Genomic DNA, 229,916 nt, shown 5'->3' with positions numbered 1-229,916 from the left:
CCACATCCTTTTCCACTTAATAGTTATTTGGGGACCTTAGCTGGTGGTCTGGGCTGTTTCCCTTTCGACTATGGATCTTATCACTCACAGTCTGACTCCCAGAGATGAATGGATGGCATTCGGAGTTTATCTGAATTCGGTAACCCGAGATGGGCCCCTAGTCCAAACAGTGCTCTACCTCCATCATTCTTACTCTGAGGCTAGCCCTAAAGCTATTTCGGAGAGAACCAGCTATCTCCAAGTTCGTTTGGAATTTCTCCGCTACCCACACCTCATCCCCGCACTTTTCAACGTACGTGGGTTCGGTCCTCCAGTGCGTTTTACCGCACCTTCAACCTGGACATGGGTAGATCACATGGTTTCGGGTCTACGACCACTTACTCATTCGCCCTATTCAGACTCGCTTTCGCTGCGGCTCCGTCTTTTCAACTTAACCTCGCAAGTAATCGTAACTCGCCGGTTCATTCTACAAAAGGCACGCTATCACCCATTAACGGGCTCTAACTTGTTGTAGGCACACGGTTTCAGGATCTATTTCACTCCCCTTCCGGGGTGCTTTTCACCTTTCCCTCACGGTACTGGTTCACTATCGGTCACTAGGGAGTATTTAGCCTTGGGAGATGGTCCTCCCGGATTCCGACGGAATTCCTCGTGTTCCGCCGTACTCAGGATCCTCCTAGGTGCCAGTCAAATTTTGTCTACGGGGCTTTTACCCTTTCTAGCAGACCTTTCCAGGTCCTTCGACTATCTCACTGGACTACCATATCGGAGTCCTACAACCCCAAGAGGCAAGCCTCTTGGTTTGGGCTTTTCCCGTTTCGCTCGCCGCTACTCAGGGAATCGATTTTTCTTTCTCTTCCTGCAGGTACTTAGATGTTTCAGTTCTCTGCGTCTACCTCTAATCAGCTATGTATTCACTGAAAAGTAACATCCTATAAAAGATGCTGGGTTCCCCCATTCGGAAATCTCCGGATCAAAGCTTACTTACAGCTCCCCGAAGCATATCGGTGTTAGTCCCGTCCTTCATCGGCTCCTAGTGCCAAGGCATCCACCGTGCGCCCTTATTCACTTAACCTTATCCTAACTTGCGTTAGGGGGTTGATTGTTCCATCTAGCGATAGATTTCCCAATCAGAAAAAAATAAGCAATTGAACTTATTTAAAAAACTCATTCAACGCGGTGTTCTCGGTTTGTTTAAATTATTGTTTCTGTATCCAGTTTTCAATGAACGATTGATGACCAACGTCATCAATGGAGCCTAGCGGGATCGAACCGCTGACCTCCTGCGTGCAAAGCAGGCGCTCTCCCAGCTGAGCTAAGGCCCCAAATATTTATTTGAGAGTAGACCTCTCAAAACTGAACGAATAAAGCAACCTGTGTAGTTTCCGTAATATTCCTTAGAAAGGAGGTGATCCAGCCGCACCTTCCGATACGGCTACCTTGTTACGACTTCACCCCAATCATCTATCCCACCTTAGGCGGCTGGCTCCAAAAGGTTACCTCACCGACTTCGGGTGTTACAAACTCTCGTGGTGTGACGGGCGGTGTGTACAAGGCCCGGGAACGTATTCACCGCGGCGTGCTGATCCGCGATTACTAGCGATTCCGGCTTCATGTAGGCGAGTTGCAGCCTACAATCCGAACTGAGAGAAGCTTTAAGAGATTAGCTTAGCCTCGCGACTTCGCGACTCGTTGTACTTCCCATTGTAGCACGTGTGTAGCCCAGGTCATAAGGGGCATGATGATTTGACGTCATCCCCACCTTCCTCCGGTTTGTCACCGGCAGTCTCGCTAGAGTGCCCAACTAAATGATGGCAACTAACAATAAGGGTTGCGCTCGTTGCGGGACTTAACCCAACATCTCACGACACGAGCTGACGACAACCATGCACCACCTGTCACTTTGCCCCCGAAGGGGAAGCTCTATCTCTAGAGTGGTCAAAGGATGTCAAGACCTGGTAAGGTTCTTCGCGTTGCTTCGAATTAAACCACATGCTCCACCGCTTGTGCGGGCCCCCGTCAATTCCTTTGAGTTTCAACCTTGCGGTCGTACTCCCCAGGCGGAGTGCTTAATGCGTTAGCTGCAGCACTGAAGGGCGGAAACCCTCCAACACTTAGCACTCATCGTTTACGGCGTGGACTACCAGGGTATCTAATCCTGTTTGCTCCCCACGCTTTCGAGCCTCAGCGTCAGTTACAGACCAGAGAGCCGCCTTCGCCACTGGTGTTCCTCCATATATCTACGCATTTCACCGCTACACATGGAATTCCACTCTCCTCTTCTGCACTCAAGTTTCCCAGTTTCCAATGACCCTCCCCGGTTGAGCCGGGGGCTTTCACATCAGACTTAAGAAACCGCCTGCGCTCGCTTTACGCCCAATAAATCCGGACAACGCTTGCCACCTACGTATTACCGCGGCTGCTGGCACGTAGTTAGCCGTGGCTTTCTGGTTAGATACCGTCAAGGGATGAACATTCTACTCTCATCCTTGTTCTTCTCTAACAACAGAGTTTTACGATCCGAAAACCTTCTTCACTCACGCGGCGTTGCTCGGTCAGACTTTCGTCCATTGCCGAAGATTCCCTACTGCTGCCTCCCGTAGGAGTTTGGGCCGTGTCTCAGTCCCAATGTGGCCGATCACCCTCTCAGGTCGGCTATGCATCGTTGCCTTGGTGAGCCGTTACCTCACCAACTAGCTAATGCACCGCGGGTCCATCCATCAGTGACGCAAAAGCGCCTTTCAAATAGAAACCATGCGGTTTCTATTGTTATACGGTATTAGCACCTGTTTCCAAGTGTTATCCCCTTCTGATGGGCAGGTTACCCACGTGTTACTCACCCGTTCGCCACTCCTTTTCTTTCGGTGGAGCAAGCTCCGGTGAAAGAAAAAGCGTTCGACTTGCATGTATTAGGCACGCCGCCAGCGTTCGTCCTGAGCCAGGATCAAACTCTCATAAAAAGTGTTTGAAACAGTCTTACGACTGATCAGCTCAATTGTAAAAATTGACTTGCTAGCATATTGCTTGCTATGTTGTTTGTTTCTATTAAAAGAAACGCCCTACACATTTGGTTTGTTTTATTCGTTCAGTTTTCAAAGGTCTACATTGTTTGTCGCTTTGTTTCAGCAACTTTTATATCTTAACAGGTTACCGAGTGAATGTCAACAACTTTTTTGAAGTTTTTTTATTTCAATGAGTCATTGTTCGTCTTTCACTGTATCAGCAACGTTTATTAATTTACCACTTAATCAACCATCGGTCAACTATTTTTTCAAAAAAAAAGAAACTTATTTTCATAAGCTCTTTTTTTATAACTATTCAAATAATGGTACACCTTCTATTTCAATCGTTCCAAGGATTTTCCTTACGCTTTCTGGGCTTTCCCAAGCAAATCCATCAGGCAACTCTGTAGCCACTTCACTAGCCATTTCAAAGACATACAGTGGTAAATTGTCTCCATGTGATTGTGTATTTGTTAACTCTACCAAACGAATATCGTTAACATTAATATGTAATGTTGCTTTTAAAAAATTCAAAAAACTAGCTAAAACGGTATTTTCGGCTTTAGTATCAGTGCGGGCAAATTCTTTATCTTTTCCTATTTCGTGAACTAAAAAACGTTTCGATCCATCTTCTAAGTGCAACATGATTGTTCCAGATACTTGTTTTGTCACAATTTTCACCTCTGCAAAAGCTAATCGTAAATCGTTCTTATTGTATCACGTTTTCTGAAAAAAAGATATTTTTTGCGTAAAACTACGGCTAATTTTCAGTGCGTTCTTTCAAAAGAAAATCTATTGCTTCATTAGTCCATTTTGGCATACTCTTTTCTAATGAACGAAAGCCGATGTTTTTATTTCGATTCGTAAAGTAACGTTTCCGATGATAGGGTGATTCTGCAGGATGTTCTGCCAATGTTCTCAAAGATAAACTAATTTTTTTGGTATATTCATCTATATCAATAATTTGAACTTTTACTACTTGACCAATTTCTAAAAAGTTATGGATATTTTTAGTATATCCAGACTGCACCTCTGATATATGGACTAATCCTTGTGTATGATCATCTAATGAAATAAATGCCCCGTAAGGTTGAATTCCAGTTACTTGACCTTCAATAATGTCCCCAATTTTATATTCCATTCATTTCCCTCTTTTCGCATGTTTCATTATACTGTATTTATAAATAAAATTGAAGTTAGGATGTAGGAGGAAGAAGTATGACAAATTTCGATCAACCAATTGACCGTCTTGGTTCCAACAGCGTGAAATGGGACACTATTCTTAACATGTATGAAGAAAAAGAGCTGTTGCCATTGTGGATCGCAGATATGGATTTCAAAGCGCCCGCTGAAGTATTACACGCTTATCAAAATTTACTTAAACATGGAATACTGGGTTATGCAGATATTCCAGAGAAACTTTACACAGCTATTATTGATTGGGAAACGAAACACCATCATCTCATTTTAAACAAGAAAGATATTCTTTTCTTTCCAGGGGTATTAGCCGGGATAGCGACAGCGGTCCAAGCCTTTACTAAACCAAATGATGTGGTCTTGATCCATGATCCCGTTTACCCTCCTTTCGCAAATATCATCAAAACCAATCAACGAAAATTAGTCCGCAGTCAATTAATTGAAAAAGACGGACATTTTATTATGGATTTTAGAGATATTGAAGAAAAATTCAAACATTATAAAGTAAAAGCCATGGTCTTATGTAACCCACATAATCCTGGCGGTCGTGTTTGGCGAAAAGAAGAATTGAAACAGCTTGGAGATCTTTGTAGGAAATATGGTGTCCTAGTGTTTAGCGATGAGATTCATCAAGATTTGGTTTTTTCTCCAAATGAAATGATCTCCTTTTTTAACGCTGACGATTCCTTTAGTGATTTTAGTATACAATTTACCTCTATGACTAAAACATTTAATCTAGCAGGAATTAAAAACTCGCTGGCCTTTGTAAAAAACGAGCAATTACGGGCACAATTAATTCGCAAGCAGGAGCAAAACTTTCAACAAGAAATTAACACATTCGGACTCGTTGGAATGCAGGCAGCCTACCAAACTGGAGAAGAATGGTTAACTGAGTTACTATCTTATATTCAATCAAACATAGACTTCACAATGACTTTTTTTCAAAACCATTTACCCAAAACTAGAATTATGAAACCTGAGGGAACTTATTTATTATGGCTAGACTTTTCAGCATATGGATTTTCTGATGAAATACTTGAGGAACGATTGGTTCATAAAGGAAAGGTTGTCCTTAATACGGGGGTTAGTTATGGCCCTCAGGGTAAACAACATATGCGTTTAAATGTTGCTTGTCCAAAAGTTATACTTGAAGAGGGCTTGAAAAGAATTGCTTCTGCTCTTAAATAGAAAAAACGGCCGATGGCCGTTTTTTTAATCTGAAATTTCAATTGATTCAATGACAATATCATGGACAGGTTTGTCTTGAGCGCCACGTTTGGCCGAAGCGATGTTGTCCACAACATCCATTCCTTCCGTTACATGTCCAAAAACAGTATGACGGAAGTCTAACCAAGGAGTTCCACCCTGTTTGTAAGTTTCGATAATTTCGCCAGGAAAACCTGCTTCTTCCAATTGTGCCATCATGTTCGCAGGAACATTCTGATTATTTACGATGAAGAATTGACTTCCGTTAGAATTTGGGCCAGCATTCGCCATTGATAATGCTCCACGAAGATTAAAGAGATTACGCGAAAATTCATCTTCAAATTTTTCACCGTAGATACTCTCACCACCCATACCAGTACCGGTGGGATCTCCTCCTTGAATCATAAAATCAGGAATAACACGATGAAAAATTACACCATCGTAATAGCCCTTTTTTGCTAATTCAACAAAATTTTTAACTGTTTTGGGCGCTTCTTCAGGAAATAATTGTACTTTAATATCTCCCATATTTGTTTTGATTGTTGCTTTAGGTCCTTTTTCTTCGGTTAAATTTAACTGTGGAAATTGAGTCACTTCAAAATCCTCCTTTATTTTTCTGAGTCCATCATAACAAACTTTTCTTATTTTGCCACCTCTTCAAACTAAGGATTTCTTTCTCTCTCATTTATTTGATACAATCGATGAGAAGAAAGGGTGTTCTTATGGAAATTTTTGATATAACTATCGTTGGAGCGGGGCCTGTAGGCATGTTCGCGGCATTTTACGCAGGCATTCGTCAAGCGAAGACAAAGTTGATTGATAGTTTACCACAACTAGGTGGACAATTGACGACTCTTTATCCTGAAAAAAATATTTATGATATTCCTGGATTTCCAATTGTAAAAGCCGCAGATCTGATTGGCAACTTGGAAAAGCAATTACGGACTTTTTCACACACCTATTGCTTAGATGAAGAAGTTTTAGAAGTAAAACAACACGAAGATTTCCTTGAACTTGTAACAACTAAGGATAGTCACTACACAAAAGCGGTTGTACTTGCTATCGGAAATGGCTCATTCCAACCTAGGCGATTAATGATTGACAATGCTGACTTGTTGGAAAATCACGGAATTGACTATTACATAAATGATCTGATGAAATACGCAGGTAAAAAAGTCGCTATTGCTGGTGGTGGAGACTCTGCAATTGATTGGGCATTGATGTTGGAACCAATTGCCTCTGAAGTATCCATTATTCATCGACGTGATAACTTTCGTGGGCATGAACACAGCGTGCAAAAATTAAAAGATTCATCAGTAAACATTTATACTCCTTATATATTAAAAGAGCTGCATGGGGAACAAAATTTAGAAGATGTGACTTTACAAAAGACAAAAAGTGATGAGACAATTACATTAAATGTGGACTATTTAATTGTCAATTACGGTTTTTCTTCTTCATTAGATCACTTGCGCTCTTGGGGATTAGAGAGTACACGACAGGCTATCCTCGTTGAATCAGATATGCGTACTTCAATTCCCGGAATTTATGCTTGCGGAGACATCGCAACATACGACGGCAAGGTAAAATTGATTGCCACTGGTATGGGGGAAGCACCCACAGCAGTCAATAATGCTCTACATTATATAAATCCTAAAAATCGTACTCAACCAGGACACAGCACTAGCCTATTTCCACAAATTTAATATTAACGGAGGTAAGATATGGTATTTGAAACAACGGCTCTTGAACAAAAAGCCCGTGAACTTTTAGAAGAACGCGGTGTTACCATCAAAGATATTGCCGAATTAGTTTTCTTTTTACAAAAAGATTATATTGACCAGCTGGATATCGAATTATGCATCCACAGTGTAAACCGTGTGTTGACTAAGCGTGAAGTTCATAACGCAATTATCACTGGGATTGAGCTAGATAAATTGGCTGAACAGAAAAAATTGGACTATCCATTGCAAAATATTTTGGAGGAAGACGAAGGGCTCTATGGAATCGATGAAATTATGGCACTTTCTATCGTGAATGTTTATGGTTCGATCGGCTTCACAAATTATGGCTATATCGACAAAGTAAAACCTGGAATATTAAAAAAACTGAACGAACATGATGGTGTTCATGTCCACACATTTCTAGACGATTTGGTAGGAGCGATCGCAGCATCTGCTGCCAGTCGTTTGGCTCACGAGCATCCTCGTAAGCTTGATTCTATCGTCAAATAAGAGCATTAAAAAAAGAGCTTAACGCTCTTTTTTTAATGCTCTTTTTCCAAAATAGATTGGTAAGAAATAAAAAATTTCTAGTAAAACAAAGAATAAAATAAAACAATGTAAAAAAAATGTTTCCGGTAAAACATTGATGATTGGATCAGTCGCTGGATTAAAAATCCATGCATCATTATTGAAAAAAATACCGTGGAACAGCACAAAAAAACGATCAAAATTTACTGCCATTAAAAATACGAGAACGATTGGAATCCCGATAACTATACGAAAAGGTTGAATCATCGTCCACAATCGACGTTGCTTAACTAAATGACGTAAATAAAAAAAGCTTGGTACAATCGTTATTACTAGCAAGACATAGTTCAAAAGAAATAATTTTTTCACTTCATAAAAATGGAATGCTCCACTTGCTGAAACTGGAAAATTTGTCATTTCCAGCGTTTCTATCCAAGGAAAATTCAAATATCCCATTAACTGATCAAAATTATGCATTAATTCTTTATTTGAAAGACTTGTATAATCCAGTAGATTTAAGTAGTCTACATCAAATCGATAGAGCCAACGCGCATTGATGGTCAATGTAATTGCTAGTGTAAGTAGGGCGACAACGAAACAGATAAAACCTCCACGTTCTAACCATTTACTTTTCATCGAAATTCCATTCATCTAATGAGTCTACAAGAAAAGTAGGCGGTACAGGGAGCGATGATACATCTGCCTTTTGAGTATATCCCGATAAGACTAAAAGCGTATCAATATTGTTATTGATCCCCGCCAATATATCTGTTGTATAATTGTCCCCAACCATTAGGACTTCTTTTTTGTCCATAGCTAAAATTTCTACCGCTTTATCCATAATTATTGACTCAGGTTTTCCAATATAAATTGCTTTCTGTTGCGTTGAAGCCTCTATCATTGCAATCACTGATCCCGCACCAGGTAGCAACCCCCGCTCAGTAGGGATATTTTTATCTGGATTCGTTCCAATAAAGCTTGCTCCGTTTTGAATTGCCAGCGTAGCTGTAACAAATTTCTCATAAGTAACCTCTGTATCCAAGCCGACAACTACATAATCTGGTGTTTCTTCATCCCAAATATAACCAGCAGTCAAAATTGGATCAATTAGTCCTGGCTCACCAATAACATAGACTTTTTTGCCTTTGGCTGCATCATTCATGTAATCAATTGTAGCCAAAGTTGCGGTATAAACAGTCTCTGGTGCGACATGAATTGAAAACTCCTTTGCTAAACGATTCGCTACTGTTTCTGGAGTTTTTGTAGTATTGTTGGTCAAAAATAAAAACGGAACCTTGCGCTTCTGCAATTGCTCAACAAAACGGCGCCCTGCTGGAATTGGTTCGCTTCCCCGATAAATCGTTCCATCTAAATCAATTAAGTATCCTTTGTACATCTTATTACTCTTCTCTTTGACGAATCACAAAGCGTTCGTCCTTTTCTTTTGTTTTTGTAGGTGTTTCCTTTTTAGGCTGACGGTTTTTGATAATTGGTTTTTTCTTAGATTTATCCGTCAAAGGAACTTTTTTTTCTTCAATAAATGCCTGTGACTTGTCCTTACGTTTACGTTTGCGTTTTTTACGATTTTGTTGACGTTTCCCACCTGTTCGTTCCAACACAAAATAAGCACAGCCAAAGTTACAGTACTCATATAAATAATCTTCTAATGTATCTATTCGCTGTTCGGGTAAACTCTTTCGATCATCTTCGCGGAAAAAACCTTTCAGCCGCAATTGATCATACCCCCAATCACCAACGATATAATCATAACGTGTCAAGACCTCACTAAAGCGTTCGCCTAAACGTTCGGCATCAAAGCCCTCACGATAATTTCTAACTAAGCGGTATTGGCGTTCACCAATCAAAAGATTACTCTCATCGACAAAGACGACGGTTTCACCTTTTTTCTTTTCTTCAGCGGGGGTCTCAACGATTTCATCTAATACCTCAGTTAATTCTTCAGTAACAGTTTTTTCTGGTGTAGTTCCCTTTTTTTGTTTGTCTCTTTTTTCTTTTGCCATCGTTTCACCACCTGATTGTTATTATACCTTGTTTTTAATTGATTGGATAGTGAGTGTGCAGATAGTCACCTAAAACACTTCGGATAAACTTAGGGAATAAAAACTCATACCGTCCAGCAATCTCAATCGTAGGAAAGAATGGTACAAACATAAAATGATCCACCGTAGCAATTGTGTATTCTGTTTCTGGATCAACTGGTTCACCAAGCCATCGAACTTGATGATTGACTCGGTCGTACTCAATCCCATCATAAACTAAGTGCCCGAAAATTTTGCCACGAAACCCCATCCCCATCACAGGAAAATTGATTAAAAAATGTCGATTCTTTTCCATTTCCAAAATCAAACGAATCAGGTTGGCACCATCTAATGTTACTTTTATCAAGTGCATGGGATGCGGCAAAGCGGTATGAAGCTGATCTTGATTAATAATTCCTGCCGGTATATCGGTTAAAAACAGTCCAGAGTTTAGAACAGCTGCTTCAGTGTTAGCTGCTTCCTTAACCGCTTTAAGTGTGTAGTTAATCATAGGATTTTCAGCCTGAAGATCAACACTCAGCGTAAAAGGCAGATTCGCTACTTTTTTATCCGCTAGCAGTTGATGCCCTGTTTGTAAATAGTCCCTTATTTCCTCTTGATCTTCTGGTAACTCCAGCATTTTTTCAGTTGGAAAAGTGTGTGCTGTTGTATCTGTAATACGATGGTTCCTATCCACAAACACTTGAACTTCACCAACATAATAGCCGTATTTTCCTGCAGCCGCTAGCTGTACTTTGCCTATTTTTTCGCCGGTTTCAAATAAATGGTGCGTGTGAGAACCTAAAATCACATCAATCATTGGCAACTCTCGTGCGATTTGACGATCAACACTAATTCCAAGATGACTCATTAGTACTAAGACATCAACTTTTGGGCGTAGTTCTTCCACAAGATCTGGTAGAATATCCATCACTTGACGAATATCCCACCCGTTTGGGCTATAGGTTAATGGAAAAGGCGCTGTAAACGCGAGCAATCCTACTTTAGTTCCTTGATCTGTTGTGATTATTTTCGATTGTTGCGACCATTCTGGAGGTTGCAATGTTTGCTTATCAAAAAGATTGTCTAATACAATGTCAAAATTTGCTCGATCATATAAATGATTCAGCTCGTCCTTAGAATTCCCGACTCCTTCATTGTTTCCAATCGTGGCTGCATCGTAATGAATTTGATTCATCAACTGAACATTCGCCTGCCCATTAGTTGCCTCTGTCAGTGGATGCCAGCGATCAACGAAATCACCAAGATCAATCGTAATAACCTTTTTCTCAGGACTTTCTTCTTGCTTTCGGTTCAACAAAAAACGGCGAACCTTTGGCCAATTTTCCAAATGGGAATGAAGATCATTCGTATGCAAAAGAATAATTTTTTCCATTATTCTACCTCTTTTCAACTCTTCTTGTTCCATCTATAGTAACATATAGCTTATTAAGGTCGAACGAACTCGTTCGCTAAAAAGCAGGTGAAAATATGAAATTTGAATCAAGCCTTGGTACGTTGTGGCTAAACGCGAATCAAACTGCTTTAACTCACGTTTCCTATACAGCAATTGATGAAACCCCCTTGGCTAATCAAGAAATTTTACAATCTACAAAAAAACAACTCTTGGAATTTCTATCTGGAAAACGAAAATCATTTGATGTTCCCTATACTTTTGAATTAGGAACCGACTTTCAAAAGGAAGTTTGGTCTACTTTAATGACTATCCCTTACGGCGAGACTTGTAGTTATCTGGACATCGCTGAATCAATCCGACGACCAAAAGCTGTACGTGCTATCGGCCAAGCGAATCGAAATAATCCCTTACCCATTATCATCCCTTGTCATCGAGTGATTGGAAAAAATGGAAAACTCGTAGGTTACTCTGGATCCACTGAAAAGGGATTGACAATTAAAGAACAATTACTCGCAATAGAAAATCCAGTTTTACAAGAAATTACACTGTTTTAATTGCAAAAACACCGTTATCGCGTTTTTTCGATAACGGTGTTTTTTAGTTTGTTGACGAGGACGATGATGCTTCATCTTCCTTCACACAATCAATCGCGATCACAAGTGAGATAACCAACTCTTCAAAGTCTTCATTAAAAATCGTAATCTCATACGTATCTCCCCAAGAAATCCAACGCTTATTGATTTCAGCCACTTTTTTCCCTTTTTGCGAGACTTCAAAATCCATGTCCCACCAGTTTCCTTCGACACTTAAATCTTCAGCAGAAATCGAATATTTCGCCTTCAAAAAACTTAAGTGTTTTGAAATTTCAATAGCCTCTTTCCCATTCATCTCAACATAGAACTTAGGTAACAAACTAATGACTTTTTTCGTGATTCGGCTAACTTCATTCCCGTGTTCATCTTCAATATGAAATGTTTTTGGGATTTTCATAAAACTACCTTTAACAAAATAACGTGGTTGTTGATCTTCATCCATCACTGTAAATTTTTCACCAATACTAAAAACCTTTTGTTTAATATAAAGTTTCTTCATCGCAGAGCCTCCTATTTTTCAGACAAATCTCCTGTATTTATAACCGGTTGTGTTCCTTTGTCAGTGATGATTGAAACAAGCAAGTTGTTAATAAGTTGAACCTTTCGATCATCAGTAAAATGAATTTCTTGACCATTCTCAATCTGTTCAAGAGCCATTTGCGTCATTGTCACTGCGCCTTCTACAATCGTTTGACGTGCAGACAATATGGCTTTTGCTTGTTGACGCTGCAGCATCGCATTAGCTATTTCTGTCGCATATGCTAAGTGATTCAACCGCGTTTCGATTACCTCGACTCCAGCCATCGCTAAACGCTCCTGTAATTCTTTAGCCAGTTCTTCAGAAACTTCAGTTGTATTTCCTCGTAAAGTTAAATCGTCTTCATTAAAGGTATCATAAGGATATTGAGTAGCAATGTGTCGGATCGCGGTCTCACTTTGAATCTCTACAAAATCCAAATAATAATCAACATCAAATAATGCCTTAGCGGTATCTACTACTCGAAACACGACGACTGCTGAAATTTCTACAGGATTTCCATCTGAATCATTTACTTTCAAAAGCGAACTATTGAAATTCCTAACCTTCAGTGAAACAGGAATTTTTCTTGTCAACGGCGTCGTAATAAATAAGCCGTTTTCTTTGATCGTTCCAAGATATTTTCCAAAAAACAAAACAGCTTTTGCTTTATTTGGCCCCACAATAGTTAAAGAACTTAAAAATAGAGCAGCGACAATCCATAAAATAATTCCTAGAAAAATGAATCCTAAACTATTCGAATCATTGCCGGCAAGAATTGCCCAAAAACCTATTCCTAAAATTATAACTAAACCAACTAAACCTAAATATCCATTAATGTGAAACGCTTGTTTCTCTTTCATCCTTGCACCTCCAAAATTCATAACCTCAGTGTACGCTTCTTTTGAAAGAGCTTCAATTATTTCAGACGATTCGATCATCAATAGAAACCAATAACAAAAGTCTTATTCAACTCTAAAATTACACAAAAAAAAGCAAGCTCATCGCTTGCTGTAAAAAATCATATTATCAGACACATGCCGGATCCTACTTAGTGCTGCTTCCTTCCAGACCTGACACAATTCACAGGCCCGGCATTGTCCTGCCTTTCGGCAAAAAATAGTATAACAAACTCTAGTCATTTTGGCTAGTCTTTTTTTTCTTCTCCCGAATCTCTCGAAAAAATTTCGTTAATAACATCCCGCATTCTTCTCTCAAGATACCACCTTCAACATACGCTCGATGATTAAAGCGCTCATCCGTTAATAAATTCATCAACGTTCCTGCCGTTCCACCTTTAGGATCATAAGCACCAAAATAAACTTCCTCTACTCGAGACAAAATCATGCCTCCACTACACATTGGACAAGGTTCTAATGTAACAAATAATTGACATTCCTCCAATCGCCAACTGTCTAAATGACTACACGCCTCACGAATAGCAAACATTTCTGCATGACTTGTGGCATCTTGACTATGTTCTCGTAGATTATGTCCCCGTCCAATAATTTCACCATGGTAAACTACAACGGCACCAATAGGAACCTCTGCGATCGCTTCTGCCTTTTTCGCTTCAGCAATTGCTTCCTGCATAAAAAAAACTTTTTCTTCTTCTGTCAACTGGCTCTGTCTTTCCATTTCATCCCTCACTCTTTTACCTCTATCAATTAATCAATTTACTTTAGCACAACTCCTTAAACAAAAAAAGATGCGCCATTACTGGCACATCCATTACATTACTTTGTCCACAAAATCCATCAATCGGTCTTTTAAATCCTCGGTCGTATCTTTGATGGAATCACCATAGACCGATACTCGCTTTTTTCCGCTTTTGATCTTGTCTAAAATACTCATGATGTTATCTAAATCTTCATCCGATAGTTTATCAACGATTGCCAATAATGTTTCACTACCGTCAAACTTATCACTAACAAAACGTTTTACTTTGCATCGATTTGACATGTGACGAGCTTTTTCAATTAGTTTTCCAGAAGCAATAACAGCTGTCGCAGTACTAGCCGCAACAATAACACCTACTCCGATTTTGATCTTAGTTGATTTTTTCATGGTATCAGCTCCTATTCTTATTAATGTCGTTATTCTTTCCCATAGAAAAAGTGAATACGCTATGTCTGTCACTCTCAAGATTACTAAATGCATTTTGTTTATTTAGCACTACGACAAAGCACATTAGTCATCCTTTATTCCATCATACCACACACTTAAAATTATCAATAATAAGAAACTCAAATAAATGAAAGCGCAATCTTACAATGGGGAAATTAACTTAAAAAAGAGTTCAATGCCGTATCCAAATTTTGTACAAAAAAAGAACCGACATTACGTCAGTTCTTAATCACGACTTCGATTACCGAATAATAAAATCAATCGTAGCAATTGCAAAAATGTCGCTAACGCTGCAGCTACATAAGTCAACGCTGCGGCAAACAGAACTTTTCGAGCTGCTGCTAATTCATCTTCAGCTAACATGTTTCCATCACGCAAGATGCTCAATGCACGTCTCGAAGCATCAAACTCTACCGGTAAAGTAACTAGTTGAAAAATCAAGGCCAATGAAAAGGCCAAAATACCAATATTGATCAGTGTTTGGTTCCAACTCATGAAGACCCCTAGCATAATCAATGGAAATGAAAGTGTCGATCCAATATTCGCTATTGGTATGATCGCTGCTCGCATTTTTAATGGAATATAATTTTTAGCATCTTGTACCGCATGTCCACATTCATGAGCTGCTACACCAATAGCTGCCACTGAGGTTGATTGTGCGGTTGATTCCGATAAGCTCAGCATTTTATTCCCGCTATTGTAGTTATCTGTTAAATCTCCAGCAATTTGTTGAACACCTACATCATCGATCCCTTGACTACGCAAAATATATTCAGCCGCTTGAGTCCCAGTAACACCTTTGCTGCTACGGAATTCATCATATTTTCGAAAAGTCGAATTAACATAAGCAGAAGCAAGTCCCGATATGACCAGTCCAGCAATCACTAATAAAAACGTGGGATCTAGAAAATTATAAAATGTTCCATACCCATACATATACATTCTCCTCTAATCAAAGATAATTTTACTGCAAAAAAGCAGTTTCCTATTCTTAGTTTAGCATGAAAAGCGTGAATTTTTTATGAAAACAACTCTAAGAATCTCTCTAGCTTATAACTTCTTAACAAATTCTGATTTTAATTTCATCGGTCCGAAACCATCAACCTTGCAATCAATATTGTGATCTCCTTCAACTAGGCGAATGTTTTTTACTTTTGTCCCTTGTTTGATGGCACCAGAAGCACCCTTAACTTTTAAATCTTTAATTACTGTAACACTGTCACCCTCTTGAAGCTGGTTGCCATTGCTATCTTTGACGACCAATCCCTCTTCAACTTCTTCGTTACCGGACCACTCGTGACCACATTCAGGACAAACAAATAAGCCACGATCCTCATAAGTATATTCTGATTGACACATTGGACAATTTGGCATAATTTTCCTCCAATAATAATAGTTTTCTAAACACTTAGTTTAGCCGAAACGGAATGACTTGAAAAGACTTTCTATACAAAAAAATCGTATTCGGTTTCATAAATCCATTATAAAAGAAAAGACTGTAGACAGCATCCATAAAATGGACTTTGTCTACAGTCTGACACTTATACAATAAGTGCGAATTTTTTTATAAACTTGTCAATTCACCAATCACTTCGTTTACCTGAACCTCTTTTGTACCTGCTAAGTCAGAGCTCTTCACTTTATCCATATTGGTCAGAGCAACGATGATATCTGTCTTCTTGCCTGCTTTTTTTACTGCTTCCAAATCAACTTTTGCAATCATCTGTCCTCGTCCAACATGCTGACCAGCTTGAACATAAAGTTCGAAAGGTTTTCCGCCAAGATCAACAGTATCTAATCCCATGTGTAAAAGAACTTCCACACCTGAAGCCGTTGTAATTCCAACCGCATGTTTTGTAGGAAAAACATTCGAGATAGTCCCAGCTACTGGAGAGAAAATCTCACCAGAAGTAGGTAATACTGCATAACCATCACCCATCATTTTTTCTGAAAAAACATCATCTGAAACTTCGGTAATTGGAACCAATCGACCATTCGCTACTGCAAACATTTCTTGAGTTTTTGGCGCTTCTTCTTTAACGATGGCTTGTTCAGTAGCCGCATGGGCTGTTCCCCCACCACTGTGAAGTCGATTCATTTCGTCAGCTACGAACTGCACTTCAGTACCAACAATCACTTGAATGTTTTTATCATCAATCACTTTCAAGCCTGGGACACCAGTAGCTTTGATTTGGCTTTGATTTACTACGCCAGTATCTTTAAGCTGAAGGCGCAATCTAGTCGTACAATTGTCGATTGATAGAACATTAGCTGCTCCTCCTAGCCCTTCATAAATTTTCTGAGCCATAACTACGTGTTTGTTATCACCAATCATGTCAATATCAGGCATTTCTTCGCCATCATCTTCTTCTCGTCCAGGCGTCATTAGATTGAATTTAACAATGACAAACCGGAATGTCACATAATAGACAACCGCCATCACTAATCCCAACAGAATCAACATGAATGGTTGATTTGCGATGGGGACACGCAAACTTAAGAAGAAATCAATAAAACCAGCACTAAAGTTAAACCCAGCTGTCCATTTGAACGTTGCTGCTATAAACATAGAAATCCCTGTTAAGCAAGCATGAACAACATAAAGCGGCCACGCCACAAACATAAAGGAGAATTCAAGTGGTTCAGTTACCCCTGTGAAAAATGAAGCAAATGCTGCTGCAACCATTAATGAAGCAGTGACTTTTTTCTTTTCAGGTTTTGCACATTGATAAATTGCCAAGGCTCCTGCCGGCAAACCAAACATCATTACTGGGAAGAATCCAGCTTGATAACGTCCTGTTATCCCTCGAACGCCTTCGCTCGCCCAGAACTTTCCAATATCATCAATTCCTGCTAAGTTGAACCAGAATACATTATTTAACGCGTGATGTAATCCTGTTGGAATAAGCAAGCGGTTAAATAAACCATACAAACCAGCCCCTATAGGTCCCATTCCTGAAATCAGTTCTCCAAAGCTTACTAATCCGTTATAAACTGGCGGCCAAACAAAAATTAAAGCGGCCGAAATTGCTGCCATTAATCCAGCTGTAACGATAGGTACTAAACGTTTCCCACTGAAAAAAGAAAGCGCCATAGGAAGTTTGACACCACTGAAGCGGTTGTACATAGCTGCTGCAACTAATCCAGCTAAAATCCCAACGAAAACATTTTTGAAATTTATTGCTGCAAAGGCAATGTTCACATCTTCTACAGCAACTTTAGTAAACATAGCTACTGCATCACTATTAACTAAGGTCATAGGTGTCAAAAATGCAACCAAACCAGACAAAGCTGCTGCTCCATCCTTATCTTTCGACATTCCTAATGCCAACCCAACAGCAAAAAGTACACCTAAATTGTCTAATATCGTTCCTCCAGCTTTAATCAAGAAGGCTGCTAACAAGTTGTTGCCACCCCAGCCGCTAGGATCAATCCAATATCCGATTCCCATAAATAGAGCTGCCACCGGCAATGTTGCTACTGGTAACATCAACGAACGACCCATGCGTTGCATATATGCTTTCATATTTTTACTCTTCTCCTTTGTATTCTTTTATTTTCCGCAATCGTTCAACATGAATGGCTACATAACCTAATTCTTCTGTGGTGATTGCTAATTGGTAATGCTTCATCAAAAAGACTCGAATCTTTTTAGCAATTTGATAGCTATCAGGATACTTGTTTCTTACCATTTCGATAATGTCCTGATCTAAAACGGCATAACGCTGGTTCTGATACCGCTGCAATAATAAGCGTAGATGATTCGCCAAACGCGAGTAGTCTAATGCCATTTCTTGAGAACGGATATTTATCTCTAATTCTTGTTCAATTAAATGAATCACATCCGAAATAATGGTTACTTCTCTTATGCTGTCATGATTATTATTTTTCCCCGTTCGAGCGCTGTGAATATGGATTGCGATATAGCCAGCTTCGTCATACCCATAAGGTATTTCTAATGTTCGATTCAAATAGTCGACTGCCCATTGCGCAATCCCAAATTCTTCCCCATACAGAATCTCGATCTCACTTAAAAGCTTGTTTCGAATTACGATTCCATTAGCGATGTTTTGAGCTGCAAAGGCAATGTGATCTGTCAATGAAATAAAAATATGTTCATTCAGTTTCTCCATAAGAACCGTTTCAGCATGATCAATGATTGCTTCAGCAGCAAAAAAGTAAGATTCGTTTATTTGATTTAATAAGGTCTGTAGCTTTTGCTGTCCTTCTGGTTCCATCACAAACAAACGCTCAATATCACGAGAAAAAAGCAAATCATTTCTTTGCTTATTGAACCCGACACCCTTGCCGATAGCAATCTTCTCTTCTCCTCGATCATCTACCAATACTGCATTTTGATTCAATATTTTTTTGATTTTCATTTGTTTTCCTCATTCTGCAGAATAAATTCACTGTTTTAACTAGACATTGGCCAAATAAAAAGGCATGGAAAGAAACACAAGGAGTCCCCTTGCGATTCTTTCCATGCCTAGTATGATCTAGTCACATGAAACAGTATTGTTAACAATTTAAATAGTATAGACCAATGAAGGTTTTGTCAATACTTTTTTTCGAATTTTTTTTCAAATTATTTATTTTTCTAGATAGTTTTCGCACAAAATTTGGATTTCATGGTATATTTCTTGACACATTGCTTGGTCTTTAGCATTTGCTCCACTAGCTAATGGGTGACCGCCACCATGATATCTTTTGGCCAAATTATTGATGACCGGTCCCTTGGAGCGCAATCGAACGCGATAATATCCTTCCGGCTGCTCTACAAAAACTGCCCAAGCTAATACAACGTCTATTGTTCCTGGTAATGGAACTAGAGATGCAGTGTCAGAGTCCTTGATCCCATATTTTTTTAAGATTCCTTGATCCAAAAATACATATCCAGCACCATTGTTATCAATCTGCAAGTTCTGGTACAGGTATCCTGAGAGCTTCGCAACATCCAACGAAATTTGATCAATCTCTCTATTTAATTTGGTTGCATCAAAACCATAATCCAATAGTTTAGCTGCTACCTGCAACGTATGTGAAGTAGTTGCGGGATATAAGAAACGTCCCGTGTCTCCAACAATTCCTGCATATAATAAACGAGCGGCATTTTCTGTTATCGCTAATTTTTCAGCAAATGCAAAATCAGCAATAATCTCACTGCAGCTACTTGCCTGTGTATTAACCCAAAGCAAATCACCATAAGGATCGTCATTGGGATGGTGATCGATTTTTATTAATTTATCTCCTAATGCATAACGTTCATCACTGATTCGAGGTGCATTCGCTGTATCCGTCACAATTACCAACGAACCTTCATATAGTTGGTCAGGAATCTCGTCCATTTCTGCTAAGAACGCTAGACCTTCTACAGGCCCGCCGACTTGATAAACTTCCTTATCTGGAAAGTTTGTCCTCAGGATTTCAGCAAGCCCGCATTGTGAGCCCAATGCATCAGGATCAGGGCGCATATGACGATGGACAATGATCCGATCGTACTGCTTAATCATCTGTAAAATTTCTTTTGTAATTGTCATGCTACTTCCTCTTTCTAAGAACGCTCCATCACTTGGCAAACCACGATCGCTTTAGCAACGATCACATTATCAATATATACTTCTAAATCCACTTTCGCAGATCGACGTCCCAATTCTAATGTTTTTGAATGGATCTCAATTTCACTTTCTAATTGAATCAAACGTAAATAATGTAAATTCATTTGTTCAATTAGTGTATTCCGACGTTGATCCATTAAAATGCTCCGCTGCGCTACATTCGCTACAATCTCGCTTAGTACGCCAAATGAAATTGTTCCAACACTATTAACCATCTGTGGGGTAACTTCAAATTTAAAATATGGATTTTCTAACAAATTATCATCACGATCTGTATCAACAGTTATGATGTCTCCTACAATTTGATCGGAAATTGTGTTAGACATTTGGGGTTGGCGTTGAACAAGCTGCATTGCTTTCATAACATCTTGGCGACTAACCATTCCTACAAGTGAAAGATCATCCTTCACCACAGGCATCATCTCAAGTCCATCCCAAATCATCTGATGACTTACTGAAGCCACACTCATACTTTGCTTTACAACATTAGGATCGCGAGTCATTACACGATCAATCACTTGATTTTCAGCCTTCCCTAAAACGTCCTTCGCAGTTACAACTCCCAATACACGCATGCTTTTATTTACAACAGGAAAACGGGAATGCCCAGTTTTTTCAGACAGACGGTGATACGTTAGGATGGTATCGCCAGCTTGTAAATACACTGTTTTTTCCAGAGGCATGTAAATATCACTGACCTGCATGATATCTTTTTTAATCAATTGGTCGCTTAATGCGCGATTTATCATAGTTGCTACCGTAAACGAATCATAGGTTGTACTTAAAACGGGTAGCGCTAGATCATCTGCTAATCTTGCGATTTCAGGGGTGGTGTCAAATCCACCAGTAATCAAGACAGCTGCCCCATCTTGTAAAGCAAGTTTCTGTGCACCTTCGCGGTTTCCAATGATTAATAACGATCCCGGTGTGATATATCGGCGCATAGCTTCTTCAGTCATAGCACCAATAACAAATTTATTTAAGTCTTTATCCAATCCATTCGAACCGCCTAGAACATCTCCCTCGATAATACGAACGACTTCACCGAAGGTTAGTCGTTCAATATTTTTCTTTAATTTGCGTTCAATTCTAATCGTTCCAACACGTTGAATCGTTGAAACTAAACCAATATTTTCTGCATCCTTAATCGCACGGTAGGCAGTCCCTTCACTGACACGCAGATTTTTTGCAATACTGCGAACAGAGATACGCTCACCCACGGGCAAGTTTTCTATGTGTTCTAAAATCAAATCATGTTTTGTCGCCATAATTTCCTCCCGTTATAGCATTTATCTATCATATTAGTACAGCTTAGCAAAACTAGTATAACAGAGTACTTATAAAAAAAGAAGTCAACCGTTACCATTCAAGTAACAATCAACTTCTTTTGTGTTAATAGATAAATTAAGTTACCGTTTTTTCCTAAAACGTACAAGAGATATCATCAAGGCAACAGCACAAATTACTAACGAGGCTATAAAAGTCACTCTCATCCCATAGATAAAAATATCCGGGCGGCCATTAACATATGTCGTTACCCGTTGACCATAGGCTGTACTCATCCCACCATATAGAATCGTCGTTGATAAAGCGATCCCAATAACCATTCCTAGATTTCGAGCAAAGGAGTTCATACTTCCGGCCACACCTAAATTTTCTTTTTCAACACTACTCATGACAATCGTGTTATTGGGCGACTGGAATAGAGCATTTCCCATTCCCATAATGGCTGTCGCTAATACGTAATACCAAATAGGGCTCGACTGACCCATAAAGACATAAAGCAACTGAGTGATTGATAGCAGCGTCAAGCCGATCAATACCAATTTTTGCGGACCAATTTTATCTGTCAAATAGCCGCTTAAAGGCGATCCGATGACCATCAAAAAAGGAAATACCATCATCAACAATCCAGCATAGCTGGCTGTTAATCCTCTAGCATTCTGTAAATAGAATGGCATGACTACATTGACAAAAAAGTTCGCTGAAAAAATCAAAAGAGCTGTAATCAAACTCATCGTAAACATTTTATTTTTTAGAATGCTAAAAACCAACAGTGGGTTTTCTTTGCGTTTTTCTACTCGGATAAACAGGATGAAAAAGATGATTGCAGCAATAAGTAAAAGAACTGGCAACGTATGAATATAACCAACTTCTTGCCCAATAAAAACAGCACCAAAAAAGCTCATAATAGTGAGTGCAAAGGTTGCAAAACCAAGCCAATCAATTTTCTTTTTAGACATCGTGAGATCCTTAGGTAAAAATTTCTCTCCAATCAAAATTGTCAAAATCCCTACTGGTACATTGATCCAAAAAATGTATGACCAAGAAAAATGCGCAAGAATCAAACCGCCAATGCCAGGACCTGCGATTGACCCTAAGGACACAAAAGCACCAATTGCCCCAAGCGCTCGTCCTCGTTCCTCCATCGGAAAAACTTCTGTTGTAATCCCTGTATTAGTAGCCATTGTCATACTAGCACCAATACCTTGAATGACTCGCCCAAAAAGAAGCATTGTTAACGAATGATTAAACCCACACAAAAGGGAACCTAAAGTAAATACGATCGTACCGATTCGATACACTTTAATCTTACCGAAGCTATCTCCTACTTTTCCAAAAAGCAGCAAGCATGCACAAACGATCATTAAATAAATTGATACGACCCACTCAGCCTTATTCATAGGAACTACTAAGTCTTTTGAAATAGTGGGTAATGCAATATTTACAATACTTGAATCTAAAGTAGACATAAAGGTAAACATCGCAACAGAAACTAAAATCCACCACCGATTCTTTTGAACCACAGGATCATCTTGATACGTTTTCATTCATAAACTTCCTTTCGCTACAAAAATGAACCATAGCTATTCTAAAGGATACTCCTAAAAAAAAGCAAACCAAAACAAAAAACGAGAGATTACTCTCCCGTCTTTTTATCATATTTTCCGTCTTCACGATCTTCAAAGGTCATGAAATATCCATTTGTAATCCTTGTTTCATATACATGATGACAATTCGGACATTCAACCGGCATTGCTTCTTTTGGATGTTGATGAACATTTAATACCTCATCAACAAAAAAATGTGTGCCGCAATTTGGACACTTTAATGGTTTTTCCAACATATGACCAGCCCTCTCTACATTTACTTCTTTTATAATGATACTCCTTTTTTCAAAAAAAACAGAGCAGAAAGGTCAAAAAAACTTCTCCGATAGAAAATGACTACAGGAGAAGTTTCTTTTTTACTTATTACGACGTCCACGTCGTTGATTTGCTTCCATAATAACTGGCAAAATAACAGGACGGCGTTTTGTTTGCTCAAATAAATAGCGGCTTAGCTGATCACGAATGTCTTGCTTTAATTTGCTCCATTCGAAATCATCAGAATGCAAATGCTTCTCTACGATCTCACTCGTTGTCTCAGCACTCTCTTTGATCAAATCACGACTCGCTTTGATATAAACAAATCCGCGAGAAGTAATCTGTGGAGCAGAAACAATTTTTTTCTGCTTACGATCAATCGTTACAACAACCACAAAAATACCATCATCCGACAAAACTTTGCGGTCTCGCAAAACAATATTGCCGATATCGCCGACACCAATACCATCGATCATGATATTGTCCGCAGGTACACTGCCGGCCGCACTCATATGTTTATTTTTATATTCCAACACATCTCCGCGTCCAGTTATAAAAATATCTTTGAATGGCATGCCTAACTCATTGGCTAAACTGGCATGTGCCGCCAATTGACGATATTCCCCTTGTACTGGGATAAAATATTTTGGAGACATGAAATTCATCATCATCTGCAAGTCACGAGGATTAGCATGTCCTGAAACACGTAAATTCTCAGAAATACTCTTTACAATCCCGCCAGCACGATAAATCATGTCTTCAGTTTTAGCAACCGTTGTTTCCATCGCGATGGTTGGTGTAGTAGTAATATAGACTAAATCCCCATCTTCAATTTTCAGATTTCGATGAGAACGATTGGCCATCTTTTGTAATGACTTAATCGGTTCGCCCATACGACCTGTTTCTAGAATAATTAATTCTTCAGCTGGATATTTCTTCATTTCCTTAATCGTTACTAGAATGTCTTCAGGCACTTCCAACTTTTTCAAGCGCATCGCCGTTTTAATGATACGATCTAGGTCTTGTCCAGTTAGCACCACTTTTCGTCCGGCTTTTTCTGCCGCATTCAGGATTTGCTGAACACGCTGCAAATTGCTGGCTACACAAGCCACAATGATTCGGCCATTCCATTCATTAATCACATCATAGACTTCACTGGCGATCTCGCGTTCAGAAGCTACTTGAATCGCATTTTCTGCATTTGAAGAAGAACTTAATAATGCTAGTACACCCTCTGAACCAATTTCAGCCAAACGACGATAATTTGTCGCATACATCGGAATTGCAGTAGGGTCAAATTTAAAATCACCTGTATAAACAACATTGCCTTCATCGGTTTTTAAACTAATCCCCACAGAATCTGGAATTGTATGTGTCGTCCGGAAGAAACTAATAACTGCCGTACCAAAATCAATCTCTGTGTGTTCATCAATTACATGAAAGTCTTTGAAGCCTTTACTCTCTTCATTTTGACTCACATTTAATTTTGCCAGTTCAATTGTTAATTCTGTTCCAAAGACAGGCACTGCCACTTCAGAAACTAAATAAGGCAATGCACCGATGGCATCCGCGTGACCATGTGTCAAAAAGACCCCCGATACACGATCTGCATTTTCAATTAAATAGGTAAAATCAGGAATCACAACATCAATCCCTAACAATTCATTTTCTGGATATTTTAGTCCACAATCTAGGACAAAAATATCATTATCCACTTCAACTGCGTACATGTTTTTACCATTTTCACGTACTCCACTGAAGGGAATTATTTTGACTGTACTCAAAAAATCCACCTCTCTAGTTTATTTATCTATCGTTTCAGCTTACTCAGACCCCGTAATCAGTACGGTCTGTGCCTATACTCATTAGCTATTATACATGATTTTTTCTGAAAAACCATTGATGGAAAATGAATCGTCCCTTCCTTTAATAGAAACTTACTTAACGTCCAGAGACTCCTCTCACTATCTGACTTATCTTTTGCATTTCTTTTTCTCAAAATATATTACAATTCATCAGAAAAAAAGAAGCGTGAAAGATTCACGCTTCTCGATTCTATTCAAAAAGGTTCATTTCATACATTGTTTCAGCGATTTGAAGGGAGTTCCATGCCGCACCCTTTAATAAGTTGTCTGAAACAACCCAAAGGTGGATTCCTTTTTCCTCGTCTGGATCTTTACGAATTCGACCCACAAAAGTTTCTTTTTTGCCCACACTGTTTAATGCTTGTGGATAAATTTGCTGGCTCGGATCATCCTCCAACACTGCTCCAGGTGCATTAGCAATCAACTCTTGAATTTCTGCTACTGTCGCCGTTTTTTCTGTCTCGATATAAACAGACTCAGAATGTCCACTCATAACTGGAATACGAACACAAGTTGCAGATACTTTAATCGTGTCATCTTCCATAATTTTTTTTGTTTCGTTAATCATTTTCCACTCTTCATTTGTATAGCCGGCATCGGTAAATACATCAATCTGAGGTAGTGCGTTGAATGCTAGCGGATAATGCTTTTTATCCCCTCCGCAGGGTAAGATGTCTGCTTTCCATTCTTCAACAGGCTTCTCGTCTAAGAAGTCCTGTGTTTGCTGCTTTAATTCTTCCATTGCTTGATTTCCAGCACCAGATACGGCTTGGTAAGTTGAAACAATGATACGTTTTAATCCATAAGCTTGGCGGATGGGCTCTAAAGCCACCATCATTTGGATGGTTGAACAATTAGGATTGGCAATAATCCCCTTATGATCACGCAACGCAGAAGGATTCACTTCTGGAACAACTAAGGGAACCTCTGGATCCATTCTATAATGACTTGTGTTGTCTACTACAACCGCCCCGCGCTTAACCGCTTCTGGTGCAAATTTTGCAGATATACTGCCTCCAGCTGAAAATAGAGCAAGATCTATATTTTCGAATGAATCTGGTACCAATTCTTCGATAGTTTGAGTTTCGCCTTTAAATGAAAGTTGCTTTCCAGCAGAACGCTTTGAAGCTAAAAACTTTATTGTACCAAGGGGTAAAGAACTATTTTCTAATAATTTGATCATTTGTGTTCCTACTGCGCCAGTAGCACCGACTATTGCAACATTCATTTCCCTCATCATAATCACTCTTTCGTATCATAGTATTTTAATAGTTTATCATATTTATCTTGAAACGCAAGCGCGTTACTCTTGTTCTTCTCTATTCAAATTATTAGAATTTCCAATATAAGACTCAATTTATATTTCAATGCTCTATTTTGCCTAAATAACTGATATAACAAAGATAAAATAAATTTTCTAATCAAATTGTTGTAAAATAATTTAAAAAAACGAAGATTATTGAATATTTTTATTGTGATTCTCTAATAAAAGCTTTAGAATTAATATGTAAGTGTTATTCACAGGAGGGCATTCATGAAAGTTAACGGGTTTATCATTAAGCAAATGCGTGAACATGCGAGCTTGGCTCGTGACAACTTTACCGCTATTTGTTCAACAGCTGACTTGGAACTGATTGAAGAGAAAAACTGGGGCATATTGGAAGTTGTTTTGGATCTTTGCAAGACATTGGAAATTCCTTATCAAAAGGCTTTTCCAGAATCAACGCTTTTAAATGAAGTCTCTTTGTTAAACATCGTTCGCTGCTTACATTTACGTCAAGAGTTTTCTAGTGTTTTATTTTTGTTAGATAATTATGGAAAAAAAATTACTTATGTTAATGCGAGAATCGTCGGTCACCTGATGTATTTCCGAGCATATGCAAACTTATTTGGCAATCATGATACTCGAAAAGCCGTACATTATTTTCAACGAGCCTATACTTTTTTACACGATGAAAAACGCTACGAACTTTTAGTACTTAAAGGATTAGCCACATGCTATCAAGTTAATGAAGAAAAAAAGCGCGCACAAATCTTTTTTGATCGTGCTGAACAATTGGAGGAAAAAATGAATACTCAACTACAATTAGGTCCATCTTATTATCAAGCTGCTTGTTTCTATGCCAATCGTGGAAATCAAAAAAAAGCTAATGCTCTTTGCGATGAAGGGATACAGACATTATTAGAAGTAAATATGACTACGGGTCTTGAAGAATTATTTTTTGAAAAAGCTACGATCCAAGAAAATATTGAAGATCAGATTGAGCTTCTGAAGCAGGCTGATTATTATGCGAACATCAATGAAAACTTTAATTTAAAAGAGCTAATCAACCAAAAACTAACAAGTATCTAAACGAAAAGCATAAGCGTTGCTAAGAAAAGTTAGCCTCGCTTATGCTTTTTTAATTGCTTCTAGATGTTAGAATTAATTGATTTATTTGGCCGATAGAAAATCATGTACAAAATAGCAACCACTATTGGAATCACCGCACAAAAGATATAGATATGTTGATAAGTTCCCAAAATTCCTTTGATTGCCCCTAACAAATAAGGGCCAACGCCTAGTCCTAAATCTAGACCAATGAAATATGTTGATAAGGCAACGCCGATGCGAGCTGTTTCAACTAGTTTGAGTGTCACTGCCTGACCATTCGCCATAAAGGTCCCATAACCAAGGCCCACAAAAGCTCCAGCAACCAATAATACAACGGCATTCTCGGTAAAAGCTAACAAAATTAACCCGATAGTTAAGCAAATAAAGCTTGGATACATGACAGAATTTTCACCATGTTTATCAAAAATTTTTCCTGACATCGGCCGAGTAATCGTAACAATTAATGCATAAACAACAAAGAAAAAAGCTCCTGCAGTCACTAAATGTAACTGATCAGCATAAATCGAAAGAAAACCTAACACACTTGAGTAGGCGATCCCAATTAGAAAAGCAATTCCTGCAATAAACAGAACTTTAAACTCAATAAAACTTTCTAGACTAAAGGTATTAATTTTAGCTCGATGCTCCTCTGTTAAGACAATGTTATTGACCTTAAATTTGAAGCAGGCGACTGATGTGATAAATGCCAACACAACCGCTAGAATAATAATTGCTTTAAACCCAACCAAGGGTAATAGAAGCAAGCCGATAAACGGACCGATCGCAGCGGCTAAACTGGTACTTAATCCGTAATAATTGATTCCCTCTCCATACTTTGACTCTGGAATATAGGCTGTAACAATCGCATTTGCCGCTGTGGAAACCGCCCCATAGCCAAAACCATTTAAAAAACGAACGCCATCCAAAATTAGGATGTTGCTGCTGATCAGATAAGCAGCTGTTGTAATTAAATAAAATAGTGCGCCATAACGCAACACCGCTCGTCGACCGAATAATTCCAATTTTTTGCCAATATATAAACGGGCAAGCAAGGTGCCAATAATATAAATCCCAACAGCAAACCCCGCCTGTGCAGTTGACGCACCTAGACTTTGTGTAGCGTATTTCGCCGTGATTACGACAAAACAATAATATACTAAAAATACAACAAAATTGATAATCGTTATTGTGACAAAACCTTTATTGAATAACTTTTCCTCTTCCTTAATTTTCATTACCTACTCTCATTATTATGCGATACTCTCATTTAGTTTCTTTAAATCAGAAATTTTTTCCGCAACCTTATTGTAGTTAGACGGATAACGATCTACAGCTTGACTAATAAATAGATCTCGCGTACGATCAAATGCTGCCAAAAAGTCTGATAGCGCTTTATCATTTTCCTGCGTGTAGTCTTTCCTCAACATTAAAGCATTTTGATACGCATCGTTAAGAAAAACCAATACCGCTTCCTTTTCAAACCGTACCTTGTAAGCTGATTCCAAACGTTCGATCATTGCACATGTCCATTCTTTCATATCTAATCACTCCTTTTTTTATTAAAGAACTTAGTTTTTCAATTAGAAAAAATAAATTCTATTTGCAAGATATATATCAGCCAACTAAATTTCTCCTAGATAATACATCTGACTACCCTCTCTTTTCCTATTCGTTATGAAATGTTGAGATGACATTATCTTGCTTCCAAATTTTCTAATCAATAGAGCATTTGGCTTGTGTGACTTACCTGATTGATTATACGCAAATAAAAAAAGAGCGAAATCAGTTTTTTTAATAAAAAATGACTTCAAACTTTAATGACAATAAATTTCATTAACATTTGTTAGTATCTTTTTTGAACATACTTTTAATCAAATTAGAAGAGCACTTATGATAAAATAGCAATGAAAATTTCAGCAAAGCATGGAAGGAATAAAGTAAAATTGGATAATACAGCCTTAACAGACTACTTAAAAAAAAATAATTTCCCTATCGTAACCAAAGAGTATAAAAAATACTTACTTTACGAAGGAATTCAAGATCATCATGTATACATTTTAAAAAGCGGCGTTATCAAGACGAGCGTTATCTCCAGAGATGGCCGTGAATTTAACCTAGAATACATCAATGATCTTGAAGTAGTATCCTTGTTGAAGGATGAGTACTCACAATTTATTGATGCCCCTTTTAATATTCGTGTCGAATCTGAAAAGGCCGAACTTTATCAAATCGATCGTGTCGAATTTTGGAAGGATATTAATCAGAACTTTGAATTACAAATCTATGTTAAAAACTATTATCGAGAACGATTGCTAAAATCAATGAAGCGAACACAACAGATGCTGATGAACGGTAAATTTGGAGCTGTCTGCACACAAATTTATGACTTGTATGATAAGTTTGGTGTCGAACTTGATGACGGTGTCTTAATTGATTTTATTGTGACTAATGAGGAGATTGCTCATTTCTGCGGGATTAACGCTGCAAGCAGTGTTAGCCGTATCATGCATGAATTGAAAAGCTGCGGGGCGATCCAAATGATTAATCGCAAGATTTTGATTAAAAATATTGAATTAATTAAAGACAATATCATTTTCTAAATTAAAAGATTCAGCCAAAAAAATGGCTGAACCTTTTAAATTTCTGTTCCGTATTCTACTGGCTTATCAAACTCACCTGGAGCATCGTCGTAAATATGTCCGTAGATGAACACTGGCATACCAATATAACTATACTCATAGATTTCCGCCACTTTGGCTTTCGGAGTATTTACACAGCCGTAGCTGCCTAAATCCGTCCTATAGGCACCCGGCTGACCAAAATATTGTAATTTATGATCCGTATCGTGCAAGCCGATTTCTGTAATCGTTTGTCCGTAGCTTAACAACGGCATCCAATAATCTACCGGCACATTGTAAGTTCCATCACCTGTTGTCAAAACACCACTTAAATCGACATTACGTCGTTTATCCATAATGGTGTGAAACCCAGGAACAGTCGCTGTTCCTTTATTATATCGTCCAGTAATCACGTCTGTTTCAACAACCAACTTTCCTTTATTGAAGCAGTACATTTTTTGATTGTCTAAATCAACTTCTATGTAATTTTTAGTTATGTGGAGAGGCTGTTTTTTCGTATCTCCCTTTAAAACAAGTTGAATCGTTTTAGTATCAGAGTTCTTTAAGGCTTTGGTTATTTTCTTGGTAGACTCTTTGATATCAATAAACCAGCCATAATTTCCTACATTTTTGTATTGTAGATGTTGTCCATGAATATTGGTGAAATCAACTGATTTATAGATCGTGGAATGCTCTCGCTCTAAATCTGCTACCCATTCTGTAATCAAAGCCTGATCAAAATTCCCTTGGTCATCTATGGAATCTGCTAACATTTGTCCAGTTAGAGGAATCGTTTTTTTGTTGAGCTTCAGCATAATTCCCCGATCCTTTATCTTCTCCAACTTTTGCGGAATTTTTTTTCGGTTTAAATCCTTTGCGGTAATTTCCGGTTCACGATAGAAATCCCCCAAATCGTACTCAGTTCGCAAATTCCCCTCATCGAATGCTTTCGAGAGATCTTTACGAATACGAACAGAATCAACCACTGTTCCACTTTCTTCTGGAACAATTTGAAATTTTTTATCTTTATAGATAATCTTTGCATCTTTTGCTTCCTTCCCGCCAAGAAAAGAAGCAGCGTTAACAGCTTGAATTAACTCTTCCTTCGCTTCTTTTTTAAAAGGTAGACTAAATTCTCCTTTGCGAATATTCTTTTTCAAATATTCCTTTTGAATCCTGTAAGGAGAAGTGATTTGAAGTTTCACTGTTTGGTTTTCACCAATCAATCTAATCTCAACCTGTTTTGTTTCTTGTCTGATTTTTTTATCAGCTTTATTGATTGACAAACCACCAACAGCGACATTCGCAACTGTCGACCCAAAATAAAAGTGCGAACCAAAATAAATAAAAATTAACATTAATGCCATCATTGCCCCCGCAACAACACCAACAATCCGCAGCACTACTCGATGTTCATGCTCTCCCAACCCTTATCACCTTCTTATCATGCCAATAATTACTCACATTATAAATCAAACAACCATTTTTTTACTCTTAAATCATAATTATTAATATTTTTTAACATTTTTGGTAAAAAAAGATTCTGAAGCCCAATATTGAGCTTCAGAATCTTCTAAAAATTCTTTTTTACTAAAAATAGAATTATTTTTACATTTTTGTATGATCCGTACGTGAAATAACATCTCGACGTTGTTCTGGTGTCAAGTCACGGAACTTCACAGCATATCCGGATACACGAATGGTAAAGTTTGCATATTTAGGATTATCAATATCTTTATCCATTTCTTCTAGTAACTCACGGCCAAAGACGTTGACATTCAAGTGATAGCCACCTTTATCAAAGTAGCCATCTAATACTTGGCGTAAATTATCGACTTGCATTGACTCGTCATCTGTCCGACCTAAGGCACCTGGGTTGATTGTTTGAGTATCAGAAATTCCATCTTGCGCACAAGAGTAATTCAATTTAGCTGTTGAGTTTAATGAAGCCAATAAGCCATTTTTCTCACCTAAGAATTTGCCATCTTGATAGCTTGGGTTAGCACCTGGCGCTAAAGGTTTACCTGCACGACGACCATCCGGTGTATTTCCAGTATTTTTTCCGTAAACAACATTTGAAGTGATCGTTAGTAATGACAATGTTGGCGTTGAATCACGATAAGTGTGTTGGCGTTTGATTTGCGTCATGAAATATTCAAGAATCCAGTTTGCCATTTCATCTGCTTCGTCATTATCATTTCCGTAAGTTGGAAATTCATTTTGCGGAATATAGTCAATCGCTAGGCCATCTTCATCACGAATTACTTTTACATTTCCGTGTTTGATTGCCATCAATGAATCTGTCGCATGAGAGATACCCGCGATTCCTGTCGCAAAAGTACGTTTCAAATCAGTATCCATTAATGCTAATTGTGGTGCTTCATAGGCATATTTGTCATGCATGTAGTGAATAACATTTAAGGTATTTACATACAATTCAGCTAACCAATCTAAGACGTCTTTATAGCTTTCCATAAATTTATCAAAATCAATGCTATCACCTTCTAATGGACGGAAACGTGGACCAACTTGCATCTTGGTCATTTCATCAACACCGCCATTGATTGCATAAAGGACTGCCTTCGCCAAGTTCGCACGAGCACCAAAGAATTGCATATCTTTACCGATTACAGTAGCGGACACACAGCAGGCAATTGCTGCATCGTCTGAACCCCAGTATTGACGTAATAAGTCATCATTTTCTAATTGAATAGAAGAACTTTGCTTCGCAACTTTTGCTGCATAGGTACGGAATCCTTCTGGTAAATGAGAAGAGTATAGTACTGTCAAGTTTGGTTCTGGTGAAGGTCCCATATTCGTTAATGTGTGTAGGATACGGAAATCATTTTTCGTTACTAATGAAGTCCCATCCATATTCATTCCTGCTAATGATAAGGTTGCCCAAATTGGATAACCAGAGAATAATTGATTGTATTCTGGTGTCCGAGCAAATTTTACCATGCGTAATTTCATAATCAAATGATCGATCATTTCTTGTGCTTCGAACTCAGTGATTACACCACGATCTAAATCGCGTTGAATATAAATATCCAAGAACGCAGAAATACGACCAATTGACATTGCCGCACCATTCTGTGATTTGATTGCCGCAAGATAACCAAAGTATAACCATTGGATCGCTTCTTGTGCATTGCTCGCTGGTTTTGAAATGTCATAACCATAGCTTGCTGCCATTTCCTTCATATCTGCTAATGCACGGAATTGTTCAGAAACTTCTTCACGTAATTGGATAACATCGTTAGTCATCACTTTGCTACCAACGTTTTTCCAGTCTTTTTTCTTTTCTTTCATTAAGAAATCAATTCCGTATAAAGCAACACGACGATAGTCGCCGATGATACGTCCACGACCATATGCATCTGGCAAACCTGTAATAATTTTATTTTTACGCGCTAAACGCATTTCATCTGTGTATGCATCAAAAACACCTTGGTTATGTGTTTTACGCCATTTGTTAAAGATGAATGACATTTCATCATCAACCTCATAGCCATTGGATTCTAAAGCCTTGTTAGCCATATTGATTCCGCCAAAAGGCATGAATGCTTGTTTTAGAGGGACATCTGTCTGTAAACCAACAATTTTTTCCTCTTCTTTAATCAAGTAGCCAGGTTCGTGAGAAGTAATCGTTGCAGGAACATTATTGTCCATGTCGTAAACACCATTTTGCTTGTGCTGTACTTCAAAAAGCTCCTGTAATTTTTCCCATAATTTTTCAGTACTTGGTGCGGCACCTTCTAAAAAGCTGTCATCACCTTTGTACTCTGTATAATTACGTTTGATAAAGTCTAACGTATTAACCTCATGCTGCCAACGTCCTTCGTTAAAACCTTCCCAAGGATTTTCAGTTTGTTCAACAGTTTTTTTGATTGTTGTAGTTTCCATAAGCGCACTCCTTTGTTAAATAGTTTCAAAATAATTTAAAATGATTATAACAAAGGAATCTGTTTTAAGAAAGGGCTTTTTTACACTCGCTTATTCAAAAATCCTTTTAAAATAATGATAATTATCTTATCCCTATTCACTATCTGTTACAGTTTTCACTATAACAGAAATGATAATTGATAATGACAGTTTCTACTTGATAGTGAATTTTGCTCACCATTCCACAATACTATCCATTTATGAAATTGAAAAACAGAGGACTGATACAGGAGCCTTTGTGAATTTTTTTTCATTTCTAAACTCTCATAAAAGGAAAAGTTTTTCCTAAAATAAAATTTATCTCATTATTCTGGCATAATTTTCTCATCTTATTGAAAAGCTCTTCTGCTGTTATTCTATACAGAGAAAAGTTTTTTTTAGTCACTCGAAATCCTAATTGAAAGTTATTCATCACCTAGAATAATTATCAATTGAAAATAACTAAAACTTATTTAAAAATACTCATAAGATAATCGTTAGATGTTATCATAGCTCATTTTGATAGTATATCTAAAAAAACAGCAAATTATTCCAACTAGAAATATCCAAATAAATTAAATTGGTATACAATACCAAACGTATGTGTTTTTCAAAAAAGGGAGGTACTTTATGTTAGAAAGGTACATTGAAAAAAATATTTTTCGTCAAGTTTATCTTTGCCAACAATTGTATCAAAAGAAGGAAGTCTTTTTAAAAAGTATGGCAGAATGTTTGGATGTATGTTCTATTACAATCAACAATGATTTAGATGCACTAAAAGAATCTTTTGAACAGGAGATCCTTACATTCGAGCGAACAAGGAACTCTTGCAAGATATCCTTTGACCCGGCGTTTTCATTATTAGAATTATCGCAGCGAATTTATCGTCGATCAGATTTTCTGCGTGTACTCAATGATTTCTTAGTAGGAAATACTCATTGGACAGAAATCGCAGAAAAAGAATTTCTCTCTACTAGTAAGATCTATCAAATTCGTACGAATATTTTTTCTTTTGCTAAAGAATTAGGCTATTTAGATTCAAATAATGCGATTCAAGTACCTGAAAAGGATCTTCGCTACCTACTTCTGGCTATCTCCAGAGCCACTGGCGACCGCTCTGCTATTCCATTCAACAAAATGATTGCTGCTGGAGCAGAGGAACTGATTGACTATGTTGAATCGCATTTTTTTGCGCGTGATTATCCTAAAAGTGAACGAGAAATCATTGTTTTAGGCACCCAATTAAGTAGTCAAAGGGCACGACAATTTCCTATCATTTTTTCGGAGGATGAGAAGAAGACGGCTCGACAAACACCTTTATTCGGATTGATTCAAGCTGGTATAAAAAATTTACAGTCATCAATTTGTGTAAATGAAGACGAGTTGTTTTTTATTTATTCTCTTTTCAATGCCAGAAATTATCTTTGCAACAACTTGGAACTACTACAAAAAGATTTTGAAGTCGTCTATCAAAATCATATTCAACGGTATCCGGAGATAGAGGAGTTGCTTCAGCAATTTCATTTTTCTTTAAATATTCCCCTCGAAAATGAACTACTTTTGAAAAAAGCCTTTTTACCTTTTATTCGATCTGCTTGGGCCAACATGCAGCTTTTCCAGCCTGATCTAATTTATTTATTAGACGAAGAACAAAAAGAACTTTATCAAACCGTGCAAACTATTTTAATTGATTGGTCAACACGTTATCGACCAAACATTCATTGGAATGACAATTTTATCCGGAAAATGACCCTTACACTCGATCTATTACGAAAAAATACTTTTGATGAAAAAATTGAGCTATACATTGTAGCTCCCACTGATTTCAACTTTTTGTATTATCGAAAGCAGCTAGAAAATTTACTTGATGATCATTTTACTATTAGCAATATGATCTACAACACTCTAAGCGAAGTTGTAGACGATGTCTTTTTCTGTTCAAAAAGGATCATTGTTTGTGATACGGCGCTTTATCAAGCGGATCTGGGCAGCGAAAATACATTGATCTATCCTGTATCCTTGCAAACGATCAACAATACTTGCTATGAGATTAACGAACTTGTGCGACCAATTGAAAAAGCCTGAAAGGAACATTTCCTTCCAGGCTTCTGTTTTTAATGAGTAAATCCGTAAGTCTTAATTTCTGGTTTTTCATGATAGACCAAATGCGCTTTATCCAACGCTTCAATGGCTTCTTGCATATCTTGCACGTAATCACAAGCCATATTCATACCAAAATCAGCTCGAATGACTAAACGTTGAATAATTTCTTGATCTAAATTTTTAGGAAGTGGATAGGCTGGCACTTGCCACCCCTTCATTAAAAGGCGATCGGCTAAGTCATAAAGAGTCCACTCGCGAGTACTATCTTCTTTTAATTTGTAACAAACAATCGGTAATTGGGAACCATCGTTGACGATGTCAAATAAGCCTGTTTCTTCTATAGCATTTGCCAAATACAACGCTACCTTATGTGTACGTTCATGAATGGCCTTATAACCATCAAAGCCATAACGTACGAAGTTGTAATATTGACCAATCAATTGTGCAGCGCTATGTGAGAAGTTAATCGCCATTGTTGGTAATTCACCACCCAAATAGCTGACTTTAAAGATCAATTCTTTTGGTAAATAGTGTTGATCCCGCCATAAAACCCAACCAACACCAGGATAAACTAGTCCGTATTTATGACCTGAAGAATTAATTGAGATGACATTCTTCAAACGGAAATCCCAGACTAAATCTGGTTCAGTAAACGGTGCATAAAAACCTCCAGAAGCAGCATCAACATGAATATAGACTTTGTAATCCGTTTGTTTATTGTATTCCTCAACTAGATTATTCAATCCTTCAATATCATCATAACGTCCGGTATAGGTAATCCCCATAATCCCAACAATACCGATGGTATATTCATCGACATAATCCATGACTTTATCTAAATTGATGGACATATGGTCTTGGTCTAGAGGTACTTCACGCATTTCAATATCCCAATAAACACAGAATTTTTCCCAACATACTTGATAACCAGATGAAATGACTAAATTAGGTTTTTTAGCATTGAGATCGAGGCCCAATTTTTCAGCGCGTTTTCGCCATGCAAATTTCATTGCCATACCGCCCAGCATACATGCCTCTGAAGAACCAATTGTTGAAGTCCCCATAAATTTTTCATTTTCACTAGCATGCCAAAGATCGGCGATCATATTCACACAACGATTTTCGATTTCAGTCGTACGAGGATATTCAGATTTATCAATCGCATTTTTTTCTAAAGTTTGGCTCATGAGTTTCACTGCTTCTGGTTCCATATACGTTTGACAAAAAGTAGCTAAATTCAACCGAGCATTTCCTTCATCTAACATCTCATCTTGAACCAATTGATAGGCAATACGCGGTTCAATCGATTCTTGATTCAACTTATATTTTGGTAAATCTACTTGTTCACTTTCTGAACCAAAGATTGGTTCTAAATATTCTGCTTCGTCACGATTTTCTTTTCCATATAACATATGCAATTCCTCCAATAAGTTCGTTTTCTAATGTTTTAATGTATGTTCTTCTTTTTTAACAATCTGGTGTTCACCACGAGCTGCCGGATAGACGGCCGTATTCACATCTCCTGCTTCCATATGAATCGGCTCTTCTATTTTCTTATGTCCTTGCTTATCATGCAGTTCATAAATTACAAATGGCAGAATCACAGTAACTACAAAGCTGATTAACAAAATCACCTGATACGTTCGATCTTCATTCTTCGCTATTGATGCAGGGGGAACAAAAGAAATTAGCAATGCAAAAATGGATAATAAAAATCCGATTCCAGCAATGACTGTTTTCCCAATCGTTTTCCCAAGAACATTATACGTTCGTTTCAAGCCTTTCTTTTTGTACACTAAAACGAAATAACCGATAAAGAATAAAAGATATCCTACTAAATAGATAACGACCGTTAGTGAAATAGCTACTAAGAAAGATAAGTTGTTTCCACCACCGCCAAAAGTCAGTACTGCGCCCCAAATAGTAACAATAACACCTTGGATCATAATCAATGGAACAGGAACGCCATGAGTATTCGTCTTTCTTAAAAAATTAGGCAATAATCCTCGTTGAGCTGCAGCAAACATTCCGCGAGAAGGACCGACTACCCATGAGCTTACCTCTCCCATCACACCAAAAGCGATCATTAAGGCAACGACTTTAACCAGCCAACCTAAATGACTATTAAAATGTAAAATCAATGATTGGAATGTTTGGATCACTCCAGCGCTTAAAGATAGTTCTTTTTGGGGAATCACAGCAGCTACTGAAAAGCCGCCGATCGCATCTAGCGCAATTGCTAAAATCACCAATAGAATCATTGCTAATGGATAATTTTTGCTTGGATTTTCCAATTCATTGATATGTGAAGCGGATGCTTCAACGCCCATATAAGCCAAAATAAAGGAGACAAATACGACCAATGTTGATAGCTGTGAAAAATCTGGAATAAACGCTTTTCTGCTAATAGCAATTTCTATGGGATTTCCGCCAATAAAGTATGCTGCTGCTAGGCCAAATAAAAGCACAGAAGGGATAAGAATCCCGATCACAAATCCTGCTTTCGCTATTTTTGCGGTGCGTTGTGTTCCTCCTAATTGCGAGAAGGTTAATCCCCAGAATATGACAAGCAATCCTATATACTTCATTAACGGATCAGTGTTCAATGCTTGAAAATTCAACACGTAGGATAGTGCGCCCAGAATGAAATAAATCATTGTTACGAATCCCACCGTAATCTGGAACCATTGAAAGAAGATAGCCGCAAAACCAAATCGCTCACCTAATGTTTGGCTGACCCAACTAAATATCCCGCCATTTTGCCATCCCTCTACTGTAGACATTTCGGCAGCGCATAAAGCAACTGGTAAAAACCATAAAATTCCACCTAACAATAAAAAGAACACTAGGTGTAACTTCGAAGTCGCAAATGTTGGATACTCGTAAACGGTCAAAACCATCGAAGCCGTTAAAGCAAAAAAGCCGAATAAAGATAATTTTTTCTGATTCATATAAACGCTTCTTTCCCTTTTCTTAAATTCGTTAGCATAATAATGCTTCAGGGAACAAACGACGTAGAATATAGATAAAACATTTTCCAGCACCTCTTTCCTTACAAGGAGAAGTATAATCAGTGTGGGGGGAGCTTTTTTCTTAATTTTTTTCTTTCGAATAAGACAAACTTAAAAAAATATAGAAAATTTTATCGAAAAAAAGCGCTAGAGCTCTCCTCACTTAGGAGAGCTCTAGCGCTTTTCTATTTCTTACAACTACATACTGTATTCCTTAATATGCTCATTCATTAATCCGTTTGGTACATCATGGAGACGGTACCCATTGCCCCAATAAGTAATAATTCGAACATTGTCAATATGAGCATGGGCAATTTTCTTACGGATATTCCCTACTGCTGTCGACATCTGAACCAAACGCGACTTGCTAACTTCATTATTCCAAACCTTATTACATAACTCGTCTCTAGAAATAATCTTGCCGCTGCCTTCAGCTAATGCACCGATAATTTTCTTTTCAATATTATTAAGCGAACTGTAGAAAAGGACTAGATCCTGTTTCTTCATTTCTGATTGTCTTACTAGACCTTTTGAAATGGATTCCTTCTGACCCTCACGTTTATCGCTCAACAATAAGAACTCCCTTAACTCTGTCAGTGTACAATCAATAGATAAGCAATGATTTTCATCTATATTAGGTACTGGTTCATCCGTTCTTCGTAAATAATGCATATCTTTTTCTACAACAATCGGCAAAATCTCATTAAATTCTTGATTTGTCAAGGTTTCACTAAAAATGACAATATCAAAAAGAGACAAAATATCCTCAAAATAATTAGGCTTGTTCACATCAAAAAATTCTTTCAAGACAAACACTTCATAATCCAAACGCTGCAACTCGTTTTGAAATTCCTGTTCAATGATAATATTTCTAGTTAAAATGATTACTTTTTTCATTTCACTTCACTCCAGTCTTTACTGACTTCTACTTTTGCACCCTTTAACTCCTACCAACGTTTCTTCAATTGCTACTATTTACTGACTTAATAGATTGCACATGATTTTCTGCTTGTTGAATAATCGTGCGACTTAATCTCGTTGCCTCTAACAACGTATCTGCAGCATCCGCTCTTGCAAATAACTCTAAGTCAAAGTTTCCTTCTTTTTGAAATAGATAATCAAACAACGCTTCACTTTTATCATGTTCATACATATATTGTTCTAACAACCGATCATATTTTTCTTGTAATTCCTTTACATTCTGATCGCCTTTGTACCCTTTAGAACGTTTCTCTATTCCCTTTTGGAAAAGCCTTCCTCGTAAAATAAAGCGACGCCTATCTAAATTGTCCTTGTTATGGTAGACCACTTCATCTTGAGTTGGAGGCAACTGTGTTTCTTCTAACTGTTTTGTTATTTCCTTCAAGCGATAACGATATGCTGAAACTTTCTCTTCTAAAGCTCCTCGGATTCCCTCCAGCTTTTTCACTTGATTCAACAATTCATCATTTCTATCTTCTAACAATTGAACTTTACTTAAAATTTTCCCATTATTACTTTCTTTTAATTTAGAATCATCCAAAATTTCCAACCTAGCCTCATCTCTCTTCTTTGTGATTAAGATTAAAAATATTTTCTTCTTTATGTATGAATTTTGACTTATTATGTAAAACTTCATCTCTCTTCCGAATAAGCAACATTCATTAATGAAATCATTTGAAGCTTATCTTCTATTTACTAACCTTTGATTTTTGGACTACTTTTTCTTCTCCTCCCTCTCAATCAGGTATCTTTAGAAAAAAAGATGCAGCTCCATTTTTTGCCTTTTTTTCAATCAATGAAATATTTGTTTTCTATTTGAATTGACTGATGACTATGGAAGCTAAGTAAAGAAGCAGACTCCCGACCGTAATAACTATTAGACTCTTAGACAACAAAACTGTCTTCTCTACTCCGATTCAAATCGAATAAAAATTATTTTTATTTTAAATAAATAATTTTTATGTTTTATTATACATCTATTTTTAAAAAATTATAAAATATTTTTTATAATAAATCAACAGCATATTAACTTTTAGAGAAACCTTTTTTTTAAAATGAATTTTGCTTAGCGAAATTTTTAATCGTTTACACATTTTAAATTTGTTTACTAAAATCTATTCGCAACTTAACATAAATAGCTATATAATAATAATTATCTGTAAACAATCCCTCTGTAACAAGAAAAATATTTAGTCTTTAAGTCTACTCCTGAAGAAGAAAATAGGTAAAAAACGTACTTTTTGTGATGGTAAACCACTCAATAAATTTTAATATAATTATTTGAAAAATAATTTTTTGCGACATTATTCAAGAAACGCTACTTGGTTTTTTATACACTTATAATAGATATTTATTAATTCGGCTTTTTTAATCGTCACTTATCTTTACACAAATATGACTTGTCTTCTTTTTATATTCATTCTAATCTTCGCGAACGGTTCTAATATAATAAAATTATAATCAACATTTTTTAGCTAAAGAAACCGCTTTATCATCGTATTCGCTGAAAGTAAAAATTGTAGATTTCTTGCTAGAAACGATTCTTTTATTACTTAATAAAGGATTTATCGCAATATTTTAGCCCTGTATCATTAATAGAATCATCACTATATATCATTTCTGTCAGATTAATTATATTATTTTGACAATTATCAGTGCATTAATATAAACTTTTTCTTTTTCAATATTCTGAGAGAGATATGATTGGATAAATGACAAAAAAGCGATTTTTGTCTCGTTGTTTCGAAACAAAAATCGCTTATTGAGCTTTATCAAATGATTCATAGCAAATTGTCTATTTGCAGTTTTTCCATGTGTTAGTGCACTGAAGTTTCTTGTAAGACAACATAGTCATTCTCTAAGTATTCAAAAAACTTTTTATTTAAACGGTAGCCCTGTCCCCAAACGGTCTGAATCGCTTCATCGCCAAAGCGGTTTTCTAGCTTTTCATTCACTTTTGATACAACCTTTGAAAGACTTGCTAAAACTGATTTCGTTGGTTCTTTTTCCCATATCTCACGACTTATTTCTTCCCTAGGTACTGTTCGGTCACCCGATTGAATCAAGTAATAAACAATTTCTTTTTGCTTCAGCTTCAAATTCAATTCTGATAACCTTTGTTTAACACTCACCTGCTGAACATGAGCAGCATCTTTGGAGGCCAAACTTGATAGTTCTGCAATTAACAAGTTTTCACGTAATCGTTCTAAATCAGAGTTCACTGGAAGCCACGCATCAAATGGTGCAGGATCTTTCTCATCATGATTCCCGTTTATTGCTCGACGAAATAGTTTTATCCCCTCTTCTTGAGGTAAATACTTGATCACTTCGTATGCCTCTACATCATAAAGTGTTTCACTAAAAATAATGCCTTCAAACTGATTGAAGAAACTTTTATCAAAAGAATTTCTCTTTAGTTTTGTTATCAAATTAGCGGAACAATAAACCTCATTTCCTAACTGTTTCAATTGTTTTTCAAAATTTTCTTCATACAATGGAACCTTCGTTAAAAGCAATAATTGCATAGTTTGTTTCCTCCTTAAAAATACCCTTCCAGTCTTGCGAATACCAATAATGGAATCACTCATTAATAAATTTCGAAAATTAATCTGAATTTTCATTAATTGTCGCATAAAAGAAAAATAATTACACGAGTCAATTATATTATACTGTTAATTTTAGGTCAATTTTTAATTTCATATAACAAAAACATAAGTGATGAAATCATCCGGTAAAAAATACACCTATCCACTTCAATTAAATGGCAATTTAAACAAAACGAGATTTAAACAGAGATATTAATAGCATTTAAAGCACAACGTTTAAATCAAAAGATAAAAAAATGATCATTAAATGAATTTACGACACAATAAAACCGCTCATTCTTCGACAAAGCAAAAATTGAGCGGTTCCTCCAACTTCCATTATTTCACGTTTAGTATCCACATAAATCCAATAAAGACGAAGAAAAGCCCGTACATAATTGGAGAGACTTCCTTCCCACGCTTAGCAGCGATCATCGTGATTGGGTAGAAAATGAAGCCTAGTGCAATTCCATCAGAAATACTGTAGGTTAACGGCATGCCAATCAAAATTAAAAATGAAGGGATGGCGATTTCTAACTGATCCCATTTGATTTGTCGTAGCGATTGTGCCATCAATACACCGACAATAATCAAAGCTGGTGCTGTAACCTGTGATGTAACTACCGATAATAATGGTGAAAAAAACAATCCAAAGATAAAGAAAATTCCTGTCGTAATAGCTGTGAGTCCTGAACGGCCACCAACAGCGATACCTGCAGATGATTCAACATAGGCACCAACTGGCGACGTTCCTAATAATGATCCAGCTAACATGGCTGTTGAGTCAGAAGCTAAAGCTTTTCCAACCCTCGGCATTTTATTGTCTTTCATAAAGCCCGCTTGATTCGCTAAGCCGACTAGTGTCCCAGCTGTATCAAAGAATGTCACTAATAAAAAGGTGAGTACAACGACCCATAACTGAAGCGTATTGATATCTTTCACGTGTTTCAAAGCCACTAAAAAGGTTGGCTTCAGACTAGGGGCAGCTGAAATAATTTGAGTCGGTGCCTGGATCAAACCTGTAACCAATCCTAATAAAGTTGTTGCGACCATTCCTATAAAAATCCCGCCAGGAACCCGTCGCACTATTAAAATAGCTGTTACAATCAAACCGAAGATTGTTAGCCATGTTGTGCCCACACTCATTGAACCCAACCCAACCAATGTCGATTTGTTTGCAACGATAATACCACCTTCGCTTAATCCTAAAAAAGCAATGAACAAACCAATTCCTCCAGAGATGGCGTACTTTAAGTCTGCTGGAATAGCATCAATAATCATTTCCCGCAATTTGAAGATCGTAATCAAAATGAAAATCAGCGATGCGACAAAAACCCCTGCCAATGCCGTTTCCCAACGAATGCCCATACCAATACAAACGGAATACGCAAAAAAGGCATTGATTCCTAGTGCTGGTGCCGTAGCAATTGGATAACGGGCAAGTACACCCATCAAAATACACCCTAATGCACTCGCTAAGGCAGTTGCAGTAAATACTGCACCTTCATCCATCCCAGAGGCACCTAACACATTTGGATTGACAAAAAGAATATAGGCCATCGAAATAAAAGTAGTAAATCCTGCTAAAACCTCTCTTTTTACTGTTGTATTCAATTTCTCAAGTTCAAAATAGGAACTTATTTTCCCTCTCATGATGCTCCCCCTAAAATCTAATAATGTTCGTGAAATAATTGCTTGTTTTTTTAAACAACGAGGTCAATCATATAATAAACGCCATAATATGTAAACAATAATGTGTAAATAAGCCTAAACACGAACATTCGATAGTAAAACAACCGATTTCATCGAAACCCATTCTGGCTCCTTAAACAAACTATTGGACAAAATTCCTAAACCTCGCTATTTTTGAAAAGGACTTCTCTATTTGATGGTCTTTTAACTTCGCTATAGGAAGTCACATGTTTGCCATCTTACTATTAATGAAAAGCTTCTCTGTTCATTCACACCATCATCATAAGTACAGCAAAAGGAGAATTATTTTGAAACAACTTACCTTTAAACAATTTTGGGAATTATCCGAAATTTACACTGCGCCATTAAATCTATTTATTATTTTACTAGGATATGCTATTGCCAAGTATCAATTCGATAGTCTGCCAAGTCCTGAATTCTTTTTATTTGTTTTGATTATTGTGATGTTTCATATCACCGTGAATGTTTTTAACCATTATATGGACTATCGAAATGCCTCTGATGAAAACTATAAACAACAAACCAACATCATCGGACGGGATCACTTGGATCTACGCTTTGTACGCAATTTTTATTTATTTAATCTATTGGTTTCTTTCTTATTAGGATTACTATTGGTTTGGCGAACGAATTGGGTAATAGGGATTTTAGGGGTGATTGGTTTTTATATTGGTTTATTTTATTCGTATGGTCGGCGTCCGTTAAACAGCTTGCCTATCGCTGAAGCCTTGACTGGTACCGCCAGCGGTTTTTTTATTCCTGTAATCAGCTATTATCTCGCAGTATACCAATCTCATGCAATCACTTTGGCAATGATCGGTAAAGTATTCCTGATTAGCCTGCCCTTAGTATTGATGATGTTCAATAATTTATTAGCCAATAATACCTGTGATTTAGAAGAGGATATTGAAAACCATCGCAAAACGCTGGTCTATTATTTAGGCAAACCGTTAGCAGTAAAAGTATTATCGGTTGTCTACATATTTAGCTTTATTTGGTTAATTGTTTTGGTCATCGCAGGATTGGATCCATGGACGGTCCTATTGCTAGTCTTCCTTTTTCCAAAAAACTGGCAAGGTTTAAAGAAATATCGAATGTTGCAGGATAAGAAAACAACGTTTCCGATCGTTTTGAAAGCCATGTCTGTAATCATGGTACTCTATCCAGTACTTTATTTTATCGGTTCATTTTTTGCATAAGCAAAGCCTGTGTAATTCCATTGAGAATTACACAGGCTTATTTTATACAATCAAAAAATTAATATTTAACGCATCAATGTCTGCTTGTTGTTCACGAGTTATTCGTGAGTCGGTAATCAAATAATCACATTCCTCAGGTTTAGCAAACTGTTTAAAGCTGCGTTGATTGATTTTATTTGACTCACATAAGACAATTTTTATTCGTCCAATGTTTAGTAGGCTTTTTTTCATTTCTGCTGTTTCATAATTAGGCGTCGAATACCCATAGCTCTTATCAAAAGAAGTGGTTCCAAGAATGATTTTATCTACAGAAAATCCTGCTAACCCAAGAGCTACAGAACTTCCAGAAACATATGGATACCCATTGCGGATCGCTCCGCCAATAACTTGTACCTGATAATTTGTTTTTTCGCTTAACAATAAGGCAATCTCCAAATCGTATGTCAAAATCGTTAAACGCTTTAACGAACTATTGATCAATTTCTCTGCAAAGGCTCTACAAGAGGTTCCTGTATCGATCGCCAAAATATCATTTTCTTCAATCAACTTGACCGCTCGCTCAGCAATCCGATATTTTTCATTTGTGCGTTCACGACTCTTAGGAATAATTTCAACACTCCGTTGAAAATCGCGCTTGATCACACCTCCGTGTGTTCGAGTCACTAATCCCTCATTTTCAAGCTCACGCAAGTCATTTCGAATCGTTGATCCTGTGACGTTAAAAATATCGGCTAACTCCGCAACTTGCATACGATTCTTTTCGTTGACTAGATTCACGATGGACTGCTTCCGTTCCTCTGCGTATAATTGATCATCCATTTTTAATCACCTTTTTGTGTTTTGTTTCATTATAAAAGAAACTGAAAATGTAAGCAATTAAACTAAAATTATTCTTTGAAGACAATCACGTTTTTTAACCCAATTGCTTTTTTAGCATTGTCTAAGGCCTTATCAAATTGATCGAATGAATAGCGTTTTGTGATCAGTTCCTTCAGGGGAATTCTCCCACTGGCAACCAACTGAGCAGAGGTTCGATACCCCATCAAACTTGCACGAGTACAGCCAAAGACTCTTAATTGTTTATAATGCAGGATATTCGTATTTAGTTTAACTTCTTCTTTTTCCTTTGGCAGTCCGCCAAAGAATAGGCAGCGGCCATTCATTGCCATATAGTTGAAGCTGGCTTCTTGAGCCTGTGGTGCCGGTGCCGCAATAATGCAGAGGTCAACGCCCTGATGATTAGTTTCAGCAAAAATTTTCTCCTGTAAATTCTTTGAAGTCAGTGGAATCAAATCGGGAATCATTTTTTTCGCATCCGCCAGCCGACTTTCCGATAGGTCATTCATCATCACTTTTCCGGCACCTCTAGCTCGCGCCAACATCGCGTGCATGATCCCGATTGGTCCTGATCCAATGATCAACACATGATCTCCAGGCTTGTTTCCAGTAATCTCCTGTCCATTAAATACACAACTAAAAGGTTCAATTAATGCCGCTTCTTCATAAGACAAAGCATCTGGAATCAACGAGATATTTCCTTGGCGTACTGCTTTTTCAGGAATGACTAAGTACTCTGCAAATCCTCCTGGCAAATTGATCCCGAAGGCTTCGTAACTGTCACATAAATGTGTATTTCCACTGACACATTGATCACATATCCCACAGCCCATATTCGGAGCGATTGCAACCCTCATCCCTTTTTTATAAAAATTAACAGAAGCTCCAACTTCAACAATATCCCCTGAGATCTCATGACCTAAAGTTAAGGGTGTTTCTTCACTTGCGGTAGGATATCCATTCTTGTACATGCGAACATCCGTCCCGCAGATGGATGCTGCTCTCACCTTTATCAGAACTTCTTTTTCAGATATCGCTGGTTTGGCCAGTTCGCTCAATTGAATCTTTTCTTTTCCTAATAATTGGATTGCTTTCATTTATCCTTCCACCTCGACAATTCTATTTTCCAGCAGTGAAGTTAAGCCGGCATTGACCAATCGAACGGACATTAAGCCATCGTGACCTGTACACTTAGGTGTCGTGTCATTCAAAATGCAATCAATAAAGGCCTGATCTTCAGCTACATAAGCTTCTCTAAACAAGTACATCCAGCTGTGCATTGTTGGTTGGGTCAGTTTCTGATCACTTGTCGCGACTACAATATTATGCTTTCCCTGATCACCAACCAAAATACTTCCTTTGGTACCAAGAATCTCCGTACGCGCATCATATCCATATTGAACATACTGTGCTCCATCAATCAGACCCAGCTTGCCATCTTCAAAACGCAGGTTCATCGCTACCGTATCATAATAATCAGGAAACTGATCGCTTACCTCTGGTGAACGATAATTGCCGCCATTCGCATAAATACTTTTCACTTCACTGCCAGTCAGCCAGCGCAAGGTATCTAAATCATGACTATTCACCTCGCCAATTGGCCCATTGCTTTTATGGATATCGAACATCCAAGGCTTTGGTTCACTCGGTCCGTGGGTTAAGGATTTCACCAAGACAACCTCACCGATCGCACCAGAATCCACGACTTTTTTTGCTTCCTGAAAGCTTGCATCGAAACGTCGCATAAATCCAACCTGCAGCTTCACTTGATTTTCCTCTGCCGCTTGGATCATTTCCAAACATTCTGCTTCATCCATTGCTAAAGGTTTCTCACATAAAATGTGCTTTTTCGCCGCTGCAGCTGCCAATGCGATCTCCTTGTGGTGAATCGTTGGTGTAACAATCACAACAGCATCAATCTCTGGGTTTTCCATCACTTCCCGATAATCCTCGTAAAGATATTGGCAATCTACTTCTTTTTGAGCCAGCTCCAAGCTTTCTTTTGAAGGATCACACAAAGCGACCAGTTTTGCATTTTCAATTCGACGAGCAAAGTTTTTTCCATGGATCATTCCTGCTCTGCCAGTACCTATCAAACAAATGTTAACCAATTTTGACATGCCAATCATTACTCCTTAGCTGTTTGTTTCTTCTGCGAGAATACTTTTACTGCTGTTACTAAAAATCCGCTAACCGCTGTTCCGATAGCTAATGCTAAAACATACAATAAGACATTTTCGACTGCTCCAGGAATCAGGAATACGAAGAAGCCACCATGGGGAACTGCGATTCCGCACTTGAAGATCATCGACAAAGCACCGGTAATCGCTGAACCGACTGTTACTGACGCCAGCACACGAATCGGATCAGCCGCAGCGAAAGGTATCGCCCCTTCAGAGATGAAGGATAATCCTAATACCCAAGCTGATTTTCCTGCTTCACGTTCTTCTTTGCTGTATAAGTTTTTTCCTAAAACTGTTGACGATAAGGCCATTGCTAAAGGCGGAACCATCCCAGAAATCATTACTGCTGCCATTACCATACTTGTTTCCCCAGCACCTAGGTTTGTTAGGGACGCCACACCGAAAAAGTAAGCTGCTTTTCCGATCGGACCGGCCAAATCAATCGCCATCATCCCGCCTAAAAGCAGTCCCAGCAACACTGAATTCATTCCAGACAAACTGTTCAACCAATTGGTAATCCCTTCATTTAACGCTGTAATCGGAATCCCTACAATAAATTTCATGACAAGTCCCACCAGTAATACCGATACGACTGGAAGAATCAAAACAGGCAATAAACCCGAAAATGCAGGGGGCAATTTCAATACTTTCTTCAACCCATAAACCGTGTACCCTGCTAAGAAACCGCCAAGCAAAGCCCCTAAGAATCCCGCATTCATTGATGAAGCGATCATTCCCGCGACCATCCCTGGAACAAGTCCCGGACGATCAGCGATCGAGAAGGCGACATAACCACCTAGGATTGGCCACATTAAGCCCATTGCAATCCCACCTAATTCATTGATTGCTGAGGCAAGCTCTCCTTCTGCATTAATCCCGCCGAATGCAAAGGCTAACGCAATACATATCCCCCCTGCCACAACAAAAGGAATCATATAAGAAACACCTGTCATCAAATGACTATAGATCCCGCTTTTTTCTGATTTTGCTTCCGACTTAACCTCCGTGTTAGTCGAATAAATCGCCGCATTCGGTGCTCGGTCAAACAACTCATCAGGATGATCAATCGCTTCAGTAACATCAACTTCTAGTAGGCGTTTTCCATTGAATCGATCTTTATTCACCGATGTACTGGCCGCAATAATAACCGCATCGGCATCTTCTATCTCTTGTGGTGTTAAAACGTTCTCTGCACCAATGGAGCCTTGCGTCTCTACTTTGATTTCAATATTTCGCTTTTTAGCAGCGATTTCTAAATTTTCCGCTGCCATATAAGTATGTGCGATACCAGTCGAACATGATGTAATCCCCACAATTTTCATTTTTTTCACCTTTCCTTATTCAAAAATCTGATAGATTTCTTCAGCGTCTGTGACAGTCATCAGTTTTTGACGGACATCCTCATGCATTAGCTTTCGAGAAAGCTTACTAAGAATTCTCAAATGTTCATCATTTGATGTTTCTGGAACAGCAATCAAAAACATCAAGTGAACGGGTTTACCATCCATTGAATCGTATTGAATTCCCGCTTGACTACGACCAAATGCCAATGAAGGTTCCGCAACCGCCGCACTTTTTCCATGAGGAATCGCTACCCCAAACCCAATCCCCGTAGTGCTTTCTTCTTCTCTCTTCATTACAGCTTCTAAGTAAACGCTATCATTCGTTACAACACCCTTTGTTAAAAAGGTGTTCGCAAGCTCACTGATCGCTGCTTGCTTATCTGTCGTTTTTAGATCAAATTTGATAAATGCTGGTTTCAATACATCACGAATTTCTGTCATTTCTCTACTCCTTTAAATTCTTGTATTCTTCTAAGATCTTGATCCCTGAGCTTGTTCCTAATCGTTCCGCCCCTGCTTCAATCATCTTCAAAGCAGTATCCAAATCACGAATGCCGCCAGCTGCTTTTACTTTCACTTCATTCCCTACGATTTTTTTCATTAAGGCAACATCTTCTAATGTCGCTCCTCCTGTTCCAAATCCTGTTGACGTTTTGACAAAATCAGGTTTTACCTCTTTGGCAATTTCACAAACCGCGATTTTTTCTTCATCGGTTAAATAGCAATTCTCTAAAATAACCTTGCTGATAATTCCGCCTTCATGAGAAGCACTCACAATTGCTTTCATTTCTTCTCGAATATACTTTGTATCACCCTCTTTTAATTTGCCAATATTGATTACATAATCAATTTCATCCGCACCGTTTTTAATGGCGTCCTTTACTTCAAAAACTTTTGTTTCAATTGTTGTCTGCCCCAAAGGAAATCCGATAGCCGCTCCTACATGAACCTTACTGTCTTTCAAAAACTCTCGACACATCTCTACAGGATAAGAATTAATCGCTACCATTTTAAAACCATACTCATCCGCTTCCTTACATAGCTGTTCAAGTCCTTCTTTGGTTGCGTCGGCCTTCAACAATGTGTGATCAACCATATTTGCTAATTTTCCCAACTCAATCATCCACTTACTCCTTTTCATTTTTATTTACACCTTTATACTATCATTTGTTTTCATTTTGTCAACATATAAAAATAAAAAAGCAGAAATAAAACAAAAAAGCACTCCTTTACATATTTAAAGGAGTGTTTCCGATATTACTATTTGAAAGCAAATGAAAGTTATCTAACCAATTCTCCTGGCCAAGCAGCGGTGCCGCCTAATACATTGATTACATTGTAGCTTTGTCCAGCTAAAAAAGCACAAGCATTTTCAGACCGAGCACCGGATTGGCAAATTAAATAATAGTCTTTACTGTCATCAAGTTCTGTAATACTACCGCTTAAACTGCTCAATGGCAGATTTTTTGCATGAGGAACATGCCCCATTTGGTATTCATAGCTTTCTCGAACATCAATGATCTCCAATTCCTTATGATTCGCTAACTGGTAAAAATCTTTCATAGTAATTGAACTAGTCATAAATCAATTCCTCCGGTCTCACAGTTTTATATAAAGCAAATGCGCCGTCCAAATTTTTCACTTTGAAGCCCTTTTGTTTTAGAATACGTTCAGCGACATAGCTACGTAGACCACTATGGCAGCTAACAATATATTCTTTTGCTGGGTCCAGCTCACTGATTCTTTCACGTAATTGATTCAGAGGAATATTGATTGCACTAGAAAAACGGCCATTTGCTAATTCTTCAGGATTTCGTACATCCAGTAACTGACTGCCATTTTGCTGCTCTTCCTTTAATTGATGCCATTGGATCGAGTCACTCATACCTTCAGAGAGATTGATCGCTGCATAGCCCAACATATTGACGGGGTCCTTTGCAGAACCAAAAGGTGGTGCATAGGTGAATTCTAATTCAGGTAAATCAAAAATTGTTAATCCACCCTTGATAGCTGTCGCCAGAATATCGATACGTTTATCTATCCCATTGACGCCCACACCTTGAGCCCCATAAATTTTTCCAGTTTTCGGATCAAACACTAATTTCAATACTAGATCACTTGCATTCGGATAATACCCTGCATGATCCTTCCCAGAAACATGGACCACTTGATAATCCAAACCTAATTGTTTCACCGCGCGTTCACTTAGACCTGTCGCAGCGGCAGCTAGATCAAACACACGGACAATCGCAGTCCCGATACTTCCACGATTTGTTCGTTGCAAACCAGCAATAGTATCTGCCACTTGTCGCCCTTGACGATTTGCCGGTGAAGCAAGTGAAATCAACGCATCTTCACCGCTGACTTGTTGTTTGACCACGATCGCATCGCCAACCGCAAAAATGTCCGGTATACTAGTCTGATAAGATTCATCCACTAGGATACCGCCGCCTAAACCTGTTTGTATCCCCGCTTGTTTCGCCAATGTATTCTCTGGTCGAACACCCACTGATAGAATCGTAAGATCTGAATATACTTCTTCTCCATTGGTCAACAGGATCTTCTGTCCCTTTTCACTGAAACTTTGCGCAGATTCTCCAGTAATGACATGAACCCCTTTATTCATCAACTCATTTTTGACATATGCGGCCATCTCTTCATCTAGCGGTGGCAAAACATGAGGTGCCTTCTCGATAACTGTGACTTCTAATCCCCGTGACTTTAAATTCTCTGCCATTTCAAGTCCGATAAATCCTGCACCGATCACTGTTGCCTTAGTTGGGGATTTTTCTAAAGCCTGCATGATTCGATCCAAATCTGGTACATTGCGTAAGCTGTAAACATTCTCACTCTCAGCCAATCCAGCCATTTCTGGAATCAATGGCTTTGCACCAGGAGATAAAATCAATTTGTCATAGCTTTCTTCAAAGCTTCCTTGATCATTTTCGACGGTCACCGTTTTCTTTTCTGGAGAAATAGCTGTAACTTCGTGGAAAGGTCGAACATCCAAATTAAAACGCGCCTTTAACGATTCCGGTGTTTGAACCAAAAGAGCGTCACGATCCGCGATCTCTCCAGAAACATAATAAGGCAACCCGCAATTAGCAAATGACACAAAAGGTCCTTTTTCTAACACAACAATCTCTGCATCTTCCATTAACCGACGCAAACGCGTAGCCGCTGACATTCCGCCTGCAACGCCGCCTACAATAACAATCTTCATTTTACTTTCCTCCTCTGATCGGTCCCTGCCAACGATTCATACCACCTTGCACATTTGTTACCGTATACCCTTTTTGTTTCAAAACCTTCGCCGCTTGTTTGCTACGCATTCCAGATTGACAAATAACGTAGAGCTCGTTTTCTTTTCCTTTATAACGATCGATTTTGTTCAATGGGTAGTTCACCGCCTTAGCAATATGCCCTCTACGGTATTCTTCTGGTGTTCGAACATCGATTAATGTAATTGATTGTTCAAGCTTATCCACTAGTTCATTTGTTGAAATACTTGGTATCTTTTGAAATAGTTTAAACATCTTCTTCACTCCTTTTCTATCACTTATAAATACCTCACAGGGTATTTTTATCATAAAAAATCTAATCCTGTCAATCATCTTGATTGATTCATTTTCTTGATAAAAGCTATCCACTTGACGAGACATACCCTCTCTAGGTATATTCTTTGTAAGATCATTCTTAAAGGAAGTGCATATAGATGGAAATCGAAGAAAAAAAAATCCTTAATCGGTTGAAACGAACAGAAGGACAAATTCGCGGCGTACAAAAAATGATTGAGGAGAAAAAGGAATGTATCGACGTCATTACCCAATTAAGTGCCGTACGCTCTAGCATTGATCGTGTGATGGGAATGATCGTCGCTGAAAATTTGAAAAACTGCTTTGAAAATCCTGATAAAAATCCAGAGGAACAAGCACAAAAACTAGAACAAGCAATAAATATGATAATTAAGAAATAAGGTGTAATAATGAACGTTGTTTTTCATATTGATGAAATAGAAAAATGGACAGAAACTGCTAATAATGTTAAAAACCTGTTGAAAGAACCTAAAAAAATAGCTATTATTGTTTTAATTAACGGAAAGGCGATTGAAGGGTACCTTGATCCTAAAAATCAATCGTTCATCGCTACAGAAGGGATAACCTTTCATGCCTGCAATAATGCGATGAGAGCTTACAAGATCACAAAAGAACAGTTACCAAAGAATGTTGTCGTCGTGCCTTCAGGTGTTTTGGATCTGATCGAACTACAGTCAGAAGGTTACGCCTACATTAAGCCGTAAAAGCATTCATTAGGGAACTGTTTTTGAGAAGGTGAAACTGCTCATGGGAAGGGAGTAGGATGTTGAACACAATCGAAAATATCAACAAAAAAATGCATGTCACTGGTAGTCTGATCAATCTGAAAACCATCCAAGAGAATTTTGAGAAAATTAACTCTAGGGATATTCACTCTGAAGAAGAACGAAAAGAGATCATGGATTTTTTAAACACCATTGAATCAGAGATCAGTTCTATAGAAGAAAAAATAGCTTTTATTCGGCAGATGTAACTCGAAATTTTTTTACTACTCAAAAAAATCCCCTTCCATGATTTAAGGAGAATCATGGAAGGGGATTTCTTATGCACTTATTTTTCGATAAACATCAATGATCTCTTTTGCTAAATCGGTAAAAGCGATAGAGGTCATCAGATGATCTTGGCTGTGAACAGTCAATAAATTCAAATCAAGCTGCTCTCCTTGTGCTTCTTTTGTTAGCAGCCCTGTCTGTGAATGATGTGCCTCGACCAGTGATTCTTCCGCTTGCTTGATTTTCTCATCAGCTAAATCAAAGGCTCCGCCCTTTGCTTCTTGGATTGCTTCCATTGCATTGCTTTTAGCGTTGCCGCCATGGACGATCAGCCCCATCACCGCTTCTAGATTTTCTTCTTGCATGTCATCTTCCTCCATTTAAGTAGATTAGGCATTGATCATTGCAACAGCTTGACTTAGTACATTTTCACCGTTCATCATACCGTAATCCGTCATATTGATAACGTCGACAGGAATTCCCAAAGGTGCCAATTTTTCCTCAAATTGTTTTTGCATAAAGCGGACTTGTGGTCCTAATAAAACTGTGTCAATCTCGCGCTCCTGTAATTTATTTGTCGCATCCGCTGCTGCGATCGCGAAAATATCAACGTCTAAGCCTTGTGATTCTGCCGCTTTTTGCATTTTTGTTACTAGCATACTAGTGCTCATTCCAGCGTTACAAATTAACATAATTGTTTTTTCACTCATCATTGCCTTCCTCCTACAATGTTTCGCCATTGCTGGCGATCACTTCTTGGAACCAATGGAAAGAATCTTTTTTACTGCGATCCAATGTTCCTTCGCCCTCGTTATTCTTATCTACATAGATGAAGCCATAGCGTTTTTTCATTTCACCTGTTCCGGCAGATACTAAATCAATAAAGCCCCATGGCGTATACCCCATTAGGTCGATACCATCATAAATCACCGCTTCTTGCATGGCTTCGATATGTTCACGTAAGTAATCAATTCGATACTCGTCATGAATTTCCCCATCTTCTGCAATTTCATCAACTGCTCCGAAACCATTTTCTACAATAAATAAAGGGAGTTCATAGCGATCATTGAACCAGTTCATAGCATAACGTAAGCCAGTTGGGTCAATCTGCCAGCCCCATTCAGAGGCTTTTACATACGGATTTTCCACCAAGTCATTCGCTTCATCATAATCATAGGCTGGTCCCTTATCGTGATCTTTGATGGCAAACGACATATAGTAACTAAAACCGATGTAGTCAACAGTCCCTTTTGTTAATTGCTCTTCGTCCTCTAGAGTGATATCCAACTCAAACTGCTTCCGTTTGAAGTAAGCCTTCATATAGCTTGGATAGCGTCCTTTGCAATGAACATCCGTGAACCAATAGCGACGCTGCATTGCTACCGTTGCCGACATCATATCTGATGGACTGCAGGAATACGGATAAATAGGAACCATAGCAATCATACAGCCAATGTCAAATTTAGGATTGATTTTATGACCAATTTCGATAGCTTTAGCACTTGCAACCAGTTCATAGTGTGCAGCTTGGTACATGATTTTCTCGCGATCATCCCCTGACTCAAACTTCAACCCAGAGTTGGTAAAAGGTGCAAAATCCTCCTTATAATTTGCTTGATTGTTGATTTCATTAAAAGTCATCCAATACTTGACTTTATCTTTATAGCGTGTGAAGCATACTTCCGCAAAACGTGCGAAGAACTCAATCATTTTTCGATTTCTCCAACCGCCATACTCAGTCACTAGGTGATAAGGCATTTCAAAGTGTGACAAAGTAATGACCGGCTCAATATTATACTTTAAGCATTCATCAAAAAGATCATCATAAAACTGTAAGCCCGCTTCATTCGGCTCCGCATCATCTCCATTCGGAAAAATACGAGTCCAGGCAATTGATGTACGAAAACATTTTAAGCCAAGTTCTGCAAACAGCTTCACGTCCTCTTTATAACGTCCGTAGAAATCGATGGCTTCATGATTTGGATAATTCTCACCTTCTAAAACACCCTCAGTGATTCGACGGGGAACGCCATGTGCACCGACTGTCATAACATCCGCTACGCTGATCCCCTTTCCGCCATCTTGCCAACCACCTTCTAATTGATGGGCGGCAACTGCGCCGCCCCATAAAAAATTCTCTTTAAAAATACTCATGTGTCTCCCTCTTCATTTCCTTATTGGTTAAACTGTTGCCTGACCTTCTGCCTTTTCGTTCCCTTTTGCTAAATCTTTTTCGATCTGCTCCACACTTTCACCTTGTTCTTGCAGATAGTTTAATGAATCCACTTTACGAACGAATGGTAGGTAGATGAAGAATCCTACAACTAAAACAACTGCCTGTAGCAAAGCCGTTCTCCAGCCGCCAACTAAGAAGCCTGAAATGATTGGTGGAGTCGTCCACGGCACTTGTACCGCCGTAAACAATGGAACAAGTCCTGTGTAAAGTGAGAAATATGTGATTACACCTGAAACCATAGGTGTCAAAATGAATGGTAAAGCCATAATCGGATTCATCACAACAGGAGTAGCAAATAGAATTGGTTCATTAATATTGAAGAATGCCGGTAACAAAGCTAATCTTCCTAATTGCTTAAACTGAGCGGAACGAGCAAATACCACCATGAACATCACAATCCCAATTGTCATCCCTGCACCGGTTACCGTCATAAATTGATCTAAAAATTGTTGTGTAACGATGTGACCGCCGTTAGCGATGGTTAACTCTTTACCAGAATTCAAAATTGCCGTGTTTTCTAAAGAATTTGCTGTCAAAATCGGTCCCATGATCCCTCCGACTAAAGTAGACCCATGAACACCGAAGAACCATAAGAATGGTACTAGGAAACCAAGCATCATGGCCCCACCAAATGTATCTGTAACCCCTTGCATTGGTGTTTGGATTAACTCATAGATTGCTTCTACAACCGTCGTATTGAATACTTTATCAAAGATGACATAGACAACTAATGCCACTGTCGTGATTACCGCCGCTGGAATCAACGCAGTAAATGAATTCGCTACGTTTGCTGGTACTTGTTCTGGTAATTTGATACGTATATCCCGTTTTAAGAACCAAGAGTAGGACCAACCAACGAATAACCCAACTATGATGGCACTGATCATCCCTTGGCCACCAGTCCAAGTTTTGTCGATAACATTGGTTACAACTGCATTCGTTTCTGCATTTGTCGCGCTTGAATGCTGTGTTAGTAAAAAGATAACCAATGCGATCATTCCTGCTGGCAATCCTTCAAAGCCTTCTTCTTTTACATACGAGTTCGCAATACCCATTACGGCAAAAATTGACATAATTCCAAATGACGCGCCGAAAGCTTCGTTAAAATAAACATCTAAGCCACTACTAGCCACCCATTCAGAAACGGCAGGAATCGGGAAGTTCGCTAAAAGTAAGAATACAGAACCTACAATGGTAAATGGCATAGTATATAGCATCCCGTTACGAAGAGCAGTAATAGCTTTTGTATTTACAAATTTTAAAATCGGGGGCAATAATTTCTCATTAATAAAGTTATTCATAAATGATTCTCCTCAAATAATATTTTTAACACAGCGATGGCCATTCGCATTTTGTATCCGTTTACAGTTTTATCATAAGGGATGGCTCCCACGATTGGAATACTTCTGGAACACCTAGAAACATGTTCCAATAAAAAAAACAACTTCGATAATTGATAAAAAAATGTCCAGCAAAAAAACTAATGCAAAAGGCTGTGTTTACTAGTCTTTCGCATTAGTTTCTCGCTGATACGCTTGATGAGCCAAAATTTCCAAAAGCGCGATAACCGGAACCTGTGTGGTCAAATTAATAAATTCTTCTGTCGGATCAGGCCCGGTTACTTCAGGCATGTAGTAGGAAATATTGAAATCAGCCAGTTGCGCAATCGTCGAATGTTGATCATTCGTAATACTCAATATCTTTGCTCCATAGCGCTTGAAATTTTCAATCTGTTTAATGATTTCGACGGTTTCTCCCGAAACGGATAAGGCTATTACTAAGGTCGTGTCTACCCCTCTCGTTGGAACAGGGATAAACGGATCCGTGATGGCATACGCGTTAAACAGTAGATTAGAAAAATAGCGCGCTCCATAGGTCCCTAATGTTCCGCTTGTTCCAATTCCTGAAAAAACTAAATGCTTACTAGCAAGAATTAAATCAATCGCCGGATCAATGACTGTATGATAACTTTCATTGTTCACCTTTTTCAAAAAAGCATCCACATGGACATTTGCATCATAAAAGGCTTCGAAAGATTGTCCATTCTTTGATAAATTTTCTTTCAAAGAATATTTGAATTCTGTATAGCCTGAATAGCCCAGCTTATTTAAACAGCGCAAAATAGTAGAAGTAGAAACATGACAGTTATCGGAAAGATCTCGAATCGTCATTTCTCCTACGCGCTCTATATTTTCAACAATAAAAGTATAAACAATCAGTTCTAACTCGTTTAGATCCTTTACCTTTTGTGAATCAAACATCTGATCCCAGCTCCTAATAGTAACGTTTTCTTTACAACTATTATCCCATAAAATCCTTTAATTACACAGCTTATTAAACACTTTCTTGCAAGTAAAAAAATAAAAGAATCCGATTACTCGTCGAATTCTTTTATCTCTTTTGCTTTCGCTGAATCGCTTTTCGGATACCTATTCGATAAACTTTGGGGATTGCTAAGAAAAAATTCTGGGTGAATTGATACCGCTGATATTTCTCAATGACAAAGTTGATCAATTCCACCTCTCCATATTTTTTTTGATGAAAAAGCTTAAAGCTGCGAATTTTTCGTGAGGCTTTATTAGGTTCTTTCAACGCGACCAAAAAGGACAAGAGATCATCAAAGTAGCGTGCTTTGGCTTCTTTATAGGTCTCTGTTCCATATCGCTCCAAATGAATGAAGTCTGTTAATTTCTTACCCCAATACTTTTTTTCAAGGTATATCGGTGTTTGGATATCCTGCTGAAAATCTTCCAAATACGCTTCAAAAATAGCTTTGTCCGCGATAAAATTCTGTTCCAGTCCCTCGAAGGCTTCTCGATCGACTTGATTGATTTCTGTCACGACACTTAGATAATCTCCGATGAACAACGGCATTTGGGCTTCACGAAAATGGACGACCCGTTCGGCTAATTTCTGATTAAGAGATAACGGATGACGCAGCGTGGCATTCCGATAGTAAGCAAAAACATATCGCTGCCATAGGTCTTCTGGAAATGTAATTTCCCGATCTACCAGCCAAAGCAATTCATCCAAAGCTAAATCGACATGGGCGACGCCTTTTTTTATTTCCTCTGCTACTTGCTGAGAAATGCCTAAGTGATCCTTAAAATGCTGAATTCCCAAACGAATCTCTTGTTGTTTGCTCTTTGATTCAATGACAAATTGATATTTCAATGGGCGGCCACAGGCACATTTTAACTGGCTGTGAACACCTCGTTCATATTCATCATCAATATTCAAGGCAACAAATTCCCAATCCGAGGTTTGCAAATAATGCTTTTGTAAAAACAATGAACGAACCTCGTATTTTCTTTGCTGATGAACTAGGGCTTGCTGCGCTGGTGTCAGCTTTTCGAATAATGCTTTCCGTTTGGCTCCTGAGTAGGTCACGTGACACTCTGTTGGATAGTCGCTCAACCCGTAATTTTGCGGATACCAATGGTCATAAATCTTTAAATACTTATCCATGGAATGAACTCTTTCACCACTTATTTCTTAGGATCAAATTTTTCTTCGATCTCTTTAACGATTTTTTTTACTTCTTCTTTTAAAGAAGTATGAGGTTCTTCTTCCTCTACCGCATTAGAGCCAGAGCGGGCGATTTCTTTAGGTTCGCCAGAATTACTGCCAGCTAGTGCTTCTTGCTTATCTTCTGTTTCGCTAGAATTGGTTCCAGCTAACGCAACATCCTCTTCCGTTTTTGGTGCCATAGAACCACGTAAGCGACGGTCTTTTTCATTGTTATAGTTTGTCATGATCATTTGCTCCTTACTCAATTGAAATGTAATAAGAAAAACCAATAGTGCCAGTTCTTTTTTGTATTTTACCCGATTGTCCATAAGAATACCAAAGTTATCCTGTTTTCATGAAGAAGCGATACCCACACCAGGCGGCTGTCGCAAACCAACTGAGCCCGCAAAGTGCAAGTATGATCGTTACATACTCTGGCGGATCATAACGCAGATAGACTACATTTCCCCCAGCCTTTTGCTTGATCGTTGGCACGCCAATATTAGAAAGTGCACTAGGCGTAATTTCTTGACCCTCTTCAACTAATTTTGAATTTTGATAAAGAATTACGGGCAATTGGACGTCTCCTGCCCTCTCCGCCTCCCAAGAAATCTCTAACTGATTATGGGCCGCTGTCTTAGAAAATTTCGCTTGATTCGCTAGAATTTGTTTCTCATAACTAGCATATTTATTTTTTGTATCCTCGTGATAAATTGGTAAATAATCGGGACTAGATTTTTCAACTAGCTTCAAGGCCTTTTGCATGTCCTTATCATAAAAACTTTGTCTCGCCTCCTTTTCAGAGCCTCGAACAAAGGTATGTTTGCTAGTTAAGGTCTGCTGTCCCCATTGATTTAACTCATGAGTGAGAATTTGCAAATTCTCTCCGATGCTAATCAAACTAAACACTAACAAGATCATCGGCAAAAAATGCTTGTCTGCCACATCGTTGATTAATGAAGCAAAAAAGAACAGAAACAATATTGTAAAGGGCGCAAAAAAGCGAAATGGGAACTGGATCAATGATATAAACGGTACATTATGCGCAACGAGCCAGTCCCAAGGAATCAAACTTGTTGAAAGCAGTAAAAAGAGACCACTAAAAATCAACAACTGCTTGGTAAAACGCGACACCCTGTACCAATAGATTAGGCAAAGAATAAAGCCCACAATCAAGATCAATCGTAAAATTCTAGGATACTCTAGCCAATAAGCACCGCCTAAATCAATAGCCTTCTCACTCATTTCCGAGTTGGTGAAGGGCATCTTTAATTGATCTCCAGTATTAATCAAGAGTAAGCTGATCCAAACATTGATCGACAAACAGCCATATAGCCCCATAGCCTTCATTAATTGAATAATAGCCGTTCCCCAGCGTTTTCGTGCATAGGAAATAAAAAATGGAAAATAGATTAATCCTAACATTACAGCTGTCAACATATGGATTTGGGTCATTAAAGCCATACTTACAGCGATCTTAACCACAGGAAAATGACGATTTTTTAAATCTACTAATGGGATTAAACACAACGGTAATAGACTGGTCCCCCAACTGGTGAATCCTTGATTGAGCACCCAGTAATTAATGCTATACGTTGTCATAAAAATAATTGCGGAAAACAACGCTGTATTTTCTCTAATTTTTCCATAGGTCAACAGCTTAAACAATGAGCAGCCTGCTAGTAAAGATACCAAGAAATTCGATAATACCTGATAACGAAACCAGCTGCCTGCCAGTAAAACAAGTCCTCCTTGGAAATAAGCAAATAATGGTCCATATACAGCATTAACAATTCGTCCAGATTGCTGAAAACCAAAAATCGAAATAAAATAGCTGAAATTCTCTGTTTTTAGTTGCTCTGCGGTCTCATAAAAACGATTATAATGAAACAGCGCATCTGCTCCTAAGATCATTTTGTGTGTCCAAAGTTGTGGGACCACAAATAATCCTGCAATCACAAAAATAATCAGATAGTAGTGATAACGTTTCATAATCGACCTCCTCGTTCATAGAAAGGAACTTTTTTGTTCGCTATCCATTCGCTTGACTTCAAGAATAGCTCCGTGTTCAAACAGCCTAACGAATGAAATTATCGATTATTACAAACTTTACTCTATCCTATTTAAAAAAATAAACGAAATAAAACGCCTATTTTCAAAATGAAAATAGACGTTTTTTAAAATTTATTTTTCTACTGCCAGCCAAACAATCAAAGTCCCGGCAATCGAAATCATCGTTCCAATCAAAAGCATGGCGGAAACAGATAAAAAGCTGAGCATCTGACCACCAACAAATGCACCTATAATGCCGCCCATCGTATTTGCAGTCGCCATCAAGGTCTGGCCTTTGACCAAATCCTTTTGCGGAATAATTTGGTTGGTATAATAGACCGATGCCATCGTATGCATCGCAAAGCCGACCATTTGCAGGCTCTGAGCCACGTTAATTAGAAAAATACTGCCAGCAAATAAGATTAATAGCGCTTTGACTGAGAAAAAGAAGGCCGCGACGCGCATTAATGAATGAATCTTGAACCGACGTAACAACCAAGAAAAGAAGAACATCGTCGGAAGCTCACTTAGCGCCGCAACCGATAAGGAAGAACCAACATTAGCTTCGGTTCCACCTAATGGATGCAAGATTTGAAACATATAGCTGTTGGTAATAGTATGAAAGACAAACAGTAACGAAACACCGGCCAATAGAACGATAAAGCGTTTGTATTTTTTTATAAATTCCAGCAAGCCAATCGGTTCTTCTAAATGATCCTCCTCATGATGCTCCGGGATCAATGACTCCGAATACGTTCCACCATGCCTGCGCGTATCGATTAGTAAAGTCATCAGTGCAAAAAAGAGAAAAAAGCCAATCAATAAATACAAAATAACTGTTGAAGAAAATCGTTCAATCAAGACCCCTGTCACAGCAGATGCAGCCGCAAACGCTAACGATCCAAGTCCCCGTGCGACACCAAAATTAAGATTGTAGCCGCGACTAATAAAAAAAGTTCCGATAGCAATCGTCAGTGGTTGTAACAGTACCAGACACGCATACAGTAAAATGTAAATCAGTGCTACTATTAAAAAAACTTTCGGCACTACCAGCAAAATTCCAGAAAACAGTACAAGTAATAGTGCCATTCCCGCTGCCAACTGCGATAAACGAATCCGAATCATCCGATCAGCAAAAGAGGCCAAGAACGGTTGGACGATCGCGGCGAATAGATTCGCTAGTGACAAGACCAGTCCAATCTGACTATTAGTAAAATCACGAGACAGTAGAAAAACAGAAGTGAATGTACTGAGGACTGAATACCCCATCCAGTAGGGAACCTGCATGCTAATATACTGCAGATTCAGTTTGACTTGATGTGTCTTTTCCATACGACCTCCTCAAAAAATATCGTTCACTCATTATACCTGATATAAATGTTGAAATCAGACGAATTTTAGAAAATTGCTTCAAGAAATAAGAAGGAATTTCCGAAAATTACTTTTGGGACACCGTTTATTCGGAAATAGGAGGTGTGACAATCCTTTTGTCACACCTCCTTCATCTCAATTTTTCGCTTTCTTATAGCAGAAACTGCCGATCCATTGAACAATCTGGACAAAAATAACCAGCAATACAACCGTGCTATACATAATGGTGTTATCAAAGTTTTGATACCCATAGGTAATAGCTACCGCACCTAACCCGCCGGCGCCGACTGTTCCAGCCATTGCCGTGTAACCCAAGACCGAGATAATCGCCAGGGTCAAACTTGATATCATGCTGGGAAAAGCTTCAACCAGCATGACCTTGAAGATAATCTGCATGTGTGTGGCGCCGATCGACTTCGCCGCGTCTAAAGTATAGGGATTAATCTCCAACAAATTATTTTCAAACAACCGCGCCACATAAGGAGTCATCGCAAAGGTTAAGGGGACGATTGCTGCTGATGTTCCAATCGTCGTTCCCACCAATGAACGAGTGAACGGCATCAGTGCAACCATCAAAATAATAAATGGAAAGGACCGAATGATATTCACAACAAAATCCAGCAAGCGATATACCTTTAAATTAGGTGACAGTCCTTTCTTATTCGTGATCACTAAAACAACTGCCAAGGCAAAGCCGACGATTGTCGCAATCAACGACGAGACCATCACCATAATTAAGGTGCTGACTAAATTAGGCAGCAGCACTTGGGTAATTAACACGGAATTACTCACTGAACCTCACCTCCTGATAAAGAAAGTGATCTTGATCCGCAAGTTTCAGTAGCTTCTCACTATCTGCATCTGGTACTGATACGAATAACGTAGTCAAAGTCCCTTCCTTAAATTGTTCTGTTGTTGCCTTTAACAAATGGGGTGCTTCTATCCCTGCTTGACGCCACAAAGCCAGAATATCCTTTTCTAACTTTGTCACAATTTTTACTATGCGATGTCCGATTTTTCGCTCACTAAAGTTGATTGGTGATTCTCCTGTGATTGTTTGCAGAACGTTAGAATTATTAAGAAAAACCTGCTGAACAGTATCTTCTTCAACAATTTTTCCTTTTTTCAAAATGGCGACACGGTCACAAATCTTCTTTACCACTTCCATTTGATGGGTTACCACCACAATCGTTAGCCCCATCTTTTGGTTCAATTTTAAAAGTAAATCCAAAATACCATTTGTAATGTTGGGATCCAACGCCGAGGTCGCCTCATCACAGAGGAGAATCTCAGGATTCATCGTCAAAGCTCTAGCAATCGCTGCACGCTGTTTTTGCCCACCAGATAACTGCCGAGGCTTCATATGCGCCTTATCAGCAATCCCCACTTCTGTCAGGAGTTCTTCCACGCGTGCTTTGATTGTTTCTTTAGAGTAACCACTGCATTCCAATGGCAAAGCAACATTCTTATAAATCGTTTTTTGTTCGATCAAAGAATTCCCTTGAAAGATCATCCCGATTTTTTTCTTCATTTCACGTAATTGCTTTTCCGATAGCTTCTCTAGTGCTTGTGTACCGATCCTGATGCTGCCGGATTCACTTTGCTCCAATCCGTTGATACAACGCAACAATGTTGATTTTCCCGCACCGCTGGCGCCTAAGGTTCCCATAATAGTCCCAGACGGTATCGTCAATGAAATATCTTCTAAGATCGTTTGCTCGCCGTACCTTTTATTTATCTGATCGATGACTATCTCCATCTGCTTCACACCTATCGTTTCACGCCCTGATAAGCGCCTCTAAAATAATTGTCTCGTTTCCGCACATCGTAAAAATCCGGGACCTCATCCTCTGCGATTTTTTTGATGATTTTACGTTTTTTCTCCAATAACTCCATGGGGTTCAATGTTTCCTCTAAACCCTCGATCATCGTTTCGAACACCTCATAAGGAAGACCGACACAAAGTTCTTCATCTTTCCAGCGTGCGACATACCGCGTTCCAGAGCACATCATTGAAAGATTGATCAGACCTGTCTCGTAAGGATAGGATGTCCCTTCCTGACAGATCGCCTGCATTCCGGTCATCTTGATGTTTTTCGCTTGTCCATTAAAATACGCATTCCCCTGCAAGATCCGCATCGCATTAAACGGTGTCGTAATAACCAAAATAACGTCAGGAGCGCTTTTCCATGCCTCAATAGGCTCTACCGCAACTCCATAAGACGGTTCGCTGCAATAAACCATGTCATCCGCAATTTCCTTGCTCACCTCAATATCCTTATAGACTCCCATCTTGGCATGCTTTCGTCCACTAGCACTGTATTCATCATTTTCAATCAATCCTAAAGCTACCGCAGAAGCTGGACAACCGAAATTATCAATCGACAGTTTCACACTGATCCCTTCTGTTGCCTGCTGAACCGCTCGACAATAGGGAACCAATTTCTTTGTTACAGGTGCTTCATAGGCTTCGAAAGCTTCTTTTGTTCGCAAAAAGCTGATCCCGACAACGTTGCGTTCCAGATCCAACAAATAATTTAATCGACGGTCGAGTTCATGGTATTTACTCATAGAAAGTAAACACTCCCTTGAAATGATCATTAATCCCTTTTTTACTTTCTTTTGTCGTGAAAGAGTTATTGATTGCTTTCGCCCAATCCGTATCCTTATTCTTCTCTTTTACAATCAAGCTGATTGGAAAATCCTTCGCATGTTGGTCACGGATCAGATAATCCTTATAATCTTCACCTGAATTAAACATAAAAGTAAAGAAACAAGTCGCTGCGTCTAAGTCCTCTAAGCTACGAACCGTCTGAGCCTGTTCAATCTCCACGAACTTGAAGTTTTTTGGATTATCAACAATGTCCAATGCTGTATACCCCGATTTCTTCTCTTTGCTTAATTTGATTAAACCAGCATCTTGCATCATTAATAAAGAATTGTCTCTATTCATAGCATCATTCATGATTGCGATCTGCGCCCCATCAGGCAACTCATCGATTTTATCGTATTTAGATGAGTACAAGCCAATCCCCGTATAGTAAACGTGAGGCGTCATCATTGCTAACTCGCCGCCTTTTTGTTCATTGAAAGATTTCATAAAGGGCTCATGCTGAGCGAATGATGCGTCTACATTGCCATCCTGAACAGCTTGTAAAGCCTCAATATTATTCGAAAAGACAACAAATTCCGGTGTATAGCCTTCTGCCTCCATAGATTCCTTCGCTGCTTTCAATGAATTCTCTGATACTTGATTGCAGGCAATCTTAATATCCTTCTTCTCCTCTTTTTCCGTCGCGGCTTCCTTTTTTGATCCGCAAGCACCCAATACAAAAATTGCTGCTAACATAGCTAAAATTACTTTTGCCTTTTTCATTATGATTCTCCTCATCGTTTTTTTGTGTTAAAGCCCCATTCATGTGTTTGAGCGCACAAAAAAGAAACATACAATTCTGTATGCTCCCCCGATCCATAGAAAAGAAACATGTTTCTCACACGCTAAAGAAAGGAGGGGTTTTCTGTTTACTCATTGACTTAGAAACTCTAAGTCCACCGTTCACTCAAACTCACAGCTGATACATAAACAAAACTTCCACCTCCTAAAAATTAAAAGCGTTATCATTAAGAGTATAATCGAAAGAGAAATACTTCACAATAACTCTTCAAAAAAATAAAAAATGCTAAAAAAGCCGAATCCATTATTAGATTCGGCTAATTTTTATTATCGTTTCTTGAAGTACATCCATCCACTAGCCGCTAGAGCAACCATTCCTAAAACAACAAAAATTGGTTGTTCGCCTTCACCAGTATTTGGATAGACCTTTTTCCATGCACTATCTAACCAATTCTGACTAGTATTTCCTCCGCCAGTAACGTTCGATGTAATTTCACGCTTCAAAACGGTCATTGAAAAACTCACTTGACCACCCTTTGATCCGTAGACCGTCACTGTAAATTTTTGATCCTTTTTCAAATTTAATTCTTTAACGTCAATAATGATATTGCCCTTTTCATCAGACTCCCCTTGAACAAATTTTCCACTTTCATCAATGGATACATTTACTGCGGCATTTACGATCGTCTTACCCGTCAATCGCGCGTCACCTTCATAAAAATCATTTAGTGTCGTTTCTTTTTTTATCTTTGCTGACTCTGCATCAGCTGCTGGATCGACGCCCACTTCCGCCAAAACAGTCTTATGGAAGTTTGCTTGTCCACCATTTGGTCCAGTGATTGAGATAATGACGTTTTGCCCCTCTTTTAAATTCAAGTTTTGGATATTAATCTCAAACTTCCCTTCTGCGTTGGATACTTGAGGTGTTTCCGCCTGTACAGCAACTTTACCTTCTGCTTTTGCAACAGCATTATCCTCAGCTACAAAAATCTCAATGGTCGCATTGGGAATGGTTTTACCAGTCAAATATTGATCTTTTTCATGGATGTCATTTATTTCTGTTTTTTCTTTAATTTGCTTAGTTTCAACAATCGCTGGGTCGTTTGATGAGCTCGTCGTTTGAGTTGTTTCCATCGCTAAAACAGTAATCGGAAATTCTGCTCTACCGCCGTTTTCGCCCTCAATTGATACAGTAATTTCTTGACCTTCTGTCAAACCTAATTGATCAACAGCAAGATTGATGTTTCCATCCTTATCTGCTCTCACCTGAGCCAACGCTCGAGTCTTAACAGAAGTGACAGTTACCAGCCCATTAGGAATTGTTTTACCCGTTAGAGATTTATCCCCTTCACGGTATTTATCAAATACTGTTTCTGCTTTGATTTTTTCAGTCTCTTCTGTCACAGGATCTACAATCGTTTTACGTCCCTCAATCGCTGCCGATACCTTTTTGCCACTTGCTTCTAGGTCCTTGATATAACCGATAAAGGTTTCTGTATCGGGATCTAAGGCACCTGTCAATTTAGCTTGAGTAAATTCAGAGAACCCATCGCCCCCACCATATAAGAAATCATTGATGACTAGCTTATATGTTCTATCTGCCTCGATTTCTGTTCCATCGGATTTCAACAATTTCTCAACAATGTATTGATGTTCCGTATCATTTTTATCAGGATTTTCTCTAACTGTATAACGCAAGCCTGCAACCTGAAGAAAATAGCCGCTTCCTCTCGAGTCATTTGGGTCATACTTGAAAGTTTGCTGATTCAATACATTTTTAATTTGTTGCCCCGTCATCTCAACAATCTGCATGATATTTCCGAATGGTTGAACCGCTTGCGCAGCGCCCCAAGTGATGGATGAATCTTCTTTGACCTTCAAATCATCTCTAATCCCGCCGTTATTGGTCATAGCAAAATCAACGTCTTCACCATTCTTCTTTGCCATATACACTTGCGCATCCGTTATGAGATTTCCAACAGGAGATTCCCCCAATTCGTTAACAGTTCGAGTGATACTTTCAGCTTTATCCGCTGTTCCAATTTTTTCTTCTGTTACTTCTTTTACACGATTATCCGCGTCTGAGACAATAGCCTCAATTGTAGAATCAGGTGTCACGCTACCATTTGGATCAACAGGATTGACTGTCGCCTTTGGTGTCTCTGCGAAATCTTTAGTATCAGTGTCAAAATCACCTTGCAAATCGATATACCCTTTCCCTTGAGAAGTGGCTTGGACGATCCGTGTGCTTTCCACCACACCATTTGTGTAGACATGATTATGTCCTGCAAAAAAGGCATCTACACTATTATCAGGATTTACCTGATTGACCTTTTTCATGATATCGGCTGCTTCACCACTAACAGACTCTCCTTCACCTTGAACAGAGGGTGTATGGCCAAGAACAACAATTGCATTCACTCCTTTTCCAACAAGCTCTTGGGAATATTTTGCAATTTCATCCGCTGGATCAGTAAATGTATATTCTTGATGATGCTGCGCCAGTACTAAATTTGGAACTTCTGTAGTAATAACTCCGATAAATCCAATATTAATAGGATCAGCAGTCGTTCCAACATTCTTTATTGTATAGGGTTCCCACCCATAAGGAATAGCCCCAGTATTTTTTTCACGAACATTCGCAATGACTAAGTCAAAGCCGCCTTTCAGTTGATCTTGAGTATAGTCATTATTATAATTCTTGACAATGTCATAAAATTCAGAATCCGGATCTGGCTTTGTCCCGGTTAGAATACGATTGAATTCACCTAATCCTTCATCAAACTCATGGTTTCCTAACGTTCCAACATCAAAATTCATTTGATTTAAAATGCGCATTGTCGGCTGATCCTGCAATAAACCTGAATTTGCAGGACTTGCCCCTACCATATCTCCAGCTTGTACACGTAGTGTCTTTCCCTTATTATTTGTTTGCTTAAAATTGGACTCCGCTTGTGAGAAATAAGCAGCTAGCAGGGATGCCGTCCCTGCACCAGAAACTTTAGAGCCATTCGCGCCATAATAACTTCCGGTTGTACTTAATGCTCCATGAAAATCATTGATCCCCAGCATCTGGATGGGAACTGTCGTTGAACTTTTTGTGTTCTTTTCAGATGCTGAACTGTTTTCTACCACCGATTCAGCTGGTGAAGCTGTTTCCGATGATAGACTACCAGTTTCACTGTTTGCTTCACTGCTGGAAGTACTTCCTAACGTTTCACTCGATTGACTGCTTACCGTACGATTCAACTCATGAGAGACTGTTTCTGCTGTTGCTAATCCTGACGGTAAAGTAAATCCAAAAACAGTCATTATTGTGATTACACTTCTTACTAGACTCGGTTTCTTCAAAAAATCATCTCCCTCTATTTTAAAACGCTTACAAAAGAGATGTTATCAATTCTTCACTTAATATTCAAATTTTTTTCATATTTTCTTTTTATTTTTTAACTTTCAAATATAAAATATAAAAAATCTTTGCAGTGAAGTCCCTATCGATAGTTAAGCAAATAACCATACATTTTTTCTAAAAAAATACCTCGCAGAAGTTCTTGTAAATGAACTTTTGCGAGGTACCTATCTTTTAATGATTTTTTGTATCGTTACTTATTTCCTACCCATTAGAAACAAGCGCATGCAGGGTTTCGTTTTTTTGAATGCGGTCCAACAATTCCGGATTGATCCGATACCCTTTCCCCCATAACGTTTGAATGGCTTTATTTGTTAATTTGGTACTCTCAAATTTCGTTTTAATTCGAGTAACCGTACTAGAAAGCGAAGCCAAATGAGATTTATTGACATCTTCATTCCATATTTGATGACAAATTGTTTCTCGCGTGACTACCTTATTTCCGGCTTGAACCAAAATAAAAAGAATTTTGGTTTCGGTTTGAGAGAGTTGATGCAGCACTTCCAAAAACTGATAATTTTCTTCTGGAGAATTGGGATTTGTCTGCAATAAATTGGGTTTGATCAAGGAAACCTTATCCGATAATTGAACGTACTTCTTGTTCTCATAGCCTGGTACATTGGCTCCCTGCTCCTTTTTCAAGGCGTACAAGCATTCGCGAAGCTCATCGACCGAATCTTCATTTGAGATGATCGCATGCAGAAGCTCCTCCTCAAGATATTGGTGATCCATTTCTGTTACTTTCGTTTCTACCTTTCGAATAATGCGAATCGAATGATCTTTTATCAGTTGAATGATTTCTATTACTTCTGACTCACAAATGGTTTCACTTAAAATAATGAATTGGAAGTACTTAAAAAAGTCCAATGTTTCTGTTTGTTGGTGACTGTCTTCAAGTACTTTGGCTGAACAATAGACCTCGTAGTTTAATGATTGCAGCTTTTGCTGGATCTCTTGTTCGGCTAAAATATTCTTTGTCAGAATCAAAACTTGATTCATGATAATCTCCCCTTTTTAGTTAAACCCTAATAATAATGTTTCACTCGATTTATGAAGCATTATGTATTTGAAGGAGAACAATATTCTTACAATCGACTACTCCATTGCTCTCCTGATTTTCTGATTTATTATTGAAACTCTTTGCGAGACATCACAGAAACTTTTGGATACTCATAACGGCCTTTAATTTCCTCTAGATCTGGAACGTTGCTCTGGGCTAATTGATCCACTCGACTTTTCAACTCTTCATAGATACTCAAGATCGTTTGACGAGACTCATCCACTTCGCAGGAGATTTCCTTCGCTCGATCATGAATTGTTTGCAGCTCTGCTTCAGAATCCTTCACAATTCGCTGCGCATCGAGCTTCGCTTTTTCTACCATTCGGTTTGCTTGGCGACGCGCTGAGATTAAGACTTCGCCAATTTCATGTTGAGAATGAATGGCTTCTTGTTTTAGTTGCTCATTCTCATTTTTAAGACTCGTAATCTGATTCTGCAGCTGCGCAATGCGTTCACTTTCAACGACGGAGTCCTGATGCTTTTGATCAATGATCAATTGCTGAACGATGTCCTCTTTTTCCAAAATCATTTGATCCTTTTCTACGATCATTTGATCCAATTGAGCAATCAATTCTTCTTTTTCCTGTAAATCATTGAGTAAACCATCTACTCGTTGTTCAAATTTTTGCACTACTTCGTGTTGGTGCAGTTCTTGATCCTTTTGGTTCATCGTTAACTCACGCATTTGCTGTTTGGCTTCCTGCAGGTCTGCCTCTAGTGATTGATAGTTTTCCAATGACGCTTTCAATGAGCTTACTTCTTCTTCCGCTTGATCCAATTGCTCTTTTAAATAGCCAGTTTCTTTGTTTTCTTGCAAACGTTGAATTTCTTGCCGATTTCTTCGGACTTCTGACTCTAACTCTTGAATATGACGGCGATTTTCTGCTTTTTCCTCTCCAGTTCGTAGGAGTGCTTGCTTATATTTTTCAGTTTCTTTAGTTAATCGCTGCTTCTCCAAATCGGTTTCTTTTTTTACTTGCTCAACCAATTCGTCCTTTTCAGAAATCAAACGTTTTAATTCTTCCATCTCTTCCTTCTGTTTTTTTGCAGGATTTTCCGTAATACTGTTTGCTCTTTCTTCGATCATAATCTCTTCCTCAGGAACAGAATTGATTTCATCAATGATGTTCTTATTGAAAAACCAACCATTTTTCTTCTGCTGTGCGTTCATAGTGACTTCCTCTCCTCTTTCTTTACTCTTCTTCTTGAATCAATGAGAACTCTTCCTCTGCTTTTTCACGAGTAAATGTACAACTATAGGTCTTTTTCTTCTCTTTATCATTCATCAGATTCATTTGAAAGGTGATCTGAGTTAATTTCGAGATGTCTTCTGCTTCTTTGGCGAATGCTTTTACGTTGTCTTTAATTTGTTGGCGGTTTTCTTCACTGCCAGAATCTCCTGCTAGTGCAATATTCAGGGTCTGTGTTGGAATATCTAAGACGATGAGTGTAGTAGATAGGCCAAAGTAAGGACTCACCTTTGTTGATATGTCACTTTCAATTTCGTATTGCTTCTCACGATTATCATCAGTGAATAATTCATCCCACGGATATTCCTTCAGACCAATTCCTTTTTTGGGATAAGCTTTAATTGGCAGTTTATTGATAATTTGCTTTTGCTCTTTTTTTAGCGTATACAACTCGTCTTTTAATTGATTAGTTCTTTCGGTAACTGTGTGCAGTTGGTCCTCCACTTTAAACAGACCATACGTTGTTAAGAGGAGCCCGATAGCCAAGAATATTGTCAGAAACAGCAGAGACGACACATGTTTTTCCTGTTCCGCTTGCTTGACGTATTCCAACTTTCGCCGGAAGGATATCGGCGTATTCGGCGGTACATTCAACCTTTGTATTTGCACCTTAATAATTATTCGGCGAAACCAAACAATGAATATCAAAATGACCAGTGCAACGCTTATCCAATTTATGATCAAAATGTTTGTGTCCTCTTTTCTTTGTTAGGTTTAGCGTTGTTCTTAATCAAAATAGTCAGCCAACTTCTGATCCTGCTTCTTTTTCTTTATCTCTTTTAACAGTGTCCCGTTCGAAAGTGCTTCTACCTTAAACTCCAAGTCATCATAGATAGAAAGAACATTTTTTCGTGACTCTGACACTTCGATCAGAATCTTTTTCGCGCGGTTACTGATGTTTTCTAATTCCAACTCCGCTGAACTAATCAGATGCTTCGCTTCAACTTGTGCTTCTTCGATGGTACGATTTGCTTGCTTTTTAGCGGAAATCAATACTTCACCAATTTCTTGTTGAGATTGAACTACCTCTTTTTTTAAGCGTTCATTTTTTTCGATCAGCTCATCGACCTGTTTTTTTGCTTGGATTAATTCCAAACTATCTTCTGCATCCTTTTGTTCCTTCAGCTTACTTAACTCAATCTGTGCGTCGGCTAAGCGACTGGCTAGACGTTCCTTTTCCGCCTCTAATTGTTCTAGCGTCACTGTCTTTTCTTCCAGCTTTGCGATTTCTTCATGGGCATCAAACAAGGCACTGTTGAGGGCTTCTTTTTCTGCTGCTAATTGCTCCAACGTCTCTATTCTTTCTTCTTGTACTGATTCTTCTGACAGTTGTCCTTGTTCATCAATCGCCATCTGTGATTCCTCCAATGCATTTTCAAGCTTTTGAGCCACTTGCTCTTTTAGCTGTTGGACTGTTTGTTTGTATTTCTTGTTTTCTTCCTTTAGTTTCTTCAATTCAGCTGCTAGTTCTTGATCTTTCTCCTCAAGCAGTTCATCGAGCACATCATTTTCCGCTTGAAGTTCCATCACTTTTGCTTCATTTTTCTGATTACTTATATGTAACTGTTGGTAATCTTGTTCCAGCTCTCGATATTCTCTTTTCAATTGATCAAAGTGAGTAAGTTCTTCTTCATAATGAGCTGTCTCAGCTTTGATCTGAGCAAGCTTTTTTTCCTTTTCACAATTCTCTTCTTGAGCTTTTTCATACTTCTTTTTATATTCCTTAAGCTCCTGTGTGAGTTCCTTTAAATTTATTGAGACAGTTTCCTTCTCCGTATCTTGCTTTTTCAGCTGCTCACTCGTTTCGCTTAGTTCATTTCGCTGATCTTCTAGTTTTTGCTGAAGCTGATTAATCGTTGCTTCTTTCTCTTGTTTCGCTTCATCTATTTCAACCAATTTCGTTTGCCAATAATTCTCTTGCTCCTGTAATTCTTCCTCTAAGCGAGTTCGTTCAAAAGACAATTTGTCTTTTAACGTGTCCTTTTCTACTTCTAATTCACGAACAAGTGCCTCCGCGTTTTCTTTTAATTCAGCTAATTCTTCTTTCAGCCGCTGATTCTCAACTTGTTGTTTAGAGACGGGAACTTCTTTTTCTTCTTGTTGCTCTAAAACTTGTTCACTGTTCGCCTGCGTGTCATGAATCGTCTCCTCTGGAACCTCTTCGTCATCCACCGAATCCGGTGTATCTTTTGTCTCGTTATAAAACGCTTCTGCTTCAAGTTCTTCTTCTGTAATCTCATTGATGAACTCCTTCAACGCATTCGTTGATAGCCATTTTCTTTTTTTCTTATTATCTGCCATTAGCCCTTCTCACCATCATTCTTTAGTTTCTGTTCAGAAACATTCTTCTTATTAAAAGTATCCTCCGCTTTTTCGCGAGTGTAATTCACGTTATATAATTCTTTTTGATCTTGACCGACAGAAAAAATAATTCGGACGTGGATAGCGGTCAACTCGGAAATTCCTTCCGCCTCCATCGCAAAGTTATCTAAATTTTTTTTGATTCGTTCTTTGCTCTCATCGTCATTTAGTTGTCCCTTTAATTGGATCGAGAGCGTTTTTGGAATAGACAATGAAACGAGGGGATGAAACGAACCAAAATATGGCACGATCGTCTGCGAAACAACAGACTCAAGTTCTTTTTGTACATCCGAATCTTTTTCTTCCGCCGCCCATTTACTCCAGTCATAATCTTTGAGCCCAATCCCCTCTTCTGGATAATTCTTTAAAGGAATACTGGCAGCCAACTGTTCTTGCTGCTGCGCTAAATCTTCGACTCTACTTTCTAAATGAGCATTCTTCCTTTGAGTGCGCTGATAATCCTTCGCTAGAAGCAGAAAAGAAACAAGTAAGAGCATTATCGCGATCCCAACAGTTAAACTGCTGATAAGTAAATAGCGAATGTGCCGATCCTGTTCAATCCTTCTTAAATAACTAATTTTCCTTCGAAATAACGGGGATTGATCAGGCTCCTTTTGTATCGATGTGAATCGCAAATCAAACAATAAGCGTATAAAAATGAAAATAATTGCTAAAATGACTAATGCTGTGCTGACTATTCCTAGTATGACCATGTTGAACTCCCCTCTAGCAGGGTATTTTTTCTCATTCGTTATCCGCCTGCTTTCCGATTACCGATGGGAGATGCAATTGAACGGTTCCCTCTACTTCTTTTTTGTAAACAAATCCAAATGTTCGACTGTCTTTCGATACATCAATGTGATCACCTGTTGTAAAATACAGTCCTTTTGGAATTTTTGTCAGGTCTTGAAATTCTTCAGCGACTGCCGGAGAGAGCTGAAACGTATAGGTGGTTTCAAAATCTCCGTGTTCCCCAATATTTAAAACCATCCGATCATTTCGAATAAACATCGTATCGCCGGGTACTCCAATCACTCGCTTGACGAATTTCCCCTCCTCTCCTTTCACGGAAAAAGCAATCACATCATACCGATGGATTGAGGTTTGCTTTTTCACTAAGACCATGTCTTTTTCCGTTAACGTCGGATTCATGGAGGTTCCAGAGATTGGATGAAAACTATATTCTCTTCGCACCAGTTGTCCAGAAATAAACAGAACTACTAGTAGAAGAAGCGTTAGTATGGTAAGGATCAAACTTTTCGCAATAGAGCGTTGTGGAGGACTTCCTTCTTTTTTTGTTTGACGCGATCGAACGGTTGCCATAGGTCGTGGTGCTCCTTTTTTCTTACTTTGCTTTTATATAGGTTACTTGGTCCGAAGTTGCTAAAGCCGTATCAATCACTCGATACGAAATGACCGTACCACCATAAACATTGCCTTCTGAAATCAAGATTCCTTCTGGTCGGACAACTTCCACAAACGCTACATGTCCGTAACGGGGATCAGAACCAGCCACTCCTGGTTTAAAGGAGATCAGCCAGCCTGCTTTGGGCTTTCGACTGACTTCATAGCCTAAGACTTTTCCTTTTGCTGCCCATTGCCCCCCGTTGCCCATATAATCGTCGACAGTTTTTCCTAACTGCTTCACACGATTGAAGGCATACCAGGTACATTGACCGACTGGGTAAGAGCCTGAGGTATTGTAGTTCACACCATTGAAATCTGGATACTTCATACGGCTGCGGTATTCTTCGGGTATCTCCTCTTTTCCTTTGATAAAGATACCTGAGGCGGTTGCTTCTACTTTTGGCTGATCGTATTGCGTTAAGTGGTACAAAGCAATAATCGAATTCAGCTTTCGACCATAGCTTGTATCCGTTGCGTAAGTTCCTGTCAACGCATTCGTTGTACGCAGATAGTTCTTAGCGGTGGATCGCCATGCTTGTTTATAGTAGCTGTCATTTCCTGAAATTCCGCCACGCAGTAATTCCACATAATCCCCCAGAGACGCCGCATAATTTGGATACTTTCGAAAAGAGGATTGAATCGAATAGAGTTCTCCATTCCCTCGATCTTCTTGAGTGGCCATCGAAACAGCTTGTCCTTGGTACGTTCCTTTAATACCAAACAAGTTATAATTTGGCGCTAACGATAATGTGCTCGTTCCTGACCCGCTCTCCAATAAGGCTTGAGCGATCATCACAGAGGCAAACACATCATATTCTTGCCCCAATGTTCGAGCGTCCTCTCCGATAGTCTCAATAAAGCTCTTAGCGCTTTCGTTTTCCGTGATGTTCATAGAAGCCGGATACTCTGCTACTACTTGTTCTCCGTAATCAGTCAGTACTGCTTCAGGGAAATCCTGAGCCAAAAGATCCTCTTCTACGTCGAGAGTTTCCACAACAACTTGACGTTGGGTTTCTTTTTTATCAGATGTCGAATCCGTTTCGTTTTCAATTTCCACGTCATCAACCGATAAATAATAATCGTCGCCGATATAAATTCCAAATAACCTATTTTCGTCTTCGTTCTTCTGATAAATCAGACTACCTACCGTAATCTCTTCCGGCAGCTTTTCTGGATTATTGCTTATTTCTAAGTGAAATAGGCTCTGATAAATGTCTGACGCGAATTGCTCCGCACTGTAACCTTCCTCTTGCTCTGTCCCGAGCTGCTTAATTCCTTCGTAGATCAATGCTGCCTGCGCCTTGTTTTCAAAACTGCTTAACAGCGGCAACTCAAAGCCCTTCAAGTCAGATTGAGCCACTTTCGTGGTTTTCAACTCGCTTGGCAGATTCAAGGTACTCGTTTCAGAAAAGGCGGCAGGCGCTGTTGGCGCCACAAACGAGTTTGCCTGTACACTTGCCGTATTGGGCGCAGTTGGAATCCCAGCTGCTGTCGTTGGTCCCTCTGGCGTAACCACAGGAGAGGCAGATTGTTTCGGCACCTCTTGACTCCGGTTCGTAGATGCTTGGCTTCCTGCTGTGCTGCTAGGAATCGCTGCACTTGAGTTTGTCGTGCTTGAAGTTGTTTCTACAGGCTTCGTATTGTTCGTCGCTGAAGTGCTCGGCTTTGTCGTGCTTGAAGTTGATTCGTTGCTAGACGAAGCACTCGAGCTCGATTGACTGTTCCCTGTACTAGAACTCGAGGATGTTGGTGTCGAACTCGTACTGACAGATGAGTCTACCGTGCTGTTTTCAGGCGGAACGGATGCTGATGAAATCGGATTTTCTATATCTGAACTAACTGGCGGCACTAACGATTCTGATGGTTCTGTATTCGGAACCTCTGGTGTGATCACCGGTTCCTGAACATCCCCTTCAGGTTCAACCCCTTCATTTACGGGACCGTCACCGCTGTCTGGTACAGGTATAGAGCTTTCACTAGGACTTGTTTCTACTATTAAAGAAGATTCTTTGGTCAGCTCGTCTGCTTTTAATGCGCCGCTTCGTAAACCAGCCAATCCGCCAATAAAAACAAGCAGTCCGCAAATACCTATTACTATCTTTTTCATGCATTTGTTCCTTTCTAGATCAAACTAAAGAATAATATCGGTAATAAAAAGAGTAAGAACAAGGGAATGACTGTCTGCATCGGGTCAGAGATAATCTTGGCAGCCAAGGTCATACTCACACGCTCAGATTCCGATACTGGATCGTCCGCCAAGATTGTCCCGTTGATTTTTCCATCCTCTCGTTTGAGCTTCATTTGCTTGAACAGCTCATTCTGGGCATCCTGTAGAGGCTGAACACTCTTGAGATTTCCTTGAACAAGACGCCGATAAATCGTTCCGATATCTCCCTCACAGCGTAAGAGAGTGATTTTGGCTATACCATTTTTCGGCTCCTTTTCCACATAAGAGACCTCTGTCTCTTCAATAATCTTGTTCGAAGAAACCTCGTAGATATAGACATTTTTGAAGTCTGTCGCATAGATCAGCTGACCTTTTTTCAGGTCTTGAATGCGATGTAACAGCACATCCTTATCAAAAATGTTGTGTGCCAACACCACATAATTCCCTCGACCTAATTGTTGATCGGAGCGGTAGGTCGCCGCCCCAGTCAACAAGTTTTCATTCGCCATCCCTGCCAGTATTGGAAGGTCAATAGACACATCAGGGATCACAATCTTTCCAATGCCCCAATTATTCGTTGTTGTTTGTACTACCGACTTGGCCTTGGCATAATCAGAGATTTTAACGCTCGCTATTTGTTTTTCTTCATAATTCGCTTCCTCAATTTTATCGAGGTTATAAGAACTTAATTCTCCTTTTTTACCAATGTTTACGGCTGCAGAGGCAGGCTCCTGTTCCATGTGGAGATAGCCATAGATGGCCGTGACCAGTACCGCTGTCATCGTCACAAACAGAATAATAAAGAGCGTCTTCGTGACTAGGAATAATCGCTTCAAGTTCTTTCGAGCTTTCGCTGCAACCATGGGATCGTCGGAGCGGAAACGCTTGATGAAACGACGATACAAGCCCATCAATAAGGCAAAGATTGCGACATTCAACCCAAGTGTTGCTAAAACAATGTTTTGATAACTCCATGTATTCCGTTTTTTCACTTTCTTCTGCACGGCCGCTTTGTAGCTAATACGGTGCCCCGTGACTAATAAGCGAAAGGTATTAATCCCAGGCGGTGTGCATGTTAACAAGGTCACCTTGTCTTTTCCTTTATAAATCTTGACCTTATCCACATCACTTGGCAGAATTTCCTCAAAGGAATCAATCTCATAGGCCAAGCGCTTACCTAATATATTGATAAAAAACAAATCGCCTTCTTTTAGATTTCGAATATCTGTAAACAGCACTTGATTCTTGACCCCACTATGTCCCGTAATCACGGAATGCGTATTCTTTCCGCCAATTGGAATCGAGGTCGGTTCAAAATGCCCCAACCCTTTTTCTAGGGTTTTGAATGATGTGCCGTGAAAAAAAGGCATTTGTTTGATATCAATCGCGGGAATATCCACGGTTCCCATGACATCCCCTTGTTTCATGATCTTGTTGTAAACCACTGGATCGCCTTTAGGTAATCCTCCTTGCTTATTGTAAATGTACGTGTTATAGGCTTTGGCTAGAGTCCATTGCGCATCTTTTTCTTTTTGTGACATCTTTTTCATCGTGTCATCGTATTCAGAAACAGCCTGACTTCGTTCACGATTTGCTAAGTAATTCCCTACAATTGGATATAGAAGGGTTAAGATACCGCCAATAATCATAACAAGTGCAAAAATTCTTAAAAAAGAATGCTTGCGTTTTGGCTTGTTTCGTTTCTTCATGACTGATCCTTCTTTCCAATAGAGATTCACAAGTTGAAAGAAAGAATCGCAGATACGAAAACGTACGCATCTAAGATTCTTTCTTCAGTAATGATGCATAAACTAAATTCTTAAAAAACATCCTTTTTCCGATGGATACTGAACATACCGACCCCTCCCATGGCAATGATCATCGCCAATATCCACATCAACACTTGAGCTGTTCCAATGTTTCCACTGGTTTGCGGCAATCGTTTGATTTCCCCTTTTTCATCCACTTCGATCGGGGTCCCATCCGGTCCTTTGGTTACAGGCAACTTAGGGGTATCACCTACCACACTGGACTTCGGATAGATATACACTTCATTTAACGGTTCCCCCGTCTGTTGAGGAAAAGGCAATTCCACAACCACTGGCTCCATGACATCCTTTAGTTTTGCATGTTCCTTCTCGACGATCTGGTACATTCCTTGCGCCAAATTCCCTGCATGAGCAAGTCCCTTTTCATCTGTTGTTACGGTGGTGTGAAAAGCCCCATCCCCTTGGACAGGTTCAAAACCAGAGGCTCCTTGGATGGGTGTTACCCGAGTAATCTCATACGACATCCCAGGTAATGGGTCGAGTGCTTTCCCCTCGGCATCCTTCACTTGGTCCACCTTTGTCCCATCCAGAGGCATCGTATCTGCGATTTTAGCAAAATCTTCAATCTTGTATTTTTGGATGTAAATGTTATACCCTGTATTTTCAGTGACCTCTGCTTCGGCATTAGCAGTGACCATCCCATCAAAGCTCAGGAAGAAAACAAACAAGCAGAACAACAAACGACGTACTCTTTTCATTTTAGTTTCCTCCCTTTCCTTTGATTGGTCGAAAATGCAAGAAGACACCGGACATACCGATTACTAATAGACAGGCAGCTGCAATCAAGATGATTCGCATCGCCTTGGTGCTGCCAGTGAATGGCAATTTGGTTTGGCCTTTGTCAGGAACGTGAACGATCGCGATATAGTTATAGGTCGGGACTTCCACTTCAATCGGATTTTTCAGTAATTCAAATCCAGCTGGTGCTTTGGTTTCAACGATTGTGTAAAACCCTGGTGGTAGACTAGCGAACTCTAACCAACCATCGCTTCCTGTTGCAACAGGACTACCGATTTTATTTTCATCCTTGATCGTATCAGGATCGTCTTTCTTTCCTTTGTACAATTGGAACTCGGCACCTTCTAGAGCATTGGTTGATTTCGCTTCGATTTCTTCGGGTTCCAATGTTCCGTTTTTGTTTGCGTCAATGACTGTTCCTTCTTCATACTTGAAGAGACGAATCTTTGATAGACGTGTGAGTCCGGCGTTGACATCGGTAATATGATGAACTTTATCTGTACCAGTTAAAAGTGTCGGCAAGTCATCTAATTCAGGATGATTGAAATAAAGTGACCCCGTATTCGGATCCTTGAAATCAGAAGGAGTCTTAAACGCTGTAGTTGAATTCGAATCAGGATCTACTTTTGAATTCAACGACGTATCCGTTCCTTGCCACTCCTTAGTAACGATCGCAATCTTCTGTGTCACAACGAAATCACCTACCATAAATTCCGCAATGTAATTTCCTTCAGGAAGATTTTCAAATTTATATTTCCCATCAGTCCCAGTTTTAATTAATGAATCTCCGGCACCATCAATAAATTGTTGACCCGTTAAACTTTCTTTAACAAGTTTCTCTTTATACGAGGAATTTTCTAGACTGGTTCGATATAATTTCACGCCAATATTACTTACAGGAGTTTCGCTTGAATCTATCAACCCGTTATAATCATCGTCATACCAAACGTATCCTGTTAGATCACGACTAAAAACTTTTGTCTCTACTGTATTGCTCTTAACTGGTAGATCAATTGAACTATTGAAACTAGCTCTATTGCGATAAAGATCGCCTGCTTTTTGCCCCGTTGGAGAAATGGTAATTTCAAATTCAAGTTCTTCCTCCACAGCCATTTCATCTAAAGATACCAAGAATGCCTGTGCATTCTTGATCGTTGAAACATTTGATGTTCCCGGAACATATGCACCCCAACCGGTTATAGAATTTGGATCTCGATTTTCTGCATCAGGCGGACGAGAATTTGTATAGGTTACTCTTCCATTTCCTTGTATAAATCGCATTCCGGTCACCGAATAAGTGCCAGTGAAATCAGTACCAAGTGAATCACCGTTATAAGGCAATACATCTAATACTCTTACGTTCACTAGCTTATCCGAACTATTATTCGTTAGTTTTATTTTGTATTTAATATCCGTAGATGCTGAACTATTAGCGTCATCGTTGTCGCCAACCTCAATATTATCCGGACTAACTGATTTCTCTAAAGATATTTTCTGCATTTGATAAAGTTGCACTTTTCCAGAGGATTCTCTAGCAAAATCAGGAGAATCATCCTTCTCACTTGGGCTTCCTGTCACGAATATTTCCCCAATAGTATAAGCAGTAACTTCCGAAATTGATGAATCAGTGAATGTTAATTTGGTGACATCTGCTTTTGTTTCAAATGTTACCTCTGGCACATGCTTACTTGCATTCACTTGTTCGATCACCCAAGTAATAGTGGTACTTCCATCACCATTCGTCACAACATTTTCTGATTTTAATGTTCCATCAGTGATTTCTTCTGAGCCGCTGACATATGAGAGTCCCTTGGGAATCGTTGTTTTTAACGTAACCGTGTGGTCGACGTTTCCACCACTTACATTACCAGTCACTTTCCATCTAACTTTTTCATCAGTTTTATAGATATCCTTTTCTGGTTTAGTAGTAGTAGTTATCCCTACTCCCTTTATCCAGAATGAGTCACCATAGCTCCCAATATTAGAAGTATTATTTGTATGTGTCACCCCGTTTAACTTACCACGATGAGTAGTTATTACATTTCCCTTATCATCAAAGACGGTCGGTTCATAAACATCTCCACTTCCAGGGGTTGAACTAGTTTCTACAGTTCCATCTGTTTTAACAAAACGGTTAAATGTGTTATATAAGGCAATGTTACGGTTTCCTGTACTATCTGAAGCACTATTGATCGGACCTGTTGCGACAACGGGTAGAGAAATAGAATACTCAAACATAGCAGATGGATTTGTTCGGTCAGATGTAATCTTAAGTGCTGATATTTCGCCAGTTTTCAAAGCAGTGTCAAGATCTGCATGCCAAGTGTATTGATCATCTATTTCTGCTTCTGTAAGCGAATTACGATCTGGAGCGGGATTAGCAGTTTTCTTTACTCCATACTGATATTCAACATAGCCTGTAGTTTTAGTAAGAAAAGGATTTCTACTAGGGTCATACTTCGCAGAGTTAGCATTCCATCTAGCGTACGCAACCATTTTCTTCGATTTATATCCTTTAAAGAGACCGTCCCTATATCGGATAGCTAGATCAAATCGATATCCTTTAGCTATTTTTCCACTTCCAGAAGTAATCCATCTTTCATTATTAGTTTCAATATCCTTTCCTTGTGTTTCTCCATCATTAGGATTAACCCAAAGTATGAACTGTGATAGTCCTACCTCACTGTTAGAGACACTAAATGTGGAATTACCTTCTCCAGCGTGACTTTCAGTTTCATAACTTAAATTTGAAACAGCTAAATCGCTATAATAATATCTAACACTTTGACTCATATTTGAAAAATATAGATTGCTCCACTCCACAAGCAATGATACCGAAGCAAAATATTTATCATTTTTATTAACGGCGGTTTCATCCATATTGTAGGTATATGGATTCCATATCGGCTCGTAATCCTCTATCTCTACTTTTGTATCTGTTACTACATCAACATTACCTGTGTCGTAAACACCAATACCCGATTTATCAAGGGTACTTGGTGTTTCGTGATAAATAGATCCCGTTTTTCCATTCGGTATAGCCTTTGTTAAAACTGATTTATCAATGTTAAGAGTTCTAGAGGTACCCGTGTGTTTGAGCCAATCCCAATTAGAAGGCGTAGTATCTAGAGAACCAGACCTTCCGGCAATAATTTTTATTGGATAAGCTTTCGTAGTATCTGTCTCACTTGTACCTGTTGGAACCGAATACTCTGTTGCCTCAGTATCAGGAGATAACTTGTAATAATTCTTTGATGTATTAATCGTAAAACTTATTTTTCCAACTGGAAAAGTTGTTCCACGAAAGTCATCAGTTGCCCTTCCTGATAATGGTTTCAACTTAATCCCTACACCTATGCCAGCTACTTGCCAATTATTTCTACTTGATGAAGACCATGTTCCGCCAGAAATTGTATCCCCAAAGTTTTTCTGCATTCCTTTTTGTAGTGAAGTTGTCAAAGAAGCTTTCGCAGAAACTTTCTTTTCTGGAACTGCTAAAGCTGACAGATTCTTTTCATCATAAACTTTATTAAATGATTCTTCAGCACCTGTTTTATCATTGGTGGCACTGATGATTGTAATTTTCAGTTTAGGATTGATTTTTGTATCGTGTTGAGCTCCAAGAACATTTACAAAAATAGGTAACAGGATTTGTCCATTTGAATTAATTGTAGACTCAACATAGCCATTCTCCGTTTTAGTTCCATCACTTTCTGTTTTCAGTCCATTAGCTTCATCGGTTACTATTGTAAAATTATTTCGATTCTTGCCTGAGGTATCGAATCCATACGCATTTGGCAAATCCATATCAACTCGATATTTAATATTCGAATATGTGATACCTGGATCACTACCTTCAAGTGAAAAAGTTAGCAAGTATATGTTAGAATCAAATGTTCGCACCCAGTCATTTGTGTCGTTCGCATCATAACCAGGATCGGTATTTCCATCTTTAGGAGCATCAAACCCTGCTGTCCCAGATCGAACAGTCAACTTTGCACCAGTGACATTGATAGGAGAAGCATCTCTAGCAGCTTTAGTTTTTTTAGTTTTCTTACTTTCATCTAAGGGAAGTTCAATTGGTTTAAAAGATTCATTTTCTGAGTACTCTCTTTTTTCAAGTTCTTCAATTGATTCATTACCAGTTAATGGCTTGGTTTCAGCCTCTTCTTTATTCTGTACAGGCTCTTTATTCCCTTCTGTTTCTTTCTGTACGTCTGGTTCAGTTTCAATTTTCGGAGAAATAAAATGAAATAATTTTTGTTTACTATTATCTTCCATATTTTCAAATTCAACCAAAATTTCATCACTTGTATTTTCTCTAGCAAATGATAATTTTTGTGAATCATCTTTTAATAGCTTCAAATAAGTTGTTACTTCCCCTGTTATAGAATCAGTCACCCGAATAAACTCACTGGTTAACTCTCTCTTACCTTTCTCAGAAGCATTCGAACTATTCAAAATAGCAAGTTCTTCTTTCGTATCAAAATCAGAAGAAGAAACTTCTCTAATCAAAAGCTCTTGGGAGTTTGAATCTGTTGAAAAAATACTAAGTTTTTCATTTTTTGGTAAACGATAAAGTTGATTGACCTTTGCTGTCACTTTTAAATTTACTAGGGTATCTGAAATGTTAATATTTTTTCCTGTGATATCTTCTTCAGCTTTTATAATTGTTAACTTTGCGGAAGAATCATCTGCCTGCAATGAAATCATATTAGATATTGAATAAACAATACCTAATATGACCACGATAGGAAGAAGAACGGCGACTAATTGCTTTATTTTGATTTGCTTTTGCATTGTCTGCCCTTCCTTTCTGTCCTCTTTTTAAACTGCTCGGCGTTTTTTATCAATAGCGATTGCTGCTGTACCAATAGTGATTGCTCCGATTGCGATGATGATGATTAGCATTGTGCCAGTACCACCGGTGAATGGTAGTTTGGTTTTCGGTTCATTTACTACAGTAAGTTCAACAACATCCTCTGTATGTGAAGTAGGAGTTACAACAACTTCTCTAGGAGTCTTCAATAATTCGTATCCTTCTGGTGACGTGGTTTCTACTACCCAATAAGATTTTTTAATGTCTGCTTCATCCCACGTTGCTTCAGTCGGATCATTTGGATCTTGTTTTCCATCAGAGGGATTTGTTCCTCCAGGATTATCAGTAAACCAATCTAATTTCAACCCATCAAAATGAGCATTACCATCTTTATCTGATTCAGAAGTTAAGTATTTCACTCCTGTTGGTAATACTGGATTCGAAGAGCCATCATCATTTAAGGTATAAGATTTTCCATCTGATGCTAAATACTTCTTCGCTTTTGCATCATCTTCTGTTAATGCAATATGGAATACTGCTCCTGATAAATCTGCTCCTGCTTTATCAGTCTTTTTAATATCAAATCCACCATTGTAATATTCAGGCTCATCACTAGTATCAGAGAATGGCTCTTGACCAGGAATCAAATAATCAATATCATATTTATTCGTGATTTTTCCATTGAAATCTTCTTCTACGGTTGTTTTATAAATTACACGAATATGGGTATCTTCATCTTCGGTGACTTTTTTCATACCAGCTTCTGTCAAACTAACTTGTACTTCTTTTGCGTCTCCATCAGTCATATTCGTTACTGGGTGAGCAGTAACTGCTGAACCATTTAATTCAACGTCAAAGTGAGTCCCAATGGTTAAATCTGTCCAAGTTGTACCGTCATCATCCGTTACTTGTACAACAATGTCTTTTAGCAAGATACTGGTGTTCAAATCATCGGTGATGCGGAAGTAATCTGCATACAATTCATATGGAAACGGTCCAGTAATTTCTAAGTTAGCTGCTGGCAATCCAGTTACTGGATCATGCATTCCAGTAATAGTCATTGGTTCATCGATAATACTTAACAACCCAGATGGTAACGCTGTCGTAGCTTCCCATTGAAAATCTTGGCCTGCTCTGATAGAGTAACCTTTCCCACCTTCAATTGTTTTATCCAATTCAGTGTCTGTCACGATGTTCTTCGGATGAACATGCACGTCATAAATTAATTTAGATGTATCATCACGTTTTGTTTGTGGTAAATGAACAAAGAACGGGTCCATTGGTTTGTTGATTTTAATCCCTGTGTCTCCAGAATCTGGATCAGTGTAGGTGTACTCGCCATTGCTATCCGTAATTTCTCGTACTAAATAAATCCCATCGGCCGACTTCCCTGTTCCAACATCAAAGGTTAAACTTCCATCGGCCGCTGTTTTGCCAGTTTGTCGAGTGAATGAAGTATCCACTTCCCAATGCGTGCCCTCTACTTGTTGCAAAGGATCCGTTAAGTCCGCATTGCCAAGTGCCTTTACTTTGATAATTTCAAAATTGACATCTTGCATCACTTTTTTTCCGGCTAAATCAGGAGCGACTGCTGGATCCAATGATTCGCCATCACCGCGTTCTCCTAATTCTGATGCACTATTAATTTCATATTTCCAAATTGTAATCGATCGCTTAGAGGTATCATCGGATACCGCATTTCCACTAACATTCTGTGTCGGAGGTGCCGCATATACTGCACTCCCTGCACTTAACGCTACCCCACCAAACATTGTCAGTAGACCTAAACTAACTGCAGCCCAACTTATCCATTTTCTTTTCGTTTTCATAATTAAACTCCTTTGCTCTTTTTTTGTTTTTCACTCCTAAATTAGTTAAAATAAGTACTAAGAACAGGTTGCCGCCGTATTCTTAATTACTTATTTTTTCCAATACACAAATGGTGATTTTTTACGTCCAGTTCTGTATTGGAAACTAATGAAAACTAGTATGTCTGTCCTTCGATAAACATACCTCCTTTCAAAAGCTAGAATCACTTCATCATTTTTGTTAAAATCTCTAGTTTTCAATTAAATTATTGCCTATTTTCTTCTTAGTCTTATAAAAAACTAGAAAAGTGCGACAACCCTTGATAGATCAAGAATTGTCGCACTTTTTGACGAGAAATGACGGCTTATTTATAATTGCTAAATGGCCCACATGCATTTCTTTAAAAACATTTATTATTTTTGAAAAATAATTATTCAATAAATGAGTATCTTATTTTAGAAAGCGCTTACTTATAAAGGTAAAAAAGAATACCCCAAAATAAAAAAGAATTTTTTTGAAAATGTTTTCATTCGCGTTTAACTGATCAAACGATCCAATTGTTTGATGACCTGACAACGTTGTTCCAACATCGCATCTACATAGGTGTCTAGTGTCATTTGAGTAGACGCATGGCCCAACAATGCACTAACCGACGGGATATCTCTGTTGACCTCTAAACAGCGTGTCGCAAATGTATGGCGCAGCTGATGGAAATGGACAGCTGGAAGCTCTGCTTTTTGGCGAATACGATGGAAATGGTATGTCAACAGCCGCGGCTCACAAGGTTGTCCGTTGGTTGAAAAAACAAAAGTTCCTTTTGACTGTTTCCGATGGCTCAGTTATAACTTTTTTAAGGTTCTACTCATTGGAATCATTCGAACCGAGGCTTCCGTTTTTGAATCTGTTAAAACCAATTGTGTCCTTCTATTAAGAGCAATCGTCGGGATTCTTTGGTAGGTATCGTTGACTACTATCAAATTGGATTCAAAATCAATATCTGTCCATTTTAGAGCAGCAATCTCTCCAATTCGCATCCCAGAATACAGAGCCAATAGTGTTGGGATGCCATACCCTTTCTTTTCTTTGACCGCAACCTCCATAACTTTTTTCTGTTCTGAACGGGTCAATGCTTGAACTTTTCGTTGTTTTGCTTTTGGAACCTTTAGTTCAGAGATAGGATTCATAGTGATTTTCTTCTTTTTTTTCGCATGATTGAGGCATTTATTGAGTATTCGAAAAATGACCTGGACCGTGGAACGACACAATGTTTCCTGCAACTTTTTAAGGAGCATTCGACCAGACTCTATCGATAATTCATTCAAAGGAACAGTCCTCATTATTGGAAAAACATACTTCGTTAATTTGTAGTGATAGCTTGAGAGCGTTGATGGTTTAACCTCATCCTGTACCTCATTGAACCATTCCTCCGCCCACTCCTCAAAGGTTTCGGCAGAAGTGCCCTGGATTTTCTGTAAGGATTGATAATGAATTCGAAGGGGATATATTTTTTGTTTCACCTCGGTATAGCTCTTTCCATAGACATAGCCATATTTGATGTGGCCATTGGCTTTTCTGCCTTTGGGAAAACGTCCTTCCCAGCGACCATCTTTTCGAAAATAGATATTTTCACCTTTACGCATGAAAAAGTTCCTCCTATATTGACGGCTTAATTGACGGTGTATTAATTTCAATTTTTTTACTATTCTTATTTAAAAAACAATAAAACGAGCTTATCTATCAACTTTTTATCATGTTTAAGTATAAATATAATTATTTTTATGATTCATATTGCCTATTAATAATTAATAATATATAATTGATTTATGAATTGTTTTTGATGTATTGAATAAATAAGTTATTTTATTTTAATGCATCTTGTATATTTCTAGTTTTTTATAAGACTAAGTAAAATTTTCGAACGAAAAACAAATGTAACAGCATCTAATAAATAAGGTATCTCGCGATAAAATATCTTTTACCCAAACAGAAGATGCGTTTGTATTATATGTTTATAATGTTTTTTTGTCATTAAATTGTGAATGTAATTACAAGAGCCTTCTCTTTCTTTATTTTAATTACATGTCACATTTTGGTTCCCTTACTTATCCTAATACTTTTAGTAAACGGTTATGTTTGAAATCAATTCAAAGGACTATACCCTTAATACATAGAAAAAGCTGATCACTTTGCAAATTAAGTGATCAGCTTTTTCTATGAGTTCTTTTACACCTACATTCGAAAAATAGAAAATCTTTCATTATAAACCATCTATGTTTTTTTCTCTAACCGAAAAATTTTTATTTCCCCCTCAAAATAGCTTGTTTACATTCTGAAAAGCCTAATTTTTCGTTTCAAACGTGCAATTTTGAGGGGAAAAGTGTTATTTTTGAGGTTCGCTTTTATTTTTGAAATGCTTTATCTTATAGTCATCGGCCGAATGTTTTAAGAAGAATTATCTATCATCTTTCAAACCAAAAATAAGGAGGAGATCCCATGAATGAACAAGTTCTTTCGTACCGCCAATTGTTCAACTTAAAATCAACAACCTTAGAAAAACGCATCAAAGACTATTATTACAGTACGCAAAATAGCAGCTTAACCATCAAATACATTCTCACTTTGAAAGTACGGCATCAGCTAGGTGCGGAGGAGTTTGCCTTCATTCTGAAGGATCTTGTCCGTGAGATTTTTATGAACACCAAAGCCACTCGCACCATGAAGCGCTTCTTTTATTATTTTCAGGATTACTTCATGGCACCTGAATGGCAAGCATTAAAACTGAGAACCTTCCCTGTCCGTAACTTTGGTGAAAAAGCCGTATCCTTTGTCCGTTCCTTGATTGCAAAAGTCCGTCCTGATGAAACGAATGAACCTTGATGAAAAAGACTCTACACAAAATATTTAAGAAAGGAAAAGAATGATATGCAACAAGATTTAGTCGCGACCTTTACTAACGGTCTAGGAAAAACACACGACTGGAAATATAGCAATTTAAAGAATGATCTGCCAATCCCCGTCATCAAAGAAGCTTGCGAACTCTTAACCACGTTGGATATTTTTGAAGAAAATGGCGTAAAACTATTTGATTCTGTCGTTACAGCCAAGATCGTAACCACCTATGAGACAGAAATTTTTGATTTAGAAAAAGACCCAGATTTTGGAATAAAGCAGGTAGAACAAGAAAAAACCGTAGAAAAAAATGAACGATTCGCTTTTAACACCCCTGAAGCCTACGAGTATTTAGTTGATGAATCAAAAAAATCGATTGAGGGAAGAATCGAGGAATTAACAGAAGCGAAAAAGAACTCTCTCTTATCACCAGAACCATCACTTGCGATCAAAAACCGATCCATTACTACTGAAAATTCTACTGAAGCAGCTTCTCATCAAAAAAGTACAGTGAAAAACATTTTTGCTTGGATGCATAAAAGAATAACAAGAAACAAAGACGATCCTGACATTCACACCCGTGATCCAGAATCGCCCTAAGTAACTCTTGCTCTTTCAAAATTGAATATGTTTATGATGCCGTAAGAGACAACTAATTTAGACAGGACTGCCTAACAGAATCACCTGCGATTAAAAAAATCGCAGGTGATTCTGAAAAAAAATGAAAGGTATTGAATGACTTATTTCTATTACTCCAAAAGTTGTTACTAATTTCTTCAACTTCTGTAGCTTTCCTACTAGTAAAAGTAATGATAATTTCTACTTTCTATTTTTTATCACTTATTTTATTGCTCAGAACAACATTACTTGTGCTATAGTTTTAATTAATGGAGGCGAAATCTATGGAATTCTCAATGATGATTAAAATTATTTTGTTTATCCTTTTTATTACCACCTGTATCTTTGGATTAGCTTCTCTGTTACTGAGAAAATGGAAATAATCCTAATAAACGTAAGAAGTTGGCCTTGAATAGTTTACTATTTTACGTGGTAAGTTCTATTATTCGACTGATTTGTACACCTGTTTTTCTTAAAAAATCAAACTTATCATTCTAATTAACCAACAATCGGATCAACCGATCTTCATTATAATCTGCGATCATCTCGGTTAAATCTCTTAGAAGATCACTTTCACGAATTCTTTTTCCGTCAAAGGAACCTTTGTATTGCCGAACAATTGCTTTAAGGGTGTCGAACATATCCGCCAAAAAGTAGCCTTCAGTAAGCGTGTCATTTTTCTGACTTTGCTTAATCTGGAGCAAATCTTCGGTCAAAGCTTCTTTCTTCTTTTCGTACCATGCTTTTGAAGCGTTACCGCCGATAGATAATTCTGCTTGAATTAACTGGTCAAAGCTCTGGAGTAAATGATCAAATGTTTCATGAGGAATATGATAGAAATCTTTTTCCTTCATGTACTCTGCTAAATAGTGAAAGGTGCTGGCTAATTCAGCATTGCTATTCGGATATTGAGTGAGTTTATATTTTGGGATAAAAATTTTCTTTTCGATTTCTTCCTTCGTCAATGTTTTGTATACCTTAATCAGCTTTGTTCCGAAAAGTCTTTTTTTTCTAACTGTAAATTCGTTTGTAAGAAATTTGGGAAGCAGATCATTTACAAAAAAAGCATACGTATCTGCTACATTGTAGGGTTGCTCAGGCTTATCCATCTCTTCCTGATAATCGATATACTCCCAAATTACATCCACAACCAATCTTTCAGAATCAGAAGGCGCCTGTCGATAACTCCCATAAACATTAAACAATTCTCGGCCACGTTCATCCTCTACTCCGATTCGATTGTCATCCTCGAACGGTGTAAAAATGTAGCCCTCACTATAGGCCCCATTGCTCGTTTGGTACTTTTTCACATGTGCTCGAATATCCTCCCACAAATCTACCTCAAGCTGCATTAGCTTAAACTTTCTATAGCTGCCGCGATAAGGCTCAAAGGCAAATGACTCTAGTTTTTTCAAAAAACCAGTAATCTTTTCCACGTATTTGTTGATGAATATATCAATCACGACGCAGAGCTCGTCTACCTCATCCGGATACAAATAAGCGATACTATTTCCAAAATCTGCAAAATATTGATCTATTTCATCCAAATACAATTTAATGAACTTACGCATCCCTAATCTTGCCTCTGTTTCTTTGCCAAAATAGAATAGCTCCAATATCTCCTTATGGGTAAAAAAGAGTTCATCCTCATTTTTTTCTTGGTGACGAGCGAAACGAAGGACACATCCTTCTTCTACTTTTTCATCCGACCGTTCAGGGTAAGAGGCATTCAGATGAACATTTCTATAGCTGATATCTAGAGTGTTTTCATCCTCCTCCACAATGAGCTCATCTGAAAAATAGTCCTCTTTAGAAAAATTCTCCATATCCATACTTGTCCTCTCTATCACTCCTGTAAACAGAAAATGATCGAATCGATTCATACGTTTCAACATAGCTGCAGGAATTTCTTTTCCTCCTTGTAACTGGTTTCTTTTAGGAACAAGAAGGACAATGGTGTCTTGTTTTTTTGATAACTCCTTAATTCTTTCAAACAGCTGTACAAAAGGATCTACCCAATAAATCAATCCCTTCTCAGAATCAGCGTAAACTAAAAAAGTAATGCTTCTCTTTTTAAACCACCGCCGCACGGATGCCGTCTTAAGCTCCAGAGATATAGACTCTTCATCTTCGGAAACCTTCTTTGTGTCTTTATATTGAACAAAAAACTCTCGCCCCTCAGCTGCTTTGTCTGAAAAGCACGAGCAGAAGAAATCAATACCATAATTATCCTGTAATTCATTCACGGTACAGAACTCTGATAATCGAGCACTTATTAGCGTACTTGGATTTTCCATCGTTGGTACAGCTTTCATTTCTACTAGCAATGGTTTCCCACCCTTCCCTTATTCTCGTTCCGATCATAACGAAACGGTACACATTTTCAATAAATATCCTTAGTATTGAAAATAACACTTTTTCGTTAGTTAGTAAATACTATATAGTTCATAAATAGCTTTAAACCATAGTTTATTAATTTAAACAAAATTATAAAGATAACGACTAACTTCCAATAAGAGACTCTTCGTAAAAACAATAACACCTATTATTTCTATCTTTATTCTATTAACTGAACTTTATAATCCTTTTTTATTTGCTTTTTTGATCGTTCATTTATAAGGTAAGATAGAATGTTTTAGCGGCTAGTCTCGCAACAACACACAAAATCTTTTGGAATTACTATTAAGCAAAAATTCAGGATAAATTCGGTGTGGCATGGGAACTAAATGTACAACAATAAAGAAGACCTTAAGGCAGCTAAAACTGACCTAAGGTCTTCTCTTTGCTTTCTACTTTAGTGATTTCAAACACACACAGTAATAAAAAGAATTTCTCAATCAAGAGTCTTCTAATCCGTCACCCAAAGCTTATTATCATCCTTATACGGCCATTTCTTCGCACCGTTCTCAACGATGAATAGACGGGATTCATCAATTCCTTCATCGATCAATAGTGAGATCGTACGTTTTGCACCGCCTCCGCCACCAGGGCAGACTACATAAATCGGGTGATCGCCATCTTTGAATTGATCAGCGTTATCAACGACTAATTTTTCCAACTCTTCCGTATCTACTGGATACGCAGGTACACTGATTGAGTTCGGCAGGTGTCCTTTTTTATAGTCGTCTTCTGGTTGAATATCAATAATCTGATAATCGGTTGAATCATCAGTTTCAAGTACTTTTTTCATGTCTTCAGGAGAAATCATTTGCCATTCGATATCTGCTTCTGCACGATCTTTCTTTTCTTCCTTTTTGTCGTTATTTGAACATCCTGCTACTACCAATGCAACCATCGCCAAAGCGATCAATAATCCACTTACTCGTTTTTTCATTTTTCAAAATCCTTCTTTCGTTCTAATTTTTGTTTGGATCACTTGCTTAATGAGCCTTCGCATTCCATCCGCCAAAAATTTCCCACGCAAATAAACATACTGTTTTGGTATGCATTTTGAAGGTATCTACTTGTGTGATTAATCACATATATCTTTTGAGGAAAAGAATGCTAAATAAACTCGCTTAGAGACTCTAAGTTGAATTTTGCCTCATAGTCATAGTCGTTTTGGCATTTCTTTCACCTCCTGTGCCCCATGTAAGGGCTATCTCAATCAAAGTATATAGAAAGGAAAACGCTTTTTCAATAACAATTCGTAATTAAGAGCAATGTTGCAAAATCTTTTATATCCAATAAAAAAATTGAATAAAATCACATTTTTCCAATTAAAAAAAGACACAGAAACGATTGTCTGTGCCTTTGCTGTCATAGCTCGATTCTTCCTTTTAACCCATCACTGATTGCCATTTGCTGATCTGTGGTAATGACGATGCCCTCGATTGCTTCGAGCTTATTTAGTTCCGCTATTACTTCATACGCTTTTTTTCCAAATAAACGCGTTGTCCAGATTTCACCATCTAAAGATTTTTTTGAAACGATCGTTAAACTGGCAAGATCCGTTTCTATCGGATATCCTGTTTGACTGTCAAAAATGTGATGATAGGTTTTCCCCTCCCAGACAAACTTTCGTTCATATATGCCCGATGTTACGACAGACTCATCCTTCACTTTGACCACCGCTACATAATTTCCTCGTGGCAGGAAGGGATTTTGAATCCCAATTCGCCAACGTCCTTCTTCTCGTTGCGGCGCGGGACCATAGGTCAGCACATTCCCGCCAAGATCAATGAAGCCGGCCTTTGCTTGTGCGGCTTTAAAATCAGCAATGATTTTATCGGCAAAATAGCCTTTTGCTAACGCCCCCAAGTCTATCGCCATCCCTGGATGCTTCAGGTAAACAGTCTTTTTGACGTCCTCTAATTCAATCGCAGAGGGATCAATCAACGGAAGCAGATTCTGAATTTTTTCCGCCGACGGATACTTCGCGTCTTGGAAGCCTACTCGCCACTCTTGAATCAAAGGGCCAATAGCGATATTCAGTGCACTGTCTGTGACCAAACTCTGTTCTTTTCCTATTTTGATCAATTCATACAGTTCATCATCCACTTTGACTGGCTTAAGACCTGCGTGATGATTGATATTCATGAGTTCAGAGTCCTCTGCATTCGCGCTAAAGCGCTGTTCAAAGTCACGCAGCCGAGTCTCAGCATTTACTAACAAGCTTTCCGCTTCAGGATGTTGGACCCAAAGCTTGATCACGGTTCCCATCAAATGCAGTGTTTTTTCATTCATGTTTGCGTTCCTTTCTTTTTCTCCTATCAATCAGCTTAATAGATTTCTAATCAGAACAAAAGAGAAAGTTCTGGAATTACTTTGAAACCGTTAATGTAATCGCTTATACTTCTAGGTGTGAAAGAAAATTTCTAAAGGGGGATTTTATGTTACTTTTATCTCGAGAAAATATCAAACAAGTTTTTACCATGAAGGACGCTATCGAAGCAGATAAAATTGCCTTCCAATTATTTAGTGAAGACAAAACAGATGTACCTTTACGTACGCAGATCGTTTCAGAAAAACAGAATGGGACGTTTTTATTCATGCCTTCTTATGCACCTGATTTGGATGCGGCGGCGCTGAAAATTATCAATATTTTCCCAGACAATATTGATAAGGGCTTGTCATCCGCCCCTGCTCAAGTGCTATTAGTAGATGGCAAGACTGGCTACGTGAATGCTCTACTAGATGGTGTCACTGTTACTCAACTTCGGACTGGTGCCGCTTCTGGTGTCGCCTTTGATGTTTTGGGTCGAAAGGATGCAAAAAAAGGGGCATTGATCGGAACAGGCGGACAAGCGGCGACTCAGCTGGAAGCCATGATTTGCGCTCGTGATTTAGAAACGGTCCATGTTTTTGATCAGAATCCTGAGCGGACAAAAGCCTTCGTCGATCAAATGAATGTGGAGCTTAGTGACTATGGAACAGAAATCTTACCTGCTGAGACTTCTGATGAAGCCATTCATGAGGCTGATTTGATCGTTACGGTCACTCCTGCTTCCTCTCCTGTTTTTGACGGCAGCAAAGTTAAGGCTGGCGCGACGGTCAGCTGTGTTGGCTCTTATCAGCCCCATATGCAGGAAATGGATCCGGTAATTTTAGAACGGGCAAGCAAGATCTATTTCGATTCAGAAGAAGCCGTCCTTTCTGAAGCTGGAGATATTCTGATCCCATTAGAGGACGGAACAATCACCAAAGACGACTTTACTGGCGATATCGGTGAAGTCTTGATGGGAACAGTCGGTGGGCGTGAAAATGATGAAGAAATCATTGTTTTTAAAACGGTTGGTATCGGGGCCCAGGATTTGGTCACTGCACAAAAAATATATGAACGAGCTCTTAAAGCAAACGTTGGTACAGAATGGAATTAACTAGAAGCTTAAAAAGATTAGGAGGAAAAAATCATGCCACATTTATCAGTCAGATTGTATCCTGGACGTTCGAAAGAGGTAAAACAAGAGTTTGCTAACAAGTTACAGGATTTAGTTGTAAAAGAATTGGGCTGCAAGCCAAATGTTGTATCTGTCTCATTCAAAGAAATTGAAAAAGAAAAATGGCACGATGTGATCGAGGATGAAATCGCCGGCGAAGATGTTTATATCGAATCGGATTTCTAAGGGGGATCGCCAATGAAAGAACATGCGAGTATTTTTAATGATGTTTTAGGACCAGTCATGATTGGGCCCTCCAGTTCTCATACGGCGGCTTCTGTCAGAATTGGGCGTGCGCTGCGTCAGATGGTCGCTGGAAAAATTACTTATTTTCAAGCGGATTTTGATCCAGAAGGCTCGCTGGCAGCAAGCTATATCACCCAATGTTCCGATATCGGCTTAGTGGGCGGCCTGTTGGGGATGGACCCAACAGATGGCCGACTGACACGTGCGATTGAAATTGCTAAAGAAGACGGCATGGAGATTCTTTTTCGTGTCGTTCCCTACGAGAATAATCATCCGAACACCTACAAGATGACGATTAAAACAGATCTTGATGAGGTCTTGGATGTTGTTGCTCTTTCTGTTGGCGGTGGCATGATCGAAATCACAGAGATCAATCACTTCGCGGTTGAGGTGACCGGCGGCTTCTATGAAACACTGCTTTTTGGCAGCCAGTTCACACTTGAAGAAGCCGAATTGTCCAAAAAAATTAGTAAATTCTGTTTTGCGGAAATCAAAGAGCAGGCGGGTGAGACCTTACTGCACATCAAAACTCAGCAAGCTCTTCCTGATGACGAAGTGACTTGGTTGAAGCAGCAAATGACGGTCAATCGAATCATTGCCTTCGATCCCGTTCTGCCAATCATGTCCCAAAAGGAACCAAAAATGCTTTTTTCAACCGCTGAAGAAATGATTGCGCTGGCGAAAAAAGACAAGCTGGACTTAGCAGATATGGCCTTGCGCTATGAAAGTCATCGGGGCAGTATTTCCGAAGAGGAAGTGTACCAAAAAGCTGAAGCGATTCTTGAAATCATGATCAACGGCATCAAAATCGGTTTGGCAGGTACTTCTTATGAAGACCGCATGTTGGGGTCGCAGGCACCGAAAATTCAGGCGAATCGACAGAAGCTGATTGGTGATGATTTGCCCGCAAAAATCATCGAAAATATTTCAGCGTTAATGGAAGTAAAGAGTTCAATGAATGTCTTTGTTGCGGCACCTACTGCTGGTTCGTGCGGAGCCTTGCCGGGAACATTGATCGCTGTCAGCGAGTATCAGAAAAAATCTCACGATGACTTGGTTCGGGCGTTGCTTGCGGCAGGAATGATCGGTGTCTTTATCGCAGAATATGTCACTTTCGCCGCGGAAGTCGCAGGCTGTCAGGCGGAATGCGGCTCAGGATCAGGGATGACAGCGGGCGCACTGGTTCAATTAATGGGCGGTACCATAGAAGAGGCAGTGAATGCCGCTTCTATGGCCTTGCAAAATGTATTCGGCATGACCTGTGATCCCATTGGTGTGCGGGTGGAAGTCCCTTGTCTTGGGAAAAACATGATGTGCGGAATGAATGCTCTTGGTGCAGCAAATATGTCCTTAGCCGGATATGATGTCGTTGTGCCATTGGACGAAACAATCGAGAGCTTTAATAAAGTCGGTCGGATGCTTCCATCAGAATTGCGTTGCACCGGTCACGGAGGATTGGCACAAACACCTTCTGGACTAGCGATCGCTGAACGCTTAGGCTGTCCGTTGGATTGCTGTTGATTCCTATACAACTATAAAAAAGACGAGTCCCCTCGTCTCAGACTGTAGACAAAAGACGACCCAAACTCGTAGTTCGAGTTTGGGTCGTCTTTTTATATGTTTTTATAGTTCAATAACCTTCGGCTGTCTGTTCACATGTGGTAAAAACTTCTTCAGCACATCTTCTGTTTTCAACTTTAAATATCCGGTGGTTGTTCCATCGCTGCATCCGTAGTATTCCTGATCACAGACATCTTTATCTAGAACAAGCTGAACTGGCTTTGCTTCTGGCAAGAGTGTACTGAAAATCGTGGCTGCTCCAATTTTTGTCCCCAACAGCTTCTCCATCCGCTCAGCCGATGCAAACGATACTCGAGCAATAGCTAACGCCTGACTAAATTCCTTCGATTTAAAGGGCTTATCCCCACAGGTGACAAACAGGTAAAAATTCGTTTTTTGACGATTACATAAGAACAATGTTTTTACCATATCCATCTCTAACCGTTCATTGATTTGGCGGCAGTCCTCCATCGTAATCACTTCTTCTGTTTCCACTCGTTGAAAATCCATTTTTAGTTCTTCTAAGACCTGATAAACCTTTTCCTGCAAAGGAGTACTGCAGGTGGCTGGCACGCTTGTATAAGCTTCACTGACTAAAACCATTTTCCTCATTCCTATTCCTAATTTTATTTCTAACCAACAAAAAAGACTTCTTCCTTGAGTTGAATAGTTAATAGCAGTAATTTATCATAGAACTATCGATAACAAAAACGAATTTTTATCATCTTTAACATGAGGAAAACAGATGGAAGACTACGTATTTTCCGATTTTACCTTAATACAGTAGTAAACAAGGGGGGAAAACAAAGATGGACATGAATATTCAGAAATACATTGCTTTTGTGAAAACTGTCGAGTTAGGCAGCTTTACCAAGGCGGCGAAAATTTTGAACTATTCTCAATCTGGAATCAGCCGAATGATCAATGATCTCGAACAGGAATGGGGAATTACCCTATTAGAACGGAATCGTGCGGGACTGCGACTGACTTCAGATGGAATGAATGTTCTGCCTTATGCTAAAGAACTGGCGGAAAAATATCAGATTTTACAAAATCAACTGGCGGAGTTGGGACACTTAGACACCGGCTTGATTCGGATCGGCACTTTTTCCAGTGTCGCGACACATTGGTTGCCCGAGATGATTCAAAAATTTCAATTCGATTATCCCAAGATCGATTTTGAATTATTATTGGGTGACTACGAAGAAATTGAACAATGGATTCTCGATGGACGTGTTGACTTTGGTTTTTCTCGATTGCCAGCGGGTCATAATTTAGAACAACGATTTCTTCACAACGACGAACAGTTGGTGGTCTTACCACAGGAGCATCCATTTTTGTCAAAAGAGACTGTCCGTGTAACTGATCTAGAAAAACAACCTTTCATCCTTTTGGAGCGTGAAGGAACTTCCGACATTACCGAATTACTAGCCGCGAATCACGTTTGTCCTCAGATAAAATTTCGAACATGGGATGATTACTCGATCTTAGCAATGGTAGAAAAAAATCTTGGAATCAGTATTTTACCGAAATTGATTTTACAGCGAATTGTCTATCAGGTTGAAACGAGACCCTTAACCGAACCTATTTTTAGAAATGTTGGGGTCCTCTATCGAAAGGAATCTTTGCTGTCTTTAGCGAGTCGAGAATTTCTGAATAAGCTGCTTATTTTTTGAGATAAAACGACTTATCATTTGTTCGAATAGTTCAACGAATCACAAAAAATTCGATTTTTATGGTTTTTCTTTTTTGTTTATTGTTATAATTATAAGAAAAAGACCTACGGGAGGATTTATGGCACAGATTATTTTTTATGTTTTGATTGGTCTAATGATCTTTCAAGCGATCATGCTTGTACATGATGTTGTGACGCATCGTGATGATTTAGGACCAGGAAATTGGTTAATTAATGGGATTATTGGATTTATTGCGGATTTTGCGGATACGATCGGAATTGGTAGTTTTGCCTTAACAACCATGATGCTGAACGTAACTAAGCAAAATGATGACGATCGAAAATTACCGGGAATATTAAATGTGGGACACGCGATTCCTGTGTTAACTGAAGCTGTGATTTTCGTCACAGTTATAAAAGTTGATTCCTTAACCTTAGTTTCACTGATCCTAGCAGCTATTGTCGGCTCTTGGTTCGGCTCAAAGTATGTTACTAAACTATCAGAAACAGCTGTTCAGAAATGGATCGGCTGGGCACTATTGATTACTGCTATTTTAATGCTATTGCGTCAAACTGAAGTCATTGCCTTATTGGGTAAAGGAAACACTGCGATGGGATTAACGGGCATCAAGTTAATCGTGGGAATTATTGGAAACTTTTTCTTCGGTGCTTTAATGACGGTCGGTGTCGGGCTATACGCTCCTTGTATGGCGATGGTTTATATGCTAGGCATGACACCATTAGCTGCTTTTCCTATCATGATGTGCTCATGTGCAGGCCTTCAGCCAGTTGCTAGTATCAATTTTATTCGTGAGAAAGCCTACTCTAGAAAGATTGCCTTAGCGATCACGATCGGTGGGATTCCCGGCGTAATTATTGCTTCTCAATTCTTAATGAACCTAGATATTTCGATGGTTACCTATTTAGTTATTGTCATTATTTTCTATACAGGAATTCAATACATCTTAAAATCACGCAAAACTGCGGCAGCTTAAAAAAACGGTTCTGTGCCTAATGGGGACAGAGCCGTTTATTTTTCTAATCTATTTTCACCCTTATGAAAGGCCTTGACCTTTTCTAAAATAAATAAAACACCGACAAGAATCAAAATCGAGATAGATAGCAACAATGAGTTCATTCCATTTCCATGTGCCAGCAATAGCTCCCGCAAAATCGCTGTGATACTGATCAGAATCAAGTAACGAACGGGAATATGATGCCCTTCTTTGATATAGCGAAGAAGCATTAGAATAACCTCTAGTAAAATAAAGAGCGTTGCGATCTCGTCAATCAAAAGTGTTAGTTCGGACACATTGTTTAGCGGAATCACATGCATAATAATATTGATGATCCCTTCTGCCATGACAATTACTACAACGAGAATCAAGATAGCTAATAAAATATCCACGATCGTACTAATCGCTCGTTCGAATTTTGCAAAGGTATTGTTCTTCACCCCGTGTCCCCCTTTCTGGTTTCATTTAAATTATAGCAATTTTTTGATTAACTCAGAAAAGATACGCACTTGTTGAGAGAGAAGCATTTGCTATAAGTTGTCCATTCCACCAAAAAAGCCGCCAAGATTGACGGCTTTTTTCTTACTTTCTTCTTAAGAATGCAATTTTGCTTCTCGTGCCAAGGCTAGGCAACCGATCGTTCCGGCGTTGTTGCCTAATTTTGGTGTCACGATATAGTCTTCTAATTCTGGTGTTTTTACATATTCGTTCATTAATTCTTTGAAGCGAGCTCGAACCTTTTTGACTAAATGCTCCTGCTGCATCACTCCGCCACCGAAGATGATCACATCTGGTGAAAACATCAAGGTGGTGTTATAGGCGCACTGTGCAATGTAATCTGCTTCGATCTCCCAGTAAGGATCCTCTTCACTCAAATCTTGCCCTTTGCGACCTAAACGTTTTTCAATGGCTGGTCCTGCCGCCATACCTTCTAGGCAATGCCCGTGGAAAGGACAGCTGCCTTCAAAATCATCTTTAGGGTTTCTACTCACCAATACATGCCCCATTTCGGGATGACTGAAGCCTTCGATAAAGGTGCCTTTTTGCAGCGCCCCGCCGCCAATACCTGTACCGATCGTATAATAAACGACACTGTTGACGCCATCGCCACGCCCCTTCACGTATTCGCCGTAACAAGCCGCATTCACATCTGTCGTCCAAGCAATCGGCAGATCAAATTCCTTCTTCAACGCGCCGACAAAGTTATAGTTTTGCCACGCCAATTTTGGCGTTGAGGTAATATAGCCATAAGTTTTCGAATCACGATGAATATCAATGGGACCGAATGAACCGACTCCAATACTCATCAGCTGGTCCTCATATTTTTTGAAGAAGTCGATGACTAACGCCATTGTTTCTTCTGGTGTAGTTGTTGGGTAGCTGGCCCGTTCGATAATTTCCAGATCATTATTTCCTACAGAGCAAACAAATTTTGTGCCGCCGGCTTCGATGCCGCCAAATAATTTTTCCACTAAGCTTCACTCACAATCCTTTAGATTTATTCCACATACAAGGTCACGAATTTTGCGTGCCCGATGCTTTCAAGCTCTATTGTATCATTATTTATTGATAGCGGTTCCTTTGTTTTTTCTTTCAAGTCAACTTTTTCAGCCACTTTGATCGTTTGATTGAATTTGATTGTTGCGTGTCCGTTTTTTTCCAAGAATCCATTATAAAGACGTAAGATATAACCTGGACGGTTCTCAGCTTTTTTCAAGACGCTCAAAGTCAAATTCCCCTCAATTTCGAAGAGACTAAAGATTGCCGGCAACGTCTTCTCTACATCGCCTAAAGTGAAAATCAAACGAGAATTTAAAAACTCCGCATATTGATAGACTTCAATCGGCGTCACGGCTTGTTTTACCAGTTGCGCGACATTTGCTTGGTCAAAGCTTTCCGCAAAATAAGCAGCCGAAAATTCAAAGCTCAGTGTTTTGTGGAGTTGCGCATCGGGGGTAGCGATCACGGTTTCGCCAGAAGCACGACCGGGACGATACATTAGATTTTCTTTACCCATAAAACCATAGGTTCGGAAAATCGTTAAACGAATTGTATCGAATTGTTCGCCGATAATTTCATATTCCCGCACGCCTTTTGGTAGGACAGCAACCCCGCGACTGTCATCGAATAATCCCACGAAGGACTGACAAGTTTCAATAGCAATCGGTTGTTCATTCCATTGTTCTTTGTTGGCTTCCCATAAGGCCATTTCTTTTTCAAAAATGACCGGACGCTCCAAGGTACCAAATTGCTGATCAGCGATCGAGAATTTTGACGCGATGCCGGTATCAAACAAGACACAAACACGGTGACTATCTACATTTTGATTTTCAACAGTCAGTTTAAAGTCTAACAATGGTGATTGTTTCTTCATTGACAGCTCAAGTGTGATTGGTAATTCTGCAGAAACTTTTTTCTCAGCCCGTTCAGTTAAATCTTTTGGAACCTTCAGTAAGTATTCTAAACGGATCGTCTGATAAATATCCGATTGTTGAATCGTGACTTTAGGTTCAAAATCTGTTGACGAGATAATAAGATCCTTCGCTGGAGGTGAATAGTTGAAGGAATCGCCATCGTCTCCATTCTCTTCGATTATTCCTTGATTTCTGTATAAAACATTGCTGGCTTTGTCTAAAATATCTAAAGAACCGTTTTTATTCACAGTAATTTGATAATGATCATTTTCAATCGTGTGATTCGTATTTTCTCGTAGTGGTGCATGACTATTTCCTGAGAGATCAACCGTTAACTGTGTATACCCCATGCTTGGTACGTCTGTTGTTTCAATCACGATTTTTGCTTTATAAACTTTTTCAGGTAAATAGATTTCCTTAGTTGTATTCAAAACATTCCCTTGGTTCAAGACATACTCCGTTTGGTCAACCAACTCTAAAATGGTATAAGGCAACGAATTGCCTGCTTGATCAAGAATAGCAAAATCTTTTTGCGGCAAGTAAACTTCCGCTTCGATCACACCATCACGTGCTTTGTCGCAGGTATTGAACAGGGTGAAGGTAATTTCCTGCGCCTGTGGATTATTGATCGCCGTTGAAATTTGACGCAACGTCAGTTCTACAAGATTCATAGAGATATCTCGTGCCTGCTTGTAACGCATATAGACATCCTCATTGGTTGTATCAGAAACACAGGAACCAATCGAATCATGTGCGGCATTTTCAAACATTAATTTCCAGATTTCCTTGACTGTTTCAACTGGATACTCAAATCCCAATTGCATCGCCATCGTTAGAACAGGCTCCATTACATTCACCAAATAGTGTTGAATCTTCGTGTTCATCGCTTTCAAATCAGAGCGCGAGGAGAAGATCGTCTTGTGAATCCGCATCAGTTTTCCATTAATCAATTCTCCTGCGATTTCTTCTAATTCTGGATGCCGTTCTTTAACCGCTGCGATATAGTTTTCAATCGTTGAAAATTGCAGTTCATATTCACCTTGATACAATTCGTTCATTTGCTCAACCAATTTCGGCAAATTCTCTCTTACAGGTGCTTGATCAAATCCATTTGGAAAATAGACTTGATCGGTCGAACTGCGACCCCAAGTCGTCTTAAAGGGTTCTTGATGTAAAAATTCTGCTAAATCCGCTTCACGTTCAGGAATCGCGCCACCAATATAATAACCACTAGGGATTTGATAAACATTGACTACCGATCCATCCTCTCCACGCCATTTATATTCTGTATGAGTCACTTCATCATCGCTTACTCCGCGCCAAAACATCGTATCACTGATACCAAATTCATGATAAATTTGAGGCATACTAGCTGCTTGACCAAAAGAATCAGGAACGTAGCCAACATTCATGTAACCACCAAATGCTTCACAAATCTTCATCCCATACAACATATTTCGGACAATACTTTCTCCTGAAATCACAAGCTGATCTGTTTGAGTATACCACGGACCGATAATCAGCTTTCCTTGCTTGACAAGCGCTTCGATCCTTTTTCGATCCTGTGGACGCCATTTCAAATAATCATCTAACAAAGAAGCCTGCCCATCTAAAATGAAGCTCTCGTATGGATTATCTTTTTCTAGCTGGTCCAGGACCTTCTTCAAATCATGCATTAAATAGATTTTCGATCGGCTAGTAGTAAAATACCATTCCCGATCCCAGTGACTATGCGGTACCACGTGTACTGTTTTTTTCATGCAAACGTTCCTCTCATTTAGTAAAACAGGCACTCAACGATTTTCATCGCCAGTGCCTATTAATTTTTACACTCTTATTAATTCTCAAAGCTCACATCAATGTCATCCAATTCAATTTCTTCTGTTTTGTCTTCTTGTTTGTTGAAATTGACAAACAATGGTGCCACAAAGCCGATAAAGGCAGCTCCGATAAATAAACCTAGTAAGTAAGCCCAACCATTCCCAACAGTGAAGAAGCCATAAATCCCTCCAACAGGCGGCATTTTAGCGTACATTCCAAAAGCGATACCTAGGCCTGATGCGATTGCACCACCCAACATGTTAATTGGGACTAGTTTTAAGGGGTTTACCAATGTGAAGGGAATCGCCCCTTCTGTGATTCCAATAAAGCCCATTACAAAGTTGTTGCGTCCAGCATCCAATAACTCCTTGTTGAAACGTTTCTTATGAAACACAGTCGCCAATGCATAACCAAATGGCACCGCACAGATTGCTACATTCACAATAATTGCAGGTAGGTAGACTCCTTCAGCCAATAGGACATTTCCTGCCATCCAAGCGGCTTTATTCACTGGTCCGCCTAAGTCAGAGCCGATCATCGCTCCCATAATCATAGCAAGCAAAATCTTATTGACATCATTTTCAATCATGTTGCGGATCCAATCAACAAGACTCGTATTGATCCACGCTAACGGTTCGGAAAGTAAGGCGCCCATTACGATCGCCACCGATAATGTTGCGATTAACGGTAAAATAACTAGTGGCATAACACCAGAAAATGACTCCGGCAATTTGATTTTTTCTTTCGACCATTTCACTAAATACCCTGCCAAGAATCCGGCGATCACGGCACCCAAAAATCCGGCATTTGTATTTGAAGCAACGGCTCCACCGATAAACCCTGCTCCTAAAGCAGCCTTGTCACCAATTGAATAAGCAATAAATCCAGCAAGTACCGTATTAATCAAGCCGATACCGGTCCAACCGACCTGCTCAATCAGATAAAGTGCATGTTTGAATCCCTCCGCTTCCGCATAGGGATCTAAACTGGTTATTCCCATACCGAGCGCGATCATTTTCGGGATCGCGACGACAAGAGAGGCACCAATAATCAACGGCAGTACAAAACTGATCCCACTCATTAAGTGGCCTTTTAAATCTGCTAGAACTTTCTTCATCATTCCTGCTCCTTTTCTTTCATTTAATTTGCCTGTCTTTGCTGAACAGCAGCGATACACTTCTTCAAAACAGCTTCTGGTGCTTTGATACAAGTATTGATATTCACTCGAAGCTGTGGCTTTCCTTCAAAGCGTTCCAAACCAACCACTTTTTGATCCGTTGCCAACAGCAGAAAATCGGCTTCTTTGGCTTCTGCTGCGGTTATTTCATTAACTTGGCCTAATGATCCTTGTTGTTCGATTTTGACATCATAGCCCAGTTTAGCTCCAGCCTTTTCTAATGCTTTTGCCGCCATTGGCGTATGCGCTAACCCTGCTGGACATGCGGAAATTCCTACTATTTTCATCTGATTCTCTCTCCAATCATTTCTTTTTTTATCAATTCAACTAATTGTGTTTTATCTTCTGATTGTTGAACTTGTTGAATAAATTCTGCTTCTAACAAAGCCGTTGCTAAGCGACTCAGCATTTCTAAATGAACAGTACCTTCGTCTTCTTTGGGAACCATCAAAGCAAAAACATTTTTTACTGCAGAATCATCGAAGGTTTCCCATTCAATCTCATGCTTTAAACGAATGAACAAGACAGTCGGTGTCAAAACAGTATCGGCTTTCGCATGAGGAATAGCAAAGCCCTCCTGCAGTCCGGTGGAATATTCTTCTTCCCTTTCATTGAAGGCTCTGCGCGTTTCATCCGCATTTGTCACATACCCTGATTCATAGGCATAGCTCGCAATGACTTCAAATAGCTCCTCTTTCGAAGCAACCGTTACATCTAAAAGGATATTTGTTTCTTTAAAGTTCATATCGGCAGCTCCTTTCTAATAGTTTTTTTGCCTTTATATGTTGATTCGTAAAACGGCTTCTCACATTTCTAGAAACGGTTTGCTCATTCATAATGAAATAAACTTATAGGAAAGTCCAATCGATCTTCGTTTCCCTTATCATTTCGAAACTGTTGAAGCAGTAGCAACACTGGTATCGCTTTACATCTTTAATTTACGAGGTTTAACCTTTTGTGTAAACACTTCCAATTTCCAATTAATTTGGCAATCATTAGTAAAGCGTTTTCCAAATAGATTGCCATTGGTTTTGGAAAAAAGCAGGACTGCTGAACAATTTCATTCTTTTCTTCAATATTGTATGATGAGGACAAGTACCGGAGGTGAACCAAGTGTCTAAGCTTGCTTATCAACGATTAGATGACCTATTAGAACTATTAGCTAAACAGACGACGCCAATACCAATGAAGGAGTTGGCCAATAGCTTTGCTATTTCCGAACGGACAATACGGACAGACATTGCCAATCTAAACGATTTATTAAGCAATGTAGGAGCCTCAATTACCTTGGTTCGGGGACAAGGGTATTTGCTGTCGATTCATTCTAAAGAGCAATTCGATGAATGGTGGTCAGAAAGCATGTCCTCTTCAGTTACTCACCTAACAACGAGCGAAGAACGACAAGCCTACTTGCTTTTCCTTCTATTTAAGAATGAAAACCCTTTATCGTTAGATGATTTTTTGGATCAACTATTTGTTAGTAAAAATACGTTTTATTCTTATCTAAAAACAGCTCGTGATCATTTAATGTCTTATCAATTAAAAATCATCAACCGTCCAAACATTGGCTTTGAAGTTTTAGGTAATGAGTTCGCAAAACGACAGGCCATTAGTGATCTATTAATCGAAAAAGATTTGCAGGAGTATTTGGTTGGCTTTACTGAGATGGAATTGTCCCTCTTTGATAACATTGATCTTGGGCTTTTACAAAAATTGGAGCTTAAACATCTCGCACCTTTGGAATTACTCGATTCAGATTATTATCATAAGAATATTCTCTCCCATTTTGCTTTAGCAATCAGCCGCTTTCTAGCTGGTCATGAAATGAGTGAATTTCCTTTACGAGTGCCAGTCTTAAAACAACAGGCTCAAAATGTATTGACGCATTTTTTAGCTGAGATCGATCAGGCATTTGATATACAATTGACCAATGGTGAAAAAGACTATTTTACTTACTATTTGGCTTTAAATGCTCCACGTTTAGTCGAGACAGCAGCAACGAATAACTCTTCTATCAAGACGGCTCAATCAATCGTTGACGAGCTATTACGTGCGATTAAGCGAACCTCAAATTTTGACTGGATTGAAGATAAAACATTGATTGAGGACCTGACCTCGCATATAGAAGGCTTCATTAATATGAACTTAATGAACGCTCGTCGCAGCAATCCATTGCTGACGACCATAAAAAAATCCTTTCCCCAGGCATATGATCTGTGTCTAACACATTTAGAAATAGTTGGAAAAAAGCATGGATTGTATTTCTCTCAAGATGAGGTCGGATACATCGCTTTGCATATCGCGGGAGCAATGGAAAGAAATTCTATCAGTGATCATCGAAAATATCGCGTGATCTTGGTCTGTGGAACCGGTCGTGCCATGAGTCGTATCATCGAAGCGAAGATCAATAAATACTATCAGGAAACTATCGAAGTGGTTGACCGGCTTTCTTATGTAGAACTGCAGCAGCAGGATCTCACCACTATTGATTTTGTGATTACAACGGTGCCGTTAGAACAATTAAGTATTCCACATGTTTATATCAATATGGCAAAATTAGACAAAGAAATTGTAAAAATCGAGCACTTCCTATCGCGTTTCACCGAAGCAAATGACGAAATTTATTCCTTATTTCATGAGGATTTTTATCTCCATGAAGACGTGGAAAATAAAGAACAGTTGCTTGAACGAATGACCTTGCAACTGTTCCAAAAGGATTTTGTCCCTGAAAACTTTCTTGACAGCATTATGAAACGAGAAGCAATCAATCAAACCAATATCAATGAGTGGTTGGCGATTCCTCACCCTATGTCGCTATTGGCAAATCAATCTGCCGTATCCGTAGCCATCCTTCCTAATGGTGTGGATTGGGGCAACGGTGATTTAGTCAAGTTTGTCTTTCTATTTGCTATTACCAAAGAAGATTACGAAGACACAGAGGAAATCTACAGTCTATTATTGGAATTGATGGAACGTGAGGATATTCAACAAGCCCTTCTGCAGCAAAGCGATTACCATCATTTTTTGTCCTACATCAAGCAACTATAAAAGGAGCTGGGACATACTCCCAACTCCTTTTTGCTAATTTAACGCCGCTTTAATCCTCTTCGCAGCTTCCACCGGATCAACTGCCTTCAAAATCCCGCTTCCTACAATGACGATATCCGGCTCTAAAGCAACATAGTCAGCGATAGTTTCGCTATTGATCCCACCAGCAACAGCTAGCTTCACTTTTTTCGCATAGTGCTTTAATTCTTTCAAATCCTCTAAAGGCGTTCGCCCAACGTGCTGCTGATCTGCACCTGTATGAACTGCTATAATATCAACACCTAGAGCTTCAATAGCTGGAATTCGTTCGGCATAATTCTGTACACAGATTAAATCCACCATGACTTGTCGTTGCTGCTTCTTTGCCTGCTCTACACACCCTTTGATCGTCAGCGCATCAGTAATTCCCAAAACTGTCACATACTCGGCGCCAGCATCATAGGCCAGCTGTGCTTCGTATGCACCCGCATCCATAATTTTTGCATCACACAATACCTCAAGTTCAGGATAGGATTTCTTGATTTGCCGAACCGCTTCACGTCCCGCATCGATCAAAAAAGGTGTCCCTACTTCTACGATATTGATATAAGGATGAAGTGCCTTTAAAATATCTAGCGCTTCAGCGAGATTCAGTTCATCAATGGCCAGTTGTAGTTTCATCTAGTTGCCTCCTATTCTAAGTTCGCATGTTTTTCAAATGCTCGATCCATAGGTACCTTTTGCTCAAGCGCCAGCTCAAGGATCAACGAATCAGCCAGCAGCAGGACTGCTTCTTCAAACATACTGCCGCCTGGTAAAATGCCTTTTTTGTTTTCTTCGCTCTCAGGAAGCTTATCTGTATATGCTGGAATTCGAATGACGCTAGCGGATAATTTCGCCAAGTTAGACTCTGAAAAGACAGTCAGACTGATGATTGTTCCACCGATTTTCTTCGCTTTCTTTGCGGTATTAATTAATGACGCTGTCTCTCCTGAAGCACTAGCCAATATCAATAAATCCTCCGCCAAAAAAGCCGGGGTCGTCACTTCGCCAACGACGTATACTTCATAACCCAGATGCATTAAACGCATCGCTAATCCCTTCAACATCAACAATGAACGACCGGCTCCGGAAACAAAAATTCGTCGTGCCTGTTTGATTCCATAAATCAGGTGATCAATTTGTTCTTGATCGATCCTCTTCAGTGTGTCTGCCAGCTCCAGCGCGGCTGTGTAGGCTACTTCTTTGGTTTTCATCCTATACCTCCTTATTTTTATAGCTCGCTAAAAACATATCGAAGGTTCCTGAAAGCCCTAACCGCTCTATTCCGTCTGGCACCAAGATTGTTTCCCCCTTCGACACCGCAACTTCATTTACCCTGCCTTCGCCTTCTACTATCGTGAGAAAAGCGAAGCGCTCCTGATGATAAATTCCTTGCTGTTCAACCTTGATACGGCTTAAACTATACAATCCGGGTTCATCCCAATAATCAGTGATCTCACAGCCATCCTTCTGATAGGGTGCCACCCAAACAAATCCTTCCGACAAATCAGGAATCAACACATTTTCCAATACTTTCTCGATATGCAATGCCCTTTCTTTCCCTGTATTGGGATCAACTCTCCCATAGTCATATAAGCGGTAAGTAAGATCCGCATTGCGAGAGATATTATAGGTCAGCACATCACGATTGATCGCATGCAGTGTTCCTGCGGGAATATCAATGAAATGATCTTTTTTAGCCGGTAAATATTTCAATAATTTTCCCCAATCACCAGCCTTTGCCCATTCCTCAAACTCTTTCTTGGTTTTTGCATGATGCCCAAACTCGATTTTTCCATCAGCGGGGGTGTCTAAGATTACCCACGCTTCTGGTTTTCCTCTGGAATTATCATGCTTCAGCGCATACGTATCATCTGGATGAAGCTGGACCGATAGATCGGCCAAAGGGTCCAATAAATTTACTCGAATCGGCAGCTCCTTCGTGTCACAAGCAAACCAGTCTGGACACGCTTCGTAAAGCTGAGAGAGCGTCCGATCCGTACCTGCGACAAGACAATCCGCTGCCCCTGGTAAAGCAACGACATTGTATACTTCACCGACTGGATAAACATCAGTCTGGTAATCAAAGGTTTCCAACATTCGCTTGCCGCCCCATATCCGTGCTTCAAAAAAAGGCAAAATCTTTACTATTTGTTGTTTCATCTCATTCCACCCCTTCTCATTTGTACTCTTCTAACTCAAATTATAAAGGGCTTTCATACAAATGAACACAAAAAAAGTGAGTCATTTATCTACTCACTTACCTTCAATTCTATCCAAGATTGCTTCTGTTGTAGCTACTTGACCTAATTTGACAAATAATTTATCAAAAAAGAGCTGATGTAACTCGCTATCGCGATCGGAACAAGCATCTTCAACTACGAGAACTTTGTAACCGTGCTGATAAGCTTCTAATGCAGTCGCATAAACCCCGTTCGCTGTGGCTACTCCTGTTAGGATGATCGTGTCGATACCGCGTCGGCGCAATTGTACATCTAGAGCTGTCCCAAAGAATGCCCCTGGATTATGCTTTGTAATCTTAAGGATATTTTTTGCATCCTTGTCTTCTGCGATTGGCATCACATATTCAGTAAATCCAGCGGGAATACTCCCATAAGCTTTGCCGCTCCCTTCCTTGTTCAAAAATTGCATGGTCGTTGGATCCACGTTAACTAGAGTAATCCAGCCAGCAGTATTTTTAAGCGCTTCGGCTAATTGATTATTTTTTTCCAATACCTCTGACGCTGAGTAAGGCTGCAGCTCGCCCGTTCCCATAATCCCTTTTTGTAAATCAATGACAACCAAGGCTGTTTTTTCTAGGTCTAAATTTTTCAATTGAAACACTCGCTTTCTATCGTTAAAAAAAGTTCCTTTCGTAATCTACGCCACTTTGAAGGAAAAATCCAGCAGAATTCTCTACTTTTAAGAAGAAAACGATTCATTTAATAATTGTGAGTAAAAGCCTGACTCGGTACAATGAAGAAAATAGATTGATTCAGCCAAAGAACCGATAGGAGGAACTTCTTATGAAGAAAGCATTGCTTGTTGTTCATCGTTATCAATCAAACAAAGATCCAGACTGGGGATCGGTCGCAACTGATTATGCGACTGCGGATATGATCGAAAATATCGCTAAAATGTACCCCAACTATGATTGGCGCCCCGCTACTCTAGCGGAGGCCAGACGATTATTGCGAGAGTTTGACATTGATACCTTGATTTTGGTTCCAATGTTAAAAGATCACATCGAAGAGTTGGATGCTTATCCAGATGTCCACGTTGCTTCTCTTACACCAAGTCAATACGGCAAAGTAAGTAAACCGCCATTCACTTTTCTAAAAAGGGATTATTTCAAGTAATCATTCTCGTCGAAAATTTTACTTAGAAAAAGTACTATTATCAGGCATATTCTGTTATAAATTGATAAACAGCTCCGATTAAATTCGCCTGACTCAAGAATTTACATTGCAGTATAGATGCCTTCAATTCCTTTGCTCCTTTCATCTGCAATAACTGCTGCACACGTTCTTCAATAGTCAATAATAACTCTTCCCGTGTCGAGATACCTCCGCCAATCAATACTCGATCTGGGTCCAGCGATACCAATATATTGTAGATACCGATGCTTAACGCATGATAAAATTTATCGATCGCCTCTTGTGCCAGTTCATCCCCTGCTTCTGCCAAGTCAAAAATCTCTTTGCTGGTATAACTTTTACCGTCTGCTTTTTGTTTAGAAAAACGATTCGACATCGCTACGGGACTCCCTAAATCGCTTAATGTTTCTAGCGTCTCCAGATCCATAATTTGATATCCAAACTCACCGCCAAATAAGTTTGTTCCTGCACGTAATTTTCCATTGATTGCAATGCCACCGCCGATTCCAGTACCAATAATTATAAGCGCTGCCGATTCCAATCCTTTCGCATTTCCTTGCCAAATCTCTGCGAGTGCCGCACAATTCGCGTCGTTTTGAAAAGATACCGGCACATTCAAAAACTCTGCTAATTCTTGTTTGATTGGAAAGCGATGAAGATAAGGAACCGCACTGACTCCATAGATCACTCCCTCTTCAGTATGAACTGCTCCTGGCGCACTGATCGCCACGCCATCCGTAATTTGATGCTCTTCCACTAATCCTTTTAAATACGCTTTCATTCCATCCCAAGTTTTTGGTGTTGGAATGCTAACTAGCTCTGTTAAAACTTCTTTTTCCCATAACCCGCTTTTGATCGTTGTTCCACCAATATCGATTGCCAAGATTTTTTGACTCATCTGTTGTTCCTCCTAAATTTCTTTTTCAATAAAAATTTTAAAGAAGTTTCCTTATGGTTACAACACCATATAGCTCAGAAAAAACAAATTTCACTAAAAAAAACCAATCTTTTCAGATTGGTTTCTTAGATCATATCAGTCGATCCACATCATATTCAAACCCATTCTGGTCACTGAGCTGTCTATAGAATTCACCGCTTTTTTTGATTGTTCGTTTTTGTGTCTTTAAATCAAGCGAGACTAGCCCATAGCGATTCTTATAGGCATTGATCCACGACCAGCAATCAATGAACGTCCACAAATGGTACCCTTTGATGTTACAGCCCTCACCGATGGCTTTCCATAAATAAGCTAAATGGTCTTGAATGTAATCGATACGGTAGTCATCGATTACTTTTCCTTCCTCATCCATGAAACGTTCCTCATTCGCTACCCCCATACCATTCTCGGAGATAAATGCTTCAATGTTTCCATAATTTTTTTTAATATCCATGCATAAATCATAGATACCTTTTTCATAAATTTCCCAACCGCGATACTCATTCATACGTCGTCCAGGCATCACGTGGTTTTCAAAGAACCAATCTGGTAAAAAAGGCCCTTCCTGATTGATAGCAGTTAAGCGCGCTTTCACACGTCGTGGCTCATAATAGTTCAAACCTAAAATTTGGGTGGTGTTTTCTTTGATGCAAACCAAATCCTCTTTCGTATAATCCGTAGGCAATTGGTCATATTCTCGTAAAAGTGATACTAGTTTTTCTGGATAATCGCCTTTAACCATTGGATCTAAGAAGCTGCGTACATAAAACAGGTCAGCAATTTCTGCCGCCTTTCTATCCGCTGAATTTTGGCTTCGTGGGAATGTTGGACTCAAATTTAAGATGACGCCGATTTTACTATTCAACTGTCGCTTCTTATGAGCAGCAATCGCTTTTGCGTGTGCCAGAACGGTGAAATGAGCCGCCTGAGCACCGCGTTTAAAGTCAATGATATTCGGATAATGAAAATCTTCTAAATAAGAACCTAAAATGGGGCCTAATGGTTCATTAAAAGTGAACCAATGATACACTAGATCACCAAATTCTTTAAAACATGTGTCCGCAAAGTTCACATAAGCCTCAACTACTTCACGCGACTCCCAACCACCTTGATCCTGTAAAGCAGCAGGCATATCAAAATGATACAAATTGGCAAACACCTTAATCCCATTGTTGTTCATTTCTGTAAATAGATCACGATAAAACGCAATCGCTTTTGAATTAACTTTCCCGATACCATCTGATGGAAACATCCGTGCCCAAGAGATCGATACTCGAAAAGAATTATGACCTGTCTGCTTCATCAACTGGACATCTTCTTTGTAGCGATGAATGTGATCTGTTGTCGTCTCTGAGCTGATTCGTTGATAAAACCGATAGGGCTGCTCCTTATACCATCGTTCCCATACAGTTTCTGCTTTTCCTGTTTCCCCACGTCCTTCTGATTGTTCGGCTGACCATGCAGATCCCCACCAAAAGTCCTTTGGAAATGTCAATTGCTGTTTGTTCATTGTGTCCTCCTTTTTATTAAGGAAATCCATGTAATATTTTTCCTTTGAAAACGATCAAGTTCCAATTAAGAAAATCTTCCATTCTTGAATGCCATTTCATCATAACATCCCAACACCAGAAATGAAATAGTTTTTATTTAAAAAATATATACTTTTAAAAATAAATTATTTCTTTATCTGTAAAACCATTGATAATACTCTGTAAAGGTATATAATTATTTATATCTTTAGTCAGCTGTTAAAGGAGGTCAAAATGAGAAAGAATGCAAAATACATGGAAGTTTATTTAGATGTAAAAAGAAAGATCGAAGACGGCACTTACGCTATCGGTGAAAAACTGCCGACTGGCCCAGAACTGGCCAAAAAGTATAACACTAGTAAGCTAACCGTTAAAAAGGGCTTGGATATGTTGGTTTCTGAAGGCGTTCTACATAGCAGAAGCGGTTTTGGAACAGAGGTTTTGCGTAAACCCATTGATAATTCAAAGGTTTTTGGCCCTAGCGAAGGGCTGATGAGTGTGGTTGGAGAAGATCATGTTGATTCTGAGATCCATACCTTTTCAATTGAGTTGCCCTCGAAAAAGGTTGCAGAAATGCTGCAACTAAACGAAAGAGACTACGTATATAATATCATCCGCAGTCGTTTTGTTGATCAGCAGCCTTACTCTTTAGAACAAACCTTTATGCCCCTCTCTATTATTCCTGGCTTAGAGCCAAAGCATCTGAAAAAATCAGTGTATTCCTATATCCGTGATGAGCTGCACTTAGAAATCAATGCCTCTCACGTTTGGATGAAAGGGGTATTGGCAACAGAATTTGATGCGAAAATTTTAGGAATCGAGATTGGAGATTTCATGATTGAGGTGGAAAAAAGTGTTTCATTGGCGAATGGGACACCTTTTGAATATTCTATCACGCGGCATTTGTATCAAGATTTTATCTTTGAAGCTGTTTTTGTAGAAAACTAAGTTTAAGAGCCGAATTTCTCGGCTTTTTTTTATTGCTAAAAACAAAAATATATATTTTTTCAAAAAAGTATTTACTTTATCCGTGATTCGTTTTATTATGTGAATAAGAAAGTGCTTTCACTTGATAAATACATTCAATGCAAAAAGGAGACTTTAACGTGGAGAAAACTAATAAGAAGGAACAGCTCTTTGAACGCTTCGGAATCATCGCAACGAAGCTCGGAAACCAGATTCATATGAGAACATTGCGTGACGCATTTGCAACCTTCATGCCCTTTATGATGTTGGCCGGGTTCGTCACTCTAATCAACTACGTTATCTTAGAACCAACCGGATTCATGGGAAATATCATTCGTCCCGCAACCTTGATGAAGGTCCAAGAAATCGGTATGTCAATCGCTAACGGGACGTTGAGTATCACTACATTATTAGTAGTTGCTGCAGTTTCATATCATATGTGTGTCAGCAGAAATTATACCAATCATATTGCAGCCGTTTTAGTTTCCATCTCAACATTCATAGTATTAACCCCGATGAAAACAATGTTTACTCCGGAAAACGTGACGAAAGCCATCGAAGTCACAGGGGTTATCCCTGGATCTCATACTGGGGCTTCAGGGATGTTTGTCGGTATTTTCGTTGGCCTTTTAGCTACTGAGTTGTTCATCAAATTATCTACGAATGAAAAATTGCAGATCAAACTATCGGGAAATATTCCTCCCGCCGTATTGAAATCATTTAACGTATTGATTCCGATTATGATTACTGTTACCGTATTTGCCTTTCTTTCATTTGGAGTGAACCAACTCTTTAATATGGATGTGAATGGTCTGATTACTAAAGCAATCACTGGACCCTTAAGCCATATAACTACGGGACTTCCTGGCTTTGTTTTGATCACATCTATCGCAAACTTGTTCTTCGGCTTCGGAATCCATCAAGCCGTTATCTCTGGTTCGTTACTTGATCCCTTCTTATTACAGAATATGCAGGAAAATATGGCGGCTTATGCGAACCATGAACAAATTCCTCATATTATTAATATGGCTTTTAAAGATACCTTCGCCGTTATGGGCGGCTCTGGAAATACCATTGCTTTATTGATCGCGATTTTTATTTTCAGTCGCCGAAAAGATTATAAGGACTTCGCTAAATTATCAGTAACACCAGCCTTATTCAATATCAGTGAGCCGATTATATTTGGACTGCCGATCGTCTTTAACCTGAGTCTGATCATTCCTTTCGTTTTAGCACCTATCTTCTCATTGGTCACTGCCTATTTTGCAACAGCTGCGGGGTTGATCAACCATGTTGTTGTTCAGATACCTTGGACTACACCTCCTGTCATTTCAGGATTTTTAGCCACTGGAGGCGATTGGCGCGCTGCGGTACTTCAAATCATCATCATCGCAGTAAGTGTGTTCATCTACCTGCCATTTCTACGAATTGATGAACATGTAACAGCAAAAATGGCCCAGACAGAAGCAGATACAAAAGCAGTAAACTAACATAAAGCAGGCAAGCAGTTCTTTACCAGAATTGCTTGCCTGTTTTTAACTTCGTTATGATAAGTGACTAATTCTTTTAATACGCTCCTGATACAGACCCACTTGAATGATCATAATTCGTGTTTGTGAATGATGGACGCCCACTCTTTGTTACATCTTTTCCATCTCTCAGAACCTTCAGATTACGTATTTTGACTGGCGTGTTGGTCGTATCATGTAAAATATAGGCTCCCCCTTCCGCTGTCAGGTTCGTCTTGTATTGTCCTACCAGTGTATTATTAACAAACGTCTGCATATAACCGGATGCAAAGTATTTCACCCGAAGATGTACTGTTTGTCCATTAGCGATCCGCGGGGCATTTGTATTCACAGAATAGTATTGTTGACCATAAACCCCTGCATTGGCTGGGAAGTTGATATTCGTTGTATTAATTCTCCCTTGGGCAAAATTGGCATCTGAGCCTGCTTGGTAATGCAACCCTACCCCAACTTGACCACAGGCCTTTCCATTTCCGGCAATGACAAACTGCATTTCGTAGTCGCTCTTATTTCCTGTCATCGTCACATTTGCTGAAAAATCAATCCGAGCATTTCCGCTTAAATTGGCTTGATCAAAAGGCTTGTTTGAATACAATAGGCGATAGGAACCTGACACGCCTTTCTCCACACCGCCAAGACCGGTGATATTCACATCTACTTTTTTAGGCGTGACACCTGAACTCGTACTGCCGCCGGATGAAGCCTTTGTAGAATAAAAACCAATGCCCTCATAACGCCAACCGACTTTTACTAAATGGTCTTTCTCATAGGCATGTAGCGTGTAATGATGCGTCCCCGTTTTTGCATTAGGATTGTATAACCGATAGACAGGAACTGAACCGCCTGATTGCCAAGAAATTCCTTCGTAACGCCAGCCAACCTTCACCAGATGGTTTTTTTCATTCAAATTGACTGTGTAATGATGGTCGCCCCCATTGTTTGGATTGTATAAGCGATAGACTGCCGCTCCTTTAGCCGGCGTCTCCCAAGCCGTCCCTTCATTCCGCCAACCAACCTTCACCAAATGATTGCGTTCATTCGTATTTGCTGTATAGTGATGCTCACCTGAATTTGGGTTATAAACTCTCAATAACGTTGCCGCGTCCGCATCCTCCGCTTGAACAAATAGTACGCCACCAACCAACAAGGCAACTGAAACAAAAACACCTGACAAAAACTTTTTCATCGTCCCTTTCCTCCTACTAATTTTATATATCCCAATAATGTTAACGATTTCTATTTAATTTATAAATGATAAACATTTCGTTCATTTACAACATTATTCCATCAGATTATTATCTATTAATTAAATAATTAACATTTTAGATGATATCTTCGTTCATCAAAATTATACACATTATTTGATGATAACACTAGCATAAATGTTTAATTCTAACCGATACTTCCCCTCTTCTTTAAAGCTACTTATATCAAAAATAGGACATAAGTCTGATAGCAATCAATCCTTCGACTGCTATACTTAAGAAAAGGGCATAAAACGTCCACTCTGTTTAGCAGGAGGAAGGAGGAAAATAAATGAACGAGTCGAATAAAAAGGGAAGTTGGGGCAGGAAGCTTTTATGGATTTTATTCTTTTTAGCATTTGGGATAACAGCGGTTACAAACTTAGCGATTGATCATCAGTTTACCTGGTTTCGTATCGTAGGAAGCAGTTTGATCTTTGCTGGGATGCTATTGGATGCTTTGTTTTTTAGTAAGAATGCGCGGGTGATTCATTTCGTTTCAATCTTCACTGTGCTAGTCGTTCCTTATTTCATGGTGCTGGAACGAACCGTAAATACTTATTTTTTGGATGCGCCGATTTACTGGCTACGGCCGATAGGCTTACCTATCGCGTTGACTTGGATCGCATATTTCTGGATTAACATTGGCATTCGAAAACTGTTGCATTGGAATATGGGCTCTTGCTTAGGAATTGCGTCTTTATTAGCGATTCCAGCAGTCGTCGTAACCAACTTGGTTGCTAACCAAACCAATGTATATTCTATTATTGAGATGAGCTTTGTAACAATCGTCACGCTTCTAGGTTGTGGCGCATTGGGATTGATCGCTGGTCTCTTCATGAGAAAACGAACTCGTTAAAAAGACATCCGGCTTTTGTTGAAAGCTGGATGTCTTTATTTGTCTATTTTAAAGGTAATGCTCCTTGATTGCTTCGGCTGTGGCCTCTGCCCCGTTTACTTTTTGCATTAATTGTTTCATCTCTTGGGCTTTTGCCTGCATCTCAGGGGTACGAATGTGTCTAATCGCTTGCTCCAATGCTTGAGCTGAAAGGTTATTTGGACTGACTGCGGCGGCATTGCCGAATCTTTCGCAATAAGCGACATTGACCTCCTGTTCGTATTGCAGCCCGATTCCTATAAACGGTTTGCCTGAAGAGCAAGCGGTTTGGACCGTGCCTTCACCACCATGGATCACTGAAAAATCCACTAATTCAGAAACACCAAGCGCCGGCAGCCAGTCAAATACATGGACATTGCTTGGCACAGCCTGCTCCTGTATATAGCTTTTTATGGGGGCGATCACCTCAAAATCGGTTTGTTCGAAATACCTTAAAAGCTTTTCAGCCAGTGATCGATTGCCTGAACTGCCCATAGCGAAATACACCACTGATCGGTTGCTTTCACGTGCCCGCTCTATTACTTGAAGAACCTCCGTTGGCATCACATAGGGTAATCGGGCAAAAATCGGTCCCACCGATTGGTAATTATCGGGGAACGTTACTTCCGTCGTAAAAGCTGGATGGGTGGTGATCAAGTTCAAGTCCCCATCCAGCAGATCCAACGTATACTTAGGCAGCGGAAGATTGTAGCTTCGTGCTGCTTTTTTGAATGCTCTTGGTTTCCAAGTTAGGTGTTTCGCCACTTTGAGAAAGACGTGCCACAATGCAGTTGCTGGGAGATACGCCTTATTAAGTTGGCTTGGAATGATACATCCCTTTTCATGATCAAAGTGCGGGCGAGACATCGCGATTGGTTTGACATACACCAACGGTATCTTGCTGATACGTGCAGATAAGAACATCGTCACATTGCTGCCAGTCATAATGACACGAGGAGCGAGCTGCTTCAACAACCCTAGTTCGTTTTCTACTCGTTCCGAAACGATTTCGCTGGTAAATGGATTTTTCAAACTTTTTCCTTGATCAAATTGTATGATCGCCTTCTCCTGCTGAATTGTCAGTGTCGGCTGCATTAACGTAACATCAAAATTCTCTTCTTTAATCAATTCTAAATAGGTCTTAGAGAATCCGCAGAAAACGCAATGGTACTCCTGACGTAAAACCTTCGCAATCTCAATCATGCGCGTCGTTTCTGCCAAATTAAATGTTGCCGGCGCAAAAAGAATGGTTTTCATCATGGGCCTCAGCTATTCTACCAAGGCTTGTTCAACAGCCTTTTGCGAATGAATTTCCGTCGTATCAAAAACAGGGATCGTGACATCTTTTTGCTGAATCAACAGACCAATTTCGGTACAGCCTAAAATGACCCCCTCTACACCTGCGGCAATAGCCTCCTGAATGACTGCGATGAATCTTTCTTTAGACGCTTCTAAAATTTTTCCATGACACAATTCATCAAAAATAATCTGATTCACTATCTCGATGTCTTGTTCGTTGGGAATCCAGACATCGATCCCGCTATCAATGATCCTTTGCTTATAAAATTCTTGTGTCATCGTATATTTGGTCCCTAGAAGCGCAACTTTTTTAATTCTATTGGCCTGTAATTCCGCGATCGTCGCATCAGCAATATGCAGAATCGGAATGGCTATATGACCTGCGATCTGCGGTGCGACTTTGTGCATGGTATTGGTGCAAATCAATAGAAAATCAGCCCCCGCCTGCTCTAGCTGCTGCGCCTCTTTCCCAAGAAGCTCCCCGCTTTTTTCCCATTCATTTTTCGCCTGACACTGCTCGATCTCTTCAAAGTCTACACTTGCCAACTTGATCTTGGCTGAATGCAGCCCGCCTAATGTTTGATTCATCAATTCATTGATCCGCGTATAGTAGGTCACTGTACTTTCCCAGCTCATGCCGCCTAATAGTCCGATTGTTTTCATCTGTCCACCTCTTCTTGCTTCGTTATTTCTCCATTATAGCAAGGAAAAACGTGGAAATCCTATTTTTCCACTACAAAACAAAGGGTTTCAGAATCAGAAGAAGGCTGTGCGCCGCGAATATCTCCATAGACCTCCATCGTGGTAAAACCAGCTGCTTCCAATTCCGCTGACAGCTCTGCTTCAGTGAAGACCGTTTCCCAAATAAAAAATTCTTTGAAGGAATCCGGATACAACAAATAATGCTGATCCAAATAGGTCGCTGTCCCTGGATACTTCTTTTGAGCAGATAAATGCAGGCACGGCTCACTTGTCCAAAAATTTTCTTCTTCTAGCTGCCACGTATGCTTGTCCTCAAAAGTCTCATACTTACTTGGCGTAAAAACATCAAAAACAAATCGTCCGCCTTTTTTCAAAGCCTTATAAACCTTTTGGAAGACACACCTCCGGTCTTTTGGCGAAAATACCCCCAGATCACAATAAATCAAGACGATCAGATCATAGCGATCCTGTCCTAAGTCTTCCTTTAGATAGTCGCTGCATTGATAATTAATGGCGAAATTCTTTGCCTCCGCAGATTTCTTTGCATGGGCGATACTCAATTCTGAAAAATCAATGCCGCTTACCTGATAGCCTGCTTCATAAAATCTTTCCCCATAAATTCCTGGACCGCAGCCAAGATCCAACAGCTTCGGAAATTCCTGCACCGGACATTTTTCGGTCAGCCAGCACATGGATTGGTTGATATATTCTTCCCTTCTCGTAGCCCCATCAGACGCTGTATCCAAATGGGCTGCCAGCATTTGCGGTGCCAGGTGCTCGTCTAACCAGATGGAATCCTTGCTAGTACTGAATATTGGGATATTTCGTTTCAACTTATTGATCATTTTCTACTCCTCTTTCTACCTGACGACAATCCAACAGACAACAAAAAAACGTGGAAATTTTCTGCACACCAAATAAACTGTCTTTTCTTTCGAAAATTTTCAGTTTATTCAATGTCAGAATCCTTTTCCACGTTTCACTAAATTAATTCAGTTGCGTAATGAGTAGTGCGCCGGACCAAAACCGCCTCTTCTCTTTCTCATGTGATTGTCGTCACCATAAGTTTACCATGCAGAAGACCGTAAAAAAAGAACCAATCATGTAAAATGATTGATCCTTTTATGCTAGGCTGCCATCTGACTTGCCTGATCCAAAGCTTCTTCTAATTGTTTGTACTGCTCTTCTGTCAAATAAGGTTCATAGGTCTCCTTGATCTGCTCAATTTCTGCTTGAGACAATTGACTTCCATTACTTCTGATCGCATCCAGCAAATCATTGAAGTCTTCTTCTGAGACCAGAGAATTATTTTCTTGCGCAGTCTCAACGATTTCCTGAAATTCTTCCATTGAGATTGTTTCAGCTTTCTTAGGCAATTTGATCTTTTTATCTGAATTTTTCGCTTGATTATTTAGCGTCAAGCCTATTTGAGCAGTAGTATCCTCGTCCTTCATTGTGAGACTCATTGTTGTTTTTTGTGTATGTTTTTTCGTATTCAAGGTTGTCGTTTGTTTGTACTCAGTTAAATCATCCATATTTTTTTCTAGTTCTTTGACAAGCTCCTTGGCCTCTTTATCTCCGTTTTCTTTTGCATACTTGATAAAGTTCTGAATGTCTTTTTTGGTGAAGGTACGCTTCAGCGTATCTCCCTCTTTCTCAAAAGAATCCGGATCTAAAGTCGCTATATAATCACTAACTAATGTTGGACTAACAGCTTCACTCTTGGAATCAGTATCTTTCTTGTCTCCGCTTTTTTCTAGATCTTCCTCATTCGCATAGATGTATTTACCCTTTAACTGTTCAAATTCTTTCGCGTCAAATGGAACATCTGGGTTGAACTCTTTTGCGATGTCTACTAATTCCGTCATAAAATCTGTACTCATATAGACGGACTGTTTCTTTACATCCATAAATAGCGTTAAAGGCAGCTTCTGTCCTAATCCATCAATGGACATAGTCGTTGCCACTAATTCCTTCTCACTATCTTGTTGGTAATCACCTGTGATTTTTGTTCCGCTAATCATTTTTGCTGCCATATCAATCATTGTACGCGTCGGTGCATCGGCATCCTTTGTTTCTATTGATACTTTATCAATCACAGCAGAGTATTCCCCTGCATTCATTTCCCCCTGCTTCACTAGTTCTTCAGAAAATTCATCCTGTGCCTGCTTTTTACATCCTGCAAAAAGAACCAATGCAAAGGCAACAACCATAACCAATTTCAACTTTTTCATCTTTCTCTCCTTTAGAATAACTATTAAAAGACTTTCTTCTATCATATCGGTCTTGAGTTCCTAATACAAATCATTTCGTCATAAATACTTTATTTTTCAGATAAAAAAATATTTTTAATTATTTTTTTGTTTTATCTGGCGCCAACACATGAAAATGATCGGCAAATAATTAAAAACAAAACTCACCCGTTGCCAAAATCCTAATTGCTTGAAAATAGTGAATGGATTCAATTGAGGCAAGCGTGCCAACCCATAAATTGCGGCTATTGCAATACTAAGTAAGAAGAAAAAGAGGTATCGGCGACTCGTTTGGTCATCCTTTTTCTTCTTATAGATCAAATACAAAATCAACGGAAAAAGTAAAAAGCCAGCATAGCCGATCCCCGAGCCGATATTGTGTACCCAAGTTGAAACGTTCCACTGGGCATCTGCGGTATCTACACTAAATAGGCCCGTAAAAATACAATCTCCGATTCCATAGAAGCCAATCGCTGCAGCAGCTAAGCCAGCTAATGGTTTAGAAATAGCCTGAAATGCTGCGTAAATCGCCGACAAAGAGAGAACATAAAAACACCCGGCAACCACTGACCAAACTAAAAAGGCCGTACGAACTGGGCTTCCAACATCACCAAACAAACTCATTACGTCCGTCATTTGATCGAGTTCTGGATAAAAAAGTCCTAAAATATATGGAGTTAAAAAATCACTGATCACTCCTACTAGTAAAAAATAGAAGCCATATTTTTTCAAATTCTTCACTTTCCCATCTCCTTGAATCCCGCTAAGAATAATTCTAGCATTGACCAGCTCAACAGGGAAAAGAAAGCCTCTGACTAATTTAGCAAGTAATACAGCATGCGGTTGGGATCATCATAGAAGAGCTTCGTTTCCTTAAAAGCAATCGTTTCTTCTAGCGGCAAACTCTCTAAACCTGCTTCAGAAAACTGATAGATCGTCGCTTCTGGATAGCCCATCAATATCGGCGAATGGGTGGCTATAATTAATTGACTGCCAGCCTTGACCAACCGATGAATTTCCTGCAATAGGGTGTATTGTCTACTTGTCGCCAAACCCGCTTCCGGCTCATCCAAAAGATAAAAGCCCTCCCTGCCAAAACGATTTTCTATGATGGACAACAAGCCTTCTCCGTGAGAGCGGGTATGCAAAGATTTTCCACCATAAGAAGCAAAGGCTAACCCTCCTTCGATCGGATCTCTTGATAGCTCCTCTAATTCCGAGGCCACATTGTAATACGTTTCTGAACGTAAGAAAAACTTGGTCTTTGGAATTTTTCCTTTTCTAATTAAACAAACTGATTCATGCAAATTCGAATGACTTTCTACCGTGTTAAAGTTAAAATTCTGACTGCCTCCTTCTGGATTAATCCCATAAGCAACGGCAATCGCTTCCAAAATTGTGGATTTCCCTGTTCCGTTATCCCCTGATAAAAAGGTCACTGGTTTTTCAAACGACAGGCCGCCCCTGCGCAGGATCTCCTGAATAGCAAAAACACCGAAAGGATACTCCAAGCGATTGCCTATTTCCGATAGCTTTAATTCATGAACAAACATCAAATCCCCCTTTCAAAGACTTGCTAGTTCTTATTAAAGCTATTTTATCATTGTTCATATATAAAAATACTGTCTTCTGCATGTTACGAAAGGGAAGTAGCTATTCTGTTCAGATTGATAACAACTACTCTTTGGAATTTTTCTAAGGCGAAATTTTGAAACTACCGCTCCTATTTGAATAAAATTTATATCGACTTCCTTTTGATATCATAGTTTTTTGGCGAAAGAAGACAAAAAAACAGAGAATTTCTCCTCTGTGTTTGTGTTCATCCTAAATGAATAAAATTAGCAACTTTAATACCCTATATTAAAACGTTCGTTTGGCAATAGCCATGTATTTTTTCAACAAGTCGCCACATAAGAAAGATAAAGCAATGAAAATCATCCCTACAATAACTCCAGTGAACACTTGCGGCATTCCTGTCAAGGTGATGAATAAGACATTAAAAGGAATATGAAGAATGCCAAATAGATTCATCACAGCAACCACTGGCAGACCAATCCCGATCATTCCAAAAGCTCCTGTCAATACAGTCAAGATCGGTAAAATAAAGATCCCAGAAAAAATTACTGCAAGGCCACTGCCAAGTCGTTCCATTACGCCTCTTTCCTTTTGCTCCTCACCAGTTGTACGATACCCATTTCTTTTACTCATTTTTTGTTCCATTTTAAACACTCCTTCTTATTTTTGATTTTATTTTAGACGTTTCATATTTGATAAAAACGAATACTACGATTTAATACCGAACGACGGTATGTATAACTTTAAAATAAAACTGCCTTTGTAGGCAGAGATTATTTTTTTTGTTCGTACAATTTGCGAAATTTTTCCAAACGTTTAATTGCGTCTTCGTTGAAAACTTCAATCCCCAGTTTAGCCATCATTTCTTGGAATAGAGCGAAGCGATTAACGACACTGCTTGGATCATCGTCATGAATCAATGGAATCAACCAGATATTTATCAATAGTAGAATCACTTCTGCTAGCTCTTTCGGATACTCTGTTTGAATCGATCCATCTGCGATCCCCTCTTCAATGATCGGCTGTACATAATGAGGGGCGGAGTCTTTGAAAATGCCTTCTAGCTGCATTACCAGCATTTGAGGATTTTTCAAAAAGTCTGGCGCCATTTGAAACATATCATCCTGCCGTGGATTCTCTAAAGCCGATGTGAATAACGACTGCAGCTTTTCTAATCCGTTCATACTTTTATTTTTTTCAAGCTGTTTGATATGCTCGAGTTCATTCTCATTGTTTTGATACAGCTTATCCATTACTCCATCTAAGATATCTTCCTTCGATTTGAAGTGATGATAGATCGCGCCTTTTGATAAGCCGCCAAGATTATTGACGATATCTTGAATCGACGTATGCTCATAGCCTTTTTCTAAAAACAGCTGCATAGATACCTCTATAATCTTATTGACTGTTTCTTCTGGGTATTTATTTCGAGCCATACATTCTATCTCCTATCCATACATTCGGTTGGTATGTATTCACTATAATCGCTTCTAACAACAATGTCAACCGTAAAAAAAGATTTTTACTGAGTTTCTCTAACCCTTTTTCCTGCGACTCCATCCTTCGCGTATTTTCCCCTTTAAGTGTTGATAGGTTAAAAATTGTTGACGCTCGCGTTTAATGGCCTTATAGCGCTTCGGCTGCTTCTTGTAAAATTCTTGATGATAATTCTCCGCGGGCCAAAAGGTTTCTGCGGATCTGATTTCTGTCACGATTGGTTTACTGTACCGATTAGAATCAATGACTGCTTGCTTCTTATTCTCGGCAATTTTCCGTTGTTCTTCGTTTGTCGTGAAAATTATCGGACGGTATTGAGCACCGCGATCCTGAAATTGTCCAAAGGCATCCGTTGGATCGATGATCTGCCAATAGAGATCCATTAACTCCTGATAGCTGACAAACCGGTTATCGTAAATAATCTCCACGGCTTCGACATGTCCGGTCGCACCGCTGCTGACTTGATCATAGCTTGGGTTATCGACAGTCCCGCCAGTGTACCCAGATAAAACTGAGACAATCCCCGGCCATGTCTCAAAAGGCTCCACCATACACCAAAAGCAGCCGCCAGCAAAAATCGCTCGTTCATGATAGGCTGGTTCTGAAATAAAATGCTGCTCTTTTACAGACTGCTCCATGCCTGCTTCCTTTTTTGTAATCGCCTGATAAAAAATCAGCCACGTCCGGCGTCAGATTATTTCGCAGCGCCAATGGTCGCAATTCCGCTTCCAGCTTAGCCAATTGTTCATTGAACTTTGCAGGCTCATCCAATCCATTTTTAGCCGTTGTCAGCAAGTAACGCTCCCATTCGCGCGTATTCGGATTCAATATTAGGTTATAAAGCTTTTGCAGTACTACTTCTTGGGTCAATTGCATGGCTTTCACCCCTCCTATCATTTTGGGGCATAAATTTACCACACTTTTGCTAAATAATCGAATGGTTGGATTGGAAAAAAGACTTACCTTCTTCGATAAGCCTCGGCATCCATATTTGAATAAGGAGTCCAACCATTTAAACGATTGATCTCTGATTTTTCTCTAAAAGAATATCTTTATTGAATTTCCTTTACAGATGTTATTAGATACTTCAGTCCATCTCCCCATACCATTCTTCCTCAGTAAAATCATATTCAAAACGAACTTCTTCAGAGTATTTGCGAAGTAACAAGCCTGTAACAACGACTTTACTATTCAATAAAACAGTTGGTGTCAAGGTAACTAACATTAATAAAGTAAGTCCTATGATTACCGCCAAAATGGAAATGATATTGCCAAAAAGAGTCCCATTTAACCCAGACAAAGCATCTGAATTGATTCCTCTTAACCACCATTTATTCAAACGATAAAACTGCATCCCTGCCACTAACAAGACAATAAAAATCGTTATGAATATTGAAATTTTTTTAACAATTTTGATAGGAATCTTGTGCGTATTCTTTTTGTTTGAAACATAGAATACTTGTAAAGTTTCTAATAATTTGGTTTTTGCTACAAAAAATACCAATAGAAAACTAATCAGAATGTATATAGTTGATATTCCTCTATTCAGTGATCTGTTCTCTGTAACCTCTAAAGAAGCAATATAAAAAATGACAACCGTCTGACAATTAATGAACATAGCAAGATTATAAGCCGCATTTTTAAAAAAGTTCTTACTCTTTAAATATAAAAATAGATTAACAGCTAGAATAAGTGTAGAACATATCGGAAAAACAACCCAATTTGCAGCTGAGATTAAGCTTATGAGCCATCCAATAAATGACATTAAATAAACTTTTACTTTTCTCGAGAGAATTCCTTTGTTAGAATCTTCCAAAATTTCTAAAACTTCTTGATAGGAATTCCTTAATAGGATATTCGATAAAGGGATTTCTTTCACCAAATTCCAAATGCCTTTCATTCTCTCACCTTTTTCTTTTTATTTCGGTGTGTAGTTGGTACTCGGATTGAAACTAGGACTCCCGCTCTCAGGTTGTACTCCAGTACGATAATTTTTATCAGTTGGGCTACTATTATGTTTCCCATATTGTTTATACTGCTTTTCTATCCACTCTCGTTTGGCCTTTTCAGAACCTAATCCCGGAGTCTTTATTTCTTTTCCAGGTAAATCAAATCCTAAGATTTTGTCAGGCCAAACTGTAATCTTTCCTTGTACTACAGAGTTCGCAAATCCTGCTAGAGCCCCCACAGGTCCACCATAGTCTAATCCTTCCAATACCCCCGCATTTAACATAAATAAGTTAATTCCCCCATAAAATGCTTTACTCAAATCACCATAAGCTGGACTTTCTGGATTGCAATATTCTTCATATGCATAAGCAGTTACTGTCGCAAGATCTCCTCCATAACTTAACCCTTCACGAACAGCAGGATGGGCTTTTATAAAATCAGCAACCCTTTTTAGTTTTTTGAATGCTGTCAGCCCAACTTTCGTTCCTTCGATTATTTTCGCCCCTTTTGACGTTTTAGACAGAATCCCTACAGCATAACTCATTGGTGCAAATACATCCCAACCCTTGTCACTTAATTTAGCAAGATTTCTATAGATAAGTGCTTGCTGGTTCGTTGACAATTTGTTCATATAGAAAGCAAACTTGGGACTATTTAACAAACTTGTCACTGCCTTCTTGGGTAGTAAACTCCAATTTTCATGCATAATAAAAATTTCTAGAACCATGTCCTGAAATGAATCAGGAAATTTGTCTAACGCTGCGATAACGTATCCAAACAGTTTATCATTATTTCTAACTTTATCCAAAGCAGCGATTGGATTCTTTTTAATCAGATCGTTCAGTTCTTTTATTGCTGCTTTTTTTTGTTTTTCTTCTTCCTTCTTGGCATTACGCTTTTTATCTTCATAACTTTTAATTTCATCTACCCACGACATATTTTTGGGTATTGTAAACATGCCAGTAGCACCATTCCAACAGGTGGCAGCCTGTGCTGCTCCCCTGTTAATCGCCGATTCTAATGCTACAATCTCAGAAAAAATCGATGGTGAAGACGCATCAAAGGCTTTCAGTTTTTCTAGCTTCTCCTCTAGTTTCTTCTTCGCTTTTTCCTGTCCGTCTTTGACATTATTGACTGAATCTAATACGGTTTTCTTCGTCGGATCAGGTAACGGGCTACTCGAAACCGTCTGAAGGATCGCATTTGCCATGTCAATACCCTGTTGGTATTGCTTGATCTGTTCTTCTAATTCAGAGGATTTTAAATCCGCACTATCTACTTGTGACTGATAATCATCTGGAAACTTCTGGCACGCTTTTGCAACTGCCTCAGATAAAAGCATACCACCTTTAGCTAAGGGAAGTAAAACCGCTGAAAAATATTGCTTTGCGGAGTCATAGGTTTTCCCTTGGAGTTCGGCACTGCTCATGACGAACTGGTTGATGGCTTGTTGTAGTTGCTGGTAGCCTTGGATTTGTTTTTGGCACATCGTGTTGACGCTGGTCGCCTGTTCTTGCGAACTACTGACATACATATCAATGCTCATCGAGTTTCTCCCTGCTGTCTAGTTTTTTCTCTTCCTTGACTAGGGCTTGTTTCTGCTCTTCTAGTAAGTGTTGTTGGCGCTTTAATGTTCGTTTCTCATCGCCTAATGCCATCATTGTTTGTCCTGAATCTTGTGTAAACAGGGCGTAGACCTCGTCAAAGACCCGACTGTCATCATTCTTGCGAAAGAGTTCCCGTGTTTTTTGCATTAGTCGCTGATTCTTACGAAAATAGGAACCGATACCGTCTGTCAATCGCTCACATGTTCGCTGACGCTGATAAAGGTCTTCTTGTTTTTTGGTGAGACTTTTTTTCTCACTTTTGATTGCATCTAATCGTTTTTCACTCATCATAATATCTTCCTTGTGAATAATTCTTTTCCTGCCTGATCGATTGCTTCAAAGTTTTTCGCCACACTGTTGATATTGCTGGAGGCGCTATTGACGGCCTCAGTAACTTTTTTCACAGCGTTAAACGTCGATGTTATCGCCTCTTGCGCCGTTTTGTTTCCCGAAACGGTTGTTTGAGAATCACTTGTAGGCGTACCGCCTGCCGTTAAGCTGCCTGCCGCACTCTTCAACGCACTGGCTCGCTGTTGAGCAACACCCAGATTACTTTTTACTGCCATACCCTTCACTCCTTTTTGAAAAAAGCACCAGCACATAAAGTACTGGCGCTCCACACTCCACTTAGTTCAAGCCGAATGATCCAGCATCTTGACGGTCGCGTTCTGCCACTGTGTCCGTATATTTGTTCAATTGTCCGTGGATGCTCTCCAACAACTCTTCCATTTGTTTCACGTTGCCTTCTAATTGGTTGTACTGTTCTAAGTAAGCACGGAAGGCTTCCCCCTGCCATTGTTGGGAAATCGTTTGATTCATGGAATTGACCTTGCGAATCGCATCCTCGATTTGTGCTGAGGCTTGTTGGTAAACCTTCGCCTGTGATTTCAGCTGTTCGGGTGTGACTGTAATTGCTCCTGACATAATGTATGTCCTCCTATATGTTTTTTCCTATTTGATGCATTTGCATTCAATAGGTTGATTCAAGCTTACACCAGATTTGGAGGAGTGGATCAAAGTTCGTCGTATACGGGAAAAAATTGCGTATACGACAAATAAAGACCAATCGAAGAAGTCGTTGGTCTAGTTATATAGATACATGAAATTAAGTTTAGCCAATTAACAACGCTCCTACGATCAGAATACGAACAGTAAAATAAGCTTTAGTTCTTCACTAAATATAGGACGAGAGGCAATCATTCTTCCTAAAATTAAAAAAGCCGCCAGATATATCAAAATATCTGATGGCTTATCCTTTTATTCGTCATATGAACAAACCAGAATACGTTTTTCCTACAACAATTCTTTCCTTAAAGTCGCGTCATCGACAGGTGATAAATATTTCGGTGCGATATCTAATACGGTAAAAGCACCGAATTGTTTTTCCTCTGCCAATCGCGCACAGGCTCTTGCATAGGCAACCAGGACACTCGCTGTGAACTCCGGGTTGCTTTCTAGCTGCAGGTTGTACTCGATTACCTGTTTAGTGTCTTCATGCGTGGTTCCTGTCCGCAGCACTGTACCACCGTGAGGCATCGCCTGATGATCTTGCTTCAATTCCTCCGCAGTAATAAAATGAACGATCGTATCATATTCATCAAAGTAATTGGGCATCGTCACGATTTCTTCTTTAATCGCTTTTTCGTCAGCCGTTTCTTCAAGAACGACAAAGCATTCGCGTAGATGTTTATCGCGTGTCGTCAGCTCCAGCTGTTCCCCCGCTTTTAACTTCTCAATGACTTCACTTTTTGGAATCGTATATTGGATCGCATCCGTGACACCTTCAATTCGGCGTAAAGCATCTGAGTGCCCTTGGCTAACACCCTTGCCCCAAAAAGTATACGTATCTCCCTGCGGCAGAATACTTTCCGCGTATAAGCGATTCAAGCTAAACAGCCCTGGATCCCAGCCTGTCGAAATAATTGAGACTGTTTGATTTTCCTTCGCTGCCTGATCGACATTTGCATAATGCTCAGGAATTTTCGCGTGCGTATCAAAGCTGTCGATGGTATTGAAATTTTTAGTGATTTCTGGTGTTTGGACCGGCAAATCAGTCGCCGAACCGCCACACAAAATGCAGACATCAATCTTTCCCTTTTGCGCGATTAGTTCCTCCATCGCGAAAGCAGGTGCGCCATCTGTTTGAACGGTTGCTGGATTTCTTCTTGAGAAGACTCCTACTAATTCCATATCTGCGCTTTGTTTTAATGCTCGCTCCACCCCGCGCCCTAAGTTTCCATATCCAACAATTGCTATCTTGATCATCCGTTGCCCTCCTTATTTTTATGATTAAAATTATACTACAAAAGAGGCTTTCATATTAAAAAAATCTCATTCTCCAAGAAGCTTCCTTTAGGAGAATGAGATTATTATAGTGATCATTTTTTACATTGTATTTAACAGAGGGAATACTCCTACCTTATTAGAAAGAAAGTGAACCTTCTTTTTATAATAAATGATTGTCCTTCAATACATCACCAATATAAGTATGTTCAACTTTCTTAACAAAGTGACCCAGCACTTTTTTCTCTACATAAGGCAGATCCATCTCGGAAAGCTTCTTCCGATCACTCAAATAGTAAACGGAATTTGCCAGTGTACGAATATCATACGCTGACGCGAAAACTTCTGGTACGCCGCGTTCAATATCTAAGAAGGAGTAGACAGCTTCCATTGCTGTTCGAACAGAATATTCTGTAGTAAAGACCGTATCCCGTTCCGTTTCGGCAAAGTTTCCGATAAAGGCTAGATTTTCTGACCCGTTAGGAATGACTAATGGACGATCGTCAGGTTCCCGCAGCATGAAATAAGACGTGATAAACGGCATATAGACCGGTGTTACGACACAGGATTTCTCTGAGAATTTCTGGATATCTTCTTCCGGTACACCTAAGTGATACATCAATTCTTGTACGATTTCCTGCCCGCTGCATTGTTCAATCGGCTTCTTGATATAATTTCCCGGGGTATTAGACAATAACCCATAGACCCAAGTAACCGTTTGTTGGTCATTTTGTTCTTTAAAATGAGGCTGACGATGCGTCGCAAAGCTCATCAACCAATTCGAGTCTTTGATCGTAATGATTCCGCCAGTCACGATTCTTCCCGTCCGTAATTTACGCTTCGTCAATCGTGAAATATACGGTTCAATATCAAAGTTTTCCCAAGTAACTGTTGCAGAAACAAACCAGCTTTCATCAGGTAAATTGTCGCAAAAAACTTCTGGATGCCCAAACTCATCAGACTGTTTCGCTAAATTCTTCCACAAATTCCAGCTGCCGCCTAATTCGTGAGTAATTGGCGCCGGCGTATGATGATCACCTTCTGTGGAGCTTTCTGTGATCGAACCGTTTGTCACAAAAACGAGATCCTTTTCAGTTAAGTCGATTTCTTCTGCTTTACCTGCACGGGTTAACTGAATCTTCTTCGCTACTTTTTTGTCAGGAGTCGCATCAACTTGAATGTTCGTGATCTTCGTTTCATATTGGAAATCGACCCCATGATCATTCAAGAAGGACAATAACGGTTTGACTAAAGAATCATATTGATTGTACCGAGTGAATTTCAAGGCTGTAAAATCAGGCAACCCTTTGATATGGTGGATAAAACGCATCACATAGCGGCGCATTTCGATTGCAGAATGCCATTTTTCAAAGGCAAACATTGAACACCAATACAACCAAAAATTCGACGCAAAGAATTCATCACCAAAGACATCTTCGATTTTCTTACCGATCAATTGATCTTCTGACGTCATAAATAGATCGACCAGTTCTTTTTGCGCTTTCTTCGACAAGGTAAAGTCGCCGTTGTCTTCCGCACGTTCACCGCGATTATGGATGATACGACAATTGGATGAGTTAGGATCATCATGATCCAACCAATAAAATTCATCTAAAACAGAAGCGTCTTCTACTTCCAGCGATGGCACTGAGCGAAAAAGATCCCATAAACATTCGAAATGATTCTCCATTTCGCGACCACCACGTGTCACAAAGCCGTCATGGGGAATAAATTTTCCATCTAACGAACCGCCGGATAAGGAAAGCTCTTCAAAAATGTGGATTCGCTCCCCTTTCATTTGGCCATCTCTGATCAGAAAAACAGCCGCCGCTAAGCCAGCCAATCCGGCTCCAACGATATATGCACTCTTCTCGTCAACACCTGCTGGTTTTCTCGGTCTAGCAAAAGCTTCATAATTTCCATTCGTGTATCTCATGATGTTCCCTCCTCTGATAATCTAATTTCAGCATACCAGCAGGAAAAATTTATTGAAAACAAGACGCACTCGCCCCTTCGAAAAATTAGACTATTTTGACGATTTGTCTAAAAATGAGGCGTAGAAAGACGCTGCTGAAGGTACGAATCCCTTTCCTAAATATCAAATCAACTCTATTCACTCATTCACTATTTCCGCTTTTTCTTTTTCTTCTTATTCCCCATCAGTTTATCGATCTCTCTTTTCAGCCGTCGGTCTTCTCGCCCCTTTTTTATTTGTGATCGTACTTTACCAAAGAGATTAGGAGCATTATCTGATGTTGGCGATGACAAATCTGGTTTGTTTGACTTTTCCCTTGATGTTTCTTCAGCTGCTTGATCCGTATTAGACGAAAGCGCGCTTTTCTCGCTTGTGATGGTAGCGGTATCATTTTTATCAGAACTTTCTTTTACTGAGGGTTCCATCTTCGCAGCCTTATTCGTTTTATGGCCGTTTATTAATGACGGAATTTTTGCGTTTCTGTCCGCTGATTTTTGAACAGCTTTCTTTTCTGCACTGTCTTGTTTTGTTCTTTTTGAAACAGTCCCAGCCTCATCTTTCTCCTCTTTTACAGCTTGAGCAGCTTTCTCTGCTTTTCTGCTATTGAAGGCTGTAGCAATGGTCATGCCTGGCGTTTTGTAGCTGATGAATTCAACAAATTTTCGGACACCGCCAGTTTCAAAAACTGTCAAAGTGGACAATGTTCGTAGAATATTTGCAGTCAACGCTTCATCTTTGGTGGGATCCGTATCCGGAATCGTTAGCTTATGCTTTTTCCCTTCAGCGTCTTCAAAGATCGTTTCTACGTGATAAATCAGGCCCTCTCTGCGATTATTAAGTGTCCCCGACTCTTCTAAATAGCTGCTATATAAACGGGCCTCTTCCGTATAGGCAAAATAAGCGGATTCATTTTTGAACAGCTTTTTAATCAGCTGCTTCCATTCGCTTCCGTTAAAGAAGGCTTTGAAAAAAGGGCTATACTGGCGCATGGTGTCATTGGGCTCCAATGTCAGATACACTTCACGAATCAGATTCTTTAACGGCTCAGTAAAGGTCCCCTTGCTAAGAGAATCCCGTACGAGAATAGCGACCATGTACTGAATGAAATGTTCCATATTTTTATTCTTAGCATAAAAAAGCTGAACTCTTTTGGTTAAGTTCTCCTTCTTCATTAAAAATATTTGTCGCTGCCCTAATTTCACTGCCTCCATGTTTACCCCTCCACTTAACATACTTTCTTTTCAATATGATATAACTAAAATAACAACTTTGTAAATAGTTTAAAAGAAATAATTTATCCTACCCGAAAAATAAACCTTTTAATTAAACAAAAATACCCATTTGTTAAATTTTTTCGAAAGCAATTGAATATATAAAAATAACAGGAAGCCAAACCGTTGTTTGGTTTCCTGTTTATTCAATCTTACGCGTCTTGTTCCGTCATAATGACTGGCCCTTCTTTGGTAATTGCTATGGAATGCTCATATTGCGCACAGTAGCTGCCGTCTAACGTTCGAGCCGTCCAACCATTGCCGTCAATGCCTGCTTCCCATGTCCCTGTTGTGATCATTGGTTCAATCGTGATCGTCATGCCTTCTTTTAAGCGTGGGCCTTTCCCAGATGTTCCGAAGTGTGGAAAAAAGGGTTCTTCATGGATCGTTGGGCCAATGCCGTGTGCTAAAAAGTCCTGTACCACACCATAGCCTTTTCCTTCTGCATAGGTTTGAATAGCATGGCCGATATCACCCACACGATTTCCCACCTGCGCTTGTTCAATTCCAAGTCTTAGGGCTTCCTTGGTCACATCCATCAACGCTTGATGCTCTGGTGTGATCTCGCCGACTGCATATGTCCAACAGCTGTCAGAAATCGCACCGTGATAATCGACACAAAAATCAACCTTCAAGACATCCCCAGATTTCAATCGATAATTCGAAGGAAATCCATGGCAAATCTCGTCATTCACACTCGTACAGGTCGCAAATTCATAGCCCTCAAAGCCAATTTGAGCTGCGGTGGCACCTGCCGCTTCGACTCTTTCTTGGACAAACTGATTGATTTCCTTCGTTGTGATTCCAGGAACGATAATCTCTCGTAACTGCTTATGAATACCCGCTAGGATAGCGCCAGATTCTTTCATTTGTTCAATTTCTCTACTCGATTTCAATGTGACCATGCGATCGCTCCTTATGATGTCTCTTCTGTTTTTACGACAGAATACTGAAATGTTATATCACGAAATACCTTAAAGGGAAAGTGCAGACACTTTTTATCGCGAATTATTTCCTTCACTTGTCCAACACTCTCATAGTAATAATTGACAAGGTGGAATTTTCTTCGCTTGTTCAATCATCGCCGCAATCTCATTTGGTTCCTCAAGGCCGCCCTTTCTGATCCATAACATAATAATAGATACCACGCTAGAAAGTAAAATTTCGGTGGCATAGTCTTCAGGTAAATGAGGCTTTGAGAATTTAGAGGTGCCTGACATTTTCATTTTTGCATCGACCATCTCTCCCAACACATCTTTCACCAATTCAGAAAACCTTGGATCACCATTTTTTCCAGATAGCGCAGAAATAAAAGCGAAATCAGCGCGTACATATTCAAGCGCTTTTAGTATTAAGTCATAAGGAATCAACTCAGTATGACGATTGTCTGAAGAACTAGGCGTATCATTCAACAATATTTGTTCTAAATCATAAATCGTTTCTTTCTCCAATTTATCCATTAAATCGTATTTATCAAGATAATGTAAATAAAATGTCCCTCGATTGATGGATGCTTCTCTTGCAATATCACTTACGGTCATTCCCTCAAACCCTTTTGTTTGTAATAGCTGAATGAAAGATTTTTTTATTTCTTGTTTCGTTGGTGTATTCCGCTTTTTCATTAGTCTCCTCCTTAAATGGACACGCTTCAACCAAGTGTTTATTGCATGCTTCTCAAGATGATTATATACTGAGCGAGTGATTAAAATCAACACGTTGTCTAAATAAGGAGTGTGTATTCATGAGTTACATCGAGGTAAAAGATAGTTCAAAAAACTATAAAATGGGAGATACGGTAATAAAAGCTAATTATAATGTCAATTTCGAAGTAGAAAAGGGAGAACTTGCCATCATTCTTGGTGCATCAGGTGCTGGAAAATCTACAATTCTTAATATACTGGGAGGAATGGATAGCAACGATACAGGAGAAGTTATCGTCGATGGAAAAAACATCGCTGATTATAACGCTACCCAACTGACAAAATATCGTCGAGAAGATGTTGGTTTTGTCTTTCAATTTTATAATCTAGTGCCAAATTTAACTGCAAAAGAGAATGTTGAACTGGCCTCTGAAATCGTAGCGAATGCTGCTGAACCAGTAAAAACGTTAAGTATGGTCGGATTAGCCAAACGTGTAAATAACTTCCCGTCTCAACTTTCTGGCGGTGAGCAGCAGCGCGTAGCTATCGCAAGAGCAGTAGCAAAAAATCCCAAAATACTACTTTGTGATGAACCAACTGGAGCACTTGATTCTGAAACTGGAAAGCACATCATACAAATATTGCAAGATATGTGTCGTAATCAAGGAACAACCGTTATTATTGTCACACATAATAGCGCCCTTGCTCCTATCGCTGACCGTGTTATTCGTATGAGAAATGCTCAAGTCAGCAGTATAGATATAAACCCAACTCCTAAAAAAATCGAAAATATTGAATGGTAGGTGGTCGATGATGAAGAAGATACTCTGGAAAGAAGTGCTTCGTTCGATTTCAAAATCAAAGGGTCGCTTTCTATCAATAATGGGGTTAATGCTACTTAGCTCGTTTGCTCTCGTTGGATTGAAAGTAACGGGACCCGATATGCGTGATACAGGCAGAACATATGTGGACGACTTAAATAGTGCTGACATTACTGTTATCAGCTCTCTGGGTTTAGATCAAACAGACGAACAGGTTTTGGATACGACAAAGAATCTAAAAGAGTTAGAATACGGCTATATGAAGGACGTTACTATTAACGATAGCCATAAAAGTATTCGTCTTTATTCTAAAGGGAAAAATTTGTCTGATTACTCGCTAGTTGACGGTAGGTTGCCAAAAAAAGAAAATGAGATTGCTATTGATGAAATGCAGAGTGATAAATATAAAATAGGCGAGACTATCGTATTTGATGAAGAAGCAAAATCTGATGCAGCAACCGTTTTAAAAAGACATGAGTATAAAATCGTTGGCTTTGTCCATTCGAGTGAAATATTATCGAGTATCAATATGGGGCAATCAACTTCGGGCAGCGGCGAATTAAAAGGTTATGGCGTTGTTTCTAAAGAGAATTTTGATTCTCCCTACTATATGCTAGCAAGAATGTCTTTCAAGAACACTCAAGGTGTTGACCCGTATTCTGAAGAATATACTAGCAAGATCAAAGATCACAAGAACGATCTTGAAAAATTATTAGAAGAACAGCCGACTATTCGCCTAGCTGAGCTGAAAAAAGAATATCAAGATCAAATTAATGATGGACAGAGAAAAATTGATGAGGCGAAAAAGCAGCTTTCGGATTCAAAAAATCAATTAGCAGCATTGAATTTGGTTCCATCTGAAGAATCACAGCGTTTAACTGAAGAATTTGCTAAAAGGAAATCAGAAGTCACAGAAGAAATTAGCGTTGGCGAGGAAAAAATAGCAGAAGCCCAAGAAATAGTAAATAATCTAAAAGCGCCTGTTTACAGCCTGAATACTCGCCGTGAAATTCCAGGATCTGAAGGTTATAGAACCTATAGTACCGTTTCGAAAATAGTAGATGCTTTAGCAAATATTTTTCCCATTTTCCTATATTTCGTAGCAGCCTTAGTGACGTCAACTACCATGGCACGTTTTGTTGATGAAGAGCGGATCAATTCCGGCACGCTAAAAGCACTAGGCTATTCGAATAGAGATATATTGAAAAAATTCACTTTCTATGGTCTTTCGTCGAGTCTAATCGGTACGTTTATTGGTGTTCTTTTGGGGCATATCTTATTACCTATGATTGTCTATAACGCTTACCATAATGGGTTTGTTTTCCAAAATATTGAATTACACTTCAACTTAAAAATCACTATCGTGGCAGTCTGCTTATCTATTTTTAGTTCGGTAATTCCAGCATGGTTAGTAGCATCAAAAGAATTAAAAGATCAACCTGCAAATTTATTATTACCCAAACCACCAGCTGCGGGATCGAAGATTTTTCTGGAGCGCATCACTTTTATCTGGAGCCGGATGACCTTCACCTATAAGGTAACCGCTCGAAATATTTTTAGATATAAAAAAAGAATGTTCATGACAATTTTTGGAGTTGCGGGGGCTGTTACACTATTATTTGCTGGTTTTAGCGTCCAGCATTCGATAGACGGTATCAGCAATAGACAATTCGGTGATATCATTCACTACGATATGATTATTGTTGAGAATAATACAAGTCTGGCTAAACAAAAGAAAGAAGTAGCAGAACAACTTAACACAAAGGCTATTAAGGAATCCGCCGCCATACATTTTGAAAACATGACAAAAGTTGCTGGAAAAAATAATGACACTCAAAACATCAAGCTTTTGGTTCCTGTTGAAAAGGAAGAGTTGAGTAGCTATATTGACTTGGAAAATCGTGAATCAGGTAGAGAACTCGAGTTACCAGACGATGGTGTGATCATTACCGAACGTTTAGCGAAATTGTTAAAGGTGAACGTTGGAGATACAATCACCTTAAATGACGAAGACGGTCATAGTCGTAAAATGAATGTCCATGATATTACTGAAATGTACATGGGGCATTTCGCCTTTACGAGTAAAGAGGGGTATGAAAAAATTTTTCATCACAGCTACGAACCGAATGCTTTTGTCATCAATTTATCGAATAGTTCATTAAGCAATACTGAAAAACAAGCAGAAAACTTTATGAATCTCGATGGTGTGAAAGCAGTTGTTCAAAATACAAGTTTAATCAATCAAGTGCATACTATTGTAAATTCGTTGAATAAAATTATGAGAGTCTTGATTATTGTAGCTGCTCTATTAGGAATTGTGATTCTCTATAATTTGACAAACATAAATGTCTCAGAACGTATGAGAGAACTCTCTACAATAAAAGTCCTAGGCTTTTATGATAAAGAAGTAACCATGTATATTTACAGAGAAACGATCCTATTGACTACCCTCGGAGTAATTGTTGGCTTTGGCATTGGCGAGTTTCTTCATCAATATATTATTGCTGTCGTCCCTCCAGATGAAGTGATGTTTAATCCTGCATTAGGTCTGGCTAGCTTTTTAGTTCCAGCTGTCATAATCGCGCTAGTCACTCTTTTACTAGGCTTCATGGTTAACTATCGATTAAGAAACGTTGATATGCTGGAAGCATTAAAATCCGTAGAGTAATTATATCTATCAGATGTATTACGAAAATTTTTCAGCGTCAGACTCTCCTTTTCATTCAGTTGTAAAAAGAGCGAGGATCATTATTACTGATCCCGCTCTTTCGTTGTTTCATAAGTATCTAATAAAAAAGTAAGAATTTCTGTCAGGAAAATCATAGTGAATTGGCAGATCATTTTGTTCTATTTGCTGATACCCCTTTTTAACATAAAAATTATGAGCCCGTGTACACTTAGAAGGCGTGTCTAAAATAATGCAAGTTATCCCGTTTGCTTTAGCATGATCAACTAGACAATTATATAGCTTTGAAGAAACGCCCTTCTCTTTTCCACGATAATCCGGATTCACAAAAAATTTTTTTAGGATACCATACTGCCCACTTTTTTTCATTAATCCTAAAGTTCCAACAACGTCATCAGAAGAATTTATGGCTAACCAAAATCCTCCTCCACTTTTTACATAATACTTATTGATATCACACAGATCATTTTGCTCATTAAGAGACAGATCTACTTTATTGTCAAAATTTTGTAGATATAGAATTAACGCGATAACCTGATTTTTGTATTTTTCTTCATACGGGATGATATTCATTTTTATTCCTCCAATAATAGTGCTGTTGACTTCGATCTTCTTGACCCTTATAATAGCTCAAACTATTAATTCGAAAAATCAGAAATATAAGAATCGTGAATTCAAAATAATCGAATCAGAGGCTCTGTTTTGGATCTAAAATACCTAACAACATTTAAGACAATTTTAGAACAAGGTAGTTTTAAGAAAGCCGCATACAAATTAAATTATTCTCCATCAACGGTCACTTCTCAAATACAACAATTAGAAGAAGAATTATCCGTCCAACTATTTGAAAAAATTGGCCGAAGAATGGTATTATCGCAAGCTGGAAAAGAGTTATTACCCTCGATAGAAACAATTCTCGACTCCGCTGCATTCATGAAAAATTATCAAAATAAGGACCAGCGTTTAAATGGTCATTTGAAAATCGCCGCACCTGAAACGATCCTAACCTATCGTATTCAACCAATTCTTGAAAAGTTTCGTATTATCGCTCCTGATGTCAACCTTTCGATACAATCATTGAACTGCTATGAAATACGAGACAGCGTAGAAAATGGGGATATTGAGTTAGGAATTCACTACAATGTAGGAAAGTATGAAAAAAGCATTACTTCAAAACCATTGGGAGAATTTCCTCTGGTTTTGATTGGAAATCCTAAACTTAATTTATCTGATTATGACTTTAAAACGTCTAAGCAGAAAATAAATCTATGTCTATTAACAGATGATAAGCATAGCATCTATCAAAAAAAAATCGAAACCTATTTAAATCAAAAGGAAATATCTTTGAATGGATTAATGGAATTAGGCAGTATCGAAGCGATAAAGCGGAGCGTCTTGAGTAATCTTGGAATTACCTTTCTGCCACGCTTTACTGTAACAGAAGAATTATCAAATGGTTTGTTGAAAGAAATTCCCATGGATTTAAGCGGAATGGCCCTAACTGCTGTTCATATTCATCATAAAAACAAATGGGTATCTCCAGAGATGAAAACCTTTCTTTCATTACTTGAAGCTGGAATTTAAAAATAGTAATAAGCAGCCCTTGACATTCAATCAGCTGCTCATTACTATCTCAATTTCCATATTTTATTTGTCCGCCTCTGTGGGTTGGTTTCTGTAAGAAAAAAACAAGTCTCTATAGTGTCCCACTTTCCTTTTCCAGCCAAGAAATACCTTAAAGGGAAAGTTCAGACACTTTTTTCCGCTAAATGTCCAATTCCCTTAATTCGAGCTTAAAATCCTTCAAAGGGCCACTTTGCCAAACCTCGTCATTTTTCAAGTAAACTTGACCATACTCAATGATCCAGCCGTGAAGATTTTGCGCTTTGACAGTGTCCATCGTCTCAGGCCAGATGATTTTTTCTTTTAACTGTTTATAGCCAGCAGATACAAAGCCAAATTTTTCAAACATCCGCTGCGCGTATTTGTCCGCAATAAAGGTTGATTGGTCAAAGACATAGACCAACAGTGCATCCGCGGTCTCTTCGCCGATCCCTTTAATCGCCAGCAGCTCCTTCCGTAGCGACGAAAAATCTTTAGTAGCTGCTTTTTGCAGGTCGAATTGATAATTTTTCAACCACGTTAGCAAGGCGATGATCGTATTCGATTTTCCTTTGTAAAAACCACTTGGCCGGATCAGCTCCTGCAGCTGTTCCTTTTCCAAAGTCAAAATGCTTGCCGGTGAAAATTGCGTTTCCTTCTTTAGATTATCCAACGCATAATCCACATTGCGCCAATTCGTATTTTGGACGAGTACCGCTCCCAGTAGAATCTCCCATTTATCATCTGTATCCCACCAGCGTTTATGCGACATGACTCGACTAAATGCCGTATACAATTCTTCAATGTTCGTGATCACTTTTTATCCCTCGCTACTTATTCGCTTTTCTTTCTCATTCATTATATTAAAAAGCGTCTAAATATGCTTGCAAAGCATTCGCCAGCTTGCCAATGTGCAGCCCATCAACAAAGGAATGATGCGCCTGTATCGAAAAAGGCAATAGGATTCGATCTTCTCGTTGAAAATATTTTCCCCAATCAATCAACGGTGTCGCGTTATCTTTTTTCCCAGCATTTGTATGGGAGACATGGGTAAAGGAAAACCACGGCATTGGCGAAAATTGAAAGACATCGGTTCCTAAAGGTCCTGTGAAATATTCCTTCTGCTCCTCAGCTTTTTTCGCAGCGGAAGCAATGTACGCCTCAAGCGTTTCTTCCATCGGAACATTTAACACCTTGAACAGCTCTGTTTCTTTATCAAGATAGGTAAAAGCCGTATCGATCTGATCATAGAGGACGACATTTCCATCAACAAAGCGATAGCGAAACTCTTCAATTTGATTGGCGCAAACCGTCACACTGTAAATCATCGCAAAGGTAAAGGAGTAGTGTTTCTCACGAACCTTTTGCAAAAAATTCGTAATATCTAACTCAAAAGAGACACAAAAGGCCGGCTCCACACAATCTCTAAATACCTTGCAATGCATGGCTCGCTTCCAATTCTGTTCGTCAATCAGGACATACGTATTTCCCATTTTTACACCTTCCTTACTTTCTTTTACCTATACCATACAGGGAAACGCTGGGCAAAACAAATCCGGCTAGCCGATATACTAGCCGGATTGATTCACCTTATTTTTTTCGTTTAAGGTAGACGATTCCTCCTAAAGCAAGCAATACGATGAGCCCAACAATCACTAAGATCGTTGATTTTTGTTCGCCCGTTTTAGGTAGATAGGTATGGTTTCGTGAGCTGTAGCTTGCGGAAGTCGTAGTCCGTGAGTGGTTTCCTGTTTTCCCCTTCACTGATGCCTTCACATTTTCCTTCCTCACAGTCACCAGTTGTTTTTTCGCGTTTGTTAATTGGAAGGTCACTGGTTTTGTGTTCAATACATAGCCCTTAGGCGCCTCGGTTTCGACTAATTGATACTTTCCTGGTTTCATTTCCGATACGACCAGCGATCCTGTTTCATCAGTCTTCAGCTTGTCTTTTAAGACTTTGCCCTGTTGATCTTGTAAAGCGAAGGTCGCGTCTGCCAATCCTTCCCCGGTTTTGCTGTCAATTTTCTTCAGCACGACGGTACAAGTAAGGCCTTTATTGGTTTTCTTCACGCGAACAGGACTTGTTTGATCTGCTTTGATCGTGAAGGCCACTGGTTTCGCATCTAGCTGGTACCCAGCAGGCGCTTTGGTTTCGACCAATTGATAATCCCCTGGCTCCAAGTTCTTCACTGCTAGACGCCCGTTGTCATCCGTGCGCATCTTTTCCGTCTCAATTACTTTTCCTGCTTGGGTTTGCAGCTCGAATTCCGCTCCAGCCAATGGTTGATTGGTTGCTTCATCGACTTTCTCTAAAAGAACACCGCCGCTAATCGTCTTATTGGTCTTTGTTAGCGCCATTGATTCTGCTTGATCCTTCACCGTAAACTTCACTGGCGTCGTATCCTTCACATAGCCTGTTGGTGCTTCCGTTTCGACCAATTGATAGCTGCCGGGTGTCGGTGTCTCAAGTACAATTTTTCCTGATTTATCCGTCACGAGATCCGACTGCAGCACTTTTCCTTGGTTATCTTTCAATTCAAAAGCTGCTCCAGATAAGACTTCTCCAGTTTTTTCATCGGTCTTCGTTAGAAGGATTGTTCCTGGTTTCACTGGTGTCTTGGCATTCGTCTTCTCCACTTCAGCTGCTTTCGCTTGTGCTTTGGTAATCGTGAATTCGATTGGCGTCGCATCCATTTCATACCCTGTTGGTGCCTTTGTTTCAACAAATTGATAATCTCCTGGCGCTAGATCAGCGACTTCCACCTTACCATAGCCATCGGTGGACAAGTCTTCCTTCAACGTCTTTCCGTTACTGTCTTGTAATTGGAAGGTTGCTCCTTTTAACGCTGCTTTTGATTGTTCATCCACTTTCGTTAAGATGACTGACCCTGTTGAGAGAGTATTGGTTTTCTTAACATTGACCACTTGTCCTTGACGCTCAGTGATCGAAAATTTCACTGGTGTTTCATCCAGCTGATAGCCTGTCGGTGCTTCTGTTTCGACAAACTGATACTCACCAATTGGCAGATCCTTCACTGTGAAACGTCCGTCCATTCCAGTCTCATGGTTTTCGCTGACGACGCTTCCGTCAGTTTTTTCTAGTCGGAATTTGGCGCCGGCCAAGGCTTCTTTTGTTTGTGCGTCGGTCTTGGTCAGCTCCACACTATTTGGCACGGTCTCTTTATTCACTACCTTGATAACCGCCATATTCTCGTTGAGCGTGATGGCTTTACCATCTTGATATTCTGGATTTATTTCATACCCATTTGGTGCTTTGCTCTCCTTCAGCAGATAGTCGCCTAATGGCAATCCTGTAAAGGTCAGCTTCCCATCTGCATCCGTATCTGCTTTTAGCCCAGTTTCGGTGCCGTCTGCTTTAAGAATTTCAAAGGTTGCACCTGCCAAGCCTTTGCCTTTTTCATCCACTTTTAGTACGGGTAGATCAGCGGTCTTCACTACTCCCGTCCCGCTTCCGTTAGTAAAGCTCAAATTGATCACGGTATTTGCTTGGCGATAATACGCCGGCAGTGCACCATAGCTGGCGGCATTTACCTGAGAAACATTTTTTACACCGCCGGGGAACTCGCTAATAGTGTTGTATTGTACGCGAAGATTGCTTTCTGCTTTGTAGTCAGAAAAAGCGATCTTAAACGTATCTCCCGTGATCGTCAGTCGATAATGATCCGAACTGACTTTTTCGCCAGTGGCCGTATTGGTAACAACAAAAGAAGTCGGATCATATGCCGCATTGGTTGTTCCTGGTGTTAAGGTATCCGTGATTTCAGGATCTTGAACAGGCATATTCGCTGTGATGTTTCTGGTTGTTACCGTCCAGTTGGCTACATTCTCTTTCTCTGGATCTTTAGCCACCGATTTTAGCAAGGCATATTCATAATTGTAGGCGTAGAGACTCGCTTTATAATCTGTTGGCGCCTTGTCACCGTAAGTTACTTTTGCAACATTATCTAACCGATTATATACATACCAGTCTCGTTTGACTCGGGTTCGATATTTTACATACACTCGTTTGGCGCCTAAATTGCCAAACTCCAAATTGATGCTATTATTTGCAGTATCAATTTTTGTTGGATAAGCGTCGTTGCCCTCTGGAACTAAATTGTAATCGGTGGTTAAGTAGCGCTGAATGTTATCGATCATGGCTTGATTCGTCACTTCTTCAAAACGTAAGGAGCCTGGAACTAGTTCCGTACCTGCAGGTAAGCTGTCTTCCATTTTGGTCATATCAAATTTCGCTCCGGTAGAATTTATAAAGACGAGCCAGTTTTGATACAGATAATCGCCAGAAGTGCTAGCTGTTTGCGCTATTTTGGTTCCGCCAGTGTAATAAGGATCAATGAATGTTCCTTTAGCCTCATACTCGATAACACCGGGAGTATCACCATAATTCAGAGTCGCCTTATTTTTGATTTCTGTTTTCTCAGTAGAGGTTTCGATTTTCGTTTTAATTGTAATGACGAGTGTGTCCTTTAATTCATTATAATCCCCAAGAAAATCAATTCTCACGCCTCCATTGAAGCTGTCTGGTGCTCCATTAACATTGGGCTGTGCGCCGACAGGTGAGCCGTTTTCATCGAATTTAGTCACCTTGTAATCAACATTTTCAACTAATGGAATGGATTCAGTATCAGAGATTTTTTTATTAATCGTTAAGCCAGTATAATCTTTGACCGCACCAATAAAGTAATCATGAACGACAGGTCTTTTCATGGTGTATTTTTCCGCATTGACTGTAATGTTCCATTCCATCGTCCGATTGAAAATATCGATGGTCCCTGCTTCTTTAGATAAAAGATTTGGAATCAGACTCACTTGCGCTTCTTTAGTGACCGTTCCATTGGTTACCTTGTTCTTGATTACGCGCTCGGTCGGATCAGTGATCTTCGTTGAATATCGAACCACGTAAGCCTGTGTCGTGTTTCCTTTCGGTGTGAAAGTTACTGAACCGTCGCTATCAGATGAACTCACAAAGTCACTCGTTCCGTCTCCTTGTGAAACCACCTCATAGCTATTGCCGTTACTATAGTTAAATCCAACTTTTTCAATACTGATGGAGCCAGCTACCAGTTCAACCCCTTGATCTGCTAGATTAGTGATTAATTGAGACGCGGTAGTCAACGGCTGCTCATTAAAATTGTATTTGATCTCCCAATCAATGGCCCCCGTCTCTTGATTGATTTTTCCTTTTGCCTCTAAGGGCTGCAGCGTCACAAAATTTTTACTTATATTGCTGTAATTTAATTGTGTACTATTTTCATTGGTGTAAGAATACGCGTAAAAATAATTGTATTCATTTCCTGAAATGGATTCGTCAACGTAATTTTTTCCATTAATACCAGATATGACAGATTCCGCGATTACTGCCTTTTTGCCAATTGATTTTATTAGGCTGATCTCCGCAGTCGGTCGTGTAGTATCGGCATCTTTATAAGTGATCTCATAGTCCACGCCCTTAGTCAGCAACGTTTTACTACCCACTAGCGCTCCATTAAAATCGACATCGCTAGAATATACTTTGATCGAATCGTAACTCATTTTACTGTCACTGTTATAGGCATCGACTCGATAGGTACGATTCGCGTTGTCTGTTCGATCAAGATTAAAAACTGACGTTATTTCAGCCTTTTTAGGGTTCAATGTATCCATTGTTAATGCAGTGCTATTCTTTCCTGGATCGACACTAGAAGTCATTTCGATAGCAAAGACCGTTGGTGTCGGCGCCGTATCAAAGATTACCTTTTGATTTTCTTCCTCCACTCCAGAGACCTTCTCTAAAGAAGTAACCAAAGTTAAGTCATAAACCTCTGAAGAAACGTTGTCTTCTAAAAAGGTGATCGTTAATTCCTTCGTTGCCGCATTAATTGTCCATTTGGCGGAGGTCATTGGACTGAAATCACCCGATAAATCTTTTGCGATCGCTATCTGGGCAGGCAATTGCGTAGTAAAGGTATCCCCCGTCTGATAATTTTTATTTGAAAAAGAAAATTTCAAGGCTAGCTTGATCCCTGTCATATTCGGCAAAGTATCGTTCGGCTGCACTTCATCTCCATTAATTTTATACATTTTTACGGAGCTGAAAATATTGTCCGTAATCGCTGTCCGTGTCTGTTTTTTCTCGACTTCTTTTGTTTCTGTCTCCGTTGTTGCTTTCGTCGCTTCAGTAGAGGAAGACGAACTGCTTGTTTGAACGGTTTCTTTCTTGCTCTCAGAAGAAGGAACTGTTGATGACGTCGTTGGAGCAGCAGGCTTTGGTACAGAGGACACGTTTTCCTTGCTCTCCGTTGAATTTATCGTTGATGCAGTTGTTCCTTGCCCATAGGCAAAAGCTGGACTAAGCGTTTGCAAAACAAGTAAAACTACTAAACCAATCACTACTAATCTGTTCTTCATAACCACTAACACCTTTCTTAACTAATTAATCAACGAAAACGATAACGTCCGATATATAATTATCTTTTCGTTATAACAGCTACTTTTTAAATTATTTACTTATATAATTAATTTAAAAATAACTATTATCAATTAATAAATTATAGAACAATGTTAATTGTTAAACGTATCAAAAAGTATGTTTATCTCCTTCAACTTTTGAGCAGTTTTAGTTACGCTTTTCTTCCAGAGATCACTAAAAAAAACGTCGACAATCTGCCGACGTTTCAGACTTTTTATTTAATTATATTGTTCGTAAGCAACAATTCTCTTCAACACCCTCGCCCAATCGGAAACCAACGACAGTCTCTGCCTATATCGAATTTACGATCAAGCCAATCGCGGCTAAAATCGCTCCGCCAACGATTTGAATGACCAGCACTTTTGTCGGTGTATATTTTTTGTGTTTCAACAAGTAATACGTTAGTAAAGTAACCCCTAGCGGCAAGATCCCTTTGACCAAAGCGTCCAATACATCCGTCTGAATCGACAGATTTTCTTTTCCACTCAAGTGAATACTTAACGGTGTTGCGATCTTGACAAAGTTCGCCGCCAACGAGCCAATAACGATCGCACCTAACGTCTGGGAGAAGGTCATAATGTAGGACAAACGACCGCCTGCCATCATTTTCTGGATGCCTTCTTTTCCTTGCTCATACCCTTGAATCCATAAGAAGTAGGCAATCACCGTCATGATGATCCAATGTAGAGCAAAGAAGAGGACAGGTCCCATAAAAATATTCCCTTTCGCACCAAACGGCAAGGTGAAGGACAGCAAAATTGGAATAAGCGTTCCCTGCCATAACGTATCACCGATCCCCGCCAACGGCCCCATCAATCCGGTTTTTAAGCCATTAATGGTCTGATCGTTAATATCCGCGCCTAACGCCCGTTCCTCCTCCATCGCGATGGTCATCGCCAAAATCGGACCACCAAAGGATGGCTCGGTATTGAAAAATTGCATGTGTCGTTCTAAAGCGGACTTCATCTCGTCTTCGTCTTTTCCATACAGCTTTTTTAAAATCGGACTAAAGGCATGAACAACTCCCGTCGCTTGCAACCGTTCATAGTTATAGTTTGCATGAGAAAAGAACGTCCAGCGCCAAAAGGCTTTTACAACATCCTTTTTCGACAATAGCTTCTCTTGCTTTGGTTCAACTGCTTGCTCCATTAGACTAGACCCCCATTCTTATCCTTCAAATACAATTCCGTGAAGACATAACCGATGATTCCCGCGAATACAGCAATTGGAACAGAAGGCAAACCCGAATAAGTCGCTAACATAAAACCAAAAGTAAAGAACAGCAGGGTTCCCTTCCCATTCATCGCCCGCAGGTTCATAGCAATCCCCAACGCTGGCAAGATCCCGCCAATTGCCGAAAGAACATCTAACGGGCGACCACTTAATGCGTCTACAATTCCTTCTACTGCGTCAGCGCCAAGGTAAGCAGCTAGCGCAACTGGAACAACCGTGATCAACAATAAAAATAATTGCGGTGGTACGATATGAAGCCAGTTGATGCGATCGATTTTTCCTTCTTCGGCTGCTTTATCCGCCATATGGACAAAGGTGATATCAACGGTCATGTGAGCTACCCAGATCAAAGTCCCTAACAACCCAATAGGCACAGCCAAGGTCACTGCGACAGCTGGTTCAACCTTCGCCGCCATCGCTAAAGCGGTTCCAAGGGTTCCCGCAAGTGCAGGGTCCATAGCGACCGTTCCACCAGCTGAGATAAATGCCAGATACGGCAGGTTAATCGCAGCTCCAATAATACACCCTTGAACGGGATCACCTAAAATCAACCCTACAACCGTCCCGTTGACTAATGGACGCATCCAGCCATGGGTGCCGACTAACGAAAGCCAAGGTGTTCCATTGATTCCAAGATAATAAACGACGCCGATTAAAATAGCTTGGATTAGACTAATTTTCATTTTTCCACTTCCTTCATTATTTTTTTATAGCAATCCCTCGATTGCCTGTGACCCTTGATCTGGAATAACATGAATCTTCATTTTGACATTTTGACCGACGATTTTTCTAAAGGTTTCTTTTTCTTCTTCTGATGCTGAGATATTTTTATAGAAGGTTTGTCGATCCTTTCGTGCGCCCATCCCGCCGATAATCACCTCATCAAACGTCACACCCTTTTCAATCAATCGCCAATACGTTTGCGGCTCTTTTGCCAGCACAATGATCTTGTGTCCATCAGGAACCGCCGCTAATAGTTTTGCACCATCCTCAACAGTCAAGATGGATAGCTTGATACCATTAGGCACCGCCATGGACATGATAGATTTAGTAAATTCATCCCCTGCTGTCGCATCATCCACAATGACAATATGGTTTCCTCCTGTAAATTGCAGCCAAGCAGTCATTACCTGCCCGTGAATCAAACGATCATCAATTCTTGCTAAAACGATTTCTCCCATGTTTATACACTCCTTATTTCGTCTAGTTGAAATTCACTAACAACAAAGCCATCCGATTCAAAAACGCCTCAATCGACTTTTTGCTCCAGCTTAGCCATCTCTTCCAAAAATTCTTTGATTCCCTCTTGTCCAGCAGTCATTGCCGCTTGGTACATGGTTTCTAAATCCGCACCGATCATTCGTTGATTAAAGGCTTCAATGAGCATCGGTAAGTTGACGCCTGAAACCAGTCGATAGCGATGATCCTTCAATTTGTTAAAGCACATGGCCGCTTGGTTATAAGGACTTGCTGAAAACAAATCGACTAAAACCAAAACGCCCTCTCCCTTATCCAACTGACGAACGCCATCCTGAATTTTTTCGCTGAATTCAACAATGTCATCTCCATGCTTCAAGCCTAGCGTTTGATAGGCTTCTTGTTCCCCCATAATCAGACGCAGGCTGTCCATCATTCCTGTCGCCATCTCCCCATGGGTGACGATCAATATTCCTGTCATTTCCACACTCCCTTTGTTTGAATACAAAATTTTTACCAATTAAAATGCATGACTGTTTTGTTCCAGCCAGGGTTCTCTACAAACCTCTCCATCACCTGACTAAAATCAGCTCCAGTTGAAATCTCAACAATCTGCTCCGGTAAAATCTTACTTAAGGCCGCGCGATATTCCGGTTTCTTCATTCCATTCACCACTGCTTCAAAATCAACCGTCGATGAACGGCTGCTCCCGTGAGCCGTGATCCCTTTTTCCAGAATATCTCGAGTATCGATCGGGACTAGCTCTTCTGTGACTCCCATAAAAATAATATCCGCCAATGAATCCGCTATTTCGATCGCTTGGTTCAAGGCACTCTCACTAAAGCGTCCCCCCGTACATTCAATCAACACATCGAACCGTTCTTTGGAATGTTCAAAGTCGTAGGTTAGTACATTCTCCGTTCGGGCAAAGTCAAAATGAGTGAGCTTATCATCCGCCGCTCCAAAAACAACAAATCGTTCTGCGTCAACTCCATACAAATATTTCAGCATTACAGCGGTGAAATACCCCACAGGTCCATCGCCAAAAAGAGCAACCCGTGTATCCTGTTTTTTCAGCTTGTCTTCCACATGACTAAGTGCATGGTGAGAAACAGAAGAAAGCTCAGCCAGCACCGCAATCTCGTTAGGAATTTCATCAGGAATCCGTACCAAGCATTCTTCAGGATGAACCAAACGACTTTGCGCCATTCCATCATACCCACTACCCAAAAACGCATTTCCCTTGGAATAATTCTCAGGGACATCCGGTTTCTGATCAATTTCGGGATGTAAAATTTGTCCCGGTATATTCGGAACCACCACCACGCGGTCACCTACTGAAAATTTTTCTGATCGTGTTTCTTTTACAACACCAATCCCTTCGTGTAATAGCGCCATCGGCAATTTTTTTGCCAAAGCCTCCGGACGACGATGGCCTGCGAAGTATCTTAGATCGGCATGGCAGATGCTCGCATAGCTGGGTTCTACTGCTACCCATTTTTCAGGGATCTCTCTCGTTTTGTTCACTTCCTCAATTACCCCTGGTTCAACAAGACTAAAAACTCTCGAATCAATCGATTGCCCCATTCCATTTCCTCCTCATTATCGAGCGCTCATTAATACTCTTTATTGCTCGTTAACGAGTATAACATCGTGCTATCTTTTTGTAAACGCTTTATTTTTAAAATATCATTCAGCCTAACGTGTTTTAGCTTATTGAATAAAGTTTGTGAAGAGATAAAAAAACAATTTCTTTTAATTACTCCTTTGTTCCATGACTCATATTTTTATAAATCAAATAGATTCACTATTTTATTTGAAAAACAGCTCGAAAAAACTCGTTTACGCTCGTTAGTTGACTCTATGTATTGACACTTTCGGTTATTTTCCATAGACTGAGAAGTAAGAATGTCTTTTTTTTGAGGAGAAAGCATAGATTCGCGTAGACAGCGAAAGGGTGAAGCGAGATGTTAACAGGAGAACGAAGAATAAAGTTAGTTGAAACGATTGAGAGCAAACAATTTATTTCTGTATCCCAATTATCAGAAATCTTTCAGGTACACGAAACAACCATTCGAAGGGATCTAGATGAATTAGAGGCGCAGGGGCTCGTTGTAAGAATTCACGGAGGCGTGGTGCCAGCCAGTATCAAACAGGATGAACCTGTCTTTGAGGATCGGGCTACAGAGAATATAACCGAAAAAGTACGCATTGGAAGATACGCGACAAACTATATAAAAAGCGGTGAAGCGATCATTCTAGATTCTGGAACAACGACTTTAGAAATTGCGAAGACGCTTAATGAAATGCCCCAGCTACAGGACATCACGATCATTACGAATGACGTGAACATCGCTTCTGTTTTACGATCCAATCGAAACATTACCACCATCGTTACCGGCGGAACACTCTTCCACGACAGCTTTATGCTGAATGGACAAATCGCCAACGAATCCTTGCAGCAGCTCAGTGTGGATAAAGCCTTTATCGCAACACCTGCTCTGAATGTGGAAAAAGGACTGACTCATTTTAACGAGCTATTGATTACGACGAAAAAAAATATGATCGATGCCGCTGCAAAAAAAATTGTCGTCACCGATCACACAAAAATCGGTCGTCGGGCATTGTACACTTTTCTGCCAATTGATCAGATTGATTTGCTGATCACGGATAATCAAACAGATAAAAAGCTCATTGACGAGATGTACAAAAATGGGATTAAACAAATTGAGAAGGTGTAATTTTCCCAATAGCACAAAACACTTATTATTTTAATTACTTAAATAATAAGTGTTTTGTATTTTGTCATATACTATCATCATTTTCTATTTTATCTATTCCATCACTCGATCCTGTATGATTCCAGCTGCTTTAAGAAACATACAGGTAACAACTGGACCAACAAAGGAAAATCCTCTTTTTTTCATATCCTTAGCAATAGTCGTTGCTTCCGGTAATGTGTTAGGCACTTCCTCGGCCAATTCATACTCGCGCACGATTGGCACGCCTCCTACAAAATCCCAAAGATAGTCAGCAAACGACTCATAATCTTCAAGTAAAGTCACGATTGCTCGTGCGTTTTGAACGACCGCTTGAATTTTTCGTGAATTACGAATCATTTCCGGATCTTTTGCGATCTTTTCAACATCTTCTGGAAAAAATGCCGCTACCTTGCGGAAATCCATCCCGCAAAAGTTTCGCTCAAATACTTCCCGCTTTCCCGCTGCTGCCTGCCAGCTCAGGCCCGCTTGAAAAACGCCCACCGTCAATAACAAGAATAGCATGCGATCATCTCGAGTCGGTTCCCCCCAGCGATCACTGTACCATTGATAGTTCTTCAATTTGTGACACCACCTTTGATTCTCTATTATAACGAAAAAAAAACTGGCTTTTCAGCCAGCATTGCATTAATTTTTCTTGTGGCATACCGCTTCAATATTGTATCCATCCGGATCATAGACAAATGCGCCGTAATAATTCTCATGATACTGAGGTCGTAAGCCTGGTGCCCCGTTATCAATCCCCCCAGCAGCCATCGCCGCTTGATAGAATTGATCGACTATTTCTCGTTCTTGCGTACCAAAAGCAAGGTGAATATTACTCGGTTCGCTTTTTACAATCCAAAGATCGCCTCCATCTCCTCCAAAACAAACACCATGATCCATCGCAATCTTCACTTGATAACCAAGGGGTTTTAAAGCTTCCTCATAAAAGGCCCTGCTCTTCGTTAAATCGCTAACACCAATACTCAAATGATCAATCATTCACTGCACCATCCTTTCCTTCAATTAATTTCAGTATAGCTCAAAAAACGCTTTCATCCAACTCGCTCTATACTATTTCCTGATAGTCCCTTCTCCTCTCATTTCCCAAAAAAACATCCAGAATTTGAAGCAATCTTAATTTTTTTGGTAAATATGAGAAATTCACGAACATTCGTAAGTCAATATTGATTTTATTCAGTGATTTACCTTTCTATAAAAGCAGATTTTCACAAAGCATCGAATAATTTTCATTAATTGACGAATTATCAAAGTCAATTACTTTTTTTAACAAAAAATTGGGGAAATTTGTCATGTTAAAATCATCTTATAAATAACTGTCATTTAATAGTCGTCGCGTTAAAAGGATAGAAAGGTGTGGGACTTATGTTTAGAGAACTGTTCTTGACCCCTCAGCAACAGAAAAAAATTCAATTCTTTAAGCTGATGGAGGGGTATCCCGAAGGCACATACTCAGTAAATACCCTAAGTCAAAAGTTTAAATGCAATTATCAGTCCTTTTTACAAATGCTGCGAGAGCTCAATGAATCCTTGGTTGAGCTCAAAGAAAAACCACTCTTTGTGGAGGCCTCGAAAATTTACTGGAAAAGTGAGCCCAGTCGTTCCAATCGTTTCTTAATTTCAGAAGTCAAACAATCCATTCCCTATCGTTTTATTTTGACTTCCTTATTCCAGCCTCAAAAAAGCTTAACTGCATTTAGCAAGGAAACTTCTGTCAGCGAATCTACGATCTTACGCCGAATGCGCCCTCTAATCGATTATCTTGCCGAATGCAATATTCACCTCAATTTCTCGAAGATGGCGTTAACCGGTCATGAAGCGGTCATCCGACTATTTTATATCAAAGCGCTTTGGTCGGCTTCTTTAGGTGAAGATATTGCGAAATGTCCCTTTGATTTTACTGCCGAGGATAATTTACTTAGAGACCTGCTTACTCTCTTCCCTTTGCAGATCCATCCGAAATTGCTTCGTTTGATGCTTTGTGTATGTCGTCTGCGTAACGAGCAAAAGAATTATTTAAATGAAGCCCCATTTGACGATCTTCTATTTTCTCAAACAACGCCGTTATTGGAGCTGTATCTCTCAAATATTCTGGATTCTCCCGAGCAAATCAAAAGAAACATTGAGTTCTTCAACTATTTATTCTACTACTATCCTTATTGCGTCAAAAAAGAACCCCACAAGGTGAATCCTTTGATGCTCTACTATACAAAAAATGTGGAAGAACGCGATCCATTATGTTTAGCCATCGACAGCTTTTACCGTTATTGTTCTGGTGAGCTGTTGAAAAATGTACTAGGGGAACAAGAGAAAAAAATCCTCCTCAACAACATCGCACGAACCTTTTTAGGCTACTCTATCCAAAAGAAGAAGATTCCGCTGCTTTTTGAAACAGGCAACAAAGAGCAATTTCTGCAATCAGAGCTGTATCGTGAGCTGTATCCCGAGATAAAAAAAGCCATTAGAAAATTGAGTCGTCGCAGAAAACTTGAATGGTTAGCCACCGTTACCGATTCACTTTCTAAAACGCTATGCTTAAGTCTTCTACCGCTTTTCATTGTGAATGACGAAAAAATTCGTGTCGGTCTTGTATCGATTCCCAACTATCTCTACCTGCAGCATATCGTGAAATTTCTGAACAACCTGAAATTTATCGAAGTGGTTTTCCAGCCTCATCCAGATGAGCCAATTGATCTTTTTATTACCACCTTCAAGGAGCTGCTGCCCACTCAAAATAGCGATTGCTATCTGATCAATATTTTGAATGCAGATTACACATCGGATCTTCTCCCCCGTTTGCTAGCCATTCAAAACAAAAAGAAATTTGCCTAAAAAAATCGTCTGGCTCAATCTTGCTTGAGTCCAGACGATTTTTTTAGATATTCGCTTGTAAATCCTCATAGAATGCCGCTTTCGTAGCAGAAATATAAGGTGCTACCCATAAATAGGCGATTCCGAAGGTCAACCCAGTGACGATGTACCAGCCAAGAAAAGTAACATCCAGCCAGAACAACCGTCCCTTGTGTCCATCCATCAATCGGCGACTTGCCGTGATCGTATCCAAGACTTTAGGCTTCTCCCCTGTTTGTTGAATTTGATCATAATAGATAAAGTAGCTTTGAGAATAGGCATACGCTTTTACGATCCCAGGAATGATGAATAAGAACGTCCATAACGTTGTAAAGATATTGGTAAGCAACGCTAAAAGAATTACACCACCGATAAATACTCCTTGAAAGCCGCGAAAAGCATCCTTCAGAGGATCAATATGCGTCCGTTCGCCCCGCAGCAAATCTAAATAAGTCCATGAGATCCCGCTCATAAACAATGCGCTGATGATGGAAGAAACCAAACTAGTTCCACCGCCACTCGCATTATTTTGCTGATACTCGGAAACAGAAGAAATCATTCCATCTCCAGATCCATGGATAAAGAACCAAATGACACCAGATAATACCACAAAAAACATCACGGCTACTGTAAGCAGCGTTGGAATCAAGTTTAAAATAACCGCTTGTCCCCATTTCCCTCTCAGTGCGTTTTTCGCTTCTGCCTTTAATTCAGCAGTCGTTTTCATAACCCAATAACCCCTTTCTAGTAAATAGTTTAATATATAGTAACTTTTTTAGGAAGAATTTTAAATAAACTTGCCTTTCACTTTACGATAAGGAAGTCATCATTTGCCAAAAATCAGATAACATTCGTGATTGATAGCGACTCTTTCGAACAAGAACTGTAATATCATTTTTCAATTGCCAATCGTCAATGAGGACCTCTTTCAGCTTTCCCTTCATAAGCTCTTCTTTGACCAAACGATAAGGAAGCACAGATAGGCCGAAGCCAGCTTTAACTGCTGAAATCAATGCCTGTGAATCCACACTTTCCCAAATCGGAAAAACTTTGAAGCCTTGAAAAACAGCAGCCGATTCAAAGGTTTCTCGTACAGCACTCCCTCGTTCTCGCAATAATAGCGGCTGTTGTAAAAGTGCCTCAAAGCTAAGCCGTTCATCAGCAGCTCCTTCAGCTGCCACGACACATAAACGGTAGTCAGCAATTTTTTTCGATTCAAAAGCTGGCTGCAGAACATGCCCTTCAATAAAGGCAATATCCACCTCACCTTTTTCTAAAAGCGCAATGGATTCAGAGGCAGGAAAAACCTGAACATTGAAACTACTCGCTGGATGCTTGTCACTAAATTTATGCAGCAGCTGCGGTAACTCCGTCTGTGCATAAGTGATACAGGAAGCGATTTTTAGTGGCGGCTGTTTTTCTAAGTTTGGCAGATGTGCTTCTACCGCTTCAAACTCCTCAATAATCGGTTGAATTTCCTTTAAAAATAATTCCCCCGCCGGAGTTAATTTCACGCTGCGATGCAACCGTTCAAAGAACTGTGTCCCTGCTTCATCTTCTAAATCTTTGATCGCGTGAGAGACAGCCGATTGTGTCAAATACAGATTGTTTGCCGCTTTGGTGAAGTTGTTGGTTTTTGCGATTTCACGAAAAATCAGACATTGTTTGAAATTCATTACTACTCCTTTCCCATGAATTCTATTCATGTTTACTTCTCGATATTATCATTTCACACATGTCAAACCAACCCTTATACTAGAGATAATGCAAAAAAGAAAGGTTGGTCCCATGGCAAAATTAAAATTTTACTCCTGGTTAGCGGGAATAAATTTATTCATCAGTACGTTCACCTTCGGCGGCGGCTATGTGGTTGTCCCGATGATTCGCAAATATTATGTAGAAAAGAAGGCGCTATTTACAAAGGATGAATTGATGGAAATGGCTGCAGTCGCCCAATCCTCCCCAGGAGCCATCGCTATCAATTTAAGTGTGCTGGTCGGCAAGAAGGTCGCAGGAATGCTCGGGGTATTCATTAGCGCCATTTGTTCCATTATTCCACCATTAGTGATTTTAGGTCTTATTTCCAATTGGTACGCCGCTTTTGCTGCTAACGAAACCGTTATGGCTGTGCTAAAAGGAATGCAGGCTTGTGTAACGGCTTTGATTATTGACATCGTGATCGATATGTACCAGCTGATTCGCCAAGAGCATTCAAAACTACTAAGTGCTCTGGTCCCTTTTTCGTTTATCGCCAATGTATTCTTTGATTTAAACGTCATATACATTTTGCTATTTAGTATTGGGATCTGCCTCATCCACACCTATTATCTACAGAAAAAGGAGGTTTAGCCTATGCAACTATTTTGGACCTTCCTAAAAATTGGATTATTCAGTATCGGCGGCGGCTACGCCATCATTCCCTTGATTCAAGAACAGGTCGTTCATCAACAGGGATGGCTGAGTGACAAAGTTTTCACCGATATTATCACGATATCGCAAATGACTCCCGGTCCTCTGGCCGTCAACACATCGACCTTTGTTGGTATGCAAATAAATGGTGTCCTCGGTGCTGTCCTTGCAACGACTGGTTGTATTTTAGGAGGATGCGTCATTTCAATCAGTTTGTATCAATTTTTTCAAAAACATCAGGAATCATTGTATGTTTCTGTGGCGCTAAAGAGTCTGAAGGCTTCGTCCGTAGGCTTAATCATGTCCGCCGGCTTTACCATTTTGCTGCTGACTTTTTTTGAAAGCTCCGAACTCTCTAGGAACATGCTCGCACATATCGACTGGTCAGCGGCACTTCTATTTACGGCGTCATTGATCATTCTACGAAAATTCAAACCGAACCCAATTTTACTGATGTGTTTGGCTGGCTTCATCGGGTTTCTTATCTATTAGACTGAAAAAGGTCATCCTCAAACGAGAATGACCTTTTTAAACTCTTCCCTTACGAAAGCAACATTTCTTGTTTTTGCTCTTGATCACAATATTCCAAGGCGATCGACGTCAGAAGATAGCCTTTATAATCAGATACGTCCCGTAATTAAAGAGGCAGCCACTCCCCATTTGTTCGATAATTCTCAGCGTATGCTTCCGCCTGTGATACAAGTTCCTGATCATATTGACAATAAGCCAATAATTTGATCGCATTACTACCTGTTGTTACACCTTCCCGCAAAGTATAATCAAAGAATATCTCGTCATTAGTAACAACCTCGCGAAAGTGATAATTCTCATAGCGTTCTCCTAAAATTCGACTTAACTCCACATCATGTGTGGCTAAACAAAGAAAGCAATCCAAATCAGCAAATTTTTTCAAAATGATCGAAGCGGCAGCGATTCGTTCTATTACATTGGTTCCTTTGAACATTTCGTCCATAAAAATCATCACGTAGGAAGAGGATTCCGCAATGTGCAATAAACGTTTCAACGATTTTATCTCCGCCATATAAAAACTGTCACCAGTAATAATATCATCCTTAAGATTCATCGAACTATAGACTTGGCAAGGTTTAAAGCGATAGCTTTTCGCTAAACAGGTGTTAAACAGCTGGCCTAGGATCGCGTTCACTGCCAACGTTCGCGCAAAAGTAGATTTCCCACTCGCATTTGATCCCGTAATCAATAATTTATTGCCCATATTATGTGTGTTAGGAACAGGCTCTGCTAACAGCGGATGAATGATTTCTTCAAATGCTATTTCATTTTTTTCACTAAAATCCGGCTTACAGTAATAAGCTAAACTTTCACGATAAGAAGCAATTGAGATGCAGAGTTCGACATAGCCGATTGTTTCATATAGCTCCAGCGCTTCATTGCGATGTTTCTGAAATAACTTTACCATCGCATAATACGCATAGCCATAGATTGAAAAATAGGAAGTAAGAATCATCATCAAACTGTTTGCTGAACTAGAAATTTGAATAATGTAATCCGCTAATGCCGTAATATTTTTAAATACGCCAAGATGTTTACGCATTTGCTCTGTTTCCTTCTGAAAAGCAGGAAGCTCTAATGCCACCATTAGTTTTGCCGCACGAACCATTCGGGAAAACATGCCTAAAGCCTCGAAGGCATGATAAATTTTGCGCAATACAAAGGAAAATAAAATAAGTCCTAAACAAAAACCGAGACAGACCGCCAAGATGCCATAATCAATATCAACGACCATCCATATCAAGCTGCCAACATTTATCGCTGTTACCAAAACAATTAGCAGCATTGATATTTGCGGAAATTTGCTTGGATCTATCAGTAGATCAATAAGCTGATTGTTTGTTTTCCGACCAATCCGATAAAAAGCAAACTGCAATTGCTCACGTTTTTCACTGTTCTCTCTTATACATTCCACAGCCTGTTCAAAATGACTCAGGTCTGGGTTCCTCTGTCTTCTAAAAAAGTAATAGCTGTATTCATCGCCAATACTAGATTGCGTATTTTTCATCCGCTTAAAAAGTTCATCCATATTCAAATCTGTCCAAGTAATATCATCAATCATCGGTCCACGATTTTTCATGTGATGATAATACTTTTTCATACTAATATAATCGCGTTCATCTAGTTTCCATTCAGTCTTTTTCCCATACGCCTCTTTGATTTGAGCTTTAATTTTTTGATTCCGGCGATAAGTAAAATAAACAGAAATTAGAAAAAAAAGACCCACAATACCAAACACGATTCCATATATTCCGATAACTCCCACTGACGAACCCCCACCTTCTTTTTTGTTTATTTTACCATTAAAAAAAAGCGGTACCTTTTTTTATATTAACTTAAAGCAAAAACGCATCATATATGCCAAGAAGACCAGCCATCAATCGACTGGTCTTCATTTATATAGGCATCGCCACTGGTTTGAACCCCTCCAAGCCAATAATGACAAAAGAGGTTCCTTTTTCAATTAAATGTTCTTTACTTTTCATGCGCATTTTCTTTCCGCCCACTATTCCTTGACCTTTATAGGAAATATTCGTTACAGCAACGCCAATCTCCCAAAGCAGCTTTTGTTCCTTTCGATCTCTTGAGGCAGCAATCGAATATCTTTCGAGGTTAAATAGTAGACCAACCACAATAATCCAAAAAAGTTTTAGTTGGATAGAACCTGTCACTGGTACAATTGATATCGCGAGGATCAAACCACTATTCGTGAGCCCTCCACCGTCCCAATTATTTGCCCAAGCGTAGAACAGCGAAGCATCTGTATATTTTTCAAGAAAACAAACAAAGAATCCAGCAAACACCAGAATGCTGGCAATGCTATAAAGAATAAAATTCGGCGCAGGAGTCGTTAGTAGGCTACCACCCCACAAGCAAGGAATCACATTCAAAACTATCGCCCAAACGAGATAATAAATTGTTATCCCCCACTCAATTCCTCGCCGATGAACTTGATTCAATTTTTCACCAGCACTGATTGGATCACCAAGCTGCTTCAGCACTTCTTTTGTAGCGGCTTCTTCACTCATTCCTCTATTGATCAGTGCCTCTTTGTGATCCTCGATATGCTCCTTGTATTCTCGCATTATTTCACTTCGTGCGCTTGTTACCTTGATACATTTTGAGAGCTTTTTCAAATACTCTTTAGTGTCCATATTCCACACCACCTAAAATATCTGAAACAGTCGCAGAATAGGTCTCCCACTCTTTGATTTTGGCTTTTAAATAAATTTCTCCAGCTTTGGTCAATTGATAGTATTTTCGCTTCTTGCCATTCACTTCATTTTCATAACAATTAAGATAGTTAGTTTTGACTAATTGATGCAAGAGTGGATACAAGGTGCCAGTTTTCAATTCAAAAACATTTTGAGAGCGTTGCGACAGCAGTTCGATCATTTCATACCCATACATATCTCGTTCAGAAAGCAGACTTAAAATCAGCATGGTGGTACTCCCAGAAACTAATCCTTTGTCGATCATTTTTTTCCACCTCTATATGTAGATTATCTACTTAAATTATATGTCGATAATCTACATATGTCAAATTCTTTTTTTTCTTTTGATTTTTATAAATCTAAAGGCTTGTGATCATAAAAATCAATGATAAAATAAGGGAATCATAAGAAACAAGGAGAATTCTATTAATGACTAATGCACTTGAAATAAACGAGTTGAAAAAAGTCTATGCTACTGGTGTGGAGGCCTTGAAGGGGATCAATTTGACGGTTGAGGAAGGTGATTTTTACGCGTTACTAGGACCAAACGGTGCGGGGAAATCGACAACTATTGGAATCATCACCTCGCTCGTCAACAAAACATCGGGCAATGTCAAAGTCTTCGGCTATGACTTAGACAAAGAATTAGTAATGGCCAAACAACAAATTGGCCTAGTACCGCAAGAATTTAACTTCAATCCTTTTGAGACTGTCCAGCAGATTGTTGTCAATCAAGCAGGCTATTATGGCGTTCCACGAAAGGAAGCTTTAGCTCGCAGCGAAAAATACTTGAAGCATTCGGATTTATGGGAAAAACGGAATGTCCGTGCGCGAATGTTATCTGGAGGAATGAAGCGGCGTTTAATGATCGCTCGCGCACTAATGCATGAACCAAAATTATTGATCTTAGATGAACCAACCGCTGGTGTCGATATCGAGTTGCGCCGTGAAATGTGGACTTTCCTTCGGGAGCTTAACGGAAGTGGAACAACGATCATTTTGACAACCCATTATTTAGAAGAAGCCGAGATGCTCTGTAGAAACATCGGCATTATTCAAGCGGGAGAGCTGATTGAGAATACCAGTATGAAATCTTTGTTGGCAAAACTTCAATTCGAGACATTCATTTTTGACTTAGCTCCTTATGAGATTGAACCTATGATCAACGGCTTCAAGCATACATTTGTCGATGAACAAACCTTAGAAGTAGAGGTCGTGCGCGATCAAGGAATCAACGAGCTCTTTGAACAGCTGACGAAACAAGGAATCAAGGTGCTTTCTATGCGGAATAAATCGAACCGTTTAGAAGAACTATTCCTAAAAATCACGGAGGAAAATCATGTCTAATCTATACTTCACTGCCCTTAAAAGTCTGGCAGTCAAAGAAACCAATCGCTATTTAAGAATCTGGGTACAAACCTTAGTCCCCCCAGTCATTACTACATCTTTGTATTTTGTTATTTTCGGTAACTTAATCGGCGGACGTATCGGGGATATGGCTGGCTTTTCTTACATGGAGTTTATCGTTCCAGGCTTGATCATGATGTCTGCGATCACTAGCTCCTATGCCAACGTCTCCTCTTCTTTCTTCTCACAAAAGTTTCAGAAGAATATTGAAGAGCTGCTAGTGGCACCTGTGCCGACTCATATTATTATTTGGGGCTTCGTGACAGGCGGCGTTGGTCGCAGTGTCTTAGTTGGCTCCCTAGTAACGATTATCTCGCTCTTTTTCGTTCCACTTCATGTGTACTCATGGGCCATCGTTGTCATCACCTTATTGATGACGGCCATTTTGTTTTCATTGGCGGGACTATTGAACGGCATCTTCGCTCAATCCTTTGACGATGTTTCCATCGTTCCGACCTTTGTTTTACAGCCGTTAACTTATCTTGGCGGTGTTTTCTATGCGATTTCGATGTTGCCGCCCTTTTGGCAAGCTGTCTCCAAGATCAATCCAATCGTCTACATGATCTCCGGATTCCGTTATGGCTTCCTTGGTGTGATGGACGTATCTATCGTTGTATCCATGTCGATCCTAGTGTTATTCATTGTCGTTCTTTACAGTGTTTGCTGGCACCTGATTGACCGCGGACGTGGATTAAGAAGCTAAACAAAAAGAGTTGAATTTGAGTACATTGCTCAAATTCAACTCTTTATTTATTTTAGTGCTTGTTTCATCATCTTCAACAACTTCTCCACATCTTCCGGCTTCGTATCTCCTGTTTTAGGATCAATGATTGAACTATAGACATGAGGAATGATTTTTTTAACTCCTGCATCGACTGCGATTTGGACGATTTCAGCAAAATTATCCAGATCAATCCCGCCGGTCGGCTCTAAGTAAAAATCATATTTCGCACATGCTTTGGCAACCGCTGCGTATTCCTCTTTATGCGCCAATCCCTTCATTGGAAAATACTTCACTGAACTGCCGCCCATATCTTTCAGCAATTTAATGGCTGTTTCAATCGGTATGATGGCTTCTGGTGCCTTCGAACTCAGCGGTCCAGTAGCAATATTCACATACCCGACTTTTCCAGTTGGTGAAACCAAACCATTGATAATCGTTTCCTCTTGCCCTAAAAGAGCACGCGAAGTACCTACTCCGGTAAATACTTGGTTTACATGCTGAGGCTGTAAAATAGCAGAAATTCGAGAGACCATGTTACTCTGGTTTGGATCACCCGCACCCAACCCCACAGATAAGGCATTATTAGTCGCCTTTTGATACTGCTTCATATCCTCGATCGCTAATTCATCACTCGTGTAATTTTTCGACAATACACCTAACACAACATGTCCTTCTGCTGCTTCATAGCAGTTTTTTGCATTCTCAACAGAATTTGCTAACACATTTAGGCAGATACGATCCTCTAAATAATTAGGACTCAATGACATATTTTATCTCCTTCATTTCATAATTTCTTGCAAGCGCTGAATGATTTTTTCCAGCTCTTGTTCGTTAACGGATCGAATATCAAACTCAATAATCCCGTTATTTGCTTGATAATCTCGGGTATAAATTGCTGGATTTTTTTCTTTCAGCTCAGCAATAATTTCTCTAGCTGATTTTTTTGCATTAACTTTGACACTTCCTCGATAAATATCGCGCCCAGCACCATCTTGTACAACCTTTGCTTCTAAACCAGAAATTTGATTCACCGCCGACACGAACGGACTCAAACGTTGCCTCATTTCTTCGCCCGATTCGCTGCCATGAGTCAGATAGTCTTCAACCGCTTGTGTGAACCCTAAAACATTGTCCTTACCTATTTTCATTGCACGCCCGATTCCCTTACTCTGCAATCTCACCCATTCTACATAACGCTTTTTACCGATGACTAAACCAGCACTTGGCCCTTCGATCGCTTTTGCCCCTGAATAAATCACCAAATCAGCGCCCGCTTGACTATATTTAAAGAGATCTTCTTCAGCAGCAGCATCTACAATCAACGGAAGCTTATGTGCTTGAGCTACTTGTGCGGCTTCCACAACATTCAACATACTTTTTTGGACCGTATGATGACTTTTTATATATAAGATGGCCGCTGTGTCTGACGTAATCATCATTTCTAGATGCTCCGCGGAACACATGTTGGCATAACCTGCCTCAACAACTTTTCCGCCACCCTGTTGAACCATGACCTCTACAGGTGTTCCGTAATCCACATTATGTCCTTTTGGAATGATAATCTCTCGCTTCGTAATTCTAGAAGTATAGGGATGATAAACGTGATAAAGACTCCCTTCTCCAATCACTGCCGCAACGGATTGAGCAATTCCCGCTGAAGCAGAAGAGACAATTTGTGCGTCTTCTGTTTTCAACAAGTCTGCAAGATACTTTCCTGTCTGAATCATTAAGTCACTCATCTCAAAGAAATGTTCCCCACCAAATCGTTGCGCCTCTACTACTCTTTCTGAGACCTTTGAAACACCTAAAATGGTCATTCGACCAGAAGCATTGATGACTTCCTTTAAGCCGAATTTTTCATAGTTGATCATATTTACACCTTCAATAATTTTTATAATAGTCCAAAGAACGATGCCACAATACTAATCACAACGATTGTGCCAATGATGATTCCATATCTAGGGCCTTTTTTAACCATAAAGAAGTAGATAGCGAACACCGCTGTTAATGGTAATAAGCCTTTGACAATCTGATCAAAAATATCTTGCAGGATGATTGTTGCACCACCTGGAACTTTGAATTTCATTGGACTGGTAATATTCACATAACTGGCGCTTAAAGCCCCCATCATCATCATCCCTAAGACATTGGCAGCGTAAATCACTTGTTTGATTTTGCCGTCTTTCAATAAACTCAAGATCGAATTACGACCTAATGTATAGGATTTATTGATCAACAACCAGCTAATGTACATAGTGACCGCTGTGTAAATGACAATCGGTCCAATCCCGCCCAGCGCATTTCCATTTGACGCCATTGGGATGAAGATAGAAATAATTAGAGGCATCACTGCTGCCCAAATGATTGAATCACCAATTCCAGCCAAGGGACCCATTAAGCCTGTTTTAATCGAGGTGATTGCCGTATCAGTAATTGCGGCACCGTTAGACTTTTCTTCCTCCATCGCTATAACAATTCCCTGGATTGAAGAGCCAATTGTTCCTTCTGTATTAAAGAAGTTCAAATGACGCTTCAAGGCTTCTCTTTGTGCCTCTTCATCATCTGCATATAACTTTTTGACTGCCGGAATCATTGAAGCACAAAAAACTAAACTTTGCAGACGTTCATATGAATTAGACAACTCACACCCCAATTGGTAAATCCAAAAAGAACGCGATAACTCTTTCTTAGTAATTTTCTTTTGTTCTAGTTGCTGTTCATTCTTTTCTGTCATCTGTTCCATTACGCAGCCGCCTCCTCTTCTAACGCTTTGTTCCTAACCAAGAATGCTACACAAATACCAATAATTGCTACGGCCATCACTTCTGCACCAAAATAAACAACTGCTACAAATCCGATTAAGAAATACGGAATCAACTGTTTCTTTCCAATCACCATGATTGTTAAAGCGAACCCAAGTGCTGGCAATATTCCCCCCATCACTTCAAATCCATGCATCAACCATGTTGGAATTACATCAAGAATTTGATTAATGATGGATTGACCAAAGTAGTTCGCAGCAAACACGAGCGGAAAACGAATAACAAAACCAGCCATTGCAGGATATAAAAATGCTGCTCGATAAATCCCTGAATAATTTAACTCCTCCGCATATTTATCCGCCATATGAACCCACGTCGCATTAATTGTTCGCCGAAGCTGATCCATGAATACACCTAAAACACCAAATGGCACCGCTAAAGCAATTGCCGCTTCTGCATTCATTCCAACACCCAAAGCAATCGGAATCGCAATAGCTGATGCTAAAGCCGGATCACTAGGAACATTTCCCCCAGGTGTAGACGTCACCCCTAAATAAACCAATTGAATCCCTGCGCCAATCACCATTGCTTCTGCTAGCTTACCTGTCGCGATTCCTGCGATCAATGCTGCCGATAACGGTTGGGATAGCATGCCAGAAAAGGTGTAGCCAAAACGCAGACGAGCAAACCAATAGTACAACCCCATTACGATTGAAATACCTAGAACACCCATAAATAAAACACTCCTTTTTCTTATTAATGTATTTATTTTTCCTTCTGAAAAATAAGGTTGATCTTCAAGCCGTATACCATCTAACTAAATCTTTCTATCGTCTTTTCGGTTTAAACATTTCTTTTTATTTCGTATCATGCGAACTGCGAAAAGTTAGACTGGCATCCTTTTTCTTATTAATGTATTTATTTTTCCTTCTGAAAAATAAGGTCGATCTTCATGACGTATACCATCTAACTAAATCTCTATAACGATTTATATTTTTCAATTAGCTTTTGAATCGGTACCGGTGTTTCTTCTGGAATCGCTTGGAAGTACACATCCATTTCCTTCGCTAATAATCCTTCCAGAATCGCAACATCTTCTTCTGACAGATTGATATTCTTTACAACATTTTTGCGGCTAGGTCCGCCCCCCAATCCACCAACTTGAATCGCTTCTGTGACGATTCCAGCTTCGACCATCTCTTGCAATGTAGTCAAATCCGGAACTAAAAAAAGAACTTTGGTATTTTTAGATGCAGCTTCATTCTGCCAATATTCTTTCACGGTTTCTGTTCCTTTGATAATGACCTCTACTCCTGGAGGTGCTGCCATCAAATAAATACTTTGTAAGAATTCATCTTGTTCCAACTCATCACTAACCACGATGATCTCATTTGCTGCTGATTGCTGCAGCCATTTAGTCACAACTTGACCATGGATCAAGCGGCTATCTACTCTGGATAATACGATTTTTGACATTTTACTCATCCTTTACTGTTTAATTGGTAATTCTAATATTTGACAACTATTGACTACTGACGTATGAATCTCCTGCGCTAACTCACGAGTAAATCCTCCAGCCTCCTGCTTCATTACAGCCTCCAATAGCATAGAAGCGCACAAGCCAGAAATCGCTATAAGTTCGTAATCCTTTGACAACCGTAAAGCGACATTACTTGGTGTTCCACCTTTAATATCCGTTAAAACCAGTAGTTTATCCTTCCATTTCAATTGATTGATCTGCGCTTTGACTCGCTCTAGATAATCTGGCAAAGAATCTTCTGCCTTTAAAGCGACTTCATGAACATTGCTGGTTTCGCCAACGATCATCTGAACACTTTTTAAAAGCTCTGATCCCCAGCCATTATGAGTCAAAATCAAAATCGGTTCCTTCTCCATACCCTCACTCCTTGTAGGTTGTTTACACCTTTTTATAAAGCAATTGCTGTGCCAAAAAAATAACCCTTTGAAAAAGGGCTATTTCTCGCGGTTTACACATTGACTTCAAACAGCAGCTCATAAATATATTTCACTTCAAGCGGCGGAATGATGACATTGTATGACACTTCGATAGGACGGAAGGCCATTTTTATGACAGATGCCAATTCTGGCAGCTCGCGATATGACAGTTCGTAGGAAGTATGGTCGTATTCCGGATGCTGGATCTGCCGTTCGATCACACAGGCGCAATGAATGATGAATCTCAAGAGACGCTTTTCATCACTTTTCTTTTTCGTCTGCATACAAATATCCGAATAAATTTTGGATAACTCAATCGTAATGCTTTTCGGATTCAAAATACTTAAAAGATCTGTAATCGCCTCGATTGATAAACCTTGGATATATTTTGCCGAGACTTTTTTCAATACGGCTTGATTCTCATCTTTCGATAAATCAAAACCTAACATTTGAAACACTAATCGAATTCCTTGATCTGAAAGTAAATTATCCAATGAAACGAATGGAATATCAGGAATCTCCGTTTTCACAGTTCCAATAATTCCCACCAGCTTCTCATCTTCATGAACAAAAGAGAGCAAGCGGCTGAGATTTTCCAATTCTTTTTTTTCGAGGGTAATTATTCTAACATTAGTTAGCAGCTCTTGCGGGAACGTATTGAGTAAAAGCTTTTCGATCTTCAATGCTGTTCCTAATCCTGTCAGACAAGAAATGACCAAGACCTTGGAGTCCTCAAAATTTCCTTTTCGACAAATAAGCGCCTTATGATTCTTTTCTTTCAACACTGGCAATAAGTAGTCAAAATTGGTGGATTCATAGATCACTTCTCTTGCGACTTCAAGCAACGTAAGCAAATTGATATTGCTGATTAAAAGGACTTCAATTTGAAATTCTTTACTAATTACATTGCCGAAATAGATTAATGATCCGATATCTACCATCAAAATCAACTTGCTATACTTATTTTTACGAACAACCTGCCGGACTTTATCTAGCGTTTCTTCTACCGATTGGTTAATTGGCATATTTACTGAGTTCATTAAGCTCGTGGAAAACAAAACATTTGTATATTCCACCATACTAGACGCAGTAGCACTCCCATGTGCAACTACGACAATGCCGCACTTTTCATCCAGCTCATAACGGCGATCTGCGGACTTAACCTTGCGAATAAACAAATCATAAAAAATAATTTCCGTATTGGGCAGCTTTAAAGAAAAATGGTTCTCAATGTACAAAACAATTTTTTCCGCCAATTGATAATTTTCTATTTTCCCTGAAAAAATATTTTTTGTCAGATCAAAGAACTCTTCATGGATTTGAGCGGAATAAAAAATGCTGGAATAAATATGAGCTGCCAAAACATTCCGCAAATTTTCTGTTAGAAGTGTTGCCAGTTCCTGCTCAATATAGTGAATAATTTGATGAATCTGATCATAAAATTGTTCATCGATGTCGTGCTCTTTTGAAAAGGAATGGTTAAATAAATCCATATCATACAACTGATCCATTTTATTTTGCATGATCGCTACAGCATCTTTCGAAGAGATATTCACGTTTTTCAAATCCGCGTATTCTTTTAGTAGGAAATTATAGAAACGATCATTTTGCTGATCTTTGACTTGAAGCAGTTGTTCTACGTGAGAATAAAAATAATCATGCTGGATCTTTATTCCCCTGCTAGGAACATACTCATTCAATACAACAATTTCCTTCGTATCTACGGCATTCTCATCCAACATACTTATTGGCAAATCAATTGTCAGTTCCTGAGTTTCGTAATCAATTGCGTCCAAATAGGCCTGCGCACAAATAAATTGAATTTCTGACTTCAATTCACCAACGTTGGCTTTGTATTTCGAGAACACCAAATATTTTAATGTGTTATAAGAAATGGAGATGTCTTTTTGAATCCCCTGACTTTCTTCCATAAAAAAAGTAAGAATCAATTGAATCTTTTCTTTAATCGAGCGTTCAGATAAGCTGGGAATATGTAAGTTTACTGGTATACGCCGTAAAAAGGTTTTTAAAAACGTTTTTTCTAACTCTTCGGTGGTCGCAAAGATAAATTTTATCGAGACATGGCGCTGCTTCTCCGCTTCTCCCATCCGAGTAAAATATCCCTTATCCAATAAAGTAAAAAGTTTTTCTTGTCCCTCATTCGTCAGCCGATGAACCTCATCTAAAAAGAAAAAACCGCCATCTGCTAGCTCAACTAATCCTTGATGATCACTATCTGCTCCAGTGAAGCTGCCTTTTTTGTACCCAAACAAATGAGACGTTAATAATTCTGGATTGTTAAAATACTCCGCACAGTTGAAATAGATAAAAGGAACCTTTTTTTCCATCTTTGCTTCAAAAAATCTATGTAAATTCTCCGCCAACAGTGTTTTCCCCACACCGGATTCACCAGTCAACATGATATTTAAACCTTTCGGCGGATACAAGACAGCCGCCTTCAGTTTTTTTATGCTATCCGCAAGACTGCCGTCATAACCAATTACTTTTGAAAAAGGGTTCTTTCGAAATTCTTGTTTTATTAGCTCCCTTTTCTCAACTTCATGACGAATTTCCGATTCTAATTCATTAATTGAAGCGTATTCATCTTTCTGAGGAGAAAAAAAGAATGATTTTTCTAAAACAGAACGTGCAAAGAATAAAACTGGTCGTGATTTCACCTTGATCACTTGATGACGGGCCGTTAATCTTGATAAATCCTCACTGACTGCAGTGCGTGCATAACCGGTTGATTCACAGATGTCCTTGACTGTACACCCGTTTAAATTTTTCAAAGTTCCTTCATTTTGTTGGTGAAATTCATAAAGACATTCAAAAATCGTATCAATTCGCATAGTCTTCTCCTTCAAAGAGTCGTTAGCTAGTTTTTATCATCTCTCAAGACAGAAAGCAATACATTTTTGAAGAATGGATGAATACGCCTTCTCCATCCCCTCATTTTGCGATTGAAATGTTTAAAATAAAATCAGACATAACAAGCACGTTATGTCTGATTTTATCTACTATATTAATAATAAACTTCATCCAAGAAAAGGCCTTGCGCTGGTGCAGTCTCTCCTGCATCTTTGCGCACTTTATTTTCCAAAACCTCATCAATGACATCAATCGACAGCTTGCCTGAACCGATTTCTAGAATGGTCCCCATTAAAATACGCACCATTTTATGCAGGAAACCGTCACCGACGAACATAAAATGCAACATACTTCCTTCACGTTCAATCGAAATACGTTCAATCGTTCGTATAGTTGATTTTTTTGTTTTTTTCAACGCAGAAAAGCCAATAAAGTCATGTTTGCCTAATAATTTCTCACAGGCCGCATTCATTTTGTCCATGTCTAGTTTATCAGGAACATAGAAGCTGTGGTACCGCTCAAAAGCTGTTGGAATTGGATTGTTCCATACGTAATAGCTATATTGCTTTCCTTTTACATTATAACGGGCATGGAAACGTTCAGGCATTTCTTCAACGTTTTTTACAACGATGTCCCCTGGCAAATAGCGATTAAAGAATGACAGCATTTCACCGCGTGCCATTTCTGAATTTGTTTTAAAATTCGCGACCTGCCCTCTGGCATGAGTCCCTGCATCTGTTCGACCAGATCCAATGATCTCGATCTTTTCACCAGTCATTTGCGCAATAACACTTTCGATCTTTCCCTGAATCGTTTTCTCAGAATCTCCTAAACGCTGCCAGCCAAGGTATCGTTTGCCATCGTATTCAATGGTTAATTTAATATTTCGCATCTATGTTTCCTCCTCGTTCACTTCACACTGAACCAATGTACCACAGAAGTCTTGGAGGGACTAGTGGGTGAGGTCAAAAGAAGACCAGAGGACTTTTAAAAAGTGCTCTGGATTACCCTGAAATTAAGCATGGATCATGTTCTTGTTGTATTCTTTTTTTATACGACTTAAAGCTTCCATTAATAAGTTTCTTGGCATTCCAATACTCAGACGAACAAATCCTTCACCATCTTGAACAAAGTAACTGCCGACCACCATCGTTAATTTTGCTCGTCGAAAGAAACCCTGCATCTCTGATTCATCCTTGAACCAATTACGAACATCAATCCATGCTAGAAAAGATGATTCGGCTGGCATAACTTTAGCTTCTGGTATATCTGCAAAAAAATCATAAATGATTTCCATATTTTCTTCTACATAATCAATCATTTCATCCAGCCAATCTTCACTTTCATTATAAGCGGCCACAATTGCTGGCACAGCAAATACGTGAGGAGAGGTAATTGAATTTTTTTGCAATTGAAGCAGCAGTGTTTCTCTAATATCCGGATTTGGAACCACGACATATGAGGTTTTTAATCCCCCTAAATTAAACCCCTTATTAGGCGAAAGACACAAGACACTATGTTGTGAAATTTTTGGATGTGCATTCCAAATCGAAGTAAATGTTTGGTTCTTATAAACAATATCACGATGTATTTCATCACAAACTAGAAGGACCTCATGACGAATACATAATTCTGCTAATTGGAAAAGTTCTTCCTTTGTCCAAATACGACCAGAAGGATTCTGTGGACTGCAAAAAATATATAACTTAATATTATTTTCTTTCATCTGTTTTTCTATATCGTCAAAATCAAGATAATAGCGATTCTCACGATTAATCAGTGAACTGCAAAAGAGCTTTCTTTCATTATGCTCTACCGCTTCAGCAAAAGGATCATACGCAGGGGTGTTGATCAGAACACCTTCTCCTATTTTCGTATAGGCCTGTACAATATAATGCAATGTAGATACTGTTCCGAAGGTTAGCTTAATCCATTCTTTTTCAATATGTGTATTATATCGCCGTTTGTTCCAATTGATCACTGCTTCGTAAAACTCATCTGGAATATAAGTATAACTGTAATCTCCAATACTTGCGCGTTTCATTACTGCTTTTTGAATGGCCGGGGCAACTTCAAAATCGATGTCCGCTAAGTCCATTGGAATTGCCTCTTCATTTAATCCAAATTTTTCTTTTAGTACCTGATTGCTCCATTTCCGTGCATTTCCTTGCTTGCGGTCAATGACATTCTCCAAATTGTACATATTACACACCTACATTCACTAAATCTTTAGTCGTTTGATTTAAGACAAGGGCAACACCGTTTTGTATTGCAATATCATCTTCGATTCGTACACCACCTACATCGGGTAGATAAATTCCTGGTTCAACACTCATCACCATATTTTCTTTTAAAATCATTTGGCTGTTTTTATTCAAAATCGGTATATCACCACCCATACCAATGCCATGGCCTAACCCATGGCTAAAATATTTGCCATAACCTGACTCATTGATAATTTTTCGTGCAACTCCATCTACTTCTTGACCTGTTACACCTTCGCGAATAAAATCAATAGCTGTTTGTTGAGCCTCTTTCACCACTTGATAGATCTTATACAATTCTTGAGGTGCCTTGCCTATTGTCACCGTTCGAGTCATATCTGACTGATACTCTTCCAGCACAATTCCAAAATCAATTGTGACAAAATCTCCTTGTTCTAATAAACGTCGCGTTGGTCTTCCATGAGGAAGTGCACTTCGCGGTCCACTTGCGACAATCGGATCAAAGGCCATAGCTGAAGCTCCCTTTTTCAAAGAAAGATAATGAATCAATGCCCCTAATTCATTCTCACTCATACCAACCCTAATACTTGGAAGTAGTTCCGCAAAAATTTCATCCGTCATTGTACATGCATTTTTGATCAATTGAATTTCTTCTGCTGATTTAATTGCACGTAATTGTTGAATTTGACTTGACCAAATTGTTACATTGAATGTCTCAGATAAACAACTATATTCTTTTATTGACAAACCGTCTGATTCAATCGCCAGATTTTTGATTTTTTGCTGGTGCAGCCATTCGATAATCTTGGGCAAATAACTTCCCTGTGGCACTTCAAAATTTTCAAACCCACCCGTTAAATCTTTTATTTCTTGTCGGTAGCGCCCATCAAAAAATTGTACCTGAGAAGAAGGTGTCACAACTAAATAGATACCACTGCCTCCTAAGGAACCAAAGTATTTTTTGTTCCCACGATTTTTGATAATGATGGCCTCTTTATCTGATTTTTTTAGAAGTTTTTGTAATTTCTCAATTCTCATCTGCTACTCTCCATTACTAGAAGTCCAAATCTAAGCCGTCTAAAATATCTGTATCACCTTGATCAAAAATATTCTTCTGTTCTTTTTTCTTCGCTTCATCTCTCAATTCATTTCGTTCCATAACCTTAAAGAATGGCACATAAATTGCAACCGCTAAGACTAACTGCAACGCGTTAACTAAAATCGTTCGCCAATCTCCGTTCGTCAAAAATCCTTCAAGAAAGACCCCCACATACGGTGGATCAAAAATTGGTTTATTCAATAATCCCCAATGCATAAAGAACATCGGCAAGGTTCCAATGATCGCCCCACCAAATACATGTGGAATAAACATTAACGGATTCAAAATAATAGGTGCACCAAACAAGATCGGCTCATTGATTCCAAATAAAGCCGGAAACAGTGAGACTTTCCCAATTTTTCGATACCGTTTTGATTTAGAAACCATACAAGCAACGATGCAGCCGATTGAAATCCCACAGCCAGTAAAGCCGAAGAAAGCACTTGATGCCCCAGCTGTATAAAAATGAGGAATTGGTTCCCCAGCTTGAAAAGCCGAAATGTTTTCTGCTATAAATGCAACCATAATTGGGCGTGTGATTGGACTAAACACAGATGAATGAATCCCAAAGAAAAAGATCAGACAAATGCAGAAATTCAATGCTAAAACTGACCAAGGATTATCCATTGATCCAACCAGTGGTGATAAGAAACGAGTCAAAATGGTTGGAGGCAATTCGCCAGCAGTTTGCATTAATGCGAAACGACCAATAATGAAGGTTCCCCCTACAATCAAGGTTACAGGAATCAGTTCAAATGACTTGGATACAAAATCTGGCACCCCTTCAGGCATTCGAATGGTCAAGTTTCTTTTTTTGCAGAAATTATATAATTCCACTGTTATTAACGCAACGAACATCGCAGTGAACAGACCTTTAGCACCAAAATTAGCAATGTCTAGCAGACCATTTTCATCAAACATCGCTGTCATGAACAAAAAGCCAAAAAGCGATAACGTTACTGCTCCCGGAATATATAATTTGTAGTGGTTCCCTAAATTATAAGAAATCGCCGCACAAGCATAGAGGCCGATCAAGCCAGTTGATAAAGTCACAGGCAAATTGAATAATTCTGCATTATTCAAAATGAACTGACTAAATCCATTGGCTTCACCCAGCATATTCGGTAATGCAGGTAAGATAGCAAAGAAACTTCCTAAAATAGTAAATGGTGTCATTGCAACCATCCCAGCTTTGATTGCGCTTAAATGCCTTTGATTATCAACCTTATGTGCCAATGGGACAAAGAATCGATTCATAAAAGCTTCAAATTTTGCGAACATAGTATTCCTCCTAGTTCCTAGTAATGATTCTGTTTCATGATAAAAACTATATTGTCATTTCCTTTACACTTTCTAATCTCAGAATAGCGAAGTAGATATTTTTTAGCTTAGATGGCTTGTTTCGCTAACTGATGCTTTTTATGTGTAACCAAGGCAAGTTTCATTACAGTTGCTCCATCCATCTGTCCATAAACATCTTTATCAATCACAGCATAAGGAATATCTCTCGGCTCTAAAATGGATTTGATGAAATCTATCTTATGTGTGATTTGTGGTCCAACTAGAACAATATCCCAACCATCAATTTGACTTTCAATCGAGTCTGCGGGAATTGCCGTAAAATCAAAATCCGCATCATTCAATTTTGCACTTTGTTGAACCACCTTGCGCATATTCTGCATCAACATATTCGTAGAAAATCCTCCAGCACAGCATAATAAAATTTTCATAATATCTATCTCCTTAAAAATATTTTTTATTGTAATACCGAAATCAACGTCTCTATTAAGTCTCGAGCTAATTGACTTGTCATATAGTGATCTTGAGCATGAACCATTAATAATCCGACATTTGACGATTCCACTTCATCATTTAATTCTCGACTAATCAAATCTGTTTGAATGTTATGAGCTTCTAAATCCAAATTTCGCGACTCTTCAATCAGTCCTTTTGCTAAATCAAACTCCTTGGTTTTTACGCATTTCAGTGCCTCAAAAGCTTTCGCTTTACTTTCTCCAGCAATCGAGATCAGTTGTACAATTTCTTGTTCTTCTTTTGTCATGTTTTTTATCCCTTCTAAATGAAATCTACCATTCGGTGATATATTTCTTCTGTAAAATTTTTAATTAACTCTTCATATAGTTCAATCATTTGTTGAATATCCTGTTTATTTACGATTGAATAGGCGCAATGTCCATAGCGAACAGGCAAAATCGTCACGACAGTCGGTTTTCCTTCGTTCACTTTGTGTGCTTCCCCACCATCTGTTCCACCTGAATTAAACATATCCAACTGTAATGGAATCGTCCGTTTTTTCGCTATTTCTTTCACATAGCGCACCATTTCCAGATTTGGAGCGAGCGTTCGATCGAAGTGAGTCAAGATCGGCCCTTTTCCAATCTGCCGTTGGTTGGTATGATCCCGAACAAATGCTGTGCTGAATGTCGCCACATCAATAACAAAAACGACGTCCGGATTAATCATCTGAACAGCTGTCTTTGCTCCCCGAATTCCCACTTCTTCACTGCTAGTGTTTGCAAAATGAACAGTCAGCGGTACCTCCTCTTCCGCTAAACGCTTCATCAACTCTCCCATGACAAAACAAGCTAAACGATCATCAAAGGCTTTACCAGCATAAATATCTTGAACATCAAAGGCTTCAAATTCCGTGGCGAAGCATGCCATATTCCCAATTTCTACACCTAACTCAGCTACTTCTTCAGCTGTTGTCGCTCCAATGTCACAATAAAGATTTTCAGTTTGACCTTCACGATAGTCACCATTAATGACACCACTAATCTTTCTTCCATCAAACGTAGTAATCCGAACCTTTTGTAGATGTTGAGCGAGCGGTTTTACACCACCGACGACCATTAAATGAATCAGCCCCAAGCTGCTGATGCTACGAACCATGAATCCAACTTCATCCATATGACCACAGATCATGATACTTTTATGGCTTTTTCCTTTCTTCGTAAAAATCAAACTACCAAGTCCATCTGTCCTTTTTTCATAAGGAAGCCCCTCCAGCTCGGTTAAAATAACTTTACGGACTTCCTTTTCGTTGCTCGCTATCCCGTCAGCATTCGTAAGCTCCTTCAAAAAATCAATATTCACTCTAATTCCTTCTTCCTAAAACACGTTTTAATGTATAGTAAAACTCATGATAATTTTTACTCTCAGCTAACATATTTATCGCTGCCGGATGATTCATTAACTTGCTCAATTCTTTCGAAATAATTTGGTGAATGTCTAGTTGTTCAGCTTTTAATGAAACCATAAAAATGATCTTGGCTGTCCGCCCAGCTGAACTTGCTCCTTCTGGCAAGAGGCAAACCGCAACTCGGTTTTCTTTTCCAGACATGAGTAGCGGGTGAGGGATTGCAACCCCATTTTGATAGATCGTCGACAAATAATTTTCTCGTTCCAGTAATGAATCCTTATATCCTTTAAATCCAATAGTTTCTTCTACTTGGTCTGCAAGATCCATTAAAATATCGGAATAAGATTGGCCCCTTTCAATTCGAAACAAAGATTCCGAAAACAACTCAAAAAAGGAACGCTCTATTGAAAAACTTTCATCGCTTCTCAGCAGACTAAGGTTTTCACTTACCTCTAAATAGTCTAGCTCACTTTGGATCTCACTCATTAGAATAACTGGACAATCGATTTCAATCGTTAGTTCAATAATTGAGAAAATCAAATCAGGATAATAACCTTTTATTTTTTCTATTTCAAACATGGAAAAAGTTTGAATCTTTGCTCGTGGGAAAATTCGTTTTAACTTCATCTCTACTAGGTAAGCCATTCCTCCTCCCGATGAGCAAACAACCGCAATTCTATAAATGTTTTCAATTAATTTTTGCTGCCATTTATGATAAGGAACGGTCATGTGTGTCGCAAGATAACCAATCTCATCTGAAGCAATTCTCAATTTAAACTTTTCTTCGAGCCATTTTGAGAACATCACAGCAAAATTGAAAATCACAGGATAATCTTTACTAATATCTTCCAAATAAGGATTACTAAATTTCACTTCTTTACGCGAACGTTCGATCAACGCTGCTACATGTAGATACACTAGATCAATAAATTCCTGATCCGTCGAAAAATGAGTCTTTTGCTGCTGATCCATCTGTTGAAAAAAGTTTGTAATTTCTTCTTTTAATACTTGTTTATTACTTAATATTTCAAGTTTCTTTGTTTTAGCAAGTAAACTAGCCTCAAAGTAATCATGTGCTTCTTTTTGGTTCGGCACTAATAAACCCGTTCCATGGAGAATCTCTGTCAAAAGAGAATTAGATTTGTCAGTGTCAGATTGCTTCTCTTTTTTTTGAGTCAGTAATAATAAAAATAGCTCCTCTTCCAGCCTTCTAAATTCTATATAATCAATTTTCCACTTATTCTTATCAATTAAATGATAAAGATTGTCTTTTAATTTTTTTTGTTTTTCTACCGTAAATGTTTTCTCTAATTTCTCAAGTAACTTTACATTCCCTTTCTGATAATAATCTTGCAGCAATAATAGTCGATTTTTTAATTCACAAATGATCCGAATCCCATAGTGCGCTTTTCTTTCCAAAATTAAAGGGCTATCTTTAAGGTATCTCTCAAGCTTCGAAAGATCTTTTTTAATTTGACTGCTACTGACTAGTAATTCGTCACTTAGTTGTTTGACAGTCTGATAATTTTCATCAATTAAAAGGAGACTCAATAGTGAATCTAATCGGTCTTTTTGCATCTCAATCGTTGATTCAGTAAATCCAGCTAGATAAGATGAAAATTTTTCTTCATCTAAAATAACCAATCGGCATCCTAATTTGGCAGATCGTTCAATCTTGAATCCTTGTTGTAATTCTGATAAACCTTGCAAATCGTTACGGATTGTTCTAGAGGAAACACCAATTTTTTTTGCTAAATGATTGATCTTCAAGTAATCATTTTCTTTTAGTATTGTCAGTATCTGTCCTTCTCTCATCCTCACCTCTCCTTTTTAGCAAGCGCTATCATTTACACGCTTAGTATAGAAAAACCTACTTCATTAGAAAAGTTGAATTTTTTCCACCTAATAGTGCAAAACGTGTCTGGTTACTAAAATCTATAAATGCCTTTTTTGTACGTTTAATGATTTGCGCATTTTATGAATTGTATCAATTCACTATTTCTCTCACAATAAAAATGATAATTCAAAGCGCACGTTCTCATTTAAGGACGTATTTAAAATTTCAATCATTGATCTTTAAATATAAAACCCTCTGCTCATTAAAAAGATGGGCAGAGGGTTATTAAAGAATCATTTATTAATTAAACCTTAGGAAAACGTGCTAATTTTGCATAGCCTGCTAATTCTTCTTCGATACGTAGGAACTGGTTGTATTTTTCCACCCGTTCACTTCGGGCCATCGATCCGGTTTTGATTTGTCCGGCATTCATTGCAACCGCAAAATCAGCGATAAATGTATCACCCGTTTCACCTGAACGATGAGAGATCATGGTTGAATACCCATTAGCTCGAGCTAGTTTGATCGTTTCGATTGATTCGGAGACGGTACCGATTTGATTTAGTTTGATCAAAATTGAGTTGGCAATTTTTTTATCAATTCCTTCAGCGAAGATGGCGGGATTCGTTACAAAAATATCATCACCGACTAATTGAATATCTTTTCCCATAGCTTCAGTCATCTTCTTGAAGCCCTCCCAGTCATGTTCGGAGAATCCATCTTCAATGGAGATGATTGCTGGATACTTATTTACCAAATCTTGATAGTAGGTCAGCAGTTCCTCTGAAGTCATTTCTTCGCCTTCAAAATGGTATTTTTTTGTTTCCTCGTTATAAAATTCACTCGATGCCGGATCTAATGCAATGGCAATTTCTTCACCTGATACATACCCAGCCTCCTTAATAGCACGATATAGCATTTCGATTGCTGCTTCTGTACTGCCTAATTTAGGAGCAAAACCACCTTCATCACCAACAGCAGTCTCGTACCCTTCTTTGGCTAAAATATTTTTTAATGTATGGTAGGTGTTAGCAATTTTTTCAACACCATCACGGAAGCTTTCACGTTTTACTGGTGTGATCAAGAATTCCTGAACGTCAATTCCTGAGTCCGCGTGAACACCGCCATTGATTACATTGAAAAAGGGCTGTGGCAATTCAAGATCCACTCCGCCAAGATAGCGATACAAAGGAATACCTTGGCTTTTAGCGGCCGCACGAGCGATCGCCATAGAAACGCCAAGAATGGCGTTGGCTCCTAAGCGCCCCTTGTTTGGCGTACCATCTAAGTCAATCATACATTTATCGATGTTCGCTTGATCAAAAGGAGATAATCCCTTCAACGCATCATTGATCTCAGTATTCACATTTTCCACTGCCTTCATGACACCTTTTCCCATTAAGTAATCACCGCCGTCACGCAATTCGACTGCTTCACGATCTCCTGTAGATGCACCACTTGGTACTTCCGCACGACCCAACGAACCATCCGATAAAAGGACATCTGCTTCGATGGTTGGATTTCCGCGGGAATCAAAAATTTCTCTTGCTTTTACTTTTTCAATTACGACTGTCATATTTAGTTCCTCCTTAAAAATGAATACAAAAAAACCTGTTACACGTTAAGTACCTTTAAAACGACTCAAAGCGAATAAGCCAGAGCATTAAAAGTATTTAACTTATAACAGGCGCCATCAGCTGAATAATTCAGCAGTTAGGAGGGGTGCACCATCCCTCTTTCGAAAAAAGAATAGCACTACAAAGTTCATTTAGCAAGTGAAACACTGTTTTTCATTTTCGTAAGTAAAAAAGACAGCCCGATTTTTTCACAAAGGGGCTGTCCTAAAATCTATTTTCCTAGTACCAATCGTCTAGTATAAACTGCCTGTCCCGAGTGCATCACAGCATCGTCGATGGCCGAAACGATACGAACTTGCCGGGTTACTGGCGGGTTCCAATTGGTATCGATCACATCATCAAGACTGCTTTCCTCAACGTTTTTCAAATACTGTTTTGTAAAAGCTACACTGGCAGATAAATAATCTAAAACCAATTGACGATCTGTTACGATTACTTTCGCGGCTTCTTCAGGGGTGTGACGATAATCTTCCGTATCGTCCGGTAAATCTAAAGCAAATTTCTCTGACCAGCCAGCGCTTGTCCATAACGCTTCCGTTCCATTTAAATCCGAAATTTGCAGATCTAGTTCTCGCGCAGTATGCCACATAAGCCAAGTAACAGATTTGATTAAAGGAGCCGGCATTTGATTCGCCTCTTCCGTCGTCATCTGCTCAAAGGTATCTTCAAAACGTTCTTGCGCGCGATCCAGCATTTCCATCGCAAATTCTGTGTTCTCCATCATGAAATCCTCCTAGTTCGTGATAATGTACTACTTTTACCATACTACGATGAATTTCAGAGGGCAACTATTCGATGTTCGAGTATAAATAGACCAAATCATTTTCGACTTGTTCGGCTTCACTTATTTCGTCAAAATGAAACAGCAATTTTTGTGTGGGCAAAACAATTTCTAACTCATGCTCTTTGCGTTGAACAGCCATAGAATCCCTGGGATAAAACTTATGGGTGAATTGATCCAAATCAATATCCGGTTGAATCAGCATCACTCCCGCCGAATAGAACACAACCGGCAGATTATCCATTGTTTCCAATAACGTGAAATTCATTAATTCCTCTGCTGACAGCTGCGAATCAATATAGGCCTGTAGGATCAAGAACTGCTGTGCTTGATTGAACACTTGATTGAATTCACTCATTCCTTTACTCCTCAATCAAAATAGCCGGAATGCCGAAGCCTGCTAAAATGCGAGCAGAAGTATAGGTATTTAGGCCTTTTCTGAAGGTAATATACACCTTGCGATCCCTTGGAATCTCATTGATGCGATCACGCAACTCGTTCATTGAAATGTTTTTGGTCGCTTCGATGCTGCCAGAGGCCGCTTTATTAGGTTCGCGGATATCTAAGAAAAAGGCATTGGTTAAATCCTCTGCCGGAATATCCTCCACCTTGATCGTTTCGACCACATTGGTCATTTGATTAATCGCCACGTAGCCGGCGATATTTAATGGATCGCGTGTCGTTGAGTAGGGAGGAGAATAAGGCAATTCCAAATCTGGTAAATCAAAGACTGTTAGATTGCCAGTGATAGCCACAGATAGTTCGCCCATTCGCTTGTCTACACCCTTTTCACCAACTGCTTGTCCTCCTAAAATTTTGCCGCTTGTCGCATCAAAAATGATTTTTAAGTTTAAGCGTGTCGCTCCTGGATAAAAGTACGCATGATCAAAGGGCGTTACAAAGATGGATTTATAATTCGTGATTCCCGCAGCCTTCAAAGCATGCTCTGTCATCCCAGCATAGCTTGCGGTGTAATCAAAGATTTTCGCTACCCCAGCACCGATATACCCACGATAACTCATTGGTGTGCCATTGACCATATCTGCTAACATATGTCCTTGCCGATTGGCGGCACTAGACAGCATACTGGATGTTGCTAGTCCTGTAACTAGGCTCGTTGTTTTAATAATATCTCCGATCGCATAGATATCAGGGACGTTCGTTTCTAATTGATCATTAACAATAATCTGCCCATCATCAGATAGTTCAATACCAGCGGATTTCGCCACTTCATTGTTTGGGGCAACCCCAGTAGCGAAAATGATCATATCTGGCTCAAGCGTTGTGCCATCAGACAACACAACTTCTTTTCCTGCTTGGCGAATTTCTTCAACCTTTGTACTTAAATGAACATGCAGACCCTTTTCAATCAGCTTATCGTAGATTAAATCCGCAATTTCTTCATCATAGGGAAACGCGACCTGCGGCAATTGGTCAACGAGAGTCACATCCATTCCGCGATGCTTGAAGTTCTCAGCCAACTCCAAGCCCATAACACCGGCACCTAAAACTAGAACATTCTTAGGATCCTTTTCATCGATAAATGACTTGATGTCAGCCGCATTGGTGACACTGCGTAAAACAAAGCCATTTTCTGCTTTCTCAGCCCCTTTAATTGGTGGAAAAGTTGGACGTGCACCTGCAGAAATAACTAATTTGTCATAGTTCGTTATTGCTTCCTCTCCAGTTTTTAAATCCTTAACAACCAGTTGTTTCTTATCCGGATCAATTGTCTGTACCTCGTGAGTCGTGAAGACATCGATATTATTTTTTACCTTCAAAATTTCAGGTGTTCGTTCAATCAAAGAATCTAAATCTTCAATCACACCGCCTAAATAATATGGCAACGCACAACTGGCGTAAGAAATATTTTCTCCACGTTCATAAATAACGATCTCATGCTCTTCATTCAACCGACGTAAGCGTGTGGCAAATGAAGGACCGCCGGCAACTCCGCCGATAACTACAACTTTCATGTGAACCTCTCCTTTTCATGGTAGACCTCTATATTTTGGGTAATACTTCGGTTCAACTCTACAGTCGTGTATTACCTCATTTCGTTCCTTTTTTGATAGTACTATTTTTATAAAATACCAGCAAAGAATTGTTCTCAAAAAAATATTTAGCATACAAAAAAGATCAATCTCCTTTTATTGAGGATTGATCTTTACTCTTTATTCAGTTCTACTAAGCTTTTCTTTTTCCCGTCTCTCACTATTTCTAATCTCAATTGCTTTCGTCCTGTTCGAATCACGTGATATTCGATCGTGTTCCCGTCGTCTGTCATAACGACTTCCTTTTTAGTGGAATTCACCGCGACTCTCGCTTTTTTTAATGCTAAAGCACCCTTACGCTTAATCGTCCAATCAGTAAAGTTCTTATTCTGAGCTTTAAAAGAATAGTTCACCGATTGATTGGTCCAATTACCTTGAAGCCAGGCAGAATTATTGGGTGTTACTTTATTAATAATTGTAAACAGCACTAAAATCGCTACAACTACTCCCCCAATAGCAATTTGTTTTCTCCATTTAAATAGATAGTTCACAAGATTTTCTTTGATTTCCTCAATCGTTGTGATACTCATGTTAGGCATTCTCCTCCAATACTTCTCCCTTAATCAACTCCTAGATAGTGAAAATCCTAACATACAGTTTTGCGATTGACAAATCCTTTTTTCAATCGTTTTCATTTTTATTCTGAATAAAGAAGATCAGCCAACGCTTCTGTTAACTGATCCATATTCCCTTTTATTCAGTTAGATTGTCTTCGAGAAGCTTCACAGCAGTACGGACATACTCGGAACATGGTCTTTTTCCAAGCAGCTTCGTGCAGTAAAGCGAGCCGTATGTTTGTTGAAACTCTTGCGTCATTTCAACGACAAGCTTTCCAGCTGCATCATTTTTACACTTTGCTGGATCAATCATTTCCGGTGTTCCTTTTAAAAAATTTGCGATCATATACGTGCCAGCTAATGCTCCGCATAACCCCTGATAATTACCGCCGCCATAGTGACTCGCCAGTTCATTTCCCCTGTCCAACTCGAGCCCGATTTCCTGGCAATAAGCACCGACGACTGCCTGACAACAGTTACGACCCGCTTGAAAATAAGTCATTGCTTGCTCTTCGTGATCCATGTCCCTCCATCCTTTCGATTTACTGACTCAAATCATTTTTACTAATGTAATACAAGATACGCCATCCTCTTCGTATGGCTCGCCTCTTTTTATATATCCTAAACTCTCATAAAAGGCTGCGGCTGACAATTCTCCGTGAATCAAAATCTGATTGTAGCGTTTCTGTTCAGCTACTTTTTCTAATGCTTTGACCACTTGACTACCTAAATGGTAGCCACGATATTCGGCAATCGTCGCTACACGACCAATCCGTGCTACATCCTTAGCTTCCGTTAACAAGCGAGCAGTTGCGACGGGTCGGCCTCCATCAAAAAGGACACTATAGATAGTAGCTAATGTATCATTCTGATCAAACTCATCCGCCAGTGACATGTTTCTTTCCAAAATGAAAACCTGCATTCGAACATAACTGCTGGCCGCTCGCAGATAATTTGCACTGCCTATTTCTAATCTCAAGTCTGCCATAATGCCTCCTGTTTCCATCTATTATACTATTTTTTTCGATACTCTTTGAGTGGCAATCCTGCTTCTTTTAAAAACGGCGAGGGTTCAATGGTTTTATTGTTGACAGTTTTTGGATAGGTAACATAAAGATTTTCCTTTGCACGTGTAATAGCCACATACATCAATCGGCGTTGCTCCTCTAACGTTGTCGGTGGAGCGCCTTCCTCTCTTGCCTTTTGCAAATCACAGTCGGCTTTCTTTACTGTGTGATGGTTTGGTAACGCGTCTTGATAAACACCTTTAATAAAGATGTTTTTCTTGCCTAAGCCTTTACTGGCATGGATCGACAATAAATAAACGGCATTTAATTTTTCCTGATCATAGTCACGCAGTCTTTTTTTCATACCTTCGTTTTGCTGACTAGCCTGTTGAAAAGCTTCTAGAAGCCCTGGCCAATCTCCTGCTGCAGACAACTCTTTATGCAACCAATCTGCCTCTTCTTCACTCAAATCCTTTTTGAATTTGGGTGTTGCCAGCAGCGCATCTGCTAATGCCGTAAGATTTAGCCTACCCTGTTGATAAAAAAAGTACATTTCCTTAAAAAACACTTTTGCATGATCTTGCGATGATGGAGAAAGATTTCGTTCACTGACTAAAAAAGCAACTAGATCATTAATCTTAAACTTGTTTTTACTAAACAGTTCGTCGCTAAATTTTGCACTAGAATTAAATTTGATGAAATGAAAAAAGGCATATTGCTGAATGATTTTCTTCAGTGCGTCATTTTTTTGTTGGATTGCTGTCGCCGAGGCCAACATTTCTAATTGCTGAAAGAGCGTCTTAAACAACGGCAATCCAAAAATCCCCAACAAGTCATCGTTAGACGGTGTAACAAAAGGTACCTTGTGTTTTTTTAATTGTTTCAACAGGGAACGCAGCTGTACCCGTGTCGGATACAAGACCATCGTACCACGATAATCAGGGCTGCCATCCTCCAGCGGAGCTTCACTGGCTAACTTCTGTATTTTTTGTCCGATCCAAGCGGCCTCATCCTCATCATCAGGAAAACCAATGCCATAACAATCATGAGCAGTCGTTGTTTTACTAGCAGTCATCGTTTTTTCCAATCGATCATGGGCATTAAAACGAATCAAGCGATTGCCTGCTTCTACGATCGGTGCATCTGAACGATAGTTAGTCATTAATTTCAGAGACGTTTGTTTGTACTCTTGTTCAAACGTCTTAATATAACTCGGCTCCGCCCCGCGAAAGTAGTAAATACTTTGGTCATCATCCCCAACAATAATCAGCTTACTGGAATTTTTCTGCATGACTTCCTTATCTGGCGGACAGATCAACGCCACAATCTGTTTTTGTAACGGGTTGATATCCTGAAACTCATCAATAAAAATGTAACGGTATTTCTCCTGCAGCGTTTGCCGGGCTGTTCTGTCGTTTTCTAAAATCAATTTCAGATTAAACAACATATCGTCAAAAGTAATAAAGTGCTGCGTCTTTTTTGTCAACGCCAGCTCAGTTAAAAACTGCTGAAAAACTTCACTTAATTTTTGATTCAGAAGAAGCTCCTGCCCATCAAAATACTTGGCGACAAATCCAACCATCTCCTGATCCGAATACCCCATGTTTCGCCAATAGCTAATGCGAGAGGCAATCGTTCGATCTTCAAGCTTGTCAAAATTGTATAAATGATATTTTTTTATTAAGTGATTCGCCACTTGATAATATTGATCTTCATCGATTTGCCCTTCAATCCCCCACTGTTTCAGGTCGGGATTCTTCCGCAGCAACTCATTGTACTCCGCGTTGAACCAGCCATGAAATGTTTGTACTTTGACACGAGCATAGCCGCCTAAATAATGATTGACTCGCGCTTCCATCTCTAACTTTGCCTTACGCGAAAAAGTACACATCATGATTGCCTTTGGATCTACTGATTTTTCTAATACTAAATAAGCCGCTTTGGCACAAATTGTTTGAGTCTTGCCGCTTCCTGCACCAGCGATAATCCGTAAATGCGTCTGCATTGGAAAACGAATCGCCGCTAATTGATCTTCACTAAAAGAATGACCATTATTCTGCGCAATTAATTGCTGCAAAGTATCTTTATCATCCAGCGTATCTCGTTCTGCTTCGATTAAATCTGATTTTATGTAATTTGAAAGCTTTGTGAACATGTATCCTTGGTTCCCTTCTATGTAAAAAAAATCATACTTGTTTATTATAACTGAATCGTAGGAATTTAATAGCGAACACCACCAAAGCACCAAAAAAGTGATTGCAGAAAAAAAGCAGTGCCCTTTTCTGCAATCACTTTTGATTAGCTCCATTTATCTTATTTCAGCCTTTGCTGATCTTTTCTGTATTTCAATGGCGTGACTCCTGTAATTTTTTTGAAGCTGCGAACAAAATAACTAGGCTCAATATAGCCAAGTGCATCGCTGATTTCAGCAATCGGCCAATCCGTTGTCTCTAACAATTGTTGTGCCCAATAAACTTTTAGCTTCCCATAAATTTTGCTAAAAGGTTCTCCAAACTCTTCTTTTAACAAACGACTTAGATAGCTAGGCGAAAGATTACTTACCTCGGCTAACGTTTTCAGGTCCACATGATTCGCCTTATTCTCAAATACTAAATCAATCGCAGGCTGTAATAATGGATTTTTAGCTAAATAAACTCCTGTTGAATCCTGCAGACGATTTTCTAATTTCGAATGTTGAATATCTTGTTGAACAAATTCTAAGTCCAATGATTGCTCATCGACGGGATCTTTCCGCTTAGATAGACGCAATGTTTGTCGATAGGCTTTGATTAAATAGTCCTTTTTTATTGCCTCAGACACAATGTATTCACTGATCTTTTCCAGCATCTCTGCCGATTTTTTTAAGTCTTCTTTAGTGAAACGCGGGTATTGATCGATCAAAAAATGATGCTCTTTTTTAAATGTATTTAGGAAAGTTTGATCCTCTACCTGCAGCACCTGCTCTAAATCCTCCTGCTCCTCTTCTAACAGGATTTCTCCCGCCATGATAGCTCCTACATAACGATTATCTATCATGATAGGAATCGCCATATCGACGATATCGAAATGGCACCGATAGATAAAGGGTTGTCCTGTTCGTACAGCTTCAAGTCCCCCGCGAGAATCACACTTTTCACAATAAACAGAAAGCTCCGGATGATTACGGACTAGCTGACAAAAAGGCTGAACCTGACTATGCTTTGTTACAGGTCTGCCTCGATAGTCCACCAATATAATGGCTAAATGCGTCGCTATTGCAATACTTTCCTGAACAGCTTCCCATTTATTCAGATCCAGTACTTGTTCAATATCAAATTGTGTGTTGTTCACAGGATCACCTCTAAATTTATTATAGAACTTCCGAGCAAAATAGCAAAATTTTCCCATTTCATAAAATAGTTCAATGTTTTTATGAAAGAAAGCGGTAACACAGTTCAATGATTATTTTATGATAACGCTTTATGATTAACGTGTAAACAAAACAAAGGAGGATTCATCATGAGAAAAGCACTTATCTTACCAACAAAATATGTTCAAGGAGAAGACGAACTATTAAACTTAGGTTATTTTGTCAAAACATTCGGAAAATCTGCCCTGTTGATTGCCAATCCCGATGACGTTGAGCGGATCCGTCCACAGCTTGATTCCACAGCCAACAAATTCAATATTTCATTTATTGAAGGCGGATTCAATGGGGAAGTTACTCGAGAAGAAACCAAACGTCTCCAAGCAATCGCTAAGGAAAAACAAACAGATTGCATCATTGGTTTAGGCGGGGGAAAGGCGATCGATGCTTCAAAAGTCGTAGCGGAAGGCGAACGTTTAATTATTGTTCCTACAATTGCTGCGCAGGACGCACCGACTTCACATTCAGCAGTGCTCTACCACGCAGACGGGTCATTTGATGATTACGCGTATTTCAAACAAAGTCCAAGTGTTGTCCTAGTAGATACAAAAGTGATTGCTAAAGCACCGACGCGTTTCCTTGTCGCTGGTATGGGAGATGCATTATCAACGTATTTTGAAGCACGCGCTACACACAATTCTTATTCACGGGTAAACGCAAGCTTGCCAATGGGGTCTCTAGATGGATCAACGCCACCAGCAAGTGGAACCTACGCAGCACTGGCCATGGCAAAACTTTGTTGGGAACACTTACAGGAAGACGGTTTGAACGCAAAAATTGCCTGTGATGCTAACGTGGTCACAGAGTCGTTAAATAAAATCGTTGAAACCAATATCTTACTTTCAGGCTTAGGTTTTGAAAGTGGCGGTTTGGCTGCAGCGCATGCTATCCACAATGGAATGACCGTACTTCCCGGAACACACCATTATCTTCATGGAGAAAAAGTTGCTTTTGCAACTCTAGCTCAACTTGTATTAGAAGATGCGGAAACAGCCGAACTTCATGCGGTGATGGACTTCATGACAGCAATTGGTTTACCTCTCACATTAGCTGATCTGGGGGTGCCTTCGATCACCTTTGAAGAAGCCTTAGAAGTCGCAAAAATCGCTTCAATTCCAGAAGAGTCGATTCATTCTATGCCATTCCCAATTGTGGTGGAAGAAGTTGCAAATGCGATCATCGTCGCTGATCGCATTGGACAGGCCTACAAAGATTCGCACTGATTGAGCTTTAATTATTCGAGAACTTTTAAATCTATTTAAAATAAGGAGTAATTCTATGAAAAAGGCAATTCTCTTAGTTTCACATAGTAAAAAGATTACAGATGGCGTGAAAGACATGATCGAACAAATGGCTCAAAGTGATTCCCTTCAGATCTTTTCTTTAGGTGGAACCGCTGATAATGAACTAGGCAGTGATCCTACCAAAATCGTTGAAGCTATCGATAAAAACGATTCAGTCGATACCTTCTTTGTCTTTGCTGATCTAGGAAGTGCTGTCCTAAGTGCTGAATTGGCTTTTGATATGTTGGAAGCAGAGCAGCAAAAAAAATATGTATTAGTTGATGCTCCTTTAGTGGAGGGCGCCTTCGCTGCTGGAATTACTGCTAGTGTCTCCGATGACCTTGAGCACATTCTAACAGAAGCAAAAAATGCACCTAAGAAGGGATGGCGCTAAGATGAAAAAAATTATGAATGAACCAAGAGATATCATCGAAGAAATGTTGTCTGGAATCGTGACTAGCTATCCAACGATTGTTCATCGAGTGACGGATTCACGAGTCATAGCCAGAAATATGGCTTCCTCGTATGTAGGAATCGTCTCAGGAGGGGGCAGCGGTCACGAACCTGCTCATGCAGGATTTGTTGGTGATGGCATGCTAAGTGCAGCTGTTCTTGGTGATGTATTTACCTCACCTACTCCTGATCAAATTGAACTTGCCATTGAAGAAGCAAATAATGACCAAGGCGTCCTATTGGTTGTTAAAAACTATACCGGTGATATTTTGAATTTTGAAATGGCGAAGGAAATCGCAGAGATGAACGATATCGCTGTGGAGATCGTCGTAGTGGATGATGACATTGCCGTAGAAGACAGTACGTATACTGCCGGCAAACGAGGAGTCGCTGGAACTATTTTGGTTCATAAAATACTGGGCCATGCCGCAAAACATGGCGCTGATTTACCCACATTAAAAAAATTAGGGGACCAGGTTGTAGCAGCAACCAAAACGATTGGCGTGGCACTAAAAGCCGCGACTGTTCCTGAAGTCGGAAAACCGGGCTTTTTATTAGCAGAAGATGAAATCGAATTCGGCGTTGGTATTCACGGCGAACCAGGATATCGTCGAGAAAAATTGCAGCCTTCAAAGAAATTAGCAGAAGAATTAGTCGGGAAATTGATCTCTTCCTATGACAAGAAGCCAAATGAAATCGGTGTTTTAGTCAATGGAATGGGTGGAACCCCTTTGATGGAGCAATTCATTTTTATTAACGATGTTTCAGATTTGCTGAAAAAAGAAAAGATACAGGTCAGCTTCCATAAAGTCGGGAATTACATGACCTCGATTGACATGCAGGGACTTTCCTTAACATTTATTGATTTAACAAATACAGACTGGCAAAAAGCATTGACAGCTCCAGTTTCAACAATTTCTTGGTAATTTTACATGTAAGGAGTAAGGGAAAATGAATATAACAGTAAAAGAAATTCAAGCTTGGTTGTCCGATTTCGAACAAGCGATTGCAGAAAATAAAGCTTATTTGAGTGAGTTAGATACGCCCATTGGTGATGGTGATCATGGGAATAACATGGATCGCGGAATGACTGAATATGCTAAAGTAGTTAAAGAAAAACAACCTCAGACAATTAGTGATACCTTCAAGATTCTGTCTATGGCACTCATCTCAAAAGTTGGTGGAGCTTCAGGACCCTTATATGGCTCAGCCTTTATGAATTTGACAAAAGAAACGAACAATCTAACCGAAATCACTAATAAACAAGAACTTGCTGAGCTCTTAGAAGCAGGATTACAAGGAATTCAAGCTCGCGGAAAAGGCGTTCCAGGCGACAAAACCATGGTAGATGTTTGGCAAACAGTGATTGATGATCTGAAAAACACTGAATTATCTTCTGATAGCATCGAAGCCGCTAAAGAAAAGACAAAAGATATGCAAGCAAAAAAAGGCCGTGCTTCCTATTTAGGAGAACGCTCCATCGGACACATTGATCCCGGGGCGGCCTCTAGCGCGATCCTCTTCCAAAGTCTTCTCCCCTACTTAAACTGATGATAAATGCTTGGCGGTTTCTCGCTGAGCATTTTCTCTTTTTAAGCCATCTTCTCCATAATGGTTTCTTCGAGAGCTTCATACAGGCAATTTCTTCTACTGTAAAGTCCATTTCATAGCCTCTTGATACAACTAAAAATACACTATTGTCGTAATTTTTTTCGATAGTCACTATAATGAGTGGGAATTATATCTCTTCATTTTAGGAGCGAACACTATGGAAAAACAGAAAACACTCAGTAGGTCTATTATAATTTTAGGACTATTTTCTTTTATCACCTCTCTATCAGGTGAAAGTACGAACTTAGCCTTGCCAACAATCAGTCATGCCTTGGCAATTACAAATAACGAAGCCACATGGATCGTGCAAATCGGTTTAATCACCACGACGATCTTGTTGGTGGCTTTTGGACATTTGGGGGACATTCTTTCGAAAGAACTAATTTTTCTCGTCGGCGGCATATTGTTTACAGCTGGATCACTCATTAACGGTCTATCACCAAGTTTTACCGCTCTTTTATTCGGGCGTATCGTCCAAGCAATCGGCTCAGCCATGATCATGGCGAACTCTATCGGGCTAACCACAGAGTATTCGACCCCTGAAAAACGGGGAACTGCTTTGGCGATCATCTCCATGTTTATTTCAGTCGGTGCGATTTCAGGACCTGCCTTAGGTGGTGTTCTGCTATCGGCATTTTCCTGGCGCTGGATCTATTTAATTAATGTCCCATTAGGTTTGATTTTTACCTTTATCGGCTATCACGTCTTTACTTTTCCAAAGTTGACTAGAGTCACAATTGAACAGCCCTTAAAAGAAGCCAATTGGCTGGGGCAGGGAATTTTCTCTGTAGGAATTATCACCCTATCTCTTTCAAGTCTTTTCTTTCAAAGTTCGAATGCCCGTTATTTAGTAGGAAGTCTCGCATTTTTTATTGGTGCTAGTCTAACCATCTATTCCTTTATTCAGGATGATCATAGTAAAAATCCTTGGATTTCACCAAATGTCCTACGAAACAAGCGATTTATGTTATCGATGTTTGCGCTGTTTTTAGCGATGCTAACCAATGTCGCTTCCAATATCTTATTGCCTTTCTATCTTCAAAGTTTACACCGAATTGATCCCATGATCAGTGGATTGGTAATGGTCCTGCAATCCGTCGTTATGCTGTTGATTGCTCCAATCGCTGGACGGCTTTCGGATAAAATAGGTTCCAGCAAACTAATCATCACAGGAATCAGCACTTTGATTCTTTCTCAAATCGGCTATACTTTTTATCCCTTAAAACTAAATTGGCTGCTGGTTTTATTTCCTATTCTTTTAAACGGAATTGGCATGGGAATCTTTCTATCTCCAAATAACTCACTAGCGATGTCCTTTGTTGACAAACAATTTACCGGTGTCGCAGGCTCATTAACCTCATTCTTTAGAACAATCGGCATGAGCCTTGGAATCAGTATCGCGTCTGCCGTTTTGTTCGCACAATTACCCAATGTTCGCTACATCTCACCAGCTTTAGGCAACCATTTTATTCATGCCTTTCATAATGTTTTTTGGGTTATGACTGCTCTAGCGATCCTTTGCTTATTATTGTCTATCTATGCAATCAAAAGTAAGCAAAAAAAATAGCCTCAGACTAATTGCTTTTCAGGATTATTTGCCTTAAAAAAAAAGAGTTTCCGATCTCTCGGAAACTCTTTTGCTGGTTCTTATGGGTGAATATATTGTAAACCAGCTGCGCTTAATGTCGCAGTATTTGGTCCAGTCGGTGATGGGAAGCCCATACCGCCTTGAGTAATAGTGATTGTATTGTTTGAAGCATTGTATGATTGAACATAAGCAACGTGCCCGTATGAAGGATCCGCATTCCATGTTCCAACGGATTGCCCTTGAGCAAAGACCACGATTGATCCAGCTGCAGGCGTACCATCTACTTGGAAGCCATCAGCAGCTGCTGAAGCACCCCATTGACATCCGTTACCCCAATAAGTTCCAGCCCAAGGAGCAACTTGTTTTACGTACCAAGTACATTGACCTACTGCATACATATTACCTGAACCAGTGTGATCGACTTTACTGCCGCCAGTACTTGTTGGTGGTGTAGGCGTTGGTGCTGGTGTTGAATCTTTTGTATCCTCAGTCGTGCTAGTAGTTGTTTCTTGTGTTGAAGAAGATGACGTTGAGTTTTCTTCACTTGAACTTGATGAAGCTTCAGTAGAAGATGCTGTTGAACTTTCCGCTGTTTCTTTCGCTTGTTCAGCAGCAGCCTTTGCTTGAGACTCTTCAAACGCTTTTTGTGCTTTTGCAGCTTCTTTGGCTTGACGTTCTTGTTCAGCTTTTTGTGCTTTTGCAGCTTCTTGCTGTTCTTTCAAGACACGTGCTTGCTCTGCTTTCGCTTCTTCTTGTTCTTTCTTCAATTTCGCTTTATCTTGTTCAGCGGTTGCTTGTTCCGCAGCATAGTTCGCTTTCACAACATTCAATTCAGCTTGTTTGTTGGCAATTTCATTTTTTTGTGTTTCTAATTCTTTTTGGTTTGCTTGAATTTCAGCAACTTTTGTTTCATTATCTTTAACTTTTTCTTCTACCGCTTTTTCATCAGCTTTTTGTTGCTCCATCAATGAATGGTTTGCTTTAACCATCGTTGACATTGCTTGAACACGGCCGATCACGTCTGATAATGAATCTGCTTCTAAAACAGCAGAAACATAGCTAGAAGCTTGCCCCTTCACCTGTGTATCACGGGCTTGGTTCTTGATTACTTCATTACGTTTTGCGATACGTACTTTCAAAGTAGCAATTTTTTCTTGTAACTTCATTGTATCTTTATTTAATTGATCTTGTTTCGCTTCTAAGTCTTTGACTTTTCCACTAACTGTTGCGATTTCACTTGTTAATCCATCAATTTGTGTTTGAACATCGGATTGCTTTCCTTGTAAATCACTGATCTTTTGGTCTTTTTCTTGAATTTGTTGATCATAATTATCTGCTAGTGCAATACTTGGCACTGCTGAGACAGCAATTGTACACACCAACAATGCTGATAATATACTCTTTTTCACTAATTATTCCTCCGGCTATTATGTTGATTTAAATGAATGATCGCATAACGTCAGAAGTAATTCTAACATAGTGATATATCACGCAGATAAAAGTAATGTTACAAATATATTTCAATATTATTCTTAAAGTTTTTAAATTAAGAAAGAGAAAACCCTTTGCCCTCACTATTTATGTCTCTTTCAGAAAGAAAACGAAGAGAAATACAGTGCATTATTAGGCCTATTCTTTGGTGCTATTTCTCTTTTCAGCTAAAATGGAATTAAAAGAAAGAGGGGGGGGGGAATAGTATGCGCTGGCGAGGAGATCGACAAAGCTCCAATGTGGAAGATCGTTCAGGAAGTAACAATCGACCTGCCGGAAAAATAGCGGCTGGTGGCGGTATTGGTGTATTTTTGATTGCTATTATTGTTTTTTTCATTTCTGGAGGAGATTTAGGGACAGTCACCGACACTTTAGGCGGTGGTATTACTCCGGCAACTTATGAAACTGAAAATGTTTCTTCAAAAGAATACACGGAGCAAAAAGAATTTGCCGCAGTCGTCTTTGCACATTTAGAGGATTACTGGGACAGCGAGTTTGAACAGTTGGACAAGCCCTATCAAAATCCAAAACTCGTGCTATTTACTGATAGCGTAAACTCAGCCTGTGGACAAGCAAGCTCACAGGTCGGACCCTTTTATTGCCCTGCCGATCAAAACGTTTACTTAGATTTAAGTTTTGCTGATGAGTTATCCAATAAGTACGGCGCAACAGGTGACTACGCAATGGCTTACGTGATCGCCCATGAAGTCGGACATCATGTACAAAATGAGTTGGGAATAACTAACCAACTTGAGAAAATTCGAAAACAGATTTCAGAAACTGAATACAATAAATATAGTGTACGTCTAGAATTACAGGCTGACTATTTAGCAGGATGTTTTTCAAAATATCTCGCTGGAGAAACCTATCAAGGACAGTCAATTCTAGAAGAAGGCGACATTGAGGAAGCAATCACTGCGGCAAATGCGATTGGTGACGACACGCTGCAAAAAGAATACCAAGGATATGTCGTTCCAGATAGTTTTACCCACGGCACTAGCCAACAGCGCACGGATTGGTTCAAGCGCGGGTTCAAATACGGTGACTTAGAACATGGGGATACATTTAATGAAAAGAATCTAGATTTATCAACAGCCGCGTAAATTTAGAAATAGTCCATTGTTATGCCGATCAAGTTACTTTTTTATACGAAAAAATTTCCTCTCAAAAATTATTTCGAGAGGAAATTTTTTGTTTGGAATAACTTACGCACTACAGTACTAGAGAATTATGCTTTCTTTTTCCGATAAAAGTAGAGTGCCCCTGCCAAAATGACAATTACTAATCCGATATAAGGCAAGACTTTCAACACTTGCTCCCCTGTTTGCGGCAAACTTCCACCGCTGCTGTATGAAGAATCTCCTCCCCCATACGACACATCGAGGCCGCTGCCGTTGTTGAAAATATCACTTTTTGTCGAAGGCAGCTCAGGATTTGTTTTCTTCACTGTTACCGTTTGAGCTTCATCATTGATATCCTCATGAGCACCAATCAGATTCCCCTTCGTATCAAATAATTTTTCAAAAGCAACGAGTGTCAAATCATCTGAAAGTATATTACGACGGAAAGTAAAGCTCATTTCGACTGTTCCGCTACCAGTATCGCTAGCTACAAACGTTGCCTGACTCTCAATTTCGCGTCCCATTACAGTGAATGGTTCAGCTGAATTTTTCAACATCAGTTTGCCACGCACAGTGTAGCTTTCTCCCGGAACTAGATTTTCATAAAAAACAATATCCTTAATGACGACATCTTCATCACTATCTTTACTGATTTCAGCCGCTTGTGTTCCAACTTTCGGATAATTTACTGATTGATCTTTATCTTCAATATCGGTATGAGCAGCTACTTCTCTATCTTCTTGATACAACGTCTCAAAGACAACAACAGTTTTACCAGCCAGATCGCCCTTCGTGATCTTGAATTCCAATTCGATGGTACCATCACGCTTAGTCGCTTTGAAGGTCTTCTCAGCATGAACCTCATTGCCATCGCGGGTTAAGAATGGCTTGTTCGTCGCTTTGTCCATCAAGACGCCTTTGACCGTGTATTCCTTGCCAATTTCTAAATTCTTGTAGTTGACTTCATCCACTACGGTTACTTCGTCATCAGCATATCCTTCATTTGTTCCAGTTTCTTTGTCTTTAGCCTTCGTGGAAACCTCTGGCTGACGGACTGTCTGATCTTCATCTTCGATATCCTCATGCAATCCAACCAGTTTGCCTTCACTATTAAACAATTTCTCGAAGACTACTAATACAGTATCTTCGGTTAAATACTTGCGGTCAAATTGGAAAGTAACTTCCACCGTTCCGCTTCCAGATTCTGAAGCGATAAAGGTCGCCTTACTCGTTACTTCTTCCTCTCCCACCTTAAAGGCTTTTCCTGTTTCTTTATCCATCAACGTACCAGTAACCGTATATTCTTTTCCTGGAACTAAGTTTTCATAAGATACGCTATCTTTAATGATCACTTCTTTATCCGTTGATCCAGTGGTTTCAGAAGCTTTGGTTCCGACTTTCGGATAAGACACAGTTTGTGCTTCATCTTCAATATCCGTATGAGCGGCTACCTCTTTTACATCGTGATAAAGTGTTTCAAAAACAACCACTGTCTTACCAGCGAGGTCACCACGTTTAATAAAGAATTCTAAATTGATGGTGCCATCAGGCGTTTCCGCCTTGAAGGTCTTCTCAGCGTGGACCTCTTCTCCGTCACGAGTCAAGAATGGCTTGCCTGTCGCTTTATCCATCAACGTTCCTTTAACCGTGTAGTTCTTACCAACGATCAAATGTTTATATGACACTCTATCTACGATCGTTACCCGTTCATTGGCTAATCCTTCATCCATCTCTGTATCTTTATCGATGGCGTCTGTTTTTACTTCAATCTCTGGTTTGACTTCTACAGTTTGATCTTTGTCTTCGATATCTTCATGCAAACCAACAAGCTTGCCTTCAACGTTATATAGTTTTTCAAAGACCACTAGATTTTTAGGATCTTCTAAGGCTTTGCGATCAAATGTAAACTCAACTTCAACCGTGCCTGTTCCTTTTTTGTTTGCTGTGAAGTCCGTCTTACCAGTCACTTCTTTTCCGTCAACTTTAAAGGCTTCTCCAGTTGTTTTATCCATCAGCACGCCTGTTACTTGATATTCTTTTCCAGGAATCAAATTATCATAAGAAACCAGGTCTTTTAGGACAACAGTCTCTACATGAACGCTCGTTTCAGAAGCTTTTGTTCCCACTTCTGGATAGTTGACTGATTGATCTTTGTCATTAATATCCGTGTGGGAGCCCACTTCCTTGTCTTCAACATATAACGTTTCAAAGACGACAACGGTCTTACCTGCTAAATCACCTTTCGTTACAATAAACTCTAAATCAATCGTGCCATTCTGAGTTTGAGCAACAAAATCACGTTCCGCATGTACTTCATTACCATCTTTCGTCAAGAAAGGTTTGCCAGTCGCTTTATCCATCAGGACACCTTTGACCGTGTATTCTTGGCCAACATTCAAGTTTTTATACGAAACCGTATCAATAATCTTCACTTCTTCTTTTGCTAAACCTTCGTTCATGTCAGTTTCTTCATCTTTTGCCGAAGTTTTGATCTCAACATCTGGTTTTACTTCAACCGTCTGGTCTTCGTCATCAATATCCTCATGAGTACCAACAACTTTGCCAGTTGATCCATACACGCGTTCAAAGACAACCAGTTCCTTGTTATCTTTCAAAGCACTTCGATCAAAAGTAAATTTCACTTTGACTGTACCATTACCGGTATCAGATGCGTTGAACATCGCAGAACCAGTGACTTCTTTCTTATCAATTAAGAAAGCTTTACCAGTTTCTTTGTCCATCAAAACACCTTCAACTTTGTACTGTTTCCCAGGAATCAAGTTCTCATATGAAACATTATCCTCGATAATGACCGTATCTCCGTGTATACTTGACTCAGCGGCTTTCGTACCGACATTAGGATAGTAAACGGTTTGGTCATCGTCTTCTATGTCAGTATGGGAGCCTACTTCTTTATCCTTGTTATACAACTTCTCGAAGACCACGACAGTTTTACCTGCTAAATCTCCTTTAGTTACCACAAACTCTAATTCAATTGTGCCATTTTTCTTTTCAGCAGTAAATTTCTTTTCCGCATGTACCTCTTTGCCTTCAGCTGTTAAGAATGGTTGGCCAGTTTCTTTGTCCATCAATACACCTTTGACAGTATATTCACGGCCAATAATCAAGTTCTTATAGCTCACTTTATCGATGATCGTTACTTCCTCTGCCGCATTTCCCTCATTCGTACCAGTATCTCCGTCTGTGGCGTTGGTTTCCAATTCAGGATAATTAACTGTTTGATCTTCATCATCGATTTCTTCATGAACAGCGACTTCTTTCTCACCTTCGTAAAGCTTTTCAAAAACAACAACGGTCTTGCCGCGCATATCTGTTTTCTTCACGACAAATTCTAAATCAATCGTGCCGTTTTCTTTATCAGCTTTAAAGGTTTTTTCAGCGGTTACTTTCTTACCATCAGAATCAACGAATGCTTGACCTGTTGCTTTATCCATCAAAACACCCTTGACAGTATATTCACGACCTACCACTAAATCTTTGTAAGAAACAGTATCAACGATCGTTACTTCTTCTTTTGGCTGACTATTCTCGTCTACCGCATTTCCTTCATTGATTCCTGAGTCTTTGTCTTTAGCACTTGTTCCGATCTCAATTTTTGGTCGAACAACGACATTTTCAGTTTCTTCACCTTTTTTACCAGTGTGAACTAAGTTGCCTTTTTCGTCGTACAATTTCTCAACGTAACCATAAGAACCGACTTCTTTAGGTGTAAACGTTCCTGATTTGTATTCGCCAGAGCTGCTGACTTTGATTTTATCTGACGTCCAGACAATATCTTTATCCGTTGCGCTTTCCGCATTAGCAAAGTCATTGATTTTATCAGAGAATTTGTACAGGTCAACAATCACGTAATAGCCATCTGGAACTGTATTTTCTAGAATGATCGTATCGTAGATTGGCTCTCCAAGATAAATATCATTGCTGGAAGCTTTCGTGTGGATATTCAATTTCTCTACATTAAATACCTCACCGCCATCGCCGTGTTCACCTTCATAAAGCACTTTGTTGGTTTTAGTATCTATAACTTTCGCTACCCATCCATAGGTTCCCGGCTCAGAAATTCTCAAGTCTTCTAATCCGTATCCCCCGGTGTTTGACTTGTACTCACCATATTTCTTAATCGGCATACCTTTAGAAGATTTTGCTATTTCTTTTGCATTTGAATAATTAAAGTCATTTACTTTATCACTATATTTATACAAGGTAAAGGTTACTTCGGCATCATCGCTCTTCAAAGATTTGTTGACATGCAGCGTATCATAGACTGGCTTGCCGACAAACGTGTACTCTTCATTTACCTGTGTATAATATTCTTCCTCTTGTCCTTGTGGAACGTGAACGGTTTCTGATGGTATGCCATACTCTGTTTCGAATTTGGCTAAACGTCCCTCATCTGAGCCACCTGATACTACGATCGTGTACCATCCAGCTTTATCAAATGGTTTGAACTCAGTTGTTCTCAATGTTCCTTGTAATAAAGGAGCTTTTACCACATCAAATACTTCTGCATTCGCAGGAACGCTGCCGCGAAGTGGTTTAGACGGACTGTAATACATCGTGAAGGTCGCTTCAAGCGCCTTGTCTTCCCCTTTACCAAAGCCATCTGGCAAATTATACTCGCCATTTTTATCAGGATCACGATCTTTTCCGACTAGTTCAGGATTCTTGAAGTCCCAGCTATCCGTATCGCCTTTTCCATCTGTCGGCAATCCCCATAATCCTGGAAGATCCAAGACAGTAATTGAATCATAAATCTGTGATCCAATCTCGGAAGTCGATTCAGAGACAGTCGTTTCGATATTTGGCGTCCACGGAACTACTACGTACTCATCTGCACTACCGAAGTCAGAATACCACGGTTCGGTATACGTGGTTTCAGCAATTTCTTCAACCCAAACATACCAACCCTTTTCAGTCACTTCGATTTCTGGTGTTGTAAACGTACCGTTGCCTTGAATCTTCGTTTGCACCTGACCAGCAACTTTTGCGTTAGAAGGAATTTGCGGACTTCCACCTTCATGGTTATTGCTGTTTTTAATAAAATCAGGCTTTGTTAAGAAAGGTCCTAATAACTTGCTTGTAATAGTAAGTTCATGACCGCCTTTATTTCCAGTGACCGTCAATTTATCCGCTACTTTTCCACCTTCAGGACTTAGCTGAGCGACTGTTGTTTCCGTCTTGACATTTGGTTGCCATTTGTTAAGCGTCTGCTCATCTTGTTCATTAAACTTACATTGGAACCCATTGTAAAAGTGTTCTTTGTTCGCTTGATCATTCAGATCTAACTTCAATACCGGATAGTAGAAACCAGCCTTCGTCGATTTCAAATGTGAGTTAACTACATGCTCCCCAGTGTTGGTTATCGTGAGTTCATCTTTTCCTAAATAACTAATATCATTTGGCAAACTTCCAACATCTATTTGAGTAGAACCATAATCCGTTTCAGAATAATACCAGTCTACAGCTAATTTCACTGGCACTTTGTTATTTGTTCCTAAAATATTCGGCCACGTCATATCTGGATCGGATAATTGGATATTCAACGTATCAACTAAAGTATCTCCGACCTTTACACGACTTTTAGCTTTTGTCGTCCCTGTTAAAGCAAATTTTTCAATAACTTTAATTTTTTCGTTTGTATCATTAAATGGCGCTTGGAAGCCTTCTTTTAGGAACTCTTTACTGGAGCCCTGTTTATCAATTTCCATTTTCAATACTGGATAATAGTAGCCTTGCTTGTCAATTAGATTTTTCGAATTTAACTGATACGTTCCTGGGGCACGAATCTCCATCATATCTGTCGTTACTTTACTAACTCCCGCTGGTAAATTAGTTACATCGTATTTCGTATTACCAAAATCTTGTGTTGAAAAATACCAGTCTACCTCTAGATTGATAGGAACATTCTGACCAGTGCTTGAATCAATGGCCCATTCCCCTTCTTTTAGTGAAATCGTTAATTCATCTGACAAACGATCTCCAACTTCAAGCTCCGTTGGTGCTTTTGTCGAACCCACAATTGAGAATTTTTCTACTTTTATCGGTAAATCATTCTTCACGGTTAACGCTTTTTGCAACGGAACATATGCGCCAACCATGTTTTGACTATTGGTCCAGTTATAACGAATCAATTGTGTCCCAGGTAAATTGTTAATCGTTGCCGTCACAGAAAGTGGATTACCAGCTGGTCCTTGAACCAAAGTATAGTTATCTAAATCTGCCGCTTTATTAATAGTAATGCTTCCGACAGAAGTAGATTCTCCATTTTTCTTAAACTGTCCGCCAGTCATTGATAACTGAATATTAGAACCATACCATTGGCTCACATCTGTTCCATTAGCTGACTTGATAACTAGCTTTGCTGTTGCTGTTTTTGTTCCTGGAATTTGCGTCAACTTTATTTCCGCTGTATAGGGACCCGCGTATTTTTGTGCAGCAGCATAGTGTTTACTGAAACTTGTGAGTACACTTTCTAATTGTGCGTCCCCTCTAAAAGCATTGACGCTTGTCAGAAATTTTTGAGCTGTGGCTGAATTGGCGCCTCCCGTTTCTAAATATCTGTGTACATAATAGGAAACAGTCGCATGATTTAGATGGCGATTCCCAGCGCCCCCATAATCCTTATTAACCAATTCATTCATTAAATAGGCGCCGATCGGATCAGTGATCGTTTGTTGTGTTGCTGAACCAAACCCAACACCATTTACCATCTTTCCATTCTCGGTACAGAACATGAACTTCGCTCCATTAGGCTCTGAACCGCCGGTTGCATAAGACACAGTACGAAAACGATTCGGGTTAGTTGTTCCGCCATACATATAGCCGTATGCATTTTGACCGAACCCCGTTCCTTCACTTGCTGTTGAGCCTGCTTCAGCAATCATAGACAAACCATTGACTCCAAATGTAGACACTACCATAAAGATAATTGCCAACACCCGAGTCGTTTTGCCAAGAATTTTTCTAATTCTTGCTTTCATTCTTTGACACTCCCTTTCTTTTTCTCTCCTTTTCATCAATTCCTTTCTTTTCCGTTAAGCGTCACCTCCTTACTAGCATCTCCTTCACTAATTCTCAATTAGCATTGGTTTTCTTTCAGAGAGCTCTTCTTCAAAATAATCATAAAATTCTTTACTTAACCGGTATCCTTGTCCCCATACGGTTTGAATAGCCACATGGCCGCATTCATATTCCAACTTCTCATTCACTTTAGAAACAATTTTTGACAAACTTGCTAAAACAGATTTATTTGCCTCTTTATTCCAAATCTGGCGACTAATTTCTTCTCTCGAGACGGTTCGATTTCCAGACTGAATCAAATAATTCACAATTTCTTTTTGTTTCAATTTCAGGTTCAAATCAGATAATTTTTGTTTAACCTGAAGCTGCTGTGCTCGATCTTCCTTTTGATAAGCTAAACGAGAGATTTCCGCAATCAGCAAAATCTCTCTCAAGCGTTCAAGATTGGAATCTACTGGTATCAAGCCATCAAAAATCGATTCCGTCCTGTCATCACAACTTACTTCAATAACACGACGGAAAAGTTTAAAGCGTTCATATTGTAATTGTTGAACCAATTCCTCTACTTCTTTGTCATACAATGATTCACTAAAAATAATTCCGTCAAATTGAGATAAAAATTGTTTGTTGAATGTTTCCTCTTTCAGCATTGCAATCAGATTATGTGAGCAATAAACCTCATTTCCTAATTGTTTTAGCTGACTTTCAAAGGCTTCCTCATACGAAAGCGCCTTCGTCAAAATCAATAGTTGCATCATTTTCTCCTTTCTTATGCTATATTTTTGATTGACTTTTTTTTTGAAATCATTCACTAAAATAAGCATTTTGAAATTATTTTAAATTAACAATTATAAAAATAAGAAGTATTTTTATAAAATAATTATATTATATAGTTAATTCGAGGTCAAACTATCATTTAATATTATTTTTTATTTGATTGTATTTTAGTCTAAATTATTATTTTAAGGAATATATATGAATAACTGATAAAAGAAACAATTTGTCTCCAATAAAAAAATTCAGTTAATTAAAAAGAAATAACAGAAAAACCCACACTTTTAACCACTCGTTCTTACAAATAAATCTTTTCTGATAAAATATTTTGATTCATGTTTTTCACATCAAAAAAGCACTCTCTTTTTGAGAATGCTTCCTATTTCCTATTTAACTGTGAAGGGATTCAATTCACACATAATACCCGGACAATATTTTCTACTGTTCGTTCCAAATTGGCTTCCCCTAACTTCAAAGCATTATCTAAAGAATCAGCTTTATTCAAAATACCAAAAATGGCAGTTATTCCTTCTTTATATAACACTTCGATCTGTTCACCGATATGGCCTGCACAGGCAAAGACAGGTTTGTTGTACTGTTTCGCAACTTTTGCGACACCATATGGCGTTTTTCCAAATTTCGTCTGAAAATCCATTCCTCCTTCACCTGTAAATACATAATCTGCGTGAGCTATCTTTCCAGCTAATTTTGTCAGCTGAATAATTATATCCACTCCTGATTGCATTTTTGCACCTGCAAAAACTACTAATCCCGCTCCTAAGCCACCAGCTGCACCTCCACCGATTCGATCCTTAATAGCAACACCCAAGTCCTTTTGAATGATCTCAGCATAATGAGTAAGGTTTGTCTCTAGCTGTTGAACCATTTCGGGTGTTGCTCCTTTTTGCGGACCAAAGATAACCGAGGCGCTATTTGAACCAATTAATACATTCGTTACATCACTGGCAATGATTATTTCGGTCTTCTTAAGTCGAGGATCCAGATCAGTAACATCTATTTTGGATAATTTTGACAAGGCACCCCCTCCGGCAGGAAGCTCCTTTCCATGACTGTCTAATAAATGAACACCTAGAGCCTGCGCCATTCCTGCCCCGCCATCATTTGTCGCGCTGCCGCCGATTCCAATGATAATTTTTTTCACCCCATGATTTAGCGCGTCCTTAATCATTTCGCCAGTACCAAAAGTTGAAGTCAGTAAAGGGTTGCGTTTCTTTTCTGTAAGCAATTCTAACCCATTTGCCTTCGCCATTTCGATTACTGCGGTTTTCTTATCTGCTAATAAGCCATAATAAGTCATGACTTTTTCTTTTGGCAATGGACCTGAGACTGTTACTTCTATTTTTGTCCCACCATTTCCATCAATTAGCGCATCAACTGTTCCTTCCCCACCATCTGCCATTGGAACTTGGATCACTTCTGCATTGGGCAAAACATTGCGAATCCCACGTTCCATCGCTTCACAAGCTTTTTTGGCGCTCATACTTTCCTTAAATGAATCTGGTGCCAAAACAAATGTTTTTTCCATTATTTTTTCTCCTCGTATTTTAACTATCTATCACTAGTATCCCTCATCGCAGCCTATTGAATCAAGCAAGCAGAAACATTGCTTTCAATTTCTCAATCCGTATACTATTAGCAAAACTAAAAAAGCAGGTGATCTTATGTATGTTGTCAAAGTCCTACATGGTTACATTGGTAAAGAAGGTCAGCGCACCCGTGAAAAAGACCCTGAGAAGCTTTGGATATTCCAAAGCAAGCAAGAATCCGAGCAATTCGCTAAAAATATTGGTGGTCGCAGCAAGCATGTCTCAAAAATCAGAAAAGATTGATTCTAAAAAGGACGTAACCCATTTGGATTACGCCTTTTGTCTATTTTAATACATCATTCAACGCTTCACTCATTGTTGGATGCGTATATATTTGATCCCGCAGCATTGTATAGGGCAAGTTTCCTTTCATTGCTAAGGTGATCAGGTTGATAATCTCATGTGATTCTTCTGCATAAATACTTGCACCTAGTATATGATCTGTTTTCGGATCTACTAAAACCTTGAACATTCCTTTTGGATTTTCTAATACGTTGGACTTCGGTACACCAGCAGACATGAACTTGAACAGCTTGTACTCCGTTCCATTCGCTTTTGCCGCTTTTTCAGTCAAACCAACATTCGATAAAGGCGGTGTAATGAAAACACTGTATGGTACAAGTGTACGATCCTTTAATGAACGAGTATTTTTTCCGTCCAATTGATCCAAGATGATTCGATAGTCATCCAGTGAAACATAAGTAAATTGCAAGCCGCCCTTAACATCGCCGATGGCCCAAACATTCGGAGCATCTGTTCGCAACAAATCATCTACAATGATAACATCACGATCCGTTACCTTTACATCTGTATTTTCTAAACCTAATCCTTCAATATTTGGCTTACGACCTGTTGCTGCTAAAATATTATCTGCTTTTATTGTCATTGATTGGTCTTTTTCAGTATACGTAATTTCTGTATGATCCGCTTGATCTTTGATCTCATCTACAGAAACACCTAAGTGAAATTCGATTCCTTGCGTAGTTAAATCATTATAGATCTGTTCAGCAATATCTTCGTCTTCTCGTGCTAGAAATTCTTCCTTCGCATCTAAAACGATGACCTTTGATCCATAATTTGCAAACATTGAGGCAAATTCTAATCCAATATAACCAGTACCAATAATGACCAATGTTTCAGGTAAGCTTTCTAAATCCATCGCTTGAGTCGAGTCGATCAAATACTTGCTTTCTCTCAGTGCCTTAATCGGAAGGATAATCGGTGTTGCTCCAGTATTAATAAAGATACGTTCCCCTTCGACACGTTCCCTTTGCCCTGCGTTTTCCACTTCTAAAACATGATTGGAAACAAAACGCGCCGTACCATCCATTACCGTTCCTTTCGCTTCATCAGCAATCATATGATAATTTTTGTTGCGCAATTTAGCGGTCAAAGCTTCTTTTTTCGCTACACCTTCAGTAAACGGCGTTCCTTTTTCTCCATTCAATATCATAGATTTTGAGGGAATACAGCCGATATTGATGCAGGTTCCGCCATACATTCGTTTTGATTTTTCAATGACCAGGACACTTTCTCCTCTGCTGGCCAGCGTTTTAGCCAATGTTTTCCCGCCTTTACCGAATCCTACGATGATATTTTTATATTTTTCCATAGTTGGTACCTCCATTAGACATTCAAAACTACACTTGAAGGATACTACTTCATTTTTACTCTGTGAAATTTCCAGCCTATAGATGAGCAGAGCAAGCATATCAATTTAAAACAAATCGCTTCCATAGTATGGTAGTAGTAACAAGATCTTGAAGGAGGAATTTTTTATGCCTTGGAATATGAAGGATTACCCAGCTTCAATGAAAAACTTAGACCCTTTAGTTCGCAAGAAAGCAATTGATATTGCCAATGCACTGTTAGATGATGGTTACCCCGATGATCGAGCGATCCCAATCGCTACCAGTCAAGCAGAAAAATGGTACAACGACGCTTCAGCAGAAGAAAAGAAAGATTTTCAGAAAGCAAAGGCTCCACAAAAAAACGATGCCCACGAACACGATAAAAACGCGAAAAAATTAATGAATGCTGATGTAGAAGTAAAATACGAAGACGACGAATGGCTTGTTATCTCAGAAAAAGCCAGTCGAGCCAGCGATACCTTTTCCAAAAAAGAAGATGCAGTCGCACGCGCCAAAGAAATCGCTAAAAACAAACAATCATCTGTCAAAATCTATAAACAAGATGGAAAATTGCAGGACACCTTTGATTATTCGGAATAATGAGAACCAGTGGCATAAAGGAGCAATTACTCCTCCATGCCACTGGTTTTTCACTAAAATGGAGAATCCTAACTTTTCATGATCGTTCCTCGTTGATCCTCTCGATTAAAATCAAATATCTGTAAATAATCCAACTGAATCTTTGCTTGCTTTGTCTTTACATCAATAATTAGTTGCCAACAACGTAACTGTATTTCTTTTGATACCTGTTCATTCACTCCTCTTGTTATGTAGTGATTTTCTCGTGTAGCAAACATTGATGTTCCTCCTTTAAGCACAAAAATAGCCCAATCACTAATTAAAGTGATCGAACTTCATAGTAATAATATACAATTGAAAGCAAAGCTGATTCGTTCCCTACAATACTGTTATCTCTATCTTCACATCTTTATCTATCGCTTCAGAAATAGCTTCCATTAAAACCTCAAGCAAATATCGACCATCCGTGGTAACAAAGTATTCCGCCAGATTGGTGATATCTTCACTAATATTCTTTCCCCATGGTGGTGTTTTTTTTAAGTCTTCAACATCCCAAACAACTTTATTCGGAGTAAAATTACTCAATTCACTGTTGATACCGTTTATCTCTTTTCGCGCAACTTTTAACTTGTCTTTTGATAACTTCCCTTCATATAAATCGTTCATAATTATGGGAAATCGGCTTCCCCAACCCATCTCTTCAAGATTAACGCATATCGTCGAAAAAACGAATGGAAAAAATCTCCTGTTCCTATAGGAAACCAGAAACAATCCACTTTAATACCGACAGTCATAGTAACTGAATCATCCTCTCTTATTAAAAATTGGCTGAACAAGTAGACATACTATTTCTTCAAACTATTCTTCCTCCATTAAATTTATGAAAACAGCTATTAGAATAAACATTGGTTTCACTTGAATAATATATAAATATTATCTCCTTCATTTTCAACATACTCTAAACATATAGATACCCTATCAGCGTGAAGATCGCTAAAATAATCTTCAAATACTTTAGTCATTCGTTTCATTCTAATTATTTATGCGCTTAGAGTGCTGGATTTTATCTTGATTATGTCATTCTAGTTTTTCTAGCCTATTAATCGCCTTTTCTCCAATCGTCCAATTCATGAAAATATTAACATCTTGAATTGAATCAATTACTCTCCCTCTATACTCACTACAATTATTCAATAATTTCAACAACACTGGTTTAACAATATGTTTTTCTAACTTACCTTTCGTGCGTGCAATGTAAGCAATACCCAATGCACTATTAGCTCGAACTCTCTCATCGTTATTATTTGATAACTCTACGCATATATCTTGAGCTTTTTTCCAATTCATATGGTATTCTCCTATTGAAAGTGGCAGTATCATTAACTCTTCGATACTACCAAACTGTAAAATCTTCTCAACTTCTTCCTCATCAAATTCCGGCAAAGGTTGATAAATTCTTTTCATATTTAAGCATACTCCTCTTATCAGCTCTTTTATATGATCTAAATAGACAATGTAAATTGTTTCTTCCAAAGTGTATATGTTCACTCTTCATCTCTTGAATTATAAACATACTAGTTGATATCAATCTCAGTTTCTGTTTCTGAACAAAAGTCAATCACTTCTTTACTAGGACTTATGCACGGATGGACTTCATCAATATATATCGAAGGAACGATTTCCAATGAAAACGATAGATCAAAATCAGCCTTTTGACGTTTCAGTTTTTCCTTTTTAGGTATTAATTCTTTTAGTGTGCTGTGCATCTGATTTTCGACAAAAACATCGTATTCGTTACACAGTCCAAATTTCCACGCCGCAAAATCAAATTTTCTTCCATTCTTTTTCTCGTCACCGATCCGCCATTGCTCGAATGGCTGCAAATTCAGATATCTCGTGATATCATCAGGTTCAAAATCCCCTTTAATAATGAAATAAGTATAGCAACTGGTTTTATCTGTCATAAGCCATCCTTTCGATTCATTTTTATCTATTTAATGTGCTATAAAGCCTGTCATACCAAGGAAAATCAAAAAATATCATCACTTATGATACGGCTCCCCTGCATTGATCCTAAATGCCCGATAAATCTGCTCTACTAGAATCAGGCGCATCAGCTGATGGGGATAAGTCATTTTGCCGAAGGAGATTTGGGTGTTACTGCGTTTTAAGACTTGATCGCTGAGTCCGAGGGAGCCGCCGATGACGAAGACGAACTGACTTTTTCCGCTGGTTTGTAGTTTATCTAATGTAGCAGCGAATTCTTCGCTGCTAGGATTTTTGCCATTGATGGCTAGTGCAAAGACGTATTCTTGTTCTTTGATTTTAGCGAGGATGCGCTCGCCTTCTTTTTCTTTGACTTGATTCATTTCGGCTTCGCTTAGCTTCTCGGGTGCTTTTTCATCGGGAACTTCAATGAGTGTGATTTTGCAATATTTTGATAGGCGTTTTGTGTACTCGTTTATTCCTTGCACCAGATATTTTTCTTTTAGTTTTCCCACAGAAATAATTTTGATATTCATGTTTTTCCACCTTTTTTTGTTTTAAAGAGTTAATTTTTATCTAAAAAGTTGCTTTCATCTAATGTGGACTTCTTGTCGAAATTTTACTTTTCCACCAATTCAATTAGCCAAAAATCTGTATATGGGGCTTTTTCCACGAAGTTATGCACACTAATCACAGGTTTATCCACAGGTTATGGCTGATTTATTCCCTTTTTACAGGTATTCTTACATACAAACATATGTTTTCCACCGAGTTATCCCCTTTATCCACAATTTTGTGGATAAAAAACTTCAAACAATTAACAAACTTTTTCCTTAGTTTTCCACTAGCTATGTGGAAAAGAAGTTTTTTTATCACTTATCTACATTTTCCTCCGAATCTTTTTCATAAAAAAATCAAATCAGTGTAGTAGACTTAACTTACAAAAAAATACTATACTCAATATAACGTAAATCATAGTAGAGGTGGAGGAAATTATGATAAGAAAAGACATTACCCCAACACCCAAAAAGCCACTCGGTTTTTTTAGACGGTTTGGGATTAGTTTATTAGGCGGTGTACTTGGCGCTGTCTTAACAATAGGAATCTTTTACGTAGCGAGTGGTTCGTTACTATCTCCAAGTAATCAAAACGCCAGCGGCTCGCCTAGTGCAGGTAACACGAAGGTCAGTAACATGAAGGTTGATGTAAACTCTGATATTACCGAAGCAGCCAGCAAGGTGCAAGACGCGGTTGTTTCTGTTATTAACTTGCAGAAGCAGCAATCACAAAGCGGCTTAGGCGGCTTCTCTGATATATTCGGTAATAGAAATGATGATCAGCAGTCGCAAGATGATAGTGGGCAACTGGAAGAAGCCTCTGAAGGTTCAGGTGTCATCTACAAGCTGGAGGGCAATACCGCCTACATCGTTACAAATAATCACGTTGTGGAAAAACAAGATGGTTTGGAAGTATTGTTAAAGGATGGTTCAAAAGTGAAGGCAACCTTAGTCGGTACGGATTCCTATACTGACTTAGCTGTTTTAAAGGTTGAATCAGACAAAGTCGCAAACATCAAACCCGCAACTTTTGGTGATTCAAGTAGCTTAAAGGTTGGTGAGCCAGCAATCGCGTTAGGTTCTCCTCTAGGCTCACAGTACGCTAACTCAGTGACTTCAGGGATTATTTCTTCCTTGAATCGTCAAGTAGTCAACCAAAATGATGAAGGTCAAACCGTCAACATCAATGCGATCCAAACAGATGCAGCTATTAACCCTGGTAACTCTGGCGGTCCGTTAGTCAACATGGCTGGTCAAGTAGTCGGTATCAACTCTAGTAAGATCGTTCAGACAGAGTCAAATGTCAGTGTGGAAGGAATCGGCTTTGCTATTCCAAGTAATGATGTAGTGAACGTTATTAACCAGCTTGAAAAAGATGGCAAAGTAATTCGCCCAGCTCTAGGCATTACGATGGCTAGCCTATCTGATCTTTCGACTGAACAAGTAAGTGAGATTGTTAAGGTACCAAGTTCTGTTACTCAAGGAGTCGTGGTGGGAAGCGTACAATCATCTACACCAGCGGATCAGGCAGGCTTGAAGAAGTATGATGTCATCACAAAAATTGATGATACCGATGTTTCATCGGGTGTCGAACTGCAATCTGAATTGTACAAACATAAAGTCGGCGATACAGTGAAAATTACCTACTATCGTCAAGATAAGAAAAATACAGTTTCAGTAAAATTGAGCATTGATTCGAATTCATTGAAATCAAACTCACAACAAGGGAACCAATAAGAATTTTAACCGTCTCTATTCGATAGTGAATAGAGACGGCTTTTTGTTTTCCATCCAAAAAATCCAGAGGAAATTTTCCTCTGGATCGTCTATTTTTTCCTTAGTCCACTATCCAATTGTTCTTCCTTTAATCAATAAGACAACTAAAATCCCTATGGTCGCACCAATACTGCCACCTTGAACCAATACCATAAGATGAAAGGCACTTCCTAAAGCCAATTTTTTTAGTTTGGCGTTCAGCATTAGGGATATGATCAGACTAATAATCGAAAGAACAAGTAAAAATAAAAGCAAGATTCCCTACCTCCTTCGTATAAAAATAGTAAATTGTTTTTTTAATTTATCATTTTGCATGACTAAAAAGAGTATTATTTCCTAAATGGTAAGAAGAGCGTCCTAAATAACTTTATTTCGAAGAGCTCAAGACAAAAAAATTCCGTTGAGAAAATCTCAACGGAGTTTTTTATTTGCCTACTTCAAATTTTTCGCCGGTCTTAGCATCTTCTTCTAACACTAAGATGCCTCTTTTTTCTGGCGCATTTGGTAGATGTAATTCTTTAGCTGAACAAATCATCCCAAAGCTTTCTACACCGCGTAAGCTACCTGGCCAAATGATCTGTCCATCAGGCATCATGGCACCAGGTTTGGCTACAACGACTTTTTGCCCTGCTTCGATATTGGGTGCTCCGCAAACGATTTGCAAGGTTTCACCGCCATCGATCTCTGTTTCAGTAATGTGTAAATGATCAGAGTCTGGATGATCAACACAGCTTTTTACGTAGCCCACCACAAATTTGGGTGAAAGATCTGCAACTAGACGTTCTTCAAAGCCAGCGAGTTTCAACTGCTCATTTAGTACATCTATCTCTTTTTCTGTTAGTTCTACTTGTCCATTGCCATGGATCGTTAAGTACTCAGAAACATGGAAAAAGTTCCATGCGACCGTTGTACCGTCAGTTGTTTGAACGCGAGCAACGGCTCCTTTTCGTTCTACTGAATTTTCCTTATTTTCATCATTTTTGACGATGACCATTAAAGTATCGCCAACGTTTTGTTTATTATACGCAAAAATCACGTTTTTACCTCCAGTCGTAGTCCTCTCGTATCTTAACAAATCTAATGGGGCTTTTGCATGAGATTTTTTTCATCAATTTTTTTCCAAATAAAAAGCTGGACGAGCCAGCCTTTTATTTCGCACTTGGATGTACGATTAGGACATCACACAAAGCTTCCTTAATTACATAGCTGGCAACACTGCCAGTCATAAAACGTTCTACTGCATTTAATCCTGATTGTCCCACCATGACTAAATCGATGTCATATTTTTTTGGCAGGGTCTTGGCCATCGCTTCTTTCGCTGAACCGTAAGCGATAATGCCTTCGATCTTAGTATAGCCAAAATCTCTTCCAATCGCTTTGCATTGATTGATCAGTTCTTTTGCGTCTGCGGCTAATTGATCCATGATGTTTTCATTCAAGGGTGAGTAACTCATGAATGTATAAATTTGATGGTCAATCACGTTTGCGACATACACCGTTCCTTGATTTCGCTTAGCGACAGCTAACGCCTTTTTGAAGGCTTCCATCGCTTGATCGCTGCCATCGATCCCAACTAAAATATTTTGATATGATTGTGTGAACATAACAATCTCCTACCCTTCTACTCGTTGCAAAAAGCCAGCGATTTCATCTTTGGTTTTACGATTTTTGTTAACCAATCGACCTAATTCTTCTCCGTCATTTACCACGACAAAACTAGGAATCCCAAAAATGTTCCATTCAGCCGCCACATCAATAAATTCATCACGATCGACTTGAATAAATTGAAATTGCGGAAACTCCGCCTCGATCTCCGGCATCTGAGGTTTAATAAAGTTACAATCGCCGCACCAATCAGCGGTAAAGAAGAAGACATTCTTCCCTTTTTGTGCATAGTCGGCTAATTCTTCAATACTTTTAGGGATAATCATTTCGTCACGACCTTTTTCTTTTTACTACCTTGATTATACACTTTTCGTTGTTTTTGAGAAAGAAGCTTACTCGCTCCCTCTGTTTCTTTCTAGCACTTCGAGGACACGAAAGACTAGCTGAAGAGTCCAAGCAACCTCGGGCTCATCAATCTCGACAGCTGTCAAATCACGTATTTTATTTAAGCGGTAAATCAAGGTATTGCGATGAACATGTAAAAGCTTGGATGTTTTATTGATGTCGTTACGCTGATATAAATAGCTGCTCAATGTTTTTACAAGTTCTGTTTCATGCTGGTCATCATAATCAATCAGCCTTTGTATCTCCTGAGGAATTAAATTCGCTCTATTAAATCTTTCCAAGGGCTGAAGCAGAAAAATTTCCGAAAGTGACTGTGAAAAAACCGTGCATTGACCGTACAAATTTTGCAGCCGAGCGGTATCATTGGCTAGTTCCGCTTGCTGAATATAAGCGGCTCGTCTTTCAAGAGAGTTAAATACTGTACTCACACCGCAATAGCTTTCAGACTGTTTGATTAAACGTAAAAAGATTTGGTCTAATCCTCTCTCAGAGACAGCTTGAAAGAGCAAATAGAGCTTTTGATCCTTTTCATAGTAAAGAATATTCGTGCTTTCCTTGACGATTTGGCCTTTTAAACGGGACAAAAGGATCGCGTCATCCTCTTTTTCTGATACTACTACCACACAAAATTGTGGCTGAAGCTTAACGATCTCTAGATATCCTTTTAGCGAGGCAACATTTTCGTAATTTTCCGTATCAAAGAACTTCTGCGCTAACAGCTCTTTCACGGGATTGATCGCATGGGTTAAGCGAAAGTTATTGGATTGCATCAAAATCCCGCAAAACTGACGCAACAGATTGTTCAGCTTAAGAGAAAAGTCTAGTAACTCTTCCTCCATAAATAAGACACTGACAACTCCTTCCAGCTTATGATCGATGTATATCGGACCACAGGTTTGAGGATAATCTTCGCAGACACCCCAATCAATAAGCAGAGCTTCCTTCGATCCGATAATCGCCTCCATCAATCCATCATCGATGTAAAACTTCATGATCGTATGATCTGTTGGCTCGCCACTATATATGATCTGCTGCCAATAAGGATCATGGATGTTCTCTCCGCCCGCATAAGCAATCAAACGATAGCCCGGATCAGCCACGATTAATGGCAGGTGAAACTTTTGATAGGTGAACTGCGCGAGGTCGTCAATGGTACAACCTTGTGAAATTCTTTCAATTGCTTGATTGGTATATTCGGTTAATTTTTCATCTGAATACTGCATGATTATTCCTCCCTTCAACCCGCTATCTATAAACCAATTTTAGCATCTATTGGTATATTTGACGATACGCATGAATAAAATCAGTCATTTTACCAATGGCACAAACCTTTGAACATGTTACGCTTTTTACAAGAAAAAAATTAGATTTGGAGGAATGGAAAATGACAGAGTTTGAGTTGAACAAATTTGAGATTGAACACATCTTTACCTATTCAATCGATGTGGATGCCAAGATGTATATTCAAAAACTGCCCATCGGATCAACTCGGGTAACTGGTGTCATCACTGGAGGAAAAGTTTGGGGACCGAAAATCAGTGGTGAAATTTTACCAGTTGGAGCGGATTGGTCAACCGTCCACCCCAACGGAATTGTAGATGTCGATTGTCGTACCATGATCCGTACTGATGATGGTGCAGACATCAATATGTTTTATAAGGGGCGAATTGATTTAGGTTCAGAAGAAGCAGCCGCAGATTATGCAAATGGAAAATTCCCGCCTGTTATGGGGACACAACCGATGCCTGTCTTAGACACTGACGATCCTAGATATGATTGGTGTAACCGAATCGCCTGCTTCGGTATTGGAAGAGTTGACTTTACCAACGATCCAATCGTCATCCAATACGATGTATACCGTTATTATGCGATGCCCTTTGATACTGAGAAGGAGGAATAAACATGAACTATGATGCTCTTTTCACACCCTTTAAAATCGGGACGATGGAAGTCAAAAATCGAATCGTGATGTCACCGATGGGAACGAACTCAGCCTTTGCCAGCGGAAGAAAAGATGAACAAGAAATCGATTACTTCGTTGAACGAGCAAAAGGTGGGGCGGGAATGATTATTCTTGGCTGTCAGCCGTTAAATGAAGAAATCGCTCAGGGCTCAATGGAAGGAACCTTGGATTCTTTTACTGTACTTCCAGCACTAACTTCTTTATGTGACTCTGTCCATCGTTATGGGACGAAGGTAATTTGTCAGATCACTTGTGGAACCGGACGTAATGCCTTTCCAGATACCTTAGGTCGACCGCCTATGTCTGCCTCTCCGATTCCTTCTACCTTCGATCCAAATGTTCCCTGTCGTGAAATGACGAAGGAGGACATTCAAGCGGTCATGGATGGCTTTACCTTTGCAGCCGGTTTAGCAAAAGACGCAGGATTTGACGGAATTGAGATTCATGCCCACGCAGGCTATTTGGTGGATCAATTCATGTCCCCTGTCTGGAATAAGCGGACGGATGAATATGGCGGATCGCCAGAAAATTTTGCTCGCTTCCCTAGAGAGATCATTCAAGCCATTCGGAAGGCGGTCGGAAATGAACTGCCGATTCTCTTTAGAATTTCGTTGGATCATCGTTTTGAAGGCGGTCGAACGTTAGAGGATTTGATTCCTCTGATTAAACTGTTAGAAGAAGAAGGCGTCGATGCTTTTGATATTGACGCGGGTTGCTATGAAACCTTAGACTACATCTTCCCACCTTCTTATTTAGGTGAGTCTTGTATGTCTTATGTTACTGACGCTGCGCGCAAGGCCGTTTCTGTTCCTTTGTTGAACGCGGGGACCCACAATCCTGAATCCGCTGTTGAATTGATTCAGTCAGGAACCGCCGATTTTGCCATGATCGGTCGGGGATTGATCGCTGATCCTGACTTACCAAATAAACTATTAGCGGGAAATCGAGAAGACATTCGACCTTGTCTACGCTGTAATGAAAATTGTATCGGAAGAATTTGGAACAACCACACGAAGCTAGGCTGCTCAGTGAATATTCAGGCGATGGAAGAACGCCGATTTAAATTGGAAACAGCAGAACAGGCTAAAAAAATTGTGGTTATCGGTGGTGGGGCTGCTGGTATGGAAGCTGCTAGAGTCGCTAAGCTTCGGGGGCATGATGTGACTCTATATGAAGCCAGTCCAAGATTAGGCGGGATGATGCGTGATGTTGCAACCGCAAAATTTAAAGTGAACATCCAGCTATTAAGTCAATGGTACGAAACACAAATGGAAAAACTAGGGATCGATGTTCGCTTAAATACTTTCGTTAGTCCAGATGATCCGATTCTAAAGGATTGCGATCAGATCTTTGTTGGGTGTGGGGCACAGCCTCTTGTTCCTCCAATTCCAGGGATCGACTCAGAAAATGTCGCGACGATGGTTGAATGTCATCAGGATGAGTCATTGATCTCGGGAGATAAGATTGTCGTCTGCGGCGGTGGCTCGACAGGCTGTGACGGTGCTTTAGAGATTGCTTCAGAGATGGGCAAACAAGTAACGATCATAGAAATGAAAGAAAATTGTGCCGAAGATGCCATGTTTATCAATCGGATTTCTTTGATGAATGCTTTAGCTGCAAACAATGTCAACATGATCACACAAGCAAAAGTGACCAAAATCGATAGCAGTGGTGTATTGATTGAAAAAGCAGATGGAACAACTGAAAAAATAGCGGCTGATACAGTGATCAATGCTTTTGGAATGAAGCCTAATTTGTCTACCGTCAACAGCATCAAAGAAAAGTATCACACAAAAACACGTGTTTTAGGAGACAGTAATAAAATAGGGAAAATAGGAGATGCTATCCGCGACGGCTTCTATGCCGGAAGCTCGATTTAGTGTATCCATTTCACAAAAGGAATCAGTGATTAGAAGGCTCACTGGTTCTTTTTGCTGTGTCCTTCTTAAGCTGCCTCAGAATTCTCTATTAATAAAAGAATAATGACGTATCTTTTTCAAATTTGTTTGTAAGAATGGTAAAATAAGAGGGACACAGAATGGGGTGTGTCATCATCCATTCTATTATGGCTGACACATAGGAGTAAGAACCGATCACTAGTAATTGAGGAGGAATCTATATTATGGAGAAAACGAAAAAGTTCGCCCAAGGTCTCGCTATCGGCTCATCAATCGGATTAGCTGCCGGGATTGCGGCGAACCATTATTACAGAAAAAAACAAAAAATGTCCCCAGATAAAGTCTTAGATCAAATCAAAGCTGCCTTTTTAAAGGAAGGGCCGATCGAAGGCTCCTGGATTTCTTTTGATACCGAGCATATGCAGAAATTCGCCATCACAATGGATGTTCTTTCGGGTGGAATTACCCGCACCGAAGACAATCAATTGGTTGCGTATGAATTTAAAGCAGATGCTAAAACTGGCGCTGTTTTAAGCATTGATCGTATCATTAGTGAATAAAAATAGCGTATGCCAAAATCATCGGCATACGCTATTTTTTATAAGTTGATCGGCTCGCCGCCAGTTACACCATAGATTTGTGATGTCACGTAGCTTGCATCGTTTGATGCTAAAAAGACATATACTGGTGCTAATTCTGCTGGCTGTCCTGCTCGCTCTAGCAATGAATCTTGACCAAATTCAGGCAACGCCTCTTTTGGCTGTCCATGATCCAATTGCAATGGTGTCCAGATTGGACCTGGCGCTACACCGTTCACACGGATTCCTTTTTTTGCTAATTGACTGGCTAAGCTAACAGTGAAGTTCGCAATTGCCGCTTTTGTTGACGCATAATCCATCAAATGATCGCTTGGATTGAACGCTTGAACAGAGGTTGTCGTTACAATACTGCTGCCTGCCGGTAAATGAGGCAACGCTTCCTGCACAATCGCAAACATAGAAACAATATTTACCTTGAAGGTATCTTCAACCTGCTTCACAGGTAATTCTTCAATAGACTCACGTGAAATTTGCTGCGCCGCATTTAAGACCAATGTGTCCAATCCGCCAAAGGCTTCGACTGTCTTAGCAACCATTTCTTTTGGTGCATGGTCTTCTCGTAAATCGTACGGTAAAAGCAATGCTTTTCTCCCAGCTTTTTCAACATACTCCGCGACTTCCTTCGCATCTCTATCTTCGCCTGGGAAATAATGAATCGCAACATCCGCACCTTCTCTTGCAAATGCAATAGCCGCTGCACGGCCAATACCGGAGTCTCCCCCAGTAATCAGTACTCTGCGATTTTCTAATTTCTTGTTTCCGACATAACTGTCTTCCCCACAATCTGGTTTAGGCATCATATCGTCTTGCAGTGCAGGAGTGTCTTGATCTTGCTTCTTAAATTTACTCCCATGAAATAGGTTTCTTGGATCGATTAAGTTTGGTTCGCTCATCGTATCTCCTCACTTTCTATCTACTACACTACGCGATAGTTTCAAAAAGCGATAATATTTTGCTCGAAAGAAAAGAGATTAAAGCGATTTTTACCTCGCTGTTTTCGCGAAGGCTTCAATAAACCATTGTTCAAATCCCTTTGGATCAACTTTAACAGCCACTTCTGCATTCGCCGGTAAATTTAAGTAGTTTTGTAAATCAACGAGTGAGGCCCCATAAGTTAAACTCGGGGAGGTTTCGATCTCCACCCTTGTTGTTACCAACTCAAAGATTTCCGGCTTTACGAGCAAAGCGATTGCCAAAGCATCATACATGTTTAGCCCCGCATCAAAACTGCCGCTGCGGTATTTGGAAAATAGCTGATAAATCATTTCGCCAATTTCGCCAAAATGTCTTATCTGATCCGCAACCTTCGGCATAATCTTCGCTTGGTCTCCAACTTCTAGGGGTGCTACTTGAATTGGAACGCCGCTGTTGAAGACGATTTTTGCCGCTTCAGGATCAGCGGCGAAGTTAAACTCAGACAGCACGCCATAATTTCCCCGTCCTAAGCTGCCGCCCATCACAACGATTTGCTCAATCTTTGATAAATCCTGCGGATAAAGGTGAAGGAATAAGGCAATATCCGTTAAGGGACCTATCCCCACTAAGGTTGTTTTTTCTTCCTTATTCACCACCTCATGCATGGCCGCAACAGCTGTCAGAGTCTCCTCTGCAAAAATTTTCGCCTCAGGAAATACATATCCGTCCATTCCAGATTCTCCATGAATCTCACTGGCATTGATCGCTTCTCTTACTAGTGGATGCGAGCTGCCTAAAACAACGCGCGGTGTCTTTTTGTAGAGAGTCAGCAGCTTTTCTGTATTGGCTTTGGTATTCTCTAAGCTAACGTTGCCAAAAATTGGACAAATAAGCTTTACATCCAGCTCTTCACTGAAGAGTGCCAACGCAATCGCTACTGCGTCGTCAATTCCTGGATCTGTACTTAAAATAATCGATCTTTTATTCATGTTCAGCCTTCTTTCTAATAAAATATTCTCAAAAAATCATACAACAGGTTTCATTTTTACGCCAATTTATCAGAGTTGAGTCCACAAAAAAGACCTCACATTCAAAAATGCGAGGTCCATTCACTTCTAGGGTTATTTTACTAAACGATAGATTGCGTCTGCATAAATGACTGCAGAGTTTAAGATATCTTCAACAGACATGTATTCATTTGCTTGGTGCATCGTATCTTCAAAGCCAGGGAATTGAGCGCCGTAGGCAACACCGCGTTCTAGTAAACGACCGAATGTACCGCCGCCGATCACTTTTTCTTCTCCCTTGATTCCTGTATGTTCTTCGAAGGTATCTAGCAAAGTAGCTACCAATGGATCATCCGCTGGTACGTAGTGAGGAAGCATATGGTGCGCCCCTTGTGTCACTTTAACGTCTGAACCGAATAGTTCTTCTAATTTTGCTTTGATTTCTTCCGCTGTCGTTCCTTTAGGATAACGGAAATTCAAGGTAATATGGTTGTCATTGTCTTGACCATCTTTGAAGCTGAAGATTCCAGCGTTCATAGTCAATTCGCCCATTTTTTCATTGTTGAAATCAACGCCTAGTTTCTTTCCATAGACATCTTCATGAATAGCGTTTGCGCTGTTTTCGATGAAGGCTTTCGCACCTTTATCGAATTCATAGTTATTCAAGAAGACTGCTAAGAAGGTCCCAGCATTTGTTCCTAATTGAGGACTAGCACCGTGAGCTGCTTTTCCGTCTAAGTGTAAAGTAACCGTTGAACCAGATACTTCTGCTTTTCCGCTGACTGGGTTGTTTTCTACATAATCAGCAAAATCTTTCGCTAATTTTTCAGCAGCGTCTGCATCTGCAACTTTCACTTCAGCCACCGCATTGCCGGGAACCATGTTTTCACGAAGACCCGCTTCGAAGCTTACTAAAACATAAGAAGTTCCGTTTGTTCCGTCAAAATGTGGAATCATTGTGACATTTCCTTTTTCACCATTGATGATTGGGAAATAAGCATCTGGTGAGAAACCAAAGTCAGGTTTTTCTTCGTGTTCGAAGTAGTAGTCCATATCTCCCCAGCCGCTTTCTTCGTCCGTACCGAAGACAAAACGGATCTTTTTAGAGATTGGCAAGCCTAACTCTTTGATAATTTTTACCGCGTAGTAAGCCGCAACTGAGGGGCCTTTGTCATCACTTGAACCACGAGCATATAATTTACCCTCGCGAATTTCTGGTTCGTAAGGATCTGAATCCCAACCGTCGCCAGCAGGTACCACGTCTAAGTGACCGAAAATCCCTAAGGTTTCATCGCCGTCACCGTAATCAAAATGACCGGCATAGTTGTCGACATTTTTTGTTGTGAAGCCATCGCGTTCTGCGATTTCAAGCATTTTTTCTAATGCTTCCACTGGTCCTGGTCCGAATGGTGCTTCTTTGGTTGCTTTGTCGTCTTCACGTTCACTTTTAATACGTAATAAAGTGAATAGATCCGCTAATAGATCGTCTTTGCGTGCTTCGACTTCTTTCTTAAAATCGATTGTCATTGAAAGATTCCTCCTTTAATTAAAACCACTATAATGATAGCATTCTATTCCATAGAATAAAAATGAAAACTCTTTAAGAAATGCGGGGACAGACTCTCCTTTTTCCCTTATAATGATACCCATAGTGAATTTTCTCTTAGCTATTTCCATTAAAAATGACTACTATATATAGTTAATGAAAGCAGGTGCTTAAATGGTCCAACTTAACGAAGAGATTTTGCATAAAGTAATTACGAAACGACCAGAGATTTCTCATAAAGGAACCTTTGGGCGAGTCGCTTTAATTGGCGGAAATCAACAATACGGCGGAGCAATCATTATGAGTGCCGAAGCCTGTATCAAAAGCGGTGCCGGACTGACCACGGTTATCACTGCTGAAAAGAATCACGCCCCGCTTCATACTCGGTTACCTGAAGCGATGGTACTGGACTTTTCTGAGCTGAAAACAATTTACCAAATACTGAAAAAAGCAGACGTCATATTAATAGGGCCTGGTTTAGGTCTTGAAAAGGAAGCCTTGACACTACTAAAGTGGGTTTTGAAAAATCAACAGGAGCAGCAATGGCTGGTGATCGATGGTTCCGCCATCACACTATTTAGTGACTATAGCCTATCGCTGAAAATCCCTGATCAAACGGTGTTCACTCCTCACTTAGCGGAATGGGAACGCCTTAGCGGCCTCAAATTTGTTGATCAAACGGATGAAAACAATCGTGCGAAACAAGCCCTGTTAGGAGCTAAAATCGTCTTGAAAAGTCACCGAACAACCATCTATGATGAAGCAATCGCCTATTATCAAAATCCCCTTGGCAATCCAGGAATGGCAACTGGCGGAACAGGTGACACCCTAGCCGGAATGATTACTGGTTTCTTGGCTCAATTTGAAAAAAATACGGATACGATTGCCGCAGCCGTTTATCTCCACAGTTTGATTGGCGACACCTTAGCAAAAGATAACTACGTAGTTTTACCTACTTTAATCAGCGAAGCGCTGCCTCGCTACATGAAAAAATTCGCAACCGAAAGGAACTAATTATGGAAAAATATCCTGGCTATGCTCGCAAGCCCTTTTACTATGAAACAGATAAGATGGGCATCATCCATCATTCCAATTACATTCGCTGGTTTGAAGAAGCCCGTGTAGATGCGTTGACCTTTATGGACTATCCTTTTGAAAAAATTGAAGCGGACGGTATCATGATCCCTGTACTAGGCGTCAGCTGTGAGTATAAGGAAATGGTCCGTTTTGGCGATGAGGTTCTGATAAAACCGATCGTAACGAAATATACCGGTACACGCTTAGATTTTGAGTATCGTGTTTACAATGGAGACAAGCTGGTCACAACTGGAACAAGTCAACATTGCTTCATGTCCTACGAAACCAACCGTTTAGTCCAATTAAGAAAAACACATCCTACCCTGCATGAACTATTTTTAGAATATTACGAAACAACAAAAGAAGAAGCATAAAAAATAGCCGCCGGCAACTTGCCAGTGGCTATTTTACTTTCATTATGCTGAAATACTTTCTCCAGCTGCTTCTTCGCTAACTGTTGATTCTTCATCCACCAATTTCTTGTCGTAGGCACGAGCAAACGGCAAGTAAATGACAAACGCTGAAACCGCACAGATAATTGCGACAATCGCTGCTTTCCAGTCACCCCCGGTACTGATGAAGGCACCAACACCCACGGGTGAAGGCCAAGGCATGTTGGCGATTACTGGACGAATCAATTCTAATTGAATTGCAAAATAAGCAATTGACGCTGAAACCATCGGAGCTAAGAAAAATGGAATCGCCATAAATGGATTATAGATCAATGGGATACCAAAGATTAATGGTTCATTGATATTGAACAAGCATGGAACGATCGCTGCTTTTCCTAACACTTTTAATTGTTCTGATTTTGCCATGTAAACTAAGAAGATACATAGACCTAATGTCGCACCAGATCCACCAATCGTTACAAAGGCATTTTGGAATTCCCCTGCTAATGGGATATGCGCACCATCAGCGTTCAACGCCAAGTTTCCTAAAGTAATCGGTGCAATCAAGGAAGAAATGATGTTAGCACCATGAATCCCTACGATCCACAATGCATGGATCAAGAAGTAGATGACCATAACACCAATCCAGCTGCTAGTCAGGTTCGTAACGAAGCCGAATGGAATCGCGATCAATTGGAAAATATCTGTATTAAAGAAGACCAGTACACCTGTAATGATTAGAATAACAAAAGCAACAACAAATGCTGGAATCAATGCTGTAAAGGCTCTAGACACCCCTTCTGGAACTTGCTCAGGCATGCGGATGACCCAATTTTTCGATACACACAAACGATAAAGCTGCACGGCAATAACGGCCATGATAATCCCAGTAAAGATACCTACTGTTCCTAAACGTGTGACACCGTCGCCGCCAATTGCCCAACCGTTAATAATATTTTCTTTTGCATCAGTCAAACGAACCACTGTGCCGTTATCTAACACTAATTGAGGAATAGAAAGGAAAAAGGCAAACATTGATAGCAATGCACCCGTGATTGGCGCCATATTCAAATCATCTTCTTCCGCGATGATTTTGGTGTATTCATACCCTAAACCAACACAGAAGTATAAGGCCAAAATCCCCATCGTTGTACTGTTGGCTAGCATATAAAGATCACTGAACTTGAAAAATGTCGCATTGAAGATATCTTCTAGAAATGGGAAAGTCATTGGCAAAATATTGAACACCAAGAACATTGAACCGACAATCGTAAAGGGAATTGCGCCCATCCCGGCGCCCATGATGGCACGTACTACTTTAAGTGAAGCGATTTTCCCCATCGGGCCCATCAGGTTTTTCTCTAAAAAAGCAAATACTTTATTATTTGATCCGTCCATTTTTTAATCACCCTTTATTTATTATTTAGTTTGCTGAATTCTGTAATGTATGAAGCATGTTTATCTTTTTGACTATAAATGCTGTTAATTCTTTTCAAAATAATTCCTGACAACAGGATTCCGACAATCAATATACAGCTGACAAATCCTTTGCTCGTTGTATTATTGGTAAAAAATGGGAAGACTTGCGAAAATCCCAAGTTAGTTAAAACAGATAGTAACAAAATGCCATTTACCACCAGTTGCGTTCGTTGATAAAAGCGGTGCCATTTTAATTGATTACGAACATCGTCGGATGGATAGCCATACAGACGTAAATGTTCTGCAATACCAGGGACTGAAAGTACAATTAATCCCAGCGGCAGCAAGGCCCACAAACTTTTACTCATGGCTAAAGAAAGCAACCAATATAAATTGGTAAAGAAAAATCCAGCCAATAAATATCTAAGTAAAAGAAAGCGATTGTATCTAAAATTTTTCAATGCTGTTTCTTTTTTTAACTGACTAACATTTTCCTTGTCCATTGTGTGTTCTCTCCTTGTTCGTATTAAGGTATTGATTTTTTGTACAAAAAATCAGTCTTATTTTCACGCCGTATATCATTCTGCGAAAGTGTTTATACTTTGACTTGTTGAAATTTGTTGTCTGCGAATTGCACGTTTATTTATTGCGAAAAGCAGAACTGACATCCTTATTCGTATTAAGGTATTGATTTTTTTCAAAAAATCTGTCTTATTCTCATGCCGTATATCATTCTGCTAAAGTGTTCATACTTTGACTTGTTGAAATTTGTTGTCTGTGAATTGCACGTTTATTTACTGCGAAAAGCAGAACTGACATCCTTATTGAGCGACTTTTTGATACAAAGACAGCATCTCGATTGCCACTTCTCGGAGTGTCATGGTGGTCATCAGGTGATCTTGTGCATGGACCATGATGATTTCCATTTCAATTTTTTCTCCGCTGGCGTATTGCTGTAAGAGTTCTGTTTGTGCTTTGTGTGCTTTGACTAGTGAATCATTCGCTTCGTTCAAATGTACCTCAGCTTCTTCATAATTTCCTTCACGCATACTTTTGAAGCCTTCATGTACAAGAGTTCGAGCATCCCCACTACTCAAAATAATTTCAAATGCTGCTTCTTGTAATTTTTCTGAGTCCATTGTTTTCTCCTTTTATGATGTTTTTTCGAATTGATCAATAAACGCTTTGATAAAGTTATCAAAAGTATCACTGAAAGCTAAGGCTTTTCTGAAGCTATCATCTTCCATGATTTCTACCAACATTTGACTAACCTTGTCTATCTCGAACTTTCCTAACTTATCTGGTGACAGCAAGAAAACCAATTGAATCTTTTGATACTCTTCACTCCAGTCAATCCCCTCTGGCACTACAGCAACCGCCACATAACCTTCATTGGTCAGTGCTTCGATTGGATGAGGTACAGCCATATATTCTGAAAATACTACAGAGCTGTAAGATTCTCTAAGCTTTAACTGGTTTAAAAAGCTTTCCTGCAAGTCATTTTGTTCAACTGCTTCAATTTTGCCAATCAATTCTTTTAGTACCGTTTCTTTTGTTAGCCTGTTATCAGCAAAATAGAACAGCTCTGATTGGAAACTTCGCTTAATTAATTCAACTTTTTCTTCCACCATTTCGACCTGCTTATTTTCCTCACAGGTATTGAAATGACCGCCCTTAGTGCTAATTTCATGATTGATCTTTTTAATGTCTTCTTCCCCTAAAAAAACACTGACATTAACAATCGGTGCGTTTAAAACAATATTTCCCAAATTAATGGATGAAATAATCAGATCAATCTGACTGAGGTCCTGCTCTGCGATCTCATAGTAGCTGATGACCTTTTCAATCAAAATTCTAGAACCAAATTCTCGCTCTAAACGATTTTTGATCATCTGAGAACTGCCTAAGCCAGTCGCACAAATGACTAAGACATGTGTTTTTTGATCATTGAAGTAGCGTTCAACCGCTGCTGTTATGTGGATGGCCAGATAAGCCCACTCTCCTTCGGTCATTCGATAGGAGCTAAATATAGGCATCTTGGAAAAGTAATTGACTGTCAGTTCATACAAATCTGGATATTGCGACTT

The 229,916-nt window shown here is 39.3% G+C and carries 208 protein-coding genes, 1 tRNA gene, 2 rRNA genes, 1 other RNA gene, 2 pseudogenes and 1 riboswitch (2 of these 215 cut by a window edge); of the genes and pseudogenes, 46 read left to right on the top strand and 168 right to left on the bottom strand.

Annotated features, from left to right (window positions below):
* The 5 genes from J9537_RS03090 to J9537_RS03070 form a co-directional block, all read right to left on the bottom strand.
* Nucleotides 1-1,075: ribosomal RNA gene (locus J9537_RS03090) — 23S ribosomal RNA — on the bottom strand; it reaches 1,838 nt to the left of the window's first position.
* Nucleotides 1,076-1,252: 177 nt separating this feature from the next.
* A tRNA-Ala gene (locus tag J9537_RS03085) sits at nucleotides 1,253-1,325 on the bottom strand.
* A gap of 76 nt (nucleotides 1,326-1,401) precedes the next feature.
* Nucleotides 1,402-2,960 (bottom strand): 16S ribosomal RNA (locus J9537_RS03080).
* Together the 16S and 23S rRNA genes with 1 tRNA gene alongside form the textbook arrangement of a ribosomal RNA operon.
* A 354-nt stretch (nucleotides 2,961-3,314) precedes the next feature.
* Entirely contained in the window at nucleotides 3,315-3,677 is a 363-nt protein-coding gene (locus tag J9537_RS03075) for a hypothetical protein (RefSeq protein ID WP_028020625.1), read from the bottom strand.
* An 85-nt stretch (nucleotides 3,678-3,762) separates the two neighbouring features.
* On the bottom strand, nucleotides 3,763-4,143 hold the full coding sequence (locus tag J9537_RS03070; protein WP_218256712.1) for a CvfD/Ygs/GSP13 family RNA-binding post-transcriptional regulator: 381 nt from the start codon (nucleotides 4,141-4,143) through the stop codon (nucleotides 3,763-3,765).
* Between the two features lie 77 nt (nucleotides 4,144-4,220).
* On the opposite strand from J9537_RS03070, the gene J9537_RS03065 reads away from it, so the two are divergent.
* Entirely contained in the window at nucleotides 4,221-5,387 is a 1,167-nt protein-coding gene (locus J9537_RS03065; RefSeq protein WP_218256711.1) for a MalY/PatB family protein, read from the top strand.
* 24 nt (nucleotides 5,388-5,411) lie between these two features.
* On the opposite strand, the gene J9537_RS03060 is transcribed toward J9537_RS03065, so the two are convergent.
* Nucleotides 5,412-5,999 carry a peptidylprolyl isomerase gene (locus tag J9537_RS03060; protein WP_218256710.1) on the bottom strand — a complete coding sequence of 196 codons (588 nt, stop codon included), beginning with the start codon at nucleotides 5,997-5,999 and terminating at the stop codon, nucleotides 5,412-5,414.
* Nucleotides 6,000-6,127: 128 nt separating this feature from the next.
* Here J9537_RS03060 and J9537_RS03055 point away from each other — a divergent pair, with 128 nt between their 5' ends.
* Nucleotides 6,128-7,111, top strand: a complete 984-nt coding sequence (locus tag J9537_RS03055; protein WP_218256709.1) for an NAD(P)/FAD-dependent oxidoreductase — start codon at nucleotides 6,128-6,130, stop codon at nucleotides 7,109-7,111.
* A gap of 18 nt (nucleotides 7,112-7,129) precedes the next feature.
* The gene (locus tag J9537_RS03050) at nucleotides 7,130-7,639 is read left to right on the top strand and encodes a phosphatidylglycerophosphatase A family protein (RefSeq protein ID WP_218256708.1); all 510 of its coding nucleotides are present in this window, start codon (nucleotides 7,130-7,132) and stop codon (nucleotides 7,637-7,639) included.
* A gap of 18 nt (nucleotides 7,640-7,657) precedes the next feature.
* On the opposite strand, the gene J9537_RS03045 is transcribed toward J9537_RS03050, so the two are convergent.
* Genes J9537_RS03045 through J9537_RS03030 form a run of 4 tightly spaced genes read right to left on the bottom strand, consistent with a single transcriptional unit; the run spans nucleotide 7,658 to nucleotide 11,092 of the window.
* Nucleotides 7,658-8,293 (bottom strand): TIGR01906 family membrane protein, encoded by a 636-nt coding sequence (locus J9537_RS03045; RefSeq protein WP_218256707.1) that lies wholly within the window; start codon nucleotides 8,291-8,293, stop codon nucleotides 7,658-7,660.
* A complete protein-coding gene (locus J9537_RS03040; RefSeq protein ID WP_218256706.1) occupies nucleotides 8,283-9,053 on the bottom strand; it encodes a TIGR01457 family HAD-type hydrolase in 771 nt (256 codons plus the stop codon). The genes J9537_RS03045 and J9537_RS03040 overlap by 11 nt, the downstream gene beginning before the upstream one ends.
* Nucleotides 9,054-9,057: 4 nt before the next feature.
* Nucleotides 9,058-9,678: a YutD family protein gene (locus J9537_RS03035; protein WP_010746814.1), complete on the bottom strand. Its 621-nt coding sequence runs from the start codon at nucleotides 9,676-9,678 to the stop codon at nucleotides 9,058-9,060.
* A gap of 34 nt (nucleotides 9,679-9,712) precedes the next feature.
* Complete coding sequence (locus J9537_RS03030; RefSeq protein WP_218256705.1) at nucleotides 9,713-11,092, bottom strand: bifunctional metallophosphatase/5'-nucleotidase; 1,380 nt, start codon at nucleotides 11,090-11,092, stop codon at nucleotides 9,713-9,715.
* Between the two features lie 95 nt (nucleotides 11,093-11,187).
* Between J9537_RS03030 and J9537_RS03025 the strand changes: the two genes are divergently transcribed.
* On the top strand, nucleotides 11,188-11,667 hold the full coding sequence (locus tag J9537_RS03025) for a methylated-DNA--[protein]-cysteine S-methyltransferase (RefSeq protein WP_010746816.1): 480 nt from the start codon (nucleotides 11,188-11,190) through the stop codon (nucleotides 11,665-11,667).
* A gap of 43 nt (nucleotides 11,668-11,710) precedes the next feature.
* Here J9537_RS03025 and J9537_RS03020 read toward each other — a convergent pair whose 3' ends face one another.
* The 15 genes from J9537_RS03020 to J9537_RS02950 all read right to left on the bottom strand — a co-directional run bounded on the left by J9537_RS03020 (nucleotide 11,711) and on the right by J9537_RS02950 (nucleotide 26,219).
* Nucleotides 11,711-12,205 (bottom strand): LURP-one-related/scramblase family protein, encoded by a 495-nt coding sequence (locus tag J9537_RS03020; protein WP_218256704.1) that lies wholly within the window; start codon nucleotides 12,203-12,205, stop codon nucleotides 11,711-11,713.
* 11 nt (nucleotides 12,206-12,216) lie between these two features.
* Nucleotides 12,217-13,086, bottom strand: a complete 870-nt coding sequence (locus tag J9537_RS03015; protein ID WP_218256703.1) for an SPFH domain-containing protein — start codon at nucleotides 13,084-13,086, stop codon at nucleotides 12,217-12,219.
* A 161-nt stretch (nucleotides 13,087-13,247) separates the two neighbouring features.
* Nucleotides 13,248-13,331, bottom strand: an RNA gene (ffs, locus tag J9537_RS03010) — signal recognition particle sRNA small type.
* Between the two features lie 26 nt (nucleotides 13,332-13,357).
* Nucleotides 13,358-13,861 carry a tRNA adenosine(34) deaminase TadA gene (tadA, locus tag J9537_RS03005; protein ID WP_218256702.1) on the bottom strand — a complete coding sequence of 168 codons (504 nt, stop codon included), beginning with the start codon at nucleotides 13,859-13,861 and terminating at the stop codon, nucleotides 13,358-13,360.
* 93 nt (nucleotides 13,862-13,954) lie between these two features.
* Nucleotides 13,955-14,290, bottom strand: coding sequence for a hypothetical protein (locus tag J9537_RS03000; protein ID WP_010746820.1), 336 nt, complete (start codon nucleotides 14,288-14,290; stop codon nucleotides 13,955-13,957).
* 285 nt (nucleotides 14,291-14,575) lie between these two features.
* The gene (locus J9537_RS02995) at nucleotides 14,576-15,286 is read right to left on the bottom strand and encodes a zinc metallopeptidase (protein ID WP_218256701.1); all 711 of its coding nucleotides are present in this window, start codon (nucleotides 15,284-15,286) and stop codon (nucleotides 14,576-14,578) included.
* A 114-nt stretch (nucleotides 15,287-15,400) separates the two neighbouring features.
* On the bottom strand, nucleotides 15,401-15,724 hold the full coding sequence (locus J9537_RS02990) for a zinc ribbon domain-containing protein YjdM (RefSeq protein WP_010746822.1): 324 nt from the start codon (nucleotides 15,722-15,724) through the stop codon (nucleotides 15,401-15,403).
* A 190-nt stretch (nucleotides 15,725-15,914) separates the two neighbouring features.
* Nucleotides 15,915-17,876, bottom strand: coding sequence for an N-acetylglucosamine-specific PTS transporter subunit IIBC (gene nagE / locus J9537_RS02985; RefSeq protein WP_218256700.1), 1,962 nt, complete (start codon nucleotides 17,874-17,876; stop codon nucleotides 15,915-15,917).
* A gap of 4 nt (nucleotides 17,877-17,880) precedes the next feature.
* Nucleotides 17,881-18,732: a PRD domain-containing protein gene (locus J9537_RS02980; RefSeq protein ID WP_218256699.1), complete on the bottom strand. Its 852-nt coding sequence runs from the start codon at nucleotides 18,730-18,732 to the stop codon at nucleotides 17,881-17,883.
* A gap of 210 nt (nucleotides 18,733-18,942) precedes the next feature.
* Nucleotides 18,943-19,890, bottom strand: a complete 948-nt coding sequence (locus tag J9537_RS02975; protein ID WP_218256698.1) for a DHH family phosphoesterase — start codon at nucleotides 19,888-19,890, stop codon at nucleotides 18,943-18,945.
* Nucleotides 19,891-19,904: 14 nt separating this feature from the next.
* Nucleotides 19,905-21,236: a DRTGG domain-containing protein gene (locus tag J9537_RS02970; RefSeq protein ID WP_010746826.1), complete on the bottom strand. Its 1,332-nt coding sequence runs from the start codon at nucleotides 21,234-21,236 to the stop codon at nucleotides 19,905-19,907.
* Between the two features lie 141 nt (nucleotides 21,237-21,377).
* Entirely contained in the window at nucleotides 21,378-22,799 is a 1,422-nt protein-coding gene (locus tag J9537_RS02965) for an MFS transporter (RefSeq protein ID WP_218256697.1), read from the bottom strand.
* 89 nt (nucleotides 22,800-22,888) lie between these two features.
* Nucleotides 22,889-23,095, bottom strand: coding sequence for an MJ0042-type zinc finger domain-containing protein (locus J9537_RS02960; RefSeq protein WP_218256696.1), 207 nt, complete (start codon nucleotides 23,093-23,095; stop codon nucleotides 22,889-22,891).
* Between the two features lie 120 nt (nucleotides 23,096-23,215).
* Nucleotides 23,216-24,898: a ribonuclease J gene (locus J9537_RS02955; protein WP_218256695.1), complete on the bottom strand. Its 1,683-nt coding sequence runs from the start codon at nucleotides 24,896-24,898 to the stop codon at nucleotides 23,216-23,218.
* Nucleotides 24,899-25,169: 271 nt separating this feature from the next.
* Nucleotides 25,170-26,219: an aspartate-semialdehyde dehydrogenase gene (locus J9537_RS02950; protein ID WP_218256694.1), complete on the bottom strand. Its 1,050-nt coding sequence runs from the start codon at nucleotides 26,217-26,219 to the stop codon at nucleotides 25,170-25,172.
* Between the two features lie 294 nt (nucleotides 26,220-26,513).
* Between J9537_RS02950 and J9537_RS02945 the strand changes: the two genes are divergently transcribed.
* Complete coding sequence (locus tag J9537_RS02945) at nucleotides 26,514-27,332, top strand: hypothetical protein (RefSeq protein ID WP_218256693.1); 819 nt, start codon at nucleotides 26,514-26,516, stop codon at nucleotides 27,330-27,332.
* Between the two features lie 59 nt (nucleotides 27,333-27,391).
* Here the strand turns inward: J9537_RS02945 and J9537_RS02940 are convergent, their stop codons facing one another.
* Both J9537_RS02940 and J9537_RS02935 read right to left on the bottom strand, forming a co-directional pair.
* Nucleotides 27,392-28,588: an MFS transporter gene (locus tag J9537_RS02940; RefSeq protein WP_218256692.1), complete on the bottom strand. Its 1,197-nt coding sequence runs from the start codon at nucleotides 28,586-28,588 to the stop codon at nucleotides 27,392-27,394.
* 15 nt (nucleotides 28,589-28,603) lie between these two features.
* A complete protein-coding gene (locus J9537_RS02935) occupies nucleotides 28,604-28,891 on the bottom strand; it encodes a hypothetical protein (protein WP_218256691.1) in 288 nt (95 codons plus the stop codon).
* A gap of 405 nt (nucleotides 28,892-29,296) precedes the next feature.
* On the opposite strand from J9537_RS02935, the gene J9537_RS02930 reads away from it, so the two are divergent.
* Nucleotides 29,297-29,953: a Crp/Fnr family transcriptional regulator gene (locus tag J9537_RS02930; RefSeq protein WP_218257316.1), complete on the top strand. Its 657-nt coding sequence runs from the start codon at nucleotides 29,297-29,299 to the stop codon at nucleotides 29,951-29,953.
* Between the two features lie 35 nt (nucleotides 29,954-29,988).
* On the opposite strand, the gene J9537_RS02925 is transcribed toward J9537_RS02930, so the two are convergent.
* Together J9537_RS02925 and pflB are read right to left on the bottom strand one after the other, a co-directional pair.
* Nucleotides 29,989-31,398, bottom strand: a complete 1,410-nt coding sequence (locus tag J9537_RS02925) for a L,D-transpeptidase (protein ID WP_245001282.1) — start codon at nucleotides 31,396-31,398, stop codon at nucleotides 29,989-29,991.
* Between the two features lie 181 nt (nucleotides 31,399-31,579).
* Nucleotides 31,580-33,877, bottom strand: coding sequence for a formate C-acetyltransferase (gene pflB / locus J9537_RS02920; RefSeq protein WP_245001281.1), 2,298 nt, complete (start codon nucleotides 33,875-33,877; stop codon nucleotides 31,580-31,582).
* Nucleotides 33,878-34,525: 648 nt separating this feature from the next.
* On the opposite strand from pflB, the gene J9537_RS02915 reads away from it, so the two are divergent.
* The gene (locus J9537_RS02915; protein ID WP_218256690.1) at nucleotides 34,526-35,980 is read left to right on the top strand and encodes a helix-turn-helix domain-containing protein; all 1,455 of its coding nucleotides are present in this window, start codon (nucleotides 34,526-34,528) and stop codon (nucleotides 35,978-35,980) included.
* Nucleotides 35,981-36,009: 29 nt separating this feature from the next.
* On the opposite strand, the gene gad is transcribed toward J9537_RS02915, so the two are convergent.
* The 6 genes from gad to J9537_RS02885 form a co-directional block, all read right to left on the bottom strand.
* Nucleotides 36,010-37,410: a glutamate decarboxylase gene (gene gad, locus J9537_RS02910; RefSeq protein ID WP_218256689.1), complete on the bottom strand. Its 1,401-nt coding sequence runs from the start codon at nucleotides 37,408-37,410 to the stop codon at nucleotides 36,010-36,012.
* 27 nt (nucleotides 37,411-37,437) lie between these two features.
* Complete coding sequence (gene gadC / locus J9537_RS02905; protein WP_218256688.1) at nucleotides 37,438-38,949, bottom strand: glutamate/gamma-aminobutyrate antiporter; 1,512 nt, start codon at nucleotides 38,947-38,949, stop codon at nucleotides 37,438-37,440.
* Nucleotides 38,950-39,207: 258 nt separating this feature from the next.
* Entirely contained in the window at nucleotides 39,208-39,906 is a 699-nt protein-coding gene (locus tag J9537_RS02900) for a helix-turn-helix domain-containing protein (RefSeq protein WP_010746840.1), read from the bottom strand.
* 64 nt (nucleotides 39,907-39,970) lie between these two features.
* Nucleotides 39,971-40,540 (bottom strand): hypothetical protein, encoded by a 570-nt coding sequence (locus J9537_RS02895; protein WP_218256687.1) that lies wholly within the window; start codon nucleotides 40,538-40,540, stop codon nucleotides 39,971-39,973.
* A 1,267-nt stretch (nucleotides 40,541-41,807) separates the two neighbouring features.
* Entirely contained in the window at nucleotides 41,808-42,515 is a 708-nt protein-coding gene (locus J9537_RS02890; protein ID WP_218256686.1) for a helix-turn-helix domain-containing protein, read from the bottom strand.
* Nucleotides 42,516-42,914: 399 nt separating this feature from the next.
* Nucleotides 42,915-44,228 (bottom strand): NCS2 family permease, encoded by a 1,314-nt coding sequence (locus J9537_RS02885; protein ID WP_218256685.1) that lies wholly within the window; start codon nucleotides 44,226-44,228, stop codon nucleotides 42,915-42,917.
* Between the two features lie 347 nt (nucleotides 44,229-44,575).
* Here J9537_RS02885 and J9537_RS02880 point away from each other — a divergent pair, with 347 nt between their 5' ends.
* A complete protein-coding gene (locus J9537_RS02880; protein WP_218256684.1) occupies nucleotides 44,576-45,487 on the top strand; it encodes a prenyltransferase in 912 nt (303 codons plus the stop codon).
* Nucleotides 45,488-45,529: 42 nt separating this feature from the next.
* Here the strand turns inward: J9537_RS02880 and J9537_RS02875 are convergent, their stop codons facing one another.
* From J9537_RS02875 to J9537_RS02835, 9 genes are all read right to left on the bottom strand, one after another.
* Nucleotides 45,530-46,306 (bottom strand): DeoR/GlpR family DNA-binding transcription regulator, encoded by a 777-nt coding sequence (locus tag J9537_RS02875; RefSeq protein WP_218256683.1) that lies wholly within the window; start codon nucleotides 46,304-46,306, stop codon nucleotides 45,530-45,532.
* A 68-nt stretch (nucleotides 46,307-46,374) separates the two neighbouring features.
* Complete coding sequence (locus J9537_RS02870) at nucleotides 46,375-47,421, bottom strand: alcohol dehydrogenase catalytic domain-containing protein (RefSeq protein WP_218256682.1); 1,047 nt, start codon at nucleotides 47,419-47,421, stop codon at nucleotides 46,375-46,377.
* On the bottom strand, nucleotides 47,422-48,444 hold the full coding sequence (locus J9537_RS02865; RefSeq protein WP_218256681.1) for a Gfo/Idh/MocA family oxidoreductase: 1,023 nt from the start codon (nucleotides 48,442-48,444) through the stop codon (nucleotides 47,422-47,424).
* An 8-nt stretch (nucleotides 48,445-48,452) separates the two neighbouring features.
* Complete coding sequence (locus J9537_RS02860; RefSeq protein WP_218256680.1) at nucleotides 48,453-49,829, bottom strand: PTS fructose transporter subunit IIC; 1,377 nt, start codon at nucleotides 49,827-49,829, stop codon at nucleotides 48,453-48,455.
* Nucleotides 49,830-49,844: 15 nt separating this feature from the next.
* Entirely contained in the window at nucleotides 49,845-50,291 is a 447-nt protein-coding gene (locus J9537_RS02855; RefSeq protein WP_218256679.1) for a PTS sugar transporter subunit IIA, read from the bottom strand.
* Nucleotides 50,292-50,295: 4 nt separating this feature from the next.
* Nucleotides 50,296-50,973, bottom strand: coding sequence for a deoxyribose-phosphate aldolase (deoC, locus tag J9537_RS02850; protein WP_218256678.1), 678 nt, complete (start codon nucleotides 50,971-50,973; stop codon nucleotides 50,296-50,298).
* Nucleotides 50,974-51,131: 158 nt separating this feature from the next.
* Nucleotides 51,132-51,431, bottom strand: a complete 300-nt coding sequence (locus J9537_RS02845) for a rhodanese-like domain-containing protein (RefSeq protein WP_218256677.1) — start codon at nucleotides 51,429-51,431, stop codon at nucleotides 51,132-51,134.
* A complete protein-coding gene (locus J9537_RS02840; RefSeq protein WP_218256676.1) occupies nucleotides 51,424-53,073 on the bottom strand; it encodes an FAD-dependent oxidoreductase in 1,650 nt (549 codons plus the stop codon). Before J9537_RS02840 ends, J9537_RS02845 begins: the two co-directional genes overlap by 8 nt.
* 1 nt (nucleotide 53,074) lies before the next feature.
* A complete protein-coding gene (locus J9537_RS02835; protein WP_218256675.1) occupies nucleotides 53,075-53,386 on the bottom strand; it encodes a rhodanese-like domain-containing protein in 312 nt (103 codons plus the stop codon).
* Nucleotides 53,387-53,565: 179 nt separating this feature from the next.
* On the opposite strand from J9537_RS02835, the gene J9537_RS02830 reads away from it, so the two are divergent.
* The 3 genes from J9537_RS02830 to J9537_RS02820 are packed head-to-tail and all read left to right on the top strand — an operon-like array spanning nucleotide 53,566 to nucleotide 54,419.
* Nucleotides 53,566-53,826, top strand: coding sequence for a metal-sensitive transcriptional regulator (locus tag J9537_RS02830; protein ID WP_010746854.1), 261 nt, complete (start codon nucleotides 53,566-53,568; stop codon nucleotides 53,824-53,826).
* Nucleotides 53,827-53,835: 9 nt separating this feature from the next.
* Entirely contained in the window at nucleotides 53,836-54,150 is a 315-nt protein-coding gene (locus J9537_RS02825) for a DsrE family protein (protein ID WP_218256674.1), read from the top strand.
* A gap of 59 nt (nucleotides 54,151-54,209) precedes the next feature.
* A complete protein-coding gene (locus J9537_RS02820; protein WP_218256673.1) occupies nucleotides 54,210-54,419 on the top strand; it encodes a hypothetical protein in 210 nt (69 codons plus the stop codon).
* 69 nt (nucleotides 54,420-54,488) lie between these two features.
* Here J9537_RS02820 and J9537_RS02815 read toward each other — a convergent pair whose 3' ends face one another.
* From J9537_RS02815 to J9537_RS02690, 26 genes and pseudogenes are all read right to left on the bottom strand, one after another.
* On the bottom strand, nucleotides 54,489-54,803 hold the full coding sequence (locus J9537_RS02815) for a PTS lactose/cellobiose transporter subunit IIA (RefSeq protein WP_218256672.1): 315 nt from the start codon (nucleotides 54,801-54,803) through the stop codon (nucleotides 54,489-54,491).
* A gap of 24 nt (nucleotides 54,804-54,827) precedes the next feature.
* Entirely contained in the window at nucleotides 54,828-55,148 is a 321-nt protein-coding gene (locus J9537_RS02810) for a PTS sugar transporter subunit IIB (RefSeq protein WP_218257313.1), read from the bottom strand.
* A 13-nt stretch (nucleotides 55,149-55,161) separates the two neighbouring features.
* The gene (locus J9537_RS02805; protein ID WP_218256671.1) at nucleotides 55,162-56,592 is read right to left on the bottom strand and encodes a 6-phospho-beta-glucosidase; all 1,431 of its coding nucleotides are present in this window, start codon (nucleotides 56,590-56,592) and stop codon (nucleotides 55,162-55,164) included.
* A 27-nt stretch (nucleotides 56,593-56,619) separates the two neighbouring features.
* Nucleotides 56,620-57,975 (bottom strand): PTS sugar transporter subunit IIC, encoded by a 1,356-nt coding sequence (locus J9537_RS02800; RefSeq protein ID WP_218256670.1) that lies wholly within the window; start codon nucleotides 57,973-57,975, stop codon nucleotides 56,620-56,622.
* A gap of 201 nt (nucleotides 57,976-58,176) precedes the next feature.
* Nucleotides 58,177-58,935 carry a MurR/RpiR family transcriptional regulator gene (locus tag J9537_RS02795; protein WP_218256669.1) on the bottom strand — a complete coding sequence of 253 codons (759 nt, stop codon included), beginning with the start codon at nucleotides 58,933-58,935 and terminating at the stop codon, nucleotides 58,177-58,179.
* A gap of 130 nt (nucleotides 58,936-59,065) precedes the next feature.
* Nucleotides 59,066-60,142, bottom strand: a complete 1,077-nt coding sequence (locus J9537_RS02790; protein WP_218256668.1) for a hypothetical protein — start codon at nucleotides 60,140-60,142, stop codon at nucleotides 59,066-59,068.
* Between the two features lie 20 nt (nucleotides 60,143-60,162).
* Entirely contained in the window at nucleotides 60,163-60,429 is a 267-nt protein-coding gene (locus J9537_RS02785) for an rRNA processing protein (RefSeq protein ID WP_218256667.1), read from the bottom strand.
* A 97-nt stretch (nucleotides 60,430-60,526) separates the two neighbouring features.
* Nucleotides 60,527-62,176 carry a hypothetical protein gene (locus J9537_RS02780; RefSeq protein ID WP_218256666.1) on the bottom strand — a complete coding sequence of 550 codons (1,650 nt, stop codon included), beginning with the start codon at nucleotides 62,174-62,176 and terminating at the stop codon, nucleotides 60,527-60,529.
* A 192-nt stretch (nucleotides 62,177-62,368) separates the two neighbouring features.
* On the bottom strand, nucleotides 62,369-63,568 hold the full coding sequence (locus J9537_RS02775) for an MFS transporter (protein WP_218256665.1): 1,200 nt from the start codon (nucleotides 63,566-63,568) through the stop codon (nucleotides 62,369-62,371).
* Between the two features lie 174 nt (nucleotides 63,569-63,742).
* Entirely contained in the window at nucleotides 63,743-64,399 is a 657-nt protein-coding gene (locus J9537_RS02770; protein WP_218256664.1) for a methionine ABC transporter permease, read from the bottom strand.
* Entirely contained in the window at nucleotides 64,392-65,366 is a 975-nt protein-coding gene (locus tag J9537_RS02765; protein ID WP_218256663.1) for a methionine ABC transporter ATP-binding protein, read from the bottom strand. The genes J9537_RS02770 and J9537_RS02765 overlap by 8 nt, the downstream gene beginning before the upstream one ends.
* Nucleotides 65,367-65,377: 11 nt before the next feature.
* Nucleotides 65,378-66,178 carry a DUF169 domain-containing protein gene (locus J9537_RS02760; RefSeq protein ID WP_218256662.1) on the bottom strand — a complete coding sequence of 267 codons (801 nt, stop codon included), beginning with the start codon at nucleotides 66,176-66,178 and terminating at the stop codon, nucleotides 65,378-65,380.
* Nucleotides 66,171-66,983: a MetQ/NlpA family ABC transporter substrate-binding protein gene (locus tag J9537_RS02755; protein ID WP_218256661.1), complete on the bottom strand. Its 813-nt coding sequence runs from the start codon at nucleotides 66,981-66,983 to the stop codon at nucleotides 66,171-66,173. Before J9537_RS02755 ends, J9537_RS02760 begins: the two co-directional genes overlap by 8 nt.
* A gap of 345 nt (nucleotides 66,984-67,328) precedes the next feature.
* A complete protein-coding gene (locus J9537_RS02750; protein WP_218256660.1) occupies nucleotides 67,329-70,352 on the bottom strand; it encodes a 5'-nucleotidase C-terminal domain-containing protein in 3,024 nt (1,007 codons plus the stop codon).
* 262 nt (nucleotides 70,353-70,614) lie between these two features.
* Entirely contained in the window at nucleotides 70,615-71,409 is a 795-nt protein-coding gene (locus J9537_RS02745; protein WP_218256659.1) for a helix-turn-helix domain-containing protein, read from the bottom strand.
* Between the two features lie 128 nt (nucleotides 71,410-71,537).
* Nucleotides 71,538-72,641: a coiled-coil domain-containing protein gene (locus tag J9537_RS02740; protein WP_218256658.1), complete on the bottom strand. Its 1,104-nt coding sequence runs from the start codon at nucleotides 72,639-72,641 to the stop codon at nucleotides 71,538-71,540.
* A gap of 22 nt (nucleotides 72,642-72,663) precedes the next feature.
* Complete coding sequence (locus tag J9537_RS02735; protein ID WP_245001280.1) at nucleotides 72,664-73,404, bottom strand: hypothetical protein; 741 nt, start codon at nucleotides 73,402-73,404, stop codon at nucleotides 72,664-72,666.
* Between the two features lie 42 nt (nucleotides 73,405-73,446).
* On the bottom strand, nucleotides 73,447-75,021 hold the full coding sequence (locus J9537_RS02730) for a coiled-coil domain-containing protein (RefSeq protein ID WP_218256657.1): 1,575 nt from the start codon (nucleotides 75,019-75,021) through the stop codon (nucleotides 73,447-73,449).
* Nucleotides 75,021-75,794, bottom strand: coding sequence for a hypothetical protein (locus J9537_RS02725; protein ID WP_218256656.1), 774 nt, complete (start codon nucleotides 75,792-75,794; stop codon nucleotides 75,021-75,023). The genes J9537_RS02730 and J9537_RS02725 overlap by 1 nt, the downstream gene beginning before the upstream one ends.
* A 31-nt stretch (nucleotides 75,795-75,825) precedes the next feature.
* Nucleotides 75,826-76,404 carry a signal peptidase I gene (lepB, locus tag J9537_RS02720; protein ID WP_218256655.1) on the bottom strand — a complete coding sequence of 193 codons (579 nt, stop codon included), beginning with the start codon at nucleotides 76,402-76,404 and terminating at the stop codon, nucleotides 75,826-75,828.
* 22 nt (nucleotides 76,405-76,426) lie between these two features.
* Nucleotides 76,427-78,595 (bottom strand): glucosaminidase domain-containing protein, encoded by a 2,169-nt coding sequence (locus J9537_RS02715; protein ID WP_218256654.1) that lies wholly within the window; start codon nucleotides 78,593-78,595, stop codon nucleotides 76,427-76,429.
* Between the two features lie 14 nt (nucleotides 78,596-78,609).
* Complete coding sequence (locus J9537_RS02710) at nucleotides 78,610-80,364, bottom strand: sortase family protein (protein ID WP_218256653.1); 1,755 nt, start codon at nucleotides 80,362-80,364, stop codon at nucleotides 78,610-78,612.
* A gap of 110 nt (nucleotides 80,365-80,474) precedes the next feature.
* Entirely contained in the window at nucleotides 80,475-81,182 is a 708-nt protein-coding gene (locus J9537_RS02705; protein ID WP_218256652.1) for a pilin N-terminal domain-containing protein, read from the bottom strand.
* Nucleotide 81,183: 1 nt separating this feature from the next.
* Nucleotides 81,184-86,022, bottom strand: a complete 4,839-nt coding sequence (locus J9537_RS02700; protein ID WP_218256651.1) for a SpaA isopeptide-forming pilin-related protein — start codon at nucleotides 86,020-86,022, stop codon at nucleotides 81,184-81,186.
* 27 nt (nucleotides 86,023-86,049) lie between these two features.
* Nucleotides 86,050-87,870: a SpaH/EbpB family LPXTG-anchored major pilin gene (locus tag J9537_RS02695; RefSeq protein ID WP_218256650.1), complete on the bottom strand. Its 1,821-nt coding sequence runs from the start codon at nucleotides 87,868-87,870 to the stop codon at nucleotides 86,050-86,052.
* Nucleotides 87,871-88,386: 516 nt separating this feature from the next.
* Nucleotides 88,387-89,490: pseudogene (locus tag J9537_RS02690) on the bottom strand (tyrosine-type recombinase/integrase).
* An 853-nt stretch (nucleotides 89,491-90,343) separates the two neighbouring features.
* Between J9537_RS02690 and J9537_RS02685 the strand changes: the two are divergent.
* Nucleotides 90,344-90,727: a hypothetical protein gene (locus J9537_RS02685; RefSeq protein ID WP_218256649.1), complete on the top strand. Its 384-nt coding sequence runs from the start codon at nucleotides 90,344-90,346 to the stop codon at nucleotides 90,725-90,727.
* Nucleotides 90,728-90,772: 45 nt separating this feature from the next.
* Nucleotides 90,773-91,339: a DUF2922 family protein gene (locus J9537_RS02680; protein WP_218256648.1), complete on the top strand. Its 567-nt coding sequence runs from the start codon at nucleotides 90,773-90,775 to the stop codon at nucleotides 91,337-91,339.
* Between the two features lie 512 nt (nucleotides 91,340-91,851).
* On the opposite strand, the gene J9537_RS02675 is transcribed toward J9537_RS02680, so the two are convergent.
* The 3 genes from J9537_RS02675 to J9537_RS02665 all read right to left on the bottom strand — a co-directional run bounded on the left by J9537_RS02675 (nucleotide 91,852) and on the right by J9537_RS02665 (nucleotide 96,043).
* A complete protein-coding gene (locus J9537_RS02675; protein ID WP_218256647.1) occupies nucleotides 91,852-93,684 on the bottom strand; it encodes a DUF4365 domain-containing protein in 1,833 nt (610 codons plus the stop codon).
* A gap of 521 nt (nucleotides 93,685-94,205) precedes the next feature.
* Nucleotides 94,206-94,691 carry a rhodanese-like domain-containing protein gene (locus J9537_RS02670; protein WP_218256646.1) on the bottom strand — a complete coding sequence of 162 codons (486 nt, stop codon included), beginning with the start codon at nucleotides 94,689-94,691 and terminating at the stop codon, nucleotides 94,206-94,208.
* A gap of 425 nt (nucleotides 94,692-95,116) precedes the next feature.
* A complete protein-coding gene (locus J9537_RS02665; RefSeq protein ID WP_218256645.1) occupies nucleotides 95,117-96,043 on the bottom strand; it encodes an FAD:protein FMN transferase in 927 nt (308 codons plus the stop codon).
* 146 nt (nucleotides 96,044-96,189) lie between these two features.
* Here J9537_RS02665 and J9537_RS02660 point away from each other — a divergent pair, with 146 nt between their 5' ends.
* From J9537_RS02660 to J9537_RS02650, 3 genes are read left to right on the top strand one after another with little or no spacing between them, the layout of a single operon-like run.
* Nucleotides 96,190-97,176, top strand: a complete 987-nt coding sequence (locus J9537_RS02660) for an ornithine cyclodeaminase family protein (protein ID WP_218256644.1) — start codon at nucleotides 96,190-96,192, stop codon at nucleotides 97,174-97,176.
* A gap of 33 nt (nucleotides 97,177-97,209) precedes the next feature.
* Nucleotides 97,210-97,422 (top strand): tautomerase family protein, encoded by a 213-nt coding sequence (locus J9537_RS02655; RefSeq protein WP_218256643.1) that lies wholly within the window; start codon nucleotides 97,210-97,212, stop codon nucleotides 97,420-97,422.
* 12 nt (nucleotides 97,423-97,434) lie between these two features.
* Nucleotides 97,435-99,003: an L-serine ammonia-lyase, iron-sulfur-dependent, subunit alpha gene (locus J9537_RS02650; protein ID WP_218256642.1), complete on the top strand. Its 1,569-nt coding sequence runs from the start codon at nucleotides 97,435-97,437 to the stop codon at nucleotides 99,001-99,003.
* 102 nt (nucleotides 99,004-99,105) lie between these two features.
* On the opposite strand, the gene J9537_RS02645 is transcribed toward J9537_RS02650, so the two are convergent.
* The gene (locus tag J9537_RS02645) at nucleotides 99,106-99,645 is read right to left on the bottom strand and encodes a prolyl-tRNA synthetase associated domain-containing protein (protein WP_218256641.1); all 540 of its coding nucleotides are present in this window, start codon (nucleotides 99,643-99,645) and stop codon (nucleotides 99,106-99,108) included.
* A gap of 206 nt (nucleotides 99,646-99,851) precedes the next feature.
* Between J9537_RS02645 and J9537_RS02640 the strand changes: the two genes are divergently transcribed.
* Together J9537_RS02640 and J9537_RS02635 are read left to right on the top strand one after the other, a co-directional pair.
* Nucleotides 99,852-100,718, top strand: coding sequence for a LysR family transcriptional regulator (locus tag J9537_RS02640; RefSeq protein WP_218256640.1), 867 nt, complete (start codon nucleotides 99,852-99,854; stop codon nucleotides 100,716-100,718).
* Between the two features lie 118 nt (nucleotides 100,719-100,836).
* Nucleotides 100,837-101,712 (top strand): sulfite exporter TauE/SafE family protein, encoded by an 876-nt coding sequence (locus J9537_RS02635; protein WP_218256639.1) that lies wholly within the window; start codon nucleotides 100,837-100,839, stop codon nucleotides 101,710-101,712.
* A 35-nt stretch (nucleotides 101,713-101,747) separates the two neighbouring features.
* Here J9537_RS02635 and J9537_RS02630 read toward each other — a convergent pair whose 3' ends face one another.
* From J9537_RS02630 to J9537_RS02605, 6 genes are all read right to left on the bottom strand, one after another.
* Complete coding sequence (locus J9537_RS02630; RefSeq protein WP_010746872.1) at nucleotides 101,748-102,173, bottom strand: phosphate-starvation-inducible PsiE family protein; 426 nt, start codon at nucleotides 102,171-102,173, stop codon at nucleotides 101,748-101,750.
* Between the two features lie 153 nt (nucleotides 102,174-102,326).
* Nucleotides 102,327-103,205, bottom strand: coding sequence for a fructokinase ScrK (gene scrK / locus J9537_RS02625; protein ID WP_218256638.1), 879 nt, complete (start codon nucleotides 103,203-103,205; stop codon nucleotides 102,327-102,329).
* A 26-nt stretch (nucleotides 103,206-103,231) separates the two neighbouring features.
* Complete coding sequence (gene mngB / locus J9537_RS02620) at nucleotides 103,232-105,907, bottom strand: mannosylglycerate hydrolase (RefSeq protein WP_218256637.1); 2,676 nt, start codon at nucleotides 105,905-105,907, stop codon at nucleotides 103,232-103,234.
* A 77-nt stretch (nucleotides 105,908-105,984) separates the two neighbouring features.
* Complete coding sequence (locus J9537_RS02615; protein ID WP_028020474.1) at nucleotides 105,985-107,085, bottom strand: PTS fructose transporter subunit IIC; 1,101 nt, start codon at nucleotides 107,083-107,085, stop codon at nucleotides 105,985-105,987.
* A gap of 23 nt (nucleotides 107,086-107,108) precedes the next feature.
* Nucleotides 107,109-107,432, bottom strand: a complete 324-nt coding sequence (locus J9537_RS02610; RefSeq protein WP_010746876.1) for a PTS fructose transporter subunit IIB — start codon at nucleotides 107,430-107,432, stop codon at nucleotides 107,109-107,111.
* On the bottom strand, nucleotides 107,429-107,890 hold the full coding sequence (locus J9537_RS02605) for a PTS sugar transporter subunit IIA (protein ID WP_218256636.1): 462 nt from the start codon (nucleotides 107,888-107,890) through the stop codon (nucleotides 107,429-107,431). The genes J9537_RS02610 and J9537_RS02605 overlap by 4 nt, the downstream gene beginning before the upstream one ends.
* 368 nt (nucleotides 107,891-108,258) lie before the next feature.
* On the opposite strand from J9537_RS02605, the gene J9537_RS02600 reads away from it, so the two are divergent.
* Nucleotides 108,259-110,193 carry a BglG family transcription antiterminator gene (locus tag J9537_RS02600; RefSeq protein WP_218256635.1) on the top strand — a complete coding sequence of 645 codons (1,935 nt, stop codon included), beginning with the start codon at nucleotides 108,259-108,261 and terminating at the stop codon, nucleotides 110,191-110,193.
* A 33-nt stretch (nucleotides 110,194-110,226) separates the two neighbouring features.
* Here the strand turns inward: J9537_RS02600 and hxlA are convergent, their stop codons facing one another.
* From hxlA to J9537_RS02580, 4 genes are all read right to left on the bottom strand, one after another.
* Nucleotides 110,227-110,853: a 3-hexulose-6-phosphate synthase gene (hxlA, locus tag J9537_RS02595; protein WP_218256634.1), complete on the bottom strand. Its 627-nt coding sequence runs from the start codon at nucleotides 110,851-110,853 to the stop codon at nucleotides 110,227-110,229.
* Between the two features lie 11 nt (nucleotides 110,854-110,864).
* A complete protein-coding gene (gene hxlB, locus J9537_RS02590) occupies nucleotides 110,865-111,428 on the bottom strand; it encodes a 6-phospho-3-hexuloisomerase (RefSeq protein WP_218256633.1) in 564 nt (187 codons plus the stop codon).
* Nucleotide 111,429: 1 nt separating this feature from the next.
* On the bottom strand, nucleotides 111,430-112,377 hold the full coding sequence (locus tag J9537_RS02585; protein WP_218256632.1) for a class I mannose-6-phosphate isomerase: 948 nt from the start codon (nucleotides 112,375-112,377) through the stop codon (nucleotides 111,430-111,432).
* 93 nt (nucleotides 112,378-112,470) lie between these two features.
* The gene (locus J9537_RS02580) at nucleotides 112,471-112,989 is read right to left on the bottom strand and encodes an isochorismatase family protein (protein WP_245001306.1); all 519 of its coding nucleotides are present in this window, start codon (nucleotides 112,987-112,989) and stop codon (nucleotides 112,471-112,473) included.
* Between the two features lie 251 nt (nucleotides 112,990-113,240).
* Between J9537_RS02580 and J9537_RS02575 the strand changes: the two genes are divergently transcribed.
* Entirely contained in the window at nucleotides 113,241-113,573 is a 333-nt protein-coding gene (locus tag J9537_RS02575; RefSeq protein WP_218256630.1) for a hypothetical protein, read from the top strand.
* A 40-nt stretch (nucleotides 113,574-113,613) separates the two neighbouring features.
* Here the strand turns inward: J9537_RS02575 and J9537_RS02570 are convergent, their stop codons facing one another.
* On the bottom strand, nucleotides 113,614-114,489 hold the full coding sequence (locus J9537_RS02570) for an ROK family protein (RefSeq protein ID WP_218256629.1): 876 nt from the start codon (nucleotides 114,487-114,489) through the stop codon (nucleotides 113,614-113,616).
* A 130-nt stretch (nucleotides 114,490-114,619) separates the two neighbouring features.
* Nucleotides 114,620-116,038 (bottom strand): glycoside hydrolase family 1 protein, encoded by a 1,419-nt coding sequence (locus J9537_RS02565; protein WP_218256628.1) that lies wholly within the window; start codon nucleotides 116,036-116,038, stop codon nucleotides 114,620-114,622.
* A 253-nt stretch (nucleotides 116,039-116,291) separates the two neighbouring features.
* On the opposite strand from J9537_RS02565, the gene J9537_RS02560 reads away from it, so the two are divergent.
* Entirely contained in the window at nucleotides 116,292-117,005 is a 714-nt protein-coding gene (locus tag J9537_RS02560; protein ID WP_218256627.1) for a GntR family transcriptional regulator, read from the top strand.
* Nucleotides 117,006-117,163: 158 nt separating this feature from the next.
* Nucleotides 117,164-118,513 (top strand): PTS sugar transporter subunit IIC, encoded by a 1,350-nt coding sequence (locus J9537_RS02555; RefSeq protein WP_218256626.1) that lies wholly within the window; start codon nucleotides 117,164-117,166, stop codon nucleotides 118,511-118,513.
* A 76-nt stretch (nucleotides 118,514-118,589) separates the two neighbouring features.
* Here the strand turns inward: J9537_RS02555 and J9537_RS02550 are convergent, their stop codons facing one another.
* Nucleotides 118,590-119,738, bottom strand: a complete 1,149-nt coding sequence (locus J9537_RS02550; protein ID WP_218256625.1) for a hypothetical protein — start codon at nucleotides 119,736-119,738, stop codon at nucleotides 118,590-118,592.
* 350 nt (nucleotides 119,739-120,088) lie between these two features.
* Between J9537_RS02550 and J9537_RS02545 the strand changes: the two genes are divergently transcribed.
* Complete coding sequence (locus J9537_RS02545; protein ID WP_218256624.1) at nucleotides 120,089-120,655, top strand: hypothetical protein; 567 nt, start codon at nucleotides 120,089-120,091, stop codon at nucleotides 120,653-120,655.
* 48 nt (nucleotides 120,656-120,703) lie between these two features.
* Here J9537_RS02545 and J9537_RS02540 read toward each other — a convergent pair whose 3' ends face one another.
* From J9537_RS02540 to J9537_RS02450, 19 genes and pseudogenes are all read right to left on the bottom strand, one after another.
* Entirely contained in the window at nucleotides 120,704-121,933 is a 1,230-nt protein-coding gene (locus J9537_RS02540) for a glycosyltransferase (protein WP_245001279.1), read from the bottom strand.
* A 9-nt stretch (nucleotides 121,934-121,942) separates the two neighbouring features.
* Nucleotides 121,943-122,635 (bottom strand): aspartate/glutamate racemase family protein, encoded by a 693-nt coding sequence (locus J9537_RS02535; RefSeq protein WP_218256623.1) that lies wholly within the window; start codon nucleotides 122,633-122,635, stop codon nucleotides 121,943-121,945.
* 59 nt (nucleotides 122,636-122,694) lie between these two features.
* The gene (locus J9537_RS02530) at nucleotides 122,695-123,519 is read right to left on the bottom strand and encodes a class I SAM-dependent methyltransferase (RefSeq protein ID WP_218256622.1); all 825 of its coding nucleotides are present in this window, start codon (nucleotides 123,517-123,519) and stop codon (nucleotides 122,695-122,697) included.
* A 282-nt stretch (nucleotides 123,520-123,801) separates the two neighbouring features.
* Nucleotides 123,802-124,908 carry a hypothetical protein gene (locus J9537_RS02525; RefSeq protein WP_218256621.1) on the bottom strand — a complete coding sequence of 369 codons (1,107 nt, stop codon included), beginning with the start codon at nucleotides 124,906-124,908 and terminating at the stop codon, nucleotides 123,802-123,804.
* 114 nt (nucleotides 124,909-125,022) lie between these two features.
* Complete coding sequence (locus J9537_RS02520) at nucleotides 125,023-125,667, bottom strand: DUF998 domain-containing protein (RefSeq protein ID WP_218256620.1); 645 nt, start codon at nucleotides 125,665-125,667, stop codon at nucleotides 125,023-125,025.
* A gap of 74 nt (nucleotides 125,668-125,741) precedes the next feature.
* A complete protein-coding gene (locus J9537_RS02515) occupies nucleotides 125,742-126,479 on the bottom strand; it encodes an AAA family ATPase (RefSeq protein ID WP_218256619.1) in 738 nt (245 codons plus the stop codon).
* 307 nt (nucleotides 126,480-126,786) lie between these two features.
* Nucleotides 126,787-127,146: a hypothetical protein gene (locus tag J9537_RS02510; RefSeq protein WP_218256618.1), complete on the bottom strand. Its 360-nt coding sequence runs from the start codon at nucleotides 127,144-127,146 to the stop codon at nucleotides 126,787-126,789.
* 128 nt (nucleotides 127,147-127,274) lie between these two features.
* Nucleotides 127,275-127,937: a TetR/AcrR family transcriptional regulator gene (locus tag J9537_RS02505; protein WP_218256617.1), complete on the bottom strand. Its 663-nt coding sequence runs from the start codon at nucleotides 127,935-127,937 to the stop codon at nucleotides 127,275-127,277.
* 99 nt (nucleotides 127,938-128,036) lie between these two features.
* Nucleotides 128,037-128,874 (bottom strand): annotated as a pseudogene (gene msrA / locus J9537_RS02500) (peptide-methionine (S)-S-oxide reductase MsrA).
* Nucleotides 128,875-129,085: 211 nt separating this feature from the next.
* On the bottom strand, nucleotides 129,086-129,898 hold the full coding sequence (locus J9537_RS02495) for a hypothetical protein (protein WP_218256616.1): 813 nt from the start codon (nucleotides 129,896-129,898) through the stop codon (nucleotides 129,086-129,088).
* Between the two features lie 18 nt (nucleotides 129,899-129,916).
* Complete coding sequence (locus J9537_RS02490) at nucleotides 129,917-131,494, bottom strand: T7SS effector LXG polymorphic toxin (RefSeq protein ID WP_218256615.1); 1,578 nt, start codon at nucleotides 131,492-131,494, stop codon at nucleotides 129,917-129,919.
* Nucleotides 131,484-131,846 carry a DUF3958 family protein gene (locus J9537_RS02485; protein WP_218256614.1) on the bottom strand — a complete coding sequence of 121 codons (363 nt, stop codon included), beginning with the start codon at nucleotides 131,844-131,846 and terminating at the stop codon, nucleotides 131,484-131,486. Before J9537_RS02485 ends, J9537_RS02490 begins: the two co-directional genes overlap by 11 nt.
* Nucleotides 131,843-132,121: a TIGR04197 family type VII secretion effector gene (locus tag J9537_RS02480; protein ID WP_218256613.1), complete on the bottom strand. Its 279-nt coding sequence runs from the start codon at nucleotides 132,119-132,121 to the stop codon at nucleotides 131,843-131,845. The genes J9537_RS02485 and J9537_RS02480 overlap by 4 nt, the downstream gene beginning before the upstream one ends.
* Before the next feature lie 61 nt (nucleotides 132,122-132,182).
* A complete protein-coding gene (locus J9537_RS02475; RefSeq protein ID WP_218256612.1) occupies nucleotides 132,183-132,479 on the bottom strand; it encodes a WXG100 family type VII secretion target in 297 nt (98 codons plus the stop codon).
* A gap of 369 nt (nucleotides 132,480-132,848) precedes the next feature.
* A complete protein-coding gene (locus tag J9537_RS02470; protein ID WP_218256611.1) occupies nucleotides 132,849-133,820 on the bottom strand; it encodes a diaminopimelate dehydrogenase in 972 nt (323 codons plus the stop codon).
* 181 nt (nucleotides 133,821-134,001) lie between these two features.
* Nucleotides 134,002-135,774, bottom strand: coding sequence for an oleate hydratase (locus J9537_RS02465; RefSeq protein ID WP_218256610.1), 1,773 nt, complete (start codon nucleotides 135,772-135,774; stop codon nucleotides 134,002-134,004).
* A gap of 188 nt (nucleotides 135,775-135,962) precedes the next feature.
* Nucleotides 135,963-137,024, bottom strand: a complete 1,062-nt coding sequence (locus tag J9537_RS02460) for a hypothetical protein (RefSeq protein ID WP_218256609.1) — start codon at nucleotides 137,022-137,024, stop codon at nucleotides 135,963-135,965.
* Nucleotides 137,025-137,236: 212 nt separating this feature from the next.
* The gene (gene map, locus J9537_RS02455; RefSeq protein ID WP_218256608.1) at nucleotides 137,237-137,989 is read right to left on the bottom strand and encodes a type I methionyl aminopeptidase; all 753 of its coding nucleotides are present in this window, start codon (nucleotides 137,987-137,989) and stop codon (nucleotides 137,237-137,239) included.
* 129 nt (nucleotides 137,990-138,118) lie between these two features.
* Nucleotides 138,119-138,706: a TetR/AcrR family transcriptional regulator gene (locus J9537_RS02450; protein WP_218256607.1), complete on the bottom strand. Its 588-nt coding sequence runs from the start codon at nucleotides 138,704-138,706 to the stop codon at nucleotides 138,119-138,121.
* 119 nt (nucleotides 138,707-138,825) lie between these two features.
* Here J9537_RS02450 and J9537_RS02445 point away from each other — a divergent pair, with 119 nt between their 5' ends.
* Both J9537_RS02445 and J9537_RS02440 read left to right on the top strand, forming a co-directional pair.
* On the top strand, nucleotides 138,826-139,527 hold the full coding sequence (locus J9537_RS02445; RefSeq protein ID WP_218256606.1) for an ABC transporter ATP-binding protein: 702 nt from the start codon (nucleotides 138,826-138,828) through the stop codon (nucleotides 139,525-139,527).
* Between the two features lie 7 nt (nucleotides 139,528-139,534).
* Nucleotides 139,535-142,213 (top strand): ABC transporter permease, encoded by a 2,679-nt coding sequence (locus J9537_RS02440; RefSeq protein WP_245001278.1) that lies wholly within the window; start codon nucleotides 139,535-139,537, stop codon nucleotides 142,211-142,213.
* A 108-nt stretch (nucleotides 142,214-142,321) separates the two neighbouring features.
* Here J9537_RS02440 and J9537_RS02435 read toward each other — a convergent pair whose 3' ends face one another.
* Nucleotides 142,322-142,804 carry a GNAT family N-acetyltransferase gene (locus tag J9537_RS02435; protein WP_218256605.1) on the bottom strand — a complete coding sequence of 161 codons (483 nt, stop codon included), beginning with the start codon at nucleotides 142,802-142,804 and terminating at the stop codon, nucleotides 142,322-142,324.
* A gap of 129 nt (nucleotides 142,805-142,933) precedes the next feature.
* On the opposite strand from J9537_RS02435, the gene J9537_RS02430 reads away from it, so the two are divergent.
* A complete protein-coding gene (locus J9537_RS02430) occupies nucleotides 142,934-143,815 on the top strand; it encodes a LysR family transcriptional regulator (RefSeq protein WP_218256604.1) in 882 nt (293 codons plus the stop codon).
* Between the two features lie 181 nt (nucleotides 143,816-143,996).
* Here the strand turns inward: J9537_RS02430 and J9537_RS02425 are convergent, their stop codons facing one another.
* From J9537_RS02425 to J9537_RS02390, 8 genes are all read right to left on the bottom strand, one after another.
* Nucleotides 143,997-144,650: an endonuclease III domain-containing protein gene (locus J9537_RS02425; RefSeq protein WP_218256603.1), complete on the bottom strand. Its 654-nt coding sequence runs from the start codon at nucleotides 144,648-144,650 to the stop codon at nucleotides 143,997-143,999.
* A gap of 46 nt (nucleotides 144,651-144,696) precedes the next feature.
* Nucleotides 144,697-145,326, bottom strand: a complete 630-nt coding sequence (locus tag J9537_RS02420; protein WP_218256602.1) for a CatA-like O-acetyltransferase — start codon at nucleotides 145,324-145,326, stop codon at nucleotides 144,697-144,699.
* A 97-nt stretch (nucleotides 145,327-145,423) separates the two neighbouring features.
* Nucleotides 145,424-150,241, bottom strand: a complete 4,818-nt coding sequence (locus J9537_RS02415) for a SpaA isopeptide-forming pilin-related protein (RefSeq protein ID WP_218256601.1) — start codon at nucleotides 150,239-150,241, stop codon at nucleotides 145,424-145,426.
* 352 nt (nucleotides 150,242-150,593) lie between these two features.
* The gene (locus J9537_RS02410) at nucleotides 150,594-151,451 is read right to left on the bottom strand and encodes a PTS system mannose/fructose/sorbose family transporter subunit IID (protein WP_218256600.1); all 858 of its coding nucleotides are present in this window, start codon (nucleotides 151,449-151,451) and stop codon (nucleotides 150,594-150,596) included.
* Nucleotides 151,451-152,218 carry a PTS mannose/fructose/sorbose/N-acetylgalactosamine transporter subunit IIC gene (locus tag J9537_RS02405; protein WP_010746898.1) on the bottom strand — a complete coding sequence of 256 codons (768 nt, stop codon included), beginning with the start codon at nucleotides 152,216-152,218 and terminating at the stop codon, nucleotides 151,451-151,453. The genes J9537_RS02410 and J9537_RS02405 overlap by 1 nt, the downstream gene beginning before the upstream one ends.
* 24 nt (nucleotides 152,219-152,242) lie before the next feature.
* Nucleotides 152,243-152,716 carry a PTS sugar transporter subunit IIB gene (locus J9537_RS02400; RefSeq protein ID WP_218256599.1) on the bottom strand — a complete coding sequence of 158 codons (474 nt, stop codon included), beginning with the start codon at nucleotides 152,714-152,716 and terminating at the stop codon, nucleotides 152,243-152,245.
* Nucleotides 152,717-152,784: 68 nt separating this feature from the next.
* The gene (locus J9537_RS02395) at nucleotides 152,785-153,213 is read right to left on the bottom strand and encodes a PTS sugar transporter subunit IIA (protein ID WP_218256598.1); all 429 of its coding nucleotides are present in this window, start codon (nucleotides 153,211-153,213) and stop codon (nucleotides 152,785-152,787) included.
* 32 nt (nucleotides 153,214-153,245) lie between these two features.
* Entirely contained in the window at nucleotides 153,246-154,319 is a 1,074-nt protein-coding gene (locus J9537_RS02390) for an alcohol dehydrogenase catalytic domain-containing protein (RefSeq protein ID WP_218256597.1), read from the bottom strand.
* Nucleotides 154,320-154,699: 380 nt separating this feature from the next.
* Between J9537_RS02390 and J9537_RS02385 the strand changes: the two genes are divergently transcribed.
* Nucleotides 154,700-155,473: a DeoR/GlpR family DNA-binding transcription regulator gene (locus J9537_RS02385; protein WP_218256596.1), complete on the top strand. Its 774-nt coding sequence runs from the start codon at nucleotides 154,700-154,702 to the stop codon at nucleotides 155,471-155,473.
* 93 nt (nucleotides 155,474-155,566) lie between these two features.
* Here J9537_RS02385 and J9537_RS02380 read toward each other — a convergent pair whose 3' ends face one another.
* Both J9537_RS02380 and J9537_RS02375 read right to left on the bottom strand, forming a co-directional pair.
* Complete coding sequence (locus J9537_RS02380; RefSeq protein ID WP_218256595.1) at nucleotides 155,567-156,073, bottom strand: DNA-3-methyladenine glycosylase I; 507 nt, start codon at nucleotides 156,071-156,073, stop codon at nucleotides 155,567-155,569.
* A 66-nt stretch (nucleotides 156,074-156,139) separates the two neighbouring features.
* Nucleotides 156,140-156,496 (bottom strand): VOC family protein, encoded by a 357-nt coding sequence (locus J9537_RS02375; RefSeq protein WP_218256594.1) that lies wholly within the window; start codon nucleotides 156,494-156,496, stop codon nucleotides 156,140-156,142.
* A gap of 384 nt (nucleotides 156,497-156,880) precedes the next feature.
* On the opposite strand from J9537_RS02375, the gene J9537_RS02370 reads away from it, so the two are divergent.
* Nucleotides 156,881-158,347, top strand: coding sequence for a helix-turn-helix domain-containing protein (locus J9537_RS02370; protein WP_218256593.1), 1,467 nt, complete (start codon nucleotides 156,881-156,883; stop codon nucleotides 158,345-158,347).
* Nucleotides 158,348-158,390: 43 nt separating this feature from the next.
* On the opposite strand, the gene J9537_RS02365 is transcribed toward J9537_RS02370, so the two are convergent.
* Complete coding sequence (locus tag J9537_RS02365; protein ID WP_010746906.1) at nucleotides 158,391-159,092, bottom strand: DUF975 family protein; 702 nt, start codon at nucleotides 159,090-159,092, stop codon at nucleotides 158,391-158,393.
* 82 nt (nucleotides 159,093-159,174) lie between these two features.
* Nucleotides 159,175-160,041 (bottom strand): LysR family transcriptional regulator, encoded by an 867-nt coding sequence (locus J9537_RS02360; RefSeq protein WP_218256592.1) that lies wholly within the window; start codon nucleotides 160,039-160,041, stop codon nucleotides 159,175-159,177.
* A 112-nt stretch (nucleotides 160,042-160,153) separates the two neighbouring features.
* Here J9537_RS02360 and J9537_RS02355 point away from each other — a divergent pair, with 112 nt between their 5' ends.
* Complete coding sequence (locus tag J9537_RS02355; RefSeq protein WP_218256591.1) at nucleotides 160,154-160,714, top strand: chromate transporter; 561 nt, start codon at nucleotides 160,154-160,156, stop codon at nucleotides 160,712-160,714.
* 3 nt (nucleotides 160,715-160,717) lie between these two features.
* Nucleotides 160,718-161,266: a chromate transporter gene (locus tag J9537_RS02350; RefSeq protein ID WP_218256590.1), complete on the top strand. Its 549-nt coding sequence runs from the start codon at nucleotides 160,718-160,720 to the stop codon at nucleotides 161,264-161,266.
* A gap of 145 nt (nucleotides 161,267-161,411) precedes the next feature.
* Here J9537_RS02350 and J9537_RS02345 read toward each other — a convergent pair whose 3' ends face one another.
* From J9537_RS02345 to J9537_RS02335, 3 genes are all read right to left on the bottom strand, one after another.
* Nucleotides 161,412-163,070, bottom strand: a complete 1,659-nt coding sequence (locus tag J9537_RS02345; protein WP_218256589.1) for a MutS-related protein — start codon at nucleotides 163,068-163,070, stop codon at nucleotides 161,412-161,414.
* 130 nt (nucleotides 163,071-163,200) lie between these two features.
* A complete protein-coding gene (locus tag J9537_RS02340; protein ID WP_218256588.1) occupies nucleotides 163,201-163,959 on the bottom strand; it encodes a permease prefix domain 1-containing protein in 759 nt (252 codons plus the stop codon).
* Nucleotides 163,949-164,284 (bottom strand): PadR family transcriptional regulator, encoded by a 336-nt coding sequence (locus J9537_RS02335; protein ID WP_218256587.1) that lies wholly within the window; start codon nucleotides 164,282-164,284, stop codon nucleotides 163,949-163,951. The genes J9537_RS02340 and J9537_RS02335 overlap by 11 nt, the downstream gene beginning before the upstream one ends.
* A gap of 164 nt (nucleotides 164,285-164,448) precedes the next feature.
* Here J9537_RS02335 and J9537_RS02330 point away from each other — a divergent pair, with 164 nt between their 5' ends.
* A complete protein-coding gene (locus J9537_RS02330; RefSeq protein ID WP_218256586.1) occupies nucleotides 164,449-165,366 on the top strand; it encodes an ABC transporter ATP-binding protein in 918 nt (305 codons plus the stop codon).
* Complete coding sequence (locus J9537_RS02325) at nucleotides 165,359-166,129, top strand: ABC transporter permease (RefSeq protein WP_010746921.1); 771 nt, start codon at nucleotides 165,359-165,361, stop codon at nucleotides 166,127-166,129. Before J9537_RS02330 ends, J9537_RS02325 begins: the two co-directional genes overlap by 8 nt.
* 47 nt (nucleotides 166,130-166,176) lie before the next feature.
* On the opposite strand, the gene dagF is transcribed toward J9537_RS02325, so the two are convergent.
* The 24 genes from dagF to J9537_RS02205 all read right to left on the bottom strand — a co-directional run bounded on the left by dagF (nucleotide 166,177) and on the right by J9537_RS02205 (nucleotide 191,429).
* A complete protein-coding gene (gene dagF, locus J9537_RS02320) occupies nucleotides 166,177-166,917 on the bottom strand; it encodes a 2-dehydro-3-deoxy-phosphogluconate aldolase (protein WP_218256585.1) in 741 nt (246 codons plus the stop codon).
* Between the two features lie 12 nt (nucleotides 166,918-166,929).
* Complete coding sequence (locus tag J9537_RS02315) at nucleotides 166,930-168,021, bottom strand: DgaE family pyridoxal phosphate-dependent ammonia lyase (RefSeq protein ID WP_218256584.1); 1,092 nt, start codon at nucleotides 168,019-168,021, stop codon at nucleotides 166,930-166,932.
* 20 nt (nucleotides 168,022-168,041) lie between these two features.
* A complete protein-coding gene (locus J9537_RS02310; RefSeq protein ID WP_218256583.1) occupies nucleotides 168,042-168,893 on the bottom strand; it encodes a PTS system mannose/fructose/sorbose family transporter subunit IID in 852 nt (283 codons plus the stop codon).
* Complete coding sequence (locus J9537_RS02305; RefSeq protein WP_218256582.1) at nucleotides 168,893-169,645, bottom strand: PTS mannose/fructose/sorbose/N-acetylgalactosamine transporter subunit IIC; 753 nt, start codon at nucleotides 169,643-169,645, stop codon at nucleotides 168,893-168,895. Before J9537_RS02305 ends, J9537_RS02310 begins: the two co-directional genes overlap by 1 nt.
* A gap of 245 nt (nucleotides 169,646-169,890) precedes the next feature.
* Nucleotides 169,891-170,388 (bottom strand): PTS sugar transporter subunit IIB, encoded by a 498-nt coding sequence (locus J9537_RS02300; RefSeq protein ID WP_218256581.1) that lies wholly within the window; start codon nucleotides 170,386-170,388, stop codon nucleotides 169,891-169,893.
* A gap of 12 nt (nucleotides 170,389-170,400) precedes the next feature.
* Entirely contained in the window at nucleotides 170,401-170,808 is a 408-nt protein-coding gene (locus J9537_RS02295; RefSeq protein ID WP_218256580.1) for a PTS sugar transporter subunit IIA, read from the bottom strand.
* A gap of 92 nt (nucleotides 170,809-170,900) precedes the next feature.
* A complete protein-coding gene (locus J9537_RS02290; protein WP_218256579.1) occupies nucleotides 170,901-173,720 on the bottom strand; it encodes a sigma 54-interacting transcriptional regulator in 2,820 nt (939 codons plus the stop codon).
* Between the two features lie 173 nt (nucleotides 173,721-173,893).
* Nucleotides 173,894-174,631, bottom strand: coding sequence for a tRNA pseudouridine(38-40) synthase TruA (gene truA / locus J9537_RS02285; protein WP_218256578.1), 738 nt, complete (start codon nucleotides 174,629-174,631; stop codon nucleotides 173,894-173,896).
* A gap of 123 nt (nucleotides 174,632-174,754) precedes the next feature.
* A complete protein-coding gene (locus tag J9537_RS02280) occupies nucleotides 174,755-175,942 on the bottom strand; it encodes a MalY/PatB family protein (RefSeq protein WP_218256577.1) in 1,188 nt (395 codons plus the stop codon).
* Between the two features lies 1 nt (nucleotide 175,943).
* Complete coding sequence (locus J9537_RS02275; RefSeq protein WP_218256576.1) at nucleotides 175,944-177,002, bottom strand: M24 family metallopeptidase; 1,059 nt, start codon at nucleotides 177,000-177,002, stop codon at nucleotides 175,944-175,946.
* 16 nt (nucleotides 177,003-177,018) lie between these two features.
* Nucleotides 177,019-178,344, bottom strand: coding sequence for a PTS sugar transporter subunit IIC (locus tag J9537_RS02270; protein ID WP_218256575.1), 1,326 nt, complete (start codon nucleotides 178,342-178,344; stop codon nucleotides 177,019-177,021).
* A gap of 107 nt (nucleotides 178,345-178,451) precedes the next feature.
* Complete coding sequence (locus tag J9537_RS02265; RefSeq protein ID WP_010746926.1) at nucleotides 178,452-178,793, bottom strand: PTS sugar transporter subunit IIB; 342 nt, start codon at nucleotides 178,791-178,793, stop codon at nucleotides 178,452-178,454.
* A gap of 26 nt (nucleotides 178,794-178,819) precedes the next feature.
* Nucleotides 178,820-179,125: a PTS sugar transporter subunit IIA gene (locus J9537_RS02260; RefSeq protein ID WP_218256574.1), complete on the bottom strand. Its 306-nt coding sequence runs from the start codon at nucleotides 179,123-179,125 to the stop codon at nucleotides 178,820-178,822.
* A gap of 14 nt (nucleotides 179,126-179,139) precedes the next feature.
* Nucleotides 179,140-180,180, bottom strand: coding sequence for an aminopeptidase (ypdE, locus tag J9537_RS02255; protein ID WP_218256573.1), 1,041 nt, complete (start codon nucleotides 180,178-180,180; stop codon nucleotides 179,140-179,142).
* Nucleotide 180,181: 1 nt separating this feature from the next.
* A complete protein-coding gene (locus tag J9537_RS02250) occupies nucleotides 180,182-182,041 on the bottom strand; it encodes a BglG family transcription antiterminator (protein WP_218256572.1) in 1,860 nt (619 codons plus the stop codon).
* A gap of 326 nt (nucleotides 182,042-182,367) precedes the next feature.
* Nucleotides 182,368-183,639, bottom strand: a complete 1,272-nt coding sequence (gene eno, locus J9537_RS02245; RefSeq protein WP_218256571.1) for a phosphopyruvate hydratase — start codon at nucleotides 183,637-183,639, stop codon at nucleotides 182,368-182,370.
* A 101-nt stretch (nucleotides 183,640-183,740) separates the two neighbouring features.
* Nucleotides 183,741-183,807, bottom strand: a riboswitch (Fluoride riboswitch).
* A 104-nt stretch (nucleotides 183,808-183,911) separates the two neighbouring features.
* The gene (locus J9537_RS02240; protein ID WP_218257309.1) at nucleotides 183,912-184,421 is read right to left on the bottom strand and encodes a DinB family protein; all 510 of its coding nucleotides are present in this window, start codon (nucleotides 184,419-184,421) and stop codon (nucleotides 183,912-183,914) included.
* A 67-nt stretch (nucleotides 184,422-184,488) separates the two neighbouring features.
* Complete coding sequence (locus tag J9537_RS02235) at nucleotides 184,489-184,839, bottom strand: hypothetical protein (protein WP_218256570.1); 351 nt, start codon at nucleotides 184,837-184,839, stop codon at nucleotides 184,489-184,491.
* A gap of 4 nt (nucleotides 184,840-184,843) precedes the next feature.
* Nucleotides 184,844-186,457, bottom strand: a complete 1,614-nt coding sequence (locus J9537_RS02230; RefSeq protein WP_218256569.1) for an FAD-dependent oxidoreductase — start codon at nucleotides 186,455-186,457, stop codon at nucleotides 184,844-184,846.
* A gap of 191 nt (nucleotides 186,458-186,648) precedes the next feature.
* A complete protein-coding gene (locus tag J9537_RS02225) occupies nucleotides 186,649-187,065 on the bottom strand; it encodes a hypothetical protein (RefSeq protein ID WP_218256568.1) in 417 nt (138 codons plus the stop codon).
* Between the two features lie 163 nt (nucleotides 187,066-187,228).
* On the bottom strand, nucleotides 187,229-187,615 hold the full coding sequence (locus J9537_RS02220) for a C-GCAxxG-C-C family protein (protein ID WP_218256567.1): 387 nt from the start codon (nucleotides 187,613-187,615) through the stop codon (nucleotides 187,229-187,231).
* 27 nt (nucleotides 187,616-187,642) lie between these two features.
* A complete protein-coding gene (locus J9537_RS02215) occupies nucleotides 187,643-188,080 on the bottom strand; it encodes a GNAT family N-acetyltransferase (RefSeq protein WP_218256566.1) in 438 nt (145 codons plus the stop codon).
* A 26-nt stretch (nucleotides 188,081-188,106) separates the two neighbouring features.
* On the bottom strand, nucleotides 188,107-190,254 hold the full coding sequence (locus tag J9537_RS02210; protein WP_218256565.1) for an ATP-dependent helicase: 2,148 nt from the start codon (nucleotides 190,252-190,254) through the stop codon (nucleotides 188,107-188,109).
* Nucleotides 190,255-190,412: 158 nt separating this feature from the next.
* Nucleotides 190,413-191,429 carry a PocR ligand-binding domain-containing protein gene (locus tag J9537_RS02205; RefSeq protein WP_218256564.1) on the bottom strand — a complete coding sequence of 339 codons (1,017 nt, stop codon included), beginning with the start codon at nucleotides 191,427-191,429 and terminating at the stop codon, nucleotides 190,413-190,415.
* A 168-nt stretch (nucleotides 191,430-191,597) separates the two neighbouring features.
* Here J9537_RS02205 and J9537_RS02200 point away from each other — a divergent pair, with 168 nt between their 5' ends.
* The 5 genes from J9537_RS02200 to J9537_RS02180 all read left to right on the top strand — a co-directional run bounded on the left by J9537_RS02200 (nucleotide 191,598) and on the right by J9537_RS02180 (nucleotide 196,419).
* Nucleotides 191,598-192,728, top strand: a complete 1,131-nt coding sequence (locus J9537_RS02200; RefSeq protein WP_218256563.1) for a glycerol dehydrogenase — start codon at nucleotides 191,598-191,600, stop codon at nucleotides 192,726-192,728.
* Nucleotides 192,729-192,783: 55 nt separating this feature from the next.
* A complete protein-coding gene (dhaM, locus tag J9537_RS02195; RefSeq protein ID WP_218256562.1) occupies nucleotides 192,784-193,182 on the top strand; it encodes a dihydroxyacetone kinase phosphoryl donor subunit DhaM in 399 nt (132 codons plus the stop codon).
* A gap of 1 nt (nucleotide 193,183) precedes the next feature.
* Nucleotides 193,184-194,167: a dihydroxyacetone kinase subunit DhaK gene (gene dhaK / locus J9537_RS02190; protein ID WP_218256561.1), complete on the top strand. Its 984-nt coding sequence runs from the start codon at nucleotides 193,184-193,186 to the stop codon at nucleotides 194,165-194,167.
* 25 nt (nucleotides 194,168-194,192) lie between these two features.
* Nucleotides 194,193-194,792 (top strand): dihydroxyacetone kinase subunit DhaL, encoded by a 600-nt coding sequence (gene dhaL / locus J9537_RS02185; protein WP_218256560.1) that lies wholly within the window; start codon nucleotides 194,193-194,195, stop codon nucleotides 194,790-194,792.
* 217 nt (nucleotides 194,793-195,009) lie between these two features.
* Nucleotides 195,010-196,419 (top strand): MFS transporter, encoded by a 1,410-nt coding sequence (locus J9537_RS02180; RefSeq protein ID WP_218256559.1) that lies wholly within the window; start codon nucleotides 195,010-195,012, stop codon nucleotides 196,417-196,419.
* Between the two features lie 80 nt (nucleotides 196,420-196,499).
* On the opposite strand, the gene J9537_RS02175 is transcribed toward J9537_RS02180, so the two are convergent.
* Nucleotides 196,500-197,849, bottom strand: coding sequence for a CHAP domain-containing protein (locus J9537_RS02175; RefSeq protein WP_218256558.1), 1,350 nt, complete (start codon nucleotides 197,847-197,849; stop codon nucleotides 196,500-196,502).
* A gap of 288 nt (nucleotides 197,850-198,137) precedes the next feature.
* Between J9537_RS02175 and ypfJ the strand changes: the two genes are divergently transcribed.
* On the top strand, nucleotides 198,138-199,034 hold the full coding sequence (ypfJ, locus tag J9537_RS02170; protein WP_218256557.1) for a KPN_02809 family neutral zinc metallopeptidase: 897 nt from the start codon (nucleotides 198,138-198,140) through the stop codon (nucleotides 199,032-199,034).
* A gap of 125 nt (nucleotides 199,035-199,159) precedes the next feature.
* On the opposite strand, the gene J9537_RS02165 is transcribed toward ypfJ, so the two are convergent.
* The 3 genes from J9537_RS02165 to J9537_RS02155 all read right to left on the bottom strand — a co-directional run bounded on the left by J9537_RS02165 (nucleotide 199,160) and on the right by J9537_RS02155 (nucleotide 208,413).
* Nucleotides 199,160-206,053, bottom strand: coding sequence for a VaFE repeat-containing surface-anchored protein (locus tag J9537_RS02165; protein ID WP_218256556.1), 6,894 nt, complete (start codon nucleotides 206,051-206,053; stop codon nucleotides 199,160-199,162).
* Between the two features lie 87 nt (nucleotides 206,054-206,140).
* A complete protein-coding gene (locus tag J9537_RS02160; RefSeq protein ID WP_218257308.1) occupies nucleotides 206,141-206,848 on the bottom strand; it encodes a helix-turn-helix domain-containing protein in 708 nt (235 codons plus the stop codon).
* Nucleotides 206,849-207,273: 425 nt separating this feature from the next.
* The gene (locus J9537_RS02155) at nucleotides 207,274-208,413 is read right to left on the bottom strand and encodes a glycerate kinase family protein (RefSeq protein WP_218256555.1); all 1,140 of its coding nucleotides are present in this window, start codon (nucleotides 208,411-208,413) and stop codon (nucleotides 207,274-207,276) included.
* Between the two features lie 136 nt (nucleotides 208,414-208,549).
* On the opposite strand from J9537_RS02155, the gene J9537_RS02150 reads away from it, so the two are divergent.
* Entirely contained in the window at nucleotides 208,550-208,717 is a 168-nt protein-coding gene (locus tag J9537_RS02150; protein ID WP_218256554.1) for a hypothetical protein, read from the top strand.
* 40 nt (nucleotides 208,718-208,757) lie between these two features.
* On the opposite strand, the gene J9537_RS02145 is transcribed toward J9537_RS02150, so the two are convergent.
* Nucleotides 208,758-210,086, bottom strand: a complete 1,329-nt coding sequence (locus J9537_RS02145; protein ID WP_218256553.1) for an FAD-dependent oxidoreductase — start codon at nucleotides 210,084-210,086, stop codon at nucleotides 208,758-208,760.
* Between the two features lie 166 nt (nucleotides 210,087-210,252).
* On the opposite strand from J9537_RS02145, the gene J9537_RS02140 reads away from it, so the two are divergent.
* Nucleotides 210,253-210,705, top strand: a complete 453-nt coding sequence (locus J9537_RS02140) for a DUF2188 domain-containing protein (RefSeq protein ID WP_218256552.1) — start codon at nucleotides 210,253-210,255, stop codon at nucleotides 210,703-210,705.
* A 68-nt stretch (nucleotides 210,706-210,773) separates the two neighbouring features.
* On the opposite strand, the gene J9537_RS02135 is transcribed toward J9537_RS02140, so the two are convergent.
* The 5 genes from J9537_RS02135 to rlmH form a co-directional block, all read right to left on the bottom strand.
* Nucleotides 210,774-210,962: a DUF960 family protein gene (locus tag J9537_RS02135; RefSeq protein ID WP_218256551.1), complete on the bottom strand. Its 189-nt coding sequence runs from the start codon at nucleotides 210,960-210,962 to the stop codon at nucleotides 210,774-210,776.
* A 100-nt stretch (nucleotides 210,963-211,062) separates the two neighbouring features.
* Nucleotides 211,063-211,455 carry an Imm70 family immunity protein gene (locus J9537_RS02130; RefSeq protein ID WP_218256550.1) on the bottom strand — a complete coding sequence of 131 codons (393 nt, stop codon included), beginning with the start codon at nucleotides 211,453-211,455 and terminating at the stop codon, nucleotides 211,063-211,065.
* Nucleotides 211,456-211,761: 306 nt separating this feature from the next.
* Nucleotides 211,762-212,148, bottom strand: coding sequence for a hypothetical protein (locus tag J9537_RS02125; RefSeq protein ID WP_218256549.1), 387 nt, complete (start codon nucleotides 212,146-212,148; stop codon nucleotides 211,762-211,764).
* Between the two features lie 110 nt (nucleotides 212,149-212,258).
* Entirely contained in the window at nucleotides 212,259-212,648 is a 390-nt protein-coding gene (locus J9537_RS02120) for a DUF4279 domain-containing protein (RefSeq protein ID WP_218256548.1), read from the bottom strand.
* A gap of 78 nt (nucleotides 212,649-212,726) precedes the next feature.
* Entirely contained in the window at nucleotides 212,727-213,206 is a 480-nt protein-coding gene (gene rlmH / locus J9537_RS02115) for a 23S rRNA (pseudouridine(1915)-N(3))-methyltransferase RlmH (RefSeq protein WP_218256547.1), read from the bottom strand.
* A 459-nt stretch (nucleotides 213,207-213,665) separates the two neighbouring features.
* Between rlmH and J9537_RS02110 the strand changes: the two genes are divergently transcribed.
* A complete protein-coding gene (locus tag J9537_RS02110) occupies nucleotides 213,666-214,964 on the top strand; it encodes a S1C family serine protease (protein WP_218256546.1) in 1,299 nt (432 codons plus the stop codon).
* Between the two features lie 108 nt (nucleotides 214,965-215,072).
* On the opposite strand, the gene J9537_RS02105 is transcribed toward J9537_RS02110, so the two are convergent.
* From J9537_RS02105 to J9537_RS02085, 5 genes are all read right to left on the bottom strand, one after another.
* Nucleotides 215,073-215,258 carry a hypothetical protein gene (locus J9537_RS02105; protein WP_010747025.1) on the bottom strand — a complete coding sequence of 62 codons (186 nt, stop codon included), beginning with the start codon at nucleotides 215,256-215,258 and terminating at the stop codon, nucleotides 215,073-215,075.
* A 169-nt stretch (nucleotides 215,259-215,427) separates the two neighbouring features.
* The gene (gene ytpR, locus J9537_RS02100; protein ID WP_218256545.1) at nucleotides 215,428-216,039 is read right to left on the bottom strand and encodes a YtpR family tRNA-binding protein; all 612 of its coding nucleotides are present in this window, start codon (nucleotides 216,037-216,039) and stop codon (nucleotides 215,428-215,430) included.
* A gap of 112 nt (nucleotides 216,040-216,151) precedes the next feature.
* On the bottom strand, nucleotides 216,152-216,607 hold the full coding sequence (locus J9537_RS02095; RefSeq protein WP_010747027.1) for a universal stress protein: 456 nt from the start codon (nucleotides 216,605-216,607) through the stop codon (nucleotides 216,152-216,154).
* Between the two features lie 9 nt (nucleotides 216,608-216,616).
* Nucleotides 216,617-216,934 (bottom strand): thioredoxin family protein, encoded by a 318-nt coding sequence (locus tag J9537_RS02090; RefSeq protein ID WP_010747028.1) that lies wholly within the window; start codon nucleotides 216,932-216,934, stop codon nucleotides 216,617-216,619.
* 66 nt (nucleotides 216,935-217,000) lie between these two features.
* On the bottom strand, nucleotides 217,001-218,236 hold the full coding sequence (locus J9537_RS02085; protein ID WP_218256544.1) for a PucR family transcriptional regulator: 1,236 nt from the start codon (nucleotides 218,234-218,236) through the stop codon (nucleotides 217,001-217,003).
* Between the two features lie 161 nt (nucleotides 218,237-218,397).
* On the opposite strand from J9537_RS02085, the gene J9537_RS02080 reads away from it, so the two are divergent.
* The 3 genes from J9537_RS02080 to J9537_RS02070 all read left to right on the top strand — a co-directional run bounded on the left by J9537_RS02080 (nucleotide 218,398) and on the right by J9537_RS02070 (nucleotide 221,434).
* The gene (locus tag J9537_RS02080; protein WP_218256543.1) at nucleotides 218,398-218,913 is read left to right on the top strand and encodes a DUF3237 domain-containing protein; all 516 of its coding nucleotides are present in this window, start codon (nucleotides 218,398-218,400) and stop codon (nucleotides 218,911-218,913) included.
* 2 nt (nucleotides 218,914-218,915) lie between these two features.
* Nucleotides 218,916-220,856, top strand: a complete 1,941-nt coding sequence (locus J9537_RS02075) for an oxidoreductase (RefSeq protein ID WP_218256542.1) — start codon at nucleotides 218,916-218,918, stop codon at nucleotides 220,854-220,856.
* A gap of 242 nt (nucleotides 220,857-221,098) precedes the next feature.
* Entirely contained in the window at nucleotides 221,099-221,434 is a 336-nt protein-coding gene (locus J9537_RS02070) for a hypothetical protein (protein ID WP_218256541.1), read from the top strand.
* A 38-nt stretch (nucleotides 221,435-221,472) separates the two neighbouring features.
* Here the strand turns inward: J9537_RS02070 and J9537_RS02065 are convergent, their stop codons facing one another.
* The 3 genes from J9537_RS02065 to pepV form a co-directional block, all read right to left on the bottom strand.
* Complete coding sequence (locus tag J9537_RS02065) at nucleotides 221,473-222,366, bottom strand: SDR family oxidoreductase (RefSeq protein ID WP_218256540.1); 894 nt, start codon at nucleotides 222,364-222,366, stop codon at nucleotides 221,473-221,475.
* A 90-nt stretch (nucleotides 222,367-222,456) separates the two neighbouring features.
* Nucleotides 222,457-223,377 carry a nucleoside hydrolase gene (locus J9537_RS02060; RefSeq protein WP_218256539.1) on the bottom strand — a complete coding sequence of 307 codons (921 nt, stop codon included), beginning with the start codon at nucleotides 223,375-223,377 and terminating at the stop codon, nucleotides 222,457-222,459.
* Nucleotides 223,378-223,509: 132 nt separating this feature from the next.
* Nucleotides 223,510-224,922, bottom strand: a complete 1,413-nt coding sequence (pepV, locus tag J9537_RS02055) for a dipeptidase PepV (protein WP_218256538.1) — start codon at nucleotides 224,920-224,922, stop codon at nucleotides 223,510-223,512.
* A 193-nt stretch (nucleotides 224,923-225,115) separates the two neighbouring features.
* Between pepV and J9537_RS02050 the strand changes: the two genes are divergently transcribed.
* Both J9537_RS02050 and J9537_RS02045 read left to right on the top strand, forming a co-directional pair.
* Nucleotides 225,116-225,955, top strand: a complete 840-nt coding sequence (locus J9537_RS02050) for an NAD(P)H-hydrate dehydratase (RefSeq protein ID WP_218256537.1) — start codon at nucleotides 225,116-225,118, stop codon at nucleotides 225,953-225,955.
* 2 nt (nucleotides 225,956-225,957) lie between these two features.
* Nucleotides 225,958-226,392 carry an acyl-CoA thioesterase gene (locus J9537_RS02045; protein WP_218256536.1) on the top strand — a complete coding sequence of 145 codons (435 nt, stop codon included), beginning with the start codon at nucleotides 225,958-225,960 and terminating at the stop codon, nucleotides 226,390-226,392.
* 42 nt (nucleotides 226,393-226,434) lie between these two features.
* Here the strand turns inward: J9537_RS02045 and celB are convergent, their stop codons facing one another.
* The 4 genes from celB to J9537_RS02025 form a co-directional block, all read right to left on the bottom strand.
* Nucleotides 226,435-227,808 carry a PTS cellobiose transporter subunit IIC gene (gene celB / locus J9537_RS02040; RefSeq protein WP_010747035.1) on the bottom strand — a complete coding sequence of 458 codons (1,374 nt, stop codon included), beginning with the start codon at nucleotides 227,806-227,808 and terminating at the stop codon, nucleotides 226,435-226,437.
* Nucleotides 227,809-227,822: 14 nt separating this feature from the next.
* Nucleotides 227,823-228,332: a hypothetical protein gene (locus tag J9537_RS02035; RefSeq protein WP_218256535.1), complete on the bottom strand. Its 510-nt coding sequence runs from the start codon at nucleotides 228,330-228,332 to the stop codon at nucleotides 227,823-227,825.
* Between the two features lie 318 nt (nucleotides 228,333-228,650).
* The gene (locus tag J9537_RS02030; RefSeq protein WP_010747037.1) at nucleotides 228,651-228,968 is read right to left on the bottom strand and encodes a PTS cellobiose transporter subunit IIA; all 318 of its coding nucleotides are present in this window, start codon (nucleotides 228,966-228,968) and stop codon (nucleotides 228,651-228,653) included.
* A gap of 12 nt (nucleotides 228,969-228,980) precedes the next feature.
* Nucleotides 228,981-229,916, bottom strand: partial view of a BglG family transcription antiterminator gene (locus J9537_RS02025; protein WP_218256534.1) — the end only. The gene runs 1,080 nt beyond the window's last position; 936 of the gene's 2,016 nt are visible here — the last part of the coding sequence; its start codon lies beyond the right edge, outside the window; it ends in the stop codon at nucleotides 228,981-228,983.

This window comes from Enterococcus raffinosus (genome assembly GCF_019175485.1).
GTDB classification, from domain to species: Bacteria; Bacillota; Bacilli; order Lactobacillales; family Enterococcaceae; genus Enterococcus_A; species Enterococcus_A raffinosus.
The sequence above is the reverse complement of the archived record's forward strand: the minus strand, read 5'-3'. Positions and strand labels throughout refer to the sequence as shown.

Bases quoted from the DNA above. Each gene is read 5' to 3' on its own strand.
- J9537_RS03070 (WP_218256712.1), bottom strand. From the start codon at position 4,143: ATGGAATATAAAATTGGGGACATTATTGAAGGTCAAGTAACTGGAATT.
- J9537_RS03065 (WP_218256711.1), top strand. From the start codon at position 4,221: ATGACAAATTTCGATCAACCAATTGACCGTCTTGGTTCCAACAGCGTG.
- J9537_RS03055 (WP_218256709.1), top strand. From the start codon at position 6,128: ATGGAAATTTTTGATATAACTATCGTTGGAGCGGGGCCTGTAGGCATG.
- J9537_RS03050 (WP_218256708.1), top strand. From the start codon at position 7,130: ATGGTATTTGAAACAACGGCTCTTGAACAAAAAGCCCGTGAACTTTTA.
- J9537_RS03045 (WP_218256707.1), bottom strand. From the start codon at position 8,293: ATGAAAAGTAAATGGTTAGAACGTGGAGGTTTTATCTGTTTCGTTGTC.
- J9537_RS03040 (WP_218256706.1), bottom strand. From the start codon at position 9,053: ATGTACAAAGGATACTTAATTGATTTAGATGGAACGATTTATCGGGGA.
- J9537_RS03035 (WP_010746814.1), bottom strand. From the start codon at position 9,678: ATGGCAAAAGAAAAAAGAGACAAACAAAAAAAGGGAACTACACCAGAA.
- J9537_RS03030 (WP_218256705.1), bottom strand. From the start codon at position 11,092: ATGGAAAAAATTATTCTTTTGCATACGAATGATCTTCATTCCCATTTG.
- J9537_RS03025 (WP_010746816.1), top strand. From the start codon at position 11,188: ATGAAATTTGAATCAAGCCTTGGTACGTTGTGGCTAAACGCGAATCAA.
- J9537_RS03020 (WP_218256704.1), bottom strand. From the start codon at position 12,205: ATGAAGAAACTTTATATTAAACAAAAGGTTTTTAGTATTGGTGAAAAA.
- J9537_RS03015 (WP_218256703.1), bottom strand. From the start codon at position 13,086: ATGAAAGAGAAACAAGCGTTTCACATTAATGGATATTTAGGTTTAGTT.
- tadA (WP_218256702.1), bottom strand. From the start codon at position 13,861: ATGGAAAGACAGAGCCAGTTGACAGAAGAAGAAAAAGTTTTTTTTATG.
- J9537_RS03000 (WP_010746820.1), bottom strand. From the start codon at position 14,290: ATGAAAAAATCAACTAAGATCAAAATCGGAGTAGGTGTTATTGTTGCG.
- J9537_RS02995 (WP_218256701.1), bottom strand. From the start codon at position 15,286: ATGTATGGGTATGGAACATTTTATAATTTTCTAGATCCCACGTTTTTA.
- J9537_RS02990 (WP_010746822.1), bottom strand. From the start codon at position 15,724: ATGCCAAATTGTCCAATGTGTCAATCAGAATATACTTATGAGGATCGT.
- nagE (WP_218256700.1), bottom strand. From the start codon at position 17,876: ATGAAAGCATATATGCAACGCATGGGTCGTTCGTTGATGTTACCAGTA.
- J9537_RS02980 (WP_218256699.1), bottom strand. From the start codon at position 18,732: ATGAAAATCAAAAAAATATTGAATCAAAATGCAGTATTGGTAGATGAT.
- J9537_RS02975 (WP_218256698.1), bottom strand. From the start codon at position 19,890: ATGACAATTACAAAAGAAATTTTACAGATGATTAAGCAGTACGATCGG.
- J9537_RS02970 (WP_010746826.1), bottom strand. From the start codon at position 21,236: ATGGCGACAAAACATGATTTGATTTTAGAACACATAGAAAACTTGCCC.
- J9537_RS02965 (WP_218256697.1), bottom strand. From the start codon at position 22,799: ATGAAAACGTATCAAGATGATCCTGTGGTTCAAAAGAATCGGTGGTGG.
- J9537_RS02960 (WP_218256696.1), bottom strand. From the start codon at position 23,095: ATGTTGGAAAAACCATTAAAGTGTCCAAATTGCGGCACACATTTTTTT.
- J9537_RS02950 (WP_218256694.1), bottom strand. From the start codon at position 26,219: ATGATGAGGGAAATGAATGTTGCAATAGTCGGTGCTACTGGCGCAGTA.
- J9537_RS02945 (WP_218256693.1), top strand. From the start codon at position 26,514: ATGAAAGTTAACGGGTTTATCATTAAGCAAATGCGTGAACATGCGAGC.
- J9537_RS02940 (WP_218256692.1), bottom strand. From the start codon at position 28,588: ATGAAAATTAAGGAAGAGGAAAAGTTATTCAATAAAGGTTTTGTCACA.
- J9537_RS02935 (WP_218256691.1), bottom strand. From the start codon at position 28,891: ATGAAAGAATGGACATGTGCAATGATCGAACGTTTGGAATCAGCTTAC.
- pflB (WP_245001281.1), bottom strand. From the start codon at position 33,877: ATGGAAACTACAACAATCAAAAAAACTGTTGAACAAACTGAAAATCCT.
- J9537_RS02915 (WP_218256690.1), top strand. From the start codon at position 34,526: ATGTTAGAAAGGTACATTGAAAAAAATATTTTTCGTCAAGTTTATCTT.
- gad (WP_218256689.1), bottom strand. From the start codon at position 37,410: ATGTTATATGGAAAAGAAAATCGTGACGAAGCAGAATATTTAGAACCA.
- gadC (WP_218256688.1), bottom strand. From the start codon at position 38,949: ATGAATCAGAAAAAATTATCTTTATTCGGCTTTTTTGCTTTAACGGCT.
- J9537_RS02900 (WP_010746840.1), bottom strand. From the start codon at position 39,906: ATGAAAAAAGTAATCATTTTAACTAGAAATATTATCATTGAACAGGAA.
- J9537_RS02890 (WP_218256686.1), bottom strand. From the start codon at position 42,515: ATGCAATTATTGCTTTTAACGAAGGTTCCATTGTATGAAGAAAATTTT.
- J9537_RS02885 (WP_218256685.1), bottom strand. From the start codon at position 44,228: ATGAGAGGGAAAATAAGTTCCTATTTTGAACTTGAGAAATTGAATACA.
- J9537_RS02875 (WP_218256683.1), bottom strand. From the start codon at position 46,306: ATGGATGATCAATTATACGCAGAGGAACGGAAGCAGTCCATCGTGAAT.
- J9537_RS02870 (WP_218256682.1), bottom strand. From the start codon at position 47,421: ATGAAAGCAATCCAATTATTAGGAAAAGAAAAGATTCAATTGAGCGAA.
- J9537_RS02865 (WP_218256681.1), bottom strand. From the start codon at position 48,444: ATGTCAAAATTGGTTAACATTTGTTTGATAGGTACTGGCAGAGCAGGA.
- J9537_RS02860 (WP_218256680.1), bottom strand. From the start codon at position 49,829: ATGAAAATTGTGGGGATTACATCATGTTCGACTGGTATCGCACATACT.
- J9537_RS02855 (WP_218256679.1), bottom strand. From the start codon at position 50,291: ATGACAGAAATTCGTGATGTATTGAAACCAGCATTTATCAAATTTGAT.
- deoC (WP_218256678.1), bottom strand. From the start codon at position 50,973: ATGATTGAGTTGGGAAAATTAGCAAATATGGTTGATCACACATTGTTG.
- J9537_RS02845 (WP_218256677.1), bottom strand. From the start codon at position 51,431: ATGACTAGTTCAATTACTATGAAAGATTTTTACCAGTTAGCGAATCAT.
- J9537_RS02840 (WP_218256676.1), bottom strand. From the start codon at position 53,073: ATGAAGATTGTTATTGTAGGCGGCGTTGCAGGCGGAATGTCAGCGGCT.
- J9537_RS02835 (WP_218256675.1), bottom strand. From the start codon at position 53,386: ATGTTTAAACTATTTCAAAAGATACCAAGTATTTCAACAAATGAACTA.
- J9537_RS02830 (WP_010746854.1), top strand. From the start codon at position 53,566: ATGGAAATCGAAGAAAAAAAAATCCTTAATCGGTTGAAACGAACAGAA.
- J9537_RS02825 (WP_218256674.1), top strand. From the start codon at position 53,836: ATGAACGTTGTTTTTCATATTGATGAAATAGAAAAATGGACAGAAACT.
- J9537_RS02820 (WP_218256673.1), top strand. From the start codon at position 54,210: ATGTTGAACACAATCGAAAATATCAACAAAAAAATGCATGTCACTGGT.
- J9537_RS02815 (WP_218256672.1), bottom strand. From the start codon at position 54,803: ATGCAAGAAGAAAATCTAGAAGCGGTGATGGGGCTGATCGTCCATGGC.
- J9537_RS02810 (WP_218257313.1), bottom strand. From the start codon at position 55,148: ATGAGTGAAAAAACAATTATGTTAATTTGTAACGCTGGAATGAGCACT.
- J9537_RS02805 (WP_218256671.1), bottom strand. From the start codon at position 56,592: ATGAGTATTTTTAAAGAGAATTTTTTATGGGGCGGCGCAGTTGCCGCC.
- J9537_RS02800 (WP_218256670.1), bottom strand. From the start codon at position 57,975: ATGAATAACTTTATTAATGAGAAATTATTGCCCCCGATTTTAAAATTT.
- J9537_RS02795 (WP_218256669.1), bottom strand. From the start codon at position 58,935: ATGTTTGATTCACAAAAGGTAAAGGATCTAAACGAGTTAGAACTGATT.
- J9537_RS02790 (WP_218256668.1), bottom strand. From the start codon at position 60,142: ATGGATAAGTATTTAAAGATTTATGACCATTGGTATCCGCAAAATTAC.
- J9537_RS02785 (WP_218256667.1), bottom strand. From the start codon at position 60,429: ATGACAAACTATAACAATGAAAAAGACCGTCGCTTACGTGGTTCTATG.
- J9537_RS02780 (WP_218256666.1), bottom strand. From the start codon at position 62,176: ATGAAACGTTATCACTACTATCTGATTATTTTTGTGATTGCAGGATTA.
- J9537_RS02775 (WP_218256665.1), bottom strand. From the start codon at position 63,568: ATGGAAAAGACACATCAAGTCAAACTGAATCTGCAGTATATTAGCATG.
- J9537_RS02765 (WP_218256663.1), bottom strand. From the start codon at position 65,366: ATGGAGATAGTCATCGATCAGATAAATAAAAGGTACGGCGAGCAAACG.
- J9537_RS02760 (WP_218256662.1), bottom strand. From the start codon at position 66,178: ATGAGTAAATACCATGAACTCGACCGTCGATTAAATTATTTGTTGGAT.
- J9537_RS02755 (WP_218256661.1), bottom strand. From the start codon at position 66,983: ATGAAAAAGGCAAAAGTAATTTTAGCTATGTTAGCAGCAATTTTTGTA.
- J9537_RS02745 (WP_218256659.1), bottom strand. From the start codon at position 71,409: ATGAATCAAGTTTTGATTCTGACAAAGAATATTTTAGCCGAACAAGAG.
- J9537_RS02740 (WP_218256658.1), bottom strand. From the start codon at position 72,641: ATGAACGCACAGCAGAAGAAAAATGGTTGGTTTTTCAATAAGAACATC.
- J9537_RS02730 (WP_218256657.1), bottom strand. From the start codon at position 75,021: ATGGCAGATAATAAGAAAAAAAGAAAATGGCTATCAACGAATGCGTTG.
- J9537_RS02725 (WP_218256656.1), bottom strand. From the start codon at position 75,794: ATGGTCATACTAGGAATAGTCAGCACAGCATTAGTCATTTTAGCAATT.
- lepB (WP_218256655.1), bottom strand. From the start codon at position 76,404: ATGGCAACCGTTCGATCGCGTCAAACAAAAAAAGAAGGAAGTCCTCCA.
- J9537_RS02715 (WP_218256654.1), bottom strand. From the start codon at position 78,595: ATGAAAAAGATAGTAATAGGTATTTGCGGACTGCTTGTTTTTATTGGC.
- J9537_RS02710 (WP_218256653.1), bottom strand. From the start codon at position 80,364: ATGAAGAAACGAAACAAGCCAAAACGCAAGCATTCTTTTTTAAGAATT.
- J9537_RS02705 (WP_218256652.1), bottom strand. From the start codon at position 81,182: ATGAAAAGAGTACGTCGTTTGTTGTTCTGCTTGTTTGTTTTCTTCCTG.
- J9537_RS02700 (WP_218256651.1), bottom strand. From the start codon at position 86,022: ATGCAAAAGCAAATCAAAATAAAGCAATTAGTCGCCGTTCTTCTTCCT.
- J9537_RS02695 (WP_218256650.1), bottom strand. From the start codon at position 87,870: ATGAAAACGAAAAGAAAATGGATAAGTTGGGCTGCAGTTAGTTTAGGT.
- J9537_RS02685 (WP_218256649.1), top strand. From the start codon at position 90,344: ATGAATGAACAAGTTCTTTCGTACCGCCAATTGTTCAACTTAAAATCA.
- J9537_RS02680 (WP_218256648.1), top strand. From the start codon at position 90,773: ATGCAACAAGATTTAGTCGCGACCTTTACTAACGGTCTAGGAAAAACA.
- J9537_RS02670 (WP_218256646.1), bottom strand. From the start codon at position 94,691: ATGAAAAAACGAGTAAGTGGATTATTGATCGCTTTGGCGATGGTTGCA.
- J9537_RS02665 (WP_218256645.1), bottom strand. From the start codon at position 96,043: ATGAATGAAAAAACACTGCATTTGATGGGAACCGTGATCAAGCTTTGG.
- J9537_RS02660 (WP_218256644.1), top strand. From the start codon at position 96,190: ATGTTACTTTTATCTCGAGAAAATATCAAACAAGTTTTTACCATGAAG.
- J9537_RS02655 (WP_218256643.1), top strand. From the start codon at position 97,210: ATGCCACATTTATCAGTCAGATTGTATCCTGGACGTTCGAAAGAGGTA.
- J9537_RS02650 (WP_218256642.1), top strand. From the start codon at position 97,435: ATGAAAGAACATGCGAGTATTTTTAATGATGTTTTAGGACCAGTCATG.
- J9537_RS02645 (WP_218256641.1), bottom strand. From the start codon at position 99,645: ATGGTTTTAGTCAGTGAAGCTTATACAAGCGTGCCAGCCACCTGCAGT.
- J9537_RS02640 (WP_218256640.1), top strand. From the start codon at position 99,852: ATGGACATGAATATTCAGAAATACATTGCTTTTGTGAAAACTGTCGAG.
- J9537_RS02635 (WP_218256639.1), top strand. From the start codon at position 100,837: ATGGCACAGATTATTTTTTATGTTTTGATTGGTCTAATGATCTTTCAA.
- mngB (WP_218256637.1), bottom strand. From the start codon at position 105,907: ATGAAAAAAACAGTACACGTGGTACCGCATAGTCACTGGGATCGGGAA.
- J9537_RS02615 (WP_028020474.1), bottom strand. From the start codon at position 107,085: ATGAAGAAAGTTCTAGCAGATTTAAAAGGCCACTTAATGAGTGGGATC.
- J9537_RS02610 (WP_010746876.1), bottom strand. From the start codon at position 107,432: ATGAAAATAGTAGGAATTTCCGCATGTCCAGCAGGGTTAGCGCATACG.
- J9537_RS02605 (WP_218256636.1), bottom strand. From the start codon at position 107,890: ATGAACTTTAAAGAAACAAATATCCTTTTAGATGTAACGGTTGCTTCG.
- hxlA (WP_218256634.1), bottom strand. From the start codon at position 110,853: ATGAAACTACAACTGGCCATTGATGAACTGAATCTCGCTGAAGCGCTA.
- hxlB (WP_218256633.1), bottom strand. From the start codon at position 111,428: ATGAAAACCAAAGAAGTAGCCTACACAGCCGCGCTGGAGCTGGCAGAC.
- J9537_RS02585 (WP_218256632.1), bottom strand. From the start codon at position 112,377: ATGAAACAACAAATAGTAAAGATTTTGCCTTTTTTTGAAGCACGGATA.
- J9537_RS02580 (WP_245001306.1), bottom strand. From the start codon at position 112,989: ATGGGAACGGGCGAGCTGCAGCCTTACTCAGCGTCAGAGGTATTGGAA.
- J9537_RS02575 (WP_218256630.1), top strand. From the start codon at position 113,241: ATGAAGAAAGCATTGCTTGTTGTTCATCGTTATCAATCAAACAAAGAT.
- J9537_RS02570 (WP_218256629.1), bottom strand. From the start codon at position 114,489: ATGAGTCAAAAAATCTTGGCAATCGATATTGGTGGAACAACGATCAAA.
- J9537_RS02565 (WP_218256628.1), bottom strand. From the start codon at position 116,038: ATGAACAAACAGCAATTGACATTTCCAAAGGACTTTTGGTGGGGATCT.
- J9537_RS02560 (WP_218256627.1), top strand. From the start codon at position 116,292: ATGAGAAAGAATGCAAAATACATGGAAGTTTATTTAGATGTAAAAAGA.
- J9537_RS02550 (WP_218256625.1), bottom strand. From the start codon at position 119,738: ATGAAAAAGTTTTTGTCAGGTGTTTTTGTTTCAGTTGCCTTGTTGGTT.
- J9537_RS02545 (WP_218256624.1), top strand. From the start codon at position 120,089: ATGAACGAGTCGAATAAAAAGGGAAGTTGGGGCAGGAAGCTTTTATGG.
- J9537_RS02540 (WP_245001279.1), bottom strand. From the start codon at position 121,933: ATGATGAAAACCATTCTTTTTGCGCCGGCAACATTTAATTTGGCAGAA.
- J9537_RS02535 (WP_218256623.1), bottom strand. From the start codon at position 122,635: ATGAAAACAATCGGACTATTAGGCGGCATGAGCTGGGAAAGTACAGTG.
- J9537_RS02530 (WP_218256622.1), bottom strand. From the start codon at position 123,519: ATGATCAATAAGTTGAAACGAAATATCCCAATATTCAGTACTAGCAAG.
- J9537_RS02525 (WP_218256621.1), bottom strand. From the start codon at position 124,908: ATGAAAAAGTTGAAATTGGTTATGGTTGTTGCCTTTGCATTGGTTCTT.
- J9537_RS02515 (WP_218256619.1), bottom strand. From the start codon at position 126,479: ATGTTTGTTCATGAATTAAAGCTATCGGAAATAGGCAATCGCTTGGAG.
- J9537_RS02510 (WP_218256618.1), bottom strand. From the start codon at position 127,146: ATGGAACAAAAAATGAGTAAAAGAAATGGGTATCGTACAACTGGTGAG.
- J9537_RS02505 (WP_218256617.1), bottom strand. From the start codon at position 127,937: ATGGCTCGAAATAAATACCCAGAAGAAACAGTCAATAAGATTATAGAG.
- J9537_RS02495 (WP_218256616.1), bottom strand. From the start codon at position 129,898: ATGAAAGGCATTTGGAATTTGGTGAAAGAAATCCCTTTATCGAATATC.
- J9537_RS02490 (WP_218256615.1), bottom strand. From the start codon at position 131,494: ATGAGCATTGATATGTATGTCAGTAGTTCGCAAGAACAGGCGACCAGC.
- J9537_RS02485 (WP_218256614.1), bottom strand. From the start codon at position 131,846: ATGATGAGTGAAAAACGATTAGATGCAATCAAAAGTGAGAAAAAAAGT.
- J9537_RS02480 (WP_218256613.1), bottom strand. From the start codon at position 132,121: ATGGCAGTAAAAAGTAATCTGGGTGTTGCTCAACAGCGAGCCAGTGCG.
- J9537_RS02475 (WP_218256612.1), bottom strand. From the start codon at position 132,479: ATGTCAGGAGCAATTACAGTCACACCCGAACAGCTGAAATCACAGGCG.
- J9537_RS02470 (WP_218256611.1), bottom strand. From the start codon at position 133,820: ATGATCAAGATAGCAATTGTTGGATATGGAAACTTAGGGCGCGGGGTG.
- J9537_RS02465 (WP_218256610.1), bottom strand. From the start codon at position 135,774: ATGAGATACACGAATGGAAATTATGAAGCTTTTGCTAGACCGAGAAAA.
- J9537_RS02460 (WP_218256609.1), bottom strand. From the start codon at position 137,024: ATGGAGGCAGTGAAATTAGGGCAGCGACAAATATTTTTAATGAAGAAG.
- map (WP_218256608.1), bottom strand. From the start codon at position 137,989: ATGGTCACATTGAAATCGAGTAGAGAAATTGAACAAATGAAAGAATCT.
- J9537_RS02450 (WP_218256607.1), bottom strand. From the start codon at position 138,706: ATGAAAAAGCGGAATACACCAACGAAACAAGAAATAAAAAAATCTTTC.
- J9537_RS02445 (WP_218256606.1), top strand. From the start codon at position 138,826: ATGAGTTACATCGAGGTAAAAGATAGTTCAAAAAACTATAAAATGGGA.
- J9537_RS02440 (WP_245001278.1), top strand. From the start codon at position 139,535: ATGATGAAGAAGATACTCTGGAAAGAAGTGCTTCGTTCGATTTCAAAA.
- J9537_RS02435 (WP_218256605.1), bottom strand. From the start codon at position 142,804: ATGAATATCATCCCGTATGAAGAAAAATACAAAAATCAGGTTATCGCG.
- J9537_RS02420 (WP_218256602.1), bottom strand. From the start codon at position 145,326: ATGGGAAATACGTATGTCCTGATTGACGAACAGAATTGGAAGCGAGCC.
- J9537_RS02415 (WP_218256601.1), bottom strand. From the start codon at position 150,241: ATGAAGAACAGATTAGTAGTGATTGGTTTAGTAGTTTTACTTGTTTTG.
- J9537_RS02410 (WP_218256600.1), bottom strand. From the start codon at position 151,451: ATGGAGCAAGCAGTTGAACCAAAGCAAGAGAAGCTATTGTCGAAAAAG.
- J9537_RS02405 (WP_010746898.1), bottom strand. From the start codon at position 152,218: ATGAAAATTAGTCTAATCCAAGCTATTTTAATCGGCGTCGTTTATTAT.
- J9537_RS02400 (WP_218256599.1), bottom strand. From the start codon at position 152,716: ATGGGAGAAATCGTTTTAGCAAGAATTGATGATCGTTTGATTCACGGG.
- J9537_RS02395 (WP_218256598.1), bottom strand. From the start codon at position 153,213: ATGACAGGAATATTGATCGTCACCCATGGGGAGATGGCGACAGGAATG.
- J9537_RS02390 (WP_218256597.1), bottom strand. From the start codon at position 154,319: ATGGGGCAATCGATTGATTCGAGAGTTTTTAGTCTTGTTGAACCAGGG.
- J9537_RS02385 (WP_218256596.1), top strand. From the start codon at position 154,700: ATGTTAACAGGAGAACGAAGAATAAAGTTAGTTGAAACGATTGAGAGC.
- J9537_RS02375 (WP_218256594.1), bottom strand. From the start codon at position 156,496: ATGATTGATCATTTGAGTATTGGTGTTAGCGATTTAACGAAGAGCAGG.
- J9537_RS02370 (WP_218256593.1), top strand. From the start codon at position 156,881: ATGTTTAGAGAACTGTTCTTGACCCCTCAGCAACAGAAAAAAATTCAA.
- J9537_RS02365 (WP_010746906.1), bottom strand. From the start codon at position 159,092: ATGAAAACGACTGCTGAATTAAAGGCAGAAGCGAAAAACGCACTGAGA.
- J9537_RS02360 (WP_218256592.1), bottom strand. From the start codon at position 160,041: ATGAATTTCAAACAATGTCTGATTTTTCGTGAAATCGCAAAAACCAAC.
- J9537_RS02355 (WP_218256591.1), top strand. From the start codon at position 160,154: ATGGCAAAATTAAAATTTTACTCCTGGTTAGCGGGAATAAATTTATTC.
- J9537_RS02350 (WP_218256590.1), top strand. From the start codon at position 160,718: ATGCAACTATTTTGGACCTTCCTAAAAATTGGATTATTCAGTATCGGC.
- J9537_RS02340 (WP_218256588.1), bottom strand. From the start codon at position 163,959: ATGGACACTAAAGAGTATTTGAAAAAGCTCTCAAAATGTATCAAGGTA.
- J9537_RS02335 (WP_218256587.1), bottom strand. From the start codon at position 164,284: ATGATCGACAAAGGATTAGTTTCTGGGAGTACCACCATGCTGATTTTA.
- J9537_RS02330 (WP_218256586.1), top strand. From the start codon at position 164,449: ATGACTAATGCACTTGAAATAAACGAGTTGAAAAAAGTCTATGCTACT.
- J9537_RS02325 (WP_010746921.1), top strand. From the start codon at position 165,359: ATGTCTAATCTATACTTCACTGCCCTTAAAAGTCTGGCAGTCAAAGAA.
- dagF (WP_218256585.1), bottom strand. From the start codon at position 166,917: ATGTCATTGAGTCCTAATTATTTAGAGGATCGTATCTGCCTAAATGTG.
- J9537_RS02315 (WP_218256584.1), bottom strand. From the start codon at position 168,021: ATGATCAACTATGAAAAATTCGGCTTAAAGGAAGTCATCAATGCTTCT.
- J9537_RS02310 (WP_218256583.1), bottom strand. From the start codon at position 168,893: ATGGAACAGATGACAGAAAAGAATGAACAGCAACTAGAACAAAAGAAA.
- J9537_RS02305 (WP_218256582.1), bottom strand. From the start codon at position 169,645: ATGGGTGTTCTAGGTATTTCAATCGTAATGGGGTTGTACTATTGGTTT.
- J9537_RS02300 (WP_218256581.1), bottom strand. From the start codon at position 170,388: ATGTCAAAAATCGTATTATCCAGAGTAGATAGCCGCTTGATCCATGGT.
- J9537_RS02295 (WP_218256580.1), bottom strand. From the start codon at position 170,808: ATGGAGAAGGAACCGATTTTGATTTTGACTCATAATGGCTGGGGATCA.
- J9537_RS02290 (WP_218256579.1), bottom strand. From the start codon at position 173,720: ATGCGAATTGATACGATTTTTGAATGTCTTTATGAATTTCACCAACAA.
- truA (WP_218256578.1), bottom strand. From the start codon at position 174,631: ATGCGAAATATTAAATTAACCATTGAATACGATGGCAAACGATACCTT.
- J9537_RS02280 (WP_218256577.1), bottom strand. From the start codon at position 175,942: ATGTACAATTTGGAGAATGTCATTGACCGCAAGCAAGGAAATGCACGG.
- J9537_RS02275 (WP_218256576.1), bottom strand. From the start codon at position 177,002: ATGAGAATTGAGAAATTACAAAAACTTCTAAAAAAATCAGATAAAGAG.
- J9537_RS02270 (WP_218256575.1), bottom strand. From the start codon at position 178,344: ATGTTCGCAAAATTTGAAGCTTTTATGAATCGATTCTTTGTCCCATTG.
- J9537_RS02265 (WP_010746926.1), bottom strand. From the start codon at position 178,793: ATGAAAATTTTATTATGCTGTGCTGGAGGATTTTCTACGAATATGTTG.
- J9537_RS02260 (WP_218256574.1), bottom strand. From the start codon at position 179,125: ATGACAAAAGAAGAACAAGAAATTGTACAACTGATCTCGATTGCTGGA.
- J9537_RS02250 (WP_218256572.1), bottom strand. From the start codon at position 182,041: ATGAGAGAAGGACAGATACTGACAATACTAAAAGAAAATGATTACTTG.
- eno (WP_218256571.1), bottom strand. From the start codon at position 183,639: ATGACAGTCGTAATTGAAAAAGTAAAAGCAAGAGAAATTTTTGATTCC.
- J9537_RS02240 (WP_218257309.1), bottom strand. From the start codon at position 184,421: ATGGAGAACACAGAATTTGCGATGGAAATGCTGGATCGCGCGCAAGAA.
- J9537_RS02235 (WP_218256570.1), bottom strand. From the start codon at position 184,839: ATGAGTGAATTCAATCAAGTGTTCAATCAAGCACAGCAGTTCTTGATC.
- J9537_RS02230 (WP_218256569.1), bottom strand. From the start codon at position 186,457: ATGAAAGTTGTAGTTATCGGCGGAGTTGCCGGCGGTCCTTCATTTGCC.
- J9537_RS02225 (WP_218256568.1), bottom strand. From the start codon at position 187,065: ATGAGTATCACAACGATTGAGGAAATCAAAGAAAATCTTGTGAACTAT.
- J9537_RS02220 (WP_218256567.1), bottom strand. From the start codon at position 187,615: ATGGATCACGAAGAGCAAGCAATGACTTATTTTCAAGCGGGTCGTAAC.
- J9537_RS02215 (WP_218256566.1), bottom strand. From the start codon at position 188,080: ATGGCAGACTTGAGATTAGAAATAGGCAGTGCAAATTATCTGCGAGCG.
- J9537_RS02210 (WP_218256565.1), bottom strand. From the start codon at position 190,254: ATGTTCACAAAGCTTTCAAATTACATAAAATCAGATTTAATCGAAGCA.
- J9537_RS02200 (WP_218256563.1), top strand. From the start codon at position 191,598: ATGAGAAAAGCACTTATCTTACCAACAAAATATGTTCAAGGAGAAGAC.
- dhaM (WP_218256562.1), top strand. From the start codon at position 192,784: ATGAAAAAGGCAATTCTCTTAGTTTCACATAGTAAAAAGATTACAGAT.
- dhaK (WP_218256561.1), top strand. From the start codon at position 193,184: ATGAAAAAAATTATGAATGAACCAAGAGATATCATCGAAGAAATGTTG.
- dhaL (WP_218256560.1), top strand. From the start codon at position 194,193: ATGAATATAACAGTAAAAGAAATTCAAGCTTGGTTGTCCGATTTCGAA.
- J9537_RS02180 (WP_218256559.1), top strand. From the start codon at position 195,010: ATGGAAAAACAGAAAACACTCAGTAGGTCTATTATAATTTTAGGACTA.
- ypfJ (WP_218256557.1), top strand. From the start codon at position 198,138: ATGCGCTGGCGAGGAGATCGACAAAGCTCCAATGTGGAAGATCGTTCA.
- J9537_RS02165 (WP_218256556.1), bottom strand. From the start codon at position 206,053: ATGAAAGCAAGAATTAGAAAAATTCTTGGCAAAACGACTCGGGTGTTG.
- J9537_RS02160 (WP_218257308.1), bottom strand. From the start codon at position 206,848: ATGCAACTATTGATTTTGACGAAGGCGCTTTCGTATGAGGAAGCCTTT.
- J9537_RS02155 (WP_218256555.1), bottom strand. From the start codon at position 208,413: ATGGAAAAAACATTTGTTTTGGCACCAGATTCATTTAAGGAAAGTATG.
- J9537_RS02150 (WP_218256554.1), top strand. From the start codon at position 208,550: ATGTATGTTGTCAAAGTCCTACATGGTTACATTGGTAAAGAAGGTCAG.
- J9537_RS02145 (WP_218256553.1), bottom strand. From the start codon at position 210,086: ATGGAAAAATATAAAAATATCATCGTAGGATTCGGTAAAGGCGGGAAA.
- J9537_RS02140 (WP_218256552.1), top strand. From the start codon at position 210,253: ATGCCTTGGAATATGAAGGATTACCCAGCTTCAATGAAAAACTTAGAC.
- J9537_RS02135 (WP_218256551.1), bottom strand. From the start codon at position 210,962: ATGTTTGCTACACGAGAAAATCACTACATAACAAGAGGAGTGAATGAA.
- J9537_RS02125 (WP_218256549.1), bottom strand. From the start codon at position 212,148: ATGAAAAGAATTTATCAACCTTTGCCGGAATTTGATGAGGAAGAAGTT.
- J9537_RS02120 (WP_218256548.1), bottom strand. From the start codon at position 212,648: ATGACAGATAAAACCAGTTGCTATACTTATTTCATTATTAAAGGGGAT.
- rlmH (WP_218256547.1), bottom strand. From the start codon at position 213,206: ATGAATATCAAAATTATTTCTGTGGGAAAACTAAAAGAAAAATATCTG.
- J9537_RS02110 (WP_218256546.1), top strand. From the start codon at position 213,666: ATGATAAGAAAAGACATTACCCCAACACCCAAAAAGCCACTCGGTTTT.
- J9537_RS02095 (WP_010747027.1), bottom strand. From the start codon at position 216,607: ATGTTCACACAATCATATCAAAATATTTTAGTTGGGATCGATGGCAGC.
- J9537_RS02090 (WP_010747028.1), bottom strand. From the start codon at position 216,934: ATGATTATCCCTAAAAGTATTGAAGAATTAGCCGACTATGCACAAAAA.
- J9537_RS02085 (WP_218256544.1), bottom strand. From the start codon at position 218,236: ATGCAGTATTCAGATGAAAAATTAACCGAATATACCAATCAAGCAATT.
- J9537_RS02080 (WP_218256543.1), top strand. From the start codon at position 218,398: ATGACAGAGTTTGAGTTGAACAAATTTGAGATTGAACACATCTTTACC.
- J9537_RS02075 (WP_218256542.1), top strand. From the start codon at position 218,916: ATGAACTATGATGCTCTTTTCACACCCTTTAAAATCGGGACGATGGAA.
- J9537_RS02070 (WP_218256541.1), top strand. From the start codon at position 221,099: ATGGAGAAAACGAAAAAGTTCGCCCAAGGTCTCGCTATCGGCTCATCA.
- J9537_RS02065 (WP_218256540.1), bottom strand. From the start codon at position 222,366: ATGAGCGAACCAAACTTAATCGATCCAAGAAACCTATTTCATGGGAGT.
- J9537_RS02060 (WP_218256539.1), bottom strand. From the start codon at position 223,377: ATGAATAAAAGATCGATTATTTTAAGTACAGATCCAGGAATTGACGAC.
- pepV (WP_218256538.1), bottom strand. From the start codon at position 224,922: ATGACAATCGATTTTAAGAAAGAAGTCGAAGCACGCAAAGACGATCTA.
- J9537_RS02050 (WP_218256537.1), top strand. From the start codon at position 225,116: ATGGTCCAACTTAACGAAGAGATTTTGCATAAAGTAATTACGAAACGA.
- J9537_RS02045 (WP_218256536.1), top strand. From the start codon at position 225,958: ATGGAAAAATATCCTGGCTATGCTCGCAAGCCCTTTTACTATGAAACA.
- celB (WP_010747035.1), bottom strand. From the start codon at position 227,808: ATGGACGGATCAAATAATAAAGTATTTGCTTTTTTAGAGAAAAACCTG.
- J9537_RS02035 (WP_218256535.1), bottom strand. From the start codon at position 228,332: ATGGACAAGGAAAATGTTAGTCAGTTAAAAAAAGAAACAGCATTGAAA.
- J9537_RS02030 (WP_010747037.1), bottom strand. From the start codon at position 228,968: ATGGACTCAGAAAAATTACAAGAAGCAGCATTTGAAATTATTTTGAGT.